This window comes from Frigoribacterium sp. PhB116 (assembly GCF_004364285.1).
In the GTDB taxonomy this organism is placed as follows: Bacteria; Actinomycetota; Actinomycetes; order Actinomycetales; family Microbacteriaceae; genus Frigoribacterium.
Genome location: NZ_SOBE01000002.1, coordinates 1 through 224,780, shown reverse-complemented (window position 1 = coordinate 224,780; position 224,780 = coordinate 1). Strand labels below are relative to the sequence as shown.

At 72.9% G+C, this 224,780-nt stretch carries 220 protein-coding genes (1 of these 220 running past the window's edge); 57 read left to right on the top strand and 163 right to left on the bottom strand.

Annotation, left to right across the window (positions count from 1 at the left end):
* From EDF20_RS07520 to EDF20_RS07500, 5 genes are all read right to left on the bottom strand, one after another.
* Positions 1-220, bottom strand: the 5' portion of a protein-coding gene (locus tag EDF20_RS07520; RefSeq protein WP_123547724.1) for a DUF4190 domain-containing protein. The gene continues 158 nt to the left of window position 1, outside the view; 220 of the gene's 378 nt are visible here — the first part of the coding sequence; it begins with the start codon at positions 218-220; its stop codon lies beyond the left edge, outside the window.
* A gap of 101 nt (positions 221-321) precedes the next feature.
* Positions 322-1,356 (bottom strand): tRNA (adenosine(37)-N6)-threonylcarbamoyltransferase complex transferase subunit TsaD, encoded by a 1,035-nt coding sequence (gene tsaD / locus EDF20_RS07515; protein WP_208292622.1) that lies wholly within the window; start codon positions 1,354-1,356, stop codon positions 322-324.
* Between the two features lie 62 nt (positions 1,357-1,418).
* Entirely contained in the window at positions 1,419-1,985 is a 567-nt protein-coding gene (gene rimI, locus EDF20_RS07510; RefSeq protein ID WP_133738248.1) for a ribosomal protein S18-alanine N-acetyltransferase, read from the bottom strand.
* On the bottom strand, positions 1,982-2,656 hold the full coding sequence (gene tsaB / locus EDF20_RS07505) for a tRNA (adenosine(37)-N6)-threonylcarbamoyltransferase complex dimerization subunit type 1 TsaB (RefSeq protein WP_133738247.1): 675 nt from the start codon (positions 2,654-2,656) through the stop codon (positions 1,982-1,984). Before tsaB ends, rimI begins: the two co-directional genes overlap by 4 nt.
* A 185-nt stretch (positions 2,657-2,841) precedes the next feature.
* Complete coding sequence (locus EDF20_RS07500) at positions 2,842-3,588, bottom strand: SDR family NAD(P)-dependent oxidoreductase (RefSeq protein WP_133738246.1); 747 nt, start codon at positions 3,586-3,588, stop codon at positions 2,842-2,844.
* Between the two features lie 165 nt (positions 3,589-3,753).
* Between EDF20_RS07500 and EDF20_RS07495 the strand changes: the two genes are divergently transcribed.
* On the top strand, positions 3,754-4,596 hold the full coding sequence (locus EDF20_RS07495; protein ID WP_133738245.1) for a helix-turn-helix transcriptional regulator: 843 nt from the start codon (positions 3,754-3,756) through the stop codon (positions 4,594-4,596).
* Here EDF20_RS07495 and tsaE read toward each other — a convergent pair.
* Genes tsaE through glmS form a run of 5 tightly spaced genes read right to left on the bottom strand, consistent with a single transcriptional unit; the run spans position 4,583 to position 9,754 of the window.
* Positions 4,583-5,158 (bottom strand): tRNA (adenosine(37)-N6)-threonylcarbamoyltransferase complex ATPase subunit type 1 TsaE, encoded by a 576-nt coding sequence (gene tsaE / locus EDF20_RS07490; protein WP_347876495.1) that lies wholly within the window; start codon positions 5,156-5,158, stop codon positions 4,583-4,585. The genes EDF20_RS07495 and tsaE overlap by 14 nt on opposite strands.
* Positions 5,155-6,348 carry an alanine racemase gene (gene alr, locus EDF20_RS07485; RefSeq protein WP_133738244.1) on the bottom strand — a complete coding sequence of 398 codons (1,194 nt, stop codon included), beginning with the start codon at positions 6,346-6,348 and terminating at the stop codon, positions 5,155-5,157. The genes tsaE and alr (EDF20_RS07485) overlap by 4 nt, the downstream gene beginning before the upstream one ends.
* On the bottom strand, positions 6,345-7,433 hold the full coding sequence (alr, locus tag EDF20_RS07480; protein WP_133738243.1) for an alanine racemase: 1,089 nt from the start codon (positions 7,431-7,433) through the stop codon (positions 6,345-6,347). The genes alr (EDF20_RS07485) and alr (EDF20_RS07480) overlap by 4 nt, the downstream gene beginning before the upstream one ends.
* Positions 7,430-7,864: a holo-ACP synthase gene (locus EDF20_RS07475; protein ID WP_133738242.1), complete on the bottom strand. Its 435-nt coding sequence runs from the start codon at positions 7,862-7,864 to the stop codon at positions 7,430-7,432. The genes alr (EDF20_RS07480) and EDF20_RS07475 overlap by 4 nt, the downstream gene beginning before the upstream one ends.
* Positions 7,865-7,894: 30 nt before the next feature.
* On the bottom strand, positions 7,895-9,754 hold the full coding sequence (gene glmS, locus EDF20_RS07470) for a glutamine--fructose-6-phosphate transaminase (isomerizing) (protein WP_123547714.1): 1,860 nt from the start codon (positions 9,752-9,754) through the stop codon (positions 7,895-7,897).
* A 161-nt stretch (positions 9,755-9,915) separates the two neighbouring features.
* Between glmS and coaA the strand changes: the two genes are divergently transcribed.
* Positions 9,916-10,860, top strand: a complete 945-nt coding sequence (gene coaA, locus EDF20_RS07460; RefSeq protein WP_123547713.1) for a type I pantothenate kinase — start codon at positions 9,916-9,918, stop codon at positions 10,858-10,860.
* A gap of 42 nt (positions 10,861-10,902) precedes the next feature.
* Here the strand turns inward: coaA and EDF20_RS07455 are convergent, their stop codons facing one another.
* The 13 genes from EDF20_RS07455 to infA form a co-directional block, all read right to left on the bottom strand.
* On the bottom strand, positions 10,903-11,940 hold the full coding sequence (locus EDF20_RS07455; protein ID WP_133738241.1) for a YdcF family protein: 1,038 nt from the start codon (positions 11,938-11,940) through the stop codon (positions 10,903-10,905).
* Positions 11,941-12,000: 60 nt separating this feature from the next.
* Complete coding sequence (gene glmM / locus EDF20_RS07450; RefSeq protein WP_133738240.1) at positions 12,001-13,362, bottom strand: phosphoglucosamine mutase; 1,362 nt, start codon at positions 13,360-13,362, stop codon at positions 12,001-12,003.
* 23 nt (positions 13,363-13,385) lie between these two features.
* Entirely contained in the window at positions 13,386-13,871 is a 486-nt protein-coding gene (gene rpsI / locus EDF20_RS07445; RefSeq protein ID WP_133738239.1) for a 30S ribosomal protein S9, read from the bottom strand.
* Positions 13,872-13,903: 32 nt separating this feature from the next.
* Positions 13,904-14,350 (bottom strand): 50S ribosomal protein L13, encoded by a 447-nt coding sequence (gene rplM / locus EDF20_RS07440; RefSeq protein ID WP_133738238.1) that lies wholly within the window; start codon positions 14,348-14,350, stop codon positions 13,904-13,906.
* Between the two features lie 210 nt (positions 14,351-14,560).
* Positions 14,561-15,043: a GNAT family N-acetyltransferase gene (locus EDF20_RS07435; protein ID WP_133738237.1), complete on the bottom strand. Its 483-nt coding sequence runs from the start codon at positions 15,041-15,043 to the stop codon at positions 14,561-14,563.
* Positions 15,040-15,930, bottom strand: a complete 891-nt coding sequence (locus tag EDF20_RS07430; protein WP_243833454.1) for a tRNA pseudouridine synthase A — start codon at positions 15,928-15,930, stop codon at positions 15,040-15,042. Before EDF20_RS07430 ends, EDF20_RS07435 begins: the two co-directional genes overlap by 4 nt.
* A 187-nt stretch (positions 15,931-16,117) precedes the next feature.
* A complete protein-coding gene (locus EDF20_RS07425; protein ID WP_133738235.1) occupies positions 16,118-18,898 on the bottom strand; it encodes an ExeM/NucH family extracellular endonuclease in 2,781 nt (926 codons plus the stop codon).
* Between the two features lie 280 nt (positions 18,899-19,178).
* A complete protein-coding gene (rplQ, locus tag EDF20_RS07420; protein WP_133738234.1) occupies positions 19,179-19,745 on the bottom strand; it encodes a 50S ribosomal protein L17 in 567 nt (188 codons plus the stop codon).
* A gap of 49 nt (positions 19,746-19,794) precedes the next feature.
* Positions 19,795-20,787, bottom strand: coding sequence for a DNA-directed RNA polymerase subunit alpha (locus EDF20_RS07415; protein ID WP_123547705.1), 993 nt, complete (start codon positions 20,785-20,787; stop codon positions 19,795-19,797).
* Between the two features lie 188 nt (positions 20,788-20,975).
* Positions 20,976-21,374 carry a 30S ribosomal protein S11 gene (gene rpsK / locus EDF20_RS07410; protein ID WP_055799944.1) on the bottom strand — a complete coding sequence of 133 codons (399 nt, stop codon included), beginning with the start codon at positions 21,372-21,374 and terminating at the stop codon, positions 20,976-20,978.
* A 44-nt stretch (positions 21,375-21,418) separates the two neighbouring features.
* Positions 21,419-21,793, bottom strand: a complete 375-nt coding sequence (rpsM, locus tag EDF20_RS07405; RefSeq protein ID WP_056057338.1) for a 30S ribosomal protein S13 — start codon at positions 21,791-21,793, stop codon at positions 21,419-21,421.
* A gap of 194 nt (positions 21,794-21,987) precedes the next feature.
* The gene (gene rpmJ / locus EDF20_RS07400) at positions 21,988-22,104 is read right to left on the bottom strand and encodes a 50S ribosomal protein L36 (protein WP_043593327.1); all 117 of its coding nucleotides are present in this window, start codon (positions 22,102-22,104) and stop codon (positions 21,988-21,990) included.
* Positions 22,105-22,172: 68 nt separating this feature from the next.
* Positions 22,173-22,394: a translation initiation factor IF-1 gene (gene infA / locus EDF20_RS07395; protein WP_055857193.1), complete on the bottom strand. Its 222-nt coding sequence runs from the start codon at positions 22,392-22,394 to the stop codon at positions 22,173-22,175.
* 178 nt (positions 22,395-22,572) lie between these two features.
* Between infA and EDF20_RS07390 the strand changes: the two genes are divergently transcribed.
* On the top strand, positions 22,573-23,841 hold the full coding sequence (locus EDF20_RS07390) for an LCP family protein (RefSeq protein ID WP_133738233.1): 1,269 nt from the start codon (positions 22,573-22,575) through the stop codon (positions 23,839-23,841).
* A 17-nt stretch (positions 23,842-23,858) separates the two neighbouring features.
* Here EDF20_RS07390 and map (EDF20_RS07385) read toward each other — a convergent pair whose 3' ends face one another.
* From map (EDF20_RS07385) to EDF20_RS07185, 42 genes are all read right to left on the bottom strand, one after another.
* Positions 23,859-24,692 (bottom strand): type I methionyl aminopeptidase, encoded by an 834-nt coding sequence (map, locus tag EDF20_RS07385; protein ID WP_133738232.1) that lies wholly within the window; start codon positions 24,690-24,692, stop codon positions 23,859-23,861.
* Positions 24,693-24,697: 5 nt separating this feature from the next.
* Complete coding sequence (locus EDF20_RS07380) at positions 24,698-25,318, bottom strand: adenylate kinase (protein ID WP_123547702.1); 621 nt, start codon at positions 25,316-25,318, stop codon at positions 24,698-24,700.
* On the bottom strand, positions 25,315-26,637 hold the full coding sequence (gene secY / locus EDF20_RS07375) for a preprotein translocase subunit SecY (RefSeq protein WP_123547701.1): 1,323 nt from the start codon (positions 26,635-26,637) through the stop codon (positions 25,315-25,317). Before secY ends, EDF20_RS07380 begins: the two co-directional genes overlap by 4 nt.
* A 69-nt stretch (positions 26,638-26,706) precedes the next feature.
* Complete coding sequence (rplO, locus tag EDF20_RS07370) at positions 26,707-27,333, bottom strand: 50S ribosomal protein L15 (RefSeq protein WP_123547700.1); 627 nt, start codon at positions 27,331-27,333, stop codon at positions 26,707-26,709.
* A complete protein-coding gene (rpmD, locus tag EDF20_RS07365; RefSeq protein WP_123547699.1) occupies positions 27,333-27,518 on the bottom strand; it encodes a 50S ribosomal protein L30 in 186 nt (61 codons plus the stop codon). The genes rplO and rpmD overlap by 1 nt, the downstream gene beginning before the upstream one ends.
* The gene (rpsE, locus tag EDF20_RS07360) at positions 27,518-28,273 is read right to left on the bottom strand and encodes a 30S ribosomal protein S5 (protein ID WP_133738231.1); all 756 of its coding nucleotides are present in this window, start codon (positions 28,271-28,273) and stop codon (positions 27,518-27,520) included. Before rpsE ends, rpmD begins: the two co-directional genes overlap by 1 nt.
* Positions 28,270-28,641: a 50S ribosomal protein L18 gene (gene rplR / locus EDF20_RS07355; protein WP_123355181.1), complete on the bottom strand. Its 372-nt coding sequence runs from the start codon at positions 28,639-28,641 to the stop codon at positions 28,270-28,272. The genes rpsE and rplR overlap by 4 nt, the downstream gene beginning before the upstream one ends.
* 2 nt (positions 28,642-28,643) lie before the next feature.
* Positions 28,644-29,180 (bottom strand): 50S ribosomal protein L6, encoded by a 537-nt coding sequence (gene rplF / locus EDF20_RS07350; RefSeq protein WP_123547697.1) that lies wholly within the window; start codon positions 29,178-29,180, stop codon positions 28,644-28,646.
* 6 nt (positions 29,181-29,186) lie between these two features.
* Positions 29,187-29,585, bottom strand: a complete 399-nt coding sequence (gene rpsH, locus EDF20_RS07345) for a 30S ribosomal protein S8 (RefSeq protein ID WP_123547696.1) — start codon at positions 29,583-29,585, stop codon at positions 29,187-29,189.
* Positions 29,586-29,726: 141 nt separating this feature from the next.
* Complete coding sequence (gene rplE, locus EDF20_RS07340) at positions 29,727-30,314, bottom strand: 50S ribosomal protein L5 (protein WP_123547695.1); 588 nt, start codon at positions 30,312-30,314, stop codon at positions 29,727-29,729.
* Positions 30,314-30,673 carry a 50S ribosomal protein L24 gene (gene rplX / locus EDF20_RS07335; RefSeq protein ID WP_133738230.1) on the bottom strand — a complete coding sequence of 120 codons (360 nt, stop codon included), beginning with the start codon at positions 30,671-30,673 and terminating at the stop codon, positions 30,314-30,316. The genes rplE and rplX overlap by 1 nt, the downstream gene beginning before the upstream one ends.
* Positions 30,674-30,676: 3 nt before the next feature.
* Positions 30,677-31,045: a 50S ribosomal protein L14 gene (rplN, locus tag EDF20_RS07330; protein WP_043593350.1), complete on the bottom strand. Its 369-nt coding sequence runs from the start codon at positions 31,043-31,045 to the stop codon at positions 30,677-30,679.
* A gap of 34 nt (positions 31,046-31,079) precedes the next feature.
* On the bottom strand, positions 31,080-31,376 hold the full coding sequence (gene rpsQ, locus EDF20_RS07325) for a 30S ribosomal protein S17 (protein ID WP_133738229.1): 297 nt from the start codon (positions 31,374-31,376) through the stop codon (positions 31,080-31,082).
* A complete protein-coding gene (gene rpmC / locus EDF20_RS07320; RefSeq protein ID WP_123547692.1) occupies positions 31,376-31,708 on the bottom strand; it encodes a 50S ribosomal protein L29 in 333 nt (110 codons plus the stop codon). The genes rpsQ and rpmC overlap by 1 nt, the downstream gene beginning before the upstream one ends.
* Positions 31,708-32,127, bottom strand: a complete 420-nt coding sequence (rplP, locus tag EDF20_RS07315) for a 50S ribosomal protein L16 (RefSeq protein WP_043593355.1) — start codon at positions 32,125-32,127, stop codon at positions 31,708-31,710. The genes rpmC and rplP overlap by 1 nt, the downstream gene beginning before the upstream one ends.
* A 2-nt stretch (positions 32,128-32,129) precedes the next feature.
* Positions 32,130-32,909 (bottom strand): 30S ribosomal protein S3, encoded by a 780-nt coding sequence (gene rpsC / locus EDF20_RS07310; RefSeq protein ID WP_123547691.1) that lies wholly within the window; start codon positions 32,907-32,909, stop codon positions 32,130-32,132.
* Complete coding sequence (gene rplV / locus EDF20_RS07305; protein ID WP_123547690.1) at positions 32,909-33,301, bottom strand: 50S ribosomal protein L22; 393 nt, start codon at positions 33,299-33,301, stop codon at positions 32,909-32,911. Before rplV ends, rpsC begins: the two co-directional genes overlap by 1 nt.
* A 24-nt stretch (positions 33,302-33,325) precedes the next feature.
* Positions 33,326-33,607, bottom strand: coding sequence for a 30S ribosomal protein S19 (gene rpsS, locus EDF20_RS07300; protein ID WP_123547689.1), 282 nt, complete (start codon positions 33,605-33,607; stop codon positions 33,326-33,328).
* A gap of 12 nt (positions 33,608-33,619) precedes the next feature.
* Positions 33,620-34,459: a 50S ribosomal protein L2 gene (rplB, locus tag EDF20_RS07295; protein ID WP_123547688.1), complete on the bottom strand. Its 840-nt coding sequence runs from the start codon at positions 34,457-34,459 to the stop codon at positions 33,620-33,622.
* 19 nt (positions 34,460-34,478) lie between these two features.
* Positions 34,479-34,778 (bottom strand): 50S ribosomal protein L23, encoded by a 300-nt coding sequence (gene rplW, locus EDF20_RS07290; RefSeq protein ID WP_123547687.1) that lies wholly within the window; start codon positions 34,776-34,778, stop codon positions 34,479-34,481.
* Positions 34,775-35,437, bottom strand: coding sequence for a 50S ribosomal protein L4 (gene rplD / locus EDF20_RS07285; protein WP_133738228.1), 663 nt, complete (start codon positions 35,435-35,437; stop codon positions 34,775-34,777). Before rplD ends, rplW begins: the two co-directional genes overlap by 4 nt.
* Before the next feature lie 3 nt (positions 35,438-35,440).
* Entirely contained in the window at positions 35,441-36,091 is a 651-nt protein-coding gene (gene rplC / locus EDF20_RS07280) for a 50S ribosomal protein L3 (protein ID WP_191330343.1), read from the bottom strand.
* Between the two features lie 17 nt (positions 36,092-36,108).
* A complete protein-coding gene (gene rpsJ / locus EDF20_RS07275; RefSeq protein ID WP_043593369.1) occupies positions 36,109-36,417 on the bottom strand; it encodes a 30S ribosomal protein S10 in 309 nt (102 codons plus the stop codon).
* Between the two features lie 451 nt (positions 36,418-36,868).
* On the bottom strand, positions 36,869-37,699 hold the full coding sequence (locus tag EDF20_RS07270; protein WP_133738227.1) for a DarT ssDNA thymidine ADP-ribosyltransferase family protein: 831 nt from the start codon (positions 37,697-37,699) through the stop codon (positions 36,869-36,871).
* Positions 37,700-37,814: 115 nt separating this feature from the next.
* Positions 37,815-38,789, bottom strand: coding sequence for a DNA topoisomerase IB (locus EDF20_RS07265; protein WP_123547683.1), 975 nt, complete (start codon positions 38,787-38,789; stop codon positions 37,815-37,817).
* Between the two features lie 95 nt (positions 38,790-38,884).
* Positions 38,885-39,097: an Rv0909 family putative TA system antitoxin gene (locus tag EDF20_RS07260; protein WP_123547682.1), complete on the bottom strand. Its 213-nt coding sequence runs from the start codon at positions 39,095-39,097 to the stop codon at positions 38,885-38,887.
* Positions 39,098-39,271: 174 nt separating this feature from the next.
* Positions 39,272-40,465 (bottom strand): elongation factor Tu, encoded by a 1,194-nt coding sequence (gene tuf, locus EDF20_RS07255; protein ID WP_123355166.1) that lies wholly within the window; start codon positions 40,463-40,465, stop codon positions 39,272-39,274.
* A 126-nt stretch (positions 40,466-40,591) separates the two neighbouring features.
* The gene (fusA, locus tag EDF20_RS07250) at positions 40,592-42,706 is read right to left on the bottom strand and encodes an elongation factor G (protein ID WP_123547681.1); all 2,115 of its coding nucleotides are present in this window, start codon (positions 42,704-42,706) and stop codon (positions 40,592-40,594) included.
* An 84-nt stretch (positions 42,707-42,790) separates the two neighbouring features.
* Positions 42,791-43,261 carry a 30S ribosomal protein S7 gene (gene rpsG / locus EDF20_RS07245; RefSeq protein WP_123547680.1) on the bottom strand — a complete coding sequence of 157 codons (471 nt, stop codon included), beginning with the start codon at positions 43,259-43,261 and terminating at the stop codon, positions 42,791-42,793.
* The gene (rpsL, locus tag EDF20_RS07240) at positions 43,261-43,635 is read right to left on the bottom strand and encodes a 30S ribosomal protein S12 (RefSeq protein WP_043593380.1); all 375 of its coding nucleotides are present in this window, start codon (positions 43,633-43,635) and stop codon (positions 43,261-43,263) included. The genes rpsG and rpsL overlap by 1 nt, the downstream gene beginning before the upstream one ends.
* Before the next feature lie 334 nt (positions 43,636-43,969).
* Positions 43,970-44,524 carry a DUF6121 family protein gene (locus EDF20_RS07235; protein ID WP_133738226.1) on the bottom strand — a complete coding sequence of 185 codons (555 nt, stop codon included), beginning with the start codon at positions 44,522-44,524 and terminating at the stop codon, positions 43,970-43,972.
* A 139-nt stretch (positions 44,525-44,663) separates the two neighbouring features.
* Positions 44,664-45,467: a hypothetical protein gene (locus EDF20_RS15665; RefSeq protein WP_166644775.1), complete on the bottom strand. Its 804-nt coding sequence runs from the start codon at positions 45,465-45,467 to the stop codon at positions 44,664-44,666.
* A 4-nt stretch (positions 45,468-45,471) separates the two neighbouring features.
* Positions 45,472-46,134 carry a hypothetical protein gene (locus EDF20_RS07225; protein ID WP_133738225.1) on the bottom strand — a complete coding sequence of 221 codons (663 nt, stop codon included), beginning with the start codon at positions 46,132-46,134 and terminating at the stop codon, positions 45,472-45,474.
* Positions 46,131-47,180 (bottom strand): type IV pilus assembly protein PilM, encoded by a 1,050-nt coding sequence (gene pilM, locus EDF20_RS07220; RefSeq protein WP_123547676.1) that lies wholly within the window; start codon positions 47,178-47,180, stop codon positions 46,131-46,133. The genes EDF20_RS07225 and pilM overlap by 4 nt, the downstream gene beginning before the upstream one ends.
* 31 nt (positions 47,181-47,211) lie before the next feature.
* Positions 47,212-48,045: an A24 family peptidase gene (locus EDF20_RS07215; RefSeq protein WP_133738224.1), complete on the bottom strand. Its 834-nt coding sequence runs from the start codon at positions 48,043-48,045 to the stop codon at positions 47,212-47,214.
* Positions 48,042-49,808 carry a hypothetical protein gene (locus EDF20_RS07210; RefSeq protein WP_133738223.1) on the bottom strand — a complete coding sequence of 589 codons (1,767 nt, stop codon included), beginning with the start codon at positions 49,806-49,808 and terminating at the stop codon, positions 48,042-48,044. The genes EDF20_RS07215 and EDF20_RS07210 overlap by 4 nt, the downstream gene beginning before the upstream one ends.
* Entirely contained in the window at positions 49,808-50,482 is a 675-nt protein-coding gene (locus EDF20_RS15660) for a prepilin-type N-terminal cleavage/methylation domain-containing protein (protein ID WP_166644774.1), read from the bottom strand. The genes EDF20_RS07210 and EDF20_RS15660 overlap by 1 nt, the downstream gene beginning before the upstream one ends.
* Complete coding sequence (locus EDF20_RS15655) at positions 50,479-51,885, bottom strand: type II secretion system protein (protein WP_166644773.1); 1,407 nt, start codon at positions 51,883-51,885, stop codon at positions 50,479-50,481. The genes EDF20_RS15660 and EDF20_RS15655 overlap by 4 nt, the downstream gene beginning before the upstream one ends.
* Before the next feature lie 95 nt (positions 51,886-51,980).
* Positions 51,981-52,451, bottom strand: coding sequence for a prepilin-type N-terminal cleavage/methylation domain-containing protein (locus EDF20_RS16180; protein WP_133738222.1), 471 nt, complete (start codon positions 52,449-52,451; stop codon positions 51,981-51,983).
* Between the two features lie 278 nt (positions 52,452-52,729).
* A complete protein-coding gene (locus EDF20_RS07195; protein WP_133738221.1) occupies positions 52,730-53,962 on the bottom strand; it encodes a type II secretion system F family protein in 1,233 nt (410 codons plus the stop codon).
* Positions 53,962-55,803, bottom strand: coding sequence for a PilT/PilU family type 4a pilus ATPase (locus EDF20_RS16135; RefSeq protein ID WP_279586173.1), 1,842 nt, complete (start codon positions 55,801-55,803; stop codon positions 53,962-53,964). The genes EDF20_RS07195 and EDF20_RS16135 overlap by 1 nt, the downstream gene beginning before the upstream one ends.
* Positions 55,804-55,909: 106 nt before the next feature.
* Entirely contained in the window at positions 55,910-57,583 is a 1,674-nt protein-coding gene (locus EDF20_RS07185; protein ID WP_123547669.1) for an ATPase, T2SS/T4P/T4SS family, read from the bottom strand.
* A 376-nt stretch (positions 57,584-57,959) separates the two neighbouring features.
* Between EDF20_RS07185 and EDF20_RS07180 the strand changes: the two genes are divergently transcribed.
* From EDF20_RS07180 to EDF20_RS07165, 4 genes are all read left to right on the top strand, one after another.
* On the top strand, positions 57,960-58,709 hold the full coding sequence (locus EDF20_RS07180; RefSeq protein ID WP_133738220.1) for a hypothetical protein: 750 nt from the start codon (positions 57,960-57,962) through the stop codon (positions 58,707-58,709).
* On the top strand, positions 58,709-59,311 hold the full coding sequence (locus EDF20_RS07175) for an ATP/GTP-binding protein (protein ID WP_133738219.1): 603 nt from the start codon (positions 58,709-58,711) through the stop codon (positions 59,309-59,311). The genes EDF20_RS07180 and EDF20_RS07175 overlap by 1 nt, the downstream gene beginning before the upstream one ends.
* On the top strand, positions 59,308-59,808 hold the full coding sequence (locus EDF20_RS07170) for a roadblock/LC7 domain-containing protein (protein ID WP_208292604.1): 501 nt from the start codon (positions 59,308-59,310) through the stop codon (positions 59,806-59,808). Before EDF20_RS07175 ends, EDF20_RS07170 begins: the two co-directional genes overlap by 4 nt.
* 179 nt (positions 59,809-59,987) lie before the next feature.
* Positions 59,988-60,347: a hypothetical protein gene (locus EDF20_RS07165; protein WP_123547666.1), complete on the top strand. Its 360-nt coding sequence runs from the start codon at positions 59,988-59,990 to the stop codon at positions 60,345-60,347.
* A 120-nt stretch (positions 60,348-60,467) separates the two neighbouring features.
* On the opposite strand, the gene EDF20_RS07160 is transcribed toward EDF20_RS07165, so the two are convergent.
* Entirely contained in the window at positions 60,468-61,007 is a 540-nt protein-coding gene (locus EDF20_RS07160) for a GNAT family protein (RefSeq protein WP_133738218.1), read from the bottom strand.
* A gap of 156 nt (positions 61,008-61,163) precedes the next feature.
* Positions 61,164-61,466, bottom strand: coding sequence for a helix-turn-helix transcriptional regulator (locus EDF20_RS07155; protein ID WP_133738217.1), 303 nt, complete (start codon positions 61,464-61,466; stop codon positions 61,164-61,166).
* 91 nt (positions 61,467-61,557) lie between these two features.
* Here EDF20_RS07155 and map (EDF20_RS07150) point away from each other — a divergent pair, with 91 nt between their 5' ends.
* Positions 61,558-62,328, top strand: a complete 771-nt coding sequence (map, locus tag EDF20_RS07150) for a type I methionyl aminopeptidase (RefSeq protein WP_123547663.1) — start codon at positions 61,558-61,560, stop codon at positions 62,326-62,328.
* A 112-nt stretch (positions 62,329-62,440) separates the two neighbouring features.
* On the opposite strand, the gene EDF20_RS07145 is transcribed toward map (EDF20_RS07150), so the two are convergent.
* From EDF20_RS07145 to rpoB, 3 genes are all read right to left on the bottom strand, one after another.
* Complete coding sequence (locus tag EDF20_RS07145) at positions 62,441-63,571, bottom strand: N-acetyltransferase (RefSeq protein ID WP_133738216.1); 1,131 nt, start codon at positions 63,569-63,571, stop codon at positions 62,441-62,443.
* Positions 63,572-63,771: 200 nt separating this feature from the next.
* The gene (locus tag EDF20_RS07140) at positions 63,772-67,653 is read right to left on the bottom strand and encodes a DNA-directed RNA polymerase subunit beta' (protein ID WP_133738215.1); all 3,882 of its coding nucleotides are present in this window, start codon (positions 67,651-67,653) and stop codon (positions 63,772-63,774) included.
* 49 nt (positions 67,654-67,702) lie between these two features.
* Entirely contained in the window at positions 67,703-71,194 is a 3,492-nt protein-coding gene (gene rpoB, locus EDF20_RS07135) for a DNA-directed RNA polymerase subunit beta (RefSeq protein WP_123547660.1), read from the bottom strand.
* Positions 71,195-71,534: 340 nt separating this feature from the next.
* Between rpoB and EDF20_RS07130 the strand changes: the two genes are divergently transcribed.
* A complete protein-coding gene (locus EDF20_RS07130; protein WP_133738214.1) occupies positions 71,535-72,392 on the top strand; it encodes a fused MFS/spermidine synthase in 858 nt (285 codons plus the stop codon).
* Between the two features lie 95 nt (positions 72,393-72,487).
* Here EDF20_RS07130 and csrA read toward each other — a convergent pair whose 3' ends face one another.
* The 13 genes from csrA to EDF20_RS07065 form a co-directional block, all read right to left on the bottom strand.
* Complete coding sequence (gene csrA, locus EDF20_RS07125) at positions 72,488-72,742, bottom strand: carbon storage regulator CsrA (RefSeq protein WP_123547658.1); 255 nt, start codon at positions 72,740-72,742, stop codon at positions 72,488-72,490.
* A 184-nt stretch (positions 72,743-72,926) separates the two neighbouring features.
* Entirely contained in the window at positions 72,927-74,102 is a 1,176-nt protein-coding gene (locus EDF20_RS07120) for a hypothetical protein (RefSeq protein ID WP_133738213.1), read from the bottom strand.
* A 1-nt stretch (position 74,103) separates the two neighbouring features.
* Positions 74,104-76,155 (bottom strand): flagellar biosynthesis protein FlhA, encoded by a 2,052-nt coding sequence (locus tag EDF20_RS07115; RefSeq protein ID WP_123547656.1) that lies wholly within the window; start codon positions 76,153-76,155, stop codon positions 74,104-74,106.
* Complete coding sequence (locus EDF20_RS07110; RefSeq protein WP_123547655.1) at positions 76,155-77,414, bottom strand: EscU/YscU/HrcU family type III secretion system export apparatus switch protein; 1,260 nt, start codon at positions 77,412-77,414, stop codon at positions 76,155-76,157. The genes EDF20_RS07115 and EDF20_RS07110 overlap by 1 nt, the downstream gene beginning before the upstream one ends.
* A 2-nt stretch (positions 77,415-77,416) precedes the next feature.
* A complete protein-coding gene (locus EDF20_RS07105) occupies positions 77,417-78,136 on the bottom strand; it encodes a flagellar biosynthetic protein FliR (protein WP_123548289.1) in 720 nt (239 codons plus the stop codon).
* A gap of 39 nt (positions 78,137-78,175) precedes the next feature.
* A complete protein-coding gene (gene fliQ, locus EDF20_RS07100) occupies positions 78,176-78,451 on the bottom strand; it encodes a flagellar biosynthesis protein FliQ (protein ID WP_123547654.1) in 276 nt (91 codons plus the stop codon).
* Positions 78,451-79,335, bottom strand: coding sequence for a flagellar type III secretion system pore protein FliP (gene fliP, locus EDF20_RS07095; protein WP_233569153.1), 885 nt, complete (start codon positions 79,333-79,335; stop codon positions 78,451-78,453). The genes fliQ and fliP overlap by 1 nt, the downstream gene beginning before the upstream one ends.
* 245 nt (positions 79,336-79,580) lie before the next feature.
* Positions 79,581-80,297: a flagellar biosynthetic protein FliO gene (locus EDF20_RS07090; RefSeq protein ID WP_133738212.1), complete on the bottom strand. Its 717-nt coding sequence runs from the start codon at positions 80,295-80,297 to the stop codon at positions 79,581-79,583.
* A 2-nt stretch (positions 80,298-80,299) separates the two neighbouring features.
* Positions 80,300-81,037, bottom strand: coding sequence for a flagellar motor switch protein FliN (gene fliN, locus EDF20_RS07085; protein ID WP_133738211.1), 738 nt, complete (start codon positions 81,035-81,037; stop codon positions 80,300-80,302).
* Positions 81,034-81,981 carry a flagellar motor switch protein FliM gene (locus EDF20_RS07080; protein WP_243833416.1) on the bottom strand — a complete coding sequence of 316 codons (948 nt, stop codon included), beginning with the start codon at positions 81,979-81,981 and terminating at the stop codon, positions 81,034-81,036. The genes fliN and EDF20_RS07080 overlap by 4 nt, the downstream gene beginning before the upstream one ends.
* Before the next feature lie 46 nt (positions 81,982-82,027).
* Positions 82,028-83,065, bottom strand: a complete 1,038-nt coding sequence (locus tag EDF20_RS07075) for a flagellar motor protein MotB (protein ID WP_347876494.1) — start codon at positions 83,063-83,065, stop codon at positions 82,028-82,030.
* Positions 83,062-83,895: a MotA/TolQ/ExbB proton channel family protein gene (locus EDF20_RS07070; protein WP_123547651.1), complete on the bottom strand. Its 834-nt coding sequence runs from the start codon at positions 83,893-83,895 to the stop codon at positions 83,062-83,064. Before EDF20_RS07070 ends, EDF20_RS07075 begins: the two co-directional genes overlap by 4 nt.
* Positions 83,895-84,287 carry a flagellar FlbD family protein gene (locus EDF20_RS07065; protein WP_123547650.1) on the bottom strand — a complete coding sequence of 131 codons (393 nt, stop codon included), beginning with the start codon at positions 84,285-84,287 and terminating at the stop codon, positions 83,895-83,897. The genes EDF20_RS07070 and EDF20_RS07065 overlap by 1 nt, the downstream gene beginning before the upstream one ends.
* A gap of 394 nt (positions 84,288-84,681) precedes the next feature.
* Between EDF20_RS07065 and EDF20_RS07055 the strand changes: the two genes are divergently transcribed.
* The gene (locus EDF20_RS07055; RefSeq protein ID WP_347876493.1) at positions 84,682-85,533 is read left to right on the top strand and encodes a YitT family protein; all 852 of its coding nucleotides are present in this window, start codon (positions 84,682-84,684) and stop codon (positions 85,531-85,533) included.
* Between the two features lie 122 nt (positions 85,534-85,655).
* On the top strand, positions 85,656-85,934 hold the full coding sequence (locus EDF20_RS07050) for a DUF4190 domain-containing protein (RefSeq protein WP_123547649.1): 279 nt from the start codon (positions 85,656-85,658) through the stop codon (positions 85,932-85,934).
* 76 nt (positions 85,935-86,010) lie between these two features.
* Here EDF20_RS07050 and EDF20_RS07045 read toward each other — a convergent pair whose 3' ends face one another.
* The 9 genes from EDF20_RS07045 to EDF20_RS07005 form a co-directional block, all read right to left on the bottom strand.
* Positions 86,011-86,346 carry a hypothetical protein gene (locus EDF20_RS07045; RefSeq protein WP_133738210.1) on the bottom strand — a complete coding sequence of 112 codons (336 nt, stop codon included), beginning with the start codon at positions 86,344-86,346 and terminating at the stop codon, positions 86,011-86,013.
* A gap of 109 nt (positions 86,347-86,455) precedes the next feature.
* Positions 86,456-87,718, bottom strand: coding sequence for a mannosyltransferase family protein (locus tag EDF20_RS07040; protein WP_133738209.1), 1,263 nt, complete (start codon positions 87,716-87,718; stop codon positions 86,456-86,458).
* 415 nt (positions 87,719-88,133) lie between these two features.
* On the bottom strand, positions 88,134-89,306 hold the full coding sequence (locus EDF20_RS07035) for a flagellar hook protein FlgE (protein ID WP_123547646.1): 1,173 nt from the start codon (positions 89,304-89,306) through the stop codon (positions 88,134-88,136).
* Positions 89,307-89,461: 155 nt separating this feature from the next.
* Complete coding sequence (locus EDF20_RS07030) at positions 89,462-89,902, bottom strand: flagellar hook capping FlgD N-terminal domain-containing protein (protein ID WP_123547645.1); 441 nt, start codon at positions 89,900-89,902, stop codon at positions 89,462-89,464.
* A gap of 110 nt (positions 89,903-90,012) precedes the next feature.
* Positions 90,013-91,509 carry a flagellar hook-length control protein FliK gene (locus tag EDF20_RS07025; protein WP_166644772.1) on the bottom strand — a complete coding sequence of 499 codons (1,497 nt, stop codon included), beginning with the start codon at positions 91,507-91,509 and terminating at the stop codon, positions 90,013-90,015.
* Between the two features lie 359 nt (positions 91,510-91,868).
* Entirely contained in the window at positions 91,869-92,675 is an 807-nt protein-coding gene (locus EDF20_RS07020) for a C40 family peptidase (RefSeq protein WP_133738207.1), read from the bottom strand.
* A 5-nt stretch (positions 92,676-92,680) separates the two neighbouring features.
* Positions 92,681-93,187: a hypothetical protein gene (locus tag EDF20_RS07015; protein WP_208292603.1), complete on the bottom strand. Its 507-nt coding sequence runs from the start codon at positions 93,185-93,187 to the stop codon at positions 92,681-92,683.
* Entirely contained in the window at positions 93,187-94,620 is a 1,434-nt protein-coding gene (locus tag EDF20_RS07010) for a FliI/YscN family ATPase (protein ID WP_243833415.1), read from the bottom strand. The genes EDF20_RS07015 and EDF20_RS07010 overlap by 1 nt, the downstream gene beginning before the upstream one ends.
* Complete coding sequence (locus EDF20_RS07005; RefSeq protein WP_123547643.1) at positions 94,617-95,531, bottom strand: hypothetical protein; 915 nt, start codon at positions 95,529-95,531, stop codon at positions 94,617-94,619. The genes EDF20_RS07010 and EDF20_RS07005 overlap by 4 nt, the downstream gene beginning before the upstream one ends.
* Positions 95,532-95,753: 222 nt before the next feature.
* Between EDF20_RS07005 and EDF20_RS07000 the strand changes: the two genes are divergently transcribed.
* Both EDF20_RS07000 and EDF20_RS06995 read left to right on the top strand, forming a co-directional pair.
* The gene (locus EDF20_RS07000; RefSeq protein ID WP_133738206.1) at positions 95,754-96,197 is read left to right on the top strand and encodes a hypothetical protein; all 444 of its coding nucleotides are present in this window, start codon (positions 95,754-95,756) and stop codon (positions 96,195-96,197) included.
* A complete protein-coding gene (locus tag EDF20_RS06995) occupies positions 96,194-96,610 on the top strand; it encodes a transcriptional regulator (RefSeq protein WP_347876492.1) in 417 nt (138 codons plus the stop codon). The genes EDF20_RS07000 and EDF20_RS06995 overlap by 4 nt, the downstream gene beginning before the upstream one ends.
* Positions 96,611-97,016: 406 nt before the next feature.
* Here the strand turns inward: EDF20_RS06995 and fliG are convergent, their stop codons facing one another.
* From fliG to flgB, 5 genes are read right to left on the bottom strand one after another with little or no spacing between them, the layout of a single operon-like run.
* Positions 97,017-98,054 carry a flagellar motor switch protein FliG gene (fliG, locus tag EDF20_RS06990; protein WP_255416195.1) on the bottom strand — a complete coding sequence of 346 codons (1,038 nt, stop codon included), beginning with the start codon at positions 98,052-98,054 and terminating at the stop codon, positions 97,017-97,019.
* 47 nt (positions 98,055-98,101) lie between these two features.
* Positions 98,102-99,790 (bottom strand): flagellar basal-body MS-ring/collar protein FliF, encoded by a 1,689-nt coding sequence (gene fliF, locus EDF20_RS06985; protein WP_133738204.1) that lies wholly within the window; start codon positions 99,788-99,790, stop codon positions 98,102-98,104.
* Entirely contained in the window at positions 99,790-100,155 is a 366-nt protein-coding gene (gene fliE, locus EDF20_RS06980) for a flagellar hook-basal body complex protein FliE (protein ID WP_123547638.1), read from the bottom strand. Before fliE ends, fliF begins: the two co-directional genes overlap by 1 nt.
* A complete protein-coding gene (locus EDF20_RS06975; RefSeq protein ID WP_043596823.1) occupies positions 100,155-100,550 on the bottom strand; it encodes a flagellar basal body rod C-terminal domain-containing protein in 396 nt (131 codons plus the stop codon). Before EDF20_RS06975 ends, fliE begins: the two co-directional genes overlap by 1 nt.
* On the bottom strand, positions 100,550-100,909 hold the full coding sequence (gene flgB, locus EDF20_RS06970) for a flagellar basal body rod protein FlgB (protein WP_123547637.1): 360 nt from the start codon (positions 100,907-100,909) through the stop codon (positions 100,550-100,552). The genes EDF20_RS06975 and flgB overlap by 1 nt, the downstream gene beginning before the upstream one ends.
* 246 nt (positions 100,910-101,155) lie before the next feature.
* Here flgB and EDF20_RS06965 point away from each other — a divergent pair, with 246 nt between their 5' ends.
* Complete coding sequence (locus tag EDF20_RS06965) at positions 101,156-101,449, top strand: hypothetical protein (protein ID WP_133738203.1); 294 nt, start codon at positions 101,156-101,158, stop codon at positions 101,447-101,449.
* Positions 101,450-101,560: 111 nt separating this feature from the next.
* Entirely contained in the window at positions 101,561-102,145 is a 585-nt protein-coding gene (locus EDF20_RS06960; protein ID WP_133738202.1) for a DJ-1/PfpI family protein, read from the top strand.
* Between the two features lie 87 nt (positions 102,146-102,232).
* On the opposite strand, the gene EDF20_RS06955 is transcribed toward EDF20_RS06960, so the two are convergent.
* Both EDF20_RS06955 and EDF20_RS06950 read right to left on the bottom strand, forming a co-directional pair.
* Positions 102,233-102,919, bottom strand: coding sequence for a response regulator (locus tag EDF20_RS06955; RefSeq protein ID WP_243833414.1), 687 nt, complete (start codon positions 102,917-102,919; stop codon positions 102,233-102,235).
* Positions 102,916-104,877, bottom strand: a complete 1,962-nt coding sequence (locus tag EDF20_RS06950) for a sensor histidine kinase (RefSeq protein WP_347876491.1) — start codon at positions 104,875-104,877, stop codon at positions 102,916-102,918. The genes EDF20_RS06955 and EDF20_RS06950 overlap by 4 nt, the downstream gene beginning before the upstream one ends.
* 161 nt (positions 104,878-105,038) lie before the next feature.
* On the opposite strand from EDF20_RS06950, the gene EDF20_RS06945 reads away from it, so the two are divergent.
* On the top strand, positions 105,039-106,586 hold the full coding sequence (locus EDF20_RS06945; RefSeq protein WP_133738201.1) for a CitMHS family transporter: 1,548 nt from the start codon (positions 105,039-105,041) through the stop codon (positions 106,584-106,586).
* Positions 106,587-106,710: 124 nt separating this feature from the next.
* Here EDF20_RS06945 and EDF20_RS06940 read toward each other — a convergent pair whose 3' ends face one another.
* From EDF20_RS06940 to EDF20_RS06910, 7 genes are all read right to left on the bottom strand, one after another.
* The gene (locus EDF20_RS06940; RefSeq protein ID WP_133738200.1) at positions 106,711-107,064 is read right to left on the bottom strand and encodes a hypothetical protein; all 354 of its coding nucleotides are present in this window, start codon (positions 107,062-107,064) and stop codon (positions 106,711-106,713) included.
* Complete coding sequence (gene fliS / locus EDF20_RS06935) at positions 107,054-107,722, bottom strand: flagellar export chaperone FliS (RefSeq protein WP_133738199.1); 669 nt, start codon at positions 107,720-107,722, stop codon at positions 107,054-107,056. Before fliS ends, EDF20_RS06940 begins: the two co-directional genes overlap by 11 nt.
* Entirely contained in the window at positions 107,722-109,104 is a 1,383-nt protein-coding gene (fliD, locus tag EDF20_RS06930) for a flagellar filament capping protein FliD (protein ID WP_133738198.1), read from the bottom strand. The genes fliS and fliD overlap by 1 nt, the downstream gene beginning before the upstream one ends.
* A 291-nt stretch (positions 109,105-109,395) precedes the next feature.
* Positions 109,396-110,286 carry a flagellin gene (locus EDF20_RS06925; protein ID WP_208292602.1) on the bottom strand — a complete coding sequence of 297 codons (891 nt, stop codon included), beginning with the start codon at positions 110,284-110,286 and terminating at the stop codon, positions 109,396-109,398.
* Between the two features lie 117 nt (positions 110,287-110,403).
* Positions 110,404-111,225, bottom strand: a complete 822-nt coding sequence (locus tag EDF20_RS06920; RefSeq protein ID WP_123547629.1) for a sigma-70 family RNA polymerase sigma factor — start codon at positions 111,223-111,225, stop codon at positions 110,404-110,406.
* Between the two features lie 381 nt (positions 111,226-111,606).
* Positions 111,607-113,145, bottom strand: coding sequence for a glycoside hydrolase family 16 protein (locus tag EDF20_RS16040; protein ID WP_243833413.1), 1,539 nt, complete (start codon positions 113,143-113,145; stop codon positions 111,607-111,609).
* Between the two features lie 60 nt (positions 113,146-113,205).
* Entirely contained in the window at positions 113,206-114,210 is a 1,005-nt protein-coding gene (locus EDF20_RS06910; RefSeq protein ID WP_123547628.1) for a DMT family transporter, read from the bottom strand.
* A gap of 125 nt (positions 114,211-114,335) precedes the next feature.
* On the opposite strand from EDF20_RS06910, the gene EDF20_RS06905 reads away from it, so the two are divergent.
* Positions 114,336-114,896 carry a CGNR zinc finger domain-containing protein gene (locus EDF20_RS06905; protein WP_133738197.1) on the top strand — a complete coding sequence of 187 codons (561 nt, stop codon included), beginning with the start codon at positions 114,336-114,338 and terminating at the stop codon, positions 114,894-114,896.
* A 57-nt stretch (positions 114,897-114,953) separates the two neighbouring features.
* Here the strand turns inward: EDF20_RS06905 and EDF20_RS06900 are convergent, their stop codons facing one another.
* The 7 genes from EDF20_RS06900 to EDF20_RS06865 form a co-directional block, all read right to left on the bottom strand.
* Positions 114,954-117,158, bottom strand: coding sequence for an Ig-like domain repeat protein (locus EDF20_RS06900; protein ID WP_133738196.1), 2,205 nt, complete (start codon positions 117,156-117,158; stop codon positions 114,954-114,956).
* Between the two features lie 383 nt (positions 117,159-117,541).
* Positions 117,542-119,407 (bottom strand): copper homeostasis protein CutC, encoded by a 1,866-nt coding sequence (locus EDF20_RS15875; RefSeq protein ID WP_208292601.1) that lies wholly within the window; start codon positions 119,405-119,407, stop codon positions 117,542-117,544.
* Positions 119,404-120,552, bottom strand: a complete 1,149-nt coding sequence (locus tag EDF20_RS06885; protein WP_347876490.1) for an asparaginase — start codon at positions 120,550-120,552, stop codon at positions 119,404-119,406. Before EDF20_RS06885 ends, EDF20_RS15875 begins: the two co-directional genes overlap by 4 nt.
* Before the next feature lie 35 nt (positions 120,553-120,587).
* Positions 120,588-121,526, bottom strand: a complete 939-nt coding sequence (locus EDF20_RS06880; protein WP_123547624.1) for an amino acid ABC transporter permease — start codon at positions 121,524-121,526, stop codon at positions 120,588-120,590.
* The gene (locus tag EDF20_RS06875; protein ID WP_133738194.1) at positions 121,523-122,167 is read right to left on the bottom strand and encodes an amino acid ABC transporter permease; all 645 of its coding nucleotides are present in this window, start codon (positions 122,165-122,167) and stop codon (positions 121,523-121,525) included. Before EDF20_RS06875 ends, EDF20_RS06880 begins: the two co-directional genes overlap by 4 nt.
* Positions 122,168-122,355: 188 nt before the next feature.
* Positions 122,356-123,315, bottom strand: coding sequence for a glutamate ABC transporter substrate-binding protein (locus EDF20_RS06870; RefSeq protein WP_233569089.1), 960 nt, complete (start codon positions 123,313-123,315; stop codon positions 122,356-122,358).
* Between the two features lie 68 nt (positions 123,316-123,383).
* Positions 123,384-124,112: an amino acid ABC transporter ATP-binding protein gene (locus tag EDF20_RS06865; protein ID WP_133738700.1), complete on the bottom strand. Its 729-nt coding sequence runs from the start codon at positions 124,110-124,112 to the stop codon at positions 123,384-123,386.
* 219 nt (positions 124,113-124,331) lie between these two features.
* Between EDF20_RS06865 and EDF20_RS06860 the strand changes: the two genes are divergently transcribed.
* The 9 genes from EDF20_RS06860 to EDF20_RS06820 all read left to right on the top strand — a co-directional run bounded on the left by EDF20_RS06860 (position 124,332) and on the right by EDF20_RS06820 (position 133,412).
* Complete coding sequence (locus tag EDF20_RS06860; protein WP_123547622.1) at positions 124,332-125,516, top strand: ROK family transcriptional regulator; 1,185 nt, start codon at positions 124,332-124,334, stop codon at positions 125,514-125,516.
* A 229-nt stretch (positions 125,517-125,745) separates the two neighbouring features.
* The gene (locus tag EDF20_RS06855) at positions 125,746-126,288 is read left to right on the top strand and encodes a flagellar protein FlgN (protein ID WP_133738193.1); all 543 of its coding nucleotides are present in this window, start codon (positions 125,746-125,748) and stop codon (positions 126,286-126,288) included.
* Positions 126,288-127,703: a flagellar hook-associated protein FlgK gene (gene flgK, locus EDF20_RS06850; protein WP_133738699.1), complete on the top strand. Its 1,416-nt coding sequence runs from the start codon at positions 126,288-126,290 to the stop codon at positions 127,701-127,703. The genes EDF20_RS06855 and flgK overlap by 1 nt, the downstream gene beginning before the upstream one ends.
* Positions 127,704-127,708: 5 nt before the next feature.
* The gene (gene flgL / locus EDF20_RS06845) at positions 127,709-128,590 is read left to right on the top strand and encodes a flagellar hook-associated protein FlgL (RefSeq protein WP_123547619.1); all 882 of its coding nucleotides are present in this window, start codon (positions 127,709-127,711) and stop codon (positions 128,588-128,590) included.
* Positions 128,587-128,979, top strand: coding sequence for a flagellar assembly protein FliW (locus EDF20_RS06840; protein ID WP_133738192.1), 393 nt, complete (start codon positions 128,587-128,589; stop codon positions 128,977-128,979). The genes flgL and EDF20_RS06840 overlap by 4 nt, the downstream gene beginning before the upstream one ends.
* A gap of 266 nt (positions 128,980-129,245) precedes the next feature.
* Positions 129,246-130,490, top strand: coding sequence for a PQQ-dependent sugar dehydrogenase (locus EDF20_RS06835; RefSeq protein ID WP_133738191.1), 1,245 nt, complete (start codon positions 129,246-129,248; stop codon positions 130,488-130,490).
* Between the two features lie 230 nt (positions 130,491-130,720).
* Positions 130,721-131,911: a tetratricopeptide repeat protein gene (locus tag EDF20_RS06830; protein WP_133738190.1), complete on the top strand. Its 1,191-nt coding sequence runs from the start codon at positions 130,721-130,723 to the stop codon at positions 131,909-131,911.
* 72 nt (positions 131,912-131,983) lie between these two features.
* Positions 131,984-132,439: a SprT-like domain-containing protein gene (locus tag EDF20_RS06825; RefSeq protein ID WP_133738189.1), complete on the top strand. Its 456-nt coding sequence runs from the start codon at positions 131,984-131,986 to the stop codon at positions 132,437-132,439.
* A 328-nt stretch (positions 132,440-132,767) separates the two neighbouring features.
* Positions 132,768-133,412 carry a CGNR zinc finger domain-containing protein gene (locus EDF20_RS06820; protein WP_133738188.1) on the top strand — a complete coding sequence of 215 codons (645 nt, stop codon included), beginning with the start codon at positions 132,768-132,770 and terminating at the stop codon, positions 133,410-133,412.
* Positions 133,413-133,558: 146 nt separating this feature from the next.
* On the opposite strand, the gene EDF20_RS06815 is transcribed toward EDF20_RS06820, so the two are convergent.
* The gene (locus EDF20_RS06815) at positions 133,559-133,864 is read right to left on the bottom strand and encodes a DUF427 domain-containing protein (RefSeq protein WP_123547613.1); all 306 of its coding nucleotides are present in this window, start codon (positions 133,862-133,864) and stop codon (positions 133,559-133,561) included.
* 51 nt (positions 133,865-133,915) lie between these two features.
* Positions 133,916-134,758, bottom strand: a complete 843-nt coding sequence (locus EDF20_RS15870; protein WP_208292600.1) for a phosphosulfolactate phosphohydrolase — start codon at positions 134,756-134,758, stop codon at positions 133,916-133,918.
* A 303-nt stretch (positions 134,759-135,061) separates the two neighbouring features.
* Here EDF20_RS15870 and EDF20_RS06800 point away from each other — a divergent pair, with 303 nt between their 5' ends.
* The gene (locus EDF20_RS06800; protein WP_133738186.1) at positions 135,062-135,553 is read left to right on the top strand and encodes a hypothetical protein; all 492 of its coding nucleotides are present in this window, start codon (positions 135,062-135,064) and stop codon (positions 135,551-135,553) included.
* A 41-nt stretch (positions 135,554-135,594) separates the two neighbouring features.
* On the opposite strand, the gene EDF20_RS06795 is transcribed toward EDF20_RS06800, so the two are convergent.
* Entirely contained in the window at positions 135,595-135,921 is a 327-nt protein-coding gene (locus EDF20_RS06795) for a DUF4333 domain-containing protein (protein ID WP_123547610.1), read from the bottom strand.
* Between the two features lie 157 nt (positions 135,922-136,078).
* Here EDF20_RS06795 and EDF20_RS06790 point away from each other — a divergent pair, with 157 nt between their 5' ends.
* From EDF20_RS06790 to EDF20_RS06780, 3 genes are all read left to right on the top strand, one after another.
* Positions 136,079-136,705 (top strand): DUF1684 domain-containing protein, encoded by a 627-nt coding sequence (locus tag EDF20_RS06790; protein ID WP_233569148.1) that lies wholly within the window; start codon positions 136,079-136,081, stop codon positions 136,703-136,705.
* Between the two features lie 56 nt (positions 136,706-136,761).
* A complete protein-coding gene (locus EDF20_RS06785) occupies positions 136,762-137,166 on the top strand; it encodes a hypothetical protein (RefSeq protein WP_133738185.1) in 405 nt (134 codons plus the stop codon).
* A 411-nt stretch (positions 137,167-137,577) separates the two neighbouring features.
* The gene (locus EDF20_RS06780) at positions 137,578-139,440 is read left to right on the top strand and encodes a DEAD/DEAH box helicase (protein ID WP_123547607.1); all 1,863 of its coding nucleotides are present in this window, start codon (positions 137,578-137,580) and stop codon (positions 139,438-139,440) included.
* 229 nt (positions 139,441-139,669) lie between these two features.
* Here the strand turns inward: EDF20_RS06780 and EDF20_RS06775 are convergent, their stop codons facing one another.
* Positions 139,670-140,584 (bottom strand): hypothetical protein, encoded by a 915-nt coding sequence (locus tag EDF20_RS06775; protein WP_133738184.1) that lies wholly within the window; start codon positions 140,582-140,584, stop codon positions 139,670-139,672.
* 244 nt (positions 140,585-140,828) lie between these two features.
* Positions 140,829-141,386 (bottom strand): NUDIX hydrolase family protein, encoded by a 558-nt coding sequence (locus tag EDF20_RS06770; RefSeq protein ID WP_123547605.1) that lies wholly within the window; start codon positions 141,384-141,386, stop codon positions 140,829-140,831.
* Between the two features lie 101 nt (positions 141,387-141,487).
* On the opposite strand from EDF20_RS06770, the gene EDF20_RS06765 reads away from it, so the two are divergent.
* The gene (locus EDF20_RS06765) at positions 141,488-142,189 is read left to right on the top strand and encodes an alpha/beta hydrolase-fold protein (protein ID WP_123547604.1); all 702 of its coding nucleotides are present in this window, start codon (positions 141,488-141,490) and stop codon (positions 142,187-142,189) included.
* A 102-nt stretch (positions 142,190-142,291) separates the two neighbouring features.
* The gene (locus EDF20_RS06760) at positions 142,292-142,969 is read left to right on the top strand and encodes an SIMPL domain-containing protein (RefSeq protein ID WP_133738183.1); all 678 of its coding nucleotides are present in this window, start codon (positions 142,292-142,294) and stop codon (positions 142,967-142,969) included.
* A gap of 15 nt (positions 142,970-142,984) precedes the next feature.
* On the opposite strand, the gene EDF20_RS06755 is transcribed toward EDF20_RS06760, so the two are convergent.
* Together EDF20_RS06755 and EDF20_RS06750 are read right to left on the bottom strand one after the other, a co-directional pair.
* On the bottom strand, positions 142,985-143,785 hold the full coding sequence (locus EDF20_RS06755) for an SDR family oxidoreductase (protein ID WP_208292599.1): 801 nt from the start codon (positions 143,783-143,785) through the stop codon (positions 142,985-142,987).
* Positions 143,786-143,951: 166 nt separating this feature from the next.
* The gene (locus EDF20_RS06750) at positions 143,952-145,100 is read right to left on the bottom strand and encodes a GNAT family N-acetyltransferase (RefSeq protein WP_133738182.1); all 1,149 of its coding nucleotides are present in this window, start codon (positions 145,098-145,100) and stop codon (positions 143,952-143,954) included.
* A 177-nt stretch (positions 145,101-145,277) separates the two neighbouring features.
* Here EDF20_RS06750 and EDF20_RS06745 point away from each other — a divergent pair, with 177 nt between their 5' ends.
* Together EDF20_RS06745 and EDF20_RS06740 are read left to right on the top strand one after the other, a co-directional pair.
* Positions 145,278-145,754, top strand: a complete 477-nt coding sequence (locus tag EDF20_RS06745) for a DUF1810 domain-containing protein (RefSeq protein WP_133738181.1) — start codon at positions 145,278-145,280, stop codon at positions 145,752-145,754.
* A 72-nt stretch (positions 145,755-145,826) separates the two neighbouring features.
* A complete protein-coding gene (locus EDF20_RS06740) occupies positions 145,827-146,678 on the top strand; it encodes an SDR family NAD(P)-dependent oxidoreductase (protein WP_123547600.1) in 852 nt (283 codons plus the stop codon).
* 255 nt (positions 146,679-146,933) lie between these two features.
* Here the strand turns inward: EDF20_RS06740 and EDF20_RS06735 are convergent, their stop codons facing one another.
* Together EDF20_RS06735 and EDF20_RS06730 are read right to left on the bottom strand one after the other, a co-directional pair.
* Positions 146,934-147,827, bottom strand: a complete 894-nt coding sequence (locus tag EDF20_RS06735) for an SDR family oxidoreductase (RefSeq protein WP_133738180.1) — start codon at positions 147,825-147,827, stop codon at positions 146,934-146,936.
* Between the two features lie 187 nt (positions 147,828-148,014).
* Positions 148,015-148,995, bottom strand: coding sequence for an aldo/keto reductase (locus EDF20_RS06730; protein ID WP_133738179.1), 981 nt, complete (start codon positions 148,993-148,995; stop codon positions 148,015-148,017).
* 143 nt (positions 148,996-149,138) lie between these two features.
* On the opposite strand from EDF20_RS06730, the gene EDF20_RS06725 reads away from it, so the two are divergent.
* Complete coding sequence (locus tag EDF20_RS06725; RefSeq protein ID WP_123547597.1) at positions 149,139-149,561, top strand: hypothetical protein; 423 nt, start codon at positions 149,139-149,141, stop codon at positions 149,559-149,561.
* On the opposite strand, the gene EDF20_RS06720 is transcribed toward EDF20_RS06725, so the two are convergent.
* Both EDF20_RS06720 and EDF20_RS06715 read right to left on the bottom strand, forming a co-directional pair.
* Positions 149,542-149,829 (bottom strand): hypothetical protein, encoded by a 288-nt coding sequence (locus tag EDF20_RS06720; protein WP_133738178.1) that lies wholly within the window; start codon positions 149,827-149,829, stop codon positions 149,542-149,544. The genes EDF20_RS06725 and EDF20_RS06720 overlap by 20 nt on opposite strands.
* Positions 149,826-150,470 carry an NAD(P)H-dependent oxidoreductase gene (locus tag EDF20_RS06715; protein ID WP_123547595.1) on the bottom strand — a complete coding sequence of 215 codons (645 nt, stop codon included), beginning with the start codon at positions 150,468-150,470 and terminating at the stop codon, positions 149,826-149,828. Before EDF20_RS06715 ends, EDF20_RS06720 begins: the two co-directional genes overlap by 4 nt.
* Before the next feature lie 104 nt (positions 150,471-150,574).
* On the opposite strand from EDF20_RS06715, the gene EDF20_RS06710 reads away from it, so the two are divergent.
* From EDF20_RS06710 to EDF20_RS06700, 3 genes are all read left to right on the top strand, one after another.
* Positions 150,575-155,620, top strand: a complete 5,046-nt coding sequence (locus tag EDF20_RS06710) for a DEAD/DEAH box helicase (protein WP_133738177.1) — start codon at positions 150,575-150,577, stop codon at positions 155,618-155,620.
* A 189-nt stretch (positions 155,621-155,809) separates the two neighbouring features.
* Positions 155,810-156,586, top strand: coding sequence for a DNA-formamidopyrimidine glycosylase family protein (locus EDF20_RS06705; RefSeq protein ID WP_123547594.1), 777 nt, complete (start codon positions 155,810-155,812; stop codon positions 156,584-156,586).
* Positions 156,587-156,835: 249 nt separating this feature from the next.
* Entirely contained in the window at positions 156,836-157,492 is a 657-nt protein-coding gene (locus EDF20_RS06700; RefSeq protein ID WP_123548274.1) for a peroxiredoxin-like family protein, read from the top strand.
* A gap of 294 nt (positions 157,493-157,786) precedes the next feature.
* On the opposite strand, the gene EDF20_RS06695 is transcribed toward EDF20_RS06700, so the two are convergent.
* A complete protein-coding gene (locus EDF20_RS06695) occupies positions 157,787-159,319 on the bottom strand; it encodes an amino acid permease (protein WP_133738176.1) in 1,533 nt (510 codons plus the stop codon).
* 206 nt (positions 159,320-159,525) lie between these two features.
* Between EDF20_RS06695 and EDF20_RS06690 the strand changes: the two genes are divergently transcribed.
* Positions 159,526-161,448 carry a PQQ-binding-like beta-propeller repeat protein gene (locus EDF20_RS06690; RefSeq protein ID WP_133738175.1) on the top strand — a complete coding sequence of 641 codons (1,923 nt, stop codon included), beginning with the start codon at positions 159,526-159,528 and terminating at the stop codon, positions 161,446-161,448.
* A gap of 201 nt (positions 161,449-161,649) precedes the next feature.
* Here EDF20_RS06690 and EDF20_RS06685 read toward each other — a convergent pair whose 3' ends face one another.
* Positions 161,650-161,961, bottom strand: coding sequence for a hypothetical protein (locus tag EDF20_RS06685; RefSeq protein WP_123547591.1), 312 nt, complete (start codon positions 161,959-161,961; stop codon positions 161,650-161,652).
* 130 nt (positions 161,962-162,091) lie between these two features.
* On the opposite strand from EDF20_RS06685, the gene EDF20_RS06680 reads away from it, so the two are divergent.
* On the top strand, positions 162,092-163,786 hold the full coding sequence (locus tag EDF20_RS06680; protein ID WP_133738174.1) for a PQQ-binding-like beta-propeller repeat protein: 1,695 nt from the start codon (positions 162,092-162,094) through the stop codon (positions 163,784-163,786).
* 131 nt (positions 163,787-163,917) lie between these two features.
* On the opposite strand, the gene EDF20_RS06675 is transcribed toward EDF20_RS06680, so the two are convergent.
* The 4 genes from EDF20_RS06675 to EDF20_RS06660 form a co-directional block, all read right to left on the bottom strand.
* Complete coding sequence (locus EDF20_RS06675) at positions 163,918-166,011, bottom strand: glycosyl hydrolase (RefSeq protein ID WP_133738173.1); 2,094 nt, start codon at positions 166,009-166,011, stop codon at positions 163,918-163,920.
* A gap of 224 nt (positions 166,012-166,235) precedes the next feature.
* The gene (locus EDF20_RS06670) at positions 166,236-166,967 is read right to left on the bottom strand and encodes an HlyD family efflux transporter periplasmic adaptor subunit (protein WP_148050099.1); all 732 of its coding nucleotides are present in this window, start codon (positions 166,965-166,967) and stop codon (positions 166,236-166,238) included.
* On the bottom strand, positions 166,964-169,267 hold the full coding sequence (locus EDF20_RS06665) for a cellulose synthase catalytic subunit (protein WP_243833412.1): 2,304 nt from the start codon (positions 169,265-169,267) through the stop codon (positions 166,964-166,966). The genes EDF20_RS06670 and EDF20_RS06665 overlap by 4 nt, the downstream gene beginning before the upstream one ends.
* Before the next feature lie 561 nt (positions 169,268-169,828).
* On the bottom strand, positions 169,829-170,740 hold the full coding sequence (locus EDF20_RS06660; RefSeq protein WP_123547587.1) for a hypothetical protein: 912 nt from the start codon (positions 170,738-170,740) through the stop codon (positions 169,829-169,831).
* Positions 170,741-170,849: 109 nt separating this feature from the next.
* Between EDF20_RS06660 and EDF20_RS06655 the strand changes: the two genes are divergently transcribed.
* Positions 170,850-171,305: a hypothetical protein gene (locus EDF20_RS06655; protein WP_133738172.1), complete on the top strand. Its 456-nt coding sequence runs from the start codon at positions 170,850-170,852 to the stop codon at positions 171,303-171,305.
* A gap of 25 nt (positions 171,306-171,330) precedes the next feature.
* Positions 171,331-172,023, top strand: a complete 693-nt coding sequence (locus EDF20_RS06650; protein WP_133738171.1) for an SDR family oxidoreductase — start codon at positions 171,331-171,333, stop codon at positions 172,021-172,023.
* Positions 172,024-172,097: 74 nt separating this feature from the next.
* On the opposite strand, the gene EDF20_RS06645 is transcribed toward EDF20_RS06650, so the two are convergent.
* The 14 genes from EDF20_RS06645 to EDF20_RS15640 form a co-directional block, all read right to left on the bottom strand.
* Entirely contained in the window at positions 172,098-173,030 is a 933-nt protein-coding gene (locus tag EDF20_RS06645; RefSeq protein ID WP_133738170.1) for a hypothetical protein, read from the bottom strand.
* Positions 173,031-173,139: 109 nt separating this feature from the next.
* Complete coding sequence (locus EDF20_RS06640) at positions 173,140-173,577, bottom strand: hypothetical protein (RefSeq protein ID WP_123547583.1); 438 nt, start codon at positions 173,575-173,577, stop codon at positions 173,140-173,142.
* A gap of 86 nt (positions 173,578-173,663) precedes the next feature.
* On the bottom strand, positions 173,664-174,065 hold the full coding sequence (locus EDF20_RS06635; RefSeq protein ID WP_133738169.1) for a hypothetical protein: 402 nt from the start codon (positions 174,063-174,065) through the stop codon (positions 173,664-173,666).
* A gap of 88 nt (positions 174,066-174,153) precedes the next feature.
* The gene (locus EDF20_RS06630) at positions 174,154-174,579 is read right to left on the bottom strand and encodes a hypothetical protein (protein ID WP_123547581.1); all 426 of its coding nucleotides are present in this window, start codon (positions 174,577-174,579) and stop codon (positions 174,154-174,156) included.
* A complete protein-coding gene (locus EDF20_RS06625) occupies positions 174,576-178,202 on the bottom strand; it encodes an ADP-ribosyltransferase (protein WP_133738168.1) in 3,627 nt (1,208 codons plus the stop codon). The genes EDF20_RS06630 and EDF20_RS06625 overlap by 4 nt, the downstream gene beginning before the upstream one ends.
* Complete coding sequence (locus EDF20_RS06620; protein WP_123547579.1) at positions 178,199-178,507, bottom strand: WXG100 family type VII secretion target; 309 nt, start codon at positions 178,505-178,507, stop codon at positions 178,199-178,201. The genes EDF20_RS06625 and EDF20_RS06620 overlap by 4 nt, the downstream gene beginning before the upstream one ends.
* A complete protein-coding gene (locus tag EDF20_RS06615) occupies positions 178,504-178,899 on the bottom strand; it encodes a WXG100 family type VII secretion target (RefSeq protein ID WP_133738167.1) in 396 nt (131 codons plus the stop codon). Before EDF20_RS06615 ends, EDF20_RS06620 begins: the two co-directional genes overlap by 4 nt.
* A gap of 65 nt (positions 178,900-178,964) precedes the next feature.
* Positions 178,965-179,258, bottom strand: coding sequence for a WXG100 family type VII secretion target (locus EDF20_RS06610; RefSeq protein ID WP_158614657.1), 294 nt, complete (start codon positions 179,256-179,258; stop codon positions 178,965-178,967).
* 153 nt (positions 179,259-179,411) lie between these two features.
* Positions 179,412-180,257 carry a hypothetical protein gene (locus EDF20_RS06605; protein ID WP_133738166.1) on the bottom strand — a complete coding sequence of 282 codons (846 nt, stop codon included), beginning with the start codon at positions 180,255-180,257 and terminating at the stop codon, positions 179,412-179,414.
* Complete coding sequence (locus EDF20_RS06600) at positions 180,251-180,580, bottom strand: hypothetical protein (RefSeq protein ID WP_123547575.1); 330 nt, start codon at positions 180,578-180,580, stop codon at positions 180,251-180,253. The genes EDF20_RS06605 and EDF20_RS06600 overlap by 7 nt, the downstream gene beginning before the upstream one ends.
* A 118-nt stretch (positions 180,581-180,698) precedes the next feature.
* On the bottom strand, positions 180,699-181,292 hold the full coding sequence (locus EDF20_RS06595) for a hypothetical protein (RefSeq protein WP_123547574.1): 594 nt from the start codon (positions 181,290-181,292) through the stop codon (positions 180,699-180,701).
* Positions 181,293-181,408: 116 nt separating this feature from the next.
* Entirely contained in the window at positions 181,409-182,035 is a 627-nt protein-coding gene (locus EDF20_RS15645) for an FHA domain-containing protein (RefSeq protein WP_166644771.1), read from the bottom strand.
* A gap of 212 nt (positions 182,036-182,247) precedes the next feature.
* The gene (locus EDF20_RS06585; RefSeq protein WP_133738165.1) at positions 182,248-186,657 is read right to left on the bottom strand and encodes an FtsK/SpoIIIE domain-containing protein; all 4,410 of its coding nucleotides are present in this window, start codon (positions 186,655-186,657) and stop codon (positions 182,248-182,250) included.
* Positions 186,654-187,928, bottom strand: a complete 1,275-nt coding sequence (locus EDF20_RS15640; RefSeq protein WP_166644770.1) for a hypothetical protein — start codon at positions 187,926-187,928, stop codon at positions 186,654-186,656. Before EDF20_RS15640 ends, EDF20_RS06585 begins: the two co-directional genes overlap by 4 nt.
* Before the next feature lie 82 nt (positions 187,929-188,010).
* Here EDF20_RS15640 and EDF20_RS06575 point away from each other — a divergent pair, with 82 nt between their 5' ends.
* From EDF20_RS06575 to EDF20_RS06565, 3 genes are all read left to right on the top strand, one after another.
* Positions 188,011-188,853: a hypothetical protein gene (locus EDF20_RS06575; protein WP_133738164.1), complete on the top strand. Its 843-nt coding sequence runs from the start codon at positions 188,011-188,013 to the stop codon at positions 188,851-188,853.
* The gene (locus EDF20_RS06570; protein ID WP_133738163.1) at positions 188,843-189,595 is read left to right on the top strand and encodes a hypothetical protein; all 753 of its coding nucleotides are present in this window, start codon (positions 188,843-188,845) and stop codon (positions 189,593-189,595) included. The genes EDF20_RS06575 and EDF20_RS06570 overlap by 11 nt, the downstream gene beginning before the upstream one ends.
* 61 nt (positions 189,596-189,656) lie before the next feature.
* Positions 189,657-191,108: a glucose-6-phosphate dehydrogenase gene (locus tag EDF20_RS06565; RefSeq protein WP_133738162.1), complete on the top strand. Its 1,452-nt coding sequence runs from the start codon at positions 189,657-189,659 to the stop codon at positions 191,106-191,108.
* Between the two features lie 59 nt (positions 191,109-191,167).
* Here EDF20_RS06565 and EDF20_RS06560 read toward each other — a convergent pair whose 3' ends face one another.
* The gene (locus tag EDF20_RS06560; RefSeq protein WP_123547567.1) at positions 191,168-191,965 is read right to left on the bottom strand and encodes a transglutaminase family protein; all 798 of its coding nucleotides are present in this window, start codon (positions 191,963-191,965) and stop codon (positions 191,168-191,170) included.
* Positions 191,966-192,168: 203 nt separating this feature from the next.
* Here EDF20_RS06560 and EDF20_RS06555 point away from each other — a divergent pair, with 203 nt between their 5' ends.
* From EDF20_RS06555 to EDF20_RS06545, 3 genes are all read left to right on the top strand, one after another.
* Positions 192,169-192,498 (top strand): hypothetical protein, encoded by a 330-nt coding sequence (locus EDF20_RS06555; protein ID WP_133738161.1) that lies wholly within the window; start codon positions 192,169-192,171, stop codon positions 192,496-192,498.
* 17 nt (positions 192,499-192,515) lie between these two features.
* The gene (locus EDF20_RS06550; protein WP_133738160.1) at positions 192,516-192,812 is read left to right on the top strand and encodes a hypothetical protein; all 297 of its coding nucleotides are present in this window, start codon (positions 192,516-192,518) and stop codon (positions 192,810-192,812) included.
* A gap of 182 nt (positions 192,813-192,994) precedes the next feature.
* Entirely contained in the window at positions 192,995-193,195 is a 201-nt protein-coding gene (locus EDF20_RS06545; RefSeq protein WP_133738159.1) for a hypothetical protein, read from the top strand.
* Between the two features lie 130 nt (positions 193,196-193,325).
* On the opposite strand, the gene EDF20_RS06540 is transcribed toward EDF20_RS06545, so the two are convergent.
* The 3 genes from EDF20_RS06540 to EDF20_RS06530 form a co-directional block, all read right to left on the bottom strand.
* Complete coding sequence (locus EDF20_RS06540; protein WP_243833411.1) at positions 193,326-194,282, bottom strand: hypothetical protein; 957 nt, start codon at positions 194,280-194,282, stop codon at positions 193,326-193,328.
* A 434-nt stretch (positions 194,283-194,716) separates the two neighbouring features.
* On the bottom strand, positions 194,717-203,107 hold the full coding sequence (locus tag EDF20_RS06535; protein ID WP_133738158.1) for an SdrD B-like domain-containing protein: 8,391 nt from the start codon (positions 203,105-203,107) through the stop codon (positions 194,717-194,719).
* 240 nt (positions 203,108-203,347) lie between these two features.
* On the bottom strand, positions 203,348-203,668 hold the full coding sequence (locus tag EDF20_RS06530; protein ID WP_133738157.1) for a DUF1653 domain-containing protein: 321 nt from the start codon (positions 203,666-203,668) through the stop codon (positions 203,348-203,350).
* Positions 203,669-203,724: 56 nt separating this feature from the next.
* On the opposite strand from EDF20_RS06530, the gene EDF20_RS06525 reads away from it, so the two are divergent.
* Complete coding sequence (locus EDF20_RS06525) at positions 203,725-204,396, top strand: hypothetical protein (protein WP_133738156.1); 672 nt, start codon at positions 203,725-203,727, stop codon at positions 204,394-204,396.
* A 100-nt stretch (positions 204,397-204,496) separates the two neighbouring features.
* Here EDF20_RS06525 and hxlA read toward each other — a convergent pair whose 3' ends face one another.
* Together hxlA and hxlB are read right to left on the bottom strand one after the other, a co-directional pair.
* A complete protein-coding gene (gene hxlA / locus EDF20_RS06520; protein ID WP_123547560.1) occupies positions 204,497-205,120 on the bottom strand; it encodes a 3-hexulose-6-phosphate synthase in 624 nt (207 codons plus the stop codon).
* Between the two features lie 49 nt (positions 205,121-205,169).
* On the bottom strand, positions 205,170-205,778 hold the full coding sequence (hxlB, locus tag EDF20_RS06515) for a 6-phospho-3-hexuloisomerase (RefSeq protein ID WP_133738155.1): 609 nt from the start codon (positions 205,776-205,778) through the stop codon (positions 205,170-205,172).
* A 254-nt stretch (positions 205,779-206,032) separates the two neighbouring features.
* Between hxlB and EDF20_RS06510 the strand changes: the two genes are divergently transcribed.
* Entirely contained in the window at positions 206,033-206,578 is a 546-nt protein-coding gene (locus EDF20_RS06510) for a sigma-70 family RNA polymerase sigma factor (RefSeq protein ID WP_233569086.1), read from the top strand.
* Complete coding sequence (locus tag EDF20_RS15635; protein ID WP_166644769.1) at positions 206,568-207,830, top strand: hypothetical protein; 1,263 nt, start codon at positions 206,568-206,570, stop codon at positions 207,828-207,830. The genes EDF20_RS06510 and EDF20_RS15635 overlap by 11 nt, the downstream gene beginning before the upstream one ends.
* Positions 207,831-208,032: 202 nt before the next feature.
* Here the strand turns inward: EDF20_RS15635 and EDF20_RS06500 are convergent, their stop codons facing one another.
* Positions 208,033-209,451, bottom strand: a complete 1,419-nt coding sequence (locus EDF20_RS06500; protein ID WP_133738154.1) for a carboxylesterase family protein — start codon at positions 209,449-209,451, stop codon at positions 208,033-208,035.
* Between the two features lie 41 nt (positions 209,452-209,492).
* A complete protein-coding gene (locus EDF20_RS06495) occupies positions 209,493-210,416 on the bottom strand; it encodes a LysR family transcriptional regulator ArgP (RefSeq protein WP_208292598.1) in 924 nt (307 codons plus the stop codon).
* A 108-nt stretch (positions 210,417-210,524) separates the two neighbouring features.
* Here EDF20_RS06495 and EDF20_RS06490 point away from each other — a divergent pair, with 108 nt between their 5' ends.
* Positions 210,525-211,118, top strand: a complete 594-nt coding sequence (locus EDF20_RS06490) for a LysE/ArgO family amino acid transporter (RefSeq protein WP_133738694.1) — start codon at positions 210,525-210,527, stop codon at positions 211,116-211,118.
* 135 nt (positions 211,119-211,253) lie between these two features.
* Positions 211,254-211,511, top strand: a complete 258-nt coding sequence (locus tag EDF20_RS06485) for a hypothetical protein (RefSeq protein ID WP_133738153.1) — start codon at positions 211,254-211,256, stop codon at positions 211,509-211,511.
* A 67-nt stretch (positions 211,512-211,578) separates the two neighbouring features.
* Here the strand turns inward: EDF20_RS06485 and EDF20_RS06480 are convergent, their stop codons facing one another.
* The 7 genes from EDF20_RS06480 to EDF20_RS06450 form a co-directional block, all read right to left on the bottom strand.
* Entirely contained in the window at positions 211,579-212,460 is an 882-nt protein-coding gene (locus tag EDF20_RS06480; RefSeq protein ID WP_123547556.1) for a manganese catalase family protein, read from the bottom strand.
* Between the two features lie 27 nt (positions 212,461-212,487).
* On the bottom strand, positions 212,488-213,078 hold the full coding sequence (locus EDF20_RS06475; RefSeq protein ID WP_133738152.1) for a DUF3618 domain-containing protein: 591 nt from the start codon (positions 213,076-213,078) through the stop codon (positions 212,488-212,490).
* Positions 213,075-213,431, bottom strand: coding sequence for a phage holin family protein (locus EDF20_RS06470; protein ID WP_233569147.1), 357 nt, complete (start codon positions 213,429-213,431; stop codon positions 213,075-213,077). Before EDF20_RS06470 ends, EDF20_RS06475 begins: the two co-directional genes overlap by 4 nt.
* Before the next feature lie 119 nt (positions 213,432-213,550).
* Positions 213,551-214,402, bottom strand: a complete 852-nt coding sequence (locus EDF20_RS06465) for a hypothetical protein (RefSeq protein ID WP_133738151.1) — start codon at positions 214,400-214,402, stop codon at positions 213,551-213,553.
* A gap of 282 nt (positions 214,403-214,684) precedes the next feature.
* On the bottom strand, positions 214,685-214,945 hold the full coding sequence (locus tag EDF20_RS06460; protein WP_123547552.1) for a hypothetical protein: 261 nt from the start codon (positions 214,943-214,945) through the stop codon (positions 214,685-214,687).
* Between the two features lie 142 nt (positions 214,946-215,087).
* Complete coding sequence (locus EDF20_RS06455) at positions 215,088-215,678, bottom strand: dienelactone hydrolase family protein (RefSeq protein WP_133738150.1); 591 nt, start codon at positions 215,676-215,678, stop codon at positions 215,088-215,090.
* 79 nt (positions 215,679-215,757) lie between these two features.
* Positions 215,758-216,045, bottom strand: coding sequence for a hypothetical protein (locus EDF20_RS06450; RefSeq protein ID WP_133738149.1), 288 nt, complete (start codon positions 216,043-216,045; stop codon positions 215,758-215,760).
* A gap of 294 nt (positions 216,046-216,339) precedes the next feature.
* On the opposite strand from EDF20_RS06450, the gene EDF20_RS06445 reads away from it, so the two are divergent.
* Positions 216,340-217,659, top strand: a complete 1,320-nt coding sequence (locus EDF20_RS06445; RefSeq protein ID WP_123547548.1) for an NAD(P)/FAD-dependent oxidoreductase — start codon at positions 216,340-216,342, stop codon at positions 217,657-217,659.
* Positions 217,660-217,832: 173 nt separating this feature from the next.
* On the opposite strand, the gene EDF20_RS06440 is transcribed toward EDF20_RS06445, so the two are convergent.
* Positions 217,833-219,311 (bottom strand): MFS transporter, encoded by a 1,479-nt coding sequence (locus EDF20_RS06440; protein ID WP_133738148.1) that lies wholly within the window; start codon positions 219,309-219,311, stop codon positions 217,833-217,835.
* 115 nt (positions 219,312-219,426) lie between these two features.
* Here EDF20_RS06440 and EDF20_RS06435 point away from each other — a divergent pair, with 115 nt between their 5' ends.
* Positions 219,427-220,020, top strand: a complete 594-nt coding sequence (locus tag EDF20_RS06435) for a TetR family transcriptional regulator (protein WP_133738147.1) — start codon at positions 219,427-219,429, stop codon at positions 220,018-220,020.
* A gap of 23 nt (positions 220,021-220,043) precedes the next feature.
* Here the strand turns inward: EDF20_RS06435 and EDF20_RS06430 are convergent, their stop codons facing one another.
* Both EDF20_RS06430 and EDF20_RS06425 read right to left on the bottom strand, forming a co-directional pair.
* On the bottom strand, positions 220,044-220,535 hold the full coding sequence (locus EDF20_RS06430) for an FBP domain-containing protein (RefSeq protein ID WP_123547545.1): 492 nt from the start codon (positions 220,533-220,535) through the stop codon (positions 220,044-220,046).
* Between the two features lie 389 nt (positions 220,536-220,924).
* Complete coding sequence (locus EDF20_RS06425; RefSeq protein WP_233569146.1) at positions 220,925-221,257, bottom strand: helix-turn-helix domain-containing protein; 333 nt, start codon at positions 221,255-221,257, stop codon at positions 220,925-220,927.
* A 191-nt stretch (positions 221,258-221,448) separates the two neighbouring features.
* Between EDF20_RS06425 and EDF20_RS06420 the strand changes: the two genes are divergently transcribed.
* Positions 221,449-222,099, top strand: coding sequence for an NAD(P)H-binding protein (locus EDF20_RS06420; RefSeq protein WP_133738146.1), 651 nt, complete (start codon positions 221,449-221,451; stop codon positions 222,097-222,099).
* Positions 222,100-222,179: 80 nt separating this feature from the next.
* On the opposite strand, the gene EDF20_RS06415 is transcribed toward EDF20_RS06420, so the two are convergent.
* On the bottom strand, positions 222,180-223,055 hold the full coding sequence (locus EDF20_RS06415; protein ID WP_133738145.1) for an SDR family NAD(P)-dependent oxidoreductase: 876 nt from the start codon (positions 223,053-223,055) through the stop codon (positions 222,180-222,182).
* Between the two features lie 401 nt (positions 223,056-223,456).
* Between EDF20_RS06415 and EDF20_RS06410 the strand changes: the two genes are divergently transcribed.
* On the top strand, positions 223,457-224,449 hold the full coding sequence (locus EDF20_RS06410; RefSeq protein WP_133738144.1) for an NAD-dependent epimerase/dehydratase family protein: 993 nt from the start codon (positions 223,457-223,459) through the stop codon (positions 224,447-224,449).
* Positions 224,450-224,780: the final 331 nt, after the last annotated feature.

Below are 224,780 nucleotides of genomic sequence, written 5' to 3'. Positions count from 1 at the left end.
TCTGGCTCAGCGAGATGTGGCCGACGACGATGGCGCCGATGCTGGCGATGCCCGTGAAGAAGCCGGCGATGCCGAGGATCAGGGCGACGAGGGCGAGCGAGTTGCGCTGGGCCGGGGCGCCGTAGCCGCCGTTCGGCGCCGGGGGCGCCTGGTACGGGTTCTGCTGGTAGGCGTCCTGCTGGTAGGGCTGGCCCTGGGGGGCCGGGTTCTGGTCGGTCATGTCCGGGGTCTCCTTGGTCGTGAGGCCCCCACCTTAGCGTGGGGGGCCAGCGGCGGCTCGGCAGCGCACGGGGGCTGTGGACGGCCGAGGCGCGGTGCGCGTCAGACCTGGACGACCGTCACCGGCAGCGTGGAGTCCGCCCCGAAGTCGAGCGGCGACGGCGCCCGCCCCCGGGAGACGAGCTGTGCGCCGAGGGCCGCGATCATGGCGCCGTTGTCGGTGCAGAGCGACAGGGGCGGCACGCGCAGCTCCACTCCGGCTGCTGCGCAGCGCTCCTCCGCGAGCTGCCGCACCCGGGCGTTGGCGACGACTCCCCCGCCGAGCAGCAGGCGCGGCACGCCGAGCTCGGCGCACGCGTCGAGCGCCTTCGTGAGCAGGACGTCGGCGACCGCCTCGCGGAAGCTGGCCGCCACGTCGGCGACCGGCACCTCCTGCCCCTCGTCGCGGCGGCGCTCGACCCACCGGGCGACGGCGGTCTTGAGCCCCGAGAACGAGAAGTCCCAGCGGTGGGCCGCCCTGTCCTTCGGCAGGGTGAGGCCGCGGGGGAACCGGATCGCGGCCGGGTCTCCCCCGACGGCGACGCGGTCGATGTGCGGCCCGCCCGGATAGGGCAGGCCGAGCAGACGGGCGACCTTGTCGAAGGCCTCGCCCGCCGCGTCGTCGATGGTCTCGCCGAGCAGCTCGACGTCGTCGACGAGGTCGCGCACGTGCAGCAACGAGGTGTGGCCGCCCGAGACGAGCAGGGCGACGGTCGGCAGCTCGAGGTCGCTGCCGTCGTCGCGCAGCACGTCGGCGCCGACGTGCCCGACGAGGTGGTTCACGGCGTAGAGGGGCTTGCCGGTGGCCAGCGCGAGCGCCTTGGCCGCGCCGACCCCGACCATGAGGGCGCCGGCCAGCCCGGGGCCGCTCGTGACGGCGATCGCGTCGACCTCGTCGAGCGTCAGCCCGGCCTCGGCGAGCGCCGCGCGCAGGGCGGGCTCCATCGCGTCGAGGTGGGCGCGGGCGGCGACCTCGGGCACGACGCCGCCGTAGCGGGCGTGCTCGTCCATCGACGACGAGATGACGTTGGCGAGCAGCTCGGTGCCGCGCACGATGCCGACCCCGGTCTCGTCGCAGCTCGTCTCGATGCCGAGCACGACGGGGCCACGGCCCACGTCGGCGACCCGGACGGCGCCGGTCGAGGAGGCGGTGGTCTCGGTCACGACAGGGGCTCGCTCTCGCTCGTCTCGGGCACGACGACCGCGGGCGCCGTCGAGGGCACGACCGCGGGCTCCGTCACGGGCCCCGCCGGCTCGGTCGTCGTCGCCGGCACCCGCAGCCGCATGACGACCGCGTCGACGGCGTCGGGCATGTAGTAGCGGGGGCGCACGGCGATCGCCTCGAAGCCGAGCGACTCGTAGAGGCTCTGCGCCCCGGGGTTGTCGGCACGCACCTCGAGGAACACCTCGCGGACGCCCCGTCGCCGGGCCTCCGCGATCATCTGGCCCATGAGCGCACGTCCGAGCCCCGAGCGTCGAGCCTCGGGCAGCACGGCGATGGTCTGGACGTCGGCGTCGGGAGCGCCGGGCAAGACCATGAGCCCGCTGTAACCCACGATGCGGGTGTCATCGGCGTCGGGCGTGGCGACCAGGTAGAAGCCGTCGCGGGAGGCGAGCTCGTGCGCCATCCCCTCGCTCGACCAGGCGTCGTTCACGAAGACCGACGTCTCGATCGCCATGACGGCGTCGAGGTCGTCCACGGAGGCGCGTCGCAGCCGGAAGCTCACTGGCTGACCGTCTTCGGCCGGGCCGCCGGCGTCACGTCAGGCTCGCGCAGGTAGAGCGGAGCCGCGTCGGCGAACGGCCGGCCGTGCTCGAAGAGCCGCTCGGCCAGCATGCCGAGCGCACCGGCCGAGACGACGGTGTCGTCGGGATCGGTGCGGGGCCAGGCCGAGGAGGCGCCGGTCGCGTCGTCGAGGAGCGCCGGCACCACGAGCGCCGGCCCCCCGACGGACACGGGGAGGCCGTCGTCGTCGAGGCCCGACCACGCCGTCCAGGCCACCTCACGCCGGCGCGCGTCGGTGACGACCACGAGCGGGGAGTCGAGGCGACCGCCCGCGTCGGAGACCGATCTGCCGGCCGCGGCGCTGAGGCGCTCGAAGGCGACCGCGTCGTGGCTGCCGACGGCGAGGCAGGGCACCCCGGCGCCGAACGCGTAGGCCCGGGCGGCGACGATGCCGACCCGGAGACCGGTGAACGGGCCGGGCCCGACGCCCGCGACGACCGCGCTGAGGTCGCGCGGGACGACGCCGGCCTCGGTCGTGACGGCCTCGATCAGCGTGCCGATCACCTCGGCGTGCCGACGCGTGTCGGCGACCGACCGCTCGGCGAGGACCCCGCCGTCGCGGTCGACGACGGCGACGGCCGTGCCGGCGGAGGTGTCGATGGCCAGGATCACGAGGTCAATCGTAGGCGGTGCCGCCGACGCGGCCCGCGCCTCCTCGTCTCGGATCGGACGCCCCGCGGGCCAGGACTCAGGACGACGACCGCGACGGTTCCTGAACCGTGCACGGCTCAGGACCGCGAGTCCCTCCCCCGCGCGGATCAGGACGGATGTTCCTGGATGAGGAGAGGGACGGCCGGTCAGCGGTGCTGCGAGAGCAGCGCGAGCACGTCCGTGTGGCGCCCCTCGGCCTCGGCGTCGCGGAGGAACCGCACGCGCCGCACGAGCACCTCCTCGACGTCGGGCTGCTGCTCGAGGATCTGCACGGTCTCGTCGAGGAACTCGTCGAGCGGCATGGCCGACTCGTCGTCCTGCTGGCCCATCAGCGTCGTCTGGACGGCCGGCGGCACGAGCTCGACGACCTGCAGGGGCGTGTCGGCCCACTGCACGCGGAGGCTCTGGGTGAACGAGTGCACCGCGGCCTTCGTGGCGGAGTAGGTCGGCGTCACGGGCAGGGGCACGAACGCCAGGCCCGACGAGACCGTCATCAGCACGCCGTCCGGCTTGGCCGCGAGCCAGGGGCCGAACGCGGCGGCGGTGCGGATCGTGCCGAGCAGGTTCGTCGTGACGATCGACTCGGCGACGTCGAGGTGCGCAGGGTCACGGAGGTCCTCGGGGAGCATGATGCCCGCCATCGTCACGACGACGTCGAGGCCGGGGTGCTCGCGGGTGACCGTCTCGAAGGCCGAGCGGATCGACTCGGGGTCGGCGACGTCGAGCTCGACGGCGTGCACGCCGGGGTGCGTCGCGACGATCTGGTCGAGCAGCGCACGGCGGCGTCCCGCGACGATCACGGTGTCGCCGCGGGCGCTCAGGCGCTCGGCGAGGCCGAGGCCGATGCCCGATGTGGCGCCGGTGATCAGGACGGTGTTCCCGGTGGTCTTCATGGTGTCTCCTCGATCGTGTGGGCCGTCGGTCTCGTCCGGCGGCGTCGGGGCCCGGGGCCCCGTCGCAGCCCAGCCTGCGCCGCGCCTCCCCGCCCGGGAAGGGAGCGCCCATCGGGGGAGCGCCGGTCCCTGGTCCGCGCCGCCGCCAGGGGCGAGGATGGGCCCATGGACCGTCCCGGACTCGCCGAGTTCCTCCGCGCACGCCGCGAGGCGCTGCAGCCCTCCGACGTCGGCCTGCCCGCCGGCGCCCGTCGTCGCACCGTCGGCCTGCGGCGGGAGGAGATCGCCTCGGTCGTCGGCATGTCGTCCGACTACTGGGCCCGCCTCGAGCAGCGCCGGGGGCCGCAGCCCTCCGACCAGATGCTCACGGCCATCGCCCGCGGGCTGCGCCTCGACCTCGACGAGCGCGACCACCTGTTCCGCCTCGCCGGCCACGAGGCTCCCCGCCGCGCCCGCCGCTCGCCGCACGTCAGCCCCGGCCTCATGCGCGTGCTCGACCGCCTCGACGACACCCCCGCCCTCGTCATCACCGAGCTCGGCGAGACCCTGGCGCAGAACCGGCTCGCCGCCGCCGTCTTCGGCGACGGGCTCGGCTGGACCGGCCTCGACCGCAGCGGCATCCACCGCTGGTTCGCCCACCCGGAGGCGCGCGGCCAGTACCCGGAGCACGACCACGAGCACCAGGGCCGGCTCCAGGTCGCGCAGCTGCGCGTCGCCACGTCGATGCCCGATCCCGATCCGCTGGCGGCGCGCGTCGTGGCGAGCCTCCTCGCGTCGAGCGACGAGTTCCGTCGCTACTGGGACCTGCAGGAGGTGGGCAGCCGCTTCGACGAGCACAAGACCCTGCGGCACCCCGAGGTCGGCGAGATCGAGGTGCACTGCCAGGCGCTCTTCACCGAGGACCAGTCGCAGGTGCTGCTCGTGCTCACCCCCGTGCCCGGGTCGGGCGCCGCCGAGGCGCTCGGGCTGCTCGGCGTCGTGGGAGAGCAGCGCTTCAGCCGGTCGTGAGCCGGACGCCCTCCCAGCGCGGGCCGTGCGCCGTGATCGTCAGGCGGCGCGGCTCGTCAGCGACGTCGTCGGGGTCGGTGTCGGCGAGGCCGTCGGGGGCGGGGAGGCCCTCGGGGTCGCGGCCGTCGTCGCCGAGCTCGCCTCCCGCGCCGGTCGGGCGCTCGATCACGACGTCGAGCCACGACTCCGCCACGCCGTCGAGCAGCCCGGCGCCCCACTCGACCACGACGACCGACCCCTCGTAGTCGAGGTCGAGGTCGTCGAGCTCGTCGGCGCCGCCCAGCCGGTACGCGTCGACGTGCACGAGCGGCACGCCCGAGGCCGTCGGGTGCGTGCGCGCGAGGACGAACGTGGGGCTCGCCACCTGGCCTCGCACCTGCAGCCCGGCGCCGAGGCCGCGGGTCAGCGTGGTCTTGCCGGCGCCCAGCGGCCCCGTCAGCACCAGCAGGTCGCCGGCACGCAGCAGCCCGGCGAGCCGGCGGCCGAGCGCCTCCGTCGCCTCGGTGTCGACGAGGTCGCCGGCGAACAGCACCCGGCCCGCAGGAGGCGGCGGCGCGGTCACGAGGACGCCCCGGCAGCCGTCCCGTCGGGCGCGGTCGCGCGGGGGCCGACTCCCCCGCCGGTCCTGCCGAGGTAGTGCCGCGGCACGCGCGCGCCGATGCGGCAGGAGACCTCCTCCGGGATGCTGTCGGTCAGGTCGGCCCACTCGCCGATGGTGAGCTCGCCGTCGTCGCCGGGGCCGAAGAGCAGCACCTCGTCGCCGACCTCGACCACGTCGTCGCCGACGTCGACGAGGAACTGGTCCATCGCGACGCGGCCCACGATCGGGTACCGCCGGCCGTGGATCGTCACCTGGGCTCGCTGCTGCGCCCGCCGGCTCACGCCGTCCGCGTAGCCGAGGGGCACGAGGGCGAGCGTGGTGTCGCGCTCGGCCCGCCAGGTGTAGTCGTACGAGACGCCGGTGCCGGCCGCGACGCGCTTGACGCGCACCACGCGGGCGCCGAGGGTCAGCACGGGGCGGAGCCCGCGGTCGGCGGCGGTCACGCCCTCCGTGACGGGGTTGCCGTAGCCGTTCGAGCCCATGCGGACCATGTCGAAGCGCCGCTCGGGGTGCTCCATGCCCGCCGAGCTGGACGACATGTGGCGCTTCTCGAACGTCGCCCCCAGCGCCTCCGCGTCCTCGAGCGCCCTGCGGAACACGAGGGAGGCGGCGTGGTCGTCGGCCTCGCTCGTCTCGGACACGTGCGAGAACGCGCCGCGCAGCCGCACCGTGCCCTCGTCGCGCAGCTCGACGGCGCGCGCGACGAAGGCGGGCCAGTCGGCGGGCAGGCAGCCCTCGCGGTGCAGCCCGGTGTCGATCGTGAGGTGGACGAGCGCCTCGTGGCCCGGGCCCGCCGCCCGGGCGGCGGCGGCGAACGACTCGAGCTGCTCGAGGGTCGAGACCCCGAGGTCGACCCGGAGCCGCACGGCGGCGTCCCAGTCCTCGTCGGGGCCGAGCTGCCAGGCGAAGAACGACGCCTCGTCGCCGACGCCCGCCCGGCGCATCTCGTACGCGGGCTGCGGCTCGACCGTGCCGAACCAGCGGATCCCCGCGGCGAGCGCCTCGGGCACGATCACGTCGGCGCCCAGCGAGTAGGCGTCGGCCTTGACGATCGCGAGCACCTCGACCGGCGCCATGCGCTCGATCAGCGAGGTCAGGTTCGCCCGGTAGGCGGCCAGGTCGATCGTCGCGCGGCGCATCCAGGCCGTCATGCGGTGCTCCTCGGGAGTCGTGCGGAGAGCGAGGCGACGACGTCCCAGGTGATGCTGCCGGAGGCGCGGGCCCAGTCGTCGGCGCCCTGTCGCCCGAGCGCCGGGTCGCCGAACACGACGACCTCGTCGCCGACCTCGACCGGGTCGTCGCCGACGTCGATCACGAGGGCGTTCATGGCGATGCGCCCGCGCACGCGGTAGGTGCGCTGGCCGATCGTCACCGACGCGCGGTCGCTCGCGGCGCGGTCGATCCCGTCCGAGTAGCCGACCGGGACGACGGCGATGGTGGTGTCGCGCTCGGGCCGGAACAGGTACCCGTACGAGACGCCCTCGCCGGCGGGGACGCGCTTGGTCGACGTCACGGGCGCCGTCATCGTCAGGGCCGGCCGGAGACCCAGGTCTGCCGAGGTGCGGTCGGGGAACGGGCTCAGTCCGTAGGCCGCCAGCCCGAGACGCACCAGCGTGGTGTGGGAGCCCTCGTAGTGCAGGGCCGCCGCCGACGCCGCGAGGTGCCGGAGCGGCGGCTCGACGCCCCGCTCGCCGAGGGCGGCGGAGGCACGGAGGAAGGAGGCGAGCTGCAGCCCGTCCTCCTCGGGCGACGTGTTCGAGAGGTGGCTCATCAGCCCCTCGACGGGCAGCACGTCGCGCAGCTCGGCGGCCCGGTCGAACAGGGCGGGCCACTCGGACTCGACGGCCCCGTTGCGGCTGAGCCCGGTGTCGACGCAGAGGTGCACGGCGCGGACGCCCGCGGCGGCGGCCGCCTCGAGCTGCGCGAGGTCGGAGACCGCAGGCGTCACGTCGTGCCGAGCCGCCTGCTCGAACGTCTCGCCGGGCGCGTGCAGCCAGGCGAGCACCGGCGTGGTGATGCCCGCGCGGCGGAGCTCGAGGGCCTCGTCGAGGTCGGCGACGCCGAGCCAGTCGACACCGGCAGCGGCGAAGGCCCGGGCGCTCTCGACCGCACCGTGTCCGTAGGCGTTCGCCTTGACGACGACCATCACGAGGGCGGAGCCCGCCCTCTCGCGGAGCACCCCGACGTTGTGGGCGAGGGCCGCCGTGTCGACGGTCAGCCGGACGTCCTGCGTCACGCGACCACCGCCTCCTCGTCCGACGAGCTCGCCGATCGCGCGGACGGCGCCTGGCCGGGCTCGGGCCCCTCGGCGACGACGTACGCGACCGCGACGCCGCCGTCGTGGCTGAGTGACAGGTGGAGGCGCGTCACGCCCCGCGAGTCGGCCAGCGACCGCGCTCCCCCGGTGAGCACGAGGCTCGGCGCCCCGTCGGGGTCCGACTCGACGACGACGTCGTGCCAGCGCACCCCGGCCGAGCCGCCCAGGGCCTTGATCAGCGCCTCCTTGGCGGCGAAGCGGGCGGCCAGCGACTCGACGCGACGGGGCGAGCCGTCGCGCAGCACCAGCTCGGCCTCGCCGAACAGGCGGGTGCGCAGGGCCGGCGTGCGGTCGAGCGAGCCCTCGAAGCGGTCCAGGTCGACCACGTCGACCCCGATGCCCACGATCACGATCTGCGGGGGTGTGTCATCGGCGGCCCGCTACTCGACGGTGACCGACTTGGCGAGGTTGCGCGGCTGGTCGACGTCCAGGCCCTTGGCCGCGGCGAGCTCCATCCCGAAGACGTGCAACGGCACGACGGCGAGCAGCGACTCGAAGAGCGGCGCGGCGAGCGGGATGTGCAGCACCTCGTCGGCGAAGGGCAGCACCGCGGCGTCGCCCTCCTCGGCGATCGCGATGACGCGAGCACCTCGGGCGCGGATCTCCTGGATGTTCGAGACGACCTTCGGGTGCAGCGAGCGCGGGTCGCGGGGCGACGGCACGATCACGAAGACGATCTGGCCGGGCTCGATCAGCGCGATCGGGCCGTGCTTCAGCTCGCCGGCGGCGAAGCCCTCGGCGTGGATGTACGCGAGCTCCTTGAGCTTCAGGGCGCCCTCGAGGGCGATCGGGTAGCCCACGTGGCGGCCGAGGAACAGCACCGACCGCGTGTCGGCCATCCAGCCCGCCAGGGTGCGGATGCGCTCGGACGACTCGAGCACGCGCTCGATCTTCTCCGGGATGGCCTGGAGGTCGGTGACCTGCGCGGCGATCTCGTCGGTGCTGAGCGTGCCGCGGAGCTTCGCGAGGTGCAGCCCGAGCAGGAACAGGGCCGTGCCCTGGGCGACGAACGCCTTGGTCGACGCGACGGCGACCTCGGGGCCGGCGTGCGTGTAGATGACCGCGTCGGACTCGCGCGGGATGGTCGAGCCCTGCGTGTTGCAGATCGACAGGACCTGCGCGCCCTGCTCACGGGCGTACTTGACGGCCATGAGCGTGTCCATGGTCTCGCCGGACTGGCTGATCGAGACGACCAGCGTCTTCTCGTCGAGCACGGGGTCGCGGTAGCGGAACTCGTGCGCGAGCTCGACCTCGACGGGCACGCGGGCCCACTGCTCGATGGCGTACTTGCCGAGGATGCCGGCGTAGGCGGCGGTGCCGCAGGCGATGACGATGACGCGGTCGACCGTCACGAGGCGGTCGGCGACGCCGTCCAGCTCGCGGAGCGAGACGACGCCGCCCGACACGCGGCCGAGCAGGGTCTTCGCGACCGCCTCGGGCTCCTCGCTGATCTCCTTCGCCATGAAGCTGGACCAGCCGCCCTTGTCGGCGGCCGAGGCGTCCCAGTCGATCTCGAACTCGCTCGTCTCGACGGGGGCGCCGTCGAAGTCGACGACCTCGACCGAGTCGGGGCGGATGGTGACCAGCTGGTCCTGGCCGATCGACATGGCACGACGGGTGTGGGCGACGAACGCCGCGACGTCGCTGCCGAGGAAGTTCTCGCCGTCGCCGAGCCCGATCACGAGCGGCGAGTTGCGGCGGGCGCCGACGACGACACCGGGCTGGTCCGCGTGTACGACGAGGAGGGTGAAGGCGCCGTCGAGGGTGGCGACGACGGTGCGCAGCGCCTCGGCGAGGTCGCCGGTGGCGCGGTAGGCACGGGCCACGAGGTGCGCCGCGACCTCGGAGTCGGTCTCGCTGAGGAACTCGACGCCCTCGGCGAGCAGCTCGGCCTTGAGCTCGGAGAAGTTCTCGATGATGCCGTTGTGGATGAGGGCGAGCTTGCCGTCGTCGGCGAGGTGCGGGTGCGCGTTCTCGTCGGTCGGGCCGCCGTGGGTCGCCCAGCGGGTGTGGCCGATGCCGGTCTGGCCGTCGCGCAGGGGGTCGGCCTCGAGGTCGTCGACCAGCACCTGGAGCTTGCCCGCCTTCTTGCGGCTGTCGAGCGCGCCGTCCGCGCCGATGACCGCGACCCCGGCCGAGTCGTAGCCGCGGTACTCGAGCCGCTTCAGGCCGCCGAGCAGCACCTCGACGCTCTTCTCACCGGCTCCGGCAGAGCCCACGTATCCCACGATTCCACACATGCAGACGATCCTAGGGCGTCGGCGCTGGTCGGTCGGCGAGGCCCCCGGGCGTGGCCCGGCGGGGCCTGGGGAGACGACCCGACGAGCCCTCGGGAGACTGCCCGGCCGGCCCCGCGGCACGCCCGGGTGCGCCGGGCGGCCGACCGGGTAGCCTCGGGCCCATGGCCGACGCGAGCTCCCCGACGACCCACGCGACGCCGTTCGTCGAGATCCACCGTGACGCGTGGGCCGACCTCGCCCCGGCGACGCGCCTCCCGCTCACCGAGACGGAGATCGTGCAGCTCCGCGGCCTCGGCGACCGGCTGGACATGCGCGAGGTGCAGGACGTCTACGTGCCCCTCAGCCGCCTCCTCAACCTCTACGCCGCCGGTGCGCGCAACCTGCACCGGGCCACCAGCGACTTCCTGGGCGAGCGAGCGCAGCGCACCCCGTTCGTGATCGGCGTCGCGGGCTCGGTGGCAGTCGGCAAGTCGACCGTCGCGCGCCTCCTGCGCGAGCTGCTCAGCCGGTGGGACGACACGCCCCGCGTCGAGCTCGTCACCACCGACGGGTTCCTCTACCCGAACGCCGAGCTCGAGCGCCGCGGCATCATGGACCGCAAGGGGTTCCCCGAGTCCTACGACCGCCGGCACCTGCTGCGCTTCGTCTCCCAGGTCAAGAGCGGTGCGGAAGAGGTGCGGGCGCCCTTCTACTCGCACACGAGCTACGACATCATGCCGGGGGCCGAGGTGGTCGTCCGGCGGCCCGACATCCTGATCGTCGAGGGTCTCAACGTGCTGCAGCCCCCCGTCGCGGGGCGGCTCGCGCTGAGCGACCTCTTCGACTTCACCGTCTACGTCGACGCCCGCACCAGCGACATCGAGAGCTGGTTCGTCGACCGGTTCCTCGCGCTGCAGAAGAGCGCCTTCACGCAGGAGCGCTCGTTCTTCCACCGGTTCGCCGACATGGACGAGGCCGAGGCCAGGGCCTTCGCCTCGACCGTGTGGCGCTCGGTCAACGAGCCCAACCTGATCGAGAACGTCCTCCCCACGCGGTCGCGCGCCACCCTGGTGCTCCGCAAGGCGGCCGACCACAAGGTCAGCTCGGTCCTGCTCCGCAAGATCTAGGCCCGAGGAGGCGCGGGCCGGCACCCTGGCCCGCCGCGGTCGTCACACCGGCAGGAACGACACCACGGTCAGCAGCGCGACGAAGGCGACGACGGCGGCGATCGCGACCGCGTTGAGGCGCTTGTGCTCGACCATGATGGCCACGTACTCGCGGAGGAACGCGCTCGGCACGTAATACGCGGCCGTCGGTGAGCCGACCACCTGGGCGTCGCTGCCGACCGCCCTGGCGAGCAGGGCGGCACGGAGCACGTGGTAGTCGTTGGTGACGACGAGCGTGCTGCCCCCGCGACCTGCCGCGTGCTGCACCTCCCGCGAGAGCACGAGGTTCTCGCGAGTGCTCGTGGACGCGGTCTCGGGGTGCACGTCGGCCGGGTCGACGCCCTGGGCCAGCAGGTACTCGGCCATGGCCTCGCCCTCCGGCCGCGGCTCGTCGGAGCCCTGCCCGCCGGACGGCACCAGGATCGGCCGTCTCGTCCCGACCGGCACCGACCGGTAGATCGCGAGGGCCCTGTCGAGCCGGCTGCGCAGCAGCGGGGGCACCTCGCCGCGGATGAGCCCGGAGCCGAGCACGACCAGCGCGTCGGGACGGTCCGTGTGGCGGTACCGGCTGTAGACGAGCGAGTAGAGCCCGAAGGCCGCGAAGGTCGCCGCGGCGTAGAGGCAGGCCAGGAAGACGAGGACGCCGAGCGACACCAGCACCGTGACGACGCCCGACGGCAGTGCCGTCCTCGCGGGGAGGAAGACGAGCAGCACGGCGGCGGTCGGCAGGGCGACCAGCGCCAGCCCGGCCAGCAGCGACAGCAGGTTGCCGAGGCTGCGCCCCTCGAGGCGCAGCATCGTGACCCCGTTGGCCACCAGGAACACGGCCAGGACGAGGATCAGGACGCCCGCGAGCCCGAAGCCGAGGACGACGACCAGCTGGAGCAGCGCGCTGGCGGCGGCCAGCTCGAGCACCCCTGCGAGCAGCAGCGCCCCGAGCGCCCCGACGAGGAAGACCCCGTTGCGCAGCCGCCGGGCGTCGCGGCGCCGGCTCACGACGTAGAGGATCGCGAAGACGGCAGCCGGCACGAGGAGGGTCATGCGCCCATCGTGCCCGACCAGCGGCGGCGCGGCACGATGCCCGTGCCGTCCGAGCAGTCGCTAGAGGGCGAGCCGCTCGCGGACGACGTCGGCGAGCGCGTGCGCGACGCGGTCGGCGGTCTCCTGGTCGGCGGCCTCGACCATGACCCGGACGACGGGCTCCGTGCCCGACGGGCGGAGCAGCACGCGACCCGAGTCGCCGAGCTCGCGCTCGAAGGCGGCGACGGCCTCGGCGACGCCCTCGTCGCCCGCCAGGCGCTCACGGTCGACGCCCTTCACGTTGATCAGGATCTGGGGGAAGACCGTCATGACCTGGGCCAGCTCGGCGAGGGTCTTGCCGGTCTCGGCCATGCGCGCCACGAGCGAGAGGCCCGTGAGGATGCCGTCGCCCGTCGTCGCGTAGTCGCTGAAGACGATGTGGCCCGACTGCTCGCCGCCCAACGTGAAGCCGTGCTCGTTCATGTCCTCGAGCACGTACCGGTCGCCGACCCGGGTCTGCCGGACCGTGATGCCGTGGTCGGCCATCGCGCGGATCAGCCCGAGGTTGCTCATGACCGTGGCGACGAGCGTGTCGTGCGCCAGCCTGCCGTGTTCTTTCTGGGCGACGGCGAGGATCGCCATGATCTGGTCGCCGTCGACGACCGTTCCGCTCGCGTCGACCGCGAGGCAGCGGTCGGAGTCGCCGTCGTGGGCGATCCCGATGTCGGCGCCGTGCTCGAGCACGGCGGCGGCGAGGTTGTCGAGGTGCGTCGAGCCGACGCCGTCGTTGATGTTCATGCCGTCGGGGTCGGCCCCGATGAGGGTGATCGTCGCGCCGGCGTCGGTGAAGACCTCGGGCGACACGGCGGACGCGGCGCCGTGGGCGCAGTCGAGCACGACGTGGATGCCGTCGAGCCGGTTCGGCAGGGCGCCCAGGAGGTGGAGGACGTAGCGGTCCTCGGCGTCGGCGAAGCGGCGGATGCGACCGACGTCGCCCCCGACCGGCATCAGCTGCGGCTCGCTCATGGCGGCCTCGATGCGGTCCTCCACCTCGTCGGGCAGCTTCGTGCCGCCGAACGCGAAGAACTTGATCCCGTTGTCGGGAGCCGGGTTGTGCGAGGCGCTGATCATGACGCCGAAGTCGGCGCCGATGTCGTCGACGAGGAACGCCGCCGCGGGGGTCGGGATGACCCCGGCGTCGAGCACGTCCACACCGGAGCTGGCCAGGCCCGCCGAGACGGCGGCGGTGATGAACTCCCCCGAGATGCGGGGGTCACGAGCGACGACGGCCACCGGCCGCCGACCCTCGGCACGACGCGCCTCGGCGTGGTGCCCCTTGGTGAGCACCACCGCGCTCGCCTGGGCGAGGCCCAGGGCGAGCGCGGCGGTCAGCTCGCGATTGGCAAGTCCCCGAACGCCGTCGGTACCGAAGAGTCGCGACATCGCGGACCTGCCCCTCGTGTTTCTTAGCGCTTCGAGAACTGCGAGGCCTTGCGGGCCTTCTTGAGACCGGCCTTCTTGCGCTCGATGACGCGGGCGTCGCGGGTGAGGAAGCCGGCCTTCTTGAGCGTGGCGCGGTTGTTCTCGCGGTCGATCTCGTTCAGCGTGCGGGCGATGGCGAGACGCAGGGCGCCCGCCTGGCCCGAGGGGCCGCCGCCGGTGACCTTGACGGTGACGTCGTAGGCGCCGAGCAGGTCGAGCACCTTGAACGGGTCGTTGATCAGCTGCTGGTGCAGCTTGTTCGGGAAGTACTCCTCGAGGGTGCGTCCGTTGACCACGAAGGTGCCGGTGCCGGGCACGAGGCGAGCACGGGCGATGGCCTCCTTGCGGCGGCCGACAGCCGAGCCGGAGACGTTCAGGACGGCGCGGGGCGTCGCCTGGGTCTCGGGAGCCGAGCTCTCGGTGGTGAAGCTCTCGGGAGCCTGGTCGATGGAATCTGCGATCTGAGCCACTGTGTGGGGGTCCTTAAGTCTGAAGGCGGACGCTACTGGGCGACCTGGTCGAGGGTGTAAACCGTGGGCTGCTGAGCAGCGTGGGGGTGCTCGGCACCCGCGTACACCTTCAGCTTCTTGATCTGGGCACGGCCCAGCGAGTTCTTCGGCAGCATGCCGCGGATGGCCTTCTCGACGGCACGCGTCGGCTGCTTCTCGACCATCTCGGAGTAGGTCGTCGCCGTCAGGCCGCCCGGGTAGCCCGAGTGGCGGTAGTAGAGCTTCTCGGCCAGCTTGGAGCCGGTGAGGGCCACCTTGTCGGCGTTGATGACGATGACGAAGTCGCCCATGTCCATGTGGGGGGCGAAGGTCGCCTTGTGCTTGCCGCGCAGCAGGGCTGCCACGTGCGAGGCCAGACGGCCGAGGACGACGTCGTTCGCGTCGATGATCAGCCACTGCGGCTGGACGTCAGCCGGCTTGGGGGAGAAAGTGCGCGTCACAGTAGTGCTGCTTCCTGGTCGAGGTGAGGTGTCCGTGAATCCCGCTCCGTTGCCGTTGTCGCGACGATGTCGTGAGAACGAGTCAGGTGGAGGGCTCAACTTCGGGCGCCGCGCGCAGTTGCGCAGACACCAAGGGTCGACGATACCGGACACGCCCGGAGGCGTCAAACGGTCGCGCCCGGCCGACCCGACCGGCGGACCGCCCCCTCGTCAGGAGGCGCCGAGCGAGGAGAGCGCGTCGCCGTCGAGCCGGAAGGTGGTCCACTCGTCCATCGACGAGGCGCCGAGCGACCGGTAGAAGCCGATCGAGGGCTCGTTCCAGTCGAGGACCGCCCACTCGACCCTGGCCAGCCCCCTTACCACCGCCTCCTGCGCCAGCCTCGCCAGCAGGGCCCGGCCGTGGCCGGCGCCCCGGTGCTGCGGCGCGACGTACAGGTCCTCGAGGTGGATGCCGTGGACGCCCTCCCAGGTCGAGAAGGTGAGGAACCAGATCGCGAGGCCCGCCAGCTCGCCCGGCTCGTCGCCGTCGACCACGAAGGCGAAGACGGCGGGCCCCTCGCCGAAGAGCGCGCTCTCGAGGTCGGCCTCGGTCGTCTTGACGGCGTCCGGCTCCTTCTCGTAGACCGCGAGCTCGACGATCAGGCGCAGCAGCTCGGGGACGTCGGACGGGGCAGCGGGGCGGGGAGCGCTCATCCGTCGAGGCTAGCGGCCGACCTCTTCACCTGCGTGAGCACGACGCGTGCCGCGACCTCGTCGTCGGACGGGTAGCCCACCTCGACCATGGTCAGGCCCGTCGCCGGGACCACGCGGAACTCGCCGTTGCGCGCGGCCTCGCGGCGCACGCCGACGGCCCGGTGCTCGGGCATGGCGCCCTCCCCCACCGCGACGCACGCGCCGACGAGGTTGCGCACGAGGTTGTGGCAGAAGGCGTCGGCCTGCACGGTCGCGACGAGCACGCCGTCGGCGTCGCGCCTCCAGGTGAAGTGCTGGAGCTCGCGGATGGTGGTCGCGTAGTCGCGGTGGCGGCAGTAGGCGGCCCAGTCGTGCAGTCCCACGAGGCCCGCAGCCGTCGCGCTCATCAGGTCGAGGTCGAGCAGGTGGTCGTACCAGAGCGTGTGGCTGCGCCTCGTCGGGTCGCGCTCGGCCGCGCGGTCGGCGATGCGGTACTCGTAGCGCCGCCACAACGCGCCGAAGCGCGCGTGGAACCCGGGAGGCGCGAGTCGCGCCCCCGAGACGACGATCTCGTCCGAGGAGCCGGCCAGCCCGTTCAGGCGCCGGGCGAGGACCGTCGGCGCGTCGAGCGGCGACCGGTCGACCATGCCGCGGTGCGGCCGCTGCAGCTGGGCGATCTGCTCGTCCGTCAGGTCGAGGTGCACCACCTGTCCCCGCGCGTGCACGCCGGCGTCCGTGCGGCCGGCGACCGTGACGGTCGGGACGTGCTCGTGCCGGCCGAAGAGCGTGCGGAGCGCAGCCTCCATCTCGCCCTGCACCGTCCGGCGGCCGGGCTGCTCGCTCCAGCCCGAGAACGCGGTGCCGTCGTAGGCCACGGTCAGCCGCACCCGGGTCAGGCCCGCCTGCACGAAGGCCGGGTCGTCGAGGGCCGGGGCTGCAGGAGGGGCGTCGCTCGTCACGCCGTCCATGCTACGGGCGACGCGAGGGGCGGACGGGCTCGTGCCCGTCCGCCCCTCGGGCCTCCTCGCGCAGCCGCCCCGCGCGCGCCGGCTGGCTCAGCGAGTCAGCGAGTCAGCGAGTCAGCGACTCGGCGACTCAGCGCCAGCGCCACCCGAACAGCTTCGTCAGCCACGACACCACGGCGGTGACGACGGCGACGATGACCTGCACCACGGGCGGCAGCGGGTGCGCGCCCCCGCCGTGCCCGGGGTCGGACGGGTCCGTGGGGCCTGTGCCCGGGTCCGTCGGGTCCGTCGGGTCGGTCGGGTCGGTCGGGTCGGTCGGGTCGGTCGGGTCCGTCGGGTCGGTCGGGTCCTCGTCGGCGACGAGGGAGAGGCCCACGTGGACGGGGTCGTGGTCGCTCGCACGGAACGGCCCCTCCTCGAACAGCGGGACGGCGTTGTAGTTGTAGCGGCTGTACTCGAGCCCCACCGACTCTCCCGAGTTGATGTTCCAGATGTCCACCGCGGTGACGGCCTCGGCCGCGGCCGGCGAGGCGAGCACGTGGTCGAGCGAGCCGCTGAGGCCGCCGAAGACGTAGCTGTACTCGTCGGTCTCGGTCGAGCCGAGATCGGCGTAGCCCGCGTCGCGGAGCACCTCGATCGGGTCCTCCTGCGAGTAGGCGTTGAAGTCGCCGAGCAGGAACGCCAGGTCCGTGCCCGCCGCCTGCTGCACGCGCTCGGAGAAGGCGACCAGCGCCTCCGCCTGGTTGACGCGCGAGGCGTTGGAGGCGCCCTGGCCGTCACCGAGGTCCGCGTCGGCACCCGACCCGCTCCCCTTCGACTTGAAGTGGTTCGCGATCGCGACGAACGTGGCGTCGTCGGAGTCGGCCGCGGCGACAGGGCGGAACGCCTGGGCGAGCGGCTGACGCGCGTTGCTGAAGGCCGGGGCGTCGGTGAGGATCGTCGACCCGCCGACCGTCTCGACCGTGCCGGCCTTGTAGATGAAGGCGAGGCGGATGACGTCCTCGTTCGACGGCACCGCCGCGGGCGAGGGGACGTAGCTCCACTCGTCGGCGCCGAGGTCGGCGTTGAGGGCGTCGACCAGGGTCGACACGGCCGCGTCGCGGTCCTGTCCGAAGCGGGCCGAGTTCTCGATCTCCTCGAGCGAGACGACGTCGGCGTCGAGGCCGTTGATCGCCGAGACGATCTTCGACTGCTGACGCTCGAAGCTCTCCTGCGTGGCGGCGCCTCGGGCGTCGCAGCCGCTGTTCACCGTGAGCGGCACCCCGGCGCGGTCACGGTAGTAGGTGCAGCCGGAGAGCTGGTCGCCCGTCGTCGGGAAGTAGTTCAGCACGTTGAAGCTGGCGATCGACACGTCGCCGCCGACGTCGCGGGGGGCCGACTCGCGCACGACGCCGAACGAGGCCGGCAGCTCGGCGACGGGGGTGTCGCTGGTCACGCGGCCGGTGGGCTGGAGCTTCCAGGTGCCGTTGCGGAAGTCCACCACGACGGGCTCCGCGAAGGTGACCGGGGCGCCGACCGTGACCGGCGTCTCGGGCGAGAGCCACGGCAGCGGGATCGACTGGTTGGCCGCGGTGAAGAAGTTCACGCTCGAGCCGTCGTCGAGCGTGACGGCGCGGGCGGCGTTGTCCGCTGCGACGGCTGCCGCCTCGGCGCTGCCGGGACGGCCCACCTCGGTCGGCTGCAGGAGCGGGCCGGTGCCTGCCGCCAGCGCGACCTCGCCGTACTGGTTCGTCGTGTAGACGTCGGAGACCGTGAAGTCGCCCTGCGGTGCGAAGAGCATGCTCTCGAGCGACTCGCGCTGGGGATCCGTCGTGGGCCAGGCGACAGCCGCCGCCCGGGGGGCCTCGACGGTGCTCGCGTCGAGCTGCACCAGGCCGGAGGCGTCGGCGACCGTCAGCTCGGTCAGGCCGTAGTACTCGGTGACCTCGCCGGTGAGCTCGACGTGGTCACCGACCGACACCGAGGAGGCGGTGGCCGAGCTGAAGACGAAGACCGCGTCGGACGCGGCGTGCGTCGCGAGGTCGAGCGCACCTCCGGTGCCCGGCGTCTGCACGACGTAGCCGTCGAGGCCGCCCGTCGGGTAGGTCGCCGTGACGACGCCGCGCGTCCGCACGACCTGCCCGGCGAGGGGGCTGGCGGCACCTGTGCCCTGGATCTCGGCGATGGTCGCCTCGACCGCGGGCGCGGGCGGCTCGGTGGGCTCGGGGTCGTTGGGCTCCTCGGGGTCGGCGGGGGCGCCTCCTGCGCTGTTCACGGGCGTGACGACGTCGCTGACCGTGAAGTCGGCCGCGTTGTCGTCCGTGTCGACGTGGTCGGTGCGCACCAGCGAGTTGGGCACGGAGTTCGAGCCGGACGTCGCGGCGACGGCGGTCTCGGAGGTGTTGGACGTGCCGTAGCCCAGCAGGTCGACGACGCCGTCGACCCCGACGGACGACGCGCCGACGGGGAGCGTGACCGCCGTGGCCCGGTCGGCGAGCACGAGGGTGCCCGTCGTGCCGCTGGGGTTCAGCCCGAGCACGGCGTCGGCCTGGGGCAGCGCCGCCCCGGCCGTGCCGTTGCTGCCGAGCTGCACGAGGAAGCTGCCGCCCGCGGGAACGGTGCCGGCGAGGGCGCCGACCCCCGAGACGGCCGACGAGGTCGCTGCCCGGTACTGGAGCGACCAGCCGGCCAGGGAGACGGCGGCGTCGGTCGGGTTGTACAGCTCGACGAACTTGTTCGTGAAGGGCGCGTTCGCGCTGCCGCCCTTCAGGTAGGCCTCGTCGATGACGAGGCCCGAGCCGTCCACGGCGGCGGTGCCGAGGGAGGGCGAGGAGGGGGCGGCTGTGGCGGGCACCAGCGGCGCGAGGCCGAGTGCGACGCCGAGACCGGTCGCGAGCGCGACCGTCCTGACGGTACGGGGTCGGGGGTGCATGACGTCCTTCGTGACGGTTCGGGCCCGCTGATCCGGCGGGACACCGTCACGCTACGGGGCCTCGAGGGCCTGCAGGTTTCGAGCAGGTGAACGACACCCGTTCGGGGGACGCCGCGTGTCGGCATGATCACCTACACGACGGTCGTCGCGTAGGCGGAGGTCCGTCGCCAGCTGTCCCGCCCCGCGTCGCCTCGCCCCGCACCGCCTCGCCCCGCCCCGCCCCGACGACGGAGGGCCCGTCACCTCGCGGTGACGGGCCCTCTGCCGGTGGTGCTCGTGACTACTTGTCGTCCGACTTCACGTCGTCCGACTTCGCGGCGGCGTCGGTCTCGACCTCGTCGGCGGCAGCCGTCTCGGTCTCGGCCTCGACGGGCGCGCTCTGCTCGACCGTCTCGGTCTCGTCGACGGGGGCCTCGGCGGGCTCCTCGACGGGCGCGGCGGCCGGCGTGGACTTCGAGCTCGACGACGACTTGACCTTGGGGGTGACGGGCTCGAGCACGAGCTCGATCGACACCATCGAGGCGTTGTCGCCCTTGCGGAAGCCGAGCTTCGTGATGCGGGTGTAGCCGCCCTCACGGTTCTCGACGAGCGGCGCGATCTCGGTGAAGAGGATGTGCGCGGCGTCCTTGTTGTTGCGCAGCGTCTGCATCGCGCGACGACGCGACGCGAGGTCGCCCCGCTTCGCGAAGGTGACGAGGCGCTCGGCGACGGGACGGAGGCGCTTGGCCTTCGTCTCGGTCGTCTTGATGCTCTTGTGCTCGAAGAGCGATGCGGCGAGGTTCGCGAGCATCAGGCGCTCGTGAGCCGGGCCGCCTCCGAGGCGGGGACCCTTGGTGGGCTTGGGCATGATCGTTGGTTCCTAGCTGTCGAAGATGGAGGGCGTCGGGAGACGAGACCTAGTTGGTCTCTTCCTCGTCGTAGCCGCTGTAGAAGTGGGCTCCGTCGAACCCGGGGACCGTGTCCTTGAGCGAGAGACCCAGCTCGACGAGCTTGTCCTTCACCTCGTCGACCGACTTCTGACCGAAGTTGCGGATGTTCATGAGCTGCGTCTCCGAGAGGGCGACGAGCTCGGACACCGTGTTGATGCCCTCGCGCTTCAGGCAGTTGTAGCTGCGCACCGACAGGTCGAGATCCTCGATCGGCGTCTGCAGCTCGCTGGAGAGGACGGCGTCGACCGGCGCGGGGCCGATCTCGATGCCCTCGGCAGCAGTGTTGAGCTCGCGTGCCAGGCCGAACAGCTCGGTCAGCGTGCGACCGGCCGACGCGATGGCGTCGCGCGGCGTGATGGCCGGCTTCGTCTCGACGTCGACGACGAGGCGGTCGAAGTCGGTGCGCTCACCGGCACGAGTCGCCTCGACGCGGTAGGTGACCTTGAGGACGGGCGAGTAGATCGAGTCGATCGGGATCTGACCGGCCTCGCTGAACTCGGCGCGGTTCTGCACGGCCGAGACGTAGCCGCGGCCACGCTCGATCGTCAGCTCGAGCTCGAACTTCGCCTTGTCGTTGAGCGTGGCGATGACGAGCTCGGGGTTGTGGATCTCGACGCCGGCCGGAGCCGAGATGTCGGCGGCCGTGACCTGGCCCGCGCCCTGCTTGCGCAGGTAGGCCGTGATGGGCTCGTCGTGCTCGCTCGAGACGACGAGCTGCTTGATGTTGAGGATGACCTCGGTCACGTCCTCCTTCACGCCGGGGACGGTCGTGAACTCGTGCAGCACGCCGTCGATCCGGATGCTGGTGACGGCCGCGCCGGGGATCGACGACAGGAGCGTGCGACGCAGCGAGTTGCCGAGGGTGTAGCCGAAGCCGGGCTCGAGGGGCTCGATCGCGAAACGCGAGCGGAACTCCGAGATGTTCTCCTCGGTGAGGGTGGGGCGCTGTGCAATGAGCACTGTGGGTTCCTTTCGGCGGAGAGTCCGCTATATGACTCTCGGCGGTACGACAGGGTGGCTGGCCCGTCGGTCTCTTGAGTTGTGGGCGCCCCGTGCGAGGGACGCAGGAGGCGGTGGTGACGCGGTCGAGCCCGCCGCGCCTCCTCGCCCCGCGAGGGGAGGAGGAGGCACGACGGGCGGCAACTCAGTTAGACGCGACGACGCTTCGGCGGGCGGCAGCCGTTGTGCGCCTGCGGGGTGACGTCGTTGATCGAGCCGACCTCGAGGCCTGCGGCCTGGAGCGAGCGGATCGCGGTCTCGCGACCCGACCCCGGGCCCTTGACGAAGACGTCGACCTTCTTGACGCCGTGCTCCTGCGCCTGACGCGCAGCCGACTCGGCCGCGAGCTGCGCGGCGAACGGGGTCGACTTGCGCGAGCCCTTGAAGCCGACGGCGCCGGACGAAGCCCAGCTCAGCACGGCACCCGAGGGATCGGTGATCGACACGATGGTGTTGTTGAACGTGCTCTTGATGTGGGCCTGGCCCACGGCGACGTTCTTCTTCTCTTTGCGGCGGGGCTTGCGCGCGGCCGACTTCGGTGCTGCCATTTTGATCTCCTACGAACCTAGAGGCGTACGGCGGGAGCCGGGGCCTAGCGAGCCTTCTTCTTGCCGGCGACGGTGCGCTTCGGGCCCTTGCGGGTACGCGCGTTCGTCTTGGTGCGCTGGCCGCGCACAGGCAGGCCGCGGCGGTGGCGGATGCCCTCGTAGCTGCCGATCTCGACCTTGCGGCGGATGTCGGCGGCGACCTCACGGCGGAGGTCGCCCTCGACCTTGAAGTTGCCCTCGATGTGGTCGCGGAGCAGGACGAGCTGGTCGTCCGTGAGGTCCTTGACGCGGATGTTGCCGTCGATCTCGGTCTCGGCGAGAGTCTTGAGCGCGCGGGTGCGGCCGACTCCGTAGATGTAGGTCAGTGCGACTTCGACGCGCTTGTCACGCGGGATGTCAACGCCTGCTAGACGTGCCATGGTGGCTTCTCCTCAGAGAGTGGTGGAGGTGTGACGCAGCACCGGTGCCCGGGCCTCCGCCCGGGGTGTCCCCCGCCGGCCGCCGCGCGGGGCGACGTGTCGACGAGTTCTGGTGCTGCTCGTGGGGTGGTGCTCTGGGGCTCGAGAGCCCCGGCTGCTGCTGACCGCTGTCGCGGTCGGAGCGTGGCCGCTGACTAGCCCTGACGCTGCTTGTGACGCGGGTTGCTCTTGCAGATGACCATGACGTTGCCCTTGCGGCGGATCACCTTGCAGTGCTCGCAGATGGGCTTGACGCTGGGGTTGACCTTCATCGTTGTTTCCTTGATCTCGCTGGCTTCGTGCCCCGCGGGTGCGCGGGGCCGTTCCTTTCCAGCACGCCCTACTTGTAGCGGTAGACGATCCGGCCGCGGGTCAGGTCGTAGGGGCTCAGCTCGACGATCACACGGTCTTCGGGGAGGATGCGGATGTAGTGCTGACGCATCTTTCCCGAGATGTGGGCGAGAACCTTGTGACCGTTGGTCAGCTCGACGCGGAACATCGCGTTGGGCAGAGCTTCGATCACAGCTCCTTCGATTTCGATGACACCGTCTTTTTTGGCCATGGACTCACAGTCGCTCAGAGTTGGGGGTGTTGGTCGTGCGGGCAGTCGGCGCCCCGGGCACACAGATGTGACCTGGGAACACCAAAGATCGATCCTAGGTGATGCCGCTACACTTCAGCAACCCGCCCGTCGACCCGACACGCCGAGTCGACGATGAGACGCCGACCAGGAGCTCCGCATGCCCCAGCAGACACGCACGCCCGGCCGCCGAGGGGCCGCCCGTCACGGTCGCCTCCGACGGCGAGGGCCGTTCCGGGCCCTGGCGACCCTCGTGGCCAGCGCACTGGCCGTGCTGCTCGTGAGCGGCGCCTCCTTGGCCGCCATCACCGCCCAGCAGCTCACCTCGTCGGTGACGTCGGTCGCCCTGGACAACGAGACGGCCGCCCCGAAGGAGATCTCGGCGATCCCCGGCGGCGCGAACATCCTCCTGATCGGCAGCGACCAGCGTGATCCCGGCAGCGCGGTGGACGCCGGCGTGGTCGACGGGGTGCGGAACGACGTCAACATCCTCGTGCACCTGTCCGAGGACCAGACCCAGCTCACGGCCGTCAGCTTCCCGCGAGACCTGATGATCGACCGTCCCGCGTGCACCGGCGACGACGGGGCGGCGCATCCGGCCGCCTCGTACCAGCAGTTCAACACCCTCTACGGCGACGGCGGCATCAGCTGCACGGTCGCCGCCGTCGAGAGCATGACGGGGCTCAGCGTCTACTACGCAGGCATGATCACCTTCGACGGCGTCATCGAGATGTCGAACGCCCTGGGCGGGGTCGACGTCTGCGTCACGCAGCGGATCCGCGACACCGACACCGGGCTCGACCTCTCGGCCGGCACCCACTCCCTGCAGGGCAAGGACGCCCTCGAGTTCCTCCGGACGCGCCACGGCGTCGGCGACGGGAGCGACCTCGCCCGCATCAGCTCGCAGCAGGTGTTCCTGTCGTCGATGATGCGCACGATCATCTCCGGCGGCACGCTCGGCAGCCCGACGACGCTCTACAAGCTGGCCTCGGCGGCGCTCGGCAACATGACCCTCTCGTCGTCCCTGAGCTCGCCCGACACGCTGGTGTCGCTCGCGCTCGCGCTGAGGAACCTGACCCCGGCCGACATCGTGTTCGTGCAGTACCCGGTGGTCGACGACCCCGACCAAGCCGGTCGGGTGATCCCCGCCGAGTCGGATGCCGCGGTGCTCGAGGCGGCGCTGCAGGCCGACCAGAAGTTCACGCTCGGCGATGAGGCGGTGGGCCGAGGCTCCACCGTGGACGAGTCGGCCGCGCCCGCACCTGCGCCCGAGACGCCCGCGCCTGCAGCCACCGGGACGACCGGTGCCGACGATGCGGGGACCACAGCGCCGGCCGAGCCGGCACCGGTCACGACGACCCTGCCGTCGACGATCACGGGCCAGACGGCCGCCGAGGCGACCTGCTCGGTCGGGTCCTCGCGGGGCTGAGCCGGCCGGACGAGGCCTCAGGCGACGGGGACGGGCCGGACGCCGAGCGCGGCGAGGCCGGCTGCTCCCCCGTCGTGGGCCGTCGTGACCCAGATGCCGCCTTCGTGGACAGCCACCGAGTGCTCCCAGTGCGCAGCGTCCGAGCCGTCGACGGTGGTCACGGTCCAGTCGTCGTCCTGGGTGACCGTGTCGCCGCCTCCTCGCGTGACCATGGGCTCGATGGCGACGACGAGGCCGGGCCGCACCGCGGGGCCGCGGCCCTTGATCCGGTAGTTGAAGACGGGCGGCTCCTCGTGCATCGACCGGCCGATGCCGTGGCCCGTGTAGTCCTCGACGATGCCGAACTCGCCCCGGGACTCCACGTGGTCCTCGACGGCGTCGCCGACCTCGTTCAGATGGCGGGCCACGGCCAGGGCCGCGATGCCGCGCCAGAGCGCCTCCTCGGTGACCTCGGCGAGGAGCCGACGCTCGGCCACGAGCTCGGGGCGCGACGGGTCGTCGAGGACGAAGGTCCGAGCGCTGTCGCCGTTCCAGCCGTCGACCTCGGCGCCGCAGTCGACGGAGACGATGTCACCTGCCCGCAGGACGCGGTCGCCGGGGATGCCGTGGACGACCTCCTCGTTGACGGAGGCGCAGATCGTGTGCCGGTAGCCCGGCACGAGCATGAAGTTGGGCACGCCGCCGCCTTCGCGGATCGTGCGCTCTGCCACGGCGTCGAGCTCACCGGTGGTGACCCCGGGCCGGATGACGGCAGCGACGGCGTCAAGCGCCTCCGCAGTCAGGACGCCAGGGCGCACCATGAGCCGGAGCTCGTCGGGGGTCTTGTAGATCCCGGGCTTGCGGAACGCCACGTCGGTCAGGACGCGGAGGCGGTGGGCCTGAAGCCGGCGCCCATGAGAGCGTCGTCGATGCGCGAGGCGACCTCGTCGATGCTGCCCAGGCCGTCGACCTCGACGAGCAGGCCGCGATCGCGGTACGTCTCGATCAGTGGAGCGGTCTCGCGGAGGTAGACGTCCTGCCGGTGGCGGATCGCCTCCTCCGTGTCGTCGGAGCGCCCCTGGTCGAGAGCGCGTCGGCGCAGGCGCTCGACGATCTCGTCACGATCGGCGACGAGCTGCACGACAGCCGCGAGGGCCTCGCCGCGACCGGCGAGGAACTCGTCGAGGAAGTCGACCTGCTGCACGGTGCGCGGGTAGCCGTCGAGCAGGAACCCGTGCTCGGCATCCGCCTCCGTGAGGCGGTCGCTGATGAGCTCGTTGGTCAGGCTGTCCGGGACGTAGTCGCCTGCGTCGAGGATCGCCTTGACCTTGAGGCCGAGATCGGTCTCGCCGGCGACGTTGGCCCGGAAGATGTCGCCCGTCGAGATCGCGGGGATGCCGAACGACTCGGCGATGCGCACCGCCTGGGTGCCCTTGCCCGCGCCGGGCGGACCGACGATCAGGAGGCGCGGCGCCGGGACCGACTGTGCGCCGGTCATCGGAGGAGCCCCTCGTAGTGCCGCTGCTGGAGCTGCGAGTCGATCTGCTTGACCGTCTCGAGGCCGACGCCGACGATGATCAGGATGCTCGCGCCGCCGAAGGGGAAGTTCTGGTTCGCGCCGACGGTGGCGAGGGCGATCAGCGGGATGAGCGCCACGATGCCGAGGTACAGCGAGCCGGGCAGGGTCACCCGCGTCAGGACGTAGTCGAGGTACTCGGCCGTCGGACGGCCCGCACGGATGCCGGGGATGAACCCGCCGTACTTCTTCATGTTGTCCGCGACCTCTTCGGGGTTGAAGGTGATCGCGACGTAGAAGTACGTGAACCCGACGATGAGCGCGAAGTACACCGCCATGTAGAGCGGGTTGTCGCCCGAGGTGAGGTTCGCCTCGACCCACGAGACCCACGCCGCCGGGGCGGTGCCGTCGGTAGGCCGGTTGAACTGGGCGACCAGGGCCGGCAGGTACAGCAGCGACGAGGCGAAGATGACGGGCACGACGCCTGCCATGTTGACCTTGATCGGGATGTACGTGTTGTTGCCCCCGTACGTCCGCCTGCCGACCATGCGCTTGGCGTACTGCACGGGCACTCGTCGCTGCGACTGCTCGACGAACACGACGGCGGCCATGATGACCAGCCCGACCGCGATGACCATGAGGAAGATCTCGAAGCCGCGCGCCTGGGCGATGCTCCAGAGGGCCGTGGGGAAGCGGGCCGCGATCGACGTGAAGATGAGGAGCGACATGCCGTTGCCGATGCCGCGCTCGGTGATGAGCTCGCCCATCCACATGATGAGGCCGGTGCCGGCGGTCATGGTGATGACCATGAGGAGCACGGCGTACCAGGCGTCGTTCGTGATGAGCTGCTGGCACTCCGCGGCGCCGGAGCCCGCGAAGAGCGTGCCGGAGCGGGCCACGGTGATGAGGGTGGTCGACTGCAGGATGCCCAGCGCGATGGTGAGGTACCGCGTGTACTGGGTCAGCTTGGCCTGGCCGGACTGGCCCTCCTTGTAGAGGGTGTCGAAGTGCGGGATCACCACGCGCAGCAGCTGCACGATGATCGACGACGTGATGTAGGGCATGATGCCCAGCGCGAACACGGACAGCTGCAGCAGTGCGCCGCCGCTGAAGAGGTTCACGAGCTCGTAGAGGCCCGAGGTGCCCTGGCTGCCGGCGAGGCAGAGCTGCACGTTCTGGTAGTCCACGAACGGAGCAGGGATGAAGGACCCCAGCCGGAAGAGCGCGATGATGCCGAGCGTGAACCCGATCTTGCGGCGAAGGTCGGGCGTGCGCATGATGCGCGCGACAGCTCTGAACATGGTGGGCCTCCCGGTGTGAAGGATAGACGACTGAAGGGGGTGGCCCTGACGGACCACCCCCTCAGGGCATTACTTGGTGACGGATCCGCCTGCGGCGACGATCTTCTCTTCGGCAGAGCCGGAGACCTTGTCGACCGCGACGGTCAGCGCGACGCTGAGGTCGCCCTGGCCGAGGACCTTGACCTTCTCGTTCTTGCGGACGGCGCCCTTGGCGACCAGGTCGACGATGGTGACGTCGCCTCCCTGGGGGTAGAGCTCGCCGAGCTTCTCGAGGTTCACGACCTGGTACTCGACGCGGAACGGGTTCTTGAACCCGCGCAGCTTCGGAGTACGCATGTGCAGCGGCATCTGGCCGCCCTCGAAGCCGACCTTGACCTGGTACCGGGCCTTCTGGCCCTTGGTGCCACGTCCGGCCGTCTTGCCCTTCGAGCCCTCACCGCGTCCGACGCGGGTCTTCGCCTTCTTGGCACCGGGAGCCGGGCGGAGGTGGTGCACCTTGAGCACCTGCGGACGCGCGACGTCCGACGAGCCGGCCGGAGCCGATGTCGTGCTGGACGCCGTCGACGCGGCGGCCTTGTCGGCAGCCGGCTTCTTGGCGGCGGCCTTGGGGGCAGCAGCCTTGGTGGTCGTCGCCTTGGGGGCGGCGGCCTTCTTGGGAGCGGCCTTCGCGGCCGGCTCCTTCTTCTCGTCAGCCATTAGTCAATCTCCTCGACCTTCACGAGGTGAGCGACCACGTTGACGTAGCCACGGTTCTGCTTGGTGTCCTCGCGAACGACCGAGTGGCCGATCCGCTTGAGGCCCAGGCTCCGCAGCGTGTCACGCTGGTTCTGCTTCTCGCTGATTACGGACTTGATCTGGGTCACCTTGAGGTTGGCGGCCATCAGGCACCTGCCTTCTCGGTCGCGGCGGTGCGCGCTGCGTCCTCTGCACGCTGCAGGAACGCCGGCATCACCTGGTCGATGTCGAGGCCACGACGGGCCGCGACGGCACGAGGCTCCTCGAGGAGCTTCAGCGCAGTGACGGTCGCGTGCACGATGTTGATCGTGTTGGACGAGCCGAGCGACTTGCTGAGCACGTCGTGGATGCCGGCGCACTCGAGCACGGCGCGGACGGGACCACCGGCGATGACACCGGTACCGGCCGAGGCCGGACGCAGCATCACGACGCCGGCAGCAGCTTCGCCCTGCACGGGGTGCGGGATGGTGTTGCCGATGCGGGGGACGCGGAAGAAGTTCTTCTTCGCCTCCTCGACGCCCTTGCTGATGGCGGTCGGGACCTCGCGGGCCTTGCCGTAGCCGACGCCGACCAGTCCGTTGCCGTCGCCGACGACGACGAGCGCCGTGAAGCTGAAGCGACGACCGCCCTTGACGACCTTGGACACGCGGTTGATGGTGACGACGCGCTCCAGGAACTGGCTCTTGTCGTCACGGTCGCCGCGGCCACGGCCACCGGCGTTGCGGTCTCCGCGGCCCTGACCGCCGCGACGGTCGGTGCGACCGCCTTCGCGGTTGTTGGACTCCGAGCCGGCAGCCGTCTCGACGGGGCGCTCGACGACGGCCTCGGCGGGAGCCTTGGTGGCCTCCGTCGTCGCCTCGGCCGGGGCCTCGGGGGGAGTGGTGTTCGTAGCGTCGCTCACAGGTTCAAACCAGCCTCTCGGGCGCCTTCGGCGATGGCCGCGACGCGTCCGGCGTACTTGTTGCCGCCGCGATCGAACACGACGGCCTCGATGCCCGCGGCCTTCGCGCGCTCGGCGACGAGTGCGCCGACCTTGCGGGACTTAGCGGTCTTGTCACCGTCGAACGTGCGCATGTCGGCCTCGAGGGTCGAGGCGCTGGCGACGGTGAAGCCCTTGCTGTCGTCGACGACCTGCACGAAGACGTGACGGGCCGAGCGGGTGACGACGAGACGGGGGCGCTCTTCGGTGCCCACGACCTTCTTGCGCAGGCGGGTGTGACGGCGCTTGGTGGCTGCCGACTTGGACTTTCCTCGTGTACCGAGACCCATGATTACTTACCTGACTTTCCGGCCTTGCGGCGGACGACCTCGCCGGCGTAGCGGACACCCTTGCCCTTGTAGGGCTCGGGCTTGCGCAGCTTGCGGATGTTGGCGGCGACTTCGCCGACGGCCTGCTTGTCGATGCCGACGACCGTGAGCTTGTTGTTGCCCTCGACCGTGAAGCTGATGCCCGCGGGCGGCTCGACGGTGATGGGGTGCGAGTAGCCGAGCGCGAACTCGACGTTCGAGCCCTTCGCCTGCACGCGGTAACCGGTGCCGACGACCTCGAGGCCCTTGGTGTAGCCCTGGGTCACGCCGATGATCTGGTTGGCGATGAGGGTACGGGTCAGGCCGTGCAGGGCACGCGACTCACGCTCGTCGTCGGGACGCGTCACGACGACGGTGCCCTCTTCGAGCTTGGCTTCGATGGGGCTCTTGACGACGAGCGCGAGCTCGCCCTTCGGGCCCTTGACCGAGACGGCCTGGCCGTCGATCTTCACGTCGACCCCGGCAGGGATCGAGATGGGGAGTCTTCCGATTCGAGACATGGCGGGTTACCACACGTAGGCGAGGACTTCTCCGCCTACGCCCTTCTTCTCGGCCTCACGGTCGGTCAGCAGACCGGAGGAGGTGGACAGGATCGCCACGCCGAGGCCACCGAAGACCTGGGGGATCTCGGTCGACTTCGCGTACACCCGGAGACCGGGCTTCGAGACGCGCTTGATGCCCACGATGGAGCGCTGACGGTCGGGGCCGTACTTGAGGTCGATGGTGAGGGTCTGGCCCACGCGGGCGTCCTCGACCTTCCACGACTCGATGAAGCCCTCACGCTTGAGGATCTCAGCGATGTGGGACTTGAGCTTGCTGCTGGGGAGCGAGACGGTCTCGTGGTGAGCCGAGTTCGCGTTGCGCAGTCTGGTCAGCAGGTCTGCGACCGGATCTGTCATCGTCATGCGGTTGATCTCTTCCTCATCCGGTTTCGACATCCGGTACACCGGGTGCCGACCTCGATGATCGGGCGGTCACGGAGCGATTCTCCGTGACCTCAGGGGAACGGTCGGCAACTCCGATGAGGAGTTGCCGACCGGACGATCTTAGTTGGCCTGGTCGGCCGTGCGGAACGGGAAGCCGAGAGCCTTGAGCAGAGCCCGGCCCTCGTCGTCGTTCCGGGCCGTGGTGACGACGGTGATGTCGAAGCCACGGACACGGTCGATGCGGTCCTGGTCGATCTCGTGGAACATGCTCTGCTCGTTGAGGCCGAAGGTGTAGTTGCCGTTGCCGTCGAACTGGCGGTCGCTGAGACCACGGAAGTCGCGGATGCGCGGCAGCGCCAGCGAGAGCAGTCGGTCCAGGAACTCCCAGGCACGGTCGCCACGCAGCGTGACGTGAGCGCCGATGGCCTGGCCCTCACGCAGCTTGAACTGCGCGATCGACTTGCGCGCCTTGGTGACCTGCGGCTTCTGACCCGTGATGGCGGTCAGGTCCTTGATGGCGCCGTCCATGATCTTGCTGTCGCGAGCTGCCTCGCCGACACCGGTGTTCACGACGATCTTGACCAGGCCGGGGACCTGGTGGACGTTCGTGAAACCGAAGTCGCTCTTCAGCTGCGGCAGGATCTCGGCGCGGTACTTCGCCTTGAGGCGGGGCAGCGCGGCCGGCGTGCTCGTGGTGGTGTCAGTCATCAGAGGTTCTCTCCCGACGCCTTGGCGTAGCGGACGCGGACGGTCTTGGTGACGCCGTTCTTCGTGACCGTCTCTTCGCGGAAGCCGACGCGGGTCGGCTTCTTGGTCTTGGGGTCGACGATGGCGACGTTCGAGACGTGGAGGGGGGCCTCGTGCGTCTCGATGCCACCGGTCTTGGTGCCACGCTGCGTCTGGCCGACGCGCACGTGCTTCGTGACGAGGTTGACGCCCTCGACCACGACGCGGTTGCGCTCGACCAGGACCTCGAGGACCTTGCCCTGCTTGCCGCGGTCGCCGCCGCGGGCCTGGGTCGCCCCGGTGATGACCTGCACGAGGTCACCCTTCTTGATGTTTGCCATGACTTAGATAACCTCCGGCGCCAGCGAGATGATCTTCATGAACTTCTTGTCGCGAAGCTCGCGACCGACCGGTCCGAAGATACGCGTGCCACGGGGGTCGCCATCGGCCTTCAGGATCACTGCGGCGTTCTCGTCGAACTTGATGTAGGAGCCGTCCGGACGACGGACCTCCTTCTTGGTGCGAACGATGACGGCCTTGACGACGTCACCCTTCTTGACGTTGCCGCCGGGGATCGCGTCCTTGACGGTCGCCACGATCACGTCACCGAGTCCGGCGTAACGACGGCCGGAGCCACCGAGGACGCGGATGGTGAGGATCTCCTTGGCGCCGGTGTTGTCGGCGATCTTGAGGCGGGATTCCTGCTGAATCACTTCTGTCTCCTTCTACGCGAGCAGACCGCGAGGCCTACTTCGCCCTCTCGAGGATCTCGACCAGGCGCCAGCGCTTCGTGGCGCTGAGCGGACGGGTCTCGCTGATCACGACGAGGTCGCCGACGCCGGCCGCGTTGGCCTCGTCGTGGACCTTCACCTTGGAGGTGCGGCGGATGACCTTGCCGTACAGGGGGTGCTTCACGCGGTCCTCGACCTCGACGACGATGGTCTTGTCCATCTTGTCGCTGGTCACGTAGCCGCGACGGGTCTTGCGGTAGCCGCGGACCTCGACGGCTGCCGAGTCGACCTCGGTCTTGTTCTCGGTGGCCATTACTTCTCCTCGGCAGTCTCGACGGTGTCGGCGGCGGGCGCCTCGTCGGCGGCGGCAGCCTTCTTGGTCGACTTCTTGGTCGCCTTGGGGGCGGCCTCGACCGGGGCGGGGGTGGCACGGATGCCGAGCTCGCGCTCACGCAGGACCGTGTAGATGCGAGCGATGTCGCGCTTCACGGCGCGCACGCGGCCGTGGTTCTCGAGCTGGCCGGTGGCCGACTGGAAGCGCAGGTTGAACAGCTCTTCCTTGGCCTTCTTCAGCTCGTCGACGAGACGCTCGTCTTCGAAAGTGTCGAGCTCGACAGGACGGAGCTCCTTGGAACCGATCGCCATTATGCGTCGCCCTCCTCGCGCTTGATGATGCGTGCCTTGAGGGGCAGCTTGTGGATTGCACGAGTGAGCGCCTCCTTGGCGATCTCCTCGCTGACGCCGCTGAGCTCGAAGAGCACGCGACCCGGCTTGACGTTGGCGACCCACCACTCGGGCGAGCCCTTGCCGGAACCCATGCGGGTCTCGGCGGGCTTCTTCGTGAGGGGACGGTCGGGGTAGATGTTGATCCAGACCTTGCCGCCGCGCTTGATGTGACGCGTCATGGCGATACGAGCGGACTCGATCTGACGGTTGGTCACGTAGGCGGGCGTGAGTGCCTGGATGCCGTACTCACCGAAGCTGACCTTGGTGCCACCAGTGGCCTGGCCGCTACGGCCGGGGTGGTGCTGCTTGCGGTGCTTGACACGACGGGGGATAAGCATGGTTACGCCTCAGCTCCTGTGGTGGCGGGTGCCTTCTGCTCGCGGGGGGCGCGGTCGCTGCCCCCGCGACGTGCACCGTCACGGTCGTTGCGGCGCTCGGGGCGAGACGACTTCTGGTTCGCCTGCTCGCGCGCGAGCTCCTTGTTGGTGATGTCGCCCTTGTAGATCCAGACCTTGACACCGATGCGACCGAAGGTGGTCTTGGCCTCGTAGAAGCCGTAGTCGATGTTGGCGCGGAGGGTGTGCAGGGGCACACGGCCCTCGCGGTAGAACTCCGAGCGGCTCATCTCGGCGCCGCCGAGGCGACCCGAGACCTGGATCCGGACGCCCTTGGCGCCGGCGCGCTGGGCGCCCTGGAGGCCCTTGCGCATCGCACGACGGAACGCCACACGAGCAGCGAGCTGCTCGGCGATGCCCTGCGCGACGAGCTGAGCCTCGGCCTCGGGGTTCTTGACCTCGAGGATGTTCAGCTGGATCTGCTTGCTCGTGAGCTTCTCGAGGTCGCCGCGGATGCGCTCGGCCTCGGCGCCGCGACGCCCGATCACGATGCCCGGACGGGCCGTGTGGATGTCGACGCGGACGCGGTCACGGGTGCGCTCGATCTCGATCTTGGCCACGCCGGCGCGGTCGAGCGAGGTCTTGAGCAGCGTGCGGATCTTGATGTCCTCGGCGACGTAGTCGCTGTAGCGCTGACCGGCCTTGGTGCTGTCGGTGAACCACCGCGACACGTGGTCGGTGGTGATGCCCAGACGGAAGCCGTACGGGTTTACTTTCTGGCCCATTACTTGCTCGCCTTCTTCGTAGCAGCGGCAGCCTCGACCTCATCCGGCGTCGCGAGGACGATCGTGATGTGGCTGGTGCGCTTCAGGATCTGGAAGGCACGCCCCTGGGCACGCGGCTGGAACCGCTTGAGGGTCGCGCCCTGGTCGACGAATGCACGGCTCACGTAGAGGTCCTGCTCGTCCAGGTAGCTGTTGTCCTTGTCCGCCTTGACACGTGCGTTGGCCATGGCCGACGCGACGAGCTTGTAGACGGGCTCGCTGGCGCCCTGGGGCGCGAACTTCAGGATGGCCAGGGCCTCGAGGGCCTGCTTGCCGCGGATCAGGTTGACGACGCGACGGGCCTTCATGGGGGTGACGCGGATGTGACGCACGCGTGCGATCGACTCCACCATTTCTCTCCTCCTTACGCCGCCGCGTTAGCGGCGACGACCCTTCTTGTCGTCCTTCACGTGGCCGCGGAAGGTGCGGGTGGGCGCGAACTCGCCGAGCTTGTGGCCGATCATGCTCTCGGTCACGAACACGGGGATGTGCTTGCGCCCGTCGTGCACGGCGATGGTGTGTCCCAGCATGTTGGGGACGATCATCGAACGGCGCGACCAGGTCTTGATGACGTTCTTGGTGTTGGCCTCGTTCTGCGTGACGACCTTGCGAAGCAGGTGGTCATCGACGAAGGGGCCCTTCTTAAGACTGCGTGGCATCTTCTACAACTCCTACTTACGCTTCTTGCCAGCGTTACGACGGCGGACGATGAGCTTGTCGCTCTCCTTGTTGGGGTGGCGCGTGCGGCCCTCTTTCTGGCCCCACGGGCTGACCGGGTGGCGTCCACCGGAGGTCTTGCCCTCACCACCACCGTGCGGGTGGTCGACGGGGTTCATGGCGACACCACGGACGGTCGGGCGGACGCCCTTCCAGCGCATGCGGCCGGCCTTGCCCCAGTTGATGTTCGACTGCTCGGCGTTGCCGACCTCGCCGATGGTGGCGCGGCAGCGTGCGTCGACGTTGCGGACCTCGCCCGACGGCAGGCGGAGCTGCGCGTAGGGGCCGTCCTTGGCAACGAGACGCACCGAGGCACCAGCCGAGCGGGCCATCTTCGCGCCGCCGCCGGGCTTGAGCTCGATCGCGTGGATGATGGTTCCGACCGGGATGTTCTTGAGCGGCAGGTTGTTGCCGGGCTTGATGTCGGCGCCGGGACCGGACTCGACGATGTCGCCCTGCGACAGCTTGTTCGGCGCGATGATGTAGCGCTTCGAGCCGTCGACGAAGTGCAGGAGCGCGATGCGCGCCGTGCGGTTGGGGTCGTACTCGATGTGAGCGACCTTGGCGTTGACGCCGTCCTTGTCGTTGCGACGGAAGTCGATCACGCGGTACTGGCGCTTGTGGCCACCACCGATGTGACGCGTCGTGATCCGACCGGCGTTGTTGCGGCCACCGCTCTTGGAGAGCGGACGGAGCAGCGACTTCTCGGGCGTGGAACGCGTGATCTCCGCGAAGTCGGCGACCGACGAACCGCGACGACCAGGAGTCGTGGGCTTGTACTTACGAATAGCCATTTTGTTTTCCCTCCGGGCCCTAGCCGACAGCCGTGAAGATGTCGATGGAGCCCGACTTGAGCGTCACGATGGCGCGCTTGGTGTCCTTGCGCTTGCCGGTGCCGAAGCGGGTGCGACGGGTCTTGCCGACGCGGTTCAACGTGTTGATGCTGTCGACCTTGACGTCGAAGATCTTCTCGATCGCGAGCTTGATCTCGGTCTTGTTCGACCGCGGGTCGACGATGAAGGTGTACTTGCCCTGATCGATCAGGGAGTAGCTCTTCTCGGAGACGACGGGCGCGATGATGACGTCGCGGGGGTCCTTGCCGTAGCCGCTCATGCGGTGGCCTCCTTCTTGCTCTTCGAGGCGACGAAGCCGTCGAAGGCGCTCTTCGTGAAGACGATGTCGTCGCTGACGAGGACGTCGTAGGCGTTGAGCTGGTCGAACGTGATCACGTGGACCGTGGGCACGTTGTTGACGCTCTTGCGGGTGAGCGCGTCGTCGCGGTCGATGACGACCAGGACGTGCTTGCTCGACGAGATCGTCGAGAGCAGCTCGAGTGCGACCTTGGTCGACACCGTGTCGGCGACGAAGCCCTCGACGACGTGCACGCGAGCACCGCGGGCACGGTCGGACAGAGCGCCGAGCAGAGCGGCGGCGATCATCTTCTTGGGGGTGCGCTGCGAGTAGTCACGCGGCTGCGGACCGTGGACGATGCCACCGCCGGTCATCTGGGGAGCACGGATCGAGCCCTGACGAGCGCGGCCGGTGCCCTTCTGCTTGAACGGCTTGCGGCCGGCGCCGGAGACCTCGCCGCGACGCTTGGTCTTGTGCGTGCCCTGGCGAGCGGCGGCCTGCTGGGCGACGACGACCTGGTGGATGAGCGGCACGTTCGTGACGACGTCGAAGATCTCGCCGGGCAGCTCGACCGTGCTGGTCTTCACGCCCTTGGCGTCGAGGACGTCCACCGAGGTGGCCGTTGCGTTGATGGTGGCCATGAGCTACTTCCCCTTCACGGCGGTGCGGACGAAGACGATGCGGCCACGAGCGCCGGGGACGGCGCCCTTGACGAGCAGCAGACCCTTCTCGGCGTCGACGGCGTGCACCGTGAGGTTGAGGATGGTGACGCGGTCCCCACCCATGCGACCGGCCATGCGCATGCCCTTGAAGACACGGCTGGGGGTCGACGAAGCACCGATCGAGCCGGGCTTGCGGTGGTTGCGGTGCGCACCGTGCGAGGCGCTGACGCCCTTGAAGTTGTGACGCTTCATGACACCGGCGAAGCCCTTGCCCTTGGAGGTGCCGACGACGTCGACCTTCTGGCCGGCCTCGAAGGTCGCAGCCGTGAGCTCCTGGCCGAGTGCGTACTCGGCGGCGTCGGCGGTGCGGACCTCGGTGAGGTGGCGACGGGGCGTGACGCCCGCGGCGTCGAAGTGGCCCGTGGCGGGCTTGTTCGACTTGCGGGGGTCGATGGGGCCGGCGGCGATCTGGACGGCGCTGTAGCCGTCCTTCTCGAGCGAGCGGATCTGGGTCACGACGTTGGGAGCGATCTCCACGACGGTGACGGGGACGAGCTTGTTGTTCTCGTCCCAGACCTGGGTCATGCCGAGCTTCTTGCCCAGGAGGCCCTTGACGTTCTTGGTGCTGCTGATGGTCATGGTCGCCTCCCCTAGAGCTTGATCTCGATGTTGACGTCGGCCGGGAGGTCGAGGCGCATGAGCGAGTCGACTGCCTTGGGCGTCGGGTCGACGATGTCGATGAGGCGCTTGTGCGTGCGCTTCTCGAAGTGCTCGCGCGAGTCCTTGTACTTGTGGGGCGAACGGATCACGACGACCACGTTCTTCTCGGTCGGCAGCGGCACGGGGCCGACCACCGTGGCGCCCGCGCGGGTGACCGTGTCGACGATCTTTCGCGCGGAGGTGTCGATGACCTCGTGGTCGTACGACTTCAGCCGGATGCGGATCTTCTGTCCCGCCATGTGTGACTCTCTCTCGTTCGGACGTCGCGCACCTCGGGGGCCGCCTGACGCTGTTCGCTGGGCGAACATCTGGCTCTACACGATCTCCGAGGGCTGTCGCCCTCGCGTACCGCTGTTCTGGTGTCAAGCCATCTCGGGAACGATGCGGGCGGCCGCCCGACGGGTTCCGCGCGAGAGGACCTCGGGGAGGTCATCATCGTGTCCACCGTCGCGCAGAGCTCGGCCCTGGCGGTGTTCCTGTGTGAGATGTGTCCTGCTACCCGCGGCCCAGACGTCTTGCGTCTGTGCACTGCCTGGCAGTGATCCGGCACTCGCGCACGGCGAGCTCGGAATGTTGAACTAGACGATTTTGCCACACCTGGGCACAAGCTGCAACCCGGGCGTGTCGCGGATGTCAGCCGCGCTGTCGAGGGGGCCGGACGGGCCCCCTCGGACCTTCCTCAGGCCGTCGTCAGGCCGTCTCGGCGGGGCGGAACCACGGCGGGTAGACCGCCACGCGAGGGGCCGCGCCCCCGGCCTCGACCAGCAGCTGCTTGACCCGGTCGCGCATCTTGTCGTTCGGGACGCCGATCAGCATCACGGAGTCGAGCGGGACGGCGTGCGGGACGAGCACCTCGGGCTCGAGCAGGTCGGGGTCGGCGAGCGAGAAGCGGCGCACCATCGAGGAGGCGGCGTCGACGCCGGCCGCCGAGCGGACCCCCTGCACGGCAGCGTCGCGCTCGGTGACGACGAAGTCGTCCTCCAGCGCGGTCACGGGCACGACGAGCATGACGAAGTCGGTCGCCTTGGCGCCGCGGGCGGCGTCGGACCACTCGTAGCCCTCGGCGCCCGAGCGGAGGACCTCCCACGCAGAGGCGTGCGGCGAGAGGGAGAAGGGCACGTGCGCGGCCACGGCGGCGCCGGAGGCGGTCGTCACGGAGGCGCGGAGGGCGCGTGTCGCCTCGGAGCTCACGTCGAGGACGGGGGCCGCCTCGGCGGCGGGGACGAGCTCGCCGGCGGCGAACACGGCCGGCAGGTTGCTCACGTGGGTCCAGTGGTAGACGCGCTGCGCCTCGAACGCGGGCGCGACGCGAGCGGCGGACTGCGCCGCCACGGCCACGGCTGCGGAGTCACGGGCCAGGGCCGGCGTGCTGCGCAGCGACTCGGGCTTGCGCGAGGGCGCGCGGCGCTTGGTGACCAGCGTCCGTGCCTGCCCGTCAGCGTCGAGCAGGGGCTCCCGCTTGCGCGGTGCGCAGATGTCGCACAGCTCTCGCTCGAAACCGTGGATGCACTCGTCAGTCACTGCAGTTGGTCCTCTCGAGCGCCCGACTCGAACGGACGCAACCCTCTACGGTACGTCATGGGGCCGCCCGCTCGCGACCGCCCGTGGGACGGCCGGGCGCCTCCTCGTCCCCGGGTCATCGGAAGAGCAGCGACCGAACCTCGGACTCGGCCGACCCCAGGCGGCCGGGGTCGATGGTCTCGCCGTGCAGGTAGGCGTCGACGAGACGGGGGTCGACGTACGAGGAACGGGCGACGGACGGGGTGTTGCCGAGGACGTCGGCCGCGTCGCGCATGGCCTGCGACACGGCACCCTTGCGCTTGCCGACTCCCGCCTGCGGGCCCGTCCTCGCGAGGCTGACCGCGGCAGCCACCGTGCCGTGCAGGGTGCGGAAGTCCTTGGCCGTGAACTCGTCCCCGGCACGCAGCTTCACGTACTCGTTGATCTCGGAGGCGTGCAGCGGTCGCCAGGGCGAGCCCGCCTCGGGACGCCAGGCGAGCAGCCGCGACCGTCCGCCGCGTTGCTTGTACCCGCGCACCACCGTCGCGAGGTCGGGGTCGCGGATCTGGGAATCCCAGTCCTGGCCGCTCTTGCCCGGGAAGGCGAGCGAGACCACGTCGCCGGACACCTTCGCGTGCGCGCACAGCAGCGTGGAGAGGCCGTGGCTGCCGTGCTGCTCGGCATACCGCTCCGACCCCACCCGGAGGGACCCGGTGTCGAGCATGCGGAACGCTGCGGCGAGGGCGCGGTCGCGCACAGGCTCGTCGAGGCGCAGGTCGCGGGTCACGAGACGTCGCGCCGCGGGGAGGGACTCGGCCAGGGCGAGAGCTCGGTCGAACTTGAGGCGGTCCTTCTGCTCCCGCCAGGTCGGGTGGTAGATGTACTGCCGACGCCCGGCACCGTCGACGCCCGTCGCCTGGATGTGCCCGTTGGCGTAGGGGGCGATCCAGACGTCCGTCCAGGCGGGCGGGATGCCGAGGTGCTCGCACCGCTCACGGAGCTCGGGATCGGTGACGCTGGAGCCGTCCGCGTGACGGTACGAGAATCCGGCACCGCTCGGGACTCGCGAGAGGCCCGGGGAGCTCGAGTTCGTCCTTCGGAGGCGCGGCATCCGTCGATCGAACCACCGACGGCCTGACCCGCGGTGGGCCGGGGTACAAGCGACGCCCCGTCCCGGAGGGAACGGGGCGTCGCGGATGGCCGGGGCTACTGGTCGCCGATCCTCTTGTCGGCCTGCTCCTTCGCCTGGGCGATCTTGTCGCTGTGCTTGCCCCCGGTGGCCTTGTCGGCGGCACCGGCGACGGCGTCGAGGATCTTGTCGCTGACGCCCTCGGCCTTCTCGCTCTTCAGGGCGTCCTGGACCTTGCCGTCCTTCAGGAACTCCTGGGCCTTCTTGGTGATGTCGTCGAAGCCTGCCATGGTGCGCCTCCTCTGGCCGGCGTCTCCGGCACGCCACCACTCTGCCGCGAAACAGCGATCGACGCACCCCCGTCGTGCCCCCGGTGCACGACGAGAGGGGCCGAGCCCTCTCGGGCCCGACCCCTCTCGGGTGTTCAGGTGGTGCTGGTCGTGCAGGTGCCTGTGCGGCGGGTGCTACTTGACGATCTTGACGACCGTGCCGGCGCCGACCGTGCGGCCACCCTCGCGGATGGCGAAGCGCAGGCCCTCTTCCATGGCGATGGGCTGGATCAGCTGGACGGTGATCTCAGTCGTGTCGCCGGGCATGACCATCTCGGTGCCCTCGGGCAGCGTGATGACACCCGTGACGTCGGTGGTGCGGAAGTAGAACTGCGGGCGGTAGTTCGCGTAGAACGGGTTGTGACGGCCGCCCTCGTCCTTCGAGAGGATGTAGACGTTCGCCTCGAACTCGGTGTGGGGCGTGATCGAGCCGGGCTTGACCACGACCTGGCCGCGCTCGACGTCCTCACGCTTGGTGCCGCGGAGGAGGAGTCCGACGTTCTCACCGGCGCGCGCGTCGTCAAGGGTCTTGCGGAACATCTCGATGGCGGTGACGGTCGTCTTGGACGACTTCTCCTTGATGCCGACGATCTCGACCTCGTCGTTCGGCTTCAGGATGCCGCGCTCGACACGACCGGTGATGACGGTTCCACGACCGGTGATCGTGAAGACGTCCTCGACGGGCATGAGGAAGGGCTGGTCCGTGGCACGGACGGGCTCGGGGACGTTCTCGTCGACCTGGTCCATCAGGTCGGCGACCGTGGCGGCCCACTTCTCGTCGCCCTCGAGGGCCTTGAGAGCGGAGACCTGCACGACGGGGGCGTTGTCGCCGTCGAAGTCCTGGCTGGAGAGGAGCTCGCGCACCTCGATCTCGACGAGCTCGAGGATCTCCTCGTCGTCGACCATGTCGGACTTGTTGAGGGCCACGACGATGTAGGGCACGCCGACCTGGCGGGCGAGCAGGACGTGCTCACGCGTCTGGGGCATCGGGCCGTCGGTGGCGGCGACCACGAGGATCGCGCCGTCCATCTGAGCCGCGCCGGTGATCATGTTCTTGATGTAGTCGGCGTGACCGGGAGCGTCGACGTGAGCGTAGTGACGCTTCTCCGTCTGGTACTCGACGTGCGAGATGTTGATCGTGATGCCGCGCTGCTTCTCTTCGGGCGCGTTGTCGATCTGGTCGAAGGCCGACGCCTCGTTGAGGGTCGGGTACTTGTCGTGCAGGACCTTGGTGATCGCCGCGGTGAGCGTGGTCTTGCCGTGGTCGACGTGACCGATGGTTCCGATGTTGACGTGCGGCTTGGTCCGCTCGAACTTGGCCTTAGCCACTGTGGGTCCTCCTCAGGACTCGGTTGCAGTGGGGCCGGGGGCCGGGTCGATGACCCGGCCTACCGGACACTGCGGATTGGTGTGTGTACATGTTACGCGGTCGAGGAACGGCCGCGAGATTCGGGACTATTCGCCCTTGTTCTTCTGGATGATCTCCTCGGCGACGGCCGAGGGGACTTCCTGGTACGACTCGAACGTCATCGAGTAGACGGCACGACCCGAGGTCTTCGACCGCAGGTCTCCGACGTAGCCGAACATCTCCGACAGCGGCACGCTGGCCCGAACGACCTTCACACCACTGGCGTCTTCCATCGACGAGATCTGCCCGCGTCGCGAGCTGAGGTCGCCGATGACGTCGCCCATGTACTCCTCGGGCGTACGCACCTCGACCGCCATGAGCGGCTCGAGGAGAACGGGCTGGGCCTTGCGAGCCGCCTCTTTGTAGGCGATCGACCCAGCGATCTTGAAGGCCATCTCCGACGAGTCGACGTCGTGCGCCGCGCCGTCGAGGAGCAGCGCCCGGACGCCCACCGTCGGGTAGCCCGCGAGGACTCCGACCTGCATGGCGTCCTGGATGCCGGCGTCGACCGAGGGGATGTACTCCCGCGGGACGCGGCCGCCGGTGACCTTGTTGACGAACTCGTAGGTCGACTCGGCCGTGACCTCGTAGGGCTCCAGGGCGATCTGGATCTTGGCGAACTGACCCGACCCACCGGTCTGCTTCTTGTGGGTGTAGTCGTAGCGCTCGATGCCCTTCTTGAGCGTCTCGCGGTAGGCCACCTGGGGCTTGCCGACGTTCGCCTCGACGTTGAACTCGCGCTTCATGCGGTCGACGAGGATGTCGAGGTGGAGCTCGCCCATGCCCTTGATGACCGTCTGGCCCGTCTCGACGTTGAGCTCGACGCGGAACGTCGGGTCCTCCTCGGCGAGCTTCTGGATGGCCAGCGAGAGCTTCTCCTGGTCGGCCTTCGTCTTGGGCTCGATGGCGACCTCGATGACGGGCTCGGGGAACGTCATCGACTCGAGCACGATCTGCTCGGACGGGTCGCACAGCGTGTCACCGGTGGTGGTGAACTTCAGGCCGATGACCGCGTAGATGTGGCCGGCGGTGACGCTGTCGACCGGGTTCTCCTTGTTGGAGTGCATCTGGAAGATCTTGCCGATGCGCTCCTTCTTGTCCTTGGTCGAGTTGATGACCTGGGCACCCGACTCGATCGAGCCGGAGTACACGCGGACGTAGGTGAGGCGACCGAAGAAGGGGTGCACCGCGACCTTGAAGGCGAGGGCCGAGAACGGCTCGCTCGACTCGGGCTTGCGGATGATGACCTTCTCGGCGTCGCGGACGTCGTGGCCCTCCATGGGAGGCACGTCGAGCGGCGAGGGGAGGTAGTCGATGACCGCGTCGAGCATCGGCTGGACGCCGCGGTTCTTGAAGGCGGAGCCACAGAAGATCGGGTACAGCTCGCTGTTGACCGTCATCTTGCGGACGGCGCCCTTGATCTCGGCGATCGTCAGCTCCTCGCCGCCGAAGTACTTCTCGAGCAGCGCGTCGTCCGACTCGGCGACCGTCTCGAGGAGCTTGGCGCGGTACTCCGCGGCCTTCTCCTTGAGGTCGTCCGGGATCTCCTCGATCTCGTACTTGGCACCCAGCTCGACGTCACCCTTGGAGTCGCCGCGCCACGTCAGCGCACGCATCTCGACGAGGTCGACGACGCCCTCGAACGAGGACTCCGAACCGATCGGGAGCTGCATGACGAGGGGCTTGGCGCCCAGGCGGTTGATGATCGTGTCGACCGTGAAGTAGAAGTCGGCGCCGAGCTTGTCCATCTTGTTGACGAAGCAGATGCGGGGCACGTCGTACTTGTCGGCCTGACGCCAGACGGTCTCGGACTGGGGCTCGACGCCCTCCTTGCCGTCGAAGACGGCGACCGCGCCGTCGAGCACGCGGAGCGAACGCTCGACCTCGACCGTGAAGTCGACGTGACCGGGGGTGTCGATGATGTTGATCTGGTTCTTGTTCCAGAAGCACGTCGTCGCGGCGGACGTGATCGTGATGCCGCGCTCCTGCTCCTGCGCCATCCAGTCCATCGTGGCCGCACCGTCGTGGACCTCACCGATCTTGTGGGTGATGCCGGTGTAGTACAGGATGCGCTCGGTCGTCGTCGTCTTGCCAGCATCGATGTGCGCCATGATGCCGATGTTGCGGACCTTGTTCAGGTCGGTGAGCACGTCCTGTGCCACAGGTTCCTCCGAAGGGGTAGGTGGGGAAAGCGGGAGCCGAGGAGGCGCGGTGCACGTCGTGCGCACACCGCGCCTCCGTGGCTGTTACCAGCGGTAGTGCGCGAAGGCCTTGTTCGCCTCGGCCATCTTGTGAGTGTCCTCACGGCGCTTGACAGCGGCGCCGAGGCCGTTGGAGGCGTCGAGGATCTCGTTCATGAGGCGCTCGGTCATCGTCTTCTCGCGACGAGCCTTGGCGTAGGTGGTGAGCCAGCGGAGCGCGAGCGTGTTCGCGCGGTGCGGCTTGACCTCGACGGGGACCTGGTAGGTCGAGCCGCCGACGCGGCGCGAACGCACCTCGAGGGTCGGGCGCACGTTGTCGAGCGCCTTCTTCAGCGTGACGACGGCGTCCTGGTCGTTCTTGGCGGAGACGCCGGCGAGAGCACCGTAGACGATGCGCTCGGCGAGGCCCTTCTTGCCGTCGAGGAGGATCTTGTTGACGAGCTGGCTGACGATCGGCGCACCGTAGACCGGGTCGGCGACGACGGGGCGCTTGGGCGCGGGTCCTTTACGAGGCATTACTTCTTGTCCTTCTTCGCACCGTAGAGGCTGCGAGCCTGCTTGCGGTTCTTCACGGCCTGGGTGTCGAGGGCGCCACGGACGATCTTGTAGCGCACGCCGGGGAGGTCCTTCACACGACCGCCGCGCACGAGCACCATCGAGTGCTCCTGCAGGTTGTGGCCCTCGCCGGGGATGTAGGCGGTGACCTCGGTGCCGTTGGAGAGCTTCACACGGGCGACCTTGCGGAGCGCGGAGTTCGGCTTCTTGGGGGTGGTGGTGTACACGCGGGTGCACACGCCACGCTGCTGGGGGTTGGACCGCAGGGCGGGGGCCTTGGTCTTGACGACCTTCGGCGTGCGTCCCTTGCGGACCAGCTGCTGGATGGTTGGCACTGGTTCTCCTTGGTTGCGCTCTGCTCTCGGCCGGTGCTGCGCCGTGCAGTGCTCTGCTCTGTCCGACCGGATGGTCGGCGTCCTCGTCTCGTCGGGACCGGGCCGGATGAGGCCCTGCCCCGCCCGGCGACCGCCGCGTGACGAGCACGCGGAACAGCTGGGGGACGGTGTGACCCTGCTCGTGCCGGGTCGTCGACCGTGGTACGAGCGGGATTTTCGGGCGCGCGATGAAGCGCACACCCGATAGAGCATAGCTTCGGACAGGGGGTTAATCAAATGTCTCCGGGCTGCGACGGGACGCCCGGGGCGAACGGCCAGGCGCCTCCCGGCCCGCTCAGCGGGCGGGCTCGGCCCTCGAGAGCAGCAGCGTGCCGAGCACGACGAGGGCGGCGCAGACGACGGCGCCGAGCACGAACGGCGACAGCGCGTAGCGCGCGGCGAAGAGCACCAGCCAGACGACCTCGCCGCGCACCACGGCGTAGCCGACGCTGCCGACGAGCAGCATGACCGCCCAGACGGCGGCGGCTGTGGAGACGACCGCGGGCCAGGGGCTCGGAGGCGCGGGTCGGGGACCGGGGACGCCGCCGCCCTCGTCTCCGGGGCGCGGACCCCGGCGGGCCGGGCGGGCGTCGTGCAGGGGCTGGGCGGGGAAGGTGCCGCGCACCTCCGGCGCTCCCCCGTCGCGGGCGTCGGCGAGCGCGGCCGAGCGCATCAGGGCCAGGAGGACGACGAGGAGGGCGGCACCGCCCATGGCCGGGCCGAGGAAGGGGCCCGCGTCGGGCTCGCCGATGACGTCGCGGTCGAGCAGCAGGCTCTCGAAGCCGGCCGTCGCCACGAGCAGGGCGCCGAAGAGGACGCTCGCCATCAGGGCGTAGACGGCACGGGTCATGAGCCGAGGGTACGCCGCGGAGCATCCCGAGGCGGCGGGCCAGGGCTGTGCGGGCAGCGGACGAGCCCGGCTCCTCCCTGGGGAGGGAGGAGCCGGGCTCTGGTGGCGGAATCGAGCGGAGGAGGCTCGGGTCGGCGGGTCAGCGACCGCTGGCGGTCGTGTCCGTGCCCTCGTCGGTGCCCTCGGCCTGCGTCGGCGCCGTCGTGGTGGCGTCGCCGTCGGCGGGCGCGGTCTCGCCGTCCTGCATGACGAAGACGAGTCCGCCGACCGTCCAGGTCTGGCCCTCGGCGGTCTGATCGCCCTCCTCGGGCTCGCTGCTCGTGATCGCGGTCACGAGGAACAGGCGCGGGCCCTTCTGCAGGCGGTCGACGAAGTCGAGGGCCTGGTCGTACGAGCCCTTGATGTCGACGGTGACCGCGATCGTGGAGAAGTTGGCCGGGGTGACGGCAGGGTCGGTGACGGTGGCGGGGGCGGTGGGCAGGGCGGCCTCGGCGGGGGCGGCGGCGGCAGCGGCGGCGTCGCCGTCCGTGCCCTCGGACGATTCCGTGCCCTCGGCGGGAGCAGCCGCGGCGGCCGGGGCCGTCGCGGACGCCGGCGCGGCGTACGACACGGGGTCGGCCGCCGTGAAGGAGGTCACCATGGTGCCGGCCTCGCCGGCCATCTGGTCGAGCTGCCGGATGAGGGACGGCATGTCGGGCGCGTCGGGGACGGACGCGAGCTTGGCGTCGCGCTCGGCCTCGAGGCCGGACAGGCCCTCGTTCTCGGCGATGAGCTGCTCGACGGTCGCCCGGATGCCCTCGTTCTGCTGGTCGACGGTCGACTTCTGCTCGGCCGCGGTCGAGGCGGCGGTCAGCTGGGGCTGCACGCCGAGGAAGAAGCCGAGGGCGAGCACGGCGACGCCGCTCACCATCGCGATGATCAGCTTGATGCGGTTGCGGTCCATCAGGTCACTCGCTCTCAGTGGGGGCGAAGCGGTTCGAGAACGCGCCCTGGTCGATGTGCATGGTCACGGTCGCCTCGTAGACGCGCTCCTCGAGGGTGACCGAGCCGGGCGTGGCGTCCGTGTAGCCGGGCAGGGCGGCGAGGCCGTCGAGCCAGTCCGGGACGCTCGGCAGCGTCGTGCTCTGGGCCGTGAAGGTCACGGTGCCCACACGGGCGCCCTGCAGGGGGGTGTCCGACTGCTGGTAGTCGGCGATGGGCGAGGCCTGGTCGATCGTGATGGTCGTCACGGTGACGCCGGCCGGCAGGGTCGCCTGGATCTGCGCGAGGTAGGAGGGCCAGGGGATCTCCGCGGCGCCCGCCACCGTCTGCGCGGCGGTGAGCAGCTGGATGTCCGACTTGACCTCGCGGACCTCGGTGTACTTGCCCTGCTCGATCAGCAGCTGCTGCGTCTCCGCCTGCGAGGCGAGGAGCTCGTCGTTCGCCTCGATCGAGACGATCGTGGCCCCGCCGGCTGCGATGGCGACCACGGCGGCAGCGCCGACGACGCCCATCCACGCGCGGCGGACGACGACGCCGGTGTGCCGCTCGGCCCGGACCTCCGGGGGCAGCAGGTCGACGCGGGGCAGTCCCCCGACGACCGCCGTGGCGGTCTTCTTGGTGCGGCTCATGCGGCGCTCCCCAGTGCGAGCCCGAGGGCCACGGTCATGTCGGAGGCGCGCCCGCGCAGGGCGGCCTCGTCGACGTTCTTGCCGAACGCGACGGTGGCGAACGGATCGGCGACGACCACGGGCAGGCGCGTCACCTCGGACAGCGCGTCCGGGAGCCCCGGCAGCAGGGCGCCGCCTCCGGCGAGGACGATCTGGGAGACCGTCTCGGTCGGCCGGGTGTTGACGAAGTACTGGACGGTGTTGCGGAAGCTGCCGAGCAGCTCGTTGACCGACTCGAAGATGGCGGCCGACGAGGCCTGCTCCTCCGCGTTGGTGATCACGGTGCTGAGGCCGCGCTGCCTCTTGACGGCCACCGCCTCCTCGACCGAGACGCCGCGCTTGGCGACGATCGCCTGCGTGACGTCGTCGCCGCCCGAGGGGATGATGCGGACGAACTGCGGGACGCCGTCGGTCGCGACGATCACGGACGACGTGCTGTGGCCGATCTCGATGAGGGCGACGGTGCCGGTGAGGCCGGGTCGGTTGATCAGTAGGCGCGTGTTCGCGAACGGGATGAGGTCGACGCCCATGGTCGACAGGCCGGCGAGCTTGCTGGCGCGGACGTTGCCGAGGACGGCGTCCTTGACGGCGGCGATGAGCAGGCCGTTGAGCACGGGGCCGTTCTCGCCCTCGCTCTCCTTGTAGGGGTAGAAGTCGAGCAGCGCGTCGGCGACGGGCACCGGCAGCATGTCCTGCACCTGGAACGGCAGCGACTCGCGGATCCGCTCGCGCGACGCCTTCGCCACGGTCAGGTCGCGGGCCAGCACGCGCTGGTTGCCCATGCCGAGCACGACGTTCTTGCTCTTGAACCCGCCGGCGCTCCAGAGCTGCTTGAGGGCGCTGGCGACGGTCTGGGGCTCGAGCACTTCTCCGCGGCTGGCAGCGCCGTCGCTGAGGGCCATCTCGGAGAAGCGGACGACGGTGGGGCGCGGCTTGTCGACGTCGGCGACCTCGACCGCGCGGAGCGATCGGCTGCCGATGTCGACGCCGACGATGTTCTTCGTCATGGGGTGGTCTCTTTTCTGCGTGAGTTCGGGCTCACGCGAGGGTGAGGAGCTGGAGGTAGGAGGCGGCGACGATGCCGCCGACGAGCACGCCGACCCAGGCGCCCGCGAGCATCCAGGGGCCGAAGGGGATGCCGCCGGTGCGCTGGGCACGACGGGTGGCGAGCAGGACGACCGAGAAGAGGCCCCCGAGCAGGAACGCGGCGAAGGCGCCGACGACGAGCTCGCCCCAGCCGAGCCAGCCGAGCCAGAGGCCCAGCACGCCGGCGAGCTTGACGTCGCCGAGGCCCATGGCCCCGGGCTTGACGAGCGCGAGGGCCAGGTAGAAGACGAACAGGGCAGCCATGCCGATGACGCCCCGGAGCAGCGCGTCCCACTCCCCCGACAGGGCCGAGGAGGCGCCCAGCAGCACGAGGCCGACCGCGTACGACGGCAGCACGATCGCGTCGGGCAGCCGGTGGTGCTCGGTGTCGATGATCGCGAGCGCGACGCTCGCACCGGCCAGCCAGAGGAACGCGACGAGCTCGAGCAGCGCGGCGACGAGCGGTGCGGCCTCGGTCGGGACGACCGTCCAGGGCCAGACTGCAGCCGCCACGAGGGCGAAGAAGCCGCCGGTGGCGAGCTCGACGATCGGGTAGCGGGCCGAGATGGCGGTGCTGCAGCTGCGGCAACGGCCCTTGAGCGCGAGCCAGCTGAGCACGGGCACGTTGTCGTAGGCCTTGATCGGTGCGTGGCAGCCGGGGCAGGCACTCGGCGGCGACGAGATCGACATGCCGGCAGGGACGCGATACACGACCACGTTGAGGAACGAGCCGATCAGCAGGCCGAGGCCGCCGGCGGTGAGGGCGGCGAGGAGGAGGGCGGTCACGGGACGAGCTCCTTGCCCGAGGCCGCGACGGCGGTCTTGCTCTCGACGACCTGCGTGATGCCGTAGCTCGTCGAGACGGGCGACAGGAACTTGGGCGGGGCCGTGTAGCGCATGCGCGGGTCGTAGACGTAGGCCTTCGTGTAGCCGCTGTCGCCGTTGCCGCTGGTCGCGACGGGACCGCGGAACTTCTGCGAGATCGAGCCGAGGACCTGCAGGGTGCCCTTGGGCTTGCCGCTGTCCGCGGCGTAGTTCTGGACCGTGAACGTATGTGAGACGGAGAGGATCGCTGCCTGGACGACACGGTTCGACTTCGTGCGGTCGATGAGCCCGATGTCCGGGTTCTTGCTGGTGCCGTAGTTCTTGACGGGGTTGTAGACGTAGACGGCGTTCGTGCCGACGAGGCCGAGCATGTCCTTCGAGACGTCGGAGTACTTCACGTCGCCGGTGACGTAGACGAAGTTTTGCGCGGCGACGGTCACGTTGCCCTGGAGTGTGCCCTGGACGAAGACGTCGCCTGCGGTGCAGCTGTAGGTGGCGTTCACCTCGTCCTTGGCGGGGAACCCGAGCCCGTTGCCGGCGGCCGAGTCGTCCGCGTTGCGGCAGCTGAAGTTCGTCGGCTTCCCGCTCCAGTAGTTGACGTCGGTCGACGACGCCGGGACGTCCTGGACGTAGACCAGGTTGTTCGCCGGGACCGTGACGTCCTGCCCGCCGACGCTGCCGAGCGTGCCGCCCTTGCCGCCGTCGCCCGGCGTGCCGCACATCGCGGGGGCCGTGCCCTTGCTTGGGTCGGACTCGATCTGCGTGGCCTTCGTGTAGGGCGAGTAGACGTTCATCGTGCCGGCCGACTTGAACGTGATGCGGGTGGGTCCGGTGTAGAGGCACCCGGGGTTCGGGACGGTGGTCGTCTTGAGGTCGGTCCGCGTCTCCTGGCGCATGGCCTCGTTGGTCTGCGGCATGGTGATCGCCTGGGCGTAGGCGGGCTTCGACTGGCCGCCGAAGCTCGGCGTCCCCGTGCAGTTGGTACCCGTGACCGCGACGTACCGGTTGGACCGGGTGCTGGAGGTCGTGGTCGCTCCCTTGAACTGGGTGCCGCCGCAGACCCTCATGGTGTCGTTGGTGTGCATCGGGCCGTCGATGACGTCCGTCGCCGAGAACTGGATGGTGGTGCAGCTGGGCCGGTCGGTGACCGCCCACTCGTACTTGGGCGAGCAGGACGTGCTCGAGAGCACCGGGTCGCTGATCTCGTAGTCGGTGAAGTAGACGTAGTCGAGGAACCCGTCCTGCTTGAGGTCGGCCACGACCGACCGCGTCGTGTCGCCGACCCGGCCCGTCGACCGGATGCGCAGCGTGCCGGCGGTCGAGTACTTCGAGTTGTCGACCTCGTACCGGTACGAGGCGCCCGTGCCGTCGCCGACCGTCTGCCAGCTGCCCGCGGTGCCCTTGCCGAAGGCGAGGTTGCCGTCGGTGCCCGTGAAGGTGGAGCCCGTGCTGAACGCCGTGACCCTCGCGCCGTACTGGCTGTAGGCGTTGTTGTTGGCGAGCTTGCTCTGGTAGTCCTCTACGCCGGCGTAGGCGGCCGCGATCGCCGCGTTGAAGTCCGAGTCGTCGCGGGCCTTCACCGTGCCGCTGACCGCCACGGACGCCATGGTGACGCTGAGCAGCAGCAGGACGGCGCCGAGGCCGATGACGCTGGCCAGGGCGACGCCGCGGTCGGCTCCGTCGCGACGGAGCCGGACGAGGCGGGCGTGCAGGAGGCGGATCATCAGAGGTCCCTGGCGATGTCGAGGTTGGGCAGGCCCACCGTGTTGACGAGCGTGGTGGAGGCCGCGGCCGTGTTCGCCGTGCCGGCCTGGACGCGGATCCGGACCGCGGCGATCGACGCGATCTTGGCGGCGGGCACCGCGCCGGCGGCGAGCGAGATGGTGGCGCCGTCGGCGTCGACGTAGGCGAAGAGGTCGGTGCCCGTCAGGAGGGGGGAGGCGACCGTCCGGGTGGTCGGCGTCGTGCCGAAGGTCCAGAAGCCGTCGGTGGAGACGACGCCTGGCCAGGTCTTCTCCTTGAGCGTGGCGCCGTCGAGGTAGTACTGCACCATCACCGGGGTCGCGTCGGACGAGGCGAGGTTGACGTACGCGTAGACGGTGACGGCGTTGGCCGTCGCCTGGGGGAAGGCGGCGTCGGGCAGGGTCTGGCCCTTGACGGGGTTCTCGGTCGCGGCGCGGAGCGTGCGGGTGACGGCCGTCATGCCGTTGGTGGCGACGCGCGTGGCCGAGTCGATCGACTGCGTCTGCGAGGAGGCACGCGAGGCGCTGACCATGAAGCCGCCGGTGATGGCGATGAGGATCGCGAAGACCATCATCGCGACGAGGAGCTCGGCCAGGCTGACGCCGGCGTCGCGCCGGTCGCGGAGCGCGGCGAGGGAGGCACGGAGGCGGGTCACGGCGTGAGCCCCCTCGGGTCGAGCGTGATGGTCTTGGTCGGCACGTCGATCGTGCCGCGCGTCCTGAGCGTCGCGCCCTGCGGGTTGATCTGGTTGCTCGTGGTGATGAGCCCCAGGTTGAGCAGATCGGTCACCGTGTAGAACGACCACGTGCCGAAGGGGAGCGCGAGCATCGAGTCCTTCGTGACGGCGGCGAACGAGTAGGTGGACGGCGTCTGGCAGCCGGGGTCGCCGCTCGCGCCGGTCTTCTGCTGCACGGCGAAGAGCTTCACCGTGCCGGAGATCTTGCTGAGCTGGAAGACGCCCATCGGCACCCCGACCGTCGCCGAGCCGCCGGGCGCGGCGCCGACGGGGACGGGCGCCGAGGCGACGGCCTTGTCGGCCGCCGGCGCCACCCAGGCTGCGGGGTCGGGCGACAGGCAGCTCGAGACGACCTTGGTGTCCGGGTCGGTGCTCAGGTCGAGGTGCTTGCCGGCTACGACCGCGTAGCCGCCCGAGAAGGGGAACAGCTTCGCCGGCTTCGTGGCGGCGGCGGACATCGTGTAGTCGCCCATGACGCTGCTCCGGAACGTCACGTCGAGGTTGCCGGGCAGCACCACGGGGCTCGGGAAGTTCGTCGCGAAGTTCGTTTGCAGCGAGATGGCCGTGTCGTACGAGAAGGAGGCGGTGCCGGCCCCGCCCGCCGAGACGGTCACGGGGGTGGTCGTCTGCGTGGCCGCCTGGTCGAGGCCGACCATGCCCGCCTTCGAGATGGTGACGTCGTAGTTGCCGGGCGCCACCTTGAGCGCGTAGGTGCAGCCGGAGCTGTCCGTCGGGTCGAGGGCCGGGGGCGCGACGGCGCCGTTCGGATCCTTGGCGGCTGCCTTGACCGTCGCGGTGACGCCCTCGGTGCCGGCGCCGGAGGCGCCGATGACCGACACGACGATCGTGCCCTTGGCGGGGTCGTTGATCCGGCCGTTGGGCGCCAGGACGGTGGCGGAGGTGATCGGGGCGCTGACCGTGCGCTGGCCGGCGTAGGTCACCGAGACCTCGACGCGCTTGTACTGCAGCGTGCCGGTGCCGGTGCCGCACGCGGTGGAGTTCGTGGCGGACGTCGTCCACTCCGCGCTCCGCGCGATCGTGAAGGTGGTGCCGCCGACCTCGGTGACCCAGGTCCTGGAGACGACGCTGAAGACGTCGTCCACGCTGCGGAGGAGGTCGATCTCCTGCGCGGCGAGGTTCGTGGCGACCGCCCTGGCCCGCGACTCGCGGGTGAGGACGAGCGAGTTGGTGATCGTGTAGGCGACCCCGATCGAGATGATGGTGAACACCATCATCGCGACGATGACCTCGACGAGGCTGAGTCCGGCGTCGCGCTGCGCCGGGGAGGCGGGGCGGAGGACGTCGTTGAGGCGTCGGAACATGGTGGGTCACCTCCCGGTCGGGTTCGAGGGTGCGGATGCGAGGGAGAAGAGGGAGACGAAGCCGCGGCGCGACCCCGTCTCCCTCTGCGGGAGGACTAGGCCTTGGCCTTGATCACGCCGCCAGCGGCGCACTCACCGTCCGTGACTCCTGCGGTCTCCGTGGTGACGAAGGTCTTGCCCGTGACGCTCGTGCCCTGGAGGCAGAACTTCGTGGGTGTCGTCGCGCTGTCGACCGTGTAGGTCACGGCGGTCATGTTGTCACCGACGGTGGCGCCGGCCTTGGCGTAGGGGTCGGCCTTGAGCTGAGCCAGGGTCAGCGTGGCCGGGAACTTGCCGTCGCTGGTCTGGACGCTGATCAGGGCGGTCTTGGCGTTGGTCAGGTCGCTCTTGACGCCCGAGTCCTTGGCGTTGTTCTGCACGCCGAGGTACACGGGGATGGCGATCGCGGCGAGGATGCCGATGATGATGACGACGACGAGGAGCTCGATGAGCGTGAAGCCCTTGTCCTTGTCCTCAGTGAGGTTCTGGCGGCGGGCGGAGAGCTTGCCCATGAGTGCGAAGTACATGACTGGTCCGTTCGAGATCGGGTGCGGGAGAGGTGATCGGAGGCGGTCACGTCGTTCCCGCCGGAGATGACTCTCCCAGCCCTCGAGACCCGCGAGAATCCCGCAGACGGGGGGTTTCTGCTGGCGACACGGCCCCAGTCCGGGTCACCCCCGAACGGGCAGAACCCCTGTTCAGGGGTCACCTGCAAAGCGACACCCGTCGCGCACGACGAAGGGCCCGACCGGGGGTCGGGCCCTTCTGGTACAGCGAGGAAGGACGGCTCAGAGCCGCTCTGCGCCTACTTGATCAACGACGTGATCTGGAAGATCGGCAGGTACAGCGCGACGATCATGCCGCCCACGACGACGCCGAGGAACGCGATCAGCAGCGGCTCGATCAGGGCCGTCAGGGACTCCGTGGTCGACTTGACCTCCTGGTCGTAGAAGTCCGCCACCTTCTCGAGCATCGTCTCGAGCGAGCCCGCGTCCTCGCCGACCGAGATCATCTGCGTGACCATCGGCGGGAAGACCCCGGAGGCGGTCAGGGGGGCGGCGATGGACTCGCCCTGCCGCACCGACTCCGCGACCTCGACCAGCGCCTCCTCGAGCACGTAGTTGCCCGAGACCTCGCCGACGATCCGCAGGGCGGTGAGGATGGGGACGCCGGCGCCGATCATGTTCGAGAAGTTGCGCGAGAATCGCGCGATCGCGATCTTGCGGAGCAGCTCGCCGAACACCGGCAGCTTGAGCTTCAGCGGATCGAGCTTCGAACGGACCTTGACCGAGTTCTTGTTCGTCTTCCACCAGATCGACCCGCCGATGCCGCCGATGATGAGCACCGGCAGCACGTAGGGCATCGCCCGTGAGGCGTAGACGAGCATCATCGTCGGCAGGGGGAGCTGGCCGCCGAGGTTCGTGAACATGTCCTGGAAGATCGGCACGATGAAGGTCAGCATGATGACGACCGCGAGCAGCGACATCACGAGCACGACGACCGGGTAGGTCATCGCCGACTTGATCGTGGACCGCAGCGCCACCTCCTTCTCGAAGTTGTCCGCGGTCGACTCGAGCGCCTTGTCCAGGAACCCGCCGACCTCTCCGGCCCGGATCATGTTGATCATCAGGGGCGGGAAGTGCTTGTCGTGCTTGCCGACCGCGTCGGAGAACGAGACGCCGGTCTCGACGTCGTCGCGCACCTCCTGCATGACCTTCTGCAGCGTCTTGTTGTCGACCTGGTCGGCGAGGATCGTCAGGGTGCGCAGCAGCGACAGGCCCGACGCGATCATGGTCGCCATCTGGCGCGACATGACCGCGATCTCCTTCATCTTGACCCCGCCGCCGCCGAGGCCGCCGATCGAGATCTCGCGCTGCAGGCCGGTGCCGTCGCTCGCCGCGGCGATCGAGATGGGCTGCACTCCCATCGTGCGCAGGCGGGTGACGACAGCGCCCTCGCTGGACGCGTCGACCTTGCCCTTGACGACCTTGCCGGCCGAGTCTCGGCCCTTGTAGGCGTAGGCGGTGCTGGTGGCCATCAGTTGCTCCCGATCGAGAAGGCGTCGCCGAAGTCGATGCCGGCGTCGAGGCCAACCGTCTCGGACTTGTTGATCACGCGGGTGACGAGACGGTCGAAGCCCTCGGTGTCGTGCACCTTCTCCATCGCCGCCTTGTGCGTGACGGTGCCGGTGTTGACGAGGTCGGCCAGCTTCTGGTCCATCGTGTGCATGCCGAGGTCGCGCCCCGCCTGCATCGACGACGAGATCTGGTACGTCTTGCCCTCGCGCACGAGGTTGCCGATGGCCGGGGTCATCATCATGATCTCGGTCGCGACGACACGGCCCTTGCCGCCCGCCTTCGGCAGCAGCGTCTGGCAGACGACGCCCTGCAGCGTCGACGCGAGCTGGGTGCGCACCTGGTCCTGCTGGTGCGGCGGGAACACGTCGATGACACGGTCGATCGTCTGCGCGGCGCTCTGCGTGTGCAGCGTCGCGAAGACGAGGTGTCCGGTCTCGGCGGCGGTCAGCGCCACCGAGATGGTCTCGAGGTCGCGGAGCTCGCCGATCAGGATGACGTCCGGGTCCTGGCGCAGCACGTGCTTGAGCGCGTTCGCGAAGCTGTGCGTGTCGTGTCCGACCTCGCGCTGGTTGACGATCGCCTTCTTGTGCTGGTGCATGAACTCGATCGGGTCCTCGACCGTCACGATGTGGTCGGCGCGCGTCCGGTTGACCAGGTCGATCAGGGCCGCGAGGGTCGTCGACTTGCCCGAGCCGGTGGGGCCCGTGACGAGCACGAGGCCGCGGGGCAGCTTCGCGAAGCGGCTGACGACCTCGGGCACGCCCAGGTCGGCGAGCTGCTTGATCTCGGTCGGGATGAGGCGGAAGGCCGCTCCCATCACACCGCGCTGCTGGTAGAAGTTCACGCGGAAGCGCGACTCGTCCGACAGCGAGTAGGCGAAGTCGAGCTCGAGCCGCTCGTCGAACTGCTCCTTCATCGCCGGGGTCAGCAGGCTGGTCAGCGCGGTCGAGACCGTCGGGGCGTCCCAGGGCTCGCCGCCGGCGAAGGCGGACTGCAGGCCCCCGTCGACGCGGAGGGTCGGCGCGGCGTCCACCGTGACGTGCAGGTCGGAGGCGCCCTGCAGCACGACCTCGCAGAGCGCCGAGATCAATGCGGGGTGCGCGACCGTGCGCGCGTGCTCGTGCAGCTCGATGCCGGGTCGGGACTCGACCTGGTCCACGGGGGGCGCCTCCAGGGCGGCGTGCTGAGCGCTGGACGGCGCGAACGCCGGCACGCGCAGCAGGCCGCCGTCGCCGAGCTGAGGCGAGACGGGCGCCGGGGCGGCGGAGTGCGAGGGAGCCGAGGAGGCGGCGGGCACGACCGGCGAGGTCGGCGCGGCCGACGACACGTCGGGCAGCGAGGCGGCCGAGGAGGCGGCGGCCGCGTCGTCGAGGGCGGTCTCGGCGGAGAGGTACGCCGGCATGAAGGCCTGCGGCGCTCCCGAGCCGACCCCGCCCACGGCGGGGCTGGCCGGGGCGACCTGGGCAGCCGCGTCGTCGAAGTCGTCGAAGCGCGGGTCGCTCCACGGGGTGCGGGCGGCCATGCCGCCGCCCTCGAGGGCGCTCGCGAGCCGCGCGGCGCGACGGCTGGTCGGCGCGGGGGTGGGGCTCCAGCCGAGCACCGCCTCCCCGCCGGCGTCGTCCATCGAGTAGACCGGGCCGCGCTCGGCCTCGTCTACGTGGGGGGCCAGGGGCGTCACGACCTTGGGCAGCTCCCACGAGGTCGCCGGGGTCTGCGTGCCCAGGTCGTTGCCGGGCGTGCCCGGGGTCCAGCCGTCGGCCGGGTCGACCTGGTCGGGGATCTCGAAGACGTTGTCGCTCATGCGGGCGTTCCCTCGGGTGCGGTGCGGCGGGCGGTGCGGACGGGTGCGGTGCGGGTGCGGGTGCGGGCCGGGCGGACGCAGGCGGCGCGAGCGGCGTCGGCGGCGCTCACGCGACGACCCGCAGGATCTCTTCGACGCTGGTCAGGCCGAGCTTCGCCTTGGCCCAGCCGTCGTGGCGGAGGCTTACCATGCCCTGCTCGGTGGCGACGCGGGCGATCTCGGCGCTCGACGCGCGGGAGACGGCGAGGCGCTCGATCTCCTCGGAGACGCTCATCACCTCGTGCAGGGCGATGCGGCCGCGGTAGCCCGTGTTCGAGCACTGCGCGCAGCCGACGGGCTGGTAGACGAGCGGCGCGGGCTCGTCGAGGCGCACCGGGAACCGCAGGTGCTCGAGCTGGCGGGGCGTGTACGAGGTCGGCGTCTTGCAGCGGTCACAGAGGCGGCGCGCGAGTCGCTGGGCGACGACGCAGTCGATCGCGCTGCCGACGAGGAACGGCTCGATGCCCATCTCGGTGAGGCGGGTGATCGCGCTCGGGGCGTCGTTCGTGTGCAGCGTGCTGAGCACGAGGTGGCCGGTCAGCGACGCCTCGATGGCGATCTGGGCGGTCTCGTGGTCGCGGATCTCGCCGAGCAGGACGACGTCCGGGTCGGACCGCAGGATGCTCCGCAGCGCGCCGGCGAACGTGAGGCCCGCCTTGGGGTTCACCTGCACCTGGTTGATGCCGTCCATCCGGTACTCGACCGGGTCCTCGACGGTGATGACGTTGATCTCGGGGCGCGCGACCGCGTTGAGCGTCGTGTAGAGCGTCGTCGACTTGCCCGAGCCCGTGGGGCCGGTGACGAGGATCATGCCGTAGGGCTTCGAGTACGACGCGGCGTAGACGTCGAAGTTGCGCTCGAGCAGGTTGAGGTCGCGGAGGCTCATCGACGTGTTCGAGTTGTCGAGGATCCGCATGACGACCTTCTCGCCCCACACGGTCGGCAGCGTCGCGACGCGGAGGTCGATCTGGCGGCCGCCGTGGCGGACCGACATGCGGCCGTCCTGCGGGCGTCGACGCTCGGCGATGTCGATCTCGCTCATGATCTTGAGGCGCGAGATCACGCCGTTCTGGATGGCCTTCGGGGCCGGCTGCATCTCGTGCAGCACCCCGTCGATGCGGTAGCGGATGCGCACGTCGTGCTCGGCCGGCTCGATGTGGATGTCGGAGGCGTGGTCGGTGATGGCCTGGCTGACGAGCAGGTTGACGAACCGCACGATGGGCACGTCGTCGTCGGGGCCGGAGGAGGCGATGTCGGCCTGGGCGGCCTCGATCGCGCTGGTCTCCTCCTCGAGCGTCGAGGTGAGGTCGTTGAGCTCGTCGTCGGCACGGAGGTAGCGGTCGAGCGCGGCCTGCAGGTCGGCGCGGTCGGCGAGCACCGGCTCGACGCCGATGCGGAGCGCGGCGCGCACGTCGTCGATCGCGAAGACGTCGCCCGGGTCGGCCATCGCGAGCAGGAGGAGGCCGTCGCGAACGGCGATCGGCAGCACGCTGTGCCGGCGACAGACGGCGGCGGGCACCATCGTCACGGCGGCGCGGTCGACGGGGTAGTCGACGAGCTCGACGAAGTCGACGCCGTTGGCCTGTGCCCGGGCGCGGGCGACCTGCGCGGGGGTCACGGTGCCGGACTCGAGCAGCTCCCGGATGGACGCCTCCTCGTCGGCGCCCCGGCGCCCCACGCGGTCGAGGTGCTCCATGGGCAGCAGCCCGTGCAGGATCAGGATCTCGGTCATCGAAGCCACGGGTGCATCTCCTCGGTACGCGCGCCCGGCAAGTCGGGGTCCTGGCGGCAGGTCCTCGGGAGTCGTCCCGAGCAGTCGCCACGCTACGGCGGGGCCGCCCGCCCGACACGTCCCAGTGAGGGTGCCCCCCGTCTGCGTCACAGCCCTCCGCGGCGGGCTGCCGGTCGGCTCCGCGGCACCGCCCGGCAGACACGAGGAGGCGCGGCGACCGCCCAGAAAGGGGGTCGCCGTCGCCCAGAACAGGGGGTGGCACGCCGCCGGACCGGCCTGGTCTAGTGGACGACGGCGATCCTGGGCCCGACGACACGTGTGGCCCAGTTCACGGATGACGACCGCCGAACCCCCCTAGGAGCCACGCACGATGCACGGTCACGAGATGACGTTCGAGCCTGCCCGGACCGCACCCGCGGACTCGCAGGCCCCCCACACAGGCACCGCCGCCGGCCCCGAGACGACGGGCATCACCGTGCCGTCGTTCGGCTGGACCGGCGTGGCCATCGCCCTCCACCGCCTCCAGCAGCAGCCGACCGCGTCGATCGTGGTCGTCCGCCAGGCCGACCACCTCCCCCTCGTCGTCGACGTGGAGACGAACGCCTACTGGTGGGACACCCCCCTGACGGCGTTCCCCGCCGAGCCCGTCGACATCGACGTGGTGGTCGAGGCCAAGGACCCCGCCGTCGAGGCGTCGCGTGCCCCCGGCACCGACCTCGACGCGCTGCTCTGGCTGATCGGGAACAACTCGTTCCTGGGCGAGCTCGCGTGGTGGCTGCAGCGCGACGACCGCTACAAGCTGGTGCGCTGGCCCAACTTCACCATGCTGACGCACACCCCGGAGCAGATGCGGATGACCGCGATGCTCGGCTACACGTTCCTCCCGGTCGGCGAGCTGGCCAACGCCAGCGAGTCGGACCCGGCCGAGGCGCGGCGCCTCGTCAACGCGTTCAGCCTGATGCGCCTGCTGCGCGCCGAGTCGCCCGGACCTGCCGCGGTCGCCGCCGGCTCGTCGTCGTCTGCCTCGTCGTCGTCTGCCTCGTCGTCCTCCTCCGACCCCGAGTACGTCCGCGTCGCCCCGCAGCCCCGCCGCGGCGGCCTGTTCAGCCGCCTGCGCGACAGGCTCGGCCTCTGATGGCCGAGCACGTCATCCTCTTCGGCGGCCCGATGGGCGCCGGCAAGACGACCGCGATCGAGACGCTGAGCGAGACCGAGGTCGTCCGTACCGAGGCCGCGAACACCGACCGCGCCACCGCCGACAAGGACACCACGACGGTCGCCCTCGACTACGGCGAGATCACCCTCGGCGAGACCGACAAGGTGCGCCTCTACGGCATCCCGGGCCAGCAGCGCTTCGACTTCATGTGGACCATCCTCAAGGAGCGCGCCAAGGGCATGGTGCTGCTCGTCAACAACGACGCCGCCGACCCGGTGGGCGAGATGCTGACCTTCCTGGACGAGTTCCGCGACCTGTACGACCGGGGCGGCGTCGTCGTCGCGGCGACGCGCTCCGACGTCTCGGCCACCCCGACGGTGGCCGACTACTCGGCGGCGCTGACCGAGCGCCGCCCCGACCTGGTCGTGCCGGTGTTCACGGTCGACCCCCGACAGGAAGACCAGATGCGCACCGTCCTCATGACGCTCGTCGCCAACATCGAGATGCGCGAGATGTTCTCCGCGGCCCCCGTCGCCGCCGCGCCCCTCACCGCCCAGCCCGCCGTGGCGGTGGCCGAGTGAGCCTCGCGCCCCACCTCGACCCCGTCGTCGTCGACCTCGGCCGCCGGGCCCTGCTCGACATGGGCGAGGTGAGCCGCTCGCTCGTCTACGGCTCGTTCCTCACCGACGACGGCTTCGAGGTCGTCCACGTGCCCGACGGCAAGGTCGATGCGAACCGCTTCGCCAGCATGGCCAGCTCCATCCAGGCGCTCAGCGAGGCCGTCGCCCGGGAGGTGCGGATCGGCTCGAGCGAGTACGTCATCATCGCGTCCGAGAAGGGTCACGTCATCCAGCTGCGCGTCCCCGGGCACCCCGTCGTGCTCGGCGCGCTGTTCGGCGACGACGAGACGCTCGGCAAGGCCCTCTCGGTCGCGCGCCGCTGCGCCCAGCAGCTGGCCGCCTCCTTGGCCGACCGCCCGGCCGTGCAGCCCGACGCGGCCGCCCACGAGCCGGACGCCGCCGTCGAGCACGGCGACGCACGCGCGTACGCCGACGCCCACGGCGTCCCGGCGCTCTGACCCTGGCCAGGCACGCAGCCCTGCCCCTCCGACCGCTCCGGCCGCACCTCCGCGGCCGGCTGCCGAGCGGTGCCCGCCCGACGCCGGCACCGCTGCCCGCACCACCCCTGACCCGACCAGGTCAGGGCCGGACAGCTCACACCCGAACTGCCCTGACCCGAACAGGAAGCACAGACACCATGGCGAACATCTCCGACTCCCTCGAGACCCTCCTCACCGTCGACGGCGCGATGGCGGCCGCCGTCGTCGACAGCGCGTCCGGCATGCTGCTCGGCGGCGCCGGCACCGGGATCGACCTGGAGCTGGCCGCGGCCGGCAACACCGAGGTCGTCCGCGCCAAGCTCAAGACGGCGAAGTCGCTCGGCCTCGCCGACTCGATCGAGGACATCCTCATCACCCTGTCGAGCCAGATCCACATCATCCGCCCCCTCGCCAGCAACCGCGAGGTCTTCATCTACTTCGTGCTCGACCGCTCGAAGGCGAACCTCGCCCTCGCTCGCATGAAGTCCAAGGAGGTCGAGGGCCAGCTGGCCTTCTGACCCGGGCCGCGGCCCCCTGAGCCGCAGCACCCCGACGGGGCGTCGACCAATGAGGTCGGCGCCCCGTCGTCGTGCGCGGGTGCGGGCGGGCGCGGGCGGGTGCGGGCGGGTGCGGGCGGTCTAGTCGAGGAGGCGCTGGTACAGCACGTGCTCGCGCCACTCCCCCGCGATGCGGAGGTAGCCCGGCGCCGTGCCGTACTGCTCGAAGCCCGAGGCGGCGAGCACCGCACGCGACCCCGCGTTGTGCGGCAGGGCGCTCGCCTCGAGGCGGTGCAGGCGGAGGGCGGTCGCCGCGAGGTCGACGACGACCGCCAGCGCCGCCTTCGCCAGGCCCTGCCCCGTCCGCTCCCGGTCGACCCAGTAGCCGACGGCCGCCTTCTGCAGCGGCCCACGGACGATCTGGTTGAGGGCGATCGTGCCGACCACGCGGTCGCCCTCCATCAGGTGGAACGGCCGCTGCTCGCCGGCGGCGGCCGACGCGATGCGCGCCGTGAGCATGGCCCGCTGGCCGGCGGGCTCGAAGAACGACGGCGCCCGCTCCGGGTCCCACGGCGCGAGGTGCTCGCGGTTGCGCCGGTGCGCCTCGGCGAGGGCGGCGGCGTCACCGACCCGCGCCTCCCGCAGGAGGACGGTGTCGGTGAGGGCCTGCTCGAACTGCACCCTCTGACCCTAGGCCGCGCCCGGGTCGGGCGCCGCGGACGGTGACGCAGGCGTCGTGAGACGACGTGGGCGAGGGCCCACACCTGCGGCGTCCCTTCTCGCCCACGCTGCCTCGGGGCGAGGGGCGAGCAGCCGGGGAGGCGGCGGCCGAGGGGGCTAGGAGGCGAGCGGCGCGTCGACGGGGACGACCGCCTCCTGCGCCTGATCGCCCTGTGCCGGCCGGTTGATCTCGGCCCAGACGTCGTCGAGCGAGACGCCGACGACCTGCGCGATCGCGGCGATGGTGGGGAACGACGGGGTCGCGACCCGGCCGGACTCGATCTTGCGCAGCGTCTCGGGCGAGACGCCGGCGTCGAGGGCCGTGCGGAGCATCGACCGCTCGCCGCGCGCCTGCCGCAGCAGGGCCCCGAGGCGGCGGCCGCGAGCGACCTCGGCGGGGCTCAGCGGCAGACGGACCATGCGCAGAGCCTAGCGCGAGGAGGCGCTGGCCGGGATAGCATTACCGGGACAGTTGTCCCGCCGTCAGGCGGCAGACCCGAGGAGACGCCCCGTGATCGAGATCTTCAGCCCCGCAGAGCTGGGCCGCGCCCGTGACTCCGGAGCGCTGGTCGGGCACATCCTGCACACCGTCTCGCAGCGCGTCGGGGTCGGCACGAACCTGCTCGAGATCGACGAGTGGACGCGCGAGATGATCGTCGAGGCCGGCGCCGAGTCCTGCTACGTCGACTACGCCCCGTCGTTCGGCCGCGGGCCGTTCGGGCACTGGATCTGCACTGCGGTCAACGACGCGGTGCTGCACGGCCTCCCCCACGACTACGCCCTGCGCGACGGCGATCTGCTCACGCTCGACCTCGCCGTCGTGCTGAACGGCATCGCGGCCGACTCGGCCCTCAGCTTCGTCGTCGGCACCTCGCGTCCCGCGGGCAGCACCGAGCTGATCGAGACGACCGAGCGCGCCCTGGCCGCCGCGATCGCCGCCGCCGTGCCCGGAGCGAAGATGGGCGACGTCTCGTACGCCATCGGCTCGGTGCTCACCGGGGCGGGCTACCCCGTGAACGTCCAGTTCGGCGGCCACGGCATCGGCTCGACTATGCACCAGGACCCGCACGTCGCCAACATCGGGCGACCCGGCCGCGGATACAAGCTGCGTCCCGGACTGCTGCTCGCCCTCGAGCCGTGGGTCATGGCCGACACCGACGAGCTCGTCACGGACGACGACGGCTGGACCCTCCGCAGCGCGACGGGCTGCCTGACGGCGCACAGCGAGCACACGGTCGCCATCACCGAGGACGGCGCGGAGATCCTCACCGTCCGCGGCTAGCGCCTCCTGGCTGGCCGCTCGTCGAGCCGCCGGTTCGCGGGGGCGTGGGGCGCGCGGACGCCCTCGAAGCGGCAGCTCGAGCCGCCGGGCACGCGGGCGACGCACGGGGGCGTCAGTACTCGCGGAGGTAGGCGGCCCGGCGCCCCGCGACCGTGAACCCGGCACGCTCGTAGAGGCCCACCGCACCCGTGGGGCTCGACGAGTCGACGTCGAGCACGCAGAGCTCGAAGCCCTCGTCGGCCTGACGCGCGAGGGCCGTCGCGAGCAGCGACTGCGCGAGGTGCCGGCCGCGCCAGGCCCGCCGGACGCCCACGTAGTCGACGTGGGCGCTGCGACCGCCGTGGGCCGGCCACTGCTCGTGCTCGACGGTGGTGAGCACGAAGGCGACCACCTCCTCCTCGCGGTCGTCGCCCGCGGCGACCGCCACGAACGACAGGTCGGGGCGGAACGTCGCCGCCCCGACGAGCATGCGCCACACCTCGGGCGTGCTCGCCTGGCTGCCCCAGTGGTCGACGAAGGCCTCGTTGCGGGCCAGCCGGGTCGCCTCCTCGCGGGGCGTCGAGTACTCCTCGAGCCGCACCGCGGGGTCGAGGGGCACGGGCTCGACCGGGCGGGTCAGGTCGCGGCTGAGCGTGCTCCACCACCGCGCGGGGCCGAAGCCCTGGCGCTGCAGCAGCGCCCCGTGGGCCTCCGCCTCCTGCTCGACGCCCGCCGCCAGCACGGCGGGCAGCACGTCGTCCGACCCGGAGAGGTGCTGCTCACCGCGCAGCCGCTGCCACTCGACGAGGTCGCGCCCGAGGCCCTGCCCGCGCCGACGCGGGTCGACGCCGCCGTCGACGGACACGCGTACGACCGACTCGCGGACGGGCCAGAGGAAGCTCAGGCCCCAGGCCACCAGCTGGCCGTCCCCCTCGTCGGCCACGAGGGAGTCGCGCTCGAGGTCGATGCCGGGCATCTCGAGCAGCTGGCGCATCGACGACAGCGACGTCACGTGCAGCGGGTGGTCGAGCGACGCCACGCGCCCGTCGAGCGCGTGCAGGGCGCCGAGGTCGGCGAGGGTCGCCGGGCGCCAGCGCAGGCCGTCACGGTCACGAGGGAGAGGCGCGTCCGGCCTCGGGACCCGGGCGCTGACGGGCAGGTCGACCGCCTCGAGCCGGACGCCCGCCGCGGCCTCGCCCCGAGCGACCGTGGGCTCATCGTGCTCGGCGGACGGGGACGGCTGTGCGGACTGCTCGGTGCTCATCGCTCCATACTGCCCGGTCTCGGGAGCCGCCCGGGTCACGGGACCGCCCGCGAGCCTGCGGGACCGACCCGCGCCTCCCCGAGGTCGCCCGGGAACCACGACGGGCCCCGTCCCTCGCGTCGTGCGAGGGCTGAGGCCCGTCGTGGTGCCTGGTGGCTCCGCAGGTCGTCAGACCCGCGGTGCCTTCATGGCGATCCCGATCAGTTGTAGGTGCCGGGGGTGAAGTCGTCCGACGAGAACGAGTCGAAGTCCACGAAGCTGAGGTCAGCCTCGGTGAACGACGCGTCGTCCGTGAACACGCGGTTGGGGTACCGCTCGGCCTTCGCCTCCTCCGTCGCCTCGACCGAGACGTCGCGGTAGCGCGACAGGCCGGTTCCGGCGGGGATCAGCTTGCCGATGATCACGTTCTCCTTCAGACCGACCAGGGGGTCGCTCTTGCCCTCCATCGCAGCCTGCGTGAGCACGCGGGTCGTCTCCTGGAAGGAGGCGGCCGACAGCCACGACTCGGTCGCGAGCGAGGCCTTGGTGATGCCCATGACCTCCTGGCGGGCGGACGCGGTCCGCTTGCCCTCGGTCAGCGCCGCACGGTTGATCTCGTTGTACTTCGACCGGTCGACGAGCTCGCCGGGGAGCAGGTCGGTGTCGGCGTGGTCGACGACGGTGACCTTGCGGAGCATCTGACGGACGATGACCTCGATGTGCTTGTCGTGGATCGGCACGCCCTGCGAACGGTAGACGTCCTGGACGCCCCCGACGAGGTGCTGCTGCACCGCACGGACGCCCTTGACTCGCAGGACCTCCTTCGGGTCGACCGCGCCGGCGATGATCTGCGCACCGAGCTCGACGTGCTGACCGTCCTCGACGAGGAGGGTCGAGCGCTTGAGCACGGGGTAGATGACCGGCTCGTCGCCGTTGTCGAGGTTGAGGATGACCCGTCGGGCCTTGTCCGTGTCCTCGATCGTGATGCGACCGGCACCGTCGGCGATCGGGGACGCACCCTTGGGGGTACGTGCCTCGAACAGCTCCGTCACGCGGGGCAGGCCCTGCGTGATGTCGTCGGCCGAGGCCGAACCGCCGGTGTGGAAGGTGCGCATCGTCAGCTGCGTGCCGGGCTCGCCGATCGACTGGGCCGCGATGATGCCGACGGCCTCGCCGATGTCGACCAGGTTGCCGGTCGCGAGCGAGCGGCCGTAGCACTGGGCGCAGACGCCGACCGCGGCCTCGCAGGTGAGCACGGAACGGACCTTGATGGTCTCGACCCCTGCCGCCACGAGCTCGTCGATCAGCACGTCTCCGACGTCGGCGCCGGCCTCGGCCAGCACGGTGCCCTTCGCGTCGACGGCCGCGGCCGCCAGCGAACGGGCGAACACGGTGTTCTCGACGGTCGCGTCGCGCACCATGACGCCGTCGGCGTCGGGTGCGGCGATGGGCATCTCGAGACCGCGCGAGGTGCCGCAGTCGTCCTCACGGATGATGACGTCCTGCGAGACGTCGACGAGTCGACGGGTCAGGTACCCCGAGTCGGCCGTACGGAGGGCCGTGTCGGCCAGTCCCTTGCGGGCACCGTGCGTCGCGATGAAGTACTCGGCCACCGACAGGCCCTCGCGGTACGACGAGATGATCGGGCGGGGGATGATGTCGCCCTTCGGGTTGTTCACGAGGCCTCGCATGCCGGCGATGTTGCGCACCTGCAGCCAGTTTCCTCGGGCACCCGAGGTGACCATGCGGTTGATCGTGTTGTCGACCGGGAAGTTCGCCCGCATCTCGGCGGCGACCTCGTTCGTGGCCTCCGTCCAGATCTTGATCAGGTCCGCACGACGCTCGGCGTCGCTGATGAGGCCCTTGTCGAACTCGGACTGGACCGCTGCGGCCTGCTTCTCGTAGCCCGCCACGATCTCCGGCTTGCGCGGAGGCGTGAGGACGTCGGAGAGGGCGACCGTGACACCGGAGCGCGAGGCCCAGTAGAAGCCCGCGTCCTTGATGTTGTCCAGGGCAGCCGCGACCGCGACCTTGGGGTAGCGCTCGGCGAGGTCGTTGACGATCGTCGAGAGCATGCCCTTGTCGGTCACCTGCTGCACGAACGGGTAGTCCGCCGGCAGGTTCTCGTTGAAGAGCGCGCGACCGAGGGTCGTGTCGAGCAGGATGTCCTGTCCGACCTCGTAGCCCTCGGGAGCCTCGCCCTCGGCGAAGTGCACGCCGTTCATGCGGATCTTGGCCATCGCGTTCAGGTCGAGCGTGCCCTGGTCCTTGGCGAGGATCGCCTCGGACACGGACGAGAAGGCACGGCCCTCGCCGACTGCGCCCTCGGTGACCGTCGTCAGGTAGTGCAGGCCGATGATCATGTCCTGTGCGGGCAGGGTCACCGGTCGGCCGTCGGACGGCTTCAGGATGTTGTTCGACGCGAGCATCAGGATGCGCGCCTCGGCCTGGGCCTCGACGGACAGCGGCAGGTGCACGGCCATCTGGTCGCCGTCGAAGTCGGCGTTGAACGCCGCGCAGACGAGCGGGTGCAGCTGGATGGCCTTGCCCTCGACCAGCTGGGGCTCGAAGGCCTGGATGCCGAGACGGTGCAGCGTGGGCGCGCGGTTCAGCAGCACGGGGCGCTCGCGGATGATCTCCTCGAGGACGTCCCACACCTGCGGGCGCGAACGCTCGACCATGCGCTTGGCGCTCTTGATGTTCTGAGCGTGCGACAGGTCGATCAGGCGCTTGATCACGAACGGCTTGAACAGCTCGAGCGCCATCTGCTTGGGCAGACCGCACTGGTGCAGCTTGAGCGTCGGGCCGACGATGATGACCGAACGGCCGGAGTAGTCGACTCGCTTGCCGAGCAGGTTCTGGCGGAACCGACCCTGCTTTCCCTTGAGCATGTCGCTCAGGGACTTCAGGGCGCGGTTGCCGGTGCCCGTGACGGGACGGCCGCGGCGACCGTTGTCGAAGAGCGCGTCCACCGCCTCCTGCAGCATCCGCTTCTCGTTGTTGACGATGATCTCGGGGGCACCGAGGTCGAGCAGTCGACGGAGGCGGTTGTTGCGGTTGATGACGCGACGGTAGAGGTCGTTCAGGTCGGACGTCGCGAAGCGACCACCGTCGAGCTGCACCATCGGGCGCAGCTCGGGCGGGATCACCGGCACGACGTCGAGCACCATCGCGGCGGGCGAGTTGCCCGTGGCGAGGAAGGAGCTGACGACGCGCAGGCGCTTGATCGCGCGGATCTTCTTCTGGCCCTTGCCCTCCGAGATCTGCAGGTGCAGGTTCTCGGCCTCGGTGGTCAGGTCGAAGCCCTCGAGGCGCTTCTTGATGGCCTCGGCGCCCATGTGGGCCTCGAAGTACATGCCGAAGCGGTCCTGGAGCTCGTGGAAGACGGCGTCCTCGGGCTTGAGGTCGCCCACCTTGAGCGTGCGGAAGTCCTCCCACACGCGCTCGAGGCGGTTGATGTCCTCGTCGAAGGCCTTGCGGGTCTGGCCCATCTCCTTCTCGGCGACGTCCTTCGCACGACGCTTCTGGTCGCTCTTCGCACCTTCTTCTTCAAGAGCGGCGAGGTCGACCTCGAGCTTCTGCAGACGATCGGCGATGCGCGTGTCGCGCTGCGTCTCGAGCTGCTTGATCTCGAGGCGGAGCTCGTTCTCGAGACCGGGCATGTCGGCGTGACGGCCCTCGTCGTCGATCGAGATCACCATGTAGGCGGCGAAGTAGATGACCTTCTCCAGGTCTTTCGGCGCCATGTCGAGCAGGTAGCCGAGGCGCGACGGGACGCCCTTGAAGTACCAGATGTGCGTGACGGGGGCGGCGAGCTCGATGTGGCCCATGCGCTCACGGCGCACCGACGACTTCGTGACCTCGACGCCGCAGCGCTCGCAGACGATGCCCTTGAAGCGGACGCGCTTGTACTTGCCGCACGCGCACTCCCAGTCACGCGACGGCCCGAAGATCTGCTCTCCGAAGAGGCCGTCCTTCTCGGGCTTCAGCGTGCGGTAGTTGATGGTCTCCGGCTTCTTGACCTCACCGTGCGACCAGGCACGGATGTTCTCGGCCGTGGCGAGGCCGATCCGCAGCTCATCGAAAGTTGTTGCTTCGATCAAAATTCAGTCCCTTGTCAGATGTATCGACGTGTCGTTGTGGGAAGGGGGCTTAGATCTCGTCGACGTTCGACGACTCGAAGCGGGAGGAGATGTTGATGCCGAGCTCTTCCGCAGCACGGAAGACCTCGTCGTCCGTGTCGCGCAGGCTGACCGTCTGGCCGTCGGCCGAGAGGACCTCGACGTTCAGGCACAGCGACTGCATCTCCTTGATGAGGACCTTGAAGCTCTCGGGGATGCCGGGCTCCTGGATGTTCTCGCCCTTGACGATCGCCTCGTAGACCTTGACGCGGCCGAGGATGTCGTCGGACTTGATCGTCAGGAGCTCCTGCAGCGCGTACGCGGCGCCGTAGGCCTCGAGGGCCCACACCTCCATCTCTCCGAACCGCTGTCCGCCGAACTGGGCCTTACCGCCCAGGGGCTGCTGCGTGATCATCGAGTAGGGGCCCGTCGAACGAGCGTGGATCTTGTCGTCGACGAGGTGGTGCAGCTTCAGGATGTACATGTAGCCGACCGAGATCGGGTTCGGGAAGGGCTCTCCCGAGCGACCGTCGAACAGCATCGTCTTGCCCGAGGAGCCGATCAGGCGGTCGCCGTCACGTGTGGGCAGCGTCGAGTCGAGGAGGCCCTCGATCTCGCGCTCGGCGGCACCGTCGAACACCGGGGTGGCGACCTTCGTGCCGGGAGCCGCGCTGAGCGCCTCCGGCGGGAGGTTCTTGGCCCACTCCTGGATGCCCTCGACGTTCCAGCCCTGCGCCGCGATCCACCCGAGGTGGATCTCGAGCACCTGGCCGAAGTTCATGCGACCGGGGACGCCCAGCGGGTTCAGGATGATGTCGACCGGCGTGCCGTCCGCGAGGAACGGCATGTCCTCGACGGGGAGGATCGTCGAGATGACGCCCTTGTTGCCGTGGCGTCCGGCGAGCTTGTCGCCCGCGGTGATCTTGCGTCGCTGCGCGATGAACACCACGACGCGCTGGTTGACGCCCGAGCCGAGCTCATCGTCGCCGTCTTGCGAGTCGAAGACCTTGACGCCGATGACGGTTCCCTGCTCGCCGTGGGGCACCTTCAGGGACGTGTCGCGGACCTCACGGCTCTTCTCGTTGAAGATGGCGCGCAGGAGGCGCTCCTCGGCCGACAGCTCGGTCTCGCCCTTGGGCGTGACCTTGCCGACGAGGATGTCGCCGGGACGGACCTCGGCACCGATGCGGATGATGCCGCGGTCGTCGAGGTCGGCCAGCAGGTCGGGGCTGACGTTGGGGAGGTCACGGGTGATCTCCTCCTTGCCGAGCTTCGTGTCGCGGGCGTCGACCTCGTACTCCTCGATGTGGATCGAGGAGAGCGTGTCGTCCTTCACGAGGTTCTGCGACAGGATCATCGCGTCCTCGTAGTTGTAGCCCTCCCACGGCATGAACGCGACGAGCAGGTTCTTGCCGAGCGCGAGCTCGCCGTTCTCGGTCGCAGGGCCGTCGGCGATGACCTCGCCGACCTCGATGCGCTGACCGGCGTCGACGATCACGCGGTGGTTGTAGCTGGCGCCCTGGTTCGAGCGGTCGAACTTGCGCAGGTAGTAGTCCTGCGTGCCGCCCTCGTCGAGCTGGACGGTGACGACGTCGGCCGAGACCTCGGTGACGACACCTGCGGCGTCGGCGGTGACGACGTCGCCGGCGTCGATGGCCGTGTAGCCCTCCATGCCGGTGCCGACCAGGGGGCTCTCGCTGCGGACCAGCGGGACGGCCTGACGCTGCATGTTCGCGCCCATCAGGGCGCGGTTCGCGTCGTCGTGCTCGAGGAACGGGATGAGCGAGGTCGCGACCGACACCATCTGGCGCGGCGAGACGTCCATGTAGTCGACCTCGTCCTTGGCGACGAGCTCCACCTCGCCGCCCTTCTTGCGGACCAGCACCTTGTCGTCGACGAAGTTGAAGTCGTCGTCGAGCGGGGCGTTGGCCTGGGCGACGACGAACTCGTCCTCTTCAGACGCGGTGAGGTAGTCGATCGTGGTGCTGACGTTGCCGCCGTTGACACGACGGTAGGGCGTCTCGATGAAGCCGAACGAGTTGATGCGGGCGAACGACGCGAGCGAGCCGATCAGGCCGATGTTCGGGCCTTCCGGGGTCTCGATCGGGCACATGCGGCCGTAGTGCGACGGGTGGACGTCGCGGACCTCGACGCCGGCGCGCTCGCGGCTCAGGCCGCCGGGGCCGAGCGCGCTGAGACGACGCTTGTGCGTCAGGCCCGACAGCGGGTTGTTCTGGTCCATGAACTGCGAGAGCTGCGACGTGCCGAAGAACTCCTTGATCGCGGCGACGACGGGGCGCACGTTGATCAGGGTCTGCGGGGTGATCGCCTCGATGTCCTGCGTGGTCATGCGCTCGCGGACGACGCGCTCCATGCGGGACAGGCCGGTGCGGACCTGGTTCTGGATCAGCTCGCCGACCGCGCGGATGCGACGGTTGCCGAAGTGGTCGATGTCGTCGACGTCGAGGCGCAGCTCGACGGACTCGCCGTCGCGCGTGCCGTCGATCGTCTTCTGCTCGGCGTGCAGCGAGACCAGGTACTTGATCGTCGCGACGATGTCGTCGACGGTCAGGACCGAGTCGCCGAGGGGCGCGTCGATGCCGAGCTTGCGGTTGATCTTGTAGCGACCCACCTTCGCCAGGTCGTAGCGCTTCGGGTTGAAGTAGAAGTTGTCGAGGAGCGCACGCGCGGCCTCGGCGGCGACCTGCTCGCCGGGACGGAGCTTGCGGTAGATGTCCTTGAGGGCCTCCTCTTTCGTGAGGATGGCGTCCTTCTCGAGGGTGGCCTCGATGGACGCGAAGCCCTGGAACTTCTCCGTGATCTCCTCGCTCGTGAGGCCGAGGGCCTTGAGGAAGACGGTGACGCTCTGCTTGCGCTTGCGGTCGATGCGCACGCCGACCTGGTCGCGCTTGTCGATCTCGAACTCGAGCCAGGCGCCGCGGCTGGGGATGACGCGAGCCGAGTAGATGTCCTTGTCGGACGTCTTGTCGGAGGCGCGCTCGAAGTAGACGCCGGGGCTGCGGACCAGCTGCGACACGACGACGCGCTCGGTGCCGTTGATGATGAACGTGCCGCGCTCGGTCATGAGGGGGAAGTCGCCCATGAAGACCGTCTGGGTCTTGATCTCACCGGTGAGGTGGTTCATGAACTCGGCGTTGACGTAGAGGGGGGCGGCGTAGGTCTTGCCGCGCTCCTTGCACTCGTCGATGGAGTACTTCGGGTCCTCGAGCTCGGGAGCCGTGAAGCTGAGCTGCATGGTCTCGCCCAGGTCTTCGATCGGGGAGATCTCCTCGAAGATCTCCTCCAGGCCGGAGTGCAGCGCGAGGTCGGTGCGACCCTGCTCGGTCGCCTCGGCGAGGCGGGTCTTCCAGATGTCGTTGCCGACGAGCCAGTCGAAGCTCTCGGTCTGCAGCGCCAGGAGGTCGGGGACCGTGAGCGTGTCGGTGATCTTGGCGAACGAGAGGCGCGATGCGCCACGGCCGTTCTTGGGCGAGTTGGTGGATGCGGTGTTCGCAGCAGCCAAGGAAGTTACCTCCGTGGACCCCGTCGGGTCATCACTGTCGGACAGTATGAGTGGGTGGTGAACGGCCCTCCCGGGAACCGTCGGCCGCGCGGCAGGGTCGCTGGACCGTGCCGGAGGCCGAGACCGAGGACGCCCCCGCCGCGATATTCGGGGGACTGTCTCGGATGTGCGTCGTCGACCGAGATATGACGACGGGACGCACGAGGGAGCGCAAAGGTCAATACTATGCAGCCGGGACACGCCTGGCAAGCCCTGTCGTTGACCTCGGGGCTGACCTCGGGTATAACGCAGGCGATCCCGCGGAATTCCGGCCGCGCCTCCTCGGTGGGAGGATCGGGACATGGCCGCACCCCACGACGACCCGCCCGCCGAGGTCTCGATCGGAGCGGGCCTCGCCCGCGTCGACGAGGACCGGCACCGGCCCGGCTCGTTCACCCTCGTCGTCGACGGCACCCCGCAGTCGCACGTCGACCTCGACGACCCCACGCACCTCGCCTTCGAGTACGTCCGCCGCATCGGCCACGCGATCGACCTGCTGCCCGAGGGGCCCCTGACGGCCCTGCACCTCGGCGGCGGCGCGCTCACGCTGCCCCGGTACGTCGAGGCGACGAGGCCCGGCTCGCGCCAGCAGGTGATCGAGCTCGAGGCCGACCTGATCGCGCTGGTGCGCGAGCGGCTGCCGTTCCCGCGGGGCGCCTCCATCCGGCTCCGCTACGGCGACGCCCGCGAGGTGATGGAGAAGCTGCCGGCCGGGCTCCGCGGGTCGGTCGACCTGCTCGTCGTCGACGTCTTCGGCGGGTCGCGCATCCCCGCGCACGTGACGAGCCTCGAGTTCTACACGGCCGCCTCCTCGTTCCTGTCGCCGACGGGCATGCTGATCGTCAACTCGGCCGACGGGGCCGGGCTGGCCTTCGCCCGCGGACAGGCGTCGACCCTGTCGACCGTCTTCGAGCACGTCGCCGCGGTCGCCGACCCTGCCACCCTCAAGGGCAGGAGGTTCGGCAACGTCGTGCTGATCGGCTCGCCCTCGCCGCTGCCCACCGACCGCATGCCGCGTCTCTACTCGTCAGACCCGCTGCCGGCGAAGGTCGTGCACGGGCGCGAGCTGCGCGACTTCGTCGCCGGGGCACCGGTCGTCACGGACGCGACCGCGGTGCCGTCGCCGGAGCCGTCGCGGAGCGTGTTCGGGAGTCGTTGACGCTGCTGGCTGCTCGCTGCCGGCCGCTGGCTGCTGGCTGCTGGCTGCTGGCCAGCGGGGAGCTGCCGGCCTGCGGAGCTACTGGTCTGCGGGAACTACTGGTCGGCGCGCGGGGCAGGGGCGCCGAGGGCGGCACGGAGGCGCGCCTCGGCGTCGGCCGCGGAGGTCGCGCCGGCGGCCTCGACGTTGGCCTCGGTGACGGCCTTGACGACCTCTTCTCGCTGGATCTTCACGCCGCGGGGGGCGTCGATGCCGATGCGCACGCCGTCGCCACGGGAGTCGAGCACGGTGATGACGATGTCGTCACCGATGAGGATCCGCTCCCCGACCTTGCGCGTCAACACCAGCATCCCCCCACCTTACGAGGTGCGGGGCCCCACACGGCGCAGACCGGGCGCTCGGCGTGCGGCCACGTCGGGAGTTCGTGTCCCGTCGCGTTCCGAGCATCGCGTCTCGCCGTGGCGCGACGTGATGCTCGGAACGTGACGGGGCAGGGGGGGGCGCCTGCGGGGGACGCCGGTTCGGCCAGCGGGTCTAGGCGCGCCAGCCGACCGGGACGCCGAGCAGGTGGACCGTGCCGGGCGTCGACGTGTCGTCCTCGCCGACGACGGCGACCGCCGCCACCGGCTGGACGGCCCGGACGGCCTCGACCCAGCGGGCGGTGTCGTCGTGCTTGCGGCCGACGTCGACGGCGACCCAGACCTGGTCGGCCGCGATCGCCTCGAGGGCGGCGGGCGCGGCGGCGTCCCACGCGAGGGCGGTGACGACGGCGGAGTCCTCGTGCACGCCGGTCGCCCGGGCGAGGATCGCGCCGCGCCGGTCGGCGGCGTCGACCGAGCGCAGCCCGAACGACGTCGCCATCTGGGCGGCCACGCGGAACGCGTCGCCCGGACGCCCGACGACGACCACGAGGTCGCCGGCCCCGCGCAGCACGGACGGCGCGGGGCGGTCGCCCGCGTCGCCCGGGGCGAGCGCCGAGGGGGCGGACGAGGAGGCGGCGGCCGCGGCGAGGAAGGCGGCTGCGGTCGTCAGGGGGCCGGCGGGCGCCTCCTCGACGTCGTGCACCTCGGCCGCCGGGGTCCCGGGGGCGGCGATGCCGTTGAAGGTGAAGTCGTCCATGATCTCGGCGAACGCGTCCGTACGGGTCGAGAGGTCGCCGGCGGCCGCGGCGACGGCGGGCGACGGGACGGAGGCAGCAGCGGCCGCGGCGGCGCGGGCGGCGCGACGCGGGCTGGCCGCGGCGGGCGGCCGTGCGGCGGCAGCTGCAGCGGCTGCGGCTGCGGCTGCGGCGGAGGACGCCGGGGAGGCAGGCACCGCGCGGACGACCCGCGGCGCGGTCGCCTCGCGCCCGGACAGCACGTCGTCGAACGGGTCACGCGGGCCTGCGTCGCCCTGCGGGCTGGTGGCGCCGCGCAGGTCGGCACCGCCGCGCGGGTCGAACCCGTCCGCGGCGTCGGCGTCGGCGAGCAGCGCCGCGATGCCGGCGCGCGAGGCCGGGGGCGTGATCGTGATGCGTGCCGTCGGCACGTCGGTGCGCGGGTCGGGCACCTCGACCGTGACCTCGTAGTGCTTGCGGGCGAAGACGCCCGCGACTCCCCCGACGGTCACCTTCTGCGCCGCGACGATCCGGGCGCCGGGGCCGTGCACGGCGCGGACCTCGGCCCGCAGCGCCTCGAGCGACTCGCCGCTCATCATCCTCCGCGTGGGCACGTCAGATCGCCGTGATCGGGTCGGCGGCGCGGACGACGCCCACGGTCTCGATGGTCGAGCCGGCGGCCGTCGCCTCCTGGTACGACAGCACGGGCAGGCCGCCCTGCTGGGCCGAGACGAGGCGGTGGATGGCGGGGCGCAGGGCCGGCGCGCAGACGAGCACGGCGCTGAGGCCCTGGGCCTCGACGGAGGCGACCGACTCGCGGAGCGAGCCTAGCACCTGCTCGACGCGGTGGCCGTCGAGCAGGATCTGGGTGCCCTGGTCGGACGGCCGCAGCCCCTCGAGCATCGACTGCTCGAGGCCCGGGTCGATCATGATGACGCGCAGCACGCCCTGGTCGAGGTGGCGCGCGGTCAGGGCCGGCCCCAGGGAGGCGCGGGCCGCCTCCACCAGGCCCTCGGGGTCGGTCGAGACCTTGGCGCGGAGGGTCAGCCCCTCGCAGATGCGCCCGAGGTCGTTGATCGGGACGCGCTCGGCGAGCAGCCCCTGCAGCACGCGCTGCAGCTCGGCGAGCGAGAGCATGCCGGGCACGAGGTCGTCGATCGCGGAGGCGTTGACCTGCTTGAGGCCCTCGGTCAGGACGCGGACGTCCTCACGGCTGAGCAGCCGGGCGGCGTTGTCGCCGATGATCGACGACAGGTGCGTGACCAGAACCGAGACGCGGTCGATCACGGTCGCCCCGGTCATCTCGGCGCTGTGCCGCATCTCGGCGGGCACCCACTTGCCGGCGAGGCCGAAGACGGGCTCGACCGTGGCCGTGCCGGGCAGGCCGTCGAGCTGGTCGCCGAGGGCGAGCACGGAGCGGGTCGGGGCGACGCCGCGGCCGGCCTCGACTCCTGCGATGCGGATCGAGTAGGTCGAGGGCGGCAGGTCGACGCTGTCGCGGGTGCGCACCGGCGGCACGACGATGCCCATGTCGACGGCGATCTTGCGGCGCAGCGCCTTGACGCGGCCGAGCAGGTCGTCCGACGACCCGCTGACCATGTCGACCAGGTCGGGCGCCAGCAGGATCTCGAGGGCGTGCACGCGCATCTGCTCGAGCAGGTCCTCGGTGGTGTCGGTGGGGGCAGGAGGCGCGGCGAGGGCCTCGAGGGCCTGCTGCGCCTCCTCGGCCTTCTCCTTCGCCGCGAGGCGCTGCGAGATGACGAGCAGGCCGACGCCGATCAGGAGGAACGGGATGATCGGCATGCCGGGGATGAACCCCATGCCGATCGCGGCGACGCCGGCGATCATGATCGCGATGCGCGACTGCGAGAGCTGCGCCGCCGCCTGCGACCCCATGTCGCTGTCGGCGCCCGAGCGGGTGACGATCATGCCGGTGCTGACCGCCATCAGCAGCGCCGGGATCTGCGTGACGAGGCCGTCGCCGATGGTGAGCAGGCCGTAGTGGTTCAGGGCCTCGCCGATCGCCATGCCGTTCTGGATCGCGCCGATCGCGACGCCGCCGACCAGGTTGATGACGATGATCAGGATGCCGGCGATCGCATCGCCCTTGACGAACTTCGAGGCGCCGTCCATCGAGCCGTAGAAGTCGGCCTCGGCGCTCACGGCGGCGCGGCGCTCCTTGGCGACCTCGTCGGTGATCAGGCCGGCGTTGAGGTCGGCGTCGATCGCCATCTGCTTGCCGGGCATGGCGTCGAGGGTGAAGCGGGCCCCGACCTCGGCGACGCGCTCGGCGCCCTTCGTCACGACCACGAACTGGATGATGATCAGGATGCAGAAGATGACGGCGCCGATGATGATCGAGCCGCTCACCGCCACGTGGCCGAACGCCTCGATCACGTGGCCGGCGAAGCCCTCGCCGAGCACGAGGCGCGTCGAGGCGACGTTGAGCCCGAGGCGGAACAGCGTCGCGACGAGCAGCAGCGACGGGAACACCGAGAAGTCGAGGGGCTTCTTCACGAACAGGGTCGTGAGCAGGATCACCAGCGCCAGCAGGATGTTGAGGATGATCAGCACGTCGAGCATCGGCGCCGGCACGGGCACGACGAGCAGCAGCACGATCGCGACGACGCCGACCGGCACGGCGAGCTTGGGGAGTGTCTTCTTCATCAGGCGGTTCCTCCGGTGGCGGCGGGGCGGGGCGAGAGTGAGGGGGCCGGCGAGGCGGCCGGGGCGGCGACGGGCGCAGGAGGCGCGGCGCGGGCGGCGCGGATCGCGCGCGGCACCGCGTCGGGGGCCAGCGACTCGGGCGCGAGCACGCTCGACACCTCGTCGGCCGTGGTGGGGCGGGGGTTCGCGTGGGCCCGGCCGACGGCGGCGGTCGCGCCGCGCGCCTTCAGGGCCATCACGAAGGTGAGGACGCGGGCGACCGGCGTGTAGAGGTCGACGGGGATCTCCTCGCCGAGGCCGCACGAGGCGTGCAGCGCCCGGGTCAGCGGCACGTCGGCGACCATCGGCACGCCGTCGGCCTCGGCCTGCTCGCGGATCTTCGCGGCGACGGCGCCGGCGCCCTTCGCGACGACGCGGGGGGCGGCCTTGCCGGGCTCGTACTTGAGGGCGACGGCGTAGTCGGTCGGGTTGACCATCACGACGTCGGCGTCGACGATCGCGCCCATCATGCGGTTGCGGCTCATGGCGAGCTGGCGCGAGCGGCGCTGCGACTTGACCAGCGGGTCGCCGTCGCTGCTCTTGTGCTCGTCGCGCACCTCCTTCTTGGTCATGCGCGTCTTCTTGCGGTTGCGGCGCATGACGACGAAGACGTCGGCCGCCGCCAGGAGGAGGCCGGCCGCGATGGCGGCCTGGAGCAGGACCGTGGTGCCGGCCGACGCCTCCTCGATGATCGCGGAGACGCTGAGGCCGCCTCCGCTCATGAGGACGGGCAGGAGGCCCTGGACGGCCGCCCAGAGGACGAGGCCGACGACCGCGGTCTTGATCAGGGCCTTGGCGCCGTTCCAGAGCGCCTGGGTGCCGAACGTGGTCTTGAGGCCGTTCAGCAGGTTGAACTGCTCGTAGTTGCCGGTCATGCGCTTGACGTGCACGCCGCCCTGCACGACCGCGGTCGCGAGCACGGCCACGCCGACGACCGCGAGCATCGGGCCGATCGTGCCGGCCATCGAGCCCACGCCGCCGCCGAGCAGCTGCAGCACGGTGGTGTCGTCGGGGTGGCGGATCACCTGGCCGATCGAGAAGAGCTGGTCGGTGCCGGCCTCGGCGCCGCGCTGGATGGTGCTGGGGATCATGACGGCGGCCGCGCCGACGCCGACCCAGGCGCTGAGGTCCTGCGAGCGCGAGAGCTGGCCCTTGGAGCGGACCTCCTTCATCCGCTTGTCGGTGGCCGCCTCGGAGCGCTCGCCGCTGTCGTCCGCCATCGCTACCTCACCCCCAGGACCATGTCGGCCGCGTCGCCGGTGAGGCTCTGCACCACGCCGGGCAGGGCGAGGAACACGCCGCCGGCGAGCATCACGGTCATCAGGATCTTGAGCGGGAAGCCCATCGCGTAGGCGTTCAGGGCCGGCGCGACGCGGCTGAGCAGGCCGAGCCCGACGTCGGCGAGGAACAGCACGACGCAGAGCGGGCCGGCGATCTGCAGCGTCGCGAGGAACATCTGCGAGACGCCGTTCGTCATCAGCTCGACGGGTCGCGAGAGGTCCATGCCGAGGCCGAGGGGGAACGCGTCGAACGAGCGGGTCAGCCCGCCGATCAGCACCTGGTAGCCGCCGCTCGCGAACATCAGCGCCAGCGCCGTCATCTGGAACAGGCGGGTGAACTGGGCGCCGTTGATCATCGACTGCGGGTCGAAGGCCTGCGCCAGCGTGAAGCCGCCGAACAGGTCGATCAGGCTGCCCGCCGACTGGATCGCCGCGAAGACCAGGAACACGAGGAACCCCAGCACCGCGCCGACGACCAGCTCGAGCACGAGCGCCAGCACGAAGCCGCCCGTGTCGAGCGACTCGTAGCCGGGCGCGACGCGCGGCGCCACGGCGAGCGCGAGGCCGACGCCGAGCATCGCCTTCACCCGGCCGGGGAACGCCCGGTACGAGAACGGAGGCGCGACGACGATGAAGGCGGTCATGCGCACGGCGGCGAGCATGGTCGCCTCGAGCCAGCTGAGGTCGATCGACACGGCGGCCTAGCCCCCGCTCAGGAGCTGCGGGATGCGGTCGAAGACCATGGTCGTGAACGAGACCATCTCGCTGATCATCCAGTGGCCGCAGACGATCAGGGCGATCCCGACCGCGACGGCCTTGGGCACGAACGCGAGGGTCACCTCCTGGATCTGCGTGATCGACTGCAGCAGCGAGATCGCGAAGCCGACTACGAGCGAGGTGATCAGCACGGGCGCGGCGAGCTTGCCCGTGATGATCAGGGCCTGCATCGACAGGTCGAGGACGGCGTTGGAGTCCATCAGGCACTCACCTGGTAGCTCTCGATCAGGCTCGTGATGATGAGCCCCCAGCCGTCGACGAGCACGAACAGCAGGATCTTGAACGGCAGCGAGATCATCACCGGGGGCAGCATCATCATGCCCATCGACATGAGGGCGGCGCTGACGACGAGGTCGATGACGAGGAACGGGATGAAGATGACGAACCCGATGATGAACGCGGCGCGCAGCTCGCTGATCATGAACGACGGGATGAGGGTCAGCATCGGGACGTCGGCCTGGCTGGCGGGGTTCGGCTGGTCGGCGGAGCGGGTCATCAGCGCGAGGTCTTCTTCGCGGGTGTGCGCCAGCATGAACTCCCGGAGCGGGGCGGCCCCGGCGTCGATCGCGCCCTGGAAGTCCAGCTGGCCGTTCAGGTAGGGCTGCACGGCGTCGTCGTTGATGTGCCCCAGGATCGGCGCCATGATGAACAGGCTCAGGAACAGGGCGAGGCCCGCGAGCACCTGGTTCGGCGGGATCGACGGCAGCGCGAGGGCGTTCCGCGTCATCGCGAGCACGACGAAGATCTTCGTGAACGACGTCATCATCAGCAGCAGCGCCGGCGCGACGCTGAGCAGCGTGATGCCGAGCAGGGTGACGATCGCCTGGCTGGGGGCGCCGTCGGGGCCGTTGATGTCGATGTTGAGGCCGCCGGTGCCCGTGCCGTCGGTGACGGTCTGGTCGGACTCGGTGAAGTCGGGGGTCTCGCCGGTGCCGGTGCCGGTCGAGCCGTCGGTGCTGCCGGTTCCTCCGGTGCTGCCGGTGCCGGTGCCGGGCTGTGCGGGGGCGGTCGGGGACGTGGGGGCGACCGGCGCGGCGGAGGCCTGCTGGCCGATCAGCATGACGAGCCCCGACGCGACGACCATCGCGAGCAGGGCGACGACGACCGCGCGGGCGAGGCGGGTGTCGGCGAAGCGGACGGGCGCGGCGCCGACGGCGGGGGCGCCGAGGCGGGCGTGCCGCAGCGGGGCGCCGCGCAGGCCGTCCCGGAGGGTCGGGCGGACGCGCTGCCGCAGCGCCGTGGCGAAGGCCGGCACGAACGTGGGAGCGGAGGAGGCGCGGGTCGCGCGGTGAGCGGCGGCTCCGGTCGCGCGGTGCGCGGCGGACGCGCTCATCCGGCGCGACCGGCGCGGACGGCGGCGGCCGCCTGCCGCCAGGTGTCCGGGGCGAGGATCGAGCCCTCGAGCGGCTTCGCGGCGCGGCCACGGGCGCGCTCGCGCGGGTCGCGTGCGGCGGCGCTGCCGGTGCTGCGCGAGCCGCGCGTCGCGGCACGACGCTCGGCCCCGCGCGGCCGCAGCATCGCCGCGCCCGCAGGAACGGCGATCGAGTTGCCCGAGAACGCTGCCGCGGCCGCGTCGAGGCGACCGTTCGGGGCAACTGGGGCGGGGTGGGCGGCGAGGGAGGAGTCGGCGGCGAGGACGGCGTCGAAGCTCGGGGTCGCGGAGGCGGCCGGCGCGGGGGCGACCGACGCGAGGGGGACGATCGGGGTGACCCGCGCCTCCTGCGGGGCCGGCTCGAGCGCGACGACGGGAGACTGGGGCGCGGCCTCGAGCGCGACGACGGCGGGCTGGGCGGCGGGTGCGTCGGCCGCGGCCAGCACGGTGATCGACGACTCGGTCACGCCGAGCACGAGGCGCTCGCCCTCGACGTCGACCACGACGACGCTGGCCTTGGCGCCGATGCCCTGACGGGCGACGATCGAGACGGGAGCCGAGGCACGGCCCCCGCGGAGCCCGCCCTTCGCGAGGCGCTTCTGCAGCACCCACAGCAGGGCGAGCACGACGCCCAGCGAGAGGGCGACGCGCAGCGCGACGAAGAGCGTGTCCACGATCAGGCGACGCCGTCGGCGACGTCGAGGATGCGGGTGATGCGGATCGCGTAGTCCTGGTCCACGACGACGACCTCGCCGTGCGCGATCAGGCGGCCGTTGAGCAGCACGTCGGCGGGGGCCCCGGCCGAGCGGTCGAGCTCGACGACGGCGCCGGGCTCGAGGCCGAGCACGTCGCGGACCGACATGCGGGTGCGGCCGATCTCGACCGTCAGCGCCATCTCGACGTTGTTGATGCGGCCGAGGTTGCCGGCGCCGAGCGGCGCGGCGGGGACGGAGGAGGCGGGCGAGCTCGACGAGACGAGGCCGACGGTGCCGTCCTCACGGAGCCGCACGGCGAACCAGCCGACCGTCTCGCCCGTGGCGGTCAGGTCGAACACGACGGTGGAGTGGTCGGCGAAGAGGGCGTCGGCCGACTCGAGCCGGCTGTCGCCGAGCACGCCGGCGCCGAGGACCGAGGTCGCGGCCTCGAGGGCCGGACGGAGTACGTCGACGACCGAGACGAGGGGCGAGTCGGTGCCCGCGGCCGCGGCGACCTGGTCCATGTCGGCGAGCAGCAGCGCGGTGTCGGCCGAGAGCGAGCCGACGAACGAGGTGACGACGGCCGAGGAGGCGGTGCTGCGGCGAGCCTGGGCGGTCGCGGCGTCGACGGGCACGGCCCGCAGCGGCACGGGCGTCGGCAGCTGCGCGACGAGCGCCTCCGCCGCGGCGGTGTGCAGGGTGATGGTCGTGCCGGTCATGAGGTTCCTTCTTCGGTGCCGGTGAGGGAGGTGGAGACGACGATGCCCGCGAGGCGCGAGCCGGCGGAGCCCACGGCGGCGCGGCCGACGACCTGGCCGTCGACCGTGATCGCCAGCGGGCGGGACTGCGGGTGCGGCAGGGGCAGCACGTCGCCGACGGCGAGGTCGAGCACGACGTTCGGCAGCACGGCCGCGGGGGCGAGACGGAGCGCGACGTCGACCGGCACCGAGGCGAGCTGGCCGCCGAGCAGGCGGCGCACCTCGACCGGGTCGACCGCGGACTCGGACTCGCCGAGCTGGGGCAGCAGCACCTCGGCGGGGATCGCGACGGTGCCGGCCGCGCTGCGCTCGCCGACCCGGATGTCGAACGAGGCGACGATCATCAGGTCGGACTTCTGCGCGGCCTGGGCGAACTGCGAGTTGTACTGGAAGCCGCCGACGACGATCTGGGCGACGAGCAGGTTGCCGAACGAGTAGCGGAGGTCGTCGAGGGCGTCCTCCATGAGGCGCCGCACGAGGGCCTGCTCGATCGGGGTGAAGGTGCGCTCGGGCACGGTCGAGGCTCGCGTGCCGCCGAGCATGTGGCTGACCCAGCTGAGCGCCGCGGACGTCGGGAACTGGATGACGGCCTTGGGCGTCGTGCCCTCGATGCCGCACAGCACCATCGCGGTCGTCGCGGGCAGCGAGGCGGCGAACTCGTCGTAGGTGAGGACCTGCAGCTGCTCGCAGGTGACCTGCGACAGCACGCGGACCTTGGCGGTGAGCTGCGTGCCCCACTGCCGGGCGAACGTCTCGAACGCGAGCTCGAGGGCCCGCGAGTGCTCACGGGGCAGCGTCGTCGGACGACGGAAGTCGTAGATCTCGACCTGCTTCGGCGGGCGCGGCGCAGCGACGGCCGGGGCCGGTGCGGGCGTGCCCGGGGGCAGGGTCTCGAGGAGCGTCACGACCGGCACTCTCGGCCCGCGCCTCCTCGTCGTTAGGCGCTCGTGGTCAGTGCCCCCCGGACTGGGCCCCCTCGGCGTGGGCGTCCTCGGACTCCTTCTCCGTCTTCTTCTCGGTCTTGTCGGTCTTCTTCTCGGTGGTCGTCGTGGTCGCGGCGGCGTCCTCGACGGCGGGCGGACTCTCGGCGGCGGCGTTCCTGCCGGCGGTCACCGCGCCTCCTGCGCCCTCGGCCGCCGCCTGCAGCTGGGGCAGCAGCGCGCTCACGTCGTCGGACTGGTTCGACAGGACGACGATGTCGACCCGGCGGTTCGTGGCGAAGTCGGCCTCCGTGCCGCCGGTCGAGAGGGGGCGCGACGAGCCGAACCCGACGGCCTGCGCGTGCTCGACCGGGAGACCGCCGCGCTCGACCAGGTCGCGCAGCACCTGCGTGGCCCGGGCGGAGGACAGCTCCCAGTTGGTCGCGTAGGGAGCGGTCGAGCTGCGCTGGTCGGCGTGCCCCTCGATCGACACGTCGTGGCCGGCGCTGCGGAGGACGGGCGCGATCGCGTCCATCACACGGCGGGCGGTGTCGCTCAGGTCGGCGCTGTTCGTGCCGAAGAACGTCTCCGAGCCGACCAGGCGGACGGTGAGGCCGCGCGCGTCGGTCGAGAACTGCACGTCGGCGCTCAGGCCGGAGCCGGCGAGGCCCGCGGCGATCGCCTCCTTGATGGCGGTCAGGTCGTCGAGCTCGGCCTGCGCCTGCGCGAGCTCCTCGGCCGTGCCGGCCGTCCCGCTCGCGGAGGCCTTGCTCATGTCGGTCTCGTCGCCGGTGGAATAGCCCTGGCCCTCCGGCGTCACGTCGTTGACCGTGACGACGGTGCCCGACGCCGTGTCGACCTTGCCGACGTCGGTCTGGCCGAAGCCGGTGGCGAGCGAGTTGCGCAGGGCGATGTACTTGTCCTGGTCGACGCTCGACATCGCGAACAGCACGATGAACATGCACATCAGCACGGTGACCATGTCCATGTACGAGGCCAGCCAGCGCTCGTCGGGGTGCTCCTCCTCGGCGTGGCCCTTCTTCTTGCGGCCGCCGCGCGCGCCGCTCACGCTGCGAGGCCCTGGTCGTCGGCGCCGGCCTTCGCCTTGGCGCCCTTGCCTGCCTTGCCGGCCTTGCCGGCACCGGCCTCGAGCGAGTGCACCGGCACCATGGCCTTGAGGCGCTCGCCGAGGAGGCGCGGCTGGCTCCCGGCCTGGACGGCCAGCACGCCCTCGATCAGCAGCGTCATGCGCGCCTCGTCGAGGTCGGCCAGCTTCTTCAGGCGACCGGCGAACGGCAGCCAGAGGAAGTTCGCGCTGAGCAGGCCCCAGAGGGTCGCCACGAACGCCGCCGCGATCAGCGGGCCGAGCTCGTCGGGAGAGGCGAGGTTCTCGAGCACGTGGGTCAGGCTGACCACCGTGCCGATGATGCCGACGGTCGGGGCGTAGCCGCCCAGGCTGTTGAAGAACTTGCTCGCCGTGCGGTCGGCGGCGAGACGCGACTCCATCTCGTCCTCGAGCAGGATCCGCAGCTCCTCGCCGTCGGTGCCGTCGGCGATGTTCTGCAGGGCGCCCTTCATGAAGGGGTCCTCGACCTTCTCGGCCTCCGCCTCGAGCGAGAGCAGGCCCTCGCTGCGCGCCTTCTCGGCGAGCGCCACGATGTCGTCGATGACCGACTGCGGCGGGATCACCTTGCCCGTGAAGGCGTGCGGGATCTTCTTGAAGCTCAGCATCGCGTCCTTGATCGTCGTGCCGGCGATGCCGACCGCGATCGTGGCGCCGAAGACGAGCAGCATCGGCGCGGGCAGCAACAGGCCCTCGACGTGGACGCCCTCGAGCTTGATCATCCCGAACAGCGCGCCGAACGCGAGCAGGATGCCGATGATCGTCGCCGGATCCATCAGCGGGCTCCGGTCGGTGCGGGCGCGGTGGTGGTGCTGGTCGCGGGGGCCGTGGTCGCGGGGGCCTGCTCGGCCGGGCGGAGGGCGGAGACGAGGCCGCCGCCTCCTTCGCCTCGCGAGCCGCGGACGATGCCGAGCTGCGGGCCGGTCGACGTGCGGCTGCCGAGCGGCTGCGTCGCGGGGGCGGCGAGGTCGGGCGCGTCGTAGGCGAGCGAGACGATGCGGGCACGGTAGCGGGCGATCATCTCGATCACCACGGCCATCGGCTCGGTGACGATGTACTTCGCCCCGTCGACCATGATCAGCGTCGTGTCGGGCGTCTCGTGGATGCGCTCGATCAGGTCTGGGTTGACAGCGAATCTGCTGTCGTTGAGTCGCGTGACGACGATCATCGGCCTGTCCTAGGTCTGTGTCTCCCGCCACCGTCCGTGGGGCGGGCGAGCTGCTCGTCCTGAGCTGCTCAGGGGGGACTATCGGCAGGGGTCGGGTCGGCGTTAGGCGCCGGTGGGCGTGGGTGTCGCCTCTTCGGCTGACGGCGCGTCGTTGCTGCCCGGAGCGGTAGCCGACGCGAAAACGACAAGCCGACGCGGGGCCCCACGTCGCCTTGTCGTTTTCGCGTCGGGTCAGCGCGTGGATGGACCGAAAGTGACCACTCGAGCGGAGCGGGGCACGTTGAGGCGGGACGGGCGGGGGACGGGAGGCGCCGGGACGGGGGGACGAGCGGGACGGCGCGCAGGAGGCGGCGGGCGACACATGCGCGCAACACCGGGCTGGCAAGATGCTGCGGTGACCGACACCCCCGCGAACGACGGCACGCGCGACGCCACCCCTGTCGCCCGGCCCTCCTCCCCCACCTCCGCCTCCCCCGCCACCGCCTCCGCCTCGCCCGACGCCGCACCCACGGTCGGCTCGACGCCGACCGGCTCGACGCCCGTCTACTCGACGCCCGAGTCCACCGGGCCGGACGCCGCGCTGTCGCCCGACACGGCGACCCCGCTGGTCGACGACCCGGCCCTCACCGAGACGGCCGCGACCGCCGACGCCAACCGGCACACCCTGGTCGAGAACGTGATGGGGGTGGTGACGGGAGTCTTCATCGCCTCCTTCGGGCTGTTCCTGCTCAAGGCGAGCGGAGCAGTCTCGGGCGGCACCGCCGGCATCGCGCTGCTGCTCGACTACGCCGGGCCGCTGTCGTTCGGGGCGCTGTTCATGCTGGTGAACGTGCCGTTCTTCGCGCTCGCGGTGTGGAAGAAGGGGATCGCGTTCACCCTGCGGACGGTGCTCACCGTCGCGATGGTGTCGGCGATGTCGTACCTCCACCCCGCCGTGTTCCACATCGAGAGCGTGGACCCGGTCTACGGCACGCTCGGCGGCAACCTGCTCGTCGGGGTGGGCCTGCTGATCCTGTTCCGGCACGGGGCGAGCCTCGGCGGCATCAACATCCTCGCGCTCGTTCTGCAGGAGAAGCTCGGCTGGCGGGCCGGCTACGTGCAGATGGCGGTCGACGTCGTCATCATCCTGTTCTCGCTCACCGTCGTCTCGCCGTGGATCGTGCTGCTCTCGGCCGCGGGCGCCGTCGTGCTCAACCTCGTGCTCGCCCTCAACCACAAGCAGGGGCGGTACCTCGGTCGCACGTGACCACTTCGGGGGTGATCTGGGGGTGAATCGCTCCCAGGTCGGACACAGAATCGAGAAAGTCTCTAGCTTGGGCGACGGGCCGACGATCGTCGAGGCCACCCCGCTCTAGAGGAGTCACGACCATGACCTACGACCAGAACACCCCCGCCACCACGGCCCCCGGCACGGCTGGCCGCTACAACGTCCTCGCGATCGTCGGGTTCATCCTGGCGTTCGTCTTCGCCCTCGCCGGCCTCGTCGTCAGCATCATCGCGCTCTCGCAGATCAAGAAGACGGGCGAGCGCGGTCGCGGCCTGGCGCTGGCCGGCGTCATCCTCAGCATCGTCTTCATGATCATCAGCGTCATCGTGAGCATCTCGGTCTTCTCGGCCGGGATGGCACAGGTCGGCACGACCTACTGATCCGAGCCGGATCTCCTGCAGGAGGCGCGGTGCCCGTTCGACGGGCACCGCGCCTCCTTCGCGTCTGCGGGTGTCGTCAGGCGGCGGGGGTGCGGGCGTGCGACCGCCGGGTCCAGAGCTGCCCGACCGCGACCAGGACGGCGGCGACGACGAGGACGGCCACGGCAGCCCCGGTGCCGTCGGGCTCGAAGAGCACCGCCGGCGCGCCGTTCTCGGTGCTGGGCCAGGTCCGCAGGACACCGGGCAGGTGGACGGCCGTGCCCGTCATGAGGGTGACGGCCACGGCTGCGAGCAGGACCACCACCATGACGGCCGCTCCTGTGACGACGGCGCCGACGACGGCGACGAGGGCACTGAACAGCCGGCGGGCGACGACGCCGAAGCCACGGGCACTGCGGGTGAGGAGGGTCATCGCGGGTCTCCTGTCAGGTCGTGACGGGCACCCGCGCCGAGATCGTCGAGTGCGTTGCGCCGACACTACGGGCGGCCTGGCCGGACCACCTCCGTCACCCGGATGAGCCTCACGGCGGCCAGGCCGTCCAGAGCAGCACGATCGCGACGACCTGGAGCGCGAGGCCGGCGACGATCGTGACGACCACGCGCCTCCTCGTGGCCGACAGCTGCGGATCGCCCAGCAGCGGCGCGAGCGGCATCAGCATGCGGAAGCTCGACTGCTGCGGCAGGAACACGGCGACCAGGTAGGCGACGTACCCGATCGCATAGGTCTGCAGCTCGAGGCCGAGACGCTGCGAGCGGCGCACCAGCCCGAGCACCACGACCGCGAGCAGCAGCACCACGGCCACCACCCCGAGCCAGCCGGCCATCGCCTCGCCGAAGCGGAACCACGGCGTGAAGGGGACGAAGCCGTCGGAGCCGATGTAGTCACGCCACCACGACGACTCCGTCGCGAAGTAGCCGTCGCGCTCGCCCGTGACCACGGCCACGACGACCGGCCACGCGAAGCCCGCCGCGGTGACGACCAGGCCGGCCGCCCAGATGCGGACGTGCTCGGCGAGGGGCGTCGAGTCGTCGAGGCGCTCGTTCTCGACGCCGCCGCGGCGAGCGCGGCGGTCACGGACCAGCCGCACCAGCCAGGTCAGGCCGAGCGCGGCCGAGAGCGCGAGCGCGCCGGGGTGCGCGACCGAGGCGAGCACGCCGAGCACCGTGAACCAGGCCCAGCGCCGGGCGGTCATCGCGAGCAGCGCGCCGAACATAAGCAGCAGGAACAGCGACTCCGCGTAGGGCACCTGCAACACGAACGACATCGGCGCGACGCAGAAGGAGACCGCACCCCAGAAGGAGGCGCGGGCCCCGAACCGCGTCAGCATCAGCCGGTGGAGCACCAGCGTCGCCCCGGCCCCCGCCAGCACCGCCACGACGATCGCCGCGATCAGCCAGTCGCCGCCGACCACCGGCCGCACGACCCGCACCAGAGCCGGGAACAGCGGCATGAACGCCCACGCGTTCTTGGCGACCCGGCCCTCGTCGTCCCGCGGCAGCTCCACCGGGTATCCCTGCTCGGAGATCTCGCGGTAGAAGGCGGCATCCCACGACGAGAGGTAGCCGGTGAAGCCCGGACCGCCGTCGTGCTGCGCCCAGGTCGCGGTCGCCGTGAGGGCGTGCACCACGGCGAGGAACAGCGTCGTGACGAGACGCGAGGCGGCGTAGACGCCGAGCAAGACGAGCGTCGTCGCGAGCCCGGGGCGGGGCAGGGCGAGAGCGCCGGTGCCGGGGGCGGGCGGCTCCGGCTGCGTGCTGCGCCGCGCCTCCGTCCCCGTCGTCATCGATCTTGTCTACCCGGGGGGCGCTGGGAGGGCAGGCGGCCGTACCCCGCGCCTCTGCTCTGTGCGGCGCTGGGTGCTGAGCCGGCGGGTTCCTGTCGCCGACGGCGGGTTCACGTGGGGTGCGGCGGGTTCCTGTCGCCGGCGGCGGGTCCGCGCCCGCCCGCCGAGGGAGACAGGAACCCGCCGGCTTCAGGTGGCCACTGCGCAGGGAGGGGTGCGTGCGTGCCGCGGCGAGGTGCCCGCGCGCAGGGCGGGGCTGCCGCACCCCGAAGTGGACGATGCACCCCGGAACGACGGGGTGCATGGTCCACTCCGGGGTGCAAGGCGAGAGCGCAGGGGCCGGCGAGAGCAGGCAGAGCGCAGGAGGCGCGGGCCGGTCTCGAGGACCGGGCCCGCGCCTCCTGCGCCGCTGCGGCTAGCGCTTCAGGTTCGTGAGCTCCTGGAGCACCTCGTCCGAGGTGGTGATGATGCGGGCGTTCGCCTGGAAGCCGCGCTGGGCGACGATCAGGTTCGTGAACTCCTGCGAGAGATCGACGTTGCTCATCTCGAGCGTGCCGCTCGAGAGCGAGCCGACTCCGGGCGAGCCGGGGACGCCGAGCGCCGCGTTGCCCGAGTTCGCCGTGGCGCGGTAGCCCGACGAGCCGGACTTCTCGAGGCCGCCCGGGTTGGCGAAGGTCGCCAGCGCGATGCGGCCGACGGCGAGCGACTCGCCGTTGCTGAACTGCCCGACGAGCGTGCCGTCCTTCGAGAGGCTGAAGCCCTTCAGCGTGCCGGCCTCGCGACCGTTCTGGTCGGTGACCGCGACCGTGTTCAGGGCCGCGAAGCCGGTGATCTTCGAGAGGTCGACGGCGATGTTCCCGACGGTCAGCGACGCGGCGCCGTTCTGCACGCCGTCGGTGAAGCTGAGCTGCGTCGTGCTCGGCGTGCCGGTGCCGTCGACGCCGGTGACGTCCCAGCCGATGTCGGTGCGCTTGAACGAGAGGGTCAGGGTGCGCTCGTTGCCGAACGCGTCGTAGACCTTCGAGTCGCGCGTCAGGGTCTCGCCGACCGCGGTCTCGGACGGCAGGTTGCCGGCGACGTTCGCGCCGGTCGTGGCGGTGGCCGGAGCCGCGCCGTTCAGGGGCAGCATGATGTCGCCCACCGCGCCTCCGTCGTTCACGACGCCGTTCGTGGCCGAGTAGCCCTGCACGATCTTGCCGTCGGCCGAGACGAGACGACCGTCCGCGTCGAAGTCGAAGGCGCCGGCACGCGTGTAGACGGTGTCGTTGCCGAGACGCGTGACGAAGAAGCCGTCGCCCGAGATCATCAGGTCGGTCGCCTTGCCGGTCGCCTGGGCCGAGCCCTGCGCGAAGTTCGTCGAGATGCCGGCGACCTGCACGCCGAGGCCGACCTGCGCGGGGTTCGTGCCGCCGATGCCGGTCTGCGGGCCTCCGGCGCCCTGGGTCATCTGCGACAGGGTGTCCTGGAACTGCGTGGTCGACGACTTGAAGCCGGCGGTGTTGACGTTGGCGATGTTGTTGCCGGTGACGTCGAGCATGGTCTGGTGCGACCGGAGGCCGGAGATGCCGGAGTAGAGGGAGCGGAGCATGGGAGCTGCCTTTCGGACGGAGCTGAGGAGGCGCGTCCTGCGCGGAGAGACCGGTCGCGTCCTGCGTCCGGAGCGGTGCTGAAGAGCGGGGGTGCTGTGCGGCCGTGCCGTGCGGCTGGGCCGCGAGGGCGGCGGGGCCGCGAGGGAACGAGGCGCTAGGCCTTCGGCGTCGCGGTGATGCCGGAGATGAGATCCAACGCGACCTCCTTCCCACCGACGGTGACCTTGGGCACGGACTCGGCGAACGAGACGCTGGTCGCGGTGCCGGTGACGGCCTTGCCGTCGGGGCCCGTGTAGCTGACCTCGCGGCCGACCAGGGCGGACGCCGAGGTGCGCATCTGCAGCGAGAAGCCCTCGTTCGCGGTGGTCGTCTGGTTGGTGATCTGCTCCATCATCGCGAGCTGCGTGGTCTGCGCCATCATCGCGTTGGTGTCCATCGGCGACGACGGGTCCTGGTTCTTCAGCTGCGTGACCAGCAGGTTCATGAACATCTCGCCGTCCATGGCGGTCTTCGTCGTGCGCGCCGAGGACGACTGCTGGGCGGCGGCCATGACGGTCGGGTCGACGGTTCCGGAGATCTGGTCGATCGAGGGCATCTGCTGTGTCTTCCTGTGGAGGGCGGAACGGGGGCGAGCTGTGGAGGGTCGTGCTGTGCGGCGGTGCGGGCCGTGGTCGGCTGTGCGGGCCGTGGTGCGCGGTGCGGGCGCTAGGCCAGCACGTCGATCGAGACGGTCTGCGACGAGGAGGTGCCGCGCAGCCTGCCCGCACCGGCCGCGGCCGCGGCCGCGAGGGCGCCGGCCCGCAGGCCGTCGGGGTCGGGGTCGTCCCGACCGAGCCTGCCGTCGGGGTCGCGCCCGGCGGGCTGGCCGGCTCCTCGCTGTCCGGTGCCGGACTGGGCGGAACCGTCGCGCGCCTCCTGGGCCGACTGCTGCGCCGCCCGCTGGTCGAGCAGCCGCTGCTGGTCGGCACGGTCGTCGGACGGCTGGTTCTGGTTCGAGAGGTCGACGCTCGCCTGGAGCCCCGCTCCCCCGAGGTCGCGGCGGAGGTCGGGCAGGATCGCCCGCACCGCCTCCCGCCCGGCGTCGGTCGGGGCGAACATCTCGACGTGCATGCCGTGCGCCCCGACGTGCGCCCGGACGGTGACCGGGCCCAGGGCCTCGGGGCTCACGGTGACGGTGACGACGTGCGTCCCGGCATTGGCGGCCGCGAGCGAGAAGAGGGGACGCGCGAGCTGCTGCCCGAGGGGCGCCGGGGCCGCAGGAGGCGCGGCGGCGGCGGTCGAGCCCGCTGCGGCTGCCGGAGCGGGCGCGCCGGGCACCGCGACCATCGGCGGGGCGACGGGCACGGCGGAGGCGGAGGTGCTGGTCGTCGTGCTGGTCGTCGTGGTGGTCGCGACGCCTGCGTCGGCGACACGCGCACGGTCGGCGGCGGTCGCCGAGAGTCCGGCGGCCGAGCCGGGGACCGGGACGGACGTCGAACCAGCCGCGGCCGCCGAGGTGGCGCGCACGAATGCCGACGGGACGGTGGTCGAGGGCGCGGCGGCCGTCGGGACCTTCTCCCCCGCCGACGGCGACGAGGCCGTGACGGGGCCGGGTGTCGCGGGCGACGTGCCCGAGGCTGCCGCCTGCCGCCAGCCGGCGACCGCGGCGCCGGTGGAGCTGATCGCGGCGGTCGCGGTCGTAGCAGAGGCAGCGGCCGAGGCCGAGGTCGCAGCCGAGGTCGCAGCGGCGACGAGGCCCTCGGGCACGTCGCCGCCGTCCGCGCTCGGGGCGGGCGCTGTCGGGGGGAGGCCCGGGCTCAGGGCTGTTCCGTCACGGGACGGATCGGCGACCGACACGGTCGGCGCGAGGGCCTCCTGCGGGAGCTGTCCCGGCGTCGCGGCGCCCGTGGCCGAGGCAGCCGATCCGTCACGAGACGGATCGCTGCTCAGGCCGGCCGGGTCGAGGGCTGATCCGTCACGAGACGGATCAGGCGTCACGACCGGGGCCGGGGACGAGGCCGGGCCGATCGCCTGGCCGACGGCCTGGCCGACGGTCGGGGAGAGCGGGAGGGTCGCTGATCCGTCACGGGACGGATCAGCCTCAGGAGAGACGGCCGCCGGAGACGACGAGGAGCCGAGGCCCGCGGCGGCCAGGGCCGCCTGGAGGGAGGTCGCTCCCGGTGAGGACGATCCCGCCTGGGGGCGATCGCCGACGCGATCCACGGTTCCGTCCTCGACCGACTCCCCGGCCTTGACCGGACCTGCCGCGGACGCAGACGCAGACCCAGACCCAGCCGCAGTGGCCGGGCCCGCAGCGGCCGCGGGCGCGCGCCCGGCGGCTGCCGCGTGAGGCGCGGATGTCGGAGCGGGCGACGACGGTCGTCGCGGGCCCGGAGCGTGCGCCTGCGCCGGATCGCGTGGCGCAGCCGACGACATCGCCTCGCCGAAGCCCGCGGCGGAACGCCCGGCCGCGGGACGACCGGCCGACGAGCGGCCGCCCGCCGGGCGGTCGGGACCGGAGGAGGCGTCGGCCCGGTCGGCAGGGCCGGGGACGACGAAGGGCAGGGTGCGCAGGACGCTCATCAGGCGGCCCCTTCGCTCATCAGGCGCTGGAGCGCGGCGGTCATCAGGTCGGTCGAGCCGGAGCCGCCCGCCGCACCGGCGCCGGTCACGCCGAGCGACGACGCGAGCGAGGCCAGCGAGGTCGCCGAGGTCGCCGAGGCGCCTGCAGCCGAAGCGCCCGCAGCGGCGGACGCGGGAGCGGTCCCCGTCGCGGGCACGATGCGGCGGATGGTCGACAGGTCGGAGTCCTTGTACCAGTTGTCGACGATCTGGACGTCCTTGCCGGGACGGGGCGCGTGCAGCACCTTGCCGTCGCCGAGGTAGATCACGATGTGGCCCTCGCCCTTGGCGACGAGCAGGTCGCCCGGCTTCGCCTCGGCCAGCGACGGCACCTCGGCGCCCATCCGGGCCTGGTCGGGCACGACGCGCGGCATCGAGACGCCTAGTTCCTTGAACACGGTCTGCACGAGGCCGGAGCAGTCCATCCCGCTCGCGCTCTCGCCGCCGAACACGTAGGGCACGCCGAGGTACTTCTTCGCGCCGCTGACCACGTCGGCGCCGGTCGCGCCGCTGCCGGTCGCGACGGAGCCCTTGACGGCCGCCACCGAGGGGGTCGTCGCGAGGCCGCCCGCAGCACCTGCCGCACCGGTCGCACCGGCGCCGCTCGTGCCGGCGAGCGCGTCGGCGAACGCGCTGGCCGAGGTCGCGGAGCTGCCCGACCCGGCGGACGCCGCGGCTGCCGTGCCGAGCACGGACGGCGTGCGTCCGTTCCGCAGCTGGTCGATCTGCGTCCTGATGTCGTCGATCCGGGACAGGACCTCGCTCACGGGGCTCACTGTGCGCCTCCTGGCGTCGGTGTCTGGGTCGGGGTGCCGGCGGGCCGGGCAGCAGCAGCAGCAGTCGAGGAGGCGGCGGCCTCGGCCTGGCGCACCCGCCACGACTGGCCGGCGATCTCGTCGAGGGCGGCCTGCTCGGTGCGGAGGTCCTCGGCGGCGGCCTCGACGGCGTGCGCGGCCTCGAGCTTCTCGAGGCCGATCGCGGCCCGGCGCGCCGCCCCGAACGCCGTCTGCGCCTCGTCCGCCTCGGCGCGGCGGCGTGCCGCGACCGCGTCGAGCTCGGCGAGCATCGCCCGGCTCGACGCGCGGGAGGCGGCGATCGCGCTGAGCATGGCCGCGTCCGTGACCTGCGCGGGCCCGTCGTCGAGGGTGCGCTTGGCGGCGAGGCGACGGTCGGCGGCGTCGCGCAGCCGGTCGTTCGCCTCGGCGAGGTGCCCGGCGGCCTGGTCCTGCTGCGCGTGGCGCAGCCGCAGGAGGCCGAGGAGGGAGAAGGCACGGGCCATCAGGCACCCCCGAGCCGGGCGGTCAGCTGGGCGAGTCCGGCCCACGAGGCGGCGGTGTCGACGCGCTCGTCCATGCCCTGCTGCAGGAACGCGTCGATCGCGCCCTGGTGCTCGACCGCGGCGTCGACGAGCGGGTTCGTGCCCCGCTGGTAGGCGCCCACGTCGAGCAGGTCCTGCGCGGCGCGGCGCGCGGCCATCACCTTGCGGAGGCTCGTCGCGGCGGCGCGCTGCTCGGGGGTGGTCACCTTCGAGGCGACGCGTGAGACGGAGCCGAGGGCGTCGATCGACGGGAAGTGCCCGGTCACGGCCAGCTTGCGGTCGAGCACGACGTGCCCGTCGAGGATGCTGCGGGCCGCGTCGGCGACGGGCTCGTTGTGGTCGTCGCCGTCGACGAGCACCGTGTACAGGCCCGTGACGGAGCCGATCCGGTCGGTCCCGGCACGCTCGAGCAGCTCGGCGAGCACCGAGAACGTCGACGGCGGGTAGCCCCGCGTCGCCGGCGGCTCGCCGACCGACAGCCCGATCTCCCGCTGGGCCATCGCGACGCGGGTCAGCGAGTCCATCATCAGCACGACGTCGGCGCCCTGGTCGCGGAACGACTCCGCGATGCGGGTCGCGACGAACGCGGCACGGAGGCGCATCAGCGCCGGCTCGTCGCTCGTCGACACCACGACGACCGAGCGGGCGAGGCCCTCGGGTCCGAGGTCGTCCTCGAGGAACTCGCGCACCTCCCTGCCTCGCTCGCCGACGAGGGCGATGACGCTGACCTGCGCGTCGGTGCCGCGGGCGATCATCGACAGCAGCGACGACTTGCCGACTCCCGAGCCGGCGAACAGGCCGACGCGCTGCCCGCGCCCGACGGTCGTCAGCGTGTCGAGCACGCGGACGCCGAGCTGGAGCGGGGTGTCGATCCGCGCACGGTGCATGGCCGACGGGGTCTCGTGGTGCAGCGGGACGAGGTCGACGGAGCCGCCGTCGGGGGCGCGGAGCGGGCCGCGCCCGTCGATCGGACGGCCGAGCCCGTCGAGCACGCGGCCGAAGAGACCGGTGCCGGTGGGGACGAGGAGGGGGCGGCCGGTCGAGCGCGCCGGCGTGCCGGCCGTCACGCCGGTGAGGCGGCCGAGAGGCATGCAGCGGAGGCCGTCGGGGGCGGTCGCGACGACCTCGGCGAGGGCGGAGGCGGACGTCGTGGCGGAGGCGGTCGTGACGGAAGCGACGGCGGCGGCGGCGCTGGTGCTGGTGCTGGTGCTCAGGGAGGCGGCGTCCGTGCTGGTGGCCGGCACGCCGATCTCGAGCACGTCGCCGACCGCGGCGTCGAGCCCGCGCACCGTGATGCCGAGCCCGACGGCGCTGACGACGCTGCCGACGCGCTGCGGGCGCGCGGCGGCGCGGGCGGCGGCCAGGCGGGTCCGGGTGGGCGCGGTGAGGGTCACGATGCCCCCAGCAGAGCGGTGCGGGCCCGGGCGAGGGCGGTGACGAGCCGGGCGTCGACGAGGCCTGCGGGCAGGTCGACCTCGGCGTCTCCCCGGGCGAGCCGGGCGTCGGCGACGAGCGGGACCGCGGAGGCGGCGACCGCGTCCCCGAGGGCGGCCAGGTCTGCCGGGTGCAGGCGCACGCCGACGACCAGCGAGCGGTCGAGCCCGTCGAGGGCGCGGGCGACGGCGGCGCGGGCCGTGCGGCCCTCGCGGGGGCCTGCGGGGTGCGGTGCGGCGGCGTGCTCGGCGACGCTGAGGTGCTCGGTGGCGGCGCGGTGCTCGGCGACGCCGTCGTGCTCGGCCGCGGGGCGGCTCCCGGCTCGGACGTCGGGCTCGGACGCCGCGACCTCGTAGCCGACCACGGCCGACGCGAGGTCGAGGGCGGTCTGGACCAGCGCCTCCTCGGACTCGGCGAGCACCGGCGCGACCCGCTGCCGCAATGCGTCGGCGGCCGAGTCGAGCGCGGCGAAGGAGGCGGCGAGCGAGCGCTCGAGGCGCGTCACGGACTCGACGTGCTCGGCGTCCATCGCGACCCGGCGCGCGGCCAGGTCGGCCTCGGCGGCGCGGAGGCCCGCCGCGTAGCCGGCCGCGTGGCCGCGGGCCTCGGCACGGGCCGCGCGTGCGGCGGCGTCGGGTTCGGCGTGGGGAGAGCGGAGCGACGCACTGCGGGCGGCGGCACCCTGGGCGCTGGCACCGAGGCCGGCGAGCGTGCCGAGGCCGGCGCCGCGGGTCACGGCGTGACCGGGGTCGAGTGCGGGGGCGGTCGTCGACGAGCCGGACCGCACCTCCGTGAGCGAGGGGTAGACGACGCGCGAGAACGACTCCGGGGCGGAGATCGTCTCCGAGGCGGAGATCGCGGGATCGAGCATCGACGGGCCGTTCAGAGGGGAGGGCGGTGCGGCCGATCCGTGGCCAGGGGTCGAGCGATCCGTGCTCAAGGGCGACTCTCGGCAGGTCGCGGGGGGCGCGTAAGGCGTTGCCCCGAACGGGGGCAGGTGCGGCGAGGCGGCTTTCTCAAGCGATCAGAAAGTACTTGCTTAACAAGAAAGTACTTCCTAGAGTGGGGAACACATCGAGGAGAGGACGACACCATGACCGACCAGACCAGGCTCCCCACGCCGGACGAGGCCCGTCGACTGCTGGACGAGGCCGACTCGACAGGGCGCCACGCCACCGCTCGGGCCGGCTGGCCCGGCGTCGCCGTGCTGCTCTCGCTCGGCTCCGTGCTGTCGCTCGGCACGCTCGCCCTCGGGCTCACGACGGGCACGAACTACTTCGTGGCGATGATCGCGCTGCTGGTCTGGATCGCGGTCGTGGTGGCGTTCCAGCTAGCCTTCCTCCGGTCGCACCGCATCGGGTTCGGCCGCCGCTGGGGCCTGTACCTCGGGGCGATCTTCGCGATCTACGTCGTGGCGATGGTCGTCGTCGGCTCGTCCCAGGGCGAGGACGTCGTCGGCACCTGCGCGCTGGCCGCCGCGCTGATGGTCATCTCGGTCGCCGCGGCGACGCACGAGGCTCGGCAGGCGGAGCGATGAGCGGCGACGGTGCGGGGTCGGGCGCGGGGTCGGGCGCGGGCGCGGGCGCGGGGTCGGGCATGGGCACGGGCGCGGTCGCGGGGAGCGTCGCCGGTGCGGGGGGCGACGGCACGTCCCGCGGTCCGCACCCGCGCCTCCGGCTGTCGGAGACGCTGCACCAGCCGGTGCGGTTCTCGATGGCGGCGGCGCTCGCGGCGGCCGACCAGCTCGACTTCAAGGACCTCCGCGACGCCGTCCAGGTGACCGACTCCGCGCTGAGCAAGCAGATCAGCACGCTCGAGGCCGCCGGGTTCGTGAAGGTGTCGAAGGGGTTCGTCGGCAAGCGGCCGCGGACCTCGCTGAAGCTGACGCCGGAGGGGCGCGCCGCCTGGACCGCGCACCTCGCCGTGCTGCGCGAGATCGCCGCCGGCTAGCGCTGCGCGACGCCCACTACCGGCCGCCTGCGGCCTGCCGGCGTCCGCAAAGCGAGAGAGATCCTGCCCAGCTCGACCGCGCCTCCTGGGTTCGATGCTCGTCGCGACTGGATCACTCTCAAATTTGAGAGTGATCCAGTCGCGAGCCGAGGAGGCGCGGGCCGAGCCGCGCGAGACGCCGCAGAACCCGACAGAACGGGCCCGGATCACCCTCTCGTACCCGGATATCCCCGTATTGCAGCTTCACCGGTCGGCATTTGCCGACCGGTGGACCGGGTAACAACAGCCACCGTCCGCAAAGCGAGACAGATCCGCTTCCGCCGGGCACAGGACCGGGCAGAACCGGGCAGTCGCCGCCGCATCACTCTTTAATTTCGAGGGCGAGCAGCGGCGGCGGCAGCAGGGGCTACTCGACGAGGGCGTCCTCGTCGGCGCGGTGGATCGTGATCGTGCCGAGCGCCTCGAGCTCGCGGATGGCACGCACGACCTCGGCCCGCGCCTCCTCGACCTGCGACTTGCGGACGGGGCCCATCGACTGCAGCTCGTCGTCGAGCAGCTCGCGGTTGCGCTCCGAGACGTTGCCGCGGATGACCTCGACGACGGCGGCGAGCGCCCCCTTCATCGCGGTCGCGAGCACGGCGGCGTCGATCCCGCGGAGCACCTGCTGGATGTCGCGCGACTCGAGCTTGACGATGTCCTCGAAGGTGAGCATCCGCGAGCGGACCTCCTCGGCGAGCTCGGGGTCGCGCTCGTCGAGGCCGTCGAGCAGGGCGCGCTCGGTGGCGCTGTCGCTGCGGTTGATGATCTCGACGAGGGGCTGGATGCCTCCGACGACCTCGACCTGCTCGCGCGGAGCGACGACGGCCCCGGCACGGACCTTGAGCGTGGTCGCGACGATGCCGACGGCCTCGGGCGTCGCGGTGCCCATCGTGGCGATGGCCTGCGCGACGTCGGTGCGGGCGGCGACGTCGAGGCCGGCGAGCACGGCCGAGGCCTGCTGCGGCCGCAGGTGCGCGAGCACGAGGGCGATGGTCTGCGGCAGCTCGCCGTCGAGCAGGGTGATGACCTGGCCGGGGTCGGCCTCGTCGAGGAACTCGAAGCTCTTGCCCATCGCGTTCGAGGCGAGCCGCTCCATGACGCCGGCGGCGCGCTCCGAGCCGAACGACGCCTCGAGCAGGCCGACGGCGACGTCGTGTCCGCCGCGACGCTGGTAGCGGCCCGAGCGGGTCAGGTCGTGGAACTCGGCGACGGCCGACTCGGCCACGGCGGGGTCGACGCGGCGCAGCTTGACGATCTCGGCCGTGATCTCCTCGGCCTCCTCCTCGCTGAACTGCTTCATGACGACGGCGGCGTGCGCCTGCTCCATCTGCATGAGGATGACCGCGACCTTCTGCGGCCCGGTCAGCGCCGGGCGCGTGGCAGGCGCGCCGAAGGCGGCGGGCACCCCGAACGCCTGCGTCGGGGTCAGGTCCGCAGCGGACGCGGTCGCGCTCACGACTGGACCCGCTCGTCCATCAGGCCGCGCAGCAGCTCGGCGGTCTTCTCGGGGTCGCGCTCGGCGAGGGCGTCGATCTCGGCGCGGCGGCGCTCGGCCGACACGTACTCGGGCGAGGGCTCGGGCGCCGCGACCGGCAGGGCCACGGTGGCGGCCTCGTCGGCGAGCAGCTGACGGCGGGAGGCGGCGCCCGCGTCGTCGAGGTCGAGCCGCATGGTCGCGTCCCAGGTCTGGGCCGCGTTGCCCGCCGCGAGCTCGCCGAGGTCGACGTCCTCCCGGTCGTGCCGCTTGTTCTTCTTCGCGAAGACGACCAGGCCGACGATGAGCGCGATCACGATCAGCGCGACGATCCCTACGGTGCGGATCGTGCCCCACATGGCCTCGGAGGCGGCGGCCGCGTCGGCCGCGGCGAGCGCCGTCTTCGCGGCCTCGGCGCCCTCGGTGTCGAAGTCGACCAGGGCGACCTCGACCGCGTCGCCGCGCGCCGTGTCGATCCCCGCGGCGTTCCGCACGAGGTCGTTGATGCTCTGCATGTTCACGCCGGAGGCCGCGTTCGCGTCCAGGGCGACCGACACGGTCTGCCGGCTGACGCCTCCTGCGGGCACGCTCATCGTCTCGGTGACCTTGTCGACCGCGTTGTTCTTGGTGGCCGACTCGTTGACGTAGCCGTCGTCGCCGGTCGCGGTGCCGGCTGCGTCGGTGCCGGTGCCGGTGCCGTTCGGCACGGCGATGTTGTCGGGGCCGAGCACGCCTGTCGCGCCGGTGCCGCCCGCTCCCCCGGAGCCCGCGCCGTACTGCTCGGTGGTGCTCGACTCGTTGAGGGCGATGGGGCCGCTGGTGGGCTGCGCGAACGACTCGGTGACCTTCGTGCCCGAGCTCTGGTCGAGGTCGGCGGCGACGATCACCGACGACTTGCCGGGGCCGACGACCTTGTCGAGCATCGTCTGCACGGCGGTCTGGACCTTCGACTCGTAGTCGCTGGCCTGGTCGCCGGCGCCGCCGACGGCCCCGGTGCCGACCTGCGAGAGCACGGCGCCCGTCGAGTCGGTGACGGCGACGTCGGTCGTCGCCATGCCCTCGACGGAGGCGCTGGTCAGGTTGACGATCGCCTGCACCTGCTTGCTGGTCAGCGTCACGCCGCCCTGCGTCTCGACGAACACCGACGCGGTGGGGTCCTTCTGCTCCGCGACGAAGACGGACTCCTCGGGAATCGCGAGCTGCACGGTGGCGGTCTTCACGCCGTCCATCGCCGAGATGGTCTTGGCGAGCTCGCCCTCGATGGCGCGCTTGTAGGTGACGTCCTGCTGGAACTCGGACGAGGTGACGCCCATGGTGTCGAGCAGCGAGTAGCCGCCCTGGCCGCCGGTCGAGGGCAGGCCGGCCGCGGCGGCGGTGAGGCGCTCCTGGTAGACGTGCTCCTCGGGCACCAGGATCGTGCCGCCGCCCGCGGTCAGCTCGTAGGGCACCCCGTCGGCCTTGAGCTGCTCGACGATGGCGCTCGCGTCGGCGGGCTCGATGCCGCTGAAGAGCGGCGAGTAGCTGGGCTTCGTCAGCCAGCTCACGAGGGCGACCGTGCCGAGCACGAGCGCGGCGATCAGGATGACCGCGATGGTCTTCTGGGCGACGGAGAAGCCGCCCATCGTCGCCCGCATCCGGGCGAGGGAGTTCTGCACTGCGGTCGGCATCAGGCCTGCATCCTCATGATCTCGGTGAAGGCGTCGACGCCCTTGTTGCGGACGGCGGCGACGAGCTCGAGCGTCACCTGGGCACGGGTGGCCGCGATGGTCGCGTCGTGGATGTCGGTGAGGTCGCCGGTGACGGCCTTCACGGCGAGCGTCTTCGACTGGCTCTGCAGCTGCTGCAGGCCCTCGACCGCGCCGACCATGCTCGAGCCGAAGGCGGCACCGGAGGCGCTGGCCGCGCCGGTCGTCCCGGTGACGGAGGAGGCGCCTCCTGCGTTCCCGACCGCGCCGCCCTGCAACAGGGCGGACACGTCGGCGAAGCCGGTCTGCTGCACCGCCCCGATCGCGGGGACACCGCCGACCGGCATCAGCCGCGGCCGATCTGGAGAGCGGCCTCGTAGGCGGTCTTGGCGCGGTCGACCACGGCGGCGTTCGCCTGGTAGCCGCGCTGGGCCATGATCAGGTCGCCCATCTGGGCCCCCAGGTCGATGTCGGGCATGCGCACGTATCCCTCGGCGTCGGCGAGCGGGTGGTCGGGCAGGTAGGTGACGCGGCCGGCCTCGCTGCCGTAGCGGTCGGCCTTGACGAAGACGCCGCTGGTGCCGGCGCCCTCCTGGACCTCGACGTAGCGGGCCTGGAACGCGGTGTCGTCCATGGACTTCACCGTGTTGACGTTGGCGATGTTGTCGGAGACGGCGTCGAGCCACTTGCGGTGCACGGTCAGGCCGGTGCTCGCGATGCCGATCGCGTCGAAGGCGGTCATCAGTTCGTCCTGTACGCGGCGCGGACGCTGGTCAGCTCGCCGTTCATCGCCTGGGTGGCGAACTGGTACCGGAGCACGGTGTCGATGTTCGACAGGGTCTCGGTGTCGAGGTTGACGTTGTTGCCGTCGAGCCGCGTCGGCTCGAGCGAGCGCTGCGTCGTGGCCTGCACGTGGCCGGCCCCCTGCACGGCGCCGCCCTGGGCGACGGACCGGCCGAGCGCCTCCTCGAACTGCACGCGCTTGGCCTGGTAGCCGGGCGTGTTCACGTTCGAGATGTTGGCGGCGATGGTCTTCTGACGCAGCGAGAGACCGTCCAGGGCGCTCTGCAGCGCCGCCTGGGTCACGGATTCGATCGGCATGGTGCCCGTCCGGGGGTGTGGTGTGGTCTGGGGGCCGATCCGTGGCCGAGGGGTCGAGCGATCCGTGCTCAGGGCGCTCTATCGGCGCGGGCCGGGGGTGCGTAAGGCCGCGCGGGGCACGTGCCCCCGGAGTGGGGGCGCGGTGCGGTGGTCGTCGAGTTGCCCGAGATGGCCGGCTGGGCGTGGGGCAGGCGACCATCTCGGGCAACTCGACGGCACGGCCGGGCGCGGTGCGACACTGGGGGCGTGAGCGACGACGACGCGTGGCCCGACGGGCTGGACGACGCCCGACGCCTGTTCAGCACCGCCGACGGGGTCGAGCCGGCCACCGTCGACGGCGACGTGGACGACGCCGACCGGGTGCGTCACGTGCTGGGCCGATCGCTCGGCGGCGTCGTGGGGCTCGTCGTGCTCGGGCTGGTCGCGGCCCTCGTCGTCGTGGTCGTGGTCGTGCCGCTCCTCTTGTGGCCGGTCGGCGCGTGGATCGCGTTCCTGCGGCCGCCGCCCTTCGAGCTGCCGTCGCTCTGGTGGTTCCGGTGACCGTCGCGCGGCCGTCGATCGCCGTGCTCGTCCTCGCGAGCTGAGACTCGCCCCGGCCCGCCGTCCGCCTGCGGTGCGCGCGTCCTGTCGTCCCGCGACGAGACTGGGCACATGACCAAGACGATCGGCATCTTCCTGTTCGACCAGTACGAGGAGCTCGACGCGATCGGCCCCTGGGAGGTGCTCTCGTACTGGACGAAGGGGCACCCCGGCGACGGCTGGGAGGTGATCACGTTCGGCGACGCCCCCGGGCCGGTCACCGCCGCGAAGGGCCTGCGCGTGCTGCCCGACACCACGATCGACGAGCTGCCGCCGCTCGACGTGCTGATCTACCCGGGCGGCAAGGGCACCCGCGCCCACCTCGACGACGAGGAACGGCTCGAGTGGGTGCGGCAGCAGGCCGAGACCGTGCCGCTGATGACGAGCGTCTGCACGGGCGCCCTCGTCTACGCCGCCGCAGGCCTGCTCACAGGGCGTGCCGCCACGACGCACTGGGGCTCGACGGTGCTGCTCGGCAGCCTCGACCCGACGATCGACGTGCGCGAGGACGAGCGCTTCGTGGACGACGGCGACGTGATCACGTCGGCGGGCGTCAGCGCCGGGATCGACATGGCGCTGCACCTCGTCATGCGCCTCGGAGGCGCGGCGCGAGCCAAGCAGGTCCGTCGCGGCATCGAGTACACGCCCATTCGGTGAGGTGGAGATCGATGGGACGCGTCGGGGGTGTCCGTGCTGCCTCGATGCATTCGACGCGTCACATCGTTGCGCCGAGTCCGGAGGGTGTCAGCGGCGCTGGTAGCGGTGCTCGGGCCGGCCGGTCGCGCCGTAGCGCAGCTGCATCGCGAGCTGCCCGTCGGCGCTGAGCTGCGCGAGGTAGCGCTGCGCGGTCGCCCGGCTGACGCCGACCTGGTCGGCCACCTCCGAGGCCGAGACCTCGACGGAGGAGGCGACCACCGCCTCCAGCACGGCCTGCTCCGTCGCCGAGCGCGACCGGGAGGAGGCGCGCGCGTCTCCCGAGTGCAGGATGCGCTGGGCACGCTCGACCGCCTCCTGGTCGGTGCCGCCGTCGAGCACGTGCCGGAACCGCAGCCAGGACCGCAGCCGGTCGACGAGCAGCTCCGCCGCGAACGGCTTGATCAGGTAGGCGAGGGCTCCGCGGCGGAGCGCCGTGCGGATCGTCTCGCCGTCGGACGCCGCGCTGAGCACGAACGTGTCGACGTCCAGCTCGCGGAGCAGGTCGAGCCCGCGGCCGTCGGGCAGGTACAGGTCGAGCAGCACGAGGTCGACGCGCTCGCGGGCGACCACCCGGCGGGCCTCGGCGACGGTGCCGACCGCCGGCAGCGCGCGCAGCTCGGGCTGCGCGTCGACCTGCGCACGGTGCACCTCGGCCACGAAGAAGTCGTCGTCGACCACGAGCACGGTCAGGGGGGCAGGTGCCGGTGCGGGTGAGGGTGTGGCGGCGTCGGTCACGGGGTGCTCCTCGGGGTCGGGACGGGCGCGGGCTCACCGGTCGGGACGGTGCGGGTCGGGTCGGTGCCGGCCGGGTCGGCGCCTGCCGTGTCGGTGCCTGCCGGACCGGTGCCGGCGGAGGCGGTGCCGCCCGGGTCGACCGCGCCGACGAGCCGGGCGCAGAACACGGCGCCGTGCCCGTCGCCGCGCGGCGACGCGAGCCAGACGTCGCCGCCGGCCCGGCGGGCGATCTCGCGCGACAGGGGCAGGCCGAAGCCGAGGCCGTGCACGCGGTCGAGGTCGAGGTCGAGGTCGGGGTCGAGGTCGGCGTGGGGGTCGGCTCCGGCGTCGCCGATCGGGTCCGCCGCGGGCCGTCGCGCGAACACGGCGTGCTCGTCGTCGACCCCGCGCCCCGAGTCCATCACCGACAGGTGCAGGTCGCGTCCGTCGTCGAGCACCTCGACCTCCACCCACGCCGGCGAGGTGCCGCCCGCCACCGCGGCGCGCACCGCGTTGTCGACGAGGTTGCCGAGCACGGTCGTCACGTCTCCGGGCTCGACCACGGAGCCCGAGACCAGCGTCTCGGGGCCGAGCTGCAGCAGGACCCCCTTCTCCGCCGCCTCCACCCCCTTCGCGCCGAGGAACGCCTGCAGGTGCGGCTCGGTCAGCCGGTCGGCGTGCTTGACGGGGTAGCGCAGCGGCCCGTGCTCGAGCACGTCGGCGAGGTAGCGCTTGGCCTGGTCGACCCGCCCGATCTCGAGCAGCCCGCTGACCGCGTGCAGCCGGTTCGCGAACTCGTGCCGCTGGGCGCGCAGGGCGGTCGTCATCGCGCCCACCGCGTCGAGCCGACGGGTCAGGGCCTCGACGGCGGTGCGGTCGCGCAGCACGGCGACGCGCCCGAGGTCGACCCCCTCGCGCCGCACCGGCCGCACGTCGACGAAGAGCACGTGCGGCCCGACGACCAGCGTCGTCGACTCGGGCCGGGCCGGGCCGCGGCCCAGCAGGGCGACGAGCGGCTCGGGCAGGTCGAGGTCGCCGAGGAGGCGCCCCACGGCTCCGTCGGCGAGCCCGAGCAGCTGCGCCGCCTGCTCGTTGCACACGCTCACGCGCCCGTCGCGCGCGACGGCGAGCACCCCCTCCCCGACCCCGGCGAGCACGGCCTGCTGGTTCTGGACGAGCGACGCGAGGTCGTCGGGCTGCAGCCCCAGCGTGAGCCGGTCGAGGCGACGCCGGATCAGCACGGACGCGACGACGCCGAGCCCGAGGGCGAGCACCGCGACGGCCGCCACCGGCAGGCTGTCGCGGAGCAGCGTGTCGTAGACCCGCGCCGGGGCGTAGCCGACGCTGACCTCGCCGACGACCACGGCCCGGCCCGCGGCAGCGGCATCGGAGCCGGCCGCGGCGTCGGAGTCGGCCGCGGCGTCGGAGTCGGCCGCGGCGTCGGCCTCGTAGATCGGGACCTTCGCGCGGGCGGAGTCGCCGAGGGTGCCGCGCTCCCACGAGACGGTCTCCTCGCCGCGGAGGGCCGCGTCCGGGCTCGTGCTGACCATCTCGCCGATCCGGTCGGGGTCGGGGTGCGCGAGGCGGACCCCGCGGTCGTCGGTGACGACGACGAACAGGGCCCCGGTGCGCTGCTGGGCCGCGACGGCGGTGCGCTGCAGGTCGCCGTCGGCCAGCGCCTCCTCGTCGAGGGCGGTGCCGTCGACGCTCAGCCGCGCGACCTCGGTGCGGACGTCGACGTCGCTCGCGACGCTCTGCGCCACGGCGAGCGCCGTCGACTCGGCCTCGCGCTCGAGGCGCTGCACGGCGAGGGCGACGAACACGGCGCTGGTGAGCAGGACGATGGCGGTCACCACCGAGAGCTGCAGCATGAGCACCTGCGTCGCGAAGCGGGTGCGCCGGCGAGGCCGCGGCGCGGACGCGGTCGCCGCGTGCGCGCGTGTCGCGGCGGGCGCCGCCCGTGAGCTGTCGTCGGTCACGTCCGCCAGCGTAGGCGGCGGCGGGGGAGGCGCGTGAGCAGAACGCGCAGAACGCGGCCAACGTGCGGAACGGCCCCAACGCGCAGAAGCAGGACGCGCCTCCTCGTGCCCGGCTAGCGTGCCCGGACGCGCCACCGCGCCCGACGGACGAAGGAGTCCTGATGCTCGTTGTACTCGGCTATCTGATGGTCCTCACCTTCATGGTGCTGATCATGACCAAGCGGCTCTCGCCGATGCTCGCCCTGATCATGGTCCCGACGATCTTCGGCCTCTTCGCCGGCGCGGGGCTCGGCATCGGCGACATGGTGGTCGAGGCGATCGGCGACCTGGCCCCCACGGCCGCGCTGCTCATGTTCGCGATCATGTACTTCGGCCTGATGATCGACGTCGGACTGTTCGACCCGCTGGTGCGGCTGATCCTGCGGGTGACCGGCAACGACCCGGCGAAGGTCGTGCTCGGCACGGCGCTGCTCGCCGGCGCGGTCTCGCTCGACGGCGACGGCTCGACGACGTTCATCGTGACGACGGCGGCCATGCTGCCCATCTACCTCAAGCTCGGCATGAGCCCGGTGGTGCTGACCTGCGTCGCCGGCCTCGCGAACGGGACGCTGAACATCGTGCCGTGGGGCGGCCCCACCGTGCGCGCCGCCGCCGCCCTCGGGGTGCAGCCGAGCGAGATCTTCGTGCCGCTCGTGCCGTCGCTGATCGCGGGCCTCGTGCTCGTCTTCGTGTTCTCGTGGCTGCTCGGGCTGAGCGAGCGTCGCCGCCTCGGGACGCTCGAGCTGGCCGGCTCGAAGCTGGCCGCCGCGGCGTCGGCGATGTGTCCGCTCTCGCAGGAGCTCGCGAGCGCCTCGCGCGGCGGCGGCCCCGGCGTGCCCGGCGTCGGCGTCTCGATGTTCACCAGCCCGACGGTCGCCCTCGGCGTGCGCGGCGGGCGGGCCGACGGCTCGCGGGCGGACGGGCCGAGCGAGCGAGCGGTCGACAACCCCGGCGGCGGTGTCGGCTCGGGCTCGGACGGCAGCGCGAACGGCTCGCTCGGCGGCGGCGTCACGATGGCCGACACGATGCTCGACCCCGACCGCCCCACGCTGCGGCCCCGGATGATCTGGTTCAACCTCGTCCTCACGGTCGCCGTGATGGTGCTGCTCGTCGCCGACCTGTTCCCGCTCGCCTACGTGTTCATGGTCGGGACGGCGGTCGCGCTGCTCGTGAACTTCCCCCGCGTCAAGGAGCAGTCGGCCGAGATCGTCGCCCACGCCCCGAGCATCGTCGGCGTCGTGTCGATGGTCTTCGCGGCCGGCGTGCTGATCGGCGTGCTCAACGGCACCGGCATGGTCGACGCGATGGCCCAGTGGCTGGTCGACGTGATCCCGACCTCGATGGGGCCGTACCTGGCCGTCATCACGGGGGTGCTGAGCCTGCCGCTCACGTTCTTCATGAGCAACGACGCGTTCTACTTCGGCATCCTGCCGGTGCTCGCGCAGAGCGGTGCCGCGTTCGGCATCGACCCCGTCGAGATGGCCCGCGCGTCGGTCGTCGGACAGCCCGTGCACCTGCAGAGCCCGCTCGTGCCCGCGATCCTGCTGCTCGTCAGCCTCGCCAACGTCAACCTCGGCGACCACCACAAGAAGGTGCTCTGGCGCGCGGCGATCGTGTCGCTGGTGATGCTGGCCGTGGCGATCGTCGTCGGCGTCATCCCCTGGGGCTGAGGAGGCGCCTCCTGGGCTGTCGTGCTCGTGATCTGCGCGTGATCGGTCGCGGTAGACCTCGCGACCCCAGGAGGTGCGGGTGCGGCAGCGCGGATCACTCGCGTCGTGAGAAGTCCGGGCGGGGTCAGCCGGTGGTGTCGAGGTAGACCGGGCGCTCGGGCTCGTGCGACGACTCGACGCTGCGGACGGCCCCGAGGTGAGCGAGCACGGCCTTTCGTGCGGCGTCGAGCCGGGCGAGGGCCCCGCGCTGCACGCCGGCGACGGCGGCGGCCCGGTCGGCGAGCTCCGCGGGCAGCGGGCCGAGGCCGGCCGGCGGCGTCCAGGTGCCGTGACGCATGCCGACCGACGCACCGGAGGCGGCATGGACCGCGCCCGAGTCGGCACCGGCGGTGAGCTGCGGGTCGCGCCCGGCGACCGCCTCGAGCTCGTCGAGGGCGGCGAGCCAGGCAGCGTGGGTGCGGTCGGTCCTAGGCGACACCGAGCTCGCCCCCGAGAGACGTCGAGGAGGCGTTGGTCGCCCCGTAGCCGGAGGTCGCGGCCCCGAAGGCGGCGACGCCCGCGGGCAGCGGCGAGCCGGCGCCGGGCTGCGACGCGGTCGGCGAGGCCGGTGCGGCAGAGGGGAAGGCCGACGCCGCGAACGCCGGCGCGGCCGCGGCCGGAGCAGCGGCACCAGCACCAGCCGACGTCGGCGCACCGGCACCGCCGGCCACCCCGCCGCCGAGCGAGGTCGCCGCCTCGTGCCACGCCTGGCGGAGCGGCTCGAGCAGCCCGGTGACCTCGCGGGTCAGGGCCACGTCGCGGTGCACGTTCGCGTTGACGAGCGCCGTCGAGGTGTAGCTGTAGAGCGCCAGCAGGCCCTCGCCGCCGTCCCACACGTCGACGCGCAGCGACGAGGTGAGCTCGGCGATGATCGCCTGGGCGTGCAGCAGCTGCTCGGACGCGGTCGCCCACTCCTGGCCGACCTGGGCCTTCTCGGCGCGCGCGAGGTCGAGCAGCAGGCCGTCGTAGAGCATCGTGACGAGCTGCACGGGCGTCGCCGAGAGCACGGCCTGTTCGGCGTACTCCGACCGCTGGCGCTGCACGACGGTGGTGGGCTGGGAGGCGGCGGCGAAGGCCGCGAAGGAGGTGGCGTCCATCAGCTGCTCGCGTTCAGGCTCGATATCTGGCTGGTCAGCCAGCTCTGCTGCGCGGTGAGCGAGCTGAGTGCGACCTCGAGGGCGGTGTAGGTCTTCTGGAGCTGGGTGCGACGCGACGCCAGCCGGTCGTCCCAGTTCGCGATCTGGGCGGTGAGGTCCTTCACGACCGACTGCTGGCCGGTGATGATCTTCGTCAGCGTGCCGTCGCGCTTGTCGGACGAGCTCGTCGCGGCGGCCTCGACGCGGCCGGCGATCTCGGAGAGTGTCGCCTGCACCTTCACGGGGTCGGCCGCGAGCGCCGCCGAGAACTTGGCCTCGTCGAACTCGAACGCCCCGGTCTTCGTGATGGAGATGCCGATGCTCGAGGGCGAGACGCCGCCGATCGGCGACGACATCGCGGTGGTCATCTTCTGCACGACGTCGCGGGTCGTCGAGCTGCCGGTGAAGGTGCCCGACGTGACCGTCACGGCTCCGGAGGCGCTGGTCGAGGTCGACGTCGCGCTCTTCGACGCGATGAGCGTGAGGATGCCGTTCAGCCCCGACACGAGGTCGGAGGCGACCTTCGACGAGGCGGCGCCGTCGCGGGCGACGGTGAGCGTGACGGGGTCGGTGCTCGGCGCCGTGACGGTGACCGAGACTCCGGGCAGCAGGTCGGCGAAGGTGTTCGTCGCGCTCGTCACGACCTGCTCGGCGGCGGTGCCCGCCCAGAGGGTGACGGACGCGTCGCGCGCCTGCTTGACGACGGCCGCGCCGGGGGCGGCGAGCAGGTCGGGGGCGGTGCCGGCGGCGACCTCGGCGGCCGTGCCCTGGTGCACCGTGAAGCCGCCCGCGGCGCCGGTCGTCGCGGAGGTGAGCTGCAGACGGTACGTGACGGCTCCGTCGGCGTCCTTGCCGGACGCGACCTTGACGGCCTTGACACCCGCCTCCGACGAGTTGACGGCACGCACGAGGTCGTCGAGCGACGAGGAGGCGCTGGTCACCTCGACCGCCTTGCCGGCGGCCGACGTGAAGGTCAGCGTCGCGGGCGACGTGGGCCAGGCGGTCATCGGGGCGGTGACGCCGCTCTTCGCCTGCGCGGTGGCGCCGACGGTGAAGTCGATCGAGCCGGGCAGCGCGGCCGCGGTCGTCGTGGCCGTGACGTCCTTCGAGCTGCTGCTGGCGGTGAAGGCGGCGAGCGAGTCGGCCTTCGCGGTCTTGGTCGCGAGGGTCGCCAGCTCGGCGACCTTCGTGTTGAGGCCCTGGAGCGCGGTGACCAGCGCCTGGTTCGCGGTCGCCTTGTTCTTCAGGATCGTCTGGGGCACCGCCTCCGCCGCCATCAGGCCGTTGATCAGCGTGGTGGTGTCGAGCCCGGAGACGAGACCGTCGATGCCGAACGAGGCCATCGGGTGCTCCTTCGGGGACGGGGGCGGGCGAGCTGAGGAGGTGGGGAGGAGACCGCAGGATGCAGGAGTCGTGGGGTGGTGCGGTGCTGCGGGAGGTGCCAGCGAGGTCGTCGTCGACGCTCGGGATGACGCTGGGGATGCTGCTCGGGATGACCGAGGGCCGGGACGCAGAGGATCAGCTGCTGCGTCCCGACCACCGGTCGTGAACCGTTCGCTCCCGGAGGAGCCGAGCTCAGGTGGTGTCGGGCCCCCGCTGGGATCGGGGGCCGGTCACCCGCCGGTCGGTGACGACTAGCGGAGGAGCGACAGCACGCCCTGGGTGCTCTGGTTCGCCTGTGCGAGCATCGCCTGGCCGGCCTGGCTGAGGACGTTGGATCGCGTGTACTTGACCATCTCCTCCGCCATGTCGACGTCGCGGATGCGCGAGTTCGCCGCCGTGAGGTTCTCCTTCGCGACGTTGGTCGACGCGATGGAGTGCTCGAAGCGGTTCTGCACGGCACCCAGCTCGGAACGGACCGTCGAGACGGCCTTGATCTGGCTGTCGATCGTCTTGATCGACTCGAGCGCTCCCGCGGCCGACGAGAAGTCGAGCTTCGCGTACACCGTGGTGGCAGCGTCGGTGTCGGTGAAGCCGGCCGTCAGGTTCGTCGAGAGCGTGGCGATGCTCGCCTTGCTCAGGTCGACCGTGATCTGGTCGGAGGCGGCGGTGGAGCCCGCACCGACCTGGAACTTCATCTTGCCGTCGCCCGCAGCACCGGCGCTCGCGTCGAGCAGGTTGATGCCGTTGAAGTTGGTCGACGCCGAGATGCGGGTCAGCTCGTCGGTCAGGGCCGTGACCTCGGTGCCGATCGCCTTGCGGGCGTCGGCGTTGTTCGAGTCGTTGCCGGCCTGGACGGCGAGGTCGCGGACGCGCTGGAGGATCGAGTGGACCTCGGTGAGGCCACCCTCAGCGGTCTGGACGACGGAGATGCCGTCCTGGGCGTTGCGCGCGGCCACCGTCAGTCCGCCGACCTGCGAACGCAGGCCCTCGGAGATCGAGAGGCCGGCCGCGTCGTCAGCGGCACGGTTGATGCGGAGGCCCGACGAGAGCTTCTCCAGGCTCTTCGACAGGTCGTTCTGCGTGGCGTTCAGGTTGCGGTAGGTGTTGTTCGCCGCGAGGTTGGTGTTGATCTGCATGCCCATGGTGTTTCCTCTTCCGTGACTGGGTGGTGTTCGTCAGCCCGTCCGTGGGCTGACACCGGCTACTCTCGGCCGGTCGCCGGTGCTCGTTAGCCGAGCGCCGAAGTTTTTCTGGATTCGTCAGACGGCGGCGCTGAAGCCCTCGGAGGCCGGCTCGCGCACGGCGCGGGCGATGCCCACGGCGGCGTTCGTGGCGACCTTCGAGAGGTAGGCGCTGCGGCGCGCGTGCGCCGTCTTGGAGACGGGCACGAACTCGGCCTGCTCGTCGTCGGCGTAGTGCGCGGCGAGCGCGTCCCGGAGCAGGCGGACCGCCTCCGTGCGCTGCTGCGAGACCGCGCTGTGGGTGATGCCGAGCTCGGCGGCGACCTCGGTGACCGTGCGGTCGCCGAAGTAGACGGCCTCGACGATGAGGCGCATGCGCTCGGGGAGGGCGTCGACGGCGGCGCGCACGTAGCGGCTGCGCTCGCTGGCGAGGAGGTGGTCGCCGGGCATCGGCACGTCGGCCGCGAGGTGGTCGGCGACCGTGTCGTCGAGGGTCGAGACGGTGCGGGCCGCGTCGGCGAGGGCGCTCGACGCGGTCTGCCGGTCGACGCCGAGGGCGCCGGCGATCTCGTCGACCGAGGGGGCGCGTCCCAGGGACGCGGTCAGCGCCTCCTGCGTGGACAGCGTCTCCTTGATGCGCTTGCGGGTGCCGCGGCTGGCCCAGTCGCCGGAGCGCATGTCGTCGGCGAAGGCGCCGACGATGCGGGTGCGGGCGTAGGCGCCGAACGGGATGCCGAGGGTCGGGTCGAACGCGTCAGCGGCCTGGACGAGGGCGACGGCGCCGACGCTCGCGAGGTCGTCGCGCGACAGGTGGGTGGCGCGGGCGCACACCTCGCTGACGAGGTAGCCCACCAGCGGCAGGTTCTCGACCACCATGGCGTTGCGTTCGGTGCGGTTCATCCGGTGCTCCCAGCAGGACGGGGGCCTGCGCGGGGCAGGCCGGTGTTCGTTTCCGGGCGCGACGGACAGCCCTCTGATCAGGGCTCGTTCGTCGGTCCGCTCGTTCGGTCGCGGGTAGGCGAGGTGGTGCAGGGCTCGGACTCCGTGGACGTCGGGCCAGGGACTTCGGGTCTCCCGGCCCGGCGGATGTCCTCCGCCGTGCAAGAGCAAACCTATCGACGGGCCGAGGGCCGTATAAGGGGTGCGCTGTCCCCAGTGAGGGGGCGCACACGGCGCGCCTTCGGGGGGTGCCGGGCGGTGCTGACCCCCGGGCTGGGGCGGCGGTGCCCTAGCGGGGGAGGTGCGTCAGGCGATAAGGGGAGGGGGGACGGCGGAGGCGGGTCAGTTGCGGTAGACGCGGATCCAGTCCACCTTCATCTGCTGCGGCAGCACCGTGGTGCCGTCCGGGTAGCCCGGCCACTGGCCGCCGACCGCGACGTTGAGCACGAGGAAGAACGGGGCGTCGAACACCCACGGGTCGCCCCCGGTGCTCGCGCGCGTGACGCGGTGGTAGACCTGCCCGTCGACCGACCACTCGATCGACCCGGGCTTCCGGTCGACCGCGAACGTGTGGAAGGTGTCCGCGAACGCCCAGCCCTGGGGGTGCCGGTACGTGCCGCTGATCGCCTCGCCCCCCGAGTAGCCCGGACCGTGCACCGTGCCGTGCACGAGGTGCGGCTCGCGGCCGATGTTCTCCATCACGTCGATCTCGCCCGCGGCGGGCCAGCCCTTCGCGGGCAGGTCGGCGCCGAGCATCCAGAAGGCCGGCCAGATGCCCTGGCCCCGCGGGACCTGGATCCGCGCCTCGACGCGTCCGTACTGGGTCTCGTACGTGCCCTGCGTGGTCAGGCGCGCGGAGGTGTAGGTGCCGTTCGCCTCCTTCCGCGCCGTGATGACGAGGGCGCCCGCTCCGTCGAGCGCCGAGTTGGTCCTCGACGTCGTGTACGTCTGCAGCTCGGCGTTGCCCCAGCCGCCGGCCCCGGTCTCGAGGTTCCAGGTCGCCGGGTCGGGAGCGCTGCCCGCGGCCCCGTCGAACTCCTGTGCCCAGACGACCCCGGCAGGCAGCGCGGCGGTGCGTCGCACGCCCAGCGTGTCGCGGCCGTCTCCGTCCCAGTCGCCGACGAGGGTGGTGTCCCCTGCCCGCCCGTAGGCCTGGACGCGGTCGGCCTCGCCGCCCGCGAACGAGTCGCTGACGAAGTAGGTCGTGGCGCGGCGCACGACGGGGGTGTCGCGACCGTCGCCGTCCCAGTCGCCGACGTACACCTGGTCGTCGGCGCGGCCGAAGGTGAAGGCGACGTCGGCGGCGCCTCCGGCGATGGTGTTCTTGAGGTGGAAGGCGTTCCCCCGGCGGATGCCGAGGGTGTCGCGGCCGTCGCCGTCCCAGTCGCCGACGAGGACGAGGTCGTCGGCCCGGCCGTAGGCGAGCACCTGCTCGGCGGCGCCGCCCGTGAGCCGGTTCGTGAGGTGGTAGGTCGACCCACGGCGGATGGCGGGCGTGTCCACGCCGTCGCCGTCCCAGTCGCCGGTGAGCGCGACGTCGGACGGCGTCCCGAAGCGGCCGGTCCGGAGGTCGCCGCCGCCGCCGAGCACGTCGTCGAAGGCGAAGGTCGCGTCGCGACGGGTCGCGAGGCTGTCCGCCCCGTCGCCGTCCCAGTCGCCGACGTGGACGGCGTCGTCGTCGAGCCCCCAGGTGAAGGCCTGGTCCGCGTCGCCGCTCCACCGGTCGTTGAGGAAGTACTGCGTGCCGACGCCCCCGACGGCGCCGCCGGAGGCGACGGCCGGGAGGCCGCTCGTCACCGTCGCGCCGACGCAGATGCCCGCCACCACGATCGCCGCCCGTGCTCGTCGTCCCACGATGTCGCCCCCCTCGCCGGCGACCACGCCGGACCCTGACGGCCGTCCTCGCGGAGGCGAGGCCCGGCCGGTCGATGTGGCCCGACCCTATCGGCGCGGGGGGCCGTCCACCACCGTCGTCGACGACTGCTCGGCCGGGCCGGCGAGCGTCGAGGCGAGCACCTCGGGCGCCGCACTCGGCTGGTCGGCCCCGGCGTCCGACCGCACGGCGACGATGCCGGCGACGATCAGGACGCCTCCGACGAGCTGCCACGGGGTCAGCGCCTCGTCGAGCAGCACCCACGCCCAGGCCGCGGCGGCCGCGACCTCGAGCAGGCCGACGAACGAGGCCAGGCGCGACCCGAGCATCGAGCTCGCGGTGATGCTCGTCGCGTAGGCGACGGCGGTGGCGACGACCCCGATGACCAGCATCGGCACCCACCAGGCGACGACGCCGCCGAGCACCACGACGTCGGCGGCCGACGCCGTGAAGGGCACGAGCCCGGTGAGGCCCAGGAGCCCGAGCAGCGCCGACCCGACCAGCAGCCCCGAGGCGGCGAGCGCGACGGGCGGCAGGTCGCCGGACGGCTGCGCCGCGATGACGAAGTACCCGGCGCAGCAGACCATCGCGAGGACGCCGAAGAGCAGGCCGAGGGGGTCGAGCGCTCCCCCGCCGCCCGGCGACACGACCAGCACGAGCCCCGCGGCGGCGACCGCGGAGCCGATCAGCACGACCCCGGCCGGCCGACGCCGCGAGGCGACCCACGCGACGGCGACCAGGAGCAGCGGAGCCATGTACTCGAGCAGGATCGCCGTGCCGACCGGGATGTGCTGGATCGCCGCGAAGTAGAAGACCTGCGTGCCCGCGACGCCGACGACGGCCATGCCGAGCACACGACGACGCGCCCGCCAGATCGGTCGGAGGTCGAGGCGGAGCGCCGCGAGGGCGACCGGCGCCAGCAGCGCGCCCCCGACGAGGGCGCGGACGGCCACGGCCGCGACGGGGCTCCAGCCGGAGGCGAGCAGCGGCTTGACGAACGGGCCCGACACCCCGAAGGAGGCGGCGGCCACGACCGCGACGATCAGTCCGGTCGTGAGGTGGCGGCGGTCCACGGCTGCTCGATTCGTCAGGGGCCGCCGGTCGTCGAGGACGACCGGCGCGTCAGGGGCACTGTTCTCATCAGGGGCTAAAGGGTGATGAGTCCTGACAGTAGACTGGATGCGAGTAAGGAGTCAATGTGCTTTTCGCCCCTGACACGGAAGACGTGCTGGAGTTCGACGCGACGATCCTCAACACGGCCGCCCGAGCGACCCGCAGCGGCGTCGACCAGCTCGCCACGACCGACCAGCTGGCCGAGCTGATGACGCGCTTCGGCTTCTCGGGCCGGTTCGACGGCGACGAGGCCGAGCTCGAGGCCGTGCGGCAGGCCCGCAAGCGCCTCCGTCAGCTCTGGACCCTCGACCGCGACGCGATGGTCGAGGCGGTGAACGAGCTGCTCGCGCGGCTGCAGGCGGTGCCGCGGCTCGTGCGGCACGGCGACCTCGACTGGCACGTGCACGCCACCCCGCAGGAGGCGCCCCTCGCGGACCGCATCCTCGTCGAGGCCGCCATGGCCCTCGTCGACGTCGTCCGGACCGACGAGACCGGACGCCTCCGCGAGTGCGCGGCGGACGACTGCGACGGCGTGCTGGTCGACCTCTCGCGGAACGCCTCCAAGCGCTTCTGCAGCGTGCGCTGCAGCAACCGCGTGAACGCGGTCGCGTTCCGCGAGCGGCGCGCCGCCGACCCGCTCGCGTAGCGCGCCGCGGCAGGCCGTCAGGCCGTCAGACCGTCAGGCCGTCAGGCCGTCAGGCCGTCAGGCCGTCAGACGGCTGCGGCGGCGCGCGGCGACCAGCACGACCCCGGCGGCGGCGAGCGCGAGGCCGAGGGCGCCGGCAGTCCAGGCGACGAGCGACGATCCCGTGAAGGCGAGGCGCGCCTCCTCGTCGTCGGCGACGGGCGCGGCCGCCGCGGGTGCCGACGTGGCCGCCGGCGCCGCGGGGGCTGCGGGAGCTGCGGGGGCAGGGACCGGTGCAGCGACCGTGCCGATCCGGAACGCCGTCGAGGCCTCGGCGGACGCGTAGACCGTGTCGCCCGAGTAGGCCGCGGTCACCGTGTAGCTGCCGTCTGCCAGGTCGGGGACGATGCAGGCGACGGTCGGCAGGGTCACGGTGCAGAGGGTCGTGGCTCCGGTCGAGAAGACGACGGTGCCGGTGGCGTCCGCGGGCAGCCCCGTGACGCTCAGCTGCGCGTCGCCGTCGACGACGACCGCGCCGGCAGCCAGGGTGACGGGGGTGGTGACGACGACGAACGAGCCGAGGTCGGCCCGGGTCGGCTCGTGCGCGGCGTCGGCCTGGTCGTAGTCGACGCGGACGGCGGTCGACGGGTCGGCGTCGGCCGTGCACGTCGCCGTGGACGTCGGTCCCGACGCGGCCGGCACGAGGTCGGCCTCGCAGAGCAGCTCCTCGGTGGCCGAGTCGACGAACTCGACCGTGCCGAGGGGCGCCGTCGGGTCGGTCGCCGCGGCCGAGGCGACGTCGGCGGTGAAGACGGTGGACAGGCCGGTGGTGCCCGGCGTCTGTCGGCCCGACGACGACGTGACGACCGTGGGCTCACGCACTGCCGAGACCTCGAGCTGCGACGTCGCCGCGGCGGAGTCGGTCGACGACACGGTCGTGAGCACGGTCAGGGCGCCCGCAGCGTCGGCGGTCGCCGTGTAGGGCACGGTCAGGACCGGCAGGGAGGCGCCCGGCGCGAACTCGGGAGAGGGCACGACGGTGCACGTCACGGTCCGGCCGGAGACGGTGCACGCCCAGCCGGTCGCCCCGCTCGGCAGCGTCGGGGCGAGCCCCTCGGGGAACACGAGCGTCGCCACCACGGGCTCTCCCTCGGCACCGCCGTCGGCACTGACCGACGCGGCGACGCTGACGCTCGAGCTGCGAGTCGGGACGACGGTCGCGCTGCCGGACGTCGTCTGCGCGAGCACGGGGGCTGGGCCGACGAGGGTCGTCGCCCGGGCGTTCGCGATCTCGTGGTAGTCGGACAGGCTGCCGGTGCCGCCGGTCCAGCCGAAGGTGAGCTTGTAGGGCACGCCGGTCGTGGGGTCGTACCAGGAGGGGTCGGTCGACGAGCCGAGGAGGGAGGGCAGGGGGCCCTGGGTGATCGTCGGCGCGCTGCCGAAGCTCCCCTGGAGGCTCACGACGTAGCTGCCGGCCGGCACCTCGAGACCCGACGGCGAGGTGACGGGGTCGGCCGAGGGGTTCACGGCCACCTCGACGGGGACTCGACCGGCCTCGTCGCGGACGCCGTCGAACCCGCGCAGGCTCCCGTCGACCGGGGTGCTGCTCAGGACGCAGTAGCCCGTCGACCCGTTGCCGGGCCCGCGGAGAGTCAGGGCGTTCGAGCCCGCCCCGCCGACGGGCGGGCACGAGTTCCCGCTGAAGGCGGGGTTGGCGAAGTTGCCGTAGGCGTCCAGCCCCACGCCCAGGTAACCGTTCGCGAGGCCGAGCTGCGAGTCCTGCGGGCTGTAGCCCAGCGAGCCGCCGATGCCTCCGAGGCGCGTCGGCACCTCGGGGTCGAAGGGATCCGTCGCCGCGAGGTAGAAGGTCAGGCCGTCGGCGGCGCCGCCGCCGTACTGCCACGAGTCGAAGGTGACGTCGAGGCCCTGGGCGGTGGGCACCGAGACGGTCGAGCCGACGCCGCCGGACTGGCTCGTGCCGGTGTCCGTGAGGCGGAGCGCGCCCGAGCCCTCGGGGTCGTTCGCGAAGCGGCACCCGGGGATCGGCGACGCGGCGACGTCGGTGCCTGCGGTGAGGCAGGCCACGTTGCCCGACGGCGTCGTCGGCAGCAGGAAGTCGGGCCCGGCCGAGGCCCCGCCGAAGCTCTGGTCGAGGAACACCGTCTGCGCGGGAGGAGCCGCCTGGGCGGCACCGGCCCCGGAGAGGAGCAGGGCCCCGGCGACGGTGGTCGCGGCGAGCCCGGCGGCGGCACGGCGGAGGAAGGGGGAACGGAGAGGGCGCATCGGGATCCGGCTTCGTCGGGTGGTCTCGCTCGTCGAGACGTGCTGAGAGTAGGCGATGAGAGGCGCATACCGCTAGGTATCGGCGTGTCGTGTCGGCGGCCGTGCGCTCAGCGGACTGGCTGGCAGCTCGGGCACCACCAGGTGCGGCGCCGGCCGGGGTCGTCCGCGACCTCGGCGCGCACGAGCACGGTCGTGCCGCAGGGCAGGCACGGCCGCCCGGCGCGCCCCGCCACCCACCCTCGGGCCGTGGGCAGGCTACCGACGCCTCCGCCGCCGCCTCCGACACCGGCGCTCCGGCGCTCCCGCGATGCGTCGCACCCCTGAACGAGCGCCGCACCCTCGGGTTCGGGGGTGCGGCGCTCGTTCAGGGGTGCAAGGCCGCCTCAGGGGCGCGGCTGCTCCGCGAGCAGGTCCGACCGCGACCACGAGTCGACGACGCTCCCGCGCCCGCCTGCGCGGAACGCGAGCACCGCGGCGCCGATGCGCCCGCCGTGCGTACCGAGCTCGGAGAGCCGCACCTCGGGCGCGGCCCGCCAGGCCAGCCCGGCCGCGAGCTCGGCGCGCAGCGGGTCGACGAGGGCGGCGCCCGCGCGCGACACTCCCCCGGCGAGCACGATCACCGCCGGGTCGACGAGCAGCGTGAGCGACGTCAGGCCGAGCGCGAGGGCCCGGACGCCGTCCGCCCAGACCCGGTCGGCGACCGCGTCGACGCCGGTCCCGACGCCCTCGACGCCCCCGACCCGCGCGACGACGGCCGCCGTGTCGAGCCCGGGAAGTCCGCCGAGGGCCGCGTAGCGCCGGGCGACGCCGGCCCCCGACAGGTAGACCTCCAGGCAGCCGCGCTGGCCGCAGGTGCAGGCCTCGCCGCCGGGCACCGCCGGCACGTGGCCGAGCTCGCCCGCCGCCGTCAGGGCCCCGCGGACGGCGTGCCCGCCGCTCGTGATCGACGCGGCCACGCCGGTGCCGACGGCGACGAGCACCGAGTCGGCGACCCCCGCCGAGGCGCCGAACAGGCTCTCGGCCAGGCCGCTCGTCCGGACGTCGTGGTCGATCTCGACGGGCACCCCGAGCTCGGCGGAGAGGATCGGGCCGAGCGGCACGTCCGTCCAGCCGAGCGTGGACGCGAAGAGGACGACGCCGCGCTCGGCGTCGACCATGCCCGGCGTCACGACGCCCACCCCGACGACGTCGTGCCCCGAGGCGCGCGCCGCGGCCCGCAGCTCGTGCAGCAGGCCGACGACCAGGTCGATCGACTCTGCGCCGGTGGCTCCCGCCGCGACCGAGAGGGAGAGGACGGTCCGCCCCGAGTCGTCGACCACCGCCCCCTTGAAGGAGGTGCCCCCGATGTCGACCGCGACGACCGCGGACCGGGACGGGGCCGGGTCCGGCACCGCGCCTCCTGCGCTCTCGCCGCCCTGGACGTCCGCCGAGTCGGCGACCCTGACGGCGCCGGCAGGGCCCGCGACGCCTGCGACGCCCGCGACGTGAGGGTCGCGTGGACCGCGCCCGACGGCCGCGAGGAACTCCGCGACGACGGCAGGGTCGGTCCGCAGCGTCCCGTCGCCGCGCGGCGACGGCGACATCGCCCGCAGGTGCACCGAGGAGGCGCCGGTCGCAGCGAGCAGGGAGCCCACGCCCGCGGCCCGGACCCCGCCGCCGACGAGCACCTCGGGGGCGTCGCGGCTCACGGCCGACCGCCGCACGAGCTCGGCCAGCACGTCCGCGCCCTCGGCCGCGGTGCCCGGTCCGCCCGCCGTCAGGACGCGGCGCACGCCGAGCGAGCGCAGCACGTCGTACGCGGCGAGCAGGTCGGGCGTGGCGTCGATCGCCTTGTGGAACGTGACGGGCAGCGGCCCGGCCGCGGCGAGCAGCCGGCGCATCGCCGGCACGTCGACCTCGGAGGCGGGGGTCAGGGCCCCGAGGACCACGCCGACCTCGGTCCCGCCCTCCCGGCCGGCAGAGTCCCCGGCCGACAGCGAGGCCGCGAGCGCCGCGATCGCCTCGAGGTCGGCGCACATGACGTCGAGCTCGCCGTCGTCGTACGTGAAGTCGCCGCCGCGCGGACGGACGATCACCTGCACGCCGACGTGCCGCACGGCCCGGAGCACCGAGCGGACCAGCCCGGCGCTCGGGGTCGTCCCGCCCTCGAGCAGGTCGGCGCAGAGCTCGATCCGCTCGACGCCCGCACGGTCGGCCACGAGGGCGCCGTCGAGGTCGTCGACGCAGAGCTCGACGACGACGTCCGTCACGAGGCGTCGACCCCGGCGCCGCGCGCCCCGGCGTCGGCATCGCCGGCCCCGCGCGCCCCGGCGCCGCGCGCCCCCGTGACCCACGCCGCGACGTCCGCCCCGACCCGGATCTCGCCGACGGGCACCCCGCCGCCGAGCACCGGCAGCGCGGTCAGCGACCCGGCCCCGGAGACGTCCACGCCGAGCGCCCCGAGCACCTCGAGCGCGACCAGCGTCGTCGCCCGCGGGCTGCCGTCGACCACCTTCATCGACACGGCCTCGCCGGTCGACGTCGCCATCCCGATCACGCCCTCGGCACCGCCCTTGGCGAGCAGGCTGGGCACGCGGGTCATCGCGTCGCTGTTGGCGTGGGCGTTCCCGCCCACGTAGAAGGGGTGCGCGCGCATCGCGTCGGCGACGCGGCGGGCGGGCGTGCCCGCCTCAGCCGTGACGAGCGCCCGGAACGAGCGCGCCAGCCCCTCGACGGTCGTGCTGAAGAGGGGTGCGCCGCAGCCGTCGACGGCCGTGGCCTCCACGGTCGTGCCGGCCACCGCCTCCAGCGTCCGGCGGACGAGCTGCTGCAGCGGGTGGGAAGGGTCCAGGTAGGAGGCGGTGTCCCAGCCCGCGGACACGCACGCCAGCAGCATGGCCGCGTGCTTGCCCGAGCAGTTCATGCGGACGCGCGACCGGGTCTCGCCGTCGCGGATCAGCCGCTCGCGCGTCGCCTCGTCCTCGGGCCAGTCGACCGGGCAGCCGAGCGCCGACTCGTCGAGCCCCGCGCGGGCGAGGATGCGGCGGACGACCTCGACGTGCGCGTCCTCGCCGGTGTGGCTGCCGGCCGCGATCGCGAGCTCCTCGCCGTCGAGGTCGGCCCCGGCCTCGAGGCAGGCGAGCGCCTGCACGGGCTTGGTCGTCGAGCGCGGCAGCACCTGCGTCGCGCCGCTGCCGAGGTCGGCCGCGACGCGCCCCTCGGCGTCGAGCGCGACCAGCCAGCCGAGGTGCCGGCTCTCGACCACGCCCGAGCGCACGACGACGGCGAGCTCGGCGAGCGACGCGGCCGGGGCTGACGGTGCCGCAGGGCCGGCCGAGTCTGACGGTGCCGCAGGGCCGGCCGGGGCGGTCGGCGTCGGCAGACCGTCGGCACGGGAAGGGAGGGAGGGGGCCACGGTGTGCTCCTTGGTGACGGGGAGGGGAGGGAGGGTCAGTCGAGCGCGGGCGCCGAGGCCGGCGCCGGCACGGGAGCCGCCGCACGCCGGGGGCTGCGCCGCGACGGCCGTGCCCGCAGGCGGGCGGCGAGCGTCGACAGCGCCCCGTTGAAGACGAGGTACACGAGCGTCACGACGAGGAACGTCTGGATCAGGAGGTGGTTGAACGACGACAGCACCTGGCCGCGGTAGAGCAGCTCGGTGAACGCGACGATGTAGCCGAGCGAGGTGTCCTTGACCAGGCTGACCAGCTGGGTCACCAGCGACGGGGTGACGAAGCGGAGCGCCTGCGGCAGCACGACGAGCCGGGTCGTCTGCGCCGACGAGAGCCCGAGGCTGAGCCCGGCCTCGCGCTGGCCGCGCGACAGCCCGAGGATCCCTGCGCGGACGATCTCGGCGAACGCGGCCGAGTTCGCCACGGTCAGCGGCACGACGAGCTTCCAGATCAGCGGCAGGTCGAGGCCGAGCTGCGGCAGCCCGAAGAGCATCAGGTAGATGAGCAGCAGCACGGGCACCGTGCGGGCGACCTCGATGTACGCGGTCGAGAGCCAGCGCAGCGGGCGACGCGGGCTCAGCCGCCCGAGTGCGAGCAGGAGGCCCAGCGCGCCGCCGAGCACCGCGACGAGGGCGGCGGCCTGGATCGTGCCCCAGAGCCCCACGAGCAGGTACTGCCAGATCGGCCAGGAGAGGAACGGCGTCCAGCGGTCGGCGTCGAGCTGCCCGCGCGAGCCGAACTGGACGAGCCCGGCCGCGACGAGCCCCGCGAGGGCGAGCACGACGACGACCGACCAGAGCCGGATGGCGCGTCGCGTGCGGGGGCCCGGCTCGTCGTAGAGCGAGACCGTGGGCGCCTTCCGGACGGAGGCGGAGGTGGTGGCAGCGGCGGAGGCGGCGCCGCTGGCAGGACGGGCGGAGGGGGTGGTCGGCGTGGTCATCGGACGATCGCCGCCTTTCGTTCGAGGCGTCCGGCGCCGAGGCCGATGACGAGGGCGAGCACCATGTAGACGAGGCCGGCGGCGGTGAAGATCAGGATCGGCTGGGCCTGGACGAGGTTGAGCTTGTTCACGGCGCTGGTCAGCTCGACGACTCCGACAGCCGCGGCGAGCGCCGTGTTCATCGTGAGCGCGATCATCACGTTGCCGATCGGCTGCACGGCCGCGCGCAGCGACTGCGGCAGCACGACGAGCCGGAGCGTCTGCCCGAGGGTCAGTCCGAGGGCCCTGCTCGCCTCGATCTGGCCGTTGCCGACCGTGTTCACGCCGCTGCGCACCGCCTCCGCCACGTAGGCGGCCTCGTAGAGGGCGAGCACGAGCACCGTGGTCGGTGCGAGCGGCATGATCAGCCCGGCGTCGGGCAGGGCGAAGACGGCGAGGATCAGCAGCGCCAGCAGCGGCACGTTCACGAAGAACTGCGTGTACGCCCAGGCGGCGCCGCGCAGCACGGGCACCGGGCTGATCCGGGCGGCGGCGACGAGCGTGCCGAGCACGAGTGCCCCGGCGCCGGCGACCAGCGCCATCACGATCGTCGTGCCGAGGGCCGTGAGGAGCGGCCCTGCACTGTCGACGAAGAAGTCCATGGGGTCTTTCGGGCCGAGGGCGGGAGGTGCGGAGAACGTGGAGGTGCGGTGAACCGGAGGTGCGGAGAACGGGGAGGTGCGGTGGACGGGCCGACCGCAGGAGGTGCGGCTGCAGCGAGGCGACCGGGTGTCGGCCGGCCGTCGGGTCGCCCCCACGGCCGGCCGGCGCACCGGCGCCCGCGGTTCGGCTAGGAGCCGGGGACCGAGCCGATCTCGGGGGCGTCGGGGGTGTCCGACTCGACGGCCGCGCCGAGGGTCGCGTCCCAGACCTTCGCCCAGGTGCCGTCGTCCTCGATCTGCACGAGCCAGTCGTTGATGAACGCCTTGAAGTCGGCGTCGTCCTTGGCGAGGCCGATGCCGTAGGCCTCGGTCGTGAAGGGCTGGCCGACGACCTTGATCGAGTCGTCCGACGCGGCGTTCGAGGCGAGCAGCGTGAAGTCCTGCACGTAGGCGTCGCCGCGGCCCTGCTTGAGGGCCTGCATCGCCTGCGGGTCGGTCGCGAACGACACGAGCGTGGCGGTCGGCTGCTCCTCGGGCACGGCGGTGACGGCGGGCGTGTTGGCGCCGACGATGACCTTCTTGCCGCCGAGGTCCTCGATGCCCTTGATCTCGTCGTCGTCGGCCTTCACCGCGACTGCGAGGCCGGACTCCAGGTAGGGGCCGGCGAACGAGATCTGCTCGGCCCGCTCCTCCGTGATCGTGTACGTGTTGAAGACGACGTCGACGGTGCCGTTCTGCAGCAGGGCCTCACGGGTCTCGGAGGCCGGCGGGACGATCTCGACGTTCGGCTCGCCCAGGATGTAGATGGCGAGCAGCTTGGCGAGGTCGGCGTCGAAGCCCTGCACGTCGTCGGGGTTCGACGGGTCCTGCTGCGAGAGCAGCGGCGCGTCGAGGGCCTCGCCCACGATCAGCTTCCCGCGCTCCTTGATCTTCGCCATCGTCGAGTCGGGCAGGATGTCGGCCGCGTCCGCGACGACTGCGTTCGCGTAGACCTCGTCGAGGGCCGAGGCGGCCGAGGAGGCGCTGGGGTCGGCGCCGGGGACGGCCGAGCTGTCGCTCGAGCAGGCCGCGAGGCCGAGCATGGCGACGACGGCCACGGCTGCCGGGACGACCCGACGCAGGCGGAGGGGGGAGGGGGAGGTGCGCAAGGTGGTGCCTCTCTTCGATGGGGCTGCTGTGGGAGGTGGTGCTGCGGGAGGTGCGGAGGGGGAGGAGGTCAGTGGGTGAGGATCTTCGACAGGAACGCCTTCGCCCGGTCGGACTCGGGGTGGTCGAAGAAGGTGGCCGGGTCGGCCTGCTCGACGATGCGGCCGTCGTCCATGAACACGACGCGGTCGGCGGCGCGACGGGCGAAGCCCATCTCGTGGGTGACGACGATCATCGTCATCCCCTCGGCGGCGAGGGAGACCATCACGTCGAGCACCTCGTTCACCATCTCGGGGTCGAGCGCCGACGTCGGCTCGTCGAAGAGCATCACCTTCGGCCGCATCGCCAGGGCACGGGCGATCGCGGCCCGCTGCTGCTGGCCGCCCGAGAGCTGGGCGGGGAACGCGTCGGCCTTGTCGGCGATGCCGACCCGGGCGAGCAGCTCGAGCCCGTGGGCCTGGGCGTCCTTCTTGGGCTCCCCCCGCACGGTGATCGGCGCCAGGGTCACGTTGTCGAGGATCGTGCGGTGCGCGAAGAGGTTGAACGACTGGAACACCATGCCGACGTCCGAGCGGAGGGCGGCGAGCGCCTTGCCCTCCTCGGGCAGCCGGACGCCGTCGACGAGGATCTCGCCGCTCGTGGTCGTCTCGAGCCGGTTGAGGCAGCGGCAGAGCGTGGACTTGCCCGAGCCGGAGGGGCCCACGACCACGACGACCTCGCGCGGTGCCACGCTGAGCGTGACGTCCTTGAGGACGTGGTGCTCGCCGAAGTGCTTCTGGACGTCGCGCATCGTGATCATGTCGTTCGCGCTGGTGCCTGAGGCGGTGCTGTCCACGCTGGTGCCGCTTTCTCGAGAGGTGCGGCAAGGGGGCCGCGTCGCCGTCCGGTGAGGTCGTCGTCCGTGTGGGACGGGAACCTACTGTGCGATTGTTACACGTAGATTTCGATCAACTTCGTGCAATACTGGAGGAACGCGACCAGCCTGACCAGGTTCGCGACCGATCATCGCGAGGGGCCCATGACGACGACCGAGGCGTTCCGCGCCCCTCCCCGCCACACGCCCCAGGCCGTCGAGGTGCTGCGTCCGCTGAGGACGGGCGCCGCGAGGTCACGCGCGGACCTCGCCCGGGTGACGGGGCTGTCGCCCTCGACCGTCGCCTCCCGCGTGGAGGACCTGATCCGTCTCGGCCACGTCGTCGAGACGGGCGAGGGCGCGTCACGGGGCGGCCGCCGTCCCCGGCGGCTGCAGATCCGGGGCGACGCCGGCCTCGTCGGCTGCGTCGACCTCGGCGTCGACCGCGCGTCCTTCGGGCTGGTCGACTTCTCGGGCGCGCTGCTGGCCGAGCGCCACGTGGCCCTGGACGTGGCCGAGGGGCCGACCGCGGTGCTGTCGGCGTCGCTGGCGCACCTCCTCGGGATGCTCGACGAGCTGGGCGACCCCGAGCACGCACGCCTGAGCGGCCTGTCGGTGGGCGTGCCCGGCCCCGTCTCGTCGACGACCGCGCGCATCGTCTCGCCCTCGCGCATGCCCGGCTGGAACGGCGTCTCGGTCGCCGAGGTCGTGCAGCGCGAGATCGACCTGCCCGTCGTGGTCAACAACGACGCGAACCTCATGGCGGCCGGCGAGCTCGTGGCCGAGGGCGACGAGGCCGTGCCCGCCGACCAGGTCTTCGTCAAGGTCGGCTCGGGCATCGGCTGCGGCATCGTCTCGCGCGGCGAGCTCTACACGGGCAGCAACGGCTGGGCGGGCGACATCAGCCACGTCACGGTGCCCGGCGCGACCGCCGTCCCGTGCTCGTGCGGCCGCACCGGCTGCCTCGACGCGCTCGCCTCGGGCAACGCGCTCGTGCGCGAGATGCAGCTGGCCGGACACGACGTCGCGACCGTCGAGGCGATGATCGACCTGGCCCGCGACGCGCACCCCCTCGCCACCGGCCTGCTGCGCGGAGCCGGGGTCATGACGGGCGGCGTGCTCGCGACCATCGTCAACTTCTTCAACCCCGACCGGCTCGTGCTCGGCGGCGTGCTGGCCGACTCGGATGTCTTCGTCGCCGGCGTCCGCTCGACCCTCTGGGCCGACTGCCTGCCGATGGCCACCGACCAGCTGACCGTCGAGGTCACGCGCCACCAGGGCTCGGGCGGGCTGCGAGGGGCGGGGCGGGTGTTCCTCGACCAGGTCTTCTCGGTGCGCGGCCTGGCCTGAGCCTGCGGTCGCATCGTGCAGGAACCTGCGCGCGAGGGTTCCTGCGTCGTGCACGAGTCAGGACGATCGGTCCCCCCGCCGTGCGACTCAGGACAGATGTTCCTGGATGAGGAGGGGCAGGCGGACGCCCGTCGCCTAACGCCGGACGGCGGGACGCCGATAGTCCCCCGTGCAGAGGACATCACCGCTCCCCTGCACCACCCGACGACCCCCTGACCGAGGAGGCCCCATGGGCGCGAACGAGCTGTCCGCGCTGCTCTGGCGTGAGCGAGAGCTGCTGGAGCTGCTGACCTTCAAGCTGGAGGAGGAGCAGCTGCTGCTCACCGCCGGCCGCACCCGCTGGATCGAGCACGCGACCCGCGAGGTCGAGCAGGTGCTCGAGCGCCTCCGCGAGGCCGGGCTGGCCCGCGCCGTCGAGGTCTCGTCGGTCGCCCAGGAATGGGGCACGGACGAGGAGGCGCCCCTCCGCGAGATCATCGCCGCGGCTCCCGCGGGCCCCTGGGGAGAGATCTTCACGGCGCACCTGAGGTCGATGACCGACCTCACCGCCCGCATCGCGCAGCTGCGCGACGAGAACGAGCGGTTCCTCCGCGCCGCCGCCCGGGCGACGCAGGAGACCATGGCCACGGCGGCCGACGCGGCCGCCGGCAGCATTTACGACGCCAGCGGCTCGGTCGGGGGCGCCTCGGCGTCGCGCGCCGGACGTGCCGGCGCGGGAGCCGCCTCCGGCAGCCAGGCCTCCGGCGGTCAGCTCTTCGACGGGCGGCTGTGATGGTCAGCACCTTCGGCAGCCTGCACACCGCCTACACCGGCCTCGTCGCCGCCCGCACCGGCATCGACGTCACCGGCCAGAACATCGCCAACGTCAACACCGAGGGCTACACGCGCCAGCGCGTCGGCCAGAGCTCGGTCGAGGCCCCGGCCCGGACGGGCCGGTTCAGCGCCGGCGTCGTGCCCGGGCAGGGCGTCGCGGTCGACGCGATCGCCCGCCTCGGCAACGCCGTCGTCGACGGCCAGGTCCGCGGCGCCGCGGCCGCTGCCGGCTACCAGTCGGTGCGTGCCGACGCGCTCTCGTCCCTCGAGCAGAGCCTCGGCGAGCCGCGCAGCACGGGCATCACCGCCCAGCTCGGCGCCTTCTGGAACTCGTGGAGCGACGTCGGCAGCCACCCCGACCAGACCGGCCCCGCGTCGGTGCTGCTCGGCCAGGCGAAGACCCTCGCCGCGAGCATCGCCTCCGGCCACCAGGCCGTCGAGGACCAGTGGAGCGCCACCCGCGGCACCGCCCAGACCCTCGGCGTCCAGCTCAACGACGCCGCCCGCCAGGTCGCCGACCTCAACGGCCGCATCCGCTCGGCCGTGCAGGACGGCACCAGCGCCAACGAGCTGATCGACGCCCGCGCCCGCCTCACCGAGCAGATCGCCTCGATCGCCGGCGGCACGGTCCGCGACGCCGGCGACGGCACGGTCGACGTCCTGGTCGGCGGCAACGCGCTCGTCAGCGGCACCACGGCGCGGAGCATCGTCGTCAAGGGCGAGTTCGCGATGAGCGCCTCGACCGGCGTGACCGTCGAGTGGGCGCACCGTCCCGGCGACGCCGTGGCCATGGACGGCGGCAGCCTCGCCGGCGCCGTCTCGCTGCTCGGCCCCGCGGCCGGCGGACAGGGCGGCGCCCTCGCCGAGGCCGCCGCGTCGTACGACGCCCTCGCCACGCAGCTCGCGACGCAGGTCAACGCCGTGCACGCCGGCGGCGTCCGCGCCGACGGCCAGCCCGCCGGCCAGTTCTTCGCCCTGGCGCCCGGCGTCTCGGCGGCACGCGGCCTCACGGTCGTGCCGACCGGCGCCTCCTCGATCGCCTCGGGCGGCGGAGCGGGAGCCCTCGACGGCTCCGTCGCGCAGCGCATCGCGCAGATCGGCGTCGGATCCGGCTCGCCCGACCGCGCCTGGTCGTCGATCGTCGCCGGCATCGGAGCCTCCGCCAAGAGCGAGATGGCGCAGTCGTCGCTCGCCGACCTCGCCGCGTCGTCGGCGAAGAACCGGCAGCTCTCGGGCTCGGGCGTGAGCCTCGACGAGGAGAACGTCTCGCTGCTGAGCTACCAGCACGCCTACCAGGGCGCCGCACGCGTGATGACGGCCATCGACGAGATGCTCGACACGCTGATCAACGGCATGGGCCGGGTCGGGAGGTAGGGACGATGCTGACACGCGTGACGAACCAGATGACGGCGCTGCAGTCGCAGCAGCACTTGCAGGCAGGCTCCGTGCGCCTGGCGCAGGCGCAGGAGCGGGCCACGAGCCTCGACAAGCTGAGCCGCCCCTCCGACGACCCCACCGCCACGGCCGAGGCCCTGCGCGTGAAGAGCCTGCAGTCGGCCCACGCCCAGCACACCCGCAACGTCGCCGACGGCGACGGCTGGCTGAGCACGACCGACTCCGCCCTGATCGCTGCCGACTCGCTGATGGCCAAGGTGCGCGAGCTGACGCTGCAGGGCGCCAACGGCTCGCTGTCCCCGAACGCCAAGGAGGCGGTGGCCGTCGAGCTGGAGGGCCTCAAGGCCGACCTGCTGGGCGTCGCCAACACGAGCATCAACGGCCGCAGCGTCTTCGCCGGCACCTCGGACGCCGGGGTCGCCTTCCGCGCCGACTACAGCTGGACCGGCACCGCCGGCTCCAGCGTCACCCGCCGCATCGGGCCGGAGACGACCGTCGCGGTCGACTCGGACGGCTCCGCCGCGTTCGGTGCCGGCGCCTCCTCCGTCTTCGCCCTGATCGACGACATCGCGACCAGCCTCCGCACCGGAGGCGACGTCGCGTCCCACCTGACCACCGTCGACGCCCGTGTGTCCGGCCTGCGCAGCGTGCAGTCCGACATGGGCGCGCGACACGCCCAGCTGCTGAGAGCCGAGGACACCCTGATGGACACGAAGGTCACGCTGGAGGCACAGCGCGCCGGGCTCGAGGACCTCGACCTCGGCCAGGCCGTGCTCGACCTGCAGCTGCAGAACAACTCGTACCAGGCCGCCCTGCAGGTCACCGCGAAGGTGCTGCAGGTCTCGCTGATGGACTTCCTCCGATGAGCGCCGTGACCGCCCCCGTGGCGTTCGTCGCGCCTCCCTTCGGGCTCGAGCCGCTGGTCGACTTCGTCCTCGACGAGGTCGAGGGGGCGACCGGCCTGTTCGCGCTGCGGGCGACGGACACGTCGTCCGAGGTCCGCCTCTACGTGCTCGACGCCGCCGTGCACCTGCCCGACTACTCGCCGGTGCTGACCGACGAGCAGACCACCGGGCTCGACCTGCACGACGCCGCGGAGGCGCTGCTGCTCGTCGTCGCGACCCCCGCCGCCAGCGGCATGACGGTGAACCTGCTCGCGCCGGTCGTCGTCAACACGCGCACCGGCCAGGCCGCGCAGCTCATCCTCGAGGGCCAGGACTGGCCGCTCCGCGCGGAGCTCGCCGCGCGCGCCTGAGCCGCTCCCGCGCCCCGCGCGCGCCCGGCCCACCTGCCTCGCACCCCCGAGTGGACGATGCACCCCGTCGTTGCGGGGTGCATCGTCCACTCCGGGGTGCCTCGCGTGCGCCGGGCGTTCCGCGTGCGCTGCGTGCACCGCTGGCGAGTGTCGCTCATACGTCACGGTCCGGTGACGGAGTCGTCACGGTCGTGCAACGATGCGCCGCACCCGTCGCCCGGCCCGCTCCTCCTCGTGTCTGATTGAGGGACGAGGAGGCGCACCCCATGACACGAGACCGGCCCCGACACCGGCCCGCCCGGCGCACGCGCGCCGTGGTCGCCGGCGCCGCTGTGACGACGGCCCTCGCTCTGCTGGCCGGCTGCACCGGGGCGGGGACCTCGACCTCGAGCACGTCGTCGTCCGGCGCCGCGAGCGACGCCGCCGCGCCCGTCGAGACGACGCCGGGCCCCGGGCCCGTGGCACCGACCACGGACACGGCGGCCGTCCGCGTCGCCGACGACGCCGAGCCGACCGACGTCGCCACCGGCCTCGAGGCTCCCTGGTCTGTCGTGCGGCTGGATTCCGGGTCGTCGTTCGTGAGCCTCCGCGACAGCGGCCGCGTGGTCGAGATCGGCGACGACGGGTCGGTCCGCGACGTCGCGACGATCGACGGGGTCGTGCACCAGGGCGAGTCGGGCCTGCTCGGGCTCGCCGTGCTCGCGGGGTCGCCCTCGTACCTCTACGCCTACCTGACGACCGCCGACGACAACCGCATCGTGCGGGCCGCCATCACCGGGGCGGCCGGGTCGTACGGCCTCGGCCCCGTGGAGGACGTCTTCACCGGCATCCCCGCGGCCTCGAACCACGACGGCGGCCGCATCGCCTTCGGCCCCGACGGCATGCTCTGGGCCACGACCGGCGACGCCTCCGACGACGACGCCTCCCAGGACGAGACCTCGCTCGGCGGCAAGGTGCTGCGGCTCTCGCCGACCGGCGCCGTGCCGAGCGACAACCCGATGCCCGGGTCGCCCGTCTGGAGCCTCGGCCACCGCAACCCGCAGGGCATCGCCTGGGACGCGTGGGGCGGCGGCTGGGTCGCCGAGTTCGGCCAGGACACCTGGGACGAGCTGAACTCCCTCGCCCCCGGCGCGAACTACGGCTGGCCCGAGGTCGAGGGCCGGGGCACGTCGGGATCGACTGGGCCATCGGGCTCGTCAGGCCGGTTCCTCGAGCCGGTCCTGCAGTGGCGCACCGACCAGGCGAGCCCGAGCGGCCTCACGGCGGTCGGCTCGACCCTGTTCCTGGCCGGGCTCGGCGGCGAGGTGCTCTTCGAGATCCAGGTGCCCGAGGCCGGCGAGGCGACCTCGACCGAGCGGTTCTCGGGCGACGAGTCGCTCGGGCGGATCCGCGACGTGCTGCCCGGGCCGGACGGCACGCTCTGGCTGCTGACGAACAACACCGACGGCCGCGGCGACGCCCGGCAGGGCGACGACCGCATCGTCAGCGTGCCGCTGCAGCCGCTCGACTGACCGGCGTTGGGCTCCTGCGGGGTCGACCCGCACCTCCTGCGGTCCGGTCGTGGCCGCCGCCGCAAGGCGAGACAGATCCTGCTCGGCCGGCCTTGGCTGCCCAGCTCCCCCGGTCACGATGCGGCGGATCAGTCTCGAACTCGAGAAGAGCAGCACGGAAATCGAGAGGACGGCCGCCGAGCGCGCGCCGGACGGCCCGAACGACCACCCTGCGGTTACCCTCGTACTCGATGAGCCAGCACGACTCGAACCCCGGATCCGCGACCGGCAGCACCCGCCCCCGCAGCGTGCCGCCGGGCTCCGACGCGCCCTCGGGCCGCACCTCCCGCCCCGTGCCCGGCGTCGAGCCGATCAGCCTCCGTGTCGCCGTCGACGTGCGGACCGCCGAGGCCCGTCTCGCCGCCCTGGGCCAGAGCCGCAGCACCTCCGCCCTGGGCGAGCGCGCCGACCTGCTGCGCACCCTCGGCCGCCTCGACGAGGCCCTGGCCATCGCCGAGGAGGCGTTCCGCCTCGCCCACTTCACCGGCGACCGCGCCGACTCCACGGCGGCGCGCATCCGCCGTGCGCACGTCCTGCGCGAGCAGGGCAAGCTCGAGCGCGCGCTCGGCGACCTGCACACCAGCCGCATCACCGCCTCCACCGAGGAATGGCGCGTGCTCGAGGCCACCGCCGCCGAGCTCGAGGGCTACACGCTCTTCGACCTGGGCCGGTACGACGAGAGCGACGAGGTCCTCACCGCCGCGCTGACGGCCTACGAGCAGGCCGGCGCCGCCCGCGACCGGCTCGACGCGCTCCGCACGGTGATCGAGGGGCTGATGCGGGCCGCGCACGAGGGCCCCGCGCACGCCCGCGAGACCGGCTCGATCACGCCGATCGGCCGGGCCGCGGCGGGCGCCCACGCCGCCGTCGTCTCGCCGCCTGAGGCGGGCGACACGAACCCCTCGGGCCTGCCCCGCGTCGGGGACGGGTCGTCCGCGACCGCGACCGCCGCCGTCGGGCACGACGGCCAGGGCGAAGGAGGCGCGCAGCAGTCCCCGGAGCACGCGGACGCCCCGGCTCCCGCGTCGGCCCCGGCCCCCGCTCTGCAGGCCCCTGCGCCGATCGAGCCTGCCCTCGCCGCCGCGATGCGGATCGATCCCGGTGACGCGCCCGCCGCCTCCTCGGCGCCTGCCGCCCCGTCAGAGCCCGTGCTCGACAAGCCGTCGACCCGCGCCGACACCAGCCTCTGGGGCAAGATCTCCAGCCTCGCGGCGAACGCCGCCGGGCACCGCGACCGAGACGGCGAGCGTGCCGTGGTCGTCGACGCACCCGCGGTCGACGACGACGGCGAGCCCCGCCGCGGCGCCACCGGCGTCACCGGGGTCGTCGACGGACTGCCGCGCGACGACGAGCCGACCACCTGGCCGTTCCCGGCGCGCTGACCTGCGCGTCGATGCTGCACCGCACCTCCTCGTGACGCCCCGGACCTCGGCGTCCGTCGGGAGGCGCTGACCGTGGCCGACCTCGAGCGGGTGCGGCGCTGGGCCGACGCCCTGATCGCCCTGCACCTCGACCCTGCCGTGTGGAGCTTCGGCTTCGACGCGGCCAAGACCCGTGCGGGGCTCTGCGACTACGGCAAGAAGCGGATCACCGTCTCGCGGCACCTCGCGGGCAGGTACGAGGACGACGAGATCCATCAGGTGCTGCTGCACGAGGTCGCGCACGCCGTCGCCGGGTCGCGGGCGGGCCACGGTCCGCGCTGGAAGAGCGTCGCCACCGAGCTCGGCTACGTCGGCGGCCGGCTGCACGACGGGGCCATCGCCTCCGAGCTGGCCCCGTGGGTCGGCGTCTGCGCCGCCGGACACGAGCACTTCCGCTACCGGGAGCCGAAGCGGCCCCTCGCCTGCGGTCGCTGCTCGCGCCGGTACGACCCCGCGCACCTCATCACCTGGACCAAGCGCGCGGTCTGAGGCTCGGAGCCCCGAGGTCGCGCCCCTCACGCCAGACGCCGGGCACCCGGCACCGAGCGCCACGTTGTACTTCTGCCGAATTTGAGAGAGATCCGCCAGTCGGCGACCCAGGACTCAGGCCCGCGGCGAGTCGTCTGCCAGATCTCTCTCGCTTTGCTGCCGCTGCCGCTGCCTCCGCCCCGTGGTGCCCGCAAATGCCGACCGCAGAGCCTCGACACGTTCGGGATGCGCCTCGACACGTGGCGTGTCGCGCTCCCCCGGTCGGCATGTGCCGACCAGACAGCTCAGGAGGCGCGGGCCGGGCTGCGTAACCAGCTAGGGTGGTCAGATGACGACTGGGCAGTGGCTGCGCTCCGACACCGGCACGCGCTGGTTCTTCGACTCCGGGGCGCTCGCGCTCGACTTCGCGTACCTCGGCGGGTTCCGCGCCGGCTCGCGCCTCGGCCCCGAGTCGGGTCTCGCTCAGCCCACCGACGGCTCGTCGCCCTGGGACGGCCTCCTGCTGCCCGCCGACCTCGACGACTGGCTCTCCGAGCGGTTCCCCGGGGTAGGCGGCGGAGCCTCCGACCGCGAGCTCGCGGACGCCCGTGGCCTCCGCGACGCGATCGCCCGGTTGGCCGTCGCCGCGGTCGACGGAGCCTCGCCCGACCCCGGCGACGTCGACATGCTCAACCTGTTCGCCGCGACGCCGGACGTGCCTCCCGCACTCGCCGGGGGCCGCCGTCAGGCCGGCGCGGGGCGGCTGCGGCTGGGTCAGGCGCTCGCCTCGGTCGCCCGCGACGGGGTGCGGCTCTTCGACGAGGTGGGGTTCGGCGGCGGGGACGAGTCGCGCCTCCGCCGCTGTGCCAACCCGCTGTGCGGTCTCGTCTACCGTGACGAGTCGCGGGCCCGCAGCCGCCGCTGGTGCTCGATGCAGCGCTGCGGCAACCGGGCCAAGGTCCGCGCGCATCGGGCGCGTTCGGCTCAGCGGTGACGCGCCAGCGTCACGCCGAACGCGCCGGGTGAGCCTGCAGCCCACCGCCACACGCCACACGCCACACGCCACACGCCCGAACGAGCCTCGCACCCTCGAATTCAGGGGTCCGATGCTCGTGTGGGGGTGCGAGGCGGCAGGTGCGCCTACTCGACGACCTGCACGTCCTTCCAGAACGCGACGTAGCCGGTGTAGTCCTTGCCGACGCGGTCGAACGACGCGGGGATCGGCGTCGGGTAGCTCCACGCGCGGTCCTGCAGCAGCGTCTCGCCGTCCTTCACGCTGAAGTACTGGGTGTCGCCCTTCCACGGGCAGTGGTACTGCGTGGGGCTCTTCTCGAAGAGCTCGTCGTTGACGCTCGCGGGCGGGAAGTACCAGTTGCCCTCGATCGAGATCAGCTCGTCCTTCGGTGCCTCGGCGACCACGGTGCCGTCGCTCAGAACTGCCTTCATCGTCCACTCCTCTGGTCGGGGGCTCGGTCGGCCCCCGTGCTGAGCAGAACGCTACGCCGGCTCGCTCTGTTCCCCGTGCGAGCCGTGCGCGCGAGAGCCGTCCAGGCGCAGCGCGTCGCCGCCGCCGCTAGCTCCGCCATCGGTGCCCGCACCGGCGTCGTCGCCCGCACCGGCGTCGTCGCCCGCACCGACGTGGGTGCCCGCACCGGCGTGGGCACCGCCGTCTCGGCCGGTCGCCTCCGCCACGAGGGGCACGCGGTGCACCGTCGCGACCGCGGCCGGTGTCCGGGCCGCGACCAGCGCCTCCTCACGTCCGGTCGCCGCGAGCTCGGCAGCGGACGAGGAGGCGGTCAGCAGGTGGGACTGCGCCCCCCGCAGCGAGACGGCGGCGGCGCACGCGACAGCGGCCTCGGGCGACGAGAAGTCGATGCCGGAGGCGGCGAGCGCGTCGACCACGGCCCCCGCGGCGAGGACGTCCTCGACGGCGGAGCGGAACCCGTCGTCGTCGAGCGCGCCCGCGGCGACCACGGCCACGACCGCGCGGTCGCCCCGCTCGGCCTGGCGGTCGAGCACCCGGCGGGCGACGTCGGCCGAGGAGGCGGCGGTCGCGTGCAGCACGAGCGCCCCGGCGTCCGAGACGGCGGCGACCGCGTCGAGCACGTCCGCCGTCGAGAGCAGACCGTGCCCGTCGAGGACGTCGACCACGACCACGACGTGCGCCCCGGACACGACGCGGGCCGCACCGGCGACGCCCTGGTCGAGGCGGACCTGGTACTTGGACTGGTGCGGCTTCCGGCGAGGGGGCTGCGGCTCCTGCTTCTGGTGCGGGGCCGTCTGCTGCGGGGCTGTCTGCTGCGGGGCCGTCTGCTGCGGGGCCGTGCGGGATGCGGTCACGTCCTCAGGGTAGGTCGGGGCGCCTCCTCGGGTCGGTGCGTTGCCCCGCGTTACGACGGGCGCGGACTGCGGGCCGCGAACTCAGGGGTCCGGGCTCAGGGCTCCGGCTCCGGCTCCCGGCTCCTGCTCCTGCTCCTGCTCCGGCTGCACCATTCAGGAAGTCACGACCCGCGCCTCCTGGACCGTGCACGACTCAGGACCGCGAGTCCCCCCGCCGCACGCCTCAGGACAGATCTTCCTGAACGAGGAGAGCCCCGCGAGCGCCGCGCCCGCCGCCCAGCCCACGGGAGCAGACTCGTCCACATGCACGTGCAGCTCAAGATCCGACTCGCCTGTCCCGTCGACGCCGCGGCCGACGCCCTGCGCGACCCCGCCGTCATGGTCGCCGTGACCAAGCCGCTGGTGCGCTACCGCTCGCTCGCGCCCGAGGGCTTCCCCGACCGCTGGACCGAGGAGGCGCACCCCGTGACCGCGCACATCCTGGGCCTGCTGCCCCTCGGCGACACGCACGTCGACCTCGACTGGCACGACCGTGACGGCGCCTGGATCCAGCGCGACACCGGGAAGGGCACCGCCGGCCAGTTCTCGCGGATGCGCATCGACCACCGCATGGCCGTGTCGCCGCTCGGCCCGGACGAGACCCTGCTGCGCGACCGCCTGGTGTTCCACGCCGGGCCGATCGGCATCGCGCTCTGGCCCGGGCTCTGGTTCGTCTGGCAGTGGCGCGCGCTCCGGATGCGCGCCCTCGCGCCGGGCTGGCGCGCACCCGAGGCGCACCCGCGGCACGCGGGCTGACCAGGAGGGCCGGGGCGTGACGCGCCCGGCCCCTCCCGCTCCTACTCCTTCGGCTGCTCGTCGACGGCGACGTCCACGTGGTAGTCCTCGCCGCCGTCGGTGCTGATGGTCACGAGCGAGTCGTAGACGACGTCGTAGCCCGGCGTGTTCACGTCGCAGTGGACCTCCCCACCGTCCACCACGTCGATCGCCTCGTCGCCACAGTCGACGTCGGGCCGGGTGCCGACGGACTCCTCCAGGCCGTCCGCCACGGTCGTGGCGAATTTGTCAGCCGACACGGTCCGGTTCGCCTCGACGGTGCAGCCGGCGAGGCCGGCGGCCAGCACGGCGATCATGACGACGCTGCCGGCGGTGTGCAGTGCCCGCATGGTGTTCCCCCTCGTTCCGGGGAACGCCCCTCGCTCCCCGCCGTCGAGTCTGGCACCGACACCGTGCGTCCCGACTACCGTCGCCCGCGTGACCGACCCGACCCCCACCTCCTCGTCCCCCTCCGCCGCAGGCGACACCGGCGCAGCCGCGCCGCTCGTGCCCGACACCGACTCGGGCCTCGCGCTGGCCGCGTGGCGCCGGACGATCCACGGGCTGTACCGACAGGTGCGTGAGGCGACCGACCTCGAGGCGGCGCACGACCTGTGGCGGCGCACCCGCGACGAGCTCTTCACGACGAACCCGGTCACGCCGCTGCTGCCCGAGGACAGGCCTCACTTCACGGGCCTGCCGACGAAGCCGTACGACGCCGCCTGGCGCTTCGAGGTGCCGATCCTGCCCGCGGAGCCGCACCGCATGGTCGTCGAGACGGGCACCGACGGCGACGTGCCCTTCGACCGGGTAGGCCGCGCCGAGGTGCCGGGCGTCGGCTCGCTCGACGTCTGGCGGCTGCGCTCGTACGGGGGCGGCCTGTTCGTCCCGGTCGGGGACGCGCTCGCCGGCAAGCCGGGCGGCACCTACGGAGGCGGTCGGTACCTGATCGACTCCGTCAAGGGCGCCGACCTCGGGCCCGGCTCGGAGCCGGGCACGATCGTGCTCGACTTCAACTTCGCCTACAACCCGAGCTGCGCCTACGACCCCGCGTGGGCCTGCCCGCTCGCGCAGCCGGGCAACCGCGTCGCCGTCGAGATCCCCGTGGGCGAGCGGTACTCCGGGGCGCACTGAGCCCCCGCCCGGACGGCGCAGCAGGGGCAGGACGACCTGTCCGCTAGCGTGGCCGCATGACCGCGACGACGCCGCCCGACGGCTCCTCCTCCGCGACGCCTGCCCCGTCCTCGCCCGAGGTCGTGACGGAGGCGTTGCTCGCGCTCGGCCGCGACCCCGCGAACCCGTTCACGGTCGCCGTCGAGGGCGGCAGGATCGTCGCCACCTGGGTGTACCAGGACGCCCGGGGAATGCTCGGCAGCAGCCGCTCCAGCTACCGGCTGCGCATCACGCTGCTGCCCGAGACCCATGAGTACAAGCGATCGGAGATCAACACCGAGCGCAGCGTCGGGACGGCGTCCGGCTCGTACACGTTCAACTCGGCGAAGGTCGTCGGTCCCGTCAAGCGGACCCTCGCCGCACACGGCTGGCACCGTCGGAGGACAGCCCTCGGCAAGGCGATCCGCGGCCTCTTCTCCTAGGTCGACCCGCCTGCCCGGCGGGCGCAGGCGGGCTGTCCGGCCCGCGCCTCCTCGCGTGCCGGCCCGCACCTCCTGGGTGCCCGGCTCGCACCTCCTCGCGTTCTGCGACGAGTGCCGCTAAGCTGGGGTCACTTGCGAGTCGGCCCGACCGGCTCCCTGCGTCGTAGCACGCCCCTCCTCGCCTCTCGCCCTGGCACACACCCAGGCACCCAGCAGGCGCGCGAAGCTCACTCTGCGGCGAAACGATCGTGCACACCTGCACCGTCGCCACACCTCGAGCCCGGCTACGACAGCCGCTCACCGGCTCTGCACCGCCGTTCTCCGGAACGCCCACGACCACCGTGTCCAGGCGACCAGGACGCGTGGCCCGCAGCCTCGGCCCGGCTCGACACCTGCCCCTGAAAGGCACGCATGTCACTCACCACCGACTCCCCCGTCGTCCCGGCCGCCGACGCGACCGACGCTCCCGCCGTCTCGTTCGCCTCCCTCGGGGTCCCTGCCCCGATCGTCTCCGCCCTCGCGAAGGACGGCAAGGAGAACGCGTTCCCGATCCAGGTCGACACGCTCCCCGACACCCTCGGCGGACGCGACGTCCTCGGCCGTGGCAAGACCGGCTCGGGCAAGACCCTCGCCTTCTCCATCCCGATGGCCGCGCGCCTCGGCGGCAAGCTCGCCGGCGGCAAGCGCCGCCCGGGCCGCCCGCTCGGCCTCGTGCTCGCCCCGACCCGCGAGCTCGCCACGCAGATCGACGCCGTCCTCGCGCCGATGGCGGCCGCGTACGGCATGAACACCACCACGATCTTCGGCGGCGTCTCGCAGAACCGCCAGGTCCAGGCCCTCAAGTCGGGCGTCGACATCGTCATCGCCTGCCCCGGCCGCCTCGAGGACCTGATGAAGCAGGGCTTCATCAAGCTCGACGCCGTCGAGATCACCGTGCTCGACGAGGCCGACCACATGGCCGACCTGGGCTTCCTGCCCGGCGTCACCCGCATCATGAAGGCCACCCCGAACGACGGCCAGCGCCTGCTCTTCAGCGCGACCCTCGACAACGGCGTGGACAAGCTGGTCAAGCAGTTCCTCCACAACGAGGTGCTGCACTCGGTCGACGAGGCCAACTCGCCCGTCGCCGCGATGACCCACCACGTCTTCGAGACGCCCGACCTCGACAGCAAGAACGCCCTCGTGCAGAAGCTCGCCTCGGGCAAGGGCCGCCGCATCCTCTTCATGCGCACCAAGCACCACGCCAAGAAGCTCGCCAAGAAGCTGACCGAGGCCGGCATCCCCTCGGTCGACCTGCACGGCAACCTGTCGCAGCCGCAGCGCGACCGCAACCTCGCCGCGTTCCAGGACGGCACCGCCCGTGTGCTCGTCGCCACCGACGTCGCCGCCCGCGGCGTGCACGTCGACGACATCGAGCTCGTGATCCACGTCGACCCGCCCACCGAGCACAAGGCGTACCTGCACCGCTCGGGCCGCACCGCTCGGGCCGGAGCCGAGGGCGACGTCGTCACCCTCGTCATCCCCAGCCAGAAGCGCGACGTCGCCCAGCTGATGAAGAAGGCCGACATCAAGCCGACCACCACGGCCGTCACGACCTCCTCCCCCGAGGTCGCGGCGCTCGTCGGCGAGGTCGCCGCGTACGTCAAGCCCCTGCCGAAGTCGGCCGTGCAGCAGCAGCAGGGCGGCAACGGCGGAGGCGGCGGAGGTCGCTCGCAGGGCGCCAACGCCCAGCGCAAGCGCGCCGCCCGCCAGGACAGCACCGGCGCCCCGATCGCTCGTGCCGACCGCTCGGGTCGTCCCGCTGCGGGCGGCGGGCGTGCAGGAGGCGCGGGTCGCGACGGCGGGCCCGCCCGCTCGGGCGGTCGTGACGGAGCACCCCGTGGCGGACGTGACGGTCGTGACGGCGGTCGCTCGCGCGACGCGGCTCCCCGCGGCGGCGCCTCGACCTTCTACTCGACCGAGTCGGGCCGCGGCGCGGTGTCGCCGGTGCGCGACGGCGGCGCCCGCGACGGCGGCGCTCGCGACTCCGAGGCTCGCGGCACCCGCCAGCCCGGACGCCGCGCCCAGAGCGACGGCGGCCAGAGCCGCACGAACGCCGTGCGCAACGACCAGGCCGACTTCGCGGCGTCGCAGGGCGAGCGTTCGCAGGGCGGTCGCTCCGGCGGCGGCTCGCGTCGCGCCTCCTCGGACGGCGGTCGTCCCGGCGGCCTGAAGGTCGGCGGACTCGTCGGCGGCAAGCCCCGCAGCGGCGGCGGCCAGCGCGGCGGCCGCTAGGCCCCACGGCACCACCTGCACCCACGCCCCCGGGCGGCGCCACCGCGCCGCCCGGGGGCGTCGCGCTGCGCCCGCCGCAGCCGGTTCCCCCGACGCCGGACCGCCCACGCTGCGAGCCTGCGCCGCGCGCTGCACCCCCGAGCCCGCACGACACCTCCGGAACCGCTGGTGCAGTGCCGGACAGGGGGGGCACCGCGCGGCGGGGACCACGCGCTCGGGCGGTACCGCCTCAGCAGACGCCCGCGCGGGCGAGCTTCCGGAGGAGCGGCTCGACCGCGAGCGCCTCCGCCCAGCCCCAGCGCACGACGGTGCGGACACCGGGCAGTGCACGCAGGGCGTCCTCCCGCAGCTTCTCATCGACGACGACCTGCTCGGCGGTGCGCCCTGCGCGCATCGCGGCGTCCCTGTACTTCACCTCCCCGTCGAACTCGCCGATCACCCCGCAGCACGGCCACCAGAAGTCGACGAACCCCACGAGCGACCCCTCGGCCGGCAGACGGGCCTGCAGCTCGGGTCGCGTCAGCCCCGCGGAGTGCATCGCGGCGCGGCTGATCGACTCCCCGGGCGACTCGGCTCGCCCGTCGGCGAAGGCCACGGAGGCGGCGGCCCGCCGGCTGCCCTGCGCACGACCGCGCTCGGCGAGGACCCCCTCGAGGTCTTCCCGGGAGAACGCGCCGACGGCGAGACCGTGGTCGAGCACGACGGCCCCGCCACGGAGGTCCCGTCGGCGGACGACGTCGACCGCTGCCCGTCGCGGCAGCACCACCGGCAGCCCCTGGACCACGGAGGTCTCGTCGTCCCGCAGTGCCACGGCATGTCGGTGCACGGTCGAGCTGACCTTGGTGCGCGGGCGTCCCCGGGACACGACGTGCACCCGCGTCGGCCACTCGCCCAGCAGCGGGAAGCCCTGCAGCGCCAGGGCCGACTCGTGCGACACGAACGTGTCCGGCCCGAGCCGCGGCACGACCGCGTGCACGCGGGCTCCGTGCTGCTCTGCGCGGGTCAGGGCGGCCCACGCGTCGGCGCGGACGTACGCCCCTGCGGTCAGGCGGACGAGGCGCCCGCGCCGGGCGTCGCGCTCGAGGGTCGAGCTGTCGCCCCCGTCGGCCACGACCTCCTGCCGGAGGATGAGCAGTCCTGACATGTCACGCACGAGACGAACATGTCGCAGGCGGTCCTCGGGTCGCGACCCGCGCCTCCTCGGCTGTGGACAAATCGCCGGCCGCACCCTCGGATCCGATTGCACCCGCGGATCCGCATCGCACCCTCGGTTCCAGGGGTGCAGCGCGGGTTCAGGGGTGCAGCGATGCCGACGGGCGCGCCACGCAGCGCGGGCGCGGGCGCGGGCGCGCCACGCAGCGCCATGCGGCGCGGCGCGGCGCGGCGCGCTACTGCAGCGCGCCGACCGAGGCGAGCGCGCTCCGCAGCAGCGCCCCGCGCCCGCCCTCCATCTCGCCGGCGACGTCGTCCGACGCGGCCTGGTGCGGCGTCAGCCAGGTGAGCTCGAGCGCGTCCTGGCGGGGGTCGCAGGTGCCGGTGACGGGCACCACGTAGGCGAGCGACACGGCGTGCTGGCGGGCGTCCGTGTAGACCGACGACCCCGGCAGCGGGAAGTACTCGGCGACCTGGAACGGCACCGGCGACGGCGGCAGCTGCGGGAACGCCATCGGCCCGAGGTCCTTCTCGAGGTGGCGGAACAGCGCCGTCCGCAGGCTCTCGCCGTACATCACGCGCCCCGAGACGAGCATCCGCGAGATCGACCCCTCCTCGGAGGCGCGCAGCAGCACCCCGACCTCGGTCACGACGCCCATGCCGTCGGTCCGCACCGGCACCGCCTCGACGTAGAGGATCGGCATGCGCTGCCGGATCGTGTACAGCTCCTCCTCGGACAGCCAGCCCGGGTTGGGGTCGCCGGGCGTGGGGTCGGGGGTCTGGACAGAGCTCATGGCCCCCTGTCTACTAGGCCTTCGTCACGGTCGGGTGACGAAACGCTCTCCGAGCCCCGAGGAGGCGCGCGTCCCGTCAGCCCGTCTGGCAGGGTCGAGGCATGGTCACGATCGATCCCGCCCTCGTCCGCTGGTCCGTCGAGGAGCCCGACCGGGCCGGGCGGCCGCTCGTCGTGCTGCTGCACGGCGTCGGCTCGCACGAGGGCGACCTGATCGGACTCGCCCCCTACCTGCCGCAGAACGTGGTGCTCGCGTCGCTGCGCGCCCCGATGCCGCACGGCGACGGCTTCTCCTGGTACCCGCTCAGCACGCCGGGCGCACCGTCCGCCGGCGCGGTGGACGACGCCGCGGAGGCCGTGCTCTCCTGGCTCGACTCGCTCGGCGACGCACACCCCTCGGTCAGCCTGCTCGGCTTCTCGCAGGGCGGCTCGTTGTCGCTGCAGCTGCTGCGCCACGCTCCTCGCCGCTTCGAGTTCGCCGCGGTGCTGGCGGGCTTCGTCGTGCCGACCGCGTCGGACGCCGACCCCGACACCGCGGCCGCGTCCGCCGCTCGTGACGAGGCCCTCGCCGAGGTCCGGCCGCCCGTCTTCTACGGTCGGGGCGACGTCGACTCGGTGATCCCGGTCGCCGCGGTCGAGCGCACCTCCGCCTGGCTCGAGACGCACGCCGACGCCGAGCAGACCGTCTACCCGGGCCTCGCCCACGGCGTCTCGCAGGAGGAGCTCGCCGACCTCGTCGCGTTCATGTCGCGGGTCACGGCTCCCGCCGTGCTCGACGGCGCGGACGAGGCGCCCGTAGCCTGAGGCACAGCCCGGCCCCGGAGGCCGAGCCCGGCCTGCCGAGCGGTGACCGCCGAGGAGGCGCGCCCCGCCCCGGCGGACCGCCCGCCCGCTCGAGGAGGCACCATGACCACCATCGCCGTCACCGGCTCCGTCGTCCACCGGCACCGTGCCGAGCGGGGTGTCGTGCACCTGTCGCTCGTCGCCGAGGGCACCGACCGCGAGGCCGTCGTCGCCGAGGCCGAGTCGCTGCACGCGCGGGTCTCCGAGCAGGCCACGGGGCACCGACGGCAGGGCGCCGCGACCTGGTGGAGCGCGCAGGACGTGACCGTGGGCCCCGTGGCCCCGCCGGTCCGCTGGGACGCGGACGGCACCTCCTCGACTCCCGACCCCGACCTGTCCGCCCGCTTCCGGGCGCGCTCGGTCGTCGTCGTGCGGTTCAGCGACTTCGCGGCGCTCTCTGCCTGGGTGTCCGAGCTGGCCCGGGTCGACGGCGTCTCGGTCGACGCGCTCGAGTGGTCGCTCGGCCACGACTCGCGGGCGGAGGCCGAGCGGGCGGCCCGCGTCGCCGCCGTGGCCGACGCTGTGACGCGAGCGGGCGACTACGCGGAAGCGCTCGGCCTGTCGCAGCCCGTGCTCGTCGCCGTCTTCGAGCCCGGACTGCGCCCCGGGGCGGCGGGCGGCGCGGCGACCTTCGGCCTCGCCCGCGCCGCGATGTCGCCCGCAGGAGGCGGTGGCGGCTTCGACCTCGCCCCCGCCGACATCGAGGTGCACGCCGAGATCAGCGCCGACTTCACGGCGTAGGACGCGAGTCCGCGGTCAGACGCGCCGCCACCCGTCGCCCACCAGGTGCGACCCGCCCTGTGGCCCCATCTGCAGCATCCCCCCGTCGACGGCCCAGGAGGCGCCCGTCACGTACCCGGCCGCGGGCGACGCGAGGAACGCGATCACCGCCGCGACCTCGCGCGCGTCACCGGGACGACCGAGCGGAACGCCGGGCCGGTCGACCGTCGTGGGGTCGACGTCGGCCTGCCCGGTCATCGGGGTCGCGATCTCGCCGGGCGCGACCGCGTTGACGGTGATGCCGTCCCGGCCGAGCTCGAGCGCCATCGTCTTGAGCAACCCGCCGAGCCCGTGCTTCGCGGCGTCGTAGGCGCCCGAGCCGACCCGCGGCTGGTGCTCGTGCACGCTCGTCACGCCGATGATGCGCCCGCCGGTGCCCGCTGCGACCATCCGCCGGGCGGCGCGCTGCAGGCAGACGAACGCGGCGTCGAGGTCGACCGTGACGACCCGCCGCCACTCCTCGAGCGAGAGGTCCACGACCGGGACGGACGACCCCGTGCCCGCGTTGTTCACGAACACGTCGAGGCCGCCGAGCCGCTCGGCCAGGTCGTCCACGACGTCCCCGCAGCTCTCGAGCTGCCCTAGGTCGAGGTGCGCGACGTGGGCGGTGCGCCCACGGGAACGCACCTCCTCGGCGGTCGCCTCCGCCCCCGCCTGGTCGTCGAGCCAGGTCACGCCGACGTCGAGGCCCGCCTCGGCGAGGGCGACCGCGGTCGCCCGGCCGATCCCGGACTCGGAGCCCGTGACGACAGCGGTGCGGGGCAGGAAGGGACTCACGGCGGGGACCTCTCGACATCGACGGCGGCGGGCGGGGCAGACGGACGGACGGACGTGAACGTCCAGGGAGTCGACGACCGGCGGGGAGCTGCCCTCCCCACCGGTCGTGCTCGACGGTAGCCGGGCACGTCGGACGCGGTCAGGGCCTTGACACGAGGTCGCGGCGTCACAGCTTCTTGCTCCACGCCCCCTCGTGCTCGAACGGCACGAAGCCCACGGCCTCGTTGACGTCGAGCATCGGCCGGTTCTCCTCCGCGTTGAAGGTGAACACCGCGGGGTGCCCGGGACGCTCGGCGAGCAGCAGGTCCGTCGTGGCGACCTTGAGCAGCCAGCCGAGCCGGTGACCTCGGTGCTCGCGCAGCACGAGGGTGTCCTGCTGGAACGCCGGTCGCGCGCGGTCGGCCGGCGCCTCGACCTGGCTGAACCCGACGAGCCGGCCGGAGGCGACGTGCTCGACCACCGCCGTGAAGCGGGTGCGCGGACCGGAGAGCGAGCGCTCCTCCTCGTCGCGCCAGCGCTCGGCGGTCCAGACGTCCTCGGGCTCGTCGAGGCCGCCGGCGGGGGCGTCCGTGCTCATCCGCGTCTCGAGCGCGGCGAGGTCGTCGACCCAGCGCTCGGGCGAACGGCCGACCCACGTGTGCAGGCGGTAGGCGTCGCCCGCGGCCGACCGAGCCCGCTCGCGGACCGTGCCGAGCGCCTCCTCGTCCGGGGGCAGCTGCAGCCGGCTGCAGCGCATCACCTGGCCGAGCTCCCAGCCCCGGGCCAGCAGGAAGCGCACCTCGTCGTTCTCCCGTGGCACCGACCCGGCGCCGGTGGGAGGAAGGAGGCGCGGCTCGCCCTCGCCCCGGGAGCGCACGTAGGCGATCACCTGGGTCCGCCCCTCGGCGCGGGCGAGCTGCTCGAGGTGCTCGGCCAGCAGCGTGCCGTGGCCGCGGCGACGGGCCTCGGGCAGCACCGACACGTCGAGCCAGGCGGTCGTCGCCGCGTCGCCCTCGCGTCGCGTCTCGTACCAGCCGACCGCGACGAGACGGCCCTGCTCCCGCACGCCGAAGAGCCGGTGGTCGCTGTGCACCTCGTCGAGCAGGTGGGGGAGCTGCTCGTCGGGCTCCCATGAGAGCTCGTCGGAGCCGATCGCGGCGCGGCGGACGGCGTTCTCGAGGTCGACGGCGGCGACGTAGTCGGCAGCGGCGGCGTCGGGCACGTCGGCGGCGTCGGGCGACACGGACGCGGGGAAGGGGATCTGCTCGACGACGACGACGGCGTGCGTCGGCGTCTCGACGGCGGGCTCGTGGCCGGGCTCGGCGGTGGAGGTCATCGTGGTCTCTCGGGCCGCGGAGGCGTGCGGCGGGGACGCGCCGCCCGGTCCGGGCAGCCGACCAGACTAGCTCGTGCGGCGACGGCTCCGCCAGCCCCTGGAGGGTCGCGGGCTCGCAGGGGCGACGACGGGCCCCGTGTCGGACGCACCTCCCGTCGACGGGCGTAGACCGGGACGATGACCGACGACGACCTGCTCTCGTGCCACGACCTCGACCGTTTCGTCGACGCCCAGGAGGCGGACGGCACGTACGACCACGCGCTGCGGGAGCTGCGCGCCGGGCGCAAGCGCGGCCACTGGATGTGGTTCGTGTTCCCGCAGGTGGCGGGGCTGGGCACCAGCGCGACCTCGCAGCACTTCGCCCTCGAGACGGTCGGCGCCGCCCGGGCGTTCCTCGCGCACCCGGTGCTCGGCCCGCGCCTCCTCGACTGCGTCGACGCCCTGCTCGAGCTGCCCGACGGGACGGTCGACGGTGTGCGCGACGGCGCTGTCGGGCCCTCCGCCGTCGACGTGCTCGGCGAGGTCGACGCGATGAAGCTGCACTCGTCGCTGACGCTCTTCGCCCAGGCGGACCCCTCCGAGGAGCGCTTCGCCCGTGCGCTCGGGCGGTTCTTCGACGGGACGCTCGACCCGGCGACGCTCGAGCGGCTCTGAGCCGCCGCACCCGTCTCGAGCTCGCTGCCGCCCGCCCAGGCCGCGCCGCACCTCCGTGGGTACGCTCGGTCGATGAGCATCGTCATCGCCGGCTGCGGCGACCTGGGCACCGAGACCGGCCTGCGGTTCGCCGCCGCGGGGCACCGCGTGGTGGGCCTGCGCCGTCGGCCCGAGGTGCTGCCCGAGCAGCTCGAGGGCCGCGCCGTCGACCTGCGCACCGAGGTTCCCGTGATCGACGACGACGCGACGGTCGTCGTGGTCGCCCTCGCCGCGGGCAGTCGCGACCCGGACGAGTACCGGGCCACGTACGTCGACGGGCTGGCGCACGTGCTCGACGGGATCGAGCGCTCGGCGGCCGACCCGCGCCTCCTCGTGGTCTCGTCGACCGCGGTGTACGACGTCGAGGACGGCGGGCTCGTCACCGAGGAGACCCCCGCGACCGGCGGCACCCCGACGGCCGCGGTGCTGGTCGAGGCGGAGGCGCTGCTGCGCGACCGCGCACCGCACGCGACCCTGGTGCGGCTCTCGGGCATCTACGGTCCGGGGCGCGAACGCCTGATCGAGCAGGTGCGCGGCGGGTCGGCGACCCTGGCTGAGACGCCCGGCACGTCGCCGCACACCAACCGGATCCACCGGGACGACGCCGCCGCCGCGCTCGTCCACCTCGCCGGGCTCGCGATGGTGGGACCGGTCTACCTCGGCACCGACGACGAGCCGGCGCGGCTCGACGACGTCCTGGTCTTCCTGGCCGCGGAGCTGGGCGTCCCTGCTCCGCAGCCCGCACCTCCTGCGGGGCGTCAGGCGGGCGGCGACAAGCGGCTGTCGAACGGGCTGCTGCGCGGGACGGGCTTCACGTTCGCCTACCCGACGTTCCGCGAGGGGTATCGGGCCGTGCTCGCGGGCGAGGGCACGCGCTGGGCGTAGTCCCGCGGCGATGCTCGGGCTCGGGTTCGGGTTCGGGCTCGGGCTCGGACCTGCACCCGCACCCGGACCCGGACCCGGACCCGCATCCGGATCACTCTCGAATGTGAGAGCGTTCCTGCGTCGGGGGCCGCAAGGAGGCGGCAACGCGGTCGCGCGGAGGAGGATCCGTCTCGCATCGCGGGACGAGCCCCCGAACGACCGACGGCCCGCCCCGCAGCTGCAGGACGGACCGTCGACGACCGCAGGAGGCGCGGCTCAGTGGATCGGCGTGCCGCCGGTGACCGCGATGGTCTCGCCGCTGATGTAGCTGGACTCCTGGCTCGCGAGGAACACGAACGACGGGGCCAGCTCGACGGGCTGTCCGGGACGGCCGTAGGCGGCCTCAGACCCGAACGTCTCGATCTTCTCGTTCGGCACGAACGCGGGCTGCAGCGGGGTCCAGACGGGGCCGGGGGCGACGCCGTTGACCCGGATGCCGCGCTCGGCGAGCTGCTGGGCCATGGCACGGGTCCAGTTGGCGATGCCGGCCTTCGAGACGGCGTACTCGGCCAGCGAGGGCGACGGCTGGAATCCCTGGATCGACGAGCACGTGAGGATCGACGCACCCGGCTCCAGGTGCGGCGACGCCGCCTTGGTCAGCCAGAACAGCGGGTAGATGTTGGCCTTCAGGACGTGGTCGAGCGTCTTCGTCTCGAAGTCGTCGATGCTGTCGACGGTCGGCATGACCCCGGCGATGATCGCGAGGATGTCGAGCCCGCCGAGCTCCGCGACCGTCTTCTCGACGACCTCGGCGTTGGTCTGCTCGTCCTGGAGGTCGCCGGGCAGCAGCACCGCGGTGCGTCCGGCGTCGCGGACGAGCTGGGCGACCTCCTCGGCCTGGGCCTGCTCCTCGGGGAGGTAGCTGAGCGCGACGTCGGCGCCCTCACGGGCGTAGGCGATGGCGGTCGCACGGCCGATGCCGCTGTCGGCGCCGGTGACGAGCGCCTTGCGGCCAGCCAGACGGCCGCTGCCGACGTAGCTGGTCTCGCCGTGGTCGGGCTCGGGCTTCATCGCGTGGACGTCCCCGGGCGCGGACTGCTGCTGCGGCTCGAAGGGAGGCTGCGGGTACTGCTCGACGGGGTTCTGGGGCGTGTACATGTTGTCGGCCATGACCCCGGTCTACGCCCGCGCGGCTGCCCGGCTGGTCAGGTCGCTGTACCCCGGCCCGAGCACGGCCGGGCCCGACCGCGACCCGGCCGGGCCCGCACGAGCCCGACGGCGGCCCGGCCGGGCGCACGAGAGGCCCGAGATCGACGTCGGCGTGTGCGCCGCGGTCGATCTCGGGCCTCTCACCAGGTCACCAGCGGGGGTGGACCGCAGCGCGGAAGTACTCGTCGTAGATGCGGACGACCTCGGAGTCGAGGCCCTCCTCGAGCTCGACGTCGCCGGCCGCCGCGTTGGCCTTCGCCTGCTCGACGTTGCGCGCCCCCGGGATGACGGTGCTGACGCCCGGCTGGTCGACGATCCAGGCGAGCGCCGCCTGGGGCACGGTGACGCCGTCGGGCACGGCCGCCGCGAACTCCTGCGCGGCGCGGACGCCCTGCTCGAAATCGACGCCGCTGAAGGTCTCGCCCTGGTCGAAGGCCTCGCCGTGACGGTTGAAGGTGCGGTGGTCGTTCTCGGCGAACGTCGTCTCGGCCGTGTACTTGCCCGAGAGCAGCCCGCTGGCGAGCGGCACGCGGGCGATGATGCCGACCCCGGCACGCAGAGCCGCGGGGAGGACCTCGTCGAGCGGCTTGAGCCGGAACGCGTTGAGGATGATCTGGACGGTCGCGACGCCGGGGCGGGCGATCGCGGTCAGCGCCTGCTGCGCCTCCTCGACGGACACCCCGTAGGAGGCGATGGCCCCGTTCTGCACGAGCTCGTCGAGCGCGTCGTACACGGCGTCGTCGTCGTACACGGCGGACGGCGGGCAGTGCAGCTGGACCAGGTCGAGGGTGTCGACGCCGAGGTTGCGACGCGAGCGGTCGGTCCAGGCGATGAAGTTCTCGCGCACGTAGTTGGACGGCACCTGGTCGAGGCGTCGGCCCATCTTGGTGGCGACGGTCAGCGGGAGGTCGGGGTTCGCCGCGCGGAACGTGCTGATGACCTTCTCGCTGCGGCCGTCGCCGTAGACGTCGGCGGTGTCGAAGAAGGTGACGCCCGACTCGACGGAGGCGCCGAGCACCTCGAGCGCGTCGCTCTCGCTGACGTCGCCCCAGTCGGCGCCGAGCTGCCAGGTGCCGAGGCCGATGACGGATACTTCGCGGCCGGTGCGGCCCAGGGTGCGACTGTGCATGGTCCGACCCTAGGCGCTGCCGCCGACAGCGGGGCCGGCGGCGTGCCCGGTCGCCGCCCCGGGCTCCTCCCCCGCGAGGGGGTTGGCGCCCGGCCCGCGAGACCGCCATCCTGGGACCTCACCCCGATCGTCGAGAGGCCCTCATGTCGAGCGAGCTCGTCCCCGTCCCGCCCCGCCGGCCCGCGCCTCCCCGTGCGCTCGTCCAGTACGGCGACATCACCCTCACCGAGCACGAGCTCGTGACCCCGTCGGGCACGCGTCCGCTCGCGGGCACGCAGCTCTTCGTCCAGGACATGTCGCGGACCGACCGCTACACGCCGGGCTGGGCGATCGCCCTCGGCGTCGTGCTGCTCGTGCTGTTCTTCTGGACGATCATCGGCCTGGGGGCGATCGCGTTCTTCTTCGTCAAGGCGGACCGCCGCTCGGGCTTCGTCCAGTTCACCGCGACGAACGGCTCGTTCACCCACCAGAGCTTCGAGCCCGCGCTGCCCGACGGCCAGGCCCAGCTGTTCGAGGCCCAGTCGCGCCTCAACTACGGTCGCGGGCTCATCGCCCGGGTCGCCTGAGGCGGGAGCCGGCCCGCGAACTGGGCCGGTCCGGGCTGGTCCGGTCCGGGCTGCGCCGGGCCACGCTGCGCCGGGCCACGCTGCGGACGAACGCGTACGCGATCGCGACGAGCACGAAGGCGGCGAGCAACAGCAGGCCGCCCACGCCGGGGCTGCCCTTGGCGAGCGTCACGACGCCGACGACGGCGAGCACCGCCGAGAGGTAGCCGAGCACCCGGGCCGCGACGATCTGCGCGCGGCGACCGAGGCGGCCGGCACGGCCGCTCACCCGAGGCGGCGCGCGGCGTCGGCGGCCGCCGCGAGCGCCTCGGCGAGCTCGCGCTCGGCTCGCTCGCGCGCCCCGTCGGGCATCGCGATCTGTCCGCTCAGCGTGAGGTTCACCGCGATCACCTCGACGACCATGCCGAGCGTCGCCCCCAGGATCTGCTCGAGGACCGGCACCGCGTGGTCCCAGCCCTCGGTCGGCGAGCCGACGTCGTACGAGCCGCCCCGGCTGGTCGCGATCAGCAGCGGACGGCCGAGCATCGGCTGCTGGTCGTCGCCGTCGAAGGGCGCGGTGACCCCGGGCAGGTGCACGTTGTCGAGCCAGGCCTTGAGCGTCGACGGCACCGTGTAGTTGTAGAGAGGGGCGCCGACGACGACCACGTCGGCGGCCGTCAGCTCGGCGATCAGCTCGGCCTGGAGGGCCTCGGCGGCAGGGTCGGGGGCGGCGCCGGGGAGCCGCAGCCGCGCGGGCCAGTGCAGGGCCGGGTCGCTGAGGTGCGGCGGCTGGTCGACGTGCAGGTCGCGGCGCGTCACCGTGTGGTCGTCGCCGAGCGACCGCCAGGCGTCGGCGAAGGAGGCGGTGATGGCGCGCGACCGGCTGGTCGCCGTGTCGGCGGACGAGTCGAGGTGCAGCAGGTTCGGCATGCGCCCACCGTAGCGGCGGCCCCCGACGTCCGGGGCCCGGGCAGCCGCCGTCGTGCCGCGCTCTCGGCGCAGTGTCGGTGGTCCGGAGCAGGATGGTCCTCACGATGACCGACATCCTCGAGCGCTTCTCCCCCGCGACCCGCGAGTGGTTCCGGGGCGCCTTTGCGGCGCCCACCCTCGCGCAGCAGGGGGCGTGGCAGGCCATCAGCGAGGGCGACGACGCCCTCGTCATCGCGCCGACCGGCTCGGGCAAGACCCTCGCGTCGTTCCTCTGGTCGATCGACACGCTCGCGAGCGGGCCGCCGCCCGAGGTGAGAGAACACCGCACACGGGTCCTCTACATCTCGCCGCTCAAGGCCCTCGGCGTCGACGTCGAGCGCAACCTCCGCTCGCCCCTCGTCGGCATCACCCAGACGGCTCGCCGGCTCGGCATCGACGCACCCGAGCTCACCGTCGGGGTGCGGTCGGGCGACACGTCGTCCGGCGACCGCCGCCTCCTGCAGCGCACCCCGCCCGACATCCTCATCACCACTCCCGAGTCGCTCTACCTGATGCTCACCTCGGCAGCCCGCGAGAACCTCAAGGGCGTGCACACCGTCATCGTCGACGAGGTGCACGCCGTCGCCGCCACGAAGCGCGGCGCCCACCTCGCCCTGTCGCTCGAGCGGCTCGACGCGCTGCTCGAGAAGCCCGCGCAGCGCATCGGGTTGTCGGCGACGGTGCGCCCGCCGACCGAGGTGGCCCGGTTCCTCTCCGGCCGCAAGCCCGTCACGATCGTCAACCCACGGTCGGAGAAGACCTTCGACCTGCGCGTCGTCGTGCCCGTCGACGACATGACCGAGCTGGGCACGGCCGCGCCGCTCGAGGGCTCCGCCGCGGGCAGTGCTCCGCAGGGCTCTATCTGGCCCCACGTCGAGGAGGGGATCGTCGACCTGATCCTCGACCACCGCTCGACGATCGTCTTCTCGAACTCGCGTCGGCTGGCCGAGCGGCTCACCGCGCGCCTCAACGACATCTACCTCGAGCGCACGGGCGCCGACGTCGAGACCCGGGCCGCCGCGCTGCAGGCCGCCGAGGAGGCGCGAGGCGAGCTGGTGCCCGCCGGCGCCGTCCCCGAGGTCGCGGCCGGCGCCTCCGGCAGCTCCGACGCCTCGGTCTCGTCCACCGCGGTCGATCCCTTCGCGCCGTCCGCAGCCACGGTGGCGACCCGCAACCCCATGGTGGGAGGCGGCGCACCGGCCCAGCTGATCGGCGGCAGCGGGCAGACCCAGGGCAGCGAGCCGCTGCTCGCGCGCGCGCACCACGGCTCCGTCTCGAAAGACCAGCGAGCGATCATCGAGGACGACCTGAAGAGCGGACGCCTCCGCTGCGTCGTCGCGACCAGCTCGCTCGAGCTCGGCATCGACATGGGTGCGGTCGACCTCGTCGTCCAGGTCGAGTCGCCGCCGTCGGTCGCCAGCGGCCTGCAGCGCGTCGGGCGGGCCGGGCACCAGGTCGGCGAGATCAGCCGGGGCGTGATGTTCCCCAAGCACCGGGCCGACCTGATCCACTCGGCCGTCGCCGCCGAGCGGATGGTGGCGGGCCTGATCGAAGAGCTGCGCGTGCCGACGAACCCGCTCGACGTGCTCGCCCAGCAGACCGTCGCGGCCGTCGCCCTCGACGAGATCGACGCCGACGAGTGGTTCGAGACCGTGCGCCGCAGCGCCCCGTTCGCGACCCTGCCCCGCTCGGCCTACGACGCGACGCTCGACCTGCTGAGCGGCAAGTACCCCTCCGACGAGTTCGCCGAACTGCGGCCCCGCATCGTCTGGGACCGCGTGCACGGCACGCTCACCGGTCGACCCGGCGCCCAGCGGCTCGCGGTCACGAGCGGCGGCACCATCCCCGACCGCGGCCTGTTCGGCGTCTTCATGGTCGGCGAGAAGGCCGCCCGCGTCGGCGAGCTCGACGAAGAGATGGTGTACGAGTCCCGGGTCGGCGACGTCTTCGCCCTCGGCGCGACGAGCTGGCGCATCGAGGACATCACGCACGACCGCGTGCTCGTCTCCCCTGCCTACGGGCAGCCGGGTCGCGTCCCCTTCTGGAAGGGCGACGGGATCGGCCGTCCGGCCGAGCTGGGCCGTGCGATCGGGGGCTACATCCGTGAGCTCGCCAGCTCGTCGACCGACGACGCCACCCGGCGGGTCACGCAGGGCGGGCTCGACGAGCGCGCGGCCCGCAACCTGTTGGCCTTCGTCACCGAGCAGCGCGAGGCGACCGGACACGTGCCGTCCGACACGACCCTCGTCGTCGAGCGCTTCCGGGACGAGCTCGGCGACTGGCGGCTCGTCCTCCACTCCCCCTACGGCATGCAGGTGCACGCGCCGTGGGCCCTCGCGATCTCGGCCCGCATCCGCGACCAGCTCGGCGTCGACGGCGGCGCGATGGCGGCCGACGACGGGATCGTCGTGCGCATCCCCGACACCGACGCCGAGCCTCCCGGGGCCGAGCTCTTCCGGTTCGAGGGCGACGACCTCGACGCGATCGTGACGGAGGAGGTGGGCGGTTCCGCCCTGTTCTCCTCCCGCTTCCGCGAGTGCGCGGCCCGCGCGTTGTTGTTGCCCCGGTACAACCCCGGCCGTCGCTCGCCGCTCTGGCAGCAGCGCCAGCGGGCCTCGCAGCTGCTCGACGTGGCACGCAAGTACCCGCAGTTCCCGATCGTGCTCGAGGCCGTGCGCGAGGTCCTGCAGGACGTCTACGACCTGCCGGCCCTGATGAGCCTCACCCGCGAGCTCGAGACCCGCGCCGTGCGCGTCGTCGAGGTCGAGACCGAGGTGCCCTCGCCCTTCGCCCGGTCGCTGCTCTTCGGCTACGTCGCCGCGTTCATGTACGAGGGCGACTCGCCGCTGGCCGAGCGGCGCGCGGCCGCCCTCTCGCTCGACTCGACCCTGCTGCAAGAGCTGCTGGGCCGGGCCGAGCTCCGCGAGCTGCTCGACGCCGACGTCATCGACCAGCACGAGCTCGAGCTGCAGCGCCTGGCTCCCGACCGCCGCGCCCGCGACATCGAGGGCGTCGTCGACCTGCTGCGCCTGCTCGGGCCGCTGACCACCTCCGAGATCGTCGACCGGAGCTGGCTGGCGACGACGGCCGGCAGCGCGGCGACCAGCACGGCCGAGGGCGAGGCCGAGACCGGGGGCGCAGCGGGCGCAGCGGGAGCAGATGCGAGCGCCCCGGCGGGCGACGCCGTGGCTGCCTCGTCCGGAGAAGCGGCCGAGGGGCGCACCAGGCTCGAGACAGCCCTGTCAGACCTCGTCCGCTCGAACCGCGTGCTGCGCTTCATCCACGGCGGCACCGAGCGCTGGGCCGGCATCGAGGACGCGTCGCGACTGCGCGACGCCCTCGGCGTCGCCCTGCCGATCGGCGTGCCCACGGCGTTCGTCGAGCCGGTCGACGATCCGCTCGGCGACCTCGTCGGTCGCTTCGCGCGCACCCACGCCCCGTTCACGCCGCAGATGGTCGCCGACCGGCTCGGGCTCGGGACGGCCGTCGTGCTCGACACCCTGCGCAAGCTCGGGGTGCAGCGGCGGGTCGTCGAGGGCGAGTTCCGACCCCAGCAGCAGGGCAGCGAGTGGTGCGACTCCGAGGTGCTCAAGCGGCTCCGCAGCAGGTCGCTCGCGGCGCTGCGGCACGAGGTCGAGCCGGTCGCGCCCGACACGCTCGGCCGGTTCCTCCCGGCCTGGCAGCACGTCGCCACCGGCACCAAGGGCTCGGGGCTGCGCGGGCTCGACGGCGTGGTGCAGGTCGTCGACCAGCTCAGCGGGGTCGCGTTGCCTGCCTCCGCGTGGGAGACGCTGATCCTGCCCTCGCGCGTCACCGACTACGGCCCCGGCATGCTCGACGAGCTGACGGCGACCGGCGAGGTCATCTGGTCGGGCTCGGGCAGCCTGGCCGGGAACGACGGCTGGGTCAGCCTGCACCTCGCGGACGGTGCGCAGGTGACGTTGCCCGAGCCGCTCGGCACCGACACCGACGAGCTGCAGCGCGAGGTGCTCGGCGCGCTGGCCGGCGGCGGGGCGTACTTCTTCCGGCAGCTCTCGGACGCCGTGGGCAGCACCGACGACGCGGCGCTCGTCACCGCGATCTGGGACCTCGTCTGGGCCGGCCAGATCACCAACGACACGTTCGCGCCGCTGCGCACCCAGGTGAGCGGCAAGGCGTCCCGTCCCCGCACGCCGACCAGGTCGCGGTCGTCGTACCGCAGCCGAGGTCGTGTGACGATGCCGCGTCAGGCCGGGCCCCCGACGGTCGGCGGCCGCTGGTCGCTGCTGCCCCTGGCCGAGCCCGACGCCACCGTGCGCGCCGCGGCACAAGCCGAGATCCTGCTCGAACGACACGGCGTCGTGACGCGCGGGGCCGTCATGAACGAGGGCGTGCGAGGCGGCTTCTCGACCGTCTACAAGGTGCTGAGCGGCTTCGAGGAGACGGGCCGGGCCCGCCGTGGCTACTTCGTCGAGGGTCTGGGCGCCGCCCAGTTCGCGACCGGGCCGACGGTCGACCGGCTGCGGTCGTTCGTCCGCGACGAGACCGACCGCCGCGACGACGACGCCCTCGCGTCGGCCGGGCGCGGGCGCGAGATCCCCGTCGTGACCCTGGCCGCGACCGATCCCGCGAACCCCTACGGAGCCGCCCTGCCCTGGCCCGGGCAACCCGCCGCGGCCGAGGGCGCCGCCGGCGTCGTGGCCGCGGCGGCGGGGCTGACCCGTCCCGACGCAGCAGGCACCGCCCCGGATCGGCCGACCACCGGCACCGGCGCGAGCACGAGCACGGGCACCGGCACGGGCACGGGCACGGGGTCGGGCACGGGTACCGGCACGTCGAAGAAGACCGGGCACCGTCCGGGCCGCAAGGCCGGCTCGCTCGTCGTGCTCGTGGACGGACGCCTCACCGTCTACGTCGAGCGCGGCGGCAAGACGCTGCTCACGTTCGGCGAGCCCGACGACCGCGAGCTCGCGCTGGCCGCCGGCTCGCTCGCCTCGGTCGTGCGGACGAGGCTGGGCAAGCTCGCGGTCGAGCGCGTCGACGGAGAGTTCGTCCTCGGCACCCGTCTCGGCGACGCCCTGCGCGACGCCGGCTTCGCCCCGACCCCGAGCGGGATCCGGCTGCGGTCGTAGACCGCGCCCGGCCGTCGCCGTGCCGGGGCCGACCACCCCAGTCGTCCGACGGCGGCGGCGGCGGCACACCGCACCGCACCGCACCAGCACCAACACCAGCACCAGCACACGAACATCACGCCCGCACCTGCCCCGCCACCCACAGCACCGCACCGCACCGCACCGCACCGACCAGGAGGAGCCCCCACCGTGCCCGAGGGAGACACCGTCTACCGCTCCGCCAAGAACCTCGACGCCGTGCTGCACGGCCAGGTGCTGACGGCGACCGACTTCCGCGTCCCGGCGTTCGCCACGGTCGACCTCAGCGGCGAGGTGGTCGACGACGTGATCGCCCGCGGCAAGCACCTCCTGCACCACATCGGTGACCACACGCTGCACACGCACCTCAAGATGGAGGGTTCGTGGCACGTCTACAGGCACGGCACGAAGTGGCGGCGGCCCGCGTACCAGGCCCGGGTCGTGCTCGAGACGGAGGAGTGGGTCACCGTCGGCTTCGACCTCGGCATCGTCGAGCTCGTCGCCCGCGACCCTGAGGACAGCGTCACGGCGTACCTCGGCCCCGACCTGCTCGGCCCCGACTGGGACGCCGCGCTGGCCCTCCGCAACCTCGAGGCCGACCCCGGGCGCGAGGTCGGGCTCGCCCTGCTCGACCAGCGCGTGCTCGCGGGCCTCGGGAACGTCTACCGGGCCGAGGTCTGCTTCCTGCGAGGGGTGCTCCCGACCCGTCCGGTCGGCGAGGTCGAGAACCGCCCGAAGATGATCGACCTCGCGCACCGGCTCATCGTCGCGAACAAGGACAGGATCGAACGCACCACCACGGGCAATCTCCGGGGCACCACCGACTGGGTCTACGGGCGGGCAGGCAAGCCGTGCCTCCGCTGCGGCACGAAGATCGTCCGGGGCGAGCTCGGCGAGTCGGAGCTCGAGCTGCGCGACACCTACTGGTGCCCCCACTGCCAGAGCTGACGCGCCTCCCTCCTCATTCAGGAACTTCTGTCCTGCATCGCGGGACGGGGGGACTCGGAGTCCTGAGCCGTGCACCGTTCAGGAAGACCCGGGCCGCTGGTCCTGAGTCGTGGACCCACGCACGCGGCAGCGACGACGACGGCGTTCGTGACGAACCGTGACGCACCTGGGAACGACCCCGAGGAGGTGCCCCTACAGTCGCACGCACCCGGCCCGCACCCGACGCGCGGCCTCAGCGAGGAGCACGCCATGACGACCGACATCGCCACGCAGGTCAGCACGTTCAACGAGGGCTTCACGGCCCAGATCGGCCCCGAGCTCAGCGCCGTCTTCGACGCCGAGCAGCGCAGCCTCCGCGAGGTCGGCGTCCCCGAGGACGCGATCGCCGTCGGCGACCAGGTCGTCGACGCCACGCTGCTCACCCCGGCGGGCGACGAGGTCTCCCTCGCCGAGACGATCGGCGAGTCGGCCGCGGTGCTCGTCTTCTACCGCGGCGCCTGGTGCCCGTACTGCAACCTGACGCTGAAGACCTACCAGGAGGAGCTGCTCCCGACCCTGCGCGACCGCGGCGTCGCCCTGGTCGCCATCAGCCCGCAGACCCCCGAGGGCAGCGACCTCGCCACGACGAACGGATCGCTCGAGTTCCCCGTGCTGTCCGACCCGGGCAACGTCCTCAGCCGCGCGCTCGGCATCGTGACCGAGCCCACCGCCGACGCGCGCGCGGCCCACACCCAGCTCGGCTTCGACGTCGCCGACAGCAACGCGGACGCGACGGGCGACATCCCGTTCCCGACGGTGCTCGTGGTCGACGGCGACGGCCGGGTCGTGTTCGCCGACGTCCACGTCGACTACACGACCCGCACCGAGGTCGCCGAGGTCGTCGCCGCCCTCGACCAGCTGAGCTGACCCGGGCGCGCCCGGGCGCGGGTGCCCCCGGGCGCGAGCCGACTCGAAAGGGACAAGACGACGCGGGCCCCCGCGTCGTCTTGTCCCTTTCGCGTCGCTCCGCGCACGCGCCGACCGGCGTCGGCGCCGACCGGCGTCCCTCGGCCACCTCGGCACCGCGAGGAACTGCGTTCCGAACCATGAACCGCGTTTCATCGCGGTTCATGGTTCGGAACGCGGTTCGACGCCGAGACACCCGGCCGGCCGCAGGCGCAGGAGCAGGCGCAGCCGCGGCCGAGCCGCAGCCCGCGCGCCCTACGACCGGGGCGCCTCCTGCAGCTCGGCCGCCTGCTCGCGCCCGACGCGCGAGTGCCGCCGCCCGTAGGCGAAGTACACGACCACGCCGATCACGAGCCACACGGCGAACCGCGCCCAGGTCAGCGTCGTGAGGTTGAGCATCAGCCAGATGCAGAGCACCGCCGAGAGGATCGGCAGGAACGGCACGAGCGGCACGCGGAACGCGCGCGGCAGGTCCGAGCGGGTGCGGCGCAGCACGATCACGCCGATGCTCACCAGCACGAACGCCGACAGGGTGCCGATGTTGATCATCTCCTCGAGCACGCCGACGTCGGTGAGCCCGGCGATCAGCGCGACGACGACGCCCGCGAGCACCTGCACGCGCACGGGCGTGCCGCGCTTGGCGGAGGTCTTCGAGAGGCCGCGGGGCAGCAGCCCGTCGCGGCTCATCGAGAAGACGATGCGGGCGAGGCCGAGCAGCAGCACCATGATCACGGTGGTGAGGCCGACGAGCGCCCCGACGGCGATGACCTTCGCGGCCCAGTCGACGCCCACGAGCTCGAACGCCGTGGCGAGGTTCGGCGTCTCGCTCGAGGCGAGGTCGCGGTACGACACCATCCCGGTCAGCACCACGGCGACGAGCACGTAGAGCAGCGTGACGATGCCGAGGCCGAGGAAGATGCCGCGGGGCATGGTCTTCTGGGGGTCCTTGACCTCCTCGGCGCTGGTGGCGACGATGTCGAACCCGATGAAGGCGAAGAAGACCAGGGAGGCGCCGGCCAGCAGCCCGAAGACGCCGTACTGGGCCGGGGCGGCCCCGCTGAGGAACGAGAACAGCGACTGCGTCCAGGCGTCGGTGGCGCCCTCGCCGGTGCGCGGCTGCGACTCCGGGATGAACGGCGTGTAGTTCGACGCCTTCACGAAGAAGAAGCCGACGACGATCACGAACAGCACGATGCCGACCTTGATCACCGTGAAGACGCTGCCGACCCGTGAGCTCAGCTGGGTGCCGAGCACGAGCAGCACCGTGAAGACGGCGACGATGAGGAACGGCCCCCAGCTCAGCTGGACCGGCCCGAGCGCGATCGTGTCGGGCAGCGGCACGCCGAACTGCTCGAACACGGTGCTGAGGTAGATGCCCCAGTACTTCGCGAGGACGGCCGCGCCCGTGAGGGTCTCGAGGATGAGGTCCCACCCGATGATCCACGCGAGGAACTCGCCCATCGTCGCGTAGGTGAAGGTGTACGCGCTGCCGGCCACGGGGATCGTCGAGGCGAACTCGGCGTAGCACATGATGGCCAGGCCGCAGGTGACGGCCGCGAGGACGAACGAGATGATGACGCCGGGCCCGGCGAAGTTCGCGGCGGCGTTCGCGCCGACCGAGAAGATGCCGGCGCCGACGGCGACGGCGATGCCCATCAGGGTCAGGTCGGTGACGCCCAGCGAGCGCTTCAGCTTGCTCTCGCCCTCGAGCGAGTCCTGGATCGACGACTCGACGGACTTCGTGCGCATCAGGCCGCGGCGGGCGCTCGGGGGCGGGGTGGTCGCCATGGGTGGCTCCTCGGTGGGCGGACGCGGCCCCCGGCCGGGGGCGACGCGCCAGCATACTGCGGGCTGTGCACGCGCGCGAGGCGTCGTCGAGGAGGCGGTCGTCGGCTCGACGACGGCGGTCGCGCGACCGGACGGTCGGTCGCAGAGGGGCGGCGGCGGAGGTGCGGGCCGGCCCGGTCGCCCCGGTCCCGACCTAGCATGGAGCCGTGCGGGACGACGACGATCAGCCTTGGCGCCCGGCGGCTCCCGCCCGGGCGCCGGCCGTGTGGGAGGGGGCCCCGGCGCGGAGCGACGGCGGGCCCCGCGCCGTGGACGTCGACGACGCGGGCGACCTCGCCCCCGCGGCGCCGGACCCGGCCGTCTCGACGGCCGGCCCCCTCCGCCCTCCCGGTCGCGCCTCCTCGGCCCTGACCGGCGTCGCGCGTGCCGCGGCCGCCCGCTGGCGACGGCTGGCCCCGACGCGGCGGGTGGCGGGCCTGCTCGGCGCGACCGCCCTCGTCGCCGCCCTCGTGGCGGTCGGGGGCGTCGCCGCGGGGCCCGAGTACGCCCCCGTGGCCAGGGCCTCCTTCGAGGTCGACGACCTCCGCACGGCCCCGACGGCGACGGCGTGGAGCACCGACCTGCGATCGGCCCTCGCTCCAGGCGCGGAGGCGGACTGCGTCGGCTTCGACGGCAGCACCCGGCTCGGCGACGACGACGTGCTCGTCACGACGTCGGCGCAGGGGTACGTGCCCGACTCCGGCTGCGAGGACGCTCCCGGCCGCCTGGCCCGCCTCGACGCGCGCACGGGCGAGGTGCTCTGGGTCGCCGACGTCGCCGAGGCGGTCGGCGTAGACGCGATCGGGCTCCAGGCGAGCGTCGACCCGGCGACCGGGGACGCCCTGGTCGCGGTGCAGTCGATCGTCGGCTCGGGCCTCGCCCGGATCGACACGGAGACCGGGGAGGTGCGGGAGGTGCTGCGCGGGCCGCCGGACGACGGCGCGACGGACCAGGTGGACGAGTCCGACGGATCGGACGGAGCCGAAGGATCGGACGAGTCCGACGGCTCGGACGGGTCGGCCACCGGCGGCACCGCCGACGGGAGCGACCCCGGCTACGACCCCGAGGGCTCCGGCCCGTCCACCGGCACCGGCACCGGCACCGGCACCGGCAGCAGCACCGGTACCGTCCTCCAGGTGGAGGGCCTCAGCACGACGGCCGTCGTCGTCTCCGAGCAGCCCGTCGAGCGCTTCTCGGACGGAGGGGCCGCCGTCTCCCAGGGCGGCCGCTCGCTCTACCGCCTCTACCGGGCGGACGACCTGTCGGCGCCGACCTGGACGGGGAACGCCGGCGCCGGGCTCAGCGTGCGCCTGGTCGGCGACCTGCTGGTCATCGACGTGGGCGACGAGCCCCTCGTCGTCGACGCGCGTGACGGCGCGGTCGAGCCGCTGCCGGGCGGCCTGCGCAACGTCGAGTCGTGGGCCGCGTCGCTCGACGGGGTCGTGCTCAGCGGGCGCGCCGGGGGCGAGCCGACGATGGTGTCGCTCGACTCCGACGGCGCACTCCGCTGGTCGGCCCGCCTCCCGTCGACGAGCTACCCGTCCGTGACGGACTCGTGCATCTCGGTCACCGTCCCGGGCGGCGAGGTCACCTGCCTCGACCCCCGCACCGGCGACGAGCTCTGGAGCCGCACGCTCCAGGCCCCGGGCCGCGGCGGCGACGACGGCGACGGGGGTCCTGGCAGCGGCGAGGCCGAGCAGGTGCAGGCGTACTTCGGCACGGCGACCGACGACGTGCTGGCGGCCGTCGTCGACGCGGACGAGCAGGGCGACCCGAGCGGTCTGGACCGCGGCAAGGAGGTGCACGCCCTGGCCGCGCTCTCCGGCGACGAGCGGTGGGTGACGGAGCTGCCGGTCGCCTCCTACGTCATCGCCACCTCGCGGACGACCGGCTACGCGGCCACGTTCTTCCCCAGCGGCCGCGACACCCCCACGCTGATCGCGTTCGACCTGTCCGACGGCCGCACCCTGTGGACGATCGAGCTCTCGTCGGGCTCGTTCACGTCGGCGTTCTGGGGGCCGACGCTCGTGCGCGTCGACCCCGACGGGGTCGTGCACGGGCTGACGACGGGCGTCGAGCTCGCCGGCTGAGGGTGGTCGCGGGCTCAGCCGCACCTCGACGCGGCGTCACGTACCGGACTGGCCCGTTCCGGACACGGTGACGCGATCCAGCGCGTCACCATGTCCGGAACGCGTCGCCGCAGGCAGTCCGCGGCCGCCGCGACGAGCCGGGGCGGCTCGTGTGCAGGAGGCGCGGGTCAGTTCCCGCGGACGAGCAGCGGACCGTGCCCGTCAGTTCCCGCGGACGAGCAGCGGGAAGACGAAGACCGCGAAGAGGAAGAAGGCCGCGGTCACGGCGAAGATCACGTAGGTGCCGCGCCCGACCGGGTCCTGGCCCGCGGCCTGGCGGCGGCGCATGACCCGGCGGCGGTACAGGACCTGCATCACGATGAGGACGACCGCCGCGACGGCGAGGATCGAGATGACCAGGGCTTCGATGAGGGAGTCCTTCGGGCTGGGGCGGCGGTGATCGGGCGGGACCAGCTTAACGGCGGGCGGTTCCGGGCGAGCCGAGAGAGATCCGTCGCCGGACGACTGCGGCACCGGGCTCCACGGGGCCGGACGGTGCCGATCACTCTCGAATTTCGAGAGTGATCGGGTGCGAGGGGGCAGCAAGGGCAGGCGCGGCAGCAGCCGTACCATCGGCGGAGGCGCGCGAGAGGGGACGAGCACCGTGACGGACCACGAGGACACGCGCCCCTTCGGCGACGCCCGGGACGACGAACGCCGAGCGGACGGCGACGCCCGGGACGACGAACGCCGAGCGGACGGCGACGCCCGGGACGACGGAGCCCGGGCCCGTGCTGCCCGGCCGGGCGGACGAGGAGGCGGCCTGCGCGCCCGCTGGCAGCGCGCCTCCTCAGGGCGTCGAGCGGGCACGGCCGCCGCGGCGGGCGTCGTGGCGGTCGCCCTCGTCGTCTCTGCGGGGCTCGCCGCGCAGCCCGAGTACCCCGAGGGTGCTCCGGCGGACGGGCTCGTCGTCGACGAGCTGCGGAGCTCCCCCGTCGCGGAGGGCTGGCGGATCGAGCCCACGGACCTCGGGGTGACCGACGTGCAGCCCGGCTGCCTCGACCTTCGCGTGCTGGCCCGGGCGGGCGACGACGTGCTCGTCCTGACGACCACGCAGCTCGGCACGGCGACGACGGGCTGCTTCGACCGCGCCGCCCGAGGCGACCGCATCGCGCGGGTCGACCCGCGCTCGGGAGACGTGCGGTGGAGCACGGCGACCTCCGACGTCAGCGACGCCTCCGCCCCGGGCCAGCTCGGCGCCTGGGTCGACGCCGACGCGTCGACGGCCGTCGTCGGCACCACGGCGACGGAACTCGGCTCGGACAGCACCACGGTGGCGCTGCTCGACCTCGCGACGGGACTCGTCCTCGAGCGCCGCGTCTCGGCCGAGGGCCCGGTCACCGTGCTCGAGGCCGACGACGACTGGGTGCTCGTCACGACCCGCGCGGGCGGCGGCGGCGACCGCGGCACGGGCTTCGTCGACGGCCCCGCGCGCACCCGCGTCGCGACGCTGTCCCGCGACGAGATCGGCAGGTCGACGTGGCAGGCGGACCTCGGCACCGTGGGACGCGCCGGACTCGTCGAGGGTCGAGTCCTCGTCGTCACGGCGGGGGCGGCGTCGCTCGTCGACCCGGCGACCGGCGCCTCACGCGCGTGGGGCGAGGCGTGGGGGCGAGGCACGTCGAGCGTCGTCGACGACGACCTCGTCTTCGTCGACCTGCAGGCCGACGGCGACGACGGGTTCCCGGTCGAGCGCATCGCCTACGCGGCCGAGGGACGTGAGCTGTGGAGGCGGGGCTTCGCACCCGATCGCCCGCCCGCGGTGGTGGGAGGCTGCGTGGTGTTCGCGGACGAGGAGGCCGTGACGTGCGTCGAGCGCGACACCGGGTCGGAGCGCTGGTCGGCGCCGACCGGGAGCGCCGACGAGTCTGCGCCCGTCGTGCTCGCGGCCGCCCCCGGGCAGCGCGACGGCGACGTCCTGGTGCGGACGGCCGTCTCCGTCGGACGGCCGGACGAGTCGGACGGGACAGGACCGCGCCGGGAGCTGCTCGTGCTCGACGCCTCGACCGGCGCCCTCCGGAGCCGCCTGGCCGCACCGTTGGAGGCCGCCCCCGTCGCCGGGTCGCGCACCGCGCTCTACCTCACGACACCCGACCGCATCGGCCTCGTCGGCGAGTCGCTCGGCGGCGCCGTCGTCGCGTTCGACCTCGCCGACGGCCGCGCGCTCTGGCAGCTCACGCCCGGCGAGGGCGACGCCGCCGGCATGCGCGACCTGCAGTTCTGGGGCGGCACCCTCGTCGCGGTGGGCGACGACGGCGTCGTCACGCAGCTCGTCGATGACACGCGCGTCGTCGGCTGACGCCGCCCCGGACGCGAGGAACCGCGTTCCGCACCATGAACCGCGAACAAACGCGGTTCATGGTGCGGAACGCGGTTCGAGGCAGGCGCCGCCGCAGCCACACCCGCGGCCGCAGCCGCAGCCGCGCGCAGCTAGCCGCGCGCCTGCGCCGCCAGGATCCACGCCATCGCGTACGACCGCGAGTTCCCGTCGTCGATCCCCGTCGCGGGCAGCGCGGCGAGCGTCGTGAGCGCCGACGCGGCCGCGTCCTTCCCGGCCAGGGCCGAGTACATCAGGACGTAGTCGGCGAGCGGCCCGTCGAAGCCGTCGGGCGCTGCCTCCGCGACGAACGCGTCGACCTGCTCCGCGCCTCCTGCGGCCTCAGCGGTCAGGTAGTCGACCGACGTCGGGCTGAGCGGGATCAGCTGGATGCCCGCGATGGCCGACGGCTCGGCCGAGAACCAGGTCGCGTAGTCCCGCTTGCCGCCCCAGTTGAGCGACACGACCGTGTGGTCGAAGGTCGTCGTGCCGGCCGCGCCCTGGAACACGGGGTCGCTGAGGTCGGGCGCCACGAAGTAGGCGAGGGCCGCCTGCGACTCAGCGCTCAGCATCCAGCTCGCCTCGCCGCCGAGGGCCGCGTCGCCGGTGGCCGACGCCCAGAGCGACAGGCCCGCGTAGGCGCCCACCGCCTCCGACGACGACTCCTGGTTGTTGCCGTCGGCGAACGGCGAGTAGCCGCTGGCCCAGCTGTGCGACCAGAACGGGTCGAACGCGCGACGGTCGGGGAACGAGCCGTTCTGCGAGCCCGACGCGATGTCGGCGGCGAGCAGGTCCATCACGGGCTGCCAGCCCTCGGCCAGCGAGGGGTCGTCCGCGGCCATGACGCCGGCCGCGTAGAGGAAGTAGCCGTAGTGGAAGTAGTGGTCGTTGAACTCGTCCGAGCCGAACGACGCGGCCTTGCCGACGACGCCCTTCACCGCGGGGTCGTAGACGAAGCACTCCTGGTCGCGCGACTCGCAGCCGTCGGGCTCGGTCCAGAGGTCGAGCTGGTCGACGACCCGCTTCTTGAGGTCGGCCGCCACCTCCTGGTCGTCGAGCTGCACGGCGAGCTGGTAGAGCATCGACGCCCGGTAGAGCGCCTTGCCGCCGTAGTAGGTGTCAGCCGCGAAGGTCGGCGTCAGGCTGACGTCGATCTCGAGCTGGTCGCGCACGGAGGCGCGCTCGGCGTCGCTCAGCCCGCTCAGGTCGAGCGCCGCCGAGGCCGTCGTGGTGGGCGCCCCGAACGACAGGCCGGTGCTGATCGAGAGGGGCACCGTCCCGTAGACGGTCGGGTACGTGAGGCCGGTGTCGGTCCCGCCGGCCGCGGGGCCGGAGTCGCCCTGGTGGGGCGCCGCGACGACGAGGGCGTCGCCGCCCGCCGCCGTCACGTAGCCGAGCTCGGTGGTCTGCTGCTGCTGGTCGCCGCTGCCGCTCGTGCCGTACGAGGTGGTGACTCCGGTCAGCGGCGAGGCCGCCGCGTCGAGCACCTGCACGGCCTGGTCGGAGGAGGCGCCGGCCGGGACCGAGACGAGCACGACCGAGCCCCCCTCGTCCAGCGAGACGGAAGCGGCGTCGGCGTCGAGGGTGCCGCCGGTGACGACGACCCCCCAGGTGGCGTCGCCGACCTCGACCGTCGCGCGGCCGTCGCCGGCCGCCTCGAAGGTGCCGTCGCCGAGCACCGAGAGCGCGTCGGTCTGCGCCGTCGCCGCGGTGTACGACACCGTGGGCGAGCCCTCGGCGATCGTCGTGTGGCCGAGCACGGTGTCGCCGTCGCGGTGCTCGAGGGTGACCGACACGTCGTCGTAGCCGCTCACGACGAAGTCGGACGACCCGAGGTCGACCGAGACGTCGGTGAGCGCGGGGCCGACGATCGCGGTGGCGGACGGCACCGGGGCGGGCTGGCCGGCGGCGAAGCCGTCGTCGGTCAGCTGGAACGAGATCGGGAACGGGAAGACCGGCATCGGCTCGTCGCCGAAGACCAGTCCCGAGAACCAGCGGTTGGTCGGCGGCAGGACGCCGTCGGCGAGCCGCATCGTCGGGACGTCGGCGACCGACTCCTCGGGCAGGGCGGCCACGAGCGGGTCGACCTGCGAGGCGGGCAGCACGTCGCCGGCCGCCGTGGTGCGGCCCTCGGTGCTGCCGCCGTCGGGGCCGGCCGAGCCGTCGTCGCTCGTGCAGCCGGCGAGCACGAGGCCGCCGGCGGTCACGAGCGCCAGGGCCGCGACGAGGCGACCGGCCGGGCGGCGGGCTCCGAGGCGGCGGCCTGCGGGGCCGTGCCCTGCGGGGCGGGGGGTGCCGAGGAGGCGCGGCGCGCGTCGGGTGTCGACCCGCGCCTCCTCGGCGTGACGGGTGGTCGCGGCGTCGGTCGAGGGTCCCGAACGACCCAGCCCACGACGACGACCCGTCGTCTCTTCTCCTGCGTCAGCGATGATCAGACCCCGATCTGACGCAGGAAGTCGGTGAGGGAGTCGACGGGGCCGGCGAGCACCCCGTCGTCCCGGAGGTGCAGCTTCGCCTCGACGGGCGTGCCCGGAGTGACGAGGCCGTTGTAGGCGCCCTCGACGAGCTGGTCGCTCGAGACCTGCAGCGTCGTCTCGGCGTCGCCGTCCTTGGTCTCGACGTTCACGACGCCGACCTTGCCCGTGATGGTGGTCTGGTTCGGCAGCATGAGGTCGACCTCGGCGCCCGACTCGATCCGCTCGTAGTCACGCGGCGTCAGCACGAAGTCGGCGGCGACGAAGAGGGTGTCCTCCTTGTCGATGGTGCCGAGCGAGCCGCCGGCCTGGACGAAGCTGCCCTCCTTGAGCAGCACGTCGGCGACGGTGCCGTCGACGGCGGCCTTCAGGGTGAGGGTGCCGTCGGGGGCCACGGAGTAGGTCGCGGTGTCGTAGGTCACCAGGCCTCGCGAGATGTCCTGCAGCAGCGAGAGGCTCTGCACCTCGAAGAGCGTGTCGCCCTCCTTCACCTCGTCGCCGTTCTCGACGTACGAGCGGGTGATGGTGCCGCTGTAGTCGGTGCCGACGGAGTACTCCTGGGCGGCGATCTCGGCGCTCGTGCTGTTCACCTGCTGCTGGCGCTGCGTGAAGATCATCGTGAAGGCAGCGACCAGCACGAGCACGACGAGCATGCCGGCGGTCATCTTGAGGCGGTTCATCCAGGTCATGACGTGACCCTCTCCTGCTGGTCGGCGCGGGCGCCGGAGTCGTCGGCGCGGGCGCCGTGGTCGGGGGCGTCGCCGTGGTCGGGGGCGGCGTCGGAGGCGCGGCGGCCGCTGGGCCGGTCGGCCCGGCGTGCTGCGCCGACGAGCGAGTCGGGGTCGTGCTCGGCGGCGTGCGCCAGCGCGTCCCTCTCGTGGGCGTGGGCGAAGGCGCGGGACGCCGCGAGCTCGGCCTGGCGGGCCTGGTCGCGAGCCGTCTGCTCCGGGTCGTCGGAGGGCGTGCGGTCGGCGAGGCGGTGCGCGGTCGCGAGGTCCGCCTCCGTCGCCGCCGCCTGCTCGGCCTCGTCGGCCTGCTGCAGGGCGAGGATCTCCTCGCCGGTGCGCGGTGCGGGCCGCGAGACCTGCGTGCGACGCGACACGGGCGCTGAGCCGGGAGGCGCGGTGAGCACCACGGGGGCGTCGGTCACCTCGCCGCGCTGCTCGGCCTTCGCGAAGCGCTTGAGCGTGCGGCCCTCGCGCCAGGCGGCGACGAGGAACGCCGACAGGATGAAGGTGTTGAGCAGGTTCCACACGGTCGCCAGCGTGAGCACGCCGTTGTCGGCGTCACGGACGAGCGCCACGCACGAGGTCAGCGTGAGGAACAGCCAGAACAGCACCTGCGGGATGATGAAGTTGAACGGCGACGACACCTTGCCCTTGCGGCCGGTGACGCTCCACGCCTCGTCCTTGCCGCTGATGACGTTCCACAGGGCCTTGACGTAGATCGGGAACGACACGGTGGCGAGCATCAGCACCTCCCAGCGGAACGAGCCGAGCGTGTAGAACGCCAGCACGATCTGCATCAGGTAGAAGCCGGCGTAGAAGAGGAACCACTGCAGCACCGAGATGTGCAGGTTCATCGGGCGGAGGTCGAAGAAGATCTCCATCGGCGGCACCATGAGCAGCAACAGCGGGGCGATGCCGGTCAGGTAGTTCGTCGCGGTGACGAAGTACTGGAGGCGCTGGTCCATCGTGAGCGTGCGGCGCGGGCTGAGCGGGTTGTGGCGGAACAGGATCTCGAATCCGCCGGTCGCCCAGCGCAGCTGCTGCTTGCTGTACGCCTCGATGGTCTCGGGGGCGTCGCCGACGGCGAGCGTCATGGGGATGTAGATCGACTTCCAGCCGGCCTCGTGCAGGTGCAGGCTCGTCCAGACGTCCTCCGACTTCGAGTCGGTGTCGATGCCGCCGATCTCGTCGATCGCGCTGCGGCGGAAGATCACGTTCGTGCCGACGCAGAAGGCCGCGTTGAAGCGGTTGCGGCCCGGCTGGATGAAGCGGTAGAAGACGGTCTGCATGTAGCCCGCACCGCGGCTGACGAGGCTCGTCAGGTTGCCGTAGGTCTGGGGGGTCTGCACGAAGGCGACCTTCTCGTCGACGAAGAACGGCACCGTCTCGAACAGGAAGTCCGTCTCGGGCACGAAGTCGGCGTCGAAGATGGCGAAGTAGTCGCCCTTCGCGATGGCCAGCGCGTGGTTCACGTTGCCGGCCTTCGCGCCGTTGCTGCTGAGGCGGCGGATGTAGCGCGCGCCGAGCTGCGCGGCGAGGTCGCGGACCTCGTCGCTGCGGCCGTCGTCGAGCACCCAGGTGCGGTGCTCGCCCTTGAGGGCCAGCGCGGCCTGGACGGTCGTCGCGATCTTGGCGAGCTCCTCGCCGTAGACCGTGATGAACACGTCGGCGACGATCTTCTCGCCGGCGACGCGCATCGGCCAGAGGTGCGGCGTGCCGCGGAGGCCCAGGCGGTCGATCTCGTCCTCGTCGTACAGGGTGTCCTGTGTCGCGTGGAAGTCGAAGTCGCGGGGGTCCTGGCCGCCCGAGAGGATCGTCCACATCGCGAAGAGCGTCTGCACGACGAGGATCGCCTCGGCGACGATGATCATCGCGTAGGGCAGGATGTCGCCGCGGTTGCTCGGGTTCAGCAGGAACTGCGCGTAGAGCAGGATGCCGAGCGTCGCGATGAGCACGAGCAGCACCATGACCGGGCTGTGCGCCCTGCCGCCCTCGGGGCGGGCCGCCACGCTGACGTGGTCGGCCCGCGGCCGAGGAGCGGGCACCGGCTCGCGACGCTGGCCGACGGGTCCGGAGGGTGCTAGGTGCCTCTGGTCGACGGTCGTCGCGGTGTCGGGACGCTCGTCGAGGACGAGGGTGCCGGTGCTGGTGGTGCCGGGTGTGGTTGCGGTGGTGCCGGCCGCGAGGCGGTCGGCGGTGGACGACGTGGTGGCCGACCCCGTTTCCGGGGACAGCGGAGCGTCGCGCATGGTTCGGGACATGCGAGTACTTCTCTCCTGGTTCGGGACTGCGGAGATCCCGGACGGCAGAGAGGAGCCGTTGTCGCCTGCAGACGTCCGGGGAGGGCGTCGGCAGCTGTGGCGACGGGTGCGTGCAGTCGACGGCCTGGGTGTGAGCCGGCGACGGCGGTGAGCGGAGGAGGGTGCCTCCGCGGCTCGTCCTCTCGGACGGGCCTGTCGGGTGCGCCCGGTGGGTCGCCGGGCAGCGGTGGTGCTGGTGGTGCGGTCGTCGTGTGGGCCTTTCGGGGGACCTCGCGGCGACTGATCAGAACAGTACAGGCTGGTCTGGAACGGGGTTGTCACCCGTTCGGGGGGTCGTACCCCTCCTGTGGGGCACACGCCCTCCGGGACCCGCGCCATTGCTGGCCTCATACCCGGCGGTATCGCCCGTCGTGTCACCCGGGCGAGGGACAGACTCACCCGGGGTGCCCGGACTCACCCGTCGAGCGGCCCGCCCGGAGACGCGGAACCGTGCAGAGGATGCACGTCCCGCAGGCGGGTTCCGTGCAGAGGGTGCACGTCCCGAGGGAGGCGCGGGCCGGCTCAGGCGCCGACGTCGCGGACCCAGCGCGCCAGGAACTCCGCCCCGGCCTCGTCGTGGATCAGCCCCGTCGCGCTCGTGAGCACCGGGTACTCGGTGGCCGGCACGCCGTCGGCGGGCCGGACGTCGACGTGCGCGACGTCGTGGCCGTTCGCGTGCAGCCAGTCCGCCATGGCGTAGTCGCTGCGCGAGTCGCCGACGGTGCGCCAGGCGAGGGGCAGCTCGCCGTCCTCGGCGAGCAGCTCGAGGGCGCGCTCGGCGCCGAGGTCCTTGCCGAGGCGGACCGACTCGATGTCCGTGGAGATGATGGTCGGGTCGACGCGCCACTGCACCTCGCCGCGGGCGTCGCGACGCTCGTCGTCGAGTCGCCGGACCCCGGCACCTCGCCGGACCAGCGCCTCCATCGCCTTCTCGTCGAACTCGCGCTGGCGGGCCAGGTAGGTGGCCGACTCGACCGTCGTGAGCTGCTCGATCGAGACCATGGCGCGCTTGGTGTGGTCGAAGAAGACCAGGTCGGCGAACTCGGCCGTGACGAGCTCGTCCATCTCGGCGGCGAAGTCGGCGGGCATCGCCAGGGCGGAGTCGACCTGCACCTCGCTCATGCCGCCGGGGCCGTGCTCGGGCCCGATCGAGAACCACGAGGCGCCCTTCTCGCAGATGCCGTGCACGCGGGCCCCGGCGGGCAGGCCCGCCGCGATCATCGGGCCGACGACCTCGTCGCGGATGAACGCGTCCGACCGGCCCGTGTTGAAGACGACCGGGATGCCCGCCGCGGCGAGTGCGACCAGGTCTCGCGTGATCTGCGGCAGGGCGATGCTGCGGCTGACCGGGCTGGCGATCGGCCCGTCGACGTCGAGGAGGAGGCCGAGGGGCGGGGGCGTCGAGGAGGCGGTGGACGAGGAGGCGGTGGTCACCGCCCCATCCTCGCAGTCGCGGCCCCCGTCGGCGCCTCGACCGCGCGGAGGACCCGCCCGTCCGCACCAGGTGGGAGGATGGGAGATCCAGACCCCGAAGGAGATCCCCGTGCCGCAGCTGCCCGCACCCGTGATCGCGGCACTCGAGGCCTTCGCCGCCCCCGACGCCCGCGACACCGTCCAGAGCCTGGCCCACGAGGCGGCCGAGGGCGTCGACACCCCCCGCGAGCGCCTCGACGCCCTGCTCGAGTCGGTCGAGTGGGTCGACATGGGCGTCGTGCACCCCATGGCACCCGAGCTGCGCGACCCCGAGGGCGTGCGCCGGCTGCTCTCGGCGATGGGTGCCGACGGGCGCTGCGCCGTGCTCTCGGCCGGCGGCTCGGAGGACGACCGTGACCTCGGCGGCGCGCTCGACCAGGTGCTGCAGCAGCAGTCCGGCGGGGCGCTCGTGGTCTGCCGGCCGGGGCCCCTCGCGTTCCTCGTGACCGCCTCCGGCGAGCGCTGGCTGCTCAGCGACCGCGAGCTGCCGCAGCTCACGGGGCCGCTGCCGATCATCCGCGAGTGACGCCGCGGCGCGTCAGAATGGGGCGATGAGCACCGACGCGTCCCGCCCCACCGCCCTCGTCACCGGAGCCACCCGCGGCATCGGCCTCGCCGTCGCCCGCGACCTGTCGCGCACGCACCACGTCGTCGTGCACGGCCGGGACGAGGAGGCGCTGGTCGCCCTCGCCGACTCGCTCCCCTCGGCCACGCCCTGGGTCGCGGACCTCGCGGGGTCGCCCTTCGAGGCGCCCGCGCTCGACCGCCTCGACGTCGTCGTGCACGCCGCGGGGGTGATCGGCGGCGGGACCGTCGAGGGCACGAGCCGCGACGACTGGCGCCGCGTCTTCGAGGTCAACGTCTTCGCCGTCTCCGAGCTGACCCGGCAGCTGCTGCCGGCGCTGCGCGCGGCCCAGGGCACGGTCGTCGCGATCAACAGCGGCTCGGGCTTCGCCGCCGGCCCCGGTGGCAGCACCTACGCGGCGAGCAAGTTCGCGCTGCGGGCCCTCACCGACTCGCTGCGCGAGGAGGAGCGCCGGCACGGCGTCCGCGTCAGCTCGGTCCATCCCGGCCGCGTCGACACCGACATGCAGCACGAGCTGGTCGAGAGCGAGGGAGGCGTCTACGACGTGTCGCTGTACCTCGAGCCGCAGTCGGTGGCCGACGCCGTGCGCCTCGTCGTCGACCTGCCCCACGGCGCGACGGCCGAGGTGGTGTCGGTGCGCCCGACCCGTCGCGCCTGACGCCGGGTTCAGCGCTCGGGCCCGAGCTGGGCGCCCGCGCCGGCCCGCGTCGACGCGGGTCAGGTGGGCGCGGGTCAGGTGAGCGCGAGGGCAGGCCACTCCGGCAGCTGCGTCTGACGGATGGTCGCCTCCTCGAGCAGGTGGCCCGGCAGCTCGCCCTCGTAGACCGCGGCGTCGATCTTGACCAGCTGCAGCCCCTCGGCGAGGTCGGCGTCGTGGTCGGTGTACGTGCCGCTGAGCTGCAGGCCCGTGGCGGTCGGGTACTGGTCGGTGACACGGTAGCCGAGGCCGTTCCAGCGGGTGCGGATGTCGAGCTCGAAGTACTCCTGCGCGTCGGCGGCGTCGATGGTGCGCGACCAGACCATCGGGGTGGTCTGCGTCCAGCCGTCGGCCTCGGCCTGCTCGTCCTGGCGCACGGCGATCACCCGCGTGCCGCCGTCGATCAGGTCGGCGATGCGGACCTCGCCGTCGTCCATCCGGGCCAGGCCGCCGACGAAGCGGCTGACGAGGCGCGGCTGGCGTTCACGCCTCGCCTCGATGTCGTCCGCGTAGATCCAGCCCCAGGCGGCGGAGTGGAAGTACGCGAGGTAGGTGCTCGTGCCGTCGGCGGCGATGCGGTGCAGCTCGGCGCCGGCCGGCACGCGGCGGTGCGGGAGCCACGAGAGCGGGATGACGTGGTCGGGGTCGGCGACGAAGCCGTCGCCGCGGAACGGCGGCCGGTCGAGGAACGGCCCGCCGGTGACGTTCTGCGTGGCCCGGTCGGGACCGCCCGTGGCCTTCTCGAGGAGCAGGTTCGCCGTGCCCTCGAACCGGAGCACGTCGATGTGGGGCATGTCGGCCGAGAACGGCGTCGCCGGGAAGTCCAGGCCGTGCGCCGTGATCAGCTCACGCGGCGTGCGCGCGTGGCCGACGGCGCCCCAGGGCACGACGAAGCCGGCCACCCGATCGTGGTCGTGGTCGTGGTAGGCCGCGCTCAGCTGCGGCGTGACGGCTTTCTGCAGGATCATCTGCGCCCCTCCGAGGTCGTGCGGCGACGACGCTGGTTCGTCGGTCGCCCGGACCAGGATGGCACAGGGCGGGGACAGACAAGTCGATCCACCACGCCCGGCACCGCCGTCAGGAACGGAGCCGCGGCGGCGTCTCCTCCGGCGTTCCCGACTCGAAGACCCGGGCCTCCTCCAGGGAGGTGAACTCACGCCGCGACGCAGCAGAGATCGCGCCGGCGTGCTCGGGGACGGCACCGGGCTCGAGCAGCCCGGTCACGGCTTCCTGCGCGGTGAGGCCACGAGACTTCGCGTCCGACAGTCTCCGCTTCCAGATGATGCCGACGTTCCTCGCGACGTCACCCTGCGAGGGCGAGGGGACGTAACTCGCGGCACCCTCCGCCGAGTCCCACCAGAGCCGTCCCAGGACGACTCCGTCACGCTCCACGTCGTAGGCCGTGACCGGTCCGCTCGCCTTGTCCGCATATCGCGGCCGGACGTTCGTGAAGGTCCCGAAGAGGTCGGCCGACATCGGCCCCTTGTTCGGGTCACCCTTGTAGCCACTCGTCATCTCAGAATCCTCGAGATCCGTCGTTCGCCCCCGTGGTCGTGTCCGGCCGTCGCGACTCGTCTGCGCGCCGCACTCCTCCCACCGAGTCAGGGCTCGAAGACTCGGGCCTCGTCCAGGGAGGTGAACTCAAGGTGCGTGGCGGGGGAGAGCACTCCGGCATCAGGCGGGAGGACACCCGGGACCGACAGCTCGGCGACAGCCTCCGAGGAGGGCAGGCCGCGTCCCCGCGACTCGGACAGCTTCTTCGTCCAGCGTCCCGAGATGTTGTGGGCAAGGTCGCCCTGGTGGGGCGACGCGACGTACCCGGTCGCCTCGCCGGTGGAGTCCCACCAGACGCGTCCCATGACGCGGCCGTCGAGGACGAGGTCGTAGGACTGCACGGGGCCGTCCGGGTGGTTGACGTAACGCGGTCGCCCGCCCGTGAAGGTGCCCGACAGATCGGCAGAGAGCGGTCCCTTCGCAGGGTCGCCGTGGTCACCCGTCCTCATCGCGACACTCCGAGAAGTCGCCATCTGCCGTCGAAGGACACGGTCCGTGCCGTGATCCTCGTCCCGTGGTCATCGACCGCAGCGCAGATCACGTCGACGCGGAGGGCCGGGCGGCCAGGGCCCTCAACTCGGCCACCGACTCGATGCCCCGCACCTCGGACCCCGCCGACGATCCCGCGGAGGACGTGATCGCACCCGGTTCGCTGAGTCTCTCGACTGCCTGGACCGAGTCCGCGCCGGCGGCCTTCTGCTCGCGAAGGCCCCGAGCCCAGGAGACGCCTGCGTTGAGACCCACGTCGCCAGCGTCCTTCCGAGGCACCCACCCGGCAGCTCCACCGCTCTCGTCGTGCCACACGTAGCCGAGCGGGACACCGTCCCTGACGACGACTCGGTACGAGACCGGTCCCGTTGCCGTCTTGCTGAACGCACCTGCCCTCGACTCGGGCGTCACACGCAGCGGGGAGACGAAACGCTCCTCCGCCGGCTCCAGCGGATACTTGTCTCGGATGCTCATCGGACCTCCCCGAAGATGTGCCACTGACCGTCTCGCGCGAGCACGCGAGCGACGTCGATCTGGCGCCCTCGTCCGAGGAGGAGCTCGCGTTCGTTCCTCGTGCTGCTGACGCTCTCGAGGTACAGGGCGTGCATGCCGCCCGGCACCTTCAAGTGGAGTATGGCCTCTGCCTCGTCGAACGGCCGGGGCACGGTGCCCAGGGCCGTCGAGAGGTAGGCGTCGTCGGCCAACGAGTGGCCCGCGAGATCGGCTACGTCGTCCTCTACGTGATCGAGGTCCATCCCGCGTTCGACCATCACCGCGTCGGGGACGGCAAGCGAAGCCAGTGCCGTGTCCAGGTGGGCCACCAGACCTCTCAGGCGATCGTCGGCCAGGCTCTCGTCCAGCACGTCGTTCTCGTCGCGGCTCCGCAAGTACGCGTTCCACCGCTCGTAGTCGTTCGACGTGTACGACTCGATGGCAGCCGTCTGCGACTCCGGAAGGGTCGCGAGGTGCTCCGACCAGACGGATCGTCCGTAGGCGTCGGCTGCGGCGTCGTCCGGGAACGTGCGCGCGCCCTCGGACACCTCGGCCAAGGCGTAGTCGTACGCGGCATCCGGGTCGGCACTGACGAGGTCGGAGAACTCGGCCGCTGTCAGGCGCTCACCGACGTGCCCCGCCGAGGACCCGTCGGAGGCTCCTGCGTTCATGTCGTGCGGTCCGTGAGCCTCGCTGGCCTCGAGGGCCTCGCTTGCGCCGCGGGCCTCGGGAGCGTCATCGCCGTCGGTCGTGTCGACGGTGTCGCCGGTCGGACCAGCGGCGTCCGTCGACGTGATCGTGGTCGGGGTGCCCGCACCGGGCCGAGGCAGCAGCGTGCTGCGGCCCAGCGGGGCGCCGACGAGCGCCGTGGCGGCACCGCCCGCCACGGCTGTGCCCGCGGCTGCGGCTCCGTCGGGGTCGACGGTCGACTCGGCGTGTCCGGCAGCCGTGGCCTCGGCGTGCACGCCAGCGGCGTCCGGCGTGACCTGGCCACCGGCGTCCGCGACGGCGGACGGGTCGGCAGCCGTCTCGGGCGTCGCCGACGCGGGCTCGGCCTGCGCGGAGTCCGACACCGTCGTCTCGCCGACAGCGGCCTCGGCCGGAGGCGCGGTCTCGGCGGGGACACCCGTCTCGGACGTCGTCGCCCCGGCCTCGGCGCTCGTCTGCGCCTCGACCACCTCGCTGCGGACGTCGGCCAGGAACGACGACCCTCCGGGAGCCGTCGGGTCGACGCCCTCAGCCGTCAGGTCGAGGTGGACGTCGAGGTCGGCCGCGGTCAGCAGGGGTGCCGCCGCGGCGGCACGGCCGCCCTCGGCGCCCGTGCTCGCCTCGACCGTGTCCGCGCCGTCGGGGTCGACCGGCGCAGGGCCGTCGTCGGCAGGCTCCACGGGGTCGGGGCGCGCGTCCGCGTCGGTCCGGCTGTCGGCGTCGGCACGAGCGTCGGCACGGTCGCCCTCGCCTCGGCCGGGGTCGTCGCCCCGAGCCGCGTCGTCGGCACGACCGGCATCGTCGCGACCGGCACCGTCGCGACCGGCATCGTCACGACCAGCGTCGTCACGACCGGCATCGTCACGACCGGCATCGTCACGACCGGCATCGTCACGACCAGCGTCGTCACGACCAGCGTCGTCACGACCAGCGTCGTCACGACCAGCGTCGTCACGACCAGCGTCGTCACGACCGGCATCGTCACGACCAGCGTCGTCGCGACCAGCGTCGTCGCTGCTGCGGTCGGGCGCCCCGTCGCCCGCCCGGTCGACCGCGTCGCCGTGCGAGACGTCGCCGGCGCCGGCAGGCGCCGTGTCGAGCGCGGTCCGGGTGTCGACGGCCGGGCCGTCGGTGCGGATCGAGGAGGCGCCTCCTGCGTTGGTGGCGCCGGTTCCGCCCCCGGTCCCCGCTGCCGCCGGGGGGCCGTCCGTGCCGACCGAGACGTGCTGACCGCCCGCGACGGCAGACGGCCCGCCCGCGGCGGCCGGACCGGGCGTCGGCGCGGCCGAACCCTGCGACGCGTCACCCGGGGCGCTCGTCGCGTCCCCGGCGGTGGTCGCGCCGGTCGGGCCGGCTGCCCCGGGGGCGGCGCTGTCGGCGCCAGCCTGGCCCGCGCCTCCTGCTCCGGCGTCGCCTCCGCGGTCAGCGAGCGCCCCGCCGTCGGCGGACGCCTGGCGGTCGGCGAGGAACTGCGGGGACACGTTCTCGCCGTCGCGGCCGGCCAGGGCGGCATCGGCGTCGAAGCCGAGACCCGTCCCGCCGCGCGCGTCGATCGCCGCGCCGACGCCGTGGCCGCCGGCGCCCATGGCGGAGCCGGCTCCCATGCCGAAGAGGGCCGCGAGACCGGCGTTGAAGTCCTCGCCCTTGATGCGGGACTCGGTGTAGCCGCCCGCGACTCCACCGGCGGCGCCCTCGGCAGCGCCCTTGGCGGCCTCGGTCGCCGTGGCGCGGAAGAAGGTGGGCTGCACGGCGTGGCGCCCGGCACGTCGCCCGAAGGCGGCCGCGAAGCCCGCGCCCACGCCACCGCCGGCGACGCCGCCGACCACGCCGCCCGCGAGCGTCGCGAGCAGGGAGTCGACCGTGATCTCGTCGCCGTTGCGAGCCGACACGATGACCGAGGAGGCAGCACCGCTGATGGTGCCCTTGACGACCTCGGCCCCGAAGCGCCAGCGCATCGGTCCGTGCTCGAGCTTCCGCAGCACGCTCGACGCCTTGAGGAACTTGTCGGCGGGGATCCGGTTGATGATCTTGAGCTTGCGGATCAGCTCGGCGATCTTGACGACCCAGCGAGCGATGGTCGTCGTGGCCTTGGCCGCACCGGCGAGGGCGCCGACGCCGAAGGTGACGAACGAGAGCGCCACGGAGATGCCGATGTCGATGGCCAGCTCGATGGCCAGGCTCTCGAGCATGCTGCGGATCTCGGCCCAGGTGTCGTCGATGTTCTGCGCGAGGTCCCTCAGCGCGGCCTCGTTGCCGCTCGCCGCCTCGGAGAACTCGCTGATCATGTTCTGGATGGCGGTCCGCACCTCGTCGGCGACGCCGCTCTGCGGCACCTCGGACGCCGCCAGCTCGACGAGGCTGCTGCCGAGGCGCGACTTCGCCCGGTCGAGGTCGGTCGCGAAGGTGCCCCAGGCGAGGGCGGCCGCGCGCAGCTTCTCCGTGTCGCCTCGCGGGAACACGACGCCGACGGCGTACAGGGCGCCCTCGACGAGCTCGGCCAGTTCGCCGAGACCACCCGGGAGGGGGTTCGACCCGAGCGCGGACGGCGGCACCGAAGCGGACGGAGTCGTGCTGGCGGGGATCTCGATGCCGCTCGTGCCGGGCTTTCCTGCCCCCGTGAGCTCCGCCTCCTTGTAGGCGGCGCCGGTGCCGGCCAACAGGCCGTCGAAGCCCTGGAGGAACGACGCGATCGCCTCCGTGCCCTTGGCACAGCCCTTCGCGGCGTCGTCGTAGTCCGGGCTCCAGTCCTCGGCGAGCTCGTCGTCGCCGGCCATGCCCGCCGACCCGCTCAGCGAGCTCGAGAGGCTCGTCCAGGCGGCGGTGACGTCGGACGCGATGGTCGACATCTCGCTGCCGTCGGTGACGAGCCCGAACGCGTTCAGCCTGACGGTGGTCACGGCAGCTGCCCCCTGAAGTCGTTCCACTGCGTGTCGAGCTGCTCGACGGCCGACTCGTAGGCGGTGTGCGCGGTCGTCGCCTGCTGGTGCAGGGCCTCGGCGGACTGCGTCAGCGCCTCGGCGCCGGCGGCCCACTGCTCGAAGCTGCCGAGGAACGCCGCCATCGCGGGGCCCTGCCAGTCGTTCGGCAGCATGTAGGCGAAGGTGCTGGCGCCCTGCTTGAGGGCGTCGCAGTACTCGGTGAGCGACTGCATCTGGTCGACGAGCTGCTGCAGCGTCGTCGTGTCGGCCTGCTGCTCGCTCATCGGGGGCCCTCCACGGCGGGGGGGGACTGCTGGTCGGCCGGGACGGCCTCGCTGAGCCCGGCGGACGCGGCGGCCGGGCGGACGGCCATGGCCCCGGCGCTCTCGGAGAACCCGCCGCTCAGGCCGGACTCGGTGCTGCCGTAGCCGCCCTCGGCAGCCTGGAGGCGCCCCGCGAGGCTCGAGAGCACGGTGCGCAACGCGGTCGCGCCGGCCTGGAACTCCTGCCAGTTCTTCTCGAAGAGGGTGGCGTCCTCGCCCTCCCACGACGAGTCGACGACGCTGCGCACGACGGAGCCCGTCTCGGCGACGTGCGCGTCGAACGTGCTCACGACCGACTGGAGGAGGTTCGCGACCTCGCCCAGCGATTCTGTCCTGACCCGGTACTGGACCATGTGACTCCCCCTACGCCGTCACCGCCGCCCGCTGGTGAGCAGGCGGCGTCGACGGCGGATGACTGCTAGCCGCGGAACGTGCCCGAGATCGAGTTCTCGGACTCCTCGTATGAGAGGGCGGCCTGGCTCAGCAGCTCGCTGATGCCCTGCAGGCTCTCCTTGAGCTGGATCGCCGACTGGTCCCACTGCGAGTAGAGCTCCTGGAACGACTGCGACGCCGCACCCGACCAGTCGCCGCCGACGAGGCCGTCGACGAGGGACTTGAGGTTCTGCAGCTGCGACTCGATCGACTGCGATCCCGAGGACAGCTGGTTCGAGACGCCTGACAGTGAATCGGACGTGACGCGGATGTCGGCCATGGTTCTTCCTCCTGAACGCTCGTGTACACGGGACGCACCGGTGGTGTCGCCCCCGTGTCCCCCCTTGGACGAGGCACACAACTCCGGCAGCATAGCGACGATCCGTCATGCTGTCAGGGCGAGCTTAGGGCGGGGCAGAACGATCCGTCCAGATCAGGTGCGCGACTGTCCCCCGGACGCGTCGGCGCCCGTGCCCGCGGCCGTGCCGTCGACGCCCGAGTAGTCGAACACGTTCGAGATGCGCATCATGTGCTCTGCGAAGCGGGTCGCGTCGTCGTTGAGGCGCGTGGGGATGCCGCGGTCCTCGCACTGCACGGTGAGGGCGAGACCCAGGCGGGGCATGGCAGACGGGTCGCTCTGGTCCGTGGCGCTGTCCATCGAGAACGAGATCACGCCGAACTGCGGACCGTCGTGATGGGCCCACGTCTGCACGACGCGACGGTGCGATCGTCGCGGGATGCGCCTCCTCACGGCCCTCCCGTCGGAGAGCACCACGTTGATCTGGACCGAGTCGGCGCCGTTCTTCGCCGCGAACCTCGCCGCGGCGCCCTGCAGCCCCTTCGCTGCACGCATCGCATCCGCCTTCTTGTGCGCGTCCACGAGGAAGATCCCGAGCACCTCGGGCCACGGGACGGTGCCGACCCCCTGGACCGGCGTGTGGAGGCCTTCGTCGGACACGCCGAGGGCGAGTCCGGGCTCCCCGCCGGACTGCGCCATCAGCATCGTGCGCCGGTGGAGGGCCGTGAGGGCGTAGATGACCATCACGAGAGCGAGCACGCTCCCGAGGACGAACGGGCCGAGACGGCCCCACCACCAGAGCGCCGCGACGAGCACGACGGCGAGGCCGATCATGAGCGCGGCGGTGACGACGTTGCGACGGACGATGTCGTGCCACCGAGCGGGCAGGTAGCGGACCTCGTAGCGCCCGCCCCCCGCGAAGAAGTCGCGCCAGGTCTGGCGCCTGCGCTCGTCCTCGGGCGAGGCCGCGGGGCTCACCACCCCGGCATCCCCGCGCACGCCTGGCCGAGCTGGTCGAAGCCGCGCACCGGGTCGGTGAAGGCCTGCCAGGCGCGACGCGGGTCACGGGACTCGACGCCCGCCTCCATCTCGGCGAGCACGGCGGGGGCGGAGGCGGCCCACGCGTCGAACGCCGGGGACGACGTCGTCGACGGCGCCGAGGCCAGCACGGCGCGGACGCCCTCGACCGCGGCCTGCACGCGCACGAGCGCCCCGGGGTTCCCCTGCGCCAGCATCGTGGCGCTCATCAGCTCGATGGTGGGCGCCTTCAGCGCCGCACACGTGGTCTCCAGGTCGTCGGTCACGTCTCTCCCCCGTCGTCGGTCGGACTGCTCCGATGGTAGCGAGAGGGACTGCCGGTCGGGGCTGGTCGCGGCTGGTCGGACTCGATCGGGCTGCGACCGAGGCCGGCCGCGCCGGCCGTCAGCTCGCGTCGACGACCCAGCTCGCCTCGGCCTGGCTGCGGCCGTAGCGGCCGCCCATGCTGAAGTTGTCGAAGACGACGAGGCTCGGCTCGGCCCCGGCGGGGGCGGTGAGCACGACGCACGTGGTGGCGGAGCCCTGCGACAGGTCGGGCGCGACGGCGCGCCCCTCGAGCGGGCAGTCCGCGGTGAAGTCGTCGTCGAAGGCCAGCACGCCGGGCAGACGGTCCCCGTGCACGAGCTCGTCGTCCACCATGAGCCCCCAGTACTGGCTGCCGAAGCCGGGATCGCCCTCGGGCGGGATCGCCCCCTCGGTCACGGCGAGGTCGACGGTCGCCAGCCAGACGTCGACGCCCGCGGCGTCGAACTCGTCCCACGAGGCGACGTCCTCGGGATCGGCCCGTGCGATGTCGGTCACGGTGACCTCGACACGGGTGTCGTCGGCCGACGAGGTGAGCGCCGGGTTGACCGTCACCGTCGAGCCGAGGTCGAGGTCGCTGTGGTCCGCGATGTCCACGCAGCCCGAGAGGCCGAGCACGGTCACGGAGGCGAGGGCGACGAGGGCCAGCAGGGAACGGCGCGGGGTCGTGGTCACGCCGACAGCCTAGGGCTCGTCACGATCTCGGCCCGCGTCACGGTCGCGGCCTCGTCGCCGTCTCGGCCGCGTCTCGGACCCGGCCTCGCCTCGGGCCCGGCCTCGCCTCGCCTCGGTCAACCGACGGCGACGGTCGCGCCGACCGAGCCCAGCTCGAGCTCGTCGCCGGGGCGCAGTGCGACGGGCCGCCCCTCGACGCACTCGATCTCGACGCCGGCTCGGTGCACCACGGTGCCGTTGCCGGAGCCGCGGTCGGTCACCACGAGCTGCCCGTCGACGACGGCGAAGGCGGCGTGGGCGCGCGAGGTCGACCGCTCGGGATCGGTCACCGCGAACGCGGCGGACCCGGCCTCGGCCGCGGCCTGCTCGGGACGACGCCCGACGACGACCGGGCCGTCGACGACGAGCCGCTGCCCGGTCGAGAACGCCACGACGAAGGTCGCGTTCGCGACGACGGGCGAAGGAGGTGCGGGCGCGGCCGCCGGGACCGGTGCGGCAGCAGCCGGGGCAGGTGCGGGCGCGGGTGCGGCCACGGGTGTCGCCGCTGGCGCGGCCGCCGGGGCGACGGCAGGCCGCACGACCGGCGGCGCCGTGCGCTCGAGCGGCGGCCGCGTGCTCGCCACCGGTGACGGCAGCGGCGCCGCGACCGGCGCCCGGCCCGACGTCACGAGCTGCCCGCACGACAGGCAGAACATGCTGTTCGGGCGCAGCTCGGCCCCGCAGTACTCGCAGCGCGATGCCATCAGCCGTCAGTCCCCGTCACGTCGTCCCCTCGAAGCCGTCCCCCACGATACGCGACCGGCCGCGCCGGCCCGGCGTGCCGGGTCCACGCCTTCCCGCGGCGTGGTGAGCCGGCAGGGACTGCGCTCCCCCGCCCGTCGGAGAGCACTTCTCGCCGGTTCACCGTGACCGCTGTCGGCGGCACGGCGGCACGGCGGCACACGAGGAGGCGACGTCAGCGCGTCACGTCGGGCACCTGCACCTGCGCCCAGCGGCCGCCGCTGTGCAGGGCTCCCCCGCCCGCACCGGCACGCCCGACCATGAACTTGGGGATCTTCTGCCCGAAGAGCTGCGTGCCCACGAGGGCCGACGTCGGGGACAGCACCAGCCCCTCCTGCGTCTTCCGCACCTCGCCGTACGGCCCCGAGAACGTCTTGCCGGCCGCGTCGGGCGACAGCGCCACGACGAAGGCCAGGCGGTCGCGGTGCGCCATCAGCGCCTGCTCGAGCGGGGTGTCGCGGAGCGTCTCGACGTCGTCGACGACGACGGTGAGCACGACGCCGTCGCCGACCCGGGCCACCTCGGCCGCGAGGTCGTCGCCGGCCGACGGCGACGACGGCGAGACGGCGAGCGGCACCTCGGCGGTGCGCGCCCAGCGCGACAGCGGGGACTCGCGCGTCGCGACGACGAGCACGGGCCGCGCGTCCCACATCAGCTGGTGGGCGATCGAGGCCAGCGCAGTCGAGCGGCCGGTGCCGCGGTCGCCGACCACCGCGAAGCCGCCGATCGCGGGCCAGTCGATCGTGTACCGCGACAGCACGTCGCCGCCGACGCCGACGGTCGGCGACTCGGCCGGCGACCAGGAGGCGCGCGGCAGCTCCGCGGCGTCGCTCAGCGAGAGCGCCCCGGGCAGGGCGTCCACGCGGAACGGGACCGGCAGGGCAGGGTCGCGCGGGGCCGCCTCGAACGCGGCCCGCGCCTCCTCGACGATGTCGCGCAGCACGGCCGTCTGCGCCTCGGCCGAGGCATCGCGGCCGATCACCGCGACCTGGGCCTCGCGGGCGCTCGCGCCGAACATGAGCCGTCCGGCGGGCACCGTCTCGGGCAGCTCGCGGATCATCACGCCGGCGCCGCGGTAGTCGTTGACGTCGCGCAGCGGCAGCACGTACTGGTCGCCGATGAAGCCCGAGACGCGGTCGCCCGAGACGGTGCGGTCGGCGGCCATGACGACGCGGATGCCGACGCCGGGCCCCTCGCGGAGCACACGCGTCACCTGGTCGCGGAACAGCACGAGCTCGTCCGACTGCAGGGTCGAGGTGACCCGCTCCCAGCCGTCGACTGCCACGACGACGAACGGCAGGCGGTCGGCCGGCTCGGCCCGGCGGCGCTGCTCGACCACGCTGCCGACGGAGGCGCGCGACAGCACCGTCTGACGGCGCGACAGCTCGTCGAGGAGGCGCGTCATCAGCCGCGGCAGCCGTGTCGGCTCCAGCGCGGTCACCACGGCGCCCGTGTGGGGCGCCCGGGCCAGCGGCAGCAGCCCGCCGTTGCCGTAGTCGACGACGAAGAGGTGCAGGTCGGCCGGGTCGTGCGCCCGGACGGCCTGCGCCAGCAGCGTCCGCAGCGCGGTCGTGCGGCCCGAGAGCGCCGAGCCGATGAAGAGCAGGTGCGAGCCCGTGGCGACGTCCCAGACGAGCGGGCGCTGGGTCTGCTGCGCGGGCACGTCCTCGAGGCCGATGACGAGCTCGTGCGGGTGCGCGGCGGTGCCGGTGCCGTCGGGGGCAGGGGCGTCCGCGGCGGACGAGACCACCGCCTCCAGCGGGAGCATCGTCGGCAGCGGCAGCAGCCAGGGCGACGGGTTGGCCGGCACGCCGAGCAGCCGCGTCGCCTCGGTGACGAGGTCGACGAGGGCGCGCAGGTCGGTGTCGTCCTGGTCGACCCCGGCCGACGCGGCCCCCTGCGACGGGAACCGCGGCTGGTAGCCGACGGCGCGCCAGTCGAGCTCGGCCAGCGCGGGCAGCACCTTGCGCGTGCGGTGCGCGCCCGGGCGCACGCCGGCGACGCGGGCCGTCTGGAAGGCCGCCGGCGCGACGCCGACCCCGGCGCGCACGAAGCCGCGGCCGGGCGTCGCCACGCCGATCAGCGACGCCTCGGGCGAGCCGAGCACGTCGGTCGAGTCGGCGCGGTCGGTGACGCGCAGCGCGACGCGGAGGTTGATGTTCGACTGCATCTCGGGCGTGATGACGCCGCTCGGACGCTGCGTCGCGAGCACGAGGTGCACGCCGAGCGACCGGCCGACGCGGGCGATCCGGACGAGCCCGTTGATGAAGTCGGGGTGCTCGGTCTTGAGCTCGGCGAACTCGTCGATGACGATCATCAGCCGGGCCAGGCCGAGGCGGGCCGCGGCCGCCGGGTCCTTCGACCAGGCCGCGTCGACGTCCTTGACGCCCAGCTCGGGGCGGCGCAGCACGGTCTCGCGGCGCTTGAGCTCGGCGTCGAGCGACTGCAGCGCCCGCTCGGTCTCGCGCGCGTCGAGGTTGGTGACCATGCCGACCGTGTGCGGCAGGCGCGAGCAGTCCTCGAACGCGGAGGCGCCCTTGTAGTCGACGAGGACGAAGTTGAGGGCGTCGGGCCGGTTCGCGAGGGCGAGCGAGACGACCCAGGTCTGCAGGAACTCCGACTTGCCCGAGCCGGTCGTGCCGGCGACGAGCGCGTGCGGGCCGTCGGCGGCGATGTCGACGGCGAACTGCGAGTCGGGCCCCGCGCCGACGACGACGGCCGTGCGCCGCGGCGAGAGCTGCCAGCGGTCGACGATCGCCTGCGGGTCGTCCAGGTCGACGCCGAGCAGCTCGGTGTACCGGACGGACGTCGGCAGCATGCCCTCGTCGCCGACGCCGCTGACGTGCTTGATCGAGCAGAGGCTGCGGGCGATCTGCTCGGCCGCCGGCAGCGACAGCCCGTCGAGCAGCACGTCGGGGTAGTAGGCGGCGTCGGACTCGAGGCGGGCGAGCGAGTGGTCCTCGCCGTCGACGACGACGACCGTGCGCGACTCCTCGGGCAGGCGGGTGCGGTCGGTGTCGATCGCGATGACGTGCACATCGGCCTGCCCGCCCGACTCGAGCAGCGAGACCATGCCGGGCAGCATGCGGAACCGGCGGGCGCCGTCGACCACCACGACGACGGTCGAGTCGAAGGCGGCGGAGCCGCGCTCGGTCGAGGCACGGAGGCGCGCTGTCGTCAGCGCGCTCAGCTCGCGCAGCCGGTCGCGCCGGGTGTCGTCGGTGTTGCCGACGAGGGCCACGACCGACGAGCCGGCCTGAGCGTGGGGCAGCCACTGCACCCACTCCCAGAGGGCCGCGTCGTCGTCGTCGCAGAGCACGACGACCTGCGCGTCCCGCGGCGAGCGCAGCGTCGCGAACGAGGCGAGCATCGCGCGGACGGCGCTGCGGGTCGCGTCGGGGGCGCCGGCGAGGCCGACGACGCCTGCGGAGAGGTCGACCGCGACGGGCGAGGGGGCCACCCCGACGTGGCGAGGCGTCGCGCGGTCGCGGCTGCCGCCTCCTTCGAACCGCACGTCGAGCGGCACCTCGGTGACGCCGACGCGCACGTGCACGGCGTCGGCGTCGCGCTTGCGGCGCTCCCAGAGGCGCGAGAGCGGCAGGGTCGCGACGTCGCGCACGACCACCGGGTCGGGATGGGCGTACCAGCGGTCGAGGCGCTGCTCGCGGACGAGCCGGGCGATGCGCGTGCGGCCGTCGACGATGTCCTGCTGCCACTCGTCGAAGGTGCGCACCCCCTTCTTCTTCGCGCGGGAGCGCGAGGTGAGGAACGTGCCGATCACCATGACGGGCGACGCCGCCGCCATCATCAGCATCACGGGACGGTTGAAGACGAGGGCCATCGTCACCCCGAGGATCACGGGGATCACCGCCGACAGCCACGGCAGCGGCGTCTTGTCGGCGTCGTCGGGGCGGTCGCCCGGCAGCACGACCACCGGCGGCGTCGTGGCGGGCGAGATGCGGGAGGTGCGGTTGAAGCCCCGCATGCCGACCTCGTCGGGCGCGGTGTCGGCGTCGCTCCACGGGGCGAGGCCGATGCGCACGACCGAGCTGCCCAGCTGCACCACGTCGGCGGGGACGATCCGCCCGTCGCCGGTGAGCGGCTCGCCGTTCACCGCGATGCCCGCGGCGCCCTCGACGACCGAGAGGCGAGCGGCGAGCGGGCCGCGGCGGGCGCCGCCGACCTCGTCGACGGCGTCGAGCGTGAGCGTGACGTGGTGCCCGGCGAGCCACGGGTCCGCGATGCGCAGGTCGACCCCGGCGCCGCTGCCGATGCGCAGCGGGGTGCCCGCGGCCAGCGGGACGACCTCGCCGGCGAAGGGGCCGCCGACCACCTCGAGACGGGGCTGGCCCGGGTGCAGGGCGGGCGCCTCCTGCGGGGGGAGGGTCTGGCCGTTGAGCACGGGCGCGTCGACGAGTGCGGTGTCGGGGTGGACCGTCGGAGCCACGAGCGAAGGGTCGACGCCGAGGCTCTCGGCCACCTCGGCGACGGAGGTGTCGTCCGTCACGTCGAGCAGGACCGAACGCGGCGGCCCGGCGGGGGCCCCGGCGTCGTCGGTGTCGCGCAGGCTGAGTCGCAGGGTCACGGGGTGCCTCCGAGGCGGTCGAGGATCGAGACGAGCGGCGCGAGCAGCACGGGCGCGTCGGGGGCGCCGTCGTCGCCGTCGTCCGCGGGCAGGGCGGGGACGAGGGTGCGGACGGCGGCGTCGTCGTCTCCGCGGTCGGGGACGGGCGCGACGCGGGCGAGGCCGACCGGCAGCGCCTCGGCCGCGTCGGAGCCGGCCCTCACCAGCGTCACGCTGCCCGTCGCCTGGCGGCCGTCGGGCGTCGCGACGTGGAACGCGAACTGGTCGACGTCCGGGGCCGGGTCGTCGTCGGTGGTCGGGTCGTCGTCGGTGCTCGCGGGCGGCGTCCAGACGGCCTCGTCGCCCGAGCAGCGCACCGTGCCGGCGGCGGGCGCGCCGCAGCCGAGCAGGTGCGGGGCGTCCGCTGCGTCGCCACCGCCGGTCGGGCCGGCGAAGGTCAGGGCGCCCAGGTCGACGACCGTGTCGCCCTGCTCGGCGAGCGGCACCGTCACGGCGAGCGCCTGCAGCGGCCCGGCCCCGGTCGCGCCCGCCACGCTCGTGCCTGCCCCGGTCGCGCCCGCAGGAGGAGCGGTGAACGCCACCGTGAGGCTGGTCGTCTCCGACCACTGGTCCTGCGCGTCGCGGAGCCGGTACGACACGACGGCGTCGCCGACGAACCCAGGCGCCGACTGCACGGCGAGGTGCGAGGGGGTCGCCCGGGCCACGGCCGCACCCTCGGGCGAGACGTCGCGCACCTGGAGTCGGGCGCCGACGCCCTCGCAGCCGTCGCAGCGGACGAGGAGGTCGGACAGCGGCACGAGCGCGACCGCACCGGAGTCGAACGGGTGGTCGTAGACGAGCTCGGGAGCGGCAGGAGGGGTCGGCGGCGCCTGCTCGACGCGGTACGAGACGGTCACGCGGGTGGGGCCGGTGCGCAGCTCGACCGGCATGACGGCGGTGCCCGCGTCGGGGTCGTACTCGTCGACGGAGAGGGTCAGCCGGTTCGGCTCGCAGCCGAGCTCGACGCCCGCGGGCGGGACGACGGCCGTGCAGTCGGCGACGGACCACCCCTCGGCCATGGGCACCTCGGCCTCGTCGCCGAAGGGGATGCTCACGAGGCCGGGATCGGCGGGCACCTCGGCCTCGCCGGGCGCTGCGGTCGAGCCGGGCGACGCGGCGGACGAGCCGGGGGCTGCGGCGAGCGCCGACCCGGCCGTGCCGGTGAGCAACGCCGAGGAGGCGGCGGTCGCGACGACCACGGCGAGCACGGCGGCACGCAGAGAACGTCCCACTCCCCCGGCTCCCCTCTCGTCGAGTGATCCATATACTAAGGGCCACCGTCGACAGACCGGGCGGTGACGGCCCAGGGGGACCATGAGCGACGGACAGCACCGCGGGGGCGGCTCCGAGGACGAGTCCGAGGGCGTGCGACCGGCCGAGGCCGACGACGACCTCGAGCTGACCGTCACGCGCGGCCGCCGGGCCCGGCGCGCTGCCGACGTCCCGGTGGACTCGGTCGAGGCTCCCCCGACGTCCTCGGCGCCGCCCGCTGCCGCGGCCCCGCTCCCTCCGATGCCCGCCTCCTCGCTCCCCCCGGCCCCCGCCTCCTCGCTCCCCGTCGCCTCGGGGCCCCTCGCCCCGTCCTGGACCACGGCGCCCGGCTCGCTCACGGCGTCCCGGCTCGGCTGGGAGCCGGGAGCCCCGCGGCTCGGCGAGGGCGGCGAGGCGGTCGAGGCCGCCCCGAAGAGGCCGCTCGGCAGTGAGATCGGCGTGCTGCCCGAGCTCGAGCACCGCGAGGAGAAGAAGCGACCGCTCTGGCGCCACCCCGCGTTCATCGTGTCGGGCGTGCTCGCCGTGCTCGCGGTCGGGGTCGGGGCGACGCTGATGATCCTGTCGCTCACCTCGGCCGGCCCGCCCCAGGTCACCGCGCTGACCGTCGCCGTCGGCGAGGGCAACGTGCGCCTCACCTGGGACGGCCCCGACGTGCCCTACGACCTCTACGCCGTCGCCTCCGACGGTGCGGCGACCGACCTCACGCAGCTCGTGCGCGGCACCGAGGCGTGGATCCCCCGGGTCGGCGGCCTGGTCACCGACGACTCCTGCTTCGTGGTGCGCGCGGCCGAGGCGACCGCGGGCGACCCCGTCTCGCTCGAGCCGGCCGACCTGGGCGACCAGTCGGCCCAGAGCGTCTGCGTGGCCGACGCCGATGCCGGCTGACGGCTGCTCGCGGCGACGCCTGCTCGCGGTCGCGGCCCTGCCGCTCGCCGCGGCGCTGCTCGCGGGCTGCGCGTCGGAGCCGCCCGCCGTGCCGACGCCCACCGGCGTCGCCCTCCCCGACGTCGAGCTGTCCGACCCCGACCGGAACGGCCTCGAGTACCTCGACGGCCCGACGGCGCTCGACTCCGTGCTGCGCTCGGTCCGCACCGCCACGTCCGTCACCATGGCCGGCACCTTCACCGAGCTCCTGGCAGCGCCGCAGGAGTCGGACGTGCAGCCCGAGGGCCGCGTCCTCGGCGTGTCCTTCGTCGGGACCGCCTCCGACTACTCCGCACGGGTCGAGGTCGAGGACGACTCGGGCGTGCAGACGACCTACGTCCGCACCTCGGGTGCCGACGCCGAGATCACGACGGACGGCGCCTCCTGCGTGTCCGCCGCCGACGAGGCCGTGACCCGGTTCGCGCCCCTGCTCTCGCCTCCCACCCTGCTCTCGACCTTGCTGCGCAGCGGCGACGCCGCGGTCACCGTCTCGACGGGGGCCGTCGTCGAGGGAGGCCCGGGCGAGCCCGACACGGTCGAGCTCGTCGTCGGGGACGACACCTCGGTCGTGGGCACCCTCGTCGTCTCCGCCGAGGGCGAGCCGCGGCCCGTGTCGTTCACGGCGGCCGACACGTCGGGTCGCGCGGTCTTCTCGTTCAGCCAGTGGGACGAGCGCGCCAGCCTGCCCGAGCTGGGCTGCTGAGGCGGCGGCGCACGACGAGAGGGCAGGGCACCGCACCGGCGCGCGGTCTAGCGTCGTCCGCATGACGACCGCGACGCGACAGACGGCCAGCGACCCCGCCACGGAGGCGACCATCGGCGACGAGGGCGGGCCGAGCAGCGAGCCGGTGACGCTCCTGATCCTGGGCGCGTCCGGCGACCTGGCCGCCCGCCTCCTGATGCCCGGGCTCGGGGGGCTGCTCGCCCACGAGCCGGTGCGACGCGTGCAGCTGATCGGCGCCGGCGTCGAGGAGTACTCGGACGAACAGTGGCACCAGCGGGTCAGGGACTCGTTCGCGAGCGTCGAAGCCGCCGGGCCCGCGGTCGACGCCCTGCTCGCCTCGACCCGCTACATCACGGCGGACGTGACGTCGGCCGACGCCCTGACCACGCTGCTCGACGCGTGCGAGGCACCTCCCGCGATCTACTTCGCGCTGCCTCCCGCCGTCACCGAGAAGGCCTGCGAGGCCCTGAAGCAGGTGCAGCTGCCCGAGGGCACCGCGCTCGCCCTCGAGAAGCCGTTCGGCACCGACGTGGCGTCGGCCGCACACCTCAACGAGCTCGTGCTGCAGCTCGTCCCCGAGGAGCGCGTGCACCGCGTCGACCACTTCCTCGGCCGGGCCACGGTGCTCAACCTGCTCGGGCTGCGCTTCGCGAACCGCCTGATCGAGCCGATGCTGAACAACCAGCACGTCGAGAGCATCGACATCGTCTACGACGAGACCCTCGGCCTCGAGGGCCGGGCCCGCTACTACGACCACGCCGGCGCCCTCGTCGACATGATCCAGAGCCACCTGCTGCAGGTGATGGCCGTGCTCACGATGAACGCGCCCTCGACCCTGACGGCCGTCGACCTGCGGGACGAGAAGCAGCTCGTGCTGCGTGCCACGCGCCTCCTCGACGGGGACCCCGTCGCGAACAGCCGTCGCGCCCGCTACACGGCCGGCACCATCGAGGGCCGCGACCTGCCCGCGTACACCGCCGAGCAGGGGGTGGACGCGTCGATCGAGACCGAGACGCTCGCCGAGATGGTGGTCGAGGTGCAGAACTGGCGCTGGGCCGGCGTGCCGATCCGGCTGCGCTCGGGCAAGGCCCTGGCCTCGAGGAGGCGCGAGATCGTCATCACCTTCCGCCCGCCGACCCACGTGCCGCGCGAGTTCGTCGGCGGCGGCACGCCGGACCGCCTCCGCATCGCCATCGCCCCCGACGAGATGTCGCTCGAGCTCAACGTCAACGGCCCCGGCGACTCGTACGACCTGTCGCGGGCGACCCTGCACGCCGAGTTCGGCCTCGGGGACCTGACGGCCTACGGCGAGGTGCTCGCCGGGATCCTCGACGGCGACCCCACGCTGTCGGTGCGCGGCGACTCGGCCGTCGAGGGGTGGCGCATCGTCGCCCCCGTGCTCGACGCGTGGCGCGCCGGCGACGTCCCGATCGACGAGTACCCGGCGGGCACGGCCGGCCCGCCGTCGTGGCCCGCGGTCGAGGTCGACTGAGCGGCCTGCTCAGCCGAGGCTCCTGGCCTGACGCTCAGCCGAGGCTCGTGGCCTGACGCTCAGCCGAGGCTTACGAAGGCGGTCACGTCGTCGCGGGGCAGCTCGTCGGCGACGGCGCCGACCTGCATCGACGCGACGGTCACGGCGGCGCCGTGGCTGGTGAGGAACGCGGTGTCGCTCGCGTCCCGGCCGGTCGCGATGCGCAGCAGCGTGCTCCGCGGCGCGAGCGTCGTCGCGTCGACCACGTGCCACTCGTCGTCGACGAAGGCCTCGGCCACGGCGTGGAAGTCCATCGGCGACAGCCCCGGCGCGTAGACCGACACCAGCCGGGCCGGGACGTCGAGCGCGCGGAGCAGGGCGATCACGAGGTGCGCGTAGTCGCGGCAGACGCCCTGGCGGTCGAGCAGCGTCTGCACGGCTCCGTCGGTCGGCGCGCTGGCACCGGGGACGTAGGCGAGGTGCGACCCCACCCACGAGCTGACGGCCGCGAGCAGGTCGCGACCCGCGAGGCCGCCGAACTCCGCCCGCGCCGTCGGGGCCAGGGTGTCCGACTCGCAGTAGCGGCTCGGGCGACGGGAGCGCACGAGGTCGAGCTCGTCGACCGGAGGCGGGGCGAGCCTCCCCTCGACGACGACGCGGTAGTCGACGAGCACCCGGCCGGCGCCGACGTCGCACAGGTGCAGGCGGGTGCCGTGCTGGTCGACGAGCTCGCGCACGGTGACGGGGGCGCCGTCCTGGGTCACGACCAGCGCCTCCTCCGCTCGCTGTTCGTACAGGGCCGAGGCGGCGACCGACAGGACGAACTCGGCCGGGCCGGCGACGTCGAACTCGAGACGGGCGGAGGCGGTGCGCTTCATGCCCCGAGCCTGGCAGGCCCGCGGGTCGGTGCCGAGTCGGGCTTGGGTCGCGCAGGTGAACTCGTGTCGGCAGCACGTCCCGCGCGGACGAAGAATCGGACCACCTCGCATAGCGACGGGATGACCACCGTGTCAAGGGGTGGGAGGAGGAATCTTCCATGCGCCTGCAGGCATCTACGCTCGAACGGCAGGGAGGGAAGCACTTGGGCACACTGTTCTACGGGTCGGATCGATATGCCATCGACATCGACGACCGAGCTCTCGCCCACCTGCAGCTCGCCGTGGTGACCAAGCTGCGCCGCCACGAGAGCTTCTCGCTGACGTGGCGTGACGACCAGCCGTCCGGTCAGGGCCGTTCCGTCATCTGGATGCACGAGTCCATCCCGCTCCACTTCGTCTATGCCGGGAGCCGCATGGCCGCCGTCAACCGCCTCTGGGTCGCCGAGCTGCTCGAGTCGGCGTCGACGACCGTGGGGATGCGACTCGTGTCGGAGCCGACGGAGATCGCCCCGGCGTCGGAGGACGACCGGTAGTCGGGCAGGATCGAGGCATGCCCTCCTATCGCGTGATGCTCTCCGTCGGGTCGTTGCGACCGGGGGTGCGACCCGACACGCTTCTGCCGGGTGCGGCCGCGTCGGCGGCCGAGCACGCCACCGTCGAGGCGAACGACATCATGATGCTGCGTGGCGAGCCCCAGCTCGTGGTGCGGTTCACGGGGACGGACGACGACTTCGCCCTCGGGGTCGGCTCCGCGGTCGAGTCGACGGTCGACCGGCTGGCCGAGGTGCGCGGAGCCCGGGTCACCCGCCGCGACGGCGGCGTCTGGACCCTCGTCGGCGCCGTCTGACGCGCCACACCCCGCCGAGTGGCCGGATGTCGTCGTCCCCGGCGAGCGCGACGACAGTTCGGGACCACTCGGCGGATCCCGCTCGTGCGTAGGCTCGGCACATGGACGGCAGGGGCGGGATGCGCGGCAGGGCCAGGACGGGCAGTGCAGGCAGGACGGCACGAGCCGTGACGGCGCGAGCCGTGACAGCTTTGTCCGTGGCCGCGCTCGCCGTCGGGGCGCTGGCGGGCTGCGGCGAGCGTGACGACCCCGTCGTGACGCCGACCCCGTCGCCGGTGAGCCCGACGGCGACGCCCGAGCCGGCCACCCCCGAGCCCTCGGTGGAGGCGCCCGTCACCACGGACAAGCCCACGGACCGGCAGACGATCCCGCCGCAGAACTAGCTCGCGCGGCTAGCGGCGAAGGCTCGAACCGACAGAGGAGGTCCTCCCCGAGCTCGGGGAGGACCTCCTCTGTCGGATCGGCGCACCCGTCACCCCCGTGACGGGACGCGGCCGAGACCGGCGGGCGGGCTCAGTACCAGTTGACCGACTGGCTGTGGCCCCAGGCGCTGCACGGGGTGCCGTAGGCGCGCTTGATGTAGTCGAGGCCCCACGTGACCTGCGTCGTGGCGTTGGTGGCCCAGTCGGTCCCGACCGAGGCCATCTTGCTGCCCGGGAGCGCCTGCGGGATCCCGGCGGCTCCGCTGCTCGGGTTCGAGGCCTTGTAGTTCCAGCCCGACTCCTTCTGCCACAGGTTCACGAGGCAGCCGTACTGGTCGCTGCCCCAGCCGTACTTCGACGAGGCGAGCTGCTGGGCGGCGGCCTTGGCGGCGGCGGGCGTGTTCGCGGCGGCCTGGGCGGCAGCGGCAGCGGCGGCGGCAGCCTCAGCGGCGGCCTGCGCCTCGGCGGCGGCCTGGGCCTCGGCGGCGGCCTTCGCGGCAGCGGCGGCGGCAGCGGCCTGGCGGTCGGCCTCGGACGCGGCGGCCTGGACCGTCTGCGCCGTCGTCGCCGTCTCGGCAACACGGGCGGCGAGGGTGTCGGAGTCGAGGTTCTCGTAGTCCGCGAGCGACGCGACCGAGGTCTCGAGCGCACTGGCGTCGACCTTGTCCTTCGTCGAGGTCACGACCTGCGAGGCGATGTCGATCGTGGTCTTGGCCTGGGCCTCGGCGAGCGAGTCGGCGATCGCCTCCTCGTTCTGCTTCACGCTCTGCGCGTGGGCCGCGGCGACGGCCTCGGCCGACGGGGCACGGTTGACGAAGGCGAAGCCGGTGCCCGCGACGATCGCGACGGCGGCGACCGCGGTCACTCCGACGAGGCGGCGGCGGCTCGCCCGGCGACGGCTGGCGGCGATCGCCCGGCGAGTCAGCGGCGCGGCCGCGGTGCCGGTGCCGGTGCCGGTGCCGGCGGAGTCGTCGGTGGTGGAGCGGGTGGTGCTGGCGGTGCTGGTGCTGCGGGTGCCCTCGGGGGCGGGGGTGTTCTCGGAGGTCATGTCGTCCCATTGCTCGGCCGGCCTGCTCGGCGCGCCTCGGTCGGGGGCACGTCGACTCACCTCTGCGCCTCGGGTGCGCAGCACCGCGGGAGGCGCGGTGCACGACGGCACGGCCGGGGAGTCGGTCCCGGAGGCGGCCCGACCGTTCCGCCAGGGGCGGACCGGTCGACCGGCAGGTGCTGTCGAGGTGACGGGTCGGTGTCGGTTCCAGCGGGGCCTCGGGGCCCGGCACGTCCGCCCAGCGCTCCCGAGGGGTACGGGCGGGCGCGGGCGAAACGACGAGCATGCACCACGAGCCTGAGTGTCCCCGCAGAATCCCGGGTCGCTGCTCGGTCTGGGCACCTCGGGAGTTGCCAGTTGGCGGGGTCTGGCACGACTCAGAGGCCCACCAAGTGGCAAGTCGAAGGTCATCGTCGCCCGCAGGAGGCGCCTCCTCAGTCCTCCGTCACGGTGCGGCGGCGACGGCTCGGCCGGCGCGAGACGACCAGGGCCGCGCCTCCGGCGACGAGCAGTGACAGCCCCATCAGCAGCACTCCGCCGAGGTCGGAACCGGTGAAGGCGAGACGCTGCGCGGTCAGGCCGGTGAGCACCTGCTCGGAGCCGCCGGGCGCGAGCGTGAACGTGGTGCGCACGCCCGTGCTCGGCCGCGTCCCCGCGGGGACTCCGTCCATCGACACCGTCACCGTGTAGTCGCCGGCGGGCAGACCGCCGACCGACCAGCTGCCGTCGGGCCCGGTCGTCACGACGATCGTGACCGGCCCCTCGGGTCCGCTCCAGACGATCGTCACGCCGACGCCTCCGACGCCCTTCTCGCCCGGGTCGCGCACTCCGTCGCCGTCCGCGTCGTCGAACACGACGCCTCCGACGCCGGCCGTTCCGCGCACCACGAAGTCGACGTCGAGCTGCTGCTCGCCGGCCTCCAGCTGCACGGTGGTCGCCGTCAGGGTGTCTCCGTCGAGGTCGGAGGCCGGCACGGTGCCCGCAGGCAGGGTCGAGGGGTCGTAGCTGACCCGCACCGCCCCGGCCGGGAGGCCGTCGACGGTCCAGGCGCCCGACGCGTCGGTCGTCCGCGTCAGCACGAGGTCGTCGGCGGTGTCGAGGGCTCCGTCGGCACCGGCCAGGCGCACGGTGACGACCACGCCGCCGACGCCGGGCTCGTGCGGGTCGCGTACGCCGTCGCCGTCGACGTCGAGCCAGACCGAGTCGCCGAGCGACGCGTCGGCACGGAAGCCGAAGTCCTGGTCGAGGTCGGCCTCACCGGCCGCCAGCGTCGTCGTGCTCGTCGGCACGGAACCGGAGCCGCTGCCGGCACCAGGGCCGGAGCCCGAACCAGCACCAGCACCAGACTCGGACCCGGCCCGCGTCGTCGTCAGCCCGGCGGGCACCCCGCCCGTCAGCTCGACCCGGAACTCGCCCGCGGCGAGGTGCTCGACCAGCCAGCGGCCCTGCTCGTCGGTGACGGCCGTCTCGACCCGGTCGTCGGGCGAGCCGAGCACGCCGTCGACGCCGGCCCAGGTCAGGGTCACCGTGACGCCGGGGATCCCGACCTCGTCGTCGCCCTGACGACCGTCGCCGTCCTCGTCGAGCCAGACCGTGTCGCCGATCGAGCCCGCCCCGGCGAAGCCGAAGTCCTGCTCGAGGTCGACCACGCCGCCGCCCAGCTCGAGCGCGCTGCGGCCGTCGGCCGGTGCGTCACCCGCACCGTCCGACCCGCCCGTGGCGTCCGCACCGTCCGCGTCGCTGCTCGGCGTGAGCCCCGCGGGCACGCCGCCGACCACCGCGACCGTCCAGCGGCCGTCGGGCAGACCGTCGACCCGCCACGAGCCCGCGTCGTCGGTCGTCGTCGTCAGCACGACGTCGTCGCCGCCGCCGGCCACGCCGTCGGGGCCGAGCCAGGTCAGCTCGAGCTGCACGCCGGGCAGGCGCGGGTCGCCGGCCGAGTCGGTCCCGTCCGCGTCGCGGTCCCAGAAGACCGTGTCGCCGAGGGCGTTCGTGCCTCGGTAGCCGAAGTCCTGCACCAAGTTCGACGCGCCTCCGGCGATCTCGACCTGCGAGACGTTCGGGGCACCTCCGTCGGGGTCACCGGTGTTCACCGCGGCGAGAGCCACGCCGCCGTCGACGGACACCCGGTAGCGGCCGTCGGGCAGCAAGGTGAACAGGTATGAGCCGTCGGCCGCGGTCAGGGTGGAGAAGAGCTGGTCGTCCGCGGTGTCGAGCACGCCGTCGGGGCCTGCCCAGGTCAGCGAGACGCGCTGGCCCGGCACCGGCTGCTCGTCCGACGAGCGCACGCCGTCGCCGTCCGTGTCGAGCCAGACCGAGCTGCCCACGGAGGCGCCGCCCGCGAACGCGAAGTCGGCCGTCCGGTGCGCCGTGGCGACCGGCAGCTCGATCGTCGTGACCCCGTCGGGGCTGGCGTCCTCGTCGCGCACCAGGCCGAGCCCGGCGGGCACGGAGGCGCTGTCGACGCTCACGCGGTAGCTGCCCGCGGGCAGGCCGTCGACCAGGTAGCTGCCGTCCGTCGCGGTGACGGCGCTGAACACGGCGTCGTCGGCCGTGTCGAACCGGCCGTCGGGGCCGACCCAGAGCACGTCGACCCGCACGCCGCCGAGGCCGCGCTCGTCGTCGTCGAGCACGCCGTCGCGGTCACGGTCGAGCCAGACCACCCGACCGACGCTGCTGTCGCCGCGCAGGCCGAAGTCGGCGTCGTCGACGGTCGTCCCGGTCCGGGCGACGACGACGGTCGTGGCCAGGTCGAGGTCGGCGTCACGTTCGTGCACCGACGACAGGCCGGGCAGCAGCGTGCTCCGGTCGACCACGACCGAGAACGAGCCGAGGGGCAGCGAGCCGACCGACCAGGCCCCGGAGGCGTCCGTCAGCACCGAGGGCAGCGCTACGTCGTCCGCGGTGCCGGCCGTGCCGTCGGGCCCGGCCCAGGTCACCGTGACGCGCACGCCGGGCAGGCCGGGCTCGTCGCTCGTCTGCACGCCGTCACCGTCGCGGTCGAGCCAGACCCGGTCGCCGATCGTCGAGTCGCCGCGGTAGCCGAAGTCCTGGTCGAGGTCGACGGAGCGCTCGCTCGAGAGGGAGGTGCGCGAGACGCCGTCGGCCGGGCCGGTGGCGTCGTGCGTCGGCACGAAGCCGGGGGCGACGCCCGAGGTGACGGCGACCGTGTGGTCGCCGTTCGGCAGGTCGCGGACGAGCCAGTCGCCCTCGTCGTCGGTGACGGCGCCGAAGACGAGGTCGTCGGCCGTGCCGAGCACGCCGTCCGCGCCGAGCCAGGTGACCGTCACGCCCACGCCGCGCAGGCCGGGCTCGCCGGGCTGCTGCACGCCGTCGCCGTCGACGTCCCACCACACGCGGTCGCCGATGCTCGAGGTGACCTCGTAGCCGAAGTCGGCCGTCAGGTGCGGGGCGTCGCCGGCCGCGAGCACGACGCGCGTCGTGCTGTCGCCTCCTGCGGTGCCGGTGGCGGTGCCGTCCTCGTCGTAGCTCGAGGTCGCGCCCTCGGGCAGCGCGCCCGTGACCGTGACCCGGTGCTCGCCGGGCAGCAGGTGGTCGACGAGCCACGAGCCGTCGGTGCCCGTGACCACGGGGACGACCGCGTCGTCGGCCGTGTCGAGCTCGCCGTCGGCGCCGGCCCAGGTGACCGTGAGCTGGACGCCCACGAGCCCCTGCTCGCCGTCGTCCTGCACGCCGTCGCCGTCGCGGTCGAGCCACACGCGGTCGCCGATCGCGCCGGTGCCGCGCCAGCCGGTGTCCTGGTCGACGACCTGCTGGCCCGCGCCGAGCACGAGCGTGCTGGTCGCGGTGCGGCCGCCGAGGCCCGAGACGCCGGCGGGGCCGGACGCGAGCAGGTAGCCGGCCGGCAGGCTGCCGACCTTCACCGAGTAGTTCCCGGCGGGCAGGCTGCCGACCGACCACGCGCCGGTCTCGGCGTCGCTGTCGCGCTCCCACTCGACGTTGTCGTCCTCGGTCGCGAGGTCGCCGTCCTGGCCCGCCCACGTCACGAGCACCTCGGCGCCGCCGATCCCGGGCTCGCCCGCGCCCTGGCGGCCGTCGCCGTCGCGGTCGGCCCAGACGAGGTCGCCGAGCGAGCCGCTGCCGGCCCAGCCGAAGGAGGCGTCGGTGCGGTCGGCGCCCTCGGCCAGCGTCAACACGGCCGAGTTCGCCGAGGCCACGCCGTCGAGGTCGTAGCTCGGCACGAGGCCGGCCGGCAGGGTCGCGGGGTCGACGTCGACCCGGTAGCTGCCGCCGGGCAGGTGGTCGACCTTCCACGAGCCGTCGGGGCCCGACGTCGTCGGGTGGCGCTCGTCGTCGGCCGTGCCGAGCACGCCGTCGACGCCCGCGAAGACGACGGTCACGCCGACGCCCGAGAGCCCCGGGTCACCTGCCGTGCGGACGCCGTCGCCGTTCGCGTCGAACCAGGTCGAGCCCGCGAGCGAGGCCAGGTCGACCTCGATGCCGACCGTGTCGGCGTCGACGTCGTGATATGTCTCGTAGTCTCGGCCGTCGGTCGGCTGGTCGGCCACGCCCGCGTACGACGCCACGTCGGCCGTGTTGGCGAGCTCGGGGCCGGCGACCTCGTCGGCCGAGCCGAGGCCGGCGGGGACGGTCAGCCGGTAGACGACCGTGCGGGTCTCGCCCGGGGCGACGGGGCCGTCGATCGTCCAGCTGCGGACGGCGCCGGTGACGGTGCCCGCGCCTCCCTCGACCGGGGTGAAGCCCGTGAAGCGAGTGTCCGGCGCGTCCGTGACCTGCACGTCGTACGCGGGGCCGGTGCCGGTGTTGGTCACGGCGACGCGGTACGTCAGGGTCTCGCCGGGCACGGCGCGACGGGTGTCGGCGTCGCCGACCTGGCCGTCGACGCGCTTGTCGAGCACGAGGCGCGGCTCGACGACGGTGACGGCGGCGGTCGACGCGAGGCTCGTGTAGTCGTACGAGGCCGCGAGCGGGCGCGAGGCCGGCTTGCCGTCGATCTTGTCGGTCTTGTCGAACGCGACCTGCGCGACGTTGGTCAGCACCTGGCCCGACGTCGTCGACTTCTGCGCGTACGCGGTGTACTCGAGGTGCACGACGCGCTCGGCTGCGGCCGCCGTGACGTCGCCGAGCCAGAAGCCGATCGTGCCCGTGCTCGGGGTGCCGAGCATCGACGCGGTGAGCGACGGGTCGCAGGAGGCGCAGGTCACGGCCGTGAGGGAGCCGAAGGCCTGGCCGCTCGGCAGCGTGTCGTGCACGGTGACGTCGTAGGCGGAGACGCCGGCGGGGACGCGCACGTCGAGCGTGTAGGTCGTGAGCTCGCCGGTCGTGCGCGTCGTGACGGCCGGGTCCGCGAGGGCCTTGACCACCGACAGGGAGGGGACGGTCACGGTGTCCTCGGCGGTGGCGGAGTAGGTGCGCTCGCCCTCGACGGGGCCGTCGAGCGAGCTGCCGACCGCCGTGGCGACGTTGCGGATGCGGGTGTCGCCGACCGTCTCGTCCACGGTGGCGCGGAAGGTGAAGTCGGCCGGCGAGGTGCCGGGCGCGACGTCGATCTCGGGGAACGTGATCGTGCGGCTCGACGGGTCGTAGGTGCCGCCGTCGACCCAGGTGAGGCCCTGCGGCAGCACGTCCGAGACGACGACGTCGTGCGCCGTGGACACGGCCGTGCCGGCAGGGTTCCGCACCCGGAGCGAGTACGTGACCGCCTGGCCCACGACGACCTTGCCGGCGGTGGCGTCGTCGGTCTTGGCGAGCGTGAGGGCGGGCTCGACGACGGTGGTGGTGGCGGGCCGGGAGTTGAAGGCCGTCCGTGCCGGCGTCGACGCCGCCGAGGCCGCTGGCCACCACGCCAGGGTGCCCGTGTTCCGGAGCGCGTAGCCGCGAACTACGGCCGGGTCCGCCGCCGAGTCGACGACCGTGGCCGTGATCGTGAGCACGACCACGTCGGCGTCGCCCCGCTCGCTGACGTAGACGCCCTGCGCGTTCGTCGGGAGGTCGAAGGACACGCGCTGGCGGAGGCGGTTCGCCGAGGCGACCGACGCGGGGGCGGCGGGCCCGTCGTTGATGCTGGCCGTGGGCACGCCGACGACCTGGAGACCCTGGGGGAGCTGGTCGGTCACCGAGGGCGCGAGCCCCTCCGCCGAGCTGTAGAGCGAGACGCCGCCCGGGATCGTCGTCGTCACGCGGTAGGTGATCTGCGACCCCACCGGAGCCGTCGCGACGTCGACGTCCTTCGCGACCGTGGGCTCGCCGGCGCGGACGGTCGAGGTGGCGTCGGCGCGGGCCGCGTTCGTGGTCGTGAGGGTCTTGTCGACGTTGTTCGCGGGTGTGTACGTGAAGGGCGTGCCAGTGTTGGTGGCGTCCTGGTACTGCCGCACGCCCGCCGTGTTCTTGAACTCGTCGGAGGCAGCGATGCCGGCCGGCACGGCGACCGAGTAGGTGAGCACGAGACGCCCGTCGGTCGTCCCCGACTTGGCCGGCACGGTCAGGCCCGACCAGTCGATCCGCGAGCGCGGGCTCTCGTCCGTCACCGCGCCTCCTGCGGTGACCTGGCTGACCTGGCCGGCGGTCCAGCCGGCGGGCAGCAGGTCGCGGACGCTGACCTCGGTCGCGGGCGCACGGCCGGAGTTCGAGACGGTGACCGTGTAGTCGACCGTGTCGCCGCCCTGCACGGTGGTCGGCGTGGCCGTCTTGGCCGTCGTGAGCTGCGGCTCGGTCCAGACCGCGTCGGCCTGGTCGCGCAGCTGGAAGACGGCACCGGCCGTGTTCGTGAACGTCAGCTTGGCGAGGTTCGCCGTGATGTCGCCGTCGGCGGCCGCCGTCGGGTCGCTGATGGTCGAGGTGACGATCGCCTGGAACACGTTGCCCGACGCCTCGTCGGGCAGGGTCCAGGAGATGACGCTTCCGTCGGACACGGCGTCGGGGCGAGCGGCCGTGTGGCCCGCGCCGTACGCGGCGCCCACGAAGGCGAACCCGGCGGGCAGGAAGTCCTTCACCGTGGTCGACACCGTGTTGAGCCCGACCGGGAACGTCGCCTCGATCTTCCAGCAGACCGTGTCGCCGGGGCCGTACGAGGGGGCTGCGCCGCCCTCGGGCACCCAGGAGGCGGTGGTGCAGTCGGCGGTCGTCTGCGGCACCGCGACCTGCTTCGTGAGCACGACGGCGGCGGCCTCCTGGCCGGCGGACGAGTCGTCCGGGGTCGCCAGCACGTGGCTGCGCAGCGAGTCGGGCGTGCTGCGTGCGTCGACGAGGGTCGACGTCGAGGTGAGGTCGACGCGGTTGGTCCACGAGTCCTCGGCGGCCACGGGGCCCACGCCGCTGCGGTACGAGGCGAGCGTGGTCGTCGTGAAGTCGACGGTGAAGGCGCCGTTCGTCGCCGTGAAGCCGGGCACCGTCCAGGTGATCGCCTGGGTCCACGGGCTGGCCGTGCCCGGGGTGGTCGAGACGGGTGCGAAGGCCGTGCCCGACTGGCGGTGCGTGGCGGAGCCCGCGTCGTACGACAGGCCGTCCGGGATCGTGTCGACGACGGTGAGGTCGCTCGTGCCCTGCGCGTACTCCGAGGTGGCGATCGCGAGGTGCCAGTTCGTCGTGGCGCCCTGGCGGATCGCGCCCTGGTCGTCGCCGCTGACGCCGCGGGTCTTGACGATACGCACGTCCTCGGCGCTGACCGTCGCGGTCGCCGACGACGTGTAGACGGTGCCCTGCCAGCTGCCCGACGTCGTGGCGCTGTTCGTCAGCGGCTGCTCGTCGCGGGTCTCGCTGCCGGTGTTGTTGTCGAGGTTCGCCGTGGAGAGGCCGGTCGCCCCCGCAGCGGGCGCCCCGGCGGGGAACAGCTCGTTCTCGCGCAGCGGCACGGCCGCGGCGTAGCGCAGGGTGGTCGTCGCGCCGGCGGCGAGGTCGCCGAGGCCGGTCCACTCGACCCGCGTGTACACGCCGAGGGCCAGCGGTCCGGCCGTGCCGTCAGGGTCGACCCGGACGGTGCTGACGCTCGCCGGCTCGTGGCAGAGCCCGGCCGTGTCGGGCAGCGGCCTGCTGTCGAGGCGGGGAGCGCCCGGGTACTCGACCGTGTCGGCCGCGCTGTTGTCGACGCTCGTGCAGCCGAGGAACTCGAGGCCGGCAGGCAGGAAGTCGACGATCGAGAAGCCCGTCGAGCGGCCGACCTCGTTGTTCGTGACGGTCAGCGTGTAGGTCGTGGGGTGGTCGTGCACGCCGCGGAGCAGCTCGCCCTCGGGGCTCGAGTCCTCCTTCTTGTCTAGCTTGAACGGCACGAGCGTGGTCGTCGAGCCGCCGGTCGCGCTCACGACGGCCGGGTCGGCGACGGGCGCGCCGGCGGCGTCGAACTTCGGCAGGGTCCGCGCGGCCGAGCTGGCGAAGGCGGCGCCCGAGGTCGTCACGACGGCCCCGACGGCCGCCGAGGTCGTGTACGAGTACGTGTGGGCGACGGTGACCCCGGCCTGCAGGTCGGCCACGTTCGACCAGATGAGCTTCGTCGTGCCGTCCTTGAGCTTCACGACTCGGCTGGGCGAGCCGAGGCCGGCGTCGGCCGAGGCGAACGTCGCGCCGACCGGGATCACGTCGGTGAGGGTCAGGTTGTAGCCGGGCGTCGACGTCGCGTTCGAGGCCGTCAGCGTCACCGCGACGGCGCCGCCGACGAGCGTGCTGGTGGGCGCGGACTCGGTGAAGGTGACGGCGAGCCCGTCGGCCGCGCGGGCGGCGGTCGGCGCGACCAGGGCCGGGACGGCGAGGCCCGCGAGCACGACGGCTACCGCGAGCAGGAGGCGCCAGAGGGCGCGCGGGAGGCCGGCCGGGAGCGCAGGCGAGAGGGCAGGGGCGACGGGACGGGGCACGGGTGACTCCAGGAGCTCGCCCGGGCAGCCGGGCGCGAGACGCCTCGTGCGCGGGTTCAGTCGCGGGGAGCGTCGCCGCGGGTCGGGACGCGGCAGTCCTCATTGTGGAGGACCCCCCGGGGGCAGGCAACGAGTCGCGGTCCCCCACTTCGGGGACCTCCGAGACCCCGTTCCGGGGGACGTCGCCCGTCCGCACTCCGGACGCCACGGGTGGGTGCGAGAAGCCCGCGTCCCCCCGGGCTAGGGCTCCGTGCCCGGCTCCGACTGCGGCTCCGGTTCCGGCTGCTCCGGCTGCTCCGGCTGCGGCTCCTCGCGGACGAACCGCGGCCCGTCCCAGCCGTCTCGCGTGACGCGCTCGACGAACTGCGCCACGGGACGCACCCAGTGCGAGCGGTCGCCGTAGAGCGTGCGGTAGAAGACCAGCGCCTCCTCGGTGTCGACGTGCCGCCCCGTGCCGATCACCTCGTAGCGGCCGCCCTTGAAGTGGCGGTACGTGCCGGGCACAGGAGGCGCGGGCTCGGCGGTGCGGACAGGGCCGGCGGCGGAGGGGGTCGCGGTCACCGCACCAGGCTAGGCCCGCGCTGGCCGGCGTCGGTCGTGCCCCCTACGATCGCGGCATGGCACTCCTCCACCAGGCCGAACTCGTCCCGTCGAAGCTCGAGGCCCTCGCGGCCTGGGCGCCGAGCCAGCCGTGGTTCGAGGGCGATCCCGGGCCGCTCGAGAAGGTCGCGGCGTTCCGCCTCGACGACCCGGCCGGCGAGGTCGGCGTCGAGGTGCTGCTCGTCCGCGCCGGCGACGGCCCCGTGCTGCAGGTGCCGCTGACCTACCGGGGCGCCCCGCTCGAGGGCGTCGACGACCTGCTGGTCGGCACGATGCAGCACTCGGTGCTCGGCGAGCGCTGGGTCTACGACGGGTGCGGCGACCCCGTCTTCGTCGCGGCGACCATCGCGGCCGCGCTCACCGGCGACGGCCAGGCCGACGAGGTGTTGCAGAAGTCCGACGGAGAGCGCGTGCCCCACGAGCAGACCATGGTCGTCGTCGGCAGCGGCACGGCCGGCGCCGAGGTGCCGTCGACCTCGGTGCGCGGCACGCGCGTGGTCGACGGAGCGACCGTGGTCGACGCGGGCTCGTGCACCCTCGTGGTCGCGCGGACTCCCGACGGCGGCGGCTCGCCCGCCTCCCTCGCCGAGGCCGCAGGAGGCGTGCACGACGACACGACGCAGGTCCTGTCCGCGACGTGGCCGGGCCACGACGCCCCGACGACGCTCGCCGTCGTGCTGGTGCACTAGCCGCGGGCACACGTCGAGGGCGGGTGAACTGGCTCGAGGGCGGGTCGCTGACGACCCGCCCTCGGCGCAGTTCACCCGCCCTCAGCGGTCTGCGGCGGTGCTACTTGATCGCGGCGCGGATCTCGCGTGCGGCGTCCGCGACGTCGTCGGCACCGTAGATCGCGGCGCCCGCGACGGCGACCTGGGCGCCCGCGTCCTGCACCGAGCCGACCGTGGCGGCCTTGACGCCTCCGGCGACCGAGAACGGCACGCCCGAGGCCTTGCCGGCCTCGAGCAGGGCCTCGAACGTGAAGCCGTCCTCGGCCTGCTCGTCGAGGCCCGCGTGCATCTCGACGAACTCGGCGCCGAGGGCGACGACCTCCTTCGCACGGGCGGCCTTGTCGTGCACGCCGATCAGGTCGACGACGATGCCCTTGCCGTGCTCCTTCGCGGCCTTGACCGCACCGGCGATGGTGCTGTCGCCCGCGACGCCCAGCACGGTCACGAGGTCGGCACCGGCCTTGAACGCCTCGCCGGCCTCGAGCTCGCCGGCGTCCATCGTCTTGAGGTCGGCGAACACGACCTTGTCGGGGTGCGCCTCCTTGATCGCGGTGATGGCGCGGAAGCCCTCGGCCTTGATCAGGGGGGTGCCGAGCTCGATGATGTCGACGCTGGGCGCGGCGGCGGCGGCGAGCTCGAGGGCGGCCTCGGTGGTCAGGGTGTCCATGGCGAACTGCAGCTTCATGTGGTGCTCCTTCTTTCGGGGTGGGACGTGTCGGACGAGCAGCCGGGGGCTACTCGAGGTTGGCGTGGCGGGGCCACATGTCGTCGGCGCTCTGGCCGGAGCGCTGCCACAGAGCGTGGAACAGCGCGTCGCCGACGAGCACGACGACCTGCTCGAAGAGGCCGCCGGCGTACTGCGCCGAGGCGGAGCCCGAGCGGTCGAGCTTCTCGGCGGCGGGCACGAGCACGACGGCGGTCGCGACCTGGGCCAGCGGCGAGTCGGTGGCGGTGGTCACGGCGGCGACCCGGGCACCGGCGTCGACGGCGGACTGCGCCGCGCTGACGATGCCGCTCGTCGTCCCCGACCCGCTCGCGGTCAGCAGCACGTCGCCCTCGCCGATCGCGGGGGACGTCACCTCGCCGACCACGTGCACGGTCAGGCCGAGGTGCATCAGCCGCATCGCGGTCATCCGCAGCGCGAGGCCGGACCGGCCCGCGCCGTGGACGAAGACGCGCCCGGCACCGGACACGAGGTCGGCCACGGCGTCGAGGCCGTCGGGGTCGGTCTCGACGACCGCGCGCACGGCACGGTCCACCTCGGAGCGCACGAGCTCGAGCGCGTCGGCGGACGAGGAGGTGGCGGACGAGGAGGCGGTGGAGGTGCTGTCTGCGTCGGGCATGCCGTCCAGCTTGCTCTCACCCGCCTCCTCGGCCTTGCAGCGATTCTCAGGTCACCCGGCTCGGCTGCCGCCTCTCCGTTCAGGAACTTCTGTCCTGCATCGCGTAGCGGGGGGAGCGCCAGTCCTGAGACGCGCACGAATCAGGAGGCGGCCGCACCTCTTTCCTGAGTCCCTCGAGGCACTCGTCGGACTTTCTCGACGATTTCTGTCAGACCTCGGCGATCTGCGACATTCCTGTAGTGAGGGGGGCAGACATGGACATGACGACGGAGAACGACTCCGACCTCGTCCGACGCACGTCGGGCGGGGACGAGCGGGCGTTGTCGGAGATCTTCGACCGCTGGGCGCCGACGCTGACGCGCTACGCCTGGGCGCTCGCCGACAGCAAGATGGACGTGGAGGAGATCGTGCAGGACACGCTCGTCACCCTCTGGCGCCGCTCGGCCGAGATCACCCTGCACGACGGGTCGCTGTTGCCGTGGCTGCTCGTCGCCTGCCGCAACCACGCGATGAACCTGAGGCGCAAGCGGCAGCGCACCGAGGCGGACGAGCTGCCCGCCGAGCTGATCGCCCCCGCCGACGACGACGCCCAGGAGGCGCGCGAGCGGCTCCGCTGGGTCCGTGCCGAGATCGAGGCGCTCAGCCCCGTCGACCAGCAGATCTGCGAGCTGTGCCTGATCGAGGGCCGCAGCTACGCCGAGGCCGCGAAGCTGCTCGGGCTGAGCGTCGGCGCACTGACACAACGGGTCTCCCGGACCCGGACACGACTGAGGAAGGCGGTGATCCGCGATGGACGTTGAGCCCCCCACCGGAGACGACCTGAACCGCATGCTCGTCTCGATGAAGCAGGACGTGCTGCGCCGCGCCGCCGCCGAGCCCCCTGCGCGACGACGCCCCTGGGCCCGTCGCCACCTCGGCCTGACCCTCGGCCTCGTCGCCCTGCTCGGCGTCGGGGGCGCAGGAGGCGCGCTCGCGCTGGTGCTGCCCTCGCCGTTCCAGGCGTCGCCGGCCGCCACCCCCACGAGCACGCCGTCGGCCACGCCGACCCCACGGCCGACGCCCTCGGCCGCTCCGAGCCCGTCGGCCCCGCCCCCGCAGACCGTCCCCGCGCCCGCCACGGGAATCGACTGCGCGACCCTGGGCGACCGCGCGCAGGTGACCTCCCTGGTGCCGGCCGCCCAGCTCGTCACGGTGCAGCCGGGCTACTGGAGTTCGGGCGACGCCGCCTACCGGCAGGCGGGAGTCCTCGACTGCCGCTGGACCGCCGAGGGCGCGGAGCTCTCGGAGGACGTCGTCGAGATCCGGATCTCGCCCGCGGCGGACCGGGGCAGGGAGTGGATCTCGGGGCTGACGCAGTCCGGCCTCCCCGGCCTGCAGGTGGGCGACGTGTCGGCCGCCCGGTGCGAGGACGACTACGGCACGAGGTGCAACGCCTCGCTGGTGTCGGGTCCGTGGTGGATCGAGCTGTCGTTGGGCGCGACCGTCACCTCCGCCCCCGTGACGACGGAGACGGCGCGGGCCGCCGCCGGCAGCGTCGTCACGGTCACCGACGCGCTCACGCCGGGTGCGCCCTGGGCCGGCCAGGAGTCGTCGTGGGCAGGGACTTCCTGCGCTGCTCTGCCGTCGGGCCGCACCGTGGGCGAGCTCGCGGGCTCGCCCGACATGGGCGACGTCGTGGAGCAGGGATGGACGCCCGCGACGGGCATCCGCCAGACCCAGGCGTGGTCGACACGGTGCTCCTGGACGATCGCGTCGGCGGACGACACGCAGCCGGACGGGTACGTCAGCGGGGTGACCGTGGAGTTCGTGTCGGGGAGCGCGTGGGCCTACGGACGAGAGACCATGCCGGGGACCCCCGTCGAGGTCGCGGGGGCCGACTCGGCCACCCTCGTCTGCTACTCCCACGAGGGAGCCTCCTGCTGGGTGGACCTGGTGTCGGACGGCACGTGGGTCCAGGTGCTGGCATACGTCGACCCCGAGGACTCGGGGCTGCTGATCCCGCTCAGCGAGGCGGTCCTCGCCGCCCAGGCCGCCGCCTCCGGACGGGGCTAGTCCGGGACGAGCAGCCCTGCGGGGCAGCCCCTGCGGGGGCACGGAGACCATCCGGCGCGGGGGCGCCGGACGGGCCGGTCGTCGGGGAGGGACGGCCGGCGAGAGGGGGGAAGACGCGGGAGCGTCGGGTCGAGCACGAGGGGCACCGACCCGCCGCTCCCGTTGTCGCGTTCGCGGTGCGGTGCGTCACGCCGAGCAGCGCTCAGCCGCGGTCGAGCACCAGCGCCTGCGACGCCCCGGCGGCCGCGTCCGCCGCGACGGTCCCGGTCCGCGCGAAGTCGGCCCAGATCTGCCGCACCCGCCGCCCGAGCCGGTCGACCTCCGCCCAGTCGGACTCGCCCAGCAGGGCCGACCGGCCCCACGCCTCCTCCGTCCCCAGCAGCAGCGGCAGGTCGGTGATGTGGGCGGCTCCGTAGCGGCTGCCGCGCGGAGCCCAGCTCAGCTCGTACCGCACGGCACGACCGCCGGAGGCGCGGTGCCGCGCGACGAAGCGGCGCGCGTCGCGTCCGTACACGGCCCCCGTCGTCGCCCGGACGAGCACGCGGCGCGCGAGCCCGCCGACGACGGGCAGGCTCGTCAGCACGTCGAGCGGCCGGACGAGCGGCACGTAGAGCCCGGTCTCCTCCGTCGTCGCCCCCATCAGCAGGTCGACGTGCGGGGCGACGTCGCGCCACGCGGCGTCGCGGTCCTCCTCGGCGGGCAGCGGGGCGCGGCCGTACTGCGGGCCGAACGGCATCCCGCCGCGCAGCCCGAAGCGCAGGGCCGCGCGCTCGGCGGGGGGCTGCCCCGCCAGCAGCTCCTCGACGGTGGCGTCGGGGTCGGGGACGCCGACGACCCGCAGCATCGCCCGCGACATCGCGGACCGGCCGCGGCCGAGCCCCAGCGGGGCGCTCTGCACGATCGCGCGGCGGAACAGCCCGCGCGCCCCGTCGCTGATCATGAGGTGGGCGATCGAGTCGCCGCCCGACGACTGCCCGAACAACGTCACGGTGTCGGGGTCGCCGCCGAACGCGTCGATCGTGTCGTGCACCCAGCGCACCGCCTCGAGCTGGTCGAGCAGCCCGAGGTTCGACGGCACCCGGTCGCCGTCGCCGAGGAACCCGAGGACGCCCAGCCGGTAGGTCACCGCGACCACGACGACGCGCTGCTCGACCACGAGCGAGCGCGGGTCGTAGACGCCGAGGTCGCCCGCGCCGTTGACGTAGGCACCGCCGTGGATCCACACCATCACGGGCAGCCGCTCCCCCGGGGCGAGGTCGGCGGGCAGCGTGATCGACAGCGCCTGGCAGTGCTCGGAGTCGACCATGCCGCGGGCCGCGTCGTCGAAGAGCACCTGCATCGAGGGCGACGACAGCTGCGGCGAGGCAGGCGCGCGCTCGAAGGCGAGGAAGGGCATCGGCTGGCCGTCGTCGCCGACCGCAGGAGGCGCGGGCCGGGGAGCCTCGAAGCGCTCGGCCACCGCGTACGGCACGCCGAGCACCCGCACCACGTCGCCGTCGACGCGTCCGACGACCGTGCCGACCCGCGTCTCGAAGGTGCGGGTCTCGGCGGCGAGGGTCTCCGCGGTGGGGGTCTCCGCCGCGGGGGTCTCGGGCGTGCGGGTCTCGGGTGCGCTGCTCACCGGCTCACGGTACGCGCGCCTCCTGTGCTCGGGGGCGCCGCTCACGCCGGCAGCAGCACCTCCGCCGCCGAGCGCCGCACCGACTCCGTCAGCGTGTCGAGCAGCCGCGACGACAGGGCCCAGCGCTGCCAGTACAGGGCGAGGTCGACGTGCTCGCCGGGCGCGAGCTCGACGAGCGACCCGTCGGCGAGCAGGTCGAGGCACTGCGCCTCGGGCAGCAGCCCCCAGCCGAGGCCGAGCCGGGCGGCGCGGGCGAAGTCGGCCGACGACGGGACGAACGTCCGCGGCGGCCGCGGGTCGTAGCCGAGCGAGGCCCGGAGGAACCCGCGCTGCAGCTGGTCCGACCGGTCGAAGTCGAGCATCGGCGCGGCGTCGACGCGGCCCATCGTCGGCACTCCCCCGAGCCAGCGGTCGACGAAGCCGGGACTGGCGACCGCGCGGTAGCGCATCAGCCCGAGCGGCTCGGACGAGCAGCCCTGCAGCGGCTCCCGCGTCGACGTGACCGCGGCGAGCACCGTGCCCGAGCGCAGCAGCGAGGTCGTGTTCTCCTGGTCCTCGCGGTGCAGGTCGAACACGGCGCCCACCTCGGGCGGCAGGGCGGCGAGCGCCTCGAGGAACCAGGTCGCGAGCGAGTCCGCGTTCACCGCCACGGCGATCGACGTGCCGAGCCCGCCCGGCCCGCCGGCGCCTCCTGAGCCGCCCGCGCCGGCGCCCAGCTCGACCGCCGCGTCGTCGGCGAGCAGCTGCACCTGCCGGGCGTAGCGCAGCACCACGTCGCCGGCCGCGGTCGTCACGACGGGCGTGGTGCGCTGCACGAGCACCTGCCCCGCCGTGCGCTCGAGTTGCTTGATGCGCTGCGAGACGGCCGACTGCGTCATGTGCAGCCGCTGGGCCGCTGCCTCGAAGGTGCCCTCGTCGACGAGGGCGCGGAGGGTCACGAGGTGCTCCGAGGCGAAGGTGATCATCAGCAGAGCTTATGCAGCATCACGATCATGAGCTAGAGAGATGAGGTGACTGCTCCCTAGCGTCAGGGCGTGACCTTCTCCTCCCTCCTGCTGCCCGCCCTGTTCGGCATGGGCACCGGCCTCGCCCTGATCGTCGCGATCGGCGCACAGAACGCGTACGTGCTGAAGATCGGCCTGCAGGGCGTCAACCGCGTGGTCCTCCCGGTCATCGCGGTCTGCGCCGTGAGCGACGCCGTGCTGATCATCGCCGGGGTCGCCGGTGTCGGGGCCTTGATCGCGGCGGCCCCGCAGGCTCTCGTGGTGGTGCGCATCGTCGGGGCCGCGTTCCTGCTCGTCTACGCGGGGTTCGCCGCGAGGCGGGCGATCCGGCCGTCGGGCGCGCTGCAGGCCGAAGGAGGTGCGGTGCAGCCGAGCAGGAAGACCGCCGTCGTCACCGTGCTCGCCCTCACCTGGCTGAACCCCCACACCTACCTCGACACGATCGTGTTCCTCGGCTCGGTGGCGAACCAGCAGCCGGGCGACCTCCGCTGGTGGTGGGCGGGCGGGGCCATCGCGGGCAGCTTCCTGTGGTTCGCGGCGCTGGGCCTCGGCTCGCGCCTCCTCAAGCCGTTCTTCGCGAAGCCGTCGTCGTGGCGCGTGCTCGACGGCCTGATCGCCGTGGTGATGACGGCGCTGGGGCTGCGACTGCTGGTCGGGGCGTGACGCACGCCTCCTCGGTCGGGGCATTGTTTTGAACTATTCAAGAAAGCGAGCTAGGGTGGTGCTCACGCCGACGGAGACGAGCACCCCGCCCTCAGTCGACCGGCGGCCCTCGTCTCCCTGAACGAGGAGGCCCCCATGGACCGCACCGCATCGACCACCCCCGCCCAGCCGTTCCCGCTCGGCGGCCGCTACGTCAGCACCACCCGCCGCGACGAGCCAGTGGGCTCGTACGTCTCGACCGCGCACCGCGACGCCGTCACCATCGGCGCCTACGTGACGCCGTCGGTGCAGCGCACCTCGCTCGGCCGCTACGTGCGCGCCCAGCTGAACGCGTTCAGCACCCGCACCTCCACGATCCGCACGCACACCGGCTCGATCGTCCTCGGCCGCTAGCCCCTGCCGCCACGACGCGCGACGACCCCGCCCCTCGAGGGGGGACGGGGTCGTCGTGCGTCTGCGCTCAGCCCTTGTGCAGCGCGTCCTTGACGGCGCCCTTCGTCTTCTCGAGCAGCGGCGGCTTGCCCGTCGTGCCGTGGAAGCGCTCGTCCGGCGTGGTCGGAGCGGGCATCGGCGCGGTCGTGGTGGGACCGTCGTGGTACGAGAACTCACCCTTGCCGTCGGGCGAGGGGCCCGAGGCCCACGACCCCTCCTTCGCGTGCTCGCCGTCGGAGAAGTTGAGGTACTGGTAGTTCACCGTCTGGTCCTCCTTCGACTGGGGGAACGTGCTCGGCACCGGGAACTGCTCGATCCCGTCGTCCTGCAGCTCCTGGATCGCGGCCAGCCACTGGTTCTGGTGCATGGTGTCCCGGGCGATGAGGAAGCTCAGCAGGTCCTTCACGCCCTTGTCGTCGGTCATGTGGTACAGCCGCGCGGCCTGGAGACGGCCCTGCATCTCGCCGTTGGCGTTCGCCGTGAAGTCGGCGAGCAGGTTGCCGCTCGAGGTGATGAAGGCGCCCTGCCAGGGGTTGCCCATGCTGTCGACCGGGCGGGCGCCCGCGCCGGCGACGATCGCCTGCTGCACGTCGGTGCCGCCGATGACGGCTGCCATGACGGGGTCGTTCTGCACGGCCTCGTCGGTGAGCCCGACGGGGGCCTTCTCGAGCAGCTGCGAGATCATGATCGCGAGCATCTCGACGTGGCCGAACTCCTCTGCGGCGATGCCGTAGAGCAGGTCGCGGTACTTGCCGGGGATGTGCGTGTTCCAGGCCTGGAAGCCGTACTGCATGGCGATGGTGATCTCGCCGTACTGGCCGCCCAGCACCTCCTGGAGCTTGCGCGCGTAGACCGCGTCGGGGGCGTCGGGGGTGGCGCTGTGCTGCAGCTCTTGCTTGTGGAAGAACATGTGGTTCCTTTCGAGAGGGTGACGGGCTCAGGCGCCCTGGACGGTGTCCTTCGACTGCTGGGCGCTGTCCTTGACGTCGCCGACGGCCGACTGGGCGTCGCTCTTGACGGTGCCCGCCGCCTCCTGCGCGGTGTCCGCCACGCTGGAGAACGCCTCCTGGGCGGGCTCCTTCAGGTTCTGCGCGACGTCCTTCGCGGCGCCCTCGGCGGCGTCGACGGCAGGCCCGGCCTTGTCCTTGGCCGTGGCGGCCAGCTCCTGCTCGGCGTCGGACGCGGGGATGAGCGAGGCGACGAGCGCGCCGACGCCGAAGGCGATGAGCCCCACGGCGAGCGGGTTGCCCTTGGCCTTGCCCACTGCCCGATGCGCGGTCTCCTCGGCCGAGTCCACGGCGCCGGAGGCTGCCCCGGAGACGCTGCTCGTGCCGCTGTGGGCGGTGCCCATGACGGACTCCTTCATGGTGGTCAACCTGCCCTTGACCTTGTCGGTCTGGCGGTGGGCGATGCTCGTCGGGTCGACCTTGTCGGCCAGCGTGTCGACGTCGTAGCTGAGTCCGGCGCGGGTGCGCTCGATCTCGGCGCGGATCTCCTCGGGGGTCTTCGACCCGTCTGCGTTGGTCATGCGGTGCCTCCAGGCTTCACGGTGTCGGGGATCTTCTTGAGGGAGTCGACCGTCTTCGGCGCCCCCTGGATCTGCTTCAGCTCCTTCTTGCCGCGCAGGAACAGCACGAGCGCGACGACGCCGTAGATCACCGCGATGATCAGCGACGACCAGCCGAGGCCGATGAGGGAGCCGAGGCCCCACATGGCCGCCAGCGACAGGAACAGCAGGGCGAACAGGCCGGTGAGCCCGGCACCGCCGAACATGCCGGCGCCCTTGCCCGCCTTCTTGGCCGAGACGCTGAGCTCGGCCTTGGCCAGCTCGACCTCCTGGCGGAAGAGGGTGGAGATGTCGCCGGTCACGCCGCTCAGCAGGTCGCCGAGCGACGTGTTCGCCGCGCGTTCCTCCGGAGCGGGTGAGTCGGGGCCGGGGACCCGGGGGTCCGGGCCGCCGACGGGAGAGGACGGGTACGCCGCCCCCGTGGTCGGATCGGTCACGGGCGCGCTCCCGTGGAGTCGGGCCAGGTGCCGGGCACGCTGCTGGTGCTCGTGCCGGTGGTGCCGGATGCGCCGCCCGTCGCGCCGAGACCGGGGACGTCGCCCTCGGTGACGACGTCGTACTCGCCGGCGATCGGGCCGGTGGTCGAGGTGCCCGTGGTGTGCGCGGCACCCGTGGCCTGCGCCGCGCCCGTGGTCGAGGTGCCGGCGCTCGGGGCGGAGGTCGACGCGGCCCCGTGCTCGTCCTTCGCCTCGGCGGTCAGCGACTTGACGACGCGGCCGGCGAGCAGGCCGGAGACCGCGGCGATCGCGATGAAGGTGCCGGGCTTGCGCGCGGCGAACTGCTTGACGTCGTCGAGCAGCGACCCCGGGTCGCGCCCCTCGAGCCACTCGGCGACGCCGTGCGCGCGGCCCGACAGGTTGCCGACGAGCTGCTGCGCGACTCCGCTGTCGGAGCCCTGCGCCATCGACTCGAGCTGCTGACCGACGGTGCGGAGGCCGGCCGCGGCCTTCTCCTGCTGCGCACCGGCCTGGTCCCTCAGCTCGGACGTCGTCTGGCCGAAGAGCTGCTTGGCGTGGTCGGCGGCCTCCGAGGCGACCTTGCCGGCCTGCTCCTTGGCGCTGCCGGCCACGTTCGCGGCCTGCTCCGCGGCGTCGCCGGCGACCTTGCCTGCCTCGCCCTTCGCCGCGTCGGCCTTCCCGCCGCCGCTCGAGTCGTCGAGAGGACGCTCGAGGCTGCTCTCGACGTCGCGGTAGGCACCGGCCTCGCCGAGCGGCGAGCCGGTCTCGGCGGCCTGGTCGTACACGGGGGTCGACGGCGTGGCGCCGTCTCCGTTGGTGTCGCTCATGTCGAACCTCTCCAGGGTCGTGACCGTGGTGACCACGGTCGTCTGTGGTCGCCTCAATCTGTCCCGAGCTCGGGGAGGCTCGTCCCAGGAACGAGCATCAGGGGGACAAAGGGGCAGGGGGGCTTGACCACGGCTCCCTCCAGCAGTGACAATCCGCGCCGGCGAGCCCGCCGAGGTCCGGGTCGACGGGGTACGTCGAGGGCCAGCTCTGCACCGGTGGCCGGACACGCAGGAAGGCCCCGTCCTCCCGGGACGGGGCCTTCCTGCGGACTGCGGCGCGGACTAGCTGACGGCTGCCGAGCCGGTCACGCCCGTGCCGCTCGTGCCCGTGCCGTCCGTCGGCGCCGGGCCGCCGCCCGCGCGCGGCACGCTCTCCGTGCCGTCCTGCTCGGACGACTCGGTGTCGGCGCTCGTCCCCTCCGCGTCGCGGAAGGCGCCCTGCTGGCCGAGGGGCGACCGGCCGTCGTCCTCGACGCCGGAGCCTGCGTCGACGCCCGTCCCGGTCGTCGTGTCGTCGTCGCGTGCGTTCGTGGTGTCGCCCATGTCTGGTCCCTCTCTCGTGGAGTGCCGCGGGTCCGCCCCCGACGTCGGGGGTGCCGCGGTCGCTCCACTCTGCCCCGGAGGTGCGGGCGAGGACCCAGGCAGACCTCGGCCCGCCCGGTCGCCGCCTCTCGCCGACCCTCCGCTAGTGCCGTGCGAGGAACGCGAGCGCGCGCTCCGTGAGCAGCGCCGACGCGGCCGCCTCGTACGCGGCCAGCGACGAGTCGGCGAAGAGGTGCTCGCTGCCGGGGTAGGTGAAGACCTCGGCGTCGGCCCCGGGGTCGTCGGCCCGCAGCTGGGCCACGAGCTCGCGGGCGGCGTCGAGGTCGCCCTCGTCGGCGAAGAAGGGGTCGTGGTCCATGCCGTGCACCTGCAGGGCGAGGCCGGCCGGCCAGGTGCCGAACTCGGCCGCGGGCACGCAGGCGTGGAAGAAGAGCGCGCCGCGGGCACCGGGGCGCGACTGCGCCAGGTGCTGCGCGGGCAGCACGCCCAGCGAGAAGCCCGCGTAGACGACGTCGGCGTCGAAGTCGGCGGCCGAGCGGACCCCGCGGGCGGCGACCTCGCCGACGCCGAGGCCGTGCACGAACTCGAGGCCCTCGTCGATGGAGTCGAAGGTGCGCCCCTCGTACAGGTCGGGCGTGTGCACGACGTGGCCGGCGGCCCGCAACGCGTCAGCGAAGGCGACGACCCCGCGGGTCAGGCCCTGGGCGTGGTGGAACAGGACGACCTCGGTCACGGCTGCGCGCCTCCTCGACTGCCGTCGGCCCGGTGCGCGACGGTCGTCACGACCCTAGCCCGAGCCCGAGAGCTCGACGTCAGCGGTGGAGGCGGCGACGGCGACGAGCGGGACGGTCGGCGGAGAAGAGCGGGACGACGGGCGCGAGCGGCCGGTCGTCCGGGTCCGGGTCGGCCGACGACGACGCGTCCTGCGTCCCGTGGCCCGTGTCCGTGTCCGTGTCGTCGTCGATCACGAGCCCGGCGATCTCGGCGCCGAGGGGCACGAGGTCCTCGAGGGACGCCACCAGCCGCAGGCGGTCGTCGCCCTCGCGGTCGCGGCGGACGACGGGCGACGCGTCCCGACGCCAGAGGACGTAGCCCTTCACGGACGTTCGCCCCGCACGCGGCAGCCTCGACGGTGGTGTCCTGTCACGACGTTGTACCCCCTCGGCCGTCCGCTCGCGCGGGGCCCTCTGATCCGGTGACGACGACGCTACGCCGCCCTGCCCCGCGAGGACCGCTCTCCCTCGCTGGACAACAGTCGTTGCGCAGCCTGCAGAAGGGTGTCCGAGGGCACCTCGCAGGCGAGTAACCTGACACGGGCGGAGGAACCAGCCGCCTGCAGATCGGGGTCACCGGCGACCTCCGCCACGAACCGAGCACCCCGCAGGAGCACCCTCATGTCCGACGACCGCACCTCCGACGAGCACGTCACCCGGCCCCACGTCGTCGTGGTCGGCGGCGGCTTCGCCGGCATCGCGACGATGCGCGCCCTCAAGGACGCCGACGTCGACATCACGCTGATCGACCGGCACGTCTACAACATGTTCCAGCCGCTCATGTACCAGGTCGCGACCGGAGGCCTGAACGCCGGCGACGTCACGTACTTCCTCCGCAGCCTCCGCTCGAAGCAGTCGAACGCCGACTTCCGGCACGGGCTCCTCACGACCGTCCGGGCCGACGAGCGCGTCATCACGCTCCGTGACGGCGAGGAGATCTCGTACGACGCGCTCGTCCTCGCGAACGGCGTGAACACGAGCTACTTCGGCACCAAGGGCGCCTACGAGTTCGCCTACTCGATGTACTCCCGCTCGCAGGCCCTCCGCATCCGCGACGAGCTCTTCACGCAGCTCGAGAACGCGGCGGCGTCGCAGGGCAGCGGCGAGGTGCGGGTCGTCATCGTCGGCGGCGGCGCGACCGGCGTCGAGATGGCCGGAGCACTGGCCGAGCTGCGCGACCAGGCCCTCAAGGACGCCTACCCCGAGATCGACGCCTCGAGCATCACGATCACGCTGGTGCACCGCAGCGGCGAGCTCCTCAAGCCGTTCGCGCCGCGCCTCCGTCGCTACGCCGCGAAGGTGCTGCGCAAGCGCGGCGTCGACCTGCGGCTCGACACGGGCGTCGACGAGGTCACGCCCGACGGCGTGCACACCACGTCGGGCGAGTTCATCCCCGCCGAGCTCGTCGTGTGGGCGACCGGCGTCGCCGCGCACGCCGAGGTCGCCGCGTGGGGCGTCCCGCAGACCCACGGCGGCCGCATCCAGGTCAACGACGACCTCACGGTCAAGGGCCTCGACCGCATCTGGGCCGCCGGCGACATCGCGGCCACCGACGACGCCCTCGCTCAGCTCGCCCAGCCGGCCATCCAGGGCGGCGAGCACATCGGCGAACAGATCGAGCGCCTCCTCGCCGGCAAGCCGTCCACGCCGTTCAAGTACCACGACAAGGGCACGATGGCCACGGTCGGCACGAACGCGGCCGTGGTGCAGCTGCCGAACGGCTTCACGATGACCGGGCCCGTCGCCTGGCTGCTCTGGGTCTTCGTGCACATCACGAGCCTGCTCGGCAACGGCAACCGCCTGTCGACGCTGACCCACTTCTTCGTCCGCTACATGTGGGCCCTGCGCAAGCGCGCCATCCCGATCGTCGGCGACGTGCGCCCGGTCCGCCCCAACGGCGACCGTGCCCCCGAGAAGTGGCAGACCGAGAAGGCCGAGTAGCCCGGCCGCTCGCCCCCTCTGCTCGCGGCGACGGGCCTGCTCCGACACCGCCGAGTGAACGGAACACCGCCCGCTGAGGCGGTGTTGCGCCCACTCGGTGGTGTCAGGCCCCCGAGACGGAGGAGGCGCGGTGCCGGTCAGACCGACACCGCGCCTCCCTCGCGTGGACGGGCTCAGCCCAGGTGCACGACGGGGCCGCTCGGGAGCAGCTCCTCCTTCGTGCCGCGGATCATGAAGAACGAGATCAGCGCGGCGACGAACGCGGCGACCGCGGCCGCGACGAACGCCGCCGAGTAGCCGTCCACGAGCGCTCCGAGCCCGCCCGCGGTACTGCCGGCCACGGCCGACGCGTACAGGTTCGTGTAGACCGCGAGCCCGATCGAGCCGCCGATCTGCATCATCGCGTTCGAGGTGGCACTGGCCGCGCCGGCCTCGTGCGGCGCGACCCCGGCCAGCGCGAGGTTCTGCATCGGCACGAAGATCCCCGCCAGGCCGACGCCCATGACGATCAGCGGGGGCAGCACGTGCGTCGCGTACCCGCCGTCGGCCGTGATGAACGACAGCCAGAACAGGCCCGCGGCGGCCACGATCGGCCCGACGATCATCAGGAGGCGCGGTCCGATCACCGGCAGCAGCTTCGTGAGGACCGGGGCCATCACCATGATGACGAGCGTCATCGGCAGGGTCGCGAGACCGGCCTCGAGCGGGCCGAAGCCCAGCACGATCTGCAGGTGGAACGTCAGGTAGAGCAGGGCGCCGATCATGACGCTGCCGACGATCAGCTGGACGAGGAACGCCCCGCCGCGCACGCGGTTCGTGAGCACGCCGAGGGGCAGGAGGGGGTGGTCGCTGCGCTTCTGGACGAGCACGAACAGGGCGAGCAGGCCGGCGCCGAGGGAGATGAAGCCGATCACGACGGGGCTGCCCCAGCCGTCCTCGGCCTGGGTGAAGCCGTAGACCAGCGACGCGAGGCCGAGGGCCACGACGACCGTGCCGACGACGTCGAGCCGGTTGTCGCCCTCGGCCTTGCTCTCGCGCACGACGAGCGCGGCGGCGACGATCGCGACGATCACGATCGGCACGTTGACGAGGAGGCACCAGCGCCAGCTGACGAACTCCGTGAGGACGCCGCCGAGCACGAGGCCGACGGCCGCGCCCGCACCCGAGATGGCGCCGAAGACGGCGAAGGCGGTGTTGCGCTCGCGCCCCCGGGAGAAGGTCGTGGTGAGCACGGCGAGGGCGGCCGGGGCGAGCAGCGCGGCGAAGACGCCCTGCAGCGCACGGGCGGTGACGAGCAGCTCGCCGGTCGAGACGAGACCGCCGAAGGCCGACGCGGCGCCGAAGCCGACCATGCCGACGATGAAGGTGCGCTTGCGGCCCCAGAAGTCGGCGATGCGACCGCCGAGCAGCAGCAGAGCGCCGAAGGCGAGGGCGTAGGCCGTGACGACCCACTGGCGGTTCTCGTCCGAGAGGCCGAGCTCGGCCTGGGCCTGCGGCAGGGCGATGTTGACGATGGTGCCGTCGAGGACGACGACGAGCTGCGCGAGCCCGACGATGACGAGCACCCACCAACGGCGGGCGGACGCGGGCGCGTCGGACGGAGGTGCGGTCTGGTGCGACCCGGTGGCGGGCCGTGCTGCTGAGGTGGTCACTGTTCTCCTGGTTCTGGGCCCCGGGCTCCGGGGGGGCCGCACGACGGGCGGCCGTCGTGGACCTGGCGATACTACCTACTAGTTGGTTGGCTTTGTAAGGGGCTACTCTCGCCGCATGGCCTACGACGCGGACGAGACGCGCCGCCGCATCCTCGCGGCGGCCACGGCGGAGTTCGCCGAGCACGGCCTCGCCGGTGCCCGCGTCGACCGGATCGCCGCGGCGGCCGCCTGCAGCAAGGAGCGGCTCTACGCGCACTACGGCGACAAGGAGTCGCTCTTCACCGCGGTGCTGAACGCGTCCTTCGCCCACCTCGGCCAGGCCGCCTCGGCCGACTTCGCCTCGGTGGAGGACTTCGCGGTCGCCGTCTTCGACCACCTCGTCGACAATCCCGCCAACCAGCGCCTCCTCGCCTGGGCCCGGCTCGAGCAGCGGCACGACTGGGCGGCGTCGTTCGGGGTCCTCGAGAGCGTGCGGGCCACCTCCGTCGGTCACCTCGAGCGCCTCGTCGGCGCCAGCCTGGCGGTGGACGCGACAGCTGCGTCGGCGGGGGCACCGCCGTGGTCGCCCGACGACCTCTTCGCCCTCGTGCTGGCGATCGCGTCGGCGTGGGTGCAGCTGCCGGGCCTGCCCGACGACCAGCCGCGGACGCCCGACGTAGACGCCCAGCGCGCGATCGTGCGTGTGGCCGTGGGGCGCCTCCTCGGCTGACCTTTCACGCCCTCGCGTGCTGGTCAGCGCCCGTCGACCACCGTCCGGGCGAACCCGGCGGTCCGCTCGCGCAGGCTGAGCACGCGCTGCTCGACGGCGGCCGCGACGTCGAAGCCGAGGTACGCGGGCGGCGGCGGGCGGTGGGCGTTCGCGCTGCACTCGAACCCGGCGCAGACGAGGGTGCCGACGGTGTCGCCGTTGCGTCCGGCAGCACCGGCCCGCTTCGCGCTGAAGAAGGCGACCGGAGCGGGCAGGGTCACGTCCTGGCACCAGCTGCACTGGGCGCGGGACCGGGGCGTGGCCTCGGCCTGGCGCAGCACGAGGCCGACGGGCTCGCCGTCGACGGGCACGACGACCCAGGCCCGGCGGGGCAGCTTCGGGTCGCGCCAGCCGACGAACTCGAGGGAGTCCCAGTCGAGGGCGTCGAGGTCGGGCGGGAGCACGAGGTCGGAGGTCTCCTTGCGCGAGGCGTTCGCGAAGGAGGTGCGGAGGGCGGAGGCGGTCAGGGGCAGCATCAGGGATTCACCAGTCGGTAGGGGTGCTCGGGCATCGGGCCGCGCGCACCTGCCCCGGCCCCGTCAGGACGTGCCCGCACGACGAGTGGTCAGCTCCGGTCGATCCCACGACGGGGACGGACGAGAAGTGACCACTCGACGGCAGGCAGGCACGTAGAGGGGCGAGGAGGTGCGCGCACGACGGCGCACATGAGCAGTGATCAGGGGAGGAGGGAGGGGGTGTCGACTGTGCGACTACCTGCCGCCGGCGGAGAGTGCGCCGACGACCTCCTGACGCCCCGAGGGCAGCGCGACTGCGGTGATGATCACGGGTCGACCATACGACTCGTGCCGGGCTGCGTCCACCCCGGTGCCCACGACCGGGCCTGCAGGGCCGCCGGCCTCCTGCGTCAGCCCTCCGCGCCTCCGCCTGCCCTCTCGTCGTACTCGGCCCAGGCGCCGGACACCTGCCCGAAGTGGGCGATCGACCACTCCTCTAGGGCGCGCAGCGGCGTCCGGAGCGTCTCGCCCGCCTCCGTCAGCTCGTAGACGACGCGCGGCGGGACCTCGGCGAAGACGGTTCGGGTGACGAGGCCGTCGCGCTCGAGCCCCCGGAGGGTCTGCGTCAGCATCTTCTGCGAGATGCCCTCGACGCGCCTCCGGATGTCGGAGAAGCGCAGCGGGCCCGTGCCGAGGGAGCCGACGACGAGCACCGTCCAGCGGTCGCCGATGCGGTCGAGCAGACGGCGCGACGGGCAGCCCGCGGCGTACGGGTCGAGCGGGGGCGGACCGCCCGCAGGAGGAGCGGGAGCAGCCGCCGGGGCAGCCTCTGAGCTGGTGATGGTTACCAAAAAGTGCCTACTTCCCATCAGTGACCAATGGACCTAGCGTAGCCGCGAAGCCCCACGGACAGAAGAACCAGAAGGAGAACGTCATGAGCCGCATCACCGTCGTCGGAGGGACCGGCTACGCCGGCAGCGCGATCGTCGCCGAGGCCGCGCGCCGCGGCCACGAGGTCGTCTCGGTCAGCCGCAGCGTGCCCGCCGAGGAGGCCCGCGTCGAGGGCGTCCGCTACGAGACCGGGTCGCTGGTGGACGCCGACGTGCGCGCCCGCGCCGTCGCCGACGCCGAGGTCGTCGTCTCGAGCCTCTCGCCCCGAGGCGAGCTCGACGGACGCATCGTCGAGGTCGACCGCGAGCTCGCGACCCTCGCCGAGCAGCACGGCGCCCGCTTCGTCGTCGTCGGCGGCTACAGCTCGCTGCGCCTCGAGGAGGGCGGACCACGCCAGGCCGAGACCGGCCAGATCCCGCCGGAGTACGCCGGCGAGGCGCTGCAGATGAACGAGGTGCTCGGCGAGCTGCTCGCCAGTGCCGAGTCGCTGGACTTCACGTTCGTGTCGCCCGCGATGCAGTTCGGTGCGTACGCGCCCGGCGATGCGCTGGGCCGCTACCGCGTCGGCGGCGAGGTCGCCTTCACCGACGAGGCCGGCGTCTCCGCCGTCAGCGGCGCCGACTTCGCGCTCGCGATCGTCGACGAGCTCGAGACGCCGGCGCACCGGCGCGAGCACATCTCCGTCGCGTACTGACGCGAGCCGCGTCGAGGACGCAAGGGACGACGGAGGCGCGGGTCAGGATCACCTGACCCGCGCCTCCCCCGTGCTCCTGCTCAGGCGAGCGGGTCGGACGGGATGCCGAGCAGATCGGCGCTCCGCTCCCAGAGGTCGCGCATCAGGTCGCGGTCGCCGGCCTGCGCCGCGACGCGGCCCGGCGCGCGGAGCCGGTCGAAGTAGTTGCCGGTCGGGGCGGGCACCGTCGGCGCCGCCGCGAGGCGCACCAGGGGCTCGGCCCCCTGCTCGGTCGACACGGCCGCGCGCTTGGCGAAGGTGGCGACGGGGCCGTTCCCGCCGAAGCCCGAGGCGACGAAGCCGGGGTGGAACGCGAACGCGTCGACCCCCGTGCTGCCGAGGCGACGGGCGAGCTCGCGGGTGAAGAGGATGTTGAGCAGCTTCGAGGTGCCGTAGGCGCGGAACCCGCCGTACCAGCGCTCGTGGTCGCCGTCGAGGTCGGCCAGGTCGACCCGGCCGAAGAGGTTGCCGGCGCTGGAGGTCTGGACCACGCGCACCGTGCCGGGCGCGTGGTCGGCCGCCGTCTCGACCATGCGCGGCAGCAGCAGCGAGGTCAGCAGGAACGGCGCCAGGTGGTTGCCCTGGAACGTCAGCTCGAACCCGTCGGAGGTGCGCTGACGCTCCGCGATCGTGGCCCCGGCGTTGTTGGCGAGCACGTGGATGCGGGGCAGGTCGGCCAGGAGCTGGTCGGCGAGCGAGCGCACCGAGGCGAGGTCGGCGAAGTCGGCGAGGTAGGCGGTGCCGCCGACCTCGTCGGCGACCGCGCGGGTGCGGTCCGGGTTCCGGCCGACGACGGCGACGGTCGCGCCGAGCTCCGACAGCGCCCGGGCGGCCTCGCGGCCGATCCCGGAGCTCGCTCCGGTGACGACGACGGCGCGGTCGTCGAGGCGGCCAGGGGCAGGGAGGGTGACGGACATGTCCTCGACGGTAGACCGTCACCACCTGGGGGCGTCGTGCACGATCCCGGCGTCCGCTCGCCCCGGTGCCGACCGGGCCCTGACCGGGATGCGGACGGGCCCCGCTCGGAGGGCGTACCGTCCACCGGGTCGAAGGCGTCACCATGCGTCTTCACCGGCCGGTGTTGCTCCGCTCCCCTGCCCGTGAAGCTCAGATGCGGACAACATCGACCCGGGCACGGCCACCTGCGTGGTGGTCGTGCCCTCTCTCTGCCTCCGCCCCCTGTGCGATCCCCACGACTCGGGGCCCCGTGGATCCGCGCACACCCGTCGGCGCGCGGAGGGGTCTGCGCAGGTCCGAGGGGTCTGCCGCAGTCCCGGAGCGTGCGCCGGCACGCCGCGGACACGGCAGACTGGCCCGCATGCGCAAGGTGCTGGTGCTCGGCGGGACGGGGTGGCTCGGCCACGAGATCGCGCGGCAGGCGGTGGCCGACGGAGCCGACGTCACCTGCCTCGCCCGAGGCAGCACAGGAGGCGCCCCTGAGGGAGCAGCGCTGGTCCGGTCCGACCGCACCCGCCCCGGCGCCTACGACGCGGTGGCCCGCGTCGACCACGAGTGGGACGAGGTCGTCGAGCTCGCGACGACGCCCGGCCTCGTCGAGGGCGCGCTGGACGCCCTGGCCGCACGCGCCCGGCACTGGACCCTCGTCTCGTCCGTCAGCGTCCACGCCCGCGACGACGAGCCGGGCGCCGACGAGTCCGCCGAGCTCGTCGCGGTCGGCGAGCGCCCCGACGACGCCGCTCCCGACCTCTACGCGCAGCAGAAGGCCTGGGCGGAGCGCACCTCCGCCGCCCGGCTGGGCGACCGCCTCCTCGTCGTCCGGCCCTCGCTCGTCGTGGGTCCGGGCGACCCGAGCGACCGGTTCGGCCACTGGCCCGCGCGGATGCTGCGGGGCGGCCTCATGCTCGTGCCCACGACCGAGGGACGCTGGGCGCAGGTGATCGACGTGGCCGACCTCGCGGCGTGGGTGGTGCTGGCGGGTCGCGACCGCCTCCTCGGAGCCTTCACCGCCGCCGGCGAGCCCGTGCCCCTGGCCGAGGTGATCGAGGAGGCGCGGGTCGCGTCCGGCACCGACGTCGAGCTCGTGGCGGTCGACGACGCCTGGCTGCTCGAGCACGACGTGCGGTGGTGGGCGGGACCCCGGTCGCTCCCGCTCTGGCTGCCGCTCGAGGCGTCCGGCTTCGCCCGGCGCAGCACGGCCGCGTTCCGTGCCGCGGGCGGGACCACCCGCCCCCTCGCCGAGACGATGACCCGAGTGCGCGACGACGAGATCGCGCGCGGCGTCGACCGTCCACGCCGTGCCGGTCTCACCCCCGACGAGGAGGCGGCGCTGCTGCGTGAGCGCGCCTCCTGACCCAGCCCGCCCCGGCCGCCCGGCCCGGCCGACAACCGCCGCTCGCGCCGCACCCCGGAGTGGGGGGGGGGCCCCCCCCCGGGGGGGGGGGGGGGGGCCCCCCCGGGGGGGGGGGGGGGGGGGGGGGGCGGGGGGGGGGGGGGGCGCCCCCCCCCGCCGGGGGGGGGGGGGGGCGGGGCCCCCCCCCCCCCCCCCCCCCCCCCCCGGCCCCCCCCCCCCCCGGGGCCCCCGCCCCCCCCGGGGGGGGGGGGCCCCCCCCCCCACTCCGGGGTGCTTCGTGCGCCGGGCGTTCCCTGGCAGGGTGCGTCACGCCTCCTCGGGCGTCCGTAGG

Bases quoted from the DNA above. Each gene is read 5' to 3' on its own strand.
- EDF20_RS06760 (WP_133738183.1), top strand. From the start codon at position 142,292: ATGACCACCATCGCCGTCACCGGCTCCGTCGTCCACCGGCACCGTGCC.
- EDF20_RS07210 (WP_133738223.1), bottom strand. From the start codon at position 49,808: ATGATCCGCCTCCTGCACGCCCGCCTCGTCCGGCTCCGTCGCGACGGA.
- EDF20_RS06475 (WP_133738152.1), bottom strand. From the start codon at position 213,078: ATGACCAACGCAGACGGGTCGAAGACCCCCGAGGAGATCCGCGCCGAG.
- EDF20_RS16135 (WP_279586173.1), bottom strand. From the start codon at position 55,803: ATGAGCGACAACGTCTTCGAGATCCCCGACCAGGTCGACCCGGCCGAC.
- EDF20_RS06765 (WP_123547604.1), top strand. From the start codon at position 141,488: ATGGTCACGATCGATCCCGCCCTCGTCCGCTGGTCCGTCGAGGAGCCC.
- EDF20_RS06495 (WP_208292598.1), bottom strand. From the start codon at position 210,416: ATGATCACCTTCGCCTCGGAGCACCTCGTGACCCTCCGCGCCCTCGTC.
- EDF20_RS06770 (WP_123547605.1), bottom strand. From the start codon at position 141,386: ATGAGCTCTGTCCAGACCCCCGACCCCACGCCCGGCGACCCCAACCCG.
- EDF20_RS06460 (WP_123547552.1), bottom strand. From the start codon at position 214,945: ATGGGCGACACCACGAACGCACGCGACGACGACACGACGACCGGGACG.
- EDF20_RS07005 (WP_123547643.1), bottom strand. From the start codon at position 95,531: ATGCTCGATCCCGCGATCTCCGCCTCGGAGACGATCTCCGCCCCGGAG.
- rplE (WP_123547695.1), bottom strand. From the start codon at position 30,314: ATGACTGACACCACCACGAGCACGCCGGCCGCGCTGCCCCGCCTCAAG.
- EDF20_RS07435 (WP_133738237.1), bottom strand. From the start codon at position 15,043: ATGAGCGCTCCCCGCCCCGCTGCCCCGTCCGACGTCCCCGAGCTGCTG.
- EDF20_RS07235 (WP_133738226.1), bottom strand. From the start codon at position 44,524: ATGACCCGTGCCGTCTACGCCCTGATGGCGAGCGTCCTCTTCGGCGCC.
- EDF20_RS06875 (WP_133738194.1), bottom strand. From the start codon at position 122,167: ATGGACTTCTTCGTCGACAGTGCAGGGCCGCTCCTCACGGCCCTCGGC.
- EDF20_RS06735 (WP_133738180.1), bottom strand. From the start codon at position 147,827: ATGGCCGACAACATGTACACGCCCCAGAACCCCGTCGAGCAGTACCCG.
- EDF20_RS06610 (WP_158614657.1), bottom strand. From the start codon at position 179,258: ATGGCCGACATCCGCGTCACGTCCGATTCACTGTCAGGCGTCTCGAAC.
- flgL (WP_123547619.1), top strand. From the start codon at position 127,709: ATGCTGACACGCGTGACGAACCAGATGACGGCGCTGCAGTCGCAGCAG.
- rplB (WP_123547688.1), bottom strand. From the start codon at position 34,459: ATGGCTATTCGTAAGTACAAGCCCACGACTCCTGGTCGTCGCGGTTCG.
- rplQ (WP_133738234.1), bottom strand. From the start codon at position 19,745: ATGCCCAAGCCCACCAAGGGTCCCCGCCTCGGAGGCGGCCCGGCTCAC.
- coaA (WP_123547713.1), top strand. From the start codon at position 9,916: ATGGCCGACGCGAGCTCCCCGACGACCCACGCGACGCCGTTCGTCGAG.
- EDF20_RS15635 (WP_166644769.1), top strand. From the start codon at position 206,568: ATGGACGTTGAGCCCCCCACCGGAGACGACCTGAACCGCATGCTCGTC.
- EDF20_RS06800 (WP_133738186.1), top strand. From the start codon at position 135,062: ATGCACGTGCAGCTCAAGATCCGACTCGCCTGTCCCGTCGACGCCGCG.
- EDF20_RS07390 (WP_133738233.1), top strand. From the start codon at position 22,573: ATGCCCCAGCAGACACGCACGCCCGGCCGCCGAGGGGCCGCCCGTCAC.
- EDF20_RS06565 (WP_133738162.1), top strand. From the start codon at position 189,657: ATGACGACCGCGACGCGACAGACGGCCAGCGACCCCGCCACGGAGGCG.
- EDF20_RS07050 (WP_123547649.1), top strand. From the start codon at position 85,656: ATGACCTACGACCAGAACACCCCCGCCACCACGGCCCCCGGCACGGCT.
- EDF20_RS15645 (WP_166644771.1), bottom strand. From the start codon at position 182,035: ATGGCATCGCGCTGCGAGTACTGCGGGGCCGAGCTGCGCCCGAACAGC.
- EDF20_RS06640 (WP_123547583.1), bottom strand. From the start codon at position 173,577: ATGACGAGTGGCTACAAGGGTGACCCGAACAAGGGGCCGATGTCGGCC.
- EDF20_RS06700 (WP_123548274.1), top strand. From the start codon at position 156,836: ATGACGACCGACATCGCCACGCAGGTCAGCACGTTCAACGAGGGCTTC.
- EDF20_RS07070 (WP_123547651.1), bottom strand. From the start codon at position 83,895: ATGGATCCGGCGACGATCATCGGCATCCTGCTCGCGTTCGGCGCGCTG.
- fliP (WP_233569153.1), bottom strand. From the start codon at position 79,335: ATGGTCGTCGCGTCGGGGCTCGTCATGCTGATCGGCCAGCAGGCCTCC.
- flgK (WP_133738699.1), top strand. From the start codon at position 126,288: ATGGTCAGCACCTTCGGCAGCCTGCACACCGCCTACACCGGCCTCGTC.
- flgB (WP_123547637.1), bottom strand. From the start codon at position 100,909: ATGCCGATCGAATCCGTGACCCAGGCGGCGCTGCAGAGCGCCCTGGAC.
- EDF20_RS07155 (WP_133738217.1), bottom strand. From the start codon at position 61,466: ATGGTCCGTCTGCCGCTGAGCCCCGCCGAGGTCGCTCGCGGCCGCCGC.
- EDF20_RS07000 (WP_133738206.1), top strand. From the start codon at position 95,754: ATGACCGACCAGACCAGGCTCCCCACGCCGGACGAGGCCCGTCGACTG.
- EDF20_RS06550 (WP_133738160.1), top strand. From the start codon at position 192,516: ATGCCCTCCTATCGCGTGATGCTCTCCGTCGGGTCGTTGCGACCGGGG.
- EDF20_RS07065 (WP_123547650.1), bottom strand. From the start codon at position 84,287: ATGATCGTCGTCACGCGACTCAACGACAGCAGATTCGCTGTCAACCCA.
- EDF20_RS06830 (WP_133738190.1), top strand. From the start codon at position 130,721: ATGAGCCAGCACGACTCGAACCCCGGATCCGCGACCGGCAGCACCCGC.
- rpmD (WP_123547699.1), bottom strand. From the start codon at position 27,518: ATGGCCGCCAACCTCAAGGTGACCCAGATCAAGTCCGTAATCAGCGAG.
- EDF20_RS06715 (WP_123547595.1), bottom strand. From the start codon at position 150,470: ATGCCGAACCTGCTGCACCTCGACTCGTCCGCCGACACGGCGACCAGC.
- EDF20_RS06860 (WP_123547622.1), top strand. From the start codon at position 124,332: ATGACGACGACCGAGGCGTTCCGCGCCCCTCCCCGCCACACGCCCCAG.
- secY (WP_123547701.1), bottom strand. From the start codon at position 26,637: ATGTTCAGAGCTGTCGCGCGCATCATGCGCACGCCCGACCTTCGCCGC.
- EDF20_RS07130 (WP_133738214.1), top strand. From the start codon at position 71,535: ATGGCCGCACCCCACGACGACCCGCCCGCCGAGGTCTCGATCGGAGCG.
- rplD (WP_133738228.1), bottom strand. From the start codon at position 35,437: ATGGCCACCATCAACGCAACGGCCACCTCGGTGGACGTCCTCGACGCC.
- csrA (WP_123547658.1), bottom strand. From the start codon at position 72,742: ATGCTGGTGTTGACGCGCAAGGTCGGGGAGCGGATCCTCATCGGTGAC.
- rplP (WP_043593355.1), bottom strand. From the start codon at position 32,127: ATGCTTATCCCCCGTCGTGTCAAGCACCGCAAGCAGCACCACCCCGGC.
- EDF20_RS06560 (WP_123547567.1), bottom strand. From the start codon at position 191,965: ATGAAGCGCACCGCCTCCGCCCGTCTCGAGTTCGACGTCGCCGGCCCG.
- hxlA (WP_123547560.1), bottom strand. From the start codon at position 205,120: ATGAAGCTGCAGTTCGCCATGGACACCCTGACCACCGAGGCCGCCCTC.
- EDF20_RS06630 (WP_123547581.1), bottom strand. From the start codon at position 174,579: ATGAGCATCCGAGACAAGTATCCGCTGGAGCCGGCGGAGGAGCGTTTC.
- EDF20_RS06435 (WP_133738147.1), top strand. From the start codon at position 219,427: ATGGCCTACGACGCGGACGAGACGCGCCGCCGCATCCTCGCGGCGGCC.
- fliD (WP_133738198.1), bottom strand. From the start codon at position 109,104: ATGGCCTCGTTCGGCATCGACGGTCTCGTCTCCGGGCTCGACACCACC.
- rplX (WP_133738230.1), bottom strand. From the start codon at position 30,673: ATGGCAAACATCAAGAAGGGTGACCTCGTGCAGGTCATCACCGGGGCG.
- EDF20_RS07035 (WP_123547646.1), bottom strand. From the start codon at position 89,306: ATGCTCCGCTCCCTCTACTCCGGCATCTCCGGCCTCCGGTCGCACCAG.
- EDF20_RS07040 (WP_133738209.1), bottom strand. From the start codon at position 87,718: ATGACGACGGGGACGGAGGCGCGGCGCAGCACGCAGCCGGAGCCGCCC.
- EDF20_RS06920 (WP_123547629.1), bottom strand. From the start codon at position 111,225: ATGAACCGCACCGAACGCAACGCCATGGTGGTCGAGAACCTGCCGCTG.
- EDF20_RS06465 (WP_133738151.1), bottom strand. From the start codon at position 214,402: ATGAGCGACACCAACGGAGACGGCGCCACGCCGTCGACCCCCGTGTAC.
- EDF20_RS07180 (WP_133738220.1), top strand. From the start codon at position 57,960: ATGACGTTCGAGCCTGCCCGGACCGCACCCGCGGACTCGCAGGCCCCC.
- EDF20_RS06780 (WP_123547607.1), top strand. From the start codon at position 137,578: ATGTCACTCACCACCGACTCCCCCGTCGTCCCGGCCGCCGACGCGACC.
- rpsH (WP_123547696.1), bottom strand. From the start codon at position 29,585: ATGACGATGACAGATCCGGTCGCAGACCTGCTGACCAGACTGCGCAAC.
- EDF20_RS07105 (WP_123548289.1), bottom strand. From the start codon at position 78,136: ATGCTCGCCGCCGTGCGCATGACCGCCTTCATCGTCGTCGCGCCTCCG.
- EDF20_RS06490 (WP_133738694.1), top strand. From the start codon at position 210,525: ATGGGCACCGGCCTCGCCCTGATCGTCGCGATCGGCGCACAGAACGCG.
- fliE (WP_123547638.1), bottom strand. From the start codon at position 100,155: ATGCCGGTCGGCGGTGTCCCCGCGATCGGGGCGGTGCAGCAGACCGGC.
- EDF20_RS07030 (WP_123547645.1), bottom strand. From the start codon at position 89,902: ATGCCCTCGATCGACCAGATCTCCGGAACCGTCGACCCGACCGTCATG.
- EDF20_RS06665 (WP_243833412.1), bottom strand. From the start codon at position 169,267: ATGTCCCGAACCATGCGCGACGCTCCGCTGTCCCCGGAAACGGGGTCG.
- EDF20_RS06820 (WP_133738188.1), top strand. From the start codon at position 132,768: ATGACGACTGGGCAGTGGCTGCGCTCCGACACCGGCACGCGCTGGTTC.
- EDF20_RS06670 (WP_148050099.1), bottom strand. From the start codon at position 166,967: ATGACCTGGATGAACCGCCTCAAGATGACCGCCGGCATGCTCGTCGTG.
- EDF20_RS07495 (WP_133738245.1), top strand. From the start codon at position 3,754: ATGGACCGTCCCGGACTCGCCGAGTTCCTCCGCGCACGCCGCGAGGCG.
- EDF20_RS06620 (WP_123547579.1), bottom strand. From the start codon at position 178,507: ATGAGCGAGCAGCAGGCCGACACGACGACGCTGCAGCAGCTCGTCGAC.
- EDF20_RS06650 (WP_133738171.1), top strand. From the start codon at position 171,331: ATGAGCACCGACGCGTCCCGCCCCACCGCCCTCGTCACCGGAGCCACC.
- EDF20_RS06695 (WP_133738176.1), bottom strand. From the start codon at position 159,319: ATGGCGACCACCCCGCCCCCGAGCGCCCGCCGCGGCCTGATGCGCACG.
- EDF20_RS06645 (WP_133738170.1), bottom strand. From the start codon at position 173,030: ATGATCCTGCAGAAAGCCGTCACGCCGCAGCTGAGCGCGGCCTACCAC.
- EDF20_RS15655 (WP_166644773.1), bottom strand. From the start codon at position 51,885: ATGTTCCGACGCCTCAACGACGTCCTCCGCCCCGCCTCCCCGGCGCAG.
- EDF20_RS06815 (WP_123547613.1), bottom strand. From the start codon at position 133,864: ATGAAGGCAGTTCTGAGCGACGGCACCGTGGTCGCCGAGGCACCGAAG.
- EDF20_RS06510 (WP_233569086.1), top strand. From the start codon at position 206,033: ATGGACATGACGACGGAGAACGACTCCGACCTCGTCCGACGCACGTCG.
- rpsC (WP_123547691.1), bottom strand. From the start codon at position 32,909: ATGGGCCAGAAAGTAAACCCGTACGGCTTCCGTCTGGGCATCACCACC.
- EDF20_RS16180 (WP_133738222.1), bottom strand. From the start codon at position 52,451: ATGTACTTCGCACTCATGGGCAAGCTCTCCGCCCGCCGCCAGAACCTC.
- glmS (WP_123547714.1), bottom strand. From the start codon at position 9,754: ATGTGTGGAATCGTGGGATACGTGGGCTCTGCCGGAGCCGGTGAGAAG.
- EDF20_RS07265 (WP_123547683.1), bottom strand. From the start codon at position 38,789: ATGCCGCGCCTCCGAAGGACGAACTCGAGCTCCCCGGGCCTCTCGCGA.
- EDF20_RS06485 (WP_133738153.1), top strand. From the start codon at position 211,254: ATGGACCGCACCGCATCGACCACCCCCGCCCAGCCGTTCCCGCTCGGC.
- EDF20_RS06445 (WP_123547548.1), top strand. From the start codon at position 216,340: ATGTCCGACGACCGCACCTCCGACGAGCACGTCACCCGGCCCCACGTC.
- EDF20_RS06420 (WP_133738146.1), top strand. From the start codon at position 221,449: ATGAGCCGCATCACCGTCGTCGGAGGGACCGGCTACGCCGGCAGCGCG.
- EDF20_RS07455 (WP_133738241.1), bottom strand. From the start codon at position 11,940: ATGACCCTCCTCGTGCCGGCTGCCGTCTTCGCGATCCTCTACGTCGTG.
- fliS (WP_133738199.1), bottom strand. From the start codon at position 107,722: ATGGACGCCACCTCCTTCGCGGCCTTCGCCGCCGCCTCCCAGCCCACC.
- rpsK (WP_055799944.1), bottom strand. From the start codon at position 21,374: ATGGCAGCACCGAAGTCGGCCGCGCGCAAGCCCCGCCGCAAAGAGAAG.
- EDF20_RS06480 (WP_123547556.1), bottom strand. From the start codon at position 212,460: ATGTTCTTCCACAAGCAAGAGCTGCAGCACAGCGCCACCCCCGACGCC.
- EDF20_RS06975 (WP_043596823.1), bottom strand. From the start codon at position 100,550: ATGACCGCCTTCGACGCGATCGGCATCGCGAGCACCGGCCTGACCGTG.
- EDF20_RS07145 (WP_133738216.1), bottom strand. From the start codon at position 63,571: ATGAGCACCGAGCAGTCCGCACAGCCGTCCCCGTCCGCCGAGCACGAT.
- EDF20_RS07380 (WP_123547702.1), bottom strand. From the start codon at position 25,318: ATGACCGGCGCACAGTCGGTCCCGGCGCCGCGCCTCCTGATCGTCGGT.
- rpsG (WP_123547680.1), bottom strand. From the start codon at position 43,261: ATGCCTCGTAAAGGACCCGCGCCCAAGCGCCCCGTCGTCGCCGACCCG.
- EDF20_RS06900 (WP_133738196.1), bottom strand. From the start codon at position 117,158: ATGCGCCCTCTCCGTTCCCCCTTCCTCCGCCGTGCCGCCGCCGGGCTC.
- EDF20_RS06430 (WP_123547545.1), bottom strand. From the start codon at position 220,535: ATGCTGCCCCTGACCGCCTCCGCCCTCCGCACCTCCTTCGCGAACGCC.
- EDF20_RS07225 (WP_133738225.1), bottom strand. From the start codon at position 46,134: ATGAGCCGCACCAAGAAGACCGCCACGGCGGTCGTCGGGGGACTGCCC.
- fliQ (WP_123547654.1), bottom strand. From the start codon at position 78,451: ATGGACTCCAACGCCGTCCTCGACCTGTCGATGCAGGCCCTGATCATC.
- EDF20_RS07500 (WP_133738246.1), bottom strand. From the start codon at position 3,588: ATGAAGACCACCGGGAACACCGTCCTGATCACCGGCGCCACATCGGGC.
- EDF20_RS06635 (WP_133738169.1), bottom strand. From the start codon at position 174,065: ATGAGGACGGGTGACCACGGCGACCCTGCGAAGGGACCGCTCTCTGCC.
- EDF20_RS07195 (WP_133738221.1), bottom strand. From the start codon at position 53,962: ATGGCCACCAGCACCGCCTACGCCTACAAGGGCCGAGACTCGGCCGGC.
- EDF20_RS06570 (WP_133738163.1), top strand. From the start codon at position 188,843: ATGCCGGCTGACGGCTGCTCGCGGCGACGCCTGCTCGCGGTCGCGGCC.
- EDF20_RS07260 (WP_123547682.1), bottom strand. From the start codon at position 39,097: ATGGCAGGCTTCGACGACATCACCAAGAAGGCCCAGGAGTTCCTGAAG.
- rplO (WP_123547700.1), bottom strand. From the start codon at position 27,333: ATGGCTGACGAGAAGAAGGAGCCGGCCGCGAAGGCCGCTCCCAAGAAG.
- alr (WP_133738244.1), bottom strand. From the start codon at position 6,348: ATGACGGCCTGGATGCGCCGCGCGACGATCGACCTGGCCGCCTACCGG.
- rplW (WP_123547687.1), bottom strand. From the start codon at position 34,778: ATGAGCGGCTACGGCAAGGACCCCCGCGACGTCATCATCGCGCCCGTC.
- EDF20_RS06880 (WP_123547624.1), bottom strand. From the start codon at position 121,526: ATGACCACGCCGACCACCCCCTCCGCCCGTCCTGCCAGCGGCGCCGCC.
- rpmJ (WP_043593327.1), bottom strand. From the start codon at position 22,104: ATGAAGGTCAACCCCAGCGTCAAGCCCATCTGCGAGCACTGCAAGGTG.
- fliN (WP_133738211.1), bottom strand. From the start codon at position 81,037: ATGACCGGCACGACCATCACCCTGCACACCGCCGCGGCGGAGGCGCTC.
- EDF20_RS06410 (WP_133738144.1), top strand. From the start codon at position 223,457: ATGCGCAAGGTGCTGGTGCTCGGCGGGACGGGGTGGCTCGGCCACGAG.
- EDF20_RS06745 (WP_133738181.1), top strand. From the start codon at position 145,278: ATGACCGACGACGACCTGCTCTCGTGCCACGACCTCGACCGTTTCGTC.
- EDF20_RS06785 (WP_133738185.1), top strand. From the start codon at position 136,762: ATGACCGCGACGACGCCGCCCGACGGCTCCTCCTCCGCGACGCCTGCC.
- EDF20_RS07045 (WP_133738210.1), bottom strand. From the start codon at position 86,346: ATGACCCTCCTCACCCGCAGTGCCCGTGGCTTCGGCGTCGTCGCCCGC.
- EDF20_RS06925 (WP_208292602.1), bottom strand. From the start codon at position 110,286: ATGGGCATGCAGATCAACACCAACCTCGCGGCGAACAACACCTACCGC.
- EDF20_RS06945 (WP_133738201.1), top strand. From the start codon at position 105,039: ATGCTCGTTGTACTCGGCTATCTGATGGTCCTCACCTTCATGGTGCTG.
- EDF20_RS06525 (WP_133738156.1), top strand. From the start codon at position 203,725: ATGGCACTCCTCCACCAGGCCGAACTCGTCCCGTCGAAGCTCGAGGCC.
- pilM (WP_123547676.1), bottom strand. From the start codon at position 47,180: ATGACGAAGAACATCGTCGGCGTCGACATCGGCAGCCGATCGCTCCGC.
- EDF20_RS07110 (WP_123547655.1), bottom strand. From the start codon at position 77,414: ATGGCGGACGACAGCGGCGAGCGCTCCGAGGCGGCCACCGACAAGCGG.
- EDF20_RS06740 (WP_123547600.1), top strand. From the start codon at position 145,827: ATGAGCATCGTCATCGCCGGCTGCGGCGACCTGGGCACCGAGACCGGC.
- rplR (WP_123355181.1), bottom strand. From the start codon at position 28,641: ATGGGTCTCGGTACACGAGGAAAGTCCAAGTCGGCAGCCACCAAGCGC.
- EDF20_RS06840 (WP_133738192.1), top strand. From the start codon at position 128,587: ATGAGCGCCGTGACCGCCCCCGTGGCGTTCGTCGCGCCTCCCTTCGGG.
- EDF20_RS07015 (WP_208292603.1), bottom strand. From the start codon at position 93,187: ATGGCCCGTGCCTTCTCCCTCCTCGGCCTCCTGCGGCTGCGCCACGCG.
- rplF (WP_123547697.1), bottom strand. From the start codon at position 29,180: ATGTCTCGAATCGGAAGACTCCCCATCTCGATCCCTGCCGGGGTCGAC.
- rpmC (WP_123547692.1), bottom strand. From the start codon at position 31,708: ATGGCGATCGGTTCCAAGGAGCTCCGTCCTGTCGAGCTCGACACTTTC.
- EDF20_RS06995 (WP_347876492.1), top strand. From the start codon at position 96,194: ATGAGCGGCGACGGTGCGGGGTCGGGCGCGGGGTCGGGCGCGGGCGCG.
- rpsJ (WP_043593369.1), bottom strand. From the start codon at position 36,417: ATGGCGGGACAGAAGATCCGCATCCGGCTGAAGTCGTACGACCACGAG.
- hxlB (WP_133738155.1), bottom strand. From the start codon at position 205,778: ATGCCCGACGCAGACAGCACCTCCACCGCCTCCTCGTCCGCCACCTCC.
- EDF20_RS07175 (WP_133738219.1), top strand. From the start codon at position 58,709: ATGGCCGAGCACGTCATCCTCTTCGGCGGCCCGATGGGCGCCGGCAAG.
- EDF20_RS15665 (WP_166644775.1), bottom strand. From the start codon at position 45,467: ATGGACCGCAACCGCATCAAGCTGATCATCGCGATGGTGAGCGGCGTC.
- EDF20_RS06960 (WP_133738202.1), top strand. From the start codon at position 101,561: ATGACCAAGACGATCGGCATCTTCCTGTTCGACCAGTACGAGGAGCTC.
- EDF20_RS06615 (WP_133738167.1), bottom strand. From the start codon at position 178,899: ATGGTCCAGTACCGGGTCAGGACAGAATCGCTGGGCGAGGTCGCGAAC.
- EDF20_RS06865 (WP_133738700.1), bottom strand. From the start codon at position 124,112: ATGATCACGATGCGCGACGTCCAGAAGCACTTCGGCGAGCACCACGTC.
- EDF20_RS07425 (WP_133738235.1), bottom strand. From the start codon at position 18,898: ATGCACCCCCGACCCCGTACCGTCAGGACGGTCGCGCTCGCGACCGGT.
- EDF20_RS06540 (WP_243833411.1), bottom strand. From the start codon at position 194,282: ATGACCTCCGAGAACACCCCCGCCCCCGAGGGCACCCGCAGCACCAGC.
- EDF20_RS06835 (WP_133738191.1), top strand. From the start codon at position 129,246: ATGACACGAGACCGGCCCCGACACCGGCCCGCCCGGCGCACGCGCGCC.
- EDF20_RS07115 (WP_123547656.1), bottom strand. From the start codon at position 76,155: ATGAAGAAGACACTCCCCAAGCTCGCCGTGCCGGTCGGCGTCGTCGCG.
- EDF20_RS06725 (WP_123547597.1), top strand. From the start codon at position 149,139: ATGTCGAGCGAGCTCGTCCCCGTCCCGCCCCGCCGGCCCGCGCCTCCC.
- EDF20_RS07165 (WP_123547666.1), top strand. From the start codon at position 59,988: ATGGCGAACATCTCCGACTCCCTCGAGACCCTCCTCACCGTCGACGGC.
- glmM (WP_133738240.1), bottom strand. From the start codon at position 13,362: ATGTCGCGACTCTTCGGTACCGACGGCGTTCGGGGACTTGCCAATCGC.
- rpsS (WP_123547689.1), bottom strand. From the start codon at position 33,607: ATGCCACGCAGTCTTAAGAAGGGCCCCTTCGTCGATGACCACCTGCTT.
- EDF20_RS06730 (WP_133738179.1), bottom strand. From the start codon at position 148,995: ATGCACAGTCGCACCCTGGGCCGCACCGGCCGCGAAGTATCCGTCATC.
- EDF20_RS06750 (WP_133738182.1), bottom strand. From the start codon at position 145,100: ATGACCTCCACCGCCGAGCCCGGCCACGAGCCCGCCGTCGAGACGCCG.
- rpsM (WP_056057338.1), bottom strand. From the start codon at position 21,793: ATGGCACGTCTAGCAGGCGTTGACATCCCGCGTGACAAGCGCGTCGAA.
- EDF20_RS06710 (WP_133738177.1), top strand. From the start codon at position 150,575: ATGACCGACATCCTCGAGCGCTTCTCCCCCGCGACCCGCGAGTGGTTC.
- EDF20_RS06415 (WP_133738145.1), bottom strand. From the start codon at position 223,055: ATGTCCGTCACCCTCCCTGCCCCTGGCCGCCTCGACGACCGCGCCGTC.
- fliF (WP_133738204.1), bottom strand. From the start codon at position 99,790: ATGCCGACCGCAGTGCAGAACTCCCTCGCCCGGATGCGGGCGACGATG.
- rpsQ (WP_133738229.1), bottom strand. From the start codon at position 31,376: ATGGCCACCGAGAACAAGACCGAGGTCGACTCGGCAGCCGTCGAGGTC.
- EDF20_RS06855 (WP_133738193.1), top strand. From the start codon at position 125,746: ATGGGCGCGAACGAGCTGTCCGCGCTGCTCTGGCGTGAGCGAGAGCTG.
- rplV (WP_123547690.1), bottom strand. From the start codon at position 33,301: ATGGTGGAGTCGATCGCACGCGTGCGTCACATCCGCGTCACCCCCATG.
- infA (WP_055857193.1), bottom strand. From the start codon at position 22,394: ATGGCCAAAAAAGACGGTGTCATCGAAATCGAAGGAGCTGTGATCGAA.
- EDF20_RS06795 (WP_123547610.1), bottom strand. From the start codon at position 135,921: ATGCGGGCACTGCACACCGCCGGCAGCGTCGTCATGATCGCCGTGCTG.
- EDF20_RS06775 (WP_133738184.1), bottom strand. From the start codon at position 140,584: ATGTCAGGACTGCTCATCCTCCGGCAGGAGGTCGTGGCCGACGGGGGC.
- EDF20_RS06575 (WP_133738164.1), top strand. From the start codon at position 188,011: ATGAGCGACGGACAGCACCGCGGGGGCGGCTCCGAGGACGAGTCCGAG.